The sequence below is a fragment of the Agromyces sp. Y182 genome, from assembly GCF_059445385.1.
On record NZ_JCAIUF010000002.1, the window covers coordinates 109030 to 339715 of the forward strand.

Genomic DNA, 230686 nt, shown 5'->3' on the forward strand with positions numbered 1-230686 from the left:
CCCCGGCCCGTGATCTCGGTGCCGGCCGGGTTCACGCTCAGTGCCGAGGCGATCATCCGCGACATGCCGAAGAGCATCGCCGAACGCGCGTGCAGTGACATCCGAGTCTGGCATTCGGCGACCGTGGGCGGTCACTTCATGGCGCACGAGGAGCCCGAGCTGCTCGCGGGACACCTCGCCGCGTTCTTCGAGGCGCTCGAGCGCTGACGTCGCGCGCCGTCGGCGCTGCGATGCACCGCGCCGCACCGCGCTGCACCGCGCCGCACCGCGCTGCACCGCGCGGCACCGCGCTGCTCAGTCCCGCCCGACGGAGGCCGTGCGCTCGAGTTCCGATCCGATGGCGGCGAAGGCGCGGTCGAGCGCCGCCTCGAACCGGTGCGGCGGCGGCGCTCCGTACCCGACGACCATCGCAGGCCCACGTGACGATGCCGCATGGCCGTGGCGATACGAGCGCAGTCCATCGAGGTGAACGCCGAGCCGGTCGGCTGCGGCGGTGACGCGACGCTCGTCGACACCGGCCGGCAACTCGATCAGGCAGTGCAGCCCGGCTCGCATCCCGCTGACCCGGCATCCCTCGAGCTCTGCCGCGACGCGGCCCTCGAGGCGCTCGCGCCGTGCACGGTACTCGGCTCGGCGTCGCCGCACGGTGCGGTCGTACTCGTGCGCGCGCATGAAGGCGTCGAGTGTCGACTGGTTCAGCACATCGGCGAGACCGCTCGTCGCGAGCAGTTGCTCGTCGAAGGCGGAGGCGAGGCGCTCGGGGACGACCGCCCAACCGAGCCCCACGGCCGGCGCAAGGCTCTTCGACGCGGTGCCGAGGTAGATCACCGACTCAGGAGCGAGGGCCTGCAGAGCGCCGATCGCGCGCCGGTCGTAGCGGAATTCGCCGTCGTAGTCGTCTTCGACGATGAACGCCCCGGCGCGTTCGGCCCATGTGACCACATCGAGTCGCCTCGAGGGCGCCAGTGCCGCACCGGTCGGGAACTGGTGAGCGGGTGTCAGGAGCACGGCGTCGACGGCGAGCGCGTCGAGCTCTGCGACGACTGCGCCGTCGCGGTCGACCGGCACGGCGACGACCTCGAGTCCGGCGGCTCGGATGATGCGTCGGTGCGCCTCGTGCCCGTACTCCTCGACGGCGATGCGTCGGGCGCCGTGCGACACGAGGGCGCCCGCGACCATTGCGAGACCCGCGCCGAAGCCACGCGTGACCGCGATCCGGTCGGCAGGCGCCCAAACTCCGCGGGTGCGGGAGACGTACTCGGCGAGCGTGGAGGCAAGCGCGGGGGAGCCGCGGGGCGGGCCGTAGCCGAAGGTCGAAGCCGGCGCGTCGAGCGCCGACCGGCGGGCGGCCGTCGCCCACTCGCGACGCGGGAACGACGAGGCATCCGGAATTCCGCCGCGCAGATCGAGACCGAGCCGCTCCGGCGTGCGCGGCGGTTCCGATTCGGCCGCTGCGCCGACGCTGCGATCACCGACCCAGGTGCCCGCGCCGACCCGCGTCTCGAGCCACCCTTCCGCCGCAAGACGCCCGTAGACCTCGGCCACGACGTTGCGCGCGATGCCGAGGTCGGCGGCGAGGGATCGGCTCGCGGGCAGCCGGCTGCCTGATTCGAGACGGCCATCACGTACTGCCGCGCGCAGCGCCTCTTCGAGTGACGACGACTTTCGACGCGCATCGAGGTCGAGGTGCAGGTCGAGGCCGTGAATGGCCCAGGTTCTCGGCATGGAATTGGACTGTAGCAGAGGGCCGATCGTTCGTAGCGTGGTGTCATGACCATCACCGATGCACTCATCGACATCCCCGTTCGCCTCGACTTCGATGCGATCGTCCCGCGCTTCTCGCGCGCGGTCGCTTCGCTCGACCACGCCGCCACCGCCGAGCTCGATCGCGTCGGCGTCGATCCCGCGTTGCGTGAGATGGTGCGGTTGCGCGCCTCGCAACTGAACGGATGCGTCTACTGCGTCGACCTGCACTCGAAAGACGCACGCACGGCCGGTGTCACCGAGCAGAAGCTCCACGCGGTCGTGGTCTGGCGCGACTCGGGCCTGTTCACCGCCGCCGAGCGCGCCGCCCTGCACCTGACCGAGTCGATCACGCGCCTCTCGGAGACGCATGTGCCCGAGGGGGACCTCGCAGCCGTCGTCGCCGTCTTCGGTGAGGAGCGCGCAGCCGCGCTCGTCTCGCTCATCATCACGATCAACGTGTGGGACGCGATCGGCGTGACCACGCGGTGCTGGCCCGTGGCGCACGACGCGGCGTTCGCGTGACATCGGTCTGGGATGATGCAGAGATGACGGATGCCGCCGATCCACCGGTCCTGCAATTGCGAGTGGTCATCGAGGCCGACGATTACGAGCGAGCCGTCGCTTTCTACCGCGACGCGCTCGGCATGTCCGAACTCCTGGCGTACGCCGAGGGCGGCGACGACCGCGTCACGATCCTCGAAGCGGGTCGGGCGACGCTCGAGATCGCGAACCCGACGCACAAGCGCGTCATCGACGAACTCGAGGCCGACGGGGTGGAGAGCCAGCGCATCCGGCTCGCCTTCGAGGTCACCGACGGCGCGGGCACCACCCGCCAACTCGCCGACGCCGGGGCGGCGATCGTCGCCGAACCGGTGGTGACGCCATGGCGATCGCTCAACTCGCGCCTTGACGCGCCCGCCGGCCTGCAGATCACGGTGTTCGAAGAGCTCGAAGGCTCCGAGGAGCGAGCGCTGCGCGATGGGTTCAGCACTGAAGACGAACGCGACTGAGCGCTCGGCGACCGTCAGACATCGCCGTCGAGGTAGAACCAACGGCGACCGTCGCGAATGAACCGACTCCGTTCATGCAGCACGCCCGGGTCGCCGCCCGAACGGTATGAGGCACGGAACTCGACCTCGCCGTCCCGATCGAAGGGGCCACCGCGAACGGTGTCCACGATCTCGAGTCGATACCACCGCAGCTCGTGCTCGAGGTGGAGCACTGCCGGACGCGTGCTCGGATGCCACGTCGATCGCAGGTAGCGGCTGTCGCCGACCGCGAATGCCGTGTAGCGGGAGCGCATGAGCTGGGCGGCCGTCGGGGCATCCGTCGCCCCCGCGAGCAGGCGGCCGCAGCACTCGCCGAAGACGGACCCGCTGAGGCACGGGCATCGCGCGCCGGAGGCTGGAACGAAAGGGCGGTCGACAGTCGGCATGCTCCCAGTATCGCGGCGCCGCCGGCCGACCATCATGGTCCACACAGGAAGAACTGAGGAACCCTTCAGAAACTCAGGGCAGAGTGTCTGACTTGTGCCCTCGCTCGGGGGCCGTCCCCCAACAGAAACCCGATCCGAGCACCTCACTCTTATGCGCAACGACACTACTTCAACGCCCGAAACCTCAACGCCCGAAACCGAAACCGCCTCCGCAGAGCACCACCAGCGCCGCAGCATCCGCCGCCGTCGAATCGGCCGCAAGCGACTCATCGTCGCCGGCGCCATCGTCGCCACCGGCGTTGTCGTCGGCAGTGGATTCGCGGTGCAGGCAGGCGTCGTCACGCAGGCGAGCATCGACGCGACGGCCGCGCTCAGTGCATCGACCGGCGTGCACCAGGAGCAACTCGGAGCGTACAGCGCGATCGCCGAGGCCCGCACGCGCAACAGCGCGCAGGACACGATCACCGCAGCCAATGTCACGCTCGCCGCTGTGGACGGCAAGGTCGATTCCAGTGGGCTCGCGGCATCCGTCGCCTCGCTCGGTGACTACGAGCAGTTGCCGCTCGACTCCATCGTCGACCTCACGAAGCAGACTCGTGAAGAGACCGCGAAGGCCGCCGCCGCGGCCGCGGAGTTCGACCGCATCGAGGCCGAGCAGGCCGCCGTCGCGGCCGCGGCACTCGCGCAAGCCAACACCCCTGACGGGGCACGTGCGACTGCCCGTGCTCTGGGCGCGTCGAAGTACGGATGGAACGACTCGCAGTTCCAGTGCCTGAACCAGCTCTGGCAGAAGGAGTCGGGCTGGTCGTACACCGCCTACAACGCCTCGAGCGGCGCCACCGGCATCCCGCAGTCGCTGCCCGGCAGCAAGATGGCCACCGCCGGCGCCGACTGGCAGTCCAACGCCGCGACCCAGATCAGCTGGGGCCTCGACTACATCGCGCGTGGCTACGGCACGCCGTGCAGCGCGTGGTCGCACTCCCAGTCGATGAACTGGTACTGACGCCGACCCATCTCGCGTATGGTTGCCGCACGGGGCCGTCCGGGCCTCCGATCAAAGGGCAAATCCATGTCAGACAAGTCGCCGAAGAAGTCGTCATCCAAGACGGCTGCCAGCAAGACCCTCAAAGAGAAGCGCGCCGACAAGAAGGCGAAGGTCGAGAACCGCAGCGGAAGCGACGCGGTGAGCGACGCCACGCACCGCAAGCGTTGACGGTCGTCGTCGGCGCCCGTGATGAGGTTCGCCGTCGACACCGGTGCGATCGACCGTTCGGGCAGAATTGCGAGCGACGCCTGCGCTTCGACTTCGTCGTCCGTCCGAACGGTTTCGCCGTTCACACCGTGCGAGGGTCGAGCAGAGCGGCGCGATCCGGATGCCGGTCGAACCACTCGCCGACGTACCAGCAGCTCGGCACGATGTGGCGCGTCGAGGTCGCCTCGACGTCGTCGGCCGCGAATTCGACGAGCTCCCCGGCCAGGCCGTTGCCGCGGTACGGCGGGTTCGTGAAGGTCCGGGTGAACGCGACCGAGTCGCCGAGCACCCGATAATCGAGCACGCTCGCGATGTCTCCGTCGACCAGGAGCACGTAACGGCGCGCGTCGGGGTCGTGGCTGAGGTCCTTGTGCACTTGCTCAGGCTACGCCGTGGGTGTTCAGTGTCCGCGGAGGCGATCGAGGTCTCGTCGCTCGCGTTTGGTGGGGCGGCCGGCGCCACGGTCGCGCGTGGCGACGACGGCCACGGTCTCGCGAGGCGGCGGGGGCGGCGTGCGATCGTCGACCGCCGCAGCTGCGAGCGTCGCCGACACGCGCTTGACGAGGGTCTGACGCACGACGAGCATGCGATCGAATCCGTCGATGCGAACGCGCACCTCGTCGCCCGGTCGTACGGGCTGCGCCGCCTTCGCGCGTTCACCGTTGACCCGCACATGTCCCGCGCGGCATGCGGCCGTCGCGGCAGATCGCGTCTTGAACTGGCGCACCGCCCACAGCCAGGCGTCGACGCGCACCGGTGACTCGCCGTTCATGTCACCAGCCTACGGGCGGGCCGTGCGCTCGCGGCGCGTGCGTCATGCTGGAGTCATGAGCGCAGCGAGCGGCGACGAATGGGTCGAAGGTCCCGACGGCGCACGGTATTGGGGCAGGTACGGCGCGGCGGGGCTACTCGTCGTCAGCCCGACGCGAGAGGTGCTGCTCCAGCACCGTGCGGTGTGGAGCCACTTCGGCGACACCTGGGGGATCCCCGGCGGCGCGCGGCACGAACACGAAACCGCTGTCGAGGCGGCCGTCCGCGAGGCCGGCGAAGAGGCGGGCGTGACGCCCGAACTTCTCAAGGTGCGTTTCAGCACCGTGCTCGACCTCGGATACTGGTCGTACACGACGGTCGTCGCCGATGCCACCGAACGATTCGAGCCGGTCGTGAGCGACCCCGAGAGCATCGAGTTGCGTTGGATCACTGCCGATCGGGTCACCGAGCTCGCGCTGCATCCGCGGTTCGCTGAAGCCTGGCCCGGCCTCGCCGCGAGACTCTGAGCCGCCCGATCAGGTGATGCGCTCGCCGACCTGCGAATTCGCAGCCCGCGGGAACCACGGCACGATCGGCGACGTGCGCGATCGGTACTCGTCGTAGTCGGGGTACTTCGAGCGCGAGATCGACTCGGTGAAGATCGTGGATCCGATGAAGAGCGTCGTCAGCAGTACGGCCCCGGCGATGCTCCAGTGCAGCCATGCACCCGTCGCGGTCACGGCGAACCCGTAGAAGACCCACCATTGCGCCTGCTCGAAGAAGAAGTTCGGGTGCCGCGAGACCCGGAACAAGCCAGTCTGCAGGAATCCGGCCTGCGGCGTGCGACCCGCTGCGCGCTCTGCGGCCTTCCACCGGTGGAACACCCACTGCTGGTGGTCGGCCATGGTCTCCCCGGCGAGGAATGCCAGGAACACGATCGCGAGCACTGCGTCGCCGGCCCCGAGCGGTGACGCGCCGGCCTCGAAGACGGTGTACGCAGGAAGGCAGATGAGCAGGATGATCGCGTTCTGGTAGATCGAGATGAACAACAGGTTGAACGTAGCGAACTGCGCGCGCGACATCCGCCCGCGCAGCACTGCCCAGCGGTAGTCCTCGCCGCCGGGGCGATAGCCGCCCTTGCGGGCAAAATTGAGGGTCAGACGGATGCCCCACGCACTCACGAGTGCCGCCATCAGCACGAGCCGCGCGTCGAATCCGCTCGCAGCCGCGAAGACCCAGACGTAGGCGATCGGGGCGATCGACCAGATGCGGTCGACCCACGAGTACTCGCGAGTGATGATCGAAGCGAGCCACGTCGCGAGCGCGATCGCGGCACAGATCAGGAGACACACGAGCAGTGGAGTCATGGCTGCATTCTACGGATCGATAGGATCGTGTCGTGGCTGGGGAGCGCGCGGGGGTGGTCGGTTCGGAGATCTGGACGATCCCGAACATCCTCAGCATGCTCAGACTCGCCCTCGTTCCCGTCTTCCTCGTCTTCCTCGTGCGCGGCGACTACGTCGTCTCGCTCGTCGTGCTGATCGTCGCGAGCTTCACCGACCTGCTCGACGGATACCTCGCGAGGCGCCTCGGGCAGGTGACCAGACTCGGGCAGTTGCTCGACCCTGCCGCCGATCGGCTGTACATCTTCGCCGCTCTCGTGGGGCTCGCTGCCCAGGGCCTCGTGCCGTGGTGGATCGTCGTCGTCATCGTCGCGCGAGACGTCTTCCTCCTCACCCTCGGCGTCGTGCTCGCGAACCACGGATACGGGCCGCTGCCAGTGCATCAGCTCGGCAAGGTCGCGACCTTCGCGCTGTTCTTCGGTCTGCCCGTGATCATGCTCGGGCTCGCATTCCCGGTCGTCGCCGACATCAGCCAGCCGGTCGGCTGGGCGATCACCCTGTGGGGGGCGTTCCTCTACTGGTGGGCCGGGATCATCTACGCGATCGAGACCGCTCGCGTCATCCGCATTCCGCGGGTGGCAGACGAGCCTCGATCGGATACGCTGGGACAGGGAGGTTAGTGTGGCGGATTCCGACATCACTCAGGCCGGTGGTACGAGCGAGACCGGTGGTGAACCGTCGACGACAACGTCGACGCATGCTGCGGTCGACGGTGCGACCGATACGACCATCGGCTTCAGCCGTGAGACGGCGGCGCAATTGAGCGCACTTGACGCCGACATCACTGCCGAAGAGCAGGAGGCGATCTCTGCGCTGCCCTCGGGGTCGGCGTTGCTCATCGTTCGTCGGGGCCCGAACAGCGGCGCCCGATTCCTCCTCGACACCGACGTCACGGTCGTCGGCCGTCACCCAGACGCCGACATCTTCCTCGACGACGTGACCGTCTCGCGGAAGCATGCGGAGTTCGTCCGGCATCGCACCGCGTTCGAGGTGCGCGACCTCAGCTCGCTGAACGGCACCTACTACGACGGCGTGCGCATCGAGACGGCCCTCCTGAGCGATGGTGCAGAGGTGCAGATCGGCAAGTTCCGCCTCACGTTCTACGCCTCGCGACGCGACCTGGCTCCGGTGGCGAGCGAATAGTGGCAGCTCCCGCTGCGTCCACGCGCGCGAGCGGCCAGGCGCCACTGCTGGGCATCGGGCAGGTTCTCGCCCGACTCCAGCCCGAATTCCCCGAGCTGACTCCGTCGAAGCTGCGGTTCCTCGAAGAGCAACGTCTCGTCTCCCCGGCGCGCACCGCGGCGGGCTATCGCAAGTTCTCCACCGTCGATGTCGAGCGCATCACGGTCGTGCTGTCGATGCAACGCGACCACTACCTGCCGCTCAAGGTGATTCGCACGCACCTCGAGGCGATCGATGCGGGTGAGACGCCGGCACTACCGGGGGCGACGAGTGCCGCGGCGTTCCTCGCCGGTGCCCGCAGGTTCCGACGCGACGAACTCATCGCACAGGCCGGCGCGACGAGTGCGCTGCTCGACGACGCCGTCTCGACCTCGCTGCTGCCCGCCGCCGAGTACTACGGCGACGATGCGCTCGGGGTGCTCCGCTCTCTCGTGGCGCTTCGCGCGGTGGGCATCGAGCCGCGCCATCTCCGCGGAGTACGAGCCGCGGCCGAGCGCGAGGCGGCACTCGTCGAGCGCGCGATCGCACCGTCGCGACGAGCGGATGCCGCAGACAAGGCTCGTGCCGTCGAACACGGTCTCGAGCTCGCGGGTCATCTCGAGGCGGTGCACGCGAGCGTCGTGCGCGCCTCGCTCGGCCGCCCCGCGAGATGATGTCGCGACACGCCGTGACGTTCGGCCCGATGTGTTCGACAGAGCCCGCCCGCCTCGGTAGCGTGGAACTCGCGTCGACGGGGTGCCGGCGCGAGAGTGAGGGGCGAATCGGATGAGCAAGCTCGACCGGACTCCACGCTCGCGCTACGACCTCGGGTTGCTCTTCACCGATGGCATGCCGGTGCACGACGACGCCGTCGGGTATCGCGGCGCCGTCGCGGCTCGAGCCGCAGGCATCAGCTATCGACAGCTCGACTACTGGGCGCGCACGCAACTCGTCGAACCGACGGTGCGCGGCGCAGCGGGTTCCGGAACGCAGCGGCTCTACGGATTCCGCGACATCCTCGTGCTGAAGCTCGTGAAGCGGCTGCTCGACACCGGCATCTCGCTCCAGCAGATTCGCACGGCCGTCTCCCAACTCCGAGAATCGGGCATCGACGACCTCGCCCAGACGACGCTCATGAGCGACGGCGCGAGCGTGTACCTCTGCACATCAGACGATGAAGTCATCGACCTCGTCAACCGCGGACAAGGTGTGTTCGGCATCGCGGTCGGCAAGGTGCTGCGAGAGGTCGAGTCGACGCTCGTCGAGATCGACACGCAGTCGGCCGATCCGCTCGACGAGCTCGCTGCACGACGCAGCGAACGCCCGCGCAAGATCTCCTGACGATCGCGCGGCCGGCCGCCGCGACTGAGCGTCCGCGCGACGGAGTGCCCGGGGGAGCGGCCTGTTGTCAGCCGAAAGGTGTCGGGCCGTCGAGCGGCAGGCCGGCGAACTCGCCGATGCGCGCGGTGCGCAGCACGCGTTCGAGCAACTGGTCGAAGTGCGCCGACATCTCTTCGGCACTCTCACCGGGCCACATGTGCAGCGGCTTCGCGGCACCCTGCGCCTGCTGCAGCGAGGTGCGCTCGGGCAGCTGGGGCGAGAGCACGAGCGGGCCGAACATGTCGCGCAGCTCCTTGATGCGGAACTGGTGCTCGAGCGACTGCACGCGCGCGCGGTTCACGATGATGCCGAGCGGCTGCAGTCGAGGTGACAAGCCACGGCGGATCTCTTCGATCGCCCGGAGCGCCCGGTCGGCCGCCGCGACGGAGAAGAGCCCTGGCTCGGTGACGACTGCCACCCGGTCGCTCGCGGCCCATGCGGTGCGCGTCAGCGCGTTCAGCGACGGCGCGCAGTCGATGAGCACGAGTTCGTAGTCGGCTTCGACGTTCGCGAGCGCTTCTTCGAGCTTCCAGATATCGCGGATCGACGGGTGCGGCCCGTCGAAGTTGATGGCCGACGGGCTGCCGATCATCACGTCGATCGTCGATTGCGGGTTCGATCGAGCCCATCCGCTCGGCGCGATGGCCGAACGAACGATCTTCTCTTTCGGGGAAGCGAGCACGTCGGCGACGTTGAGATGGCCCGCAACCTGGATGTCCATGCCGGTCGAAACGTCGGACTGCGGGTCGAGGTCGACGACGAGGGTACGGACGCCGCGAGCGAACGCTGCGGACGCCAGTCCGAGGGTGACGGTCGTCTTGCCGACACCGCCCTTCAGAGAACTGACGCTGAGTACGTGCACGAACAGATACGTTACCTTTACTACTCGGGCGAAACCTAAACGTTCGCTGTGCGGAAACCCGTCTGAAAGGTCTGCATGTTCACGAAGATCCTGGTTGCCAATCGCGGCGAGATCGCCATCCGAGCGTTCCGGGCCGCTGTCGAGCTCGGTGCGAAGACGGTCGCGGTGTACCCATTCGAGGACCGCAACTCACTGCACCGCCTGAAGGCCGACGAGGCGTACCAGATCGGCGAGCCGGGGCATCCGGTGCGCGCATACCTCGATGTCACCGAGATCATCCGTGTGGCGAAGCTGTCGGGCGCCGATGCGATCTACCCGGGTTACGGATTCCTCTCGGAGAACCCCGAGCTCGCGCAGGCCGCCGAGGTGGCGGGTATCACCTTCATCGGTCCGCCGAAGCGGGTCCTCGAGATGGCGGGCAACAAGGTCACCGCGAAAGAGCATGCGATCGCCGCAGGCGTACCGGTGCTGAAGTCGACGCCGCCCTCGCGCGACATCGAGACCCTCATCAGCCAAGCCGACGAGGTCGGCTTCCCGATCTTCGCCAAGGCCGTCGCCGGCGGCGGCGGGCGCGGCATGCGCCGGGTGGGCACGAAAGATGATCTGCGCGCGGCCCTCGAAGAGGCGATGCGCGAGGCCGACAGCGCCTTCGGCGACTCGACGATGTTCCTCGAGCGGGCGGTGCTGCGGCCCCGTCACATCGAGGTGCAGGTGCTCGCGGATGCCTCGGGCGAGACGGTGCACCTCTTCGAACGCGACTGCTCGGTGCAGCGCCGCCACCAGAAGGTCATCGAGATCGCGCCGGCCCCGAACCTCTCCGACGAGGTACGCCGCTCGCTCTATCGCGACGCGATCGCCTTCGCGAAGTCGATCGGTTACGTGAACGCCGGCACGGTGGAGTTCCTCCTCGACACGGCGGGGGAGCGCGCCGGCGAGCATGTCTTCATCGAGATGAATCCGCGCATCCAGGTCGAGCACACGGTCACCGAAGAAGTCACCGATGTCGACCTCGTGGTCTCGCAGATCCGCATCGCGGCGGGCGAGTCGCTGTCCGACCTCGGCTTGACGCAGGACTCGATCCGGCTCCGGGGTGCTGCACTGCAGTGCCGCATCACGACTGAAGACCCGACGGCTGGGTTCCGGCCCGACACCGGCAAGATCACCACGTACCGGTCGCCCGGTGGCGCCGGCATCCGCCTCGATGGCGGAACGATCAACCCGGGTGCCCAGATCAGCCCGCACTTCGACTCGATGCTCGCGAAGCTCACATGCCGCGGACGCGACTACCCGGCCGCGGTGGCACGCGCCAAGCGCGCCCTCGCCGAGTTCCGCATCCGCGGCGTCTCGACGAACATCTCGTTCCTGCAGGCGGTGCTCGAAGACCCGGCGTTCGTTGCCGGTGACCTCAGCACCTCGTTCATCGACGAGCGACCACAGCTCGTGCGCGGCCGCGTTTCGAAGGACCGTGGCACCAAGATCCTGAATTGGCTCGCGGATGTCACGGTGAACCAGCCGAACGGTGCCGCGCCGACCACCGTCAGCCCCGTTGAGAAGTTGCCCGCGATCGATCTCACGACCCCGGCACCGGCGGGATCGCGACAGCGTCTCCTCGAACTCGGTCCGGTCGGCTTCGCACAGGCGCTTCGCGCGCAGACGCCGCTCGCCGTGACCGAGACGACGTTCCGCGATGCGCACCAGTCGCTCCTCGCGACCCGCGTACGCACCCGCGACCTCGTGGCCGTCGCACCGTACGTCGCCCGTATGACGCCCGAGCTGCTCTCGGTCGAAGCGTGGGGCGGTGCGACCTACGACGTCGCCCTCCGTTTCCTCGGCGAAGACCCTTGGGAGCGCCTCGCTGCGCTCAGGCAGACGCTGCCCAACATCAACATCCAGATGCTCCTCCGCGGTCGCAACACGGTCGGGTACACGCCGTATCCGACCGAGGTCACCGATGCGTTCGTGCGCGAGGCCGCGGACACCGGCGTCGACATCTTCCGCATCTTCGACGCGCTCAACGACGTCTCGCAGATGCGTCCGGCGATCGATTCGGTGCTCTCGACCGGGCACGCCGTCGCCGAGGTCGCGTTGTGCTACACGGGCGATCTGCTCGATCCGGCCGAAGATCTCTACACGCTCGACTACTACCTCGGGCTCGCCGAGCAGATCGTCGACGCCGGGGCGCACGTGCTCGCGATCAAGGACATGGCCGGCCTCTTGCGGCCGACCGCCGCTGAGAAGCTCGTGACGGCGCTCCGTGAACGTTTCGACCTGCCGGTGCACCTGCACACTCACGACACCGCCGGCGGTCAGCTGGCGACGTTGCTCGCGGCGAGCCGCGCGGGCGTCGACGCCGTCGACGTCGCGAGCGCACCGATGGCGGGCACCACGAGCCAGCCATCGGCGTCGTCGCTCGTCGCCGCACTCGCGCACACCGAACGCGACACCGGTATCTCGCTCGACGCCGTCTCCGACCTCGAGCCCTATTGGGAGGCCGTGCGCCGCCTCTACCGCCCGTTCGAGTCGGGTCTGCCCGGCCCCACGGGCCGTGTGTACCGCCACGAGATCCCGGGCGGTCAGCTCTCGAACCTCCGACAGCAGGCGATCGCGCTGGGCCTGGCCGACGACTTCGAACTCATCGAAGACATGTACGCGGCTGCCGATCACATCCTCGGCCGAGTGCCGAAGGTGACGCCGTCCTCGAAGGTCGTCGGCGACCTCGCCCTCCACCTGGCAGCTGTCAAGGCCGATCCCGCCGACTTCGCTGCGAACCCCGAGAAGTACGACGTTCCCGACTCCGTGATCGGATTCATGGCCGGCGAGCTCGGCGACCTGCCCGGCGGATGGCCGGAGCCGTTCCGCACCAAGGTGCTCGCGGGCAAAGACATCCGCATCGGCGTCACCGAGCTCACCGCCGAACAGCGCGAGGCGCTCGAGGCCGACAGCGCGACGCGACGAGCAACCCTGAACGCCCTCCTCTTCCCGGCGCCCACGCGCCAGTACGAGCAAATCCGGGAGCTGTTCGGCGACCTCTCGGTCGTCGACACGGCCGACTACCTGTACGGCCTTCGCCAGGGCGCCGAGCACGTCGTCGAGATCGACACGGGGGTGCGCCTCTACGCGGGGCTCGAGGCGATCGGCGAAGCCGACGACAAGGGCATGCGCACCGTCATGACCATCCTGAACGGCCAGCTTCGGCCGGTCTTCGTCCGGGATCGCGCCATCGTCGTCGAGACCCGTACGGCCGAGAAGGCGGATGCCTCGCAGCCCGGGCAGATCGCCGCGCCGTTCTCCGGCGTGGTGACCCTCCAGGTCGAGGCCGGCGCCGAGATCGCGGCCGGCCAGAGCGTCGCCTCGATCGAGGCGATGAAGATGGAGGCTGCGATCACCTCGCCCATCGCGGGCGTCGTCGAGCGGGTCGCGATACCCAAGACGCAGCAGGTCGAAGCGGGTGACCTGCTCGTCGTGGTGCGCCCGCGCTAGGCTGGGCGTTGGTTGACACTGATGAGGAGGGGTATCGGTGGCTGAAGACAAGTTCGAAGAAGAAGCTGCGACGCGTCGCGGTTCGGCAACACGTACGTCGGCACTGGATCGAGGCCGCAGGCTGGCCGCTACCGGGGCGCACTCGGGTGCGGAGCTGGCAGAGAACCCGAACATTCGGGTCGACCTGCCGCCGGCGCCGGTGCACGAGATGCCCGACGACGAGGTCGCAGTGGCGATCGACGATGTCGCGGTCAATCCGGGCAGCCTGGTCGGCGGTGGCAGCAGTACCACCTCCGTCGAGGTGATCACGCCGGCCCTCGCCGGTGCCGGATACCGCGGTGCCGCGCGGCGCGAGCCCTCGCCGTACGGCGCGCTGCTCGCCGCCGACGCATCGAAACTCCGCCGCGAGCGGGTCAGCACCGACACCGGCAGCCACGTCGCGGTCGTCGACGTCCCCGGCGAGCCGCAGCCCAGGGCAGAGGTGCCCGAGACAGCGGACTCGCTGACGGCCGACCGGCTCATCGACTTGAATCGCACGACGCGACCCGCGCCGCAGGGCGGCGTCAACCGGTTCGTCTACGAGGCATCCCTCCACCTCGTCAACCTCGGCGACTCGGCGAAGGTGCAGGCGCACAAGGCCATGAGCCAGCGCATCCAGAAGCGCTTCGAGGGTGGCGCGCGCTTCGTGCCGGTGCTCACCCGGAAGGGCGGGGTCGGTAAGACGACGATCACCGCGCTGCTCGGAATGGCCCTCGCCAACGCACGCGACGACCGCATCATCGCGATCGATGCCAATCCCGACCGCGGCACCCTCGCTGAGCGTGTCGACCGCCAGACCCGTGAGACCGTGCGCGACGTGGTGGCGAAAGCCTCGTCGATCGGCGGATACACCGACTTCTCCAGATTCGTCTCGCGCGATGAGACTCGTCTGGACATCCTCGCCTCCGACACCGATCCGACACTGTCCGAGGCGTTCGACGACAACGACTACAACGTCGTCGCCGGTCTTGCCGCCCGGTACTACTCGATCGTGCTCACCGATTGCGGCACCGGCATCGTGCACTCCGTCATGCGTGCCACGCTCCAGCGTGCCGACTCGGTCGTGATCGTCTCGGGCGGCAGCGTCGACGAGGCCCGTCTCGCGTCCGAGACGCTGACGTGGCTCGAGGCCAACGGATACGGCGAACTCGTGCGCAATGCCATCGTGGCGATCAACCTCGCCACCCAGGGCACGCACCTCGTCAAGGTCGACGAGATCGAGGCACATTTCCAGTCCCGGGTGCGCGAGATCGTGCGCATTCCCTACGATCCGCAGCTCGCGGCCGGTTCCGTCGTGAACTGGCACGAACTACGCCCCGTCACCCAGCACGCGGCTCGTGAGCTCGCGGCGCTGGTGGTGGAAGGCATGCCCGCCGAGCGCGAGCACTGAACGGAGAACCATTGCCCGAACGACCCATTCGCCTGTTCGGCGACCCTGTCTTGAAGACCGTCTCCGCCCCCGTCGAACAGCCCGACGAGCGTGTGCGCGCACTCGTGACCGATCTGCTCGACAGCGTGAGAATTCCCGGCCGCGCAGGTGTGGCGGCCTCGCAGATCGGCGTGAACCTGCGGGCGTTCAGTTACAACGTCGACGGTGAAGTCGGCTACATCCTGAACCCCGAGATCGTCGAGGTCACCGGTGAGAAGGAGCTCATCGACGAGGGATGCCTCTCGGTTCCTGGGCTCTGGCACAAGACGCCGCGGCATCCGTTCGCCCGCGTGCGCGGCATCGACCTCGACGGCAATGAGATCGAGGTTTCGGGCACGGGGCTCATGGCCCAAGCCCTCCAGCACGAGACCGACCATCTCGACGGTCTGCTGTACATCGACCGCCTCGAGAAGGCCGAACGGCGTCTCGCGATGAAGGAGATTCGCGAGTCGGACTGGTTCTGACTCGCGAGCACCCACCGACGACGAAGGCCCCGCGAGCGGGGCCTTCGTCGTCTCGTGACTCAGTGCGTGATCGAACTCAGTGCACGATCGAGTGACCCTCGGTCGCAGGCGCGCCCGAGTACATCGCCTCGATGTGCGGTGCGAAGTCGGCGAGGATGATGTTGCGCTTGATGCTCATCTTCGGCGTCAGGTGTCCGCTCTCTTCGGTGAGCTCGATCGCGAGCAGGGTGAACTTGCGGATCGATTCTGCACGCGAGACCGTCTCGTTGGCCGCGTCGATCGCGCGCTGCACCTCGGCGAGCACCGCCGGGTTGACAGTGGCCTCCTCGATCGACATGCCGGCGTCTTCACTGTTGTTGTTGAGCCAGACGGGCAGCATCTCGGGGTCGAGGGTGATCAGCGCCGAGATGAACGGCTTCTTGTCGCCGACGACGATGATCTGGCCGACGAGCGGGTTCGCGCGAATGGGGTCTTCGAGCGCCGCGGGGGCGACGTTCTTGCCACCCGCCGTGACGATGATCTCTTTCTTGCGACCCGTGATGGTGAGAAAGCCGTCGGCGTCGAACGAGCCGAGGTCACCGGTCATGAACCATTCACCGTCGAACGATGCTGCGGTCGCCTCGGGGTTCTTCCAGTACTCCTTGAAGACATCGATGCCCTTGACCTGAATCTCACCATCGTCGGCGAGACGCACTGCGACACCGGGGAGCGGTGGGCCGACCGTACCGATCTTCGACTTGTTCGCGAGGTTCACCGTTGCGGGCGCCGTGGTCTCGGTGAGGCCGTAGCCCTCGAGGATCGTGATGCCGAGGGCGTGGTAGAAGTGTCCGAGGCGCGGGCCGAGCGGCGCGGAGCCGGACACGGCGTACTTGACGTTGCCGCCCATGGCTTCACGGAGCTTCGAGAAGACGAGCGCGTCGAAGACCTTGAACTTGAGCTTCAGGCCGAAGGGGACCTTGCCGTTCTCCCTCGCGATCGAGTAAGCCACGGCAGTGTCGGCGGCGGCGCGGAAGATCTTGCCCTTGCCGCCGGCTTCGGCCTTCTGCTCGGAGACGTTGTAGACCTTCTCGAAGACTCGCGGCACTGCGAGCAGGAACGTCGGCTTGAAGCTCGCCAGCGAGGGGAGGAGTTGCTTGGTGTCGGGCTGGTGACCGACCCGCACCCCGGCGTGCACGGAGAGCACCGCGATGAAGCGCGCGAACACGTGCGCCGTCGTGATGAAGAGCAGCGTCGAGGCACCGTCGGGGTCTGACACGACCTCGCTGAGGGCGACCGCGGAGTTGCGGGAGAGCTCGACGAAGTTCGAGTGGGTGAGCACGCACCCCTTGGGCTTGCCGGTCGAGCCGGAGGTGTAGATGAGCGTGGCGATGTCGGAGCCCACCGCGAGGTTGCGACGACGCTCGATCTCTTCGTCGGCCACCTCGGTGCCGCCGGCGATGAGCTTGTCGAGGTCACCGAGGTCGATCTGCCAGGTTTCGCGGATCAACGGCAGATCGGGGTGCACCTCGTCGAAGCGCGCGAAATGGTCGGGCGTTTCGACGATGAGGGCGATCGCGCCGGAATCGCTGAGGTTCCATCGCACCTGGGCGGGTGCACTCGTCTCGTACACGGGCACGAGCACGGCGCCGGCGAACCACGTCGCGAAGTCGATCAGGGTCCACTCGTACCGGGTCTTGCACATCAGACCGATCTTGTCGCCCGGCTGGATGCCGGCGGCGACGAGCCCTTTCGCGAGTGCGATGACCTGGTCGTAGAACTCCTTGGTGGTGACGGGAGTCCAGCCGCCGTCAGCGGTCGGGAGCGAGAACAGCACGGAGTCGGGCGTCGCGGCGACGCGGTCGACCAGCAAGTCTGTGGTGTTCGCCTCGGGGTCGGCGGCAACCACGGGTGGGGTGGCGAATTCGATCACGGTAGCTCCTTCGGCACCGGGAGGGTTACACGCGGCTCGGGTACCAGCGTGAACCGCGGCATTGGGGTCTACTACACTCTAGTCGTTGCTCGTGCGGCCCCAGGTCTCGGCTCGATCACGCTCGTCCCCATCTGAAAGGCAGCCTCCTGGTGCATGCGATCGGAATCGACATCGGTGGAACGAAGATCGCCGGAGCGGTCGTCGACGAGCTCGGCAACATCGTTGCGAACGAGCGAGTCGCGACTCCTGCCGGTGACGCGAGACAGATCGAAGACGCGGTCGTGCAGATGATCGATTCCCTGCGCGCCGGGGCAGCGGCCGAGATCGTCGCGATCGGGGTGGCGGCGGCGGGCTTCGTCGATGCTGCGCACTCCACGGTCTACTACGCACCGAACATCGATTGGCGCAACGAGCCCTTTCGCGAAAAGCTCGAGGCCCGGGTCGGTACTGCCGTGGTCGTCGACAACGACGCCAATGCGGCCGGCTGGGCCGAGTTCCGCTTCGGGGCGGGCCGCATGGTCAGCGACATGGTGATGCTCACGATCGGCACCGGGGTGGGCGGCGCGATCGTCGCAGGCGATCGCCTCTTCCGCGGGGGGTTCGGCGCCGGTGCGGAACTCGGTCACCTCCGGGTGGTGCCCGACGGGCTTGCCTGTGGGTGCGGCCAGCGCGGATGCATCGAGCAGTACGGTTCGGGCCGGGCGCTGCTGCGCATGGCGAACGAGATTGCCGATGCCGGCGGCATCGGCCAGAACCTTGCGCGGGTTCGCACCGAGCACGGGGCCCTCGACGGGCGCCTCGTCGGCGCCCTCATCGAGTCCGGCGACCCCGGCGCGATCACTGCGCTGCGACAATTGGGCAACTGGCTCGGACAGGCGGCCGCGAGTCTCTCGGCGGTGCTCGATCCGCAGCGCTTCGTCTTCGGTGGTGGGGTCGCCGTTGCCGGAGAGCTGCTGCTCGAGCCGATCCGCGCGGCCTATCTCGAACACCTGCCCGCCCGCGGGTACCACCCCGAGCCCGACTTCGTGATCGCCGAGCTCGTCAACGACGCCGGGGTCGTCGGCGCGGCCGACCTCGCCCGGGTTTGGGTAGCCGAGCACGCCTGAGCCGGCGACGCTAGGCTGAATCGGCGACGCTAGGCTGGGTCGGTGCCGCAGCGGGAAGGAGCTTCAGGGTGTTCTACTGGATCATGAAGCACCTCGTCATCGGGCCGATCCTGCTCTCGATCTTCCGACCGTGGGTCGTCGGCCTCGAGAACGTGCCCAAAGAGGGGCCCGTCGTGCTCGCTTCCAACCACCTCTCGTTCATCGACTCGATCTTCCTGCCGCTCATCGTCGACCGCCCGGTCGCCTTCCTCGCCAAGAGCGAGTACTTCACGGGCAAGGGCGTGAAGGGCTGGGCGACGAGACTGTTCCTCAAAGCGGCAGGGCAGCTCCCGATCGACCGATCGGGCGGCAAGGCTTCCGAGGCGTCGCTCGAGACCGGGCTCCGCGTGCTCGGCGAAGGCAAGATCCTCGGCATCTATCCCGAGGGCACCCGCAGCCCGGACGGCAAGCTGTATCGAGGTCGCACGGGCGTTGCCCGCATGGTGCTCGAGGCGGGCGTCCCGGTGATCCCCGTCGCAATGATCGGCACCGAGCACGTCATGCCGATCGGCACGCGCCTGCCGAAGGTGCGTCGCATCGGCATCATCCTCGGCGAACCGATCGACTTCAGTCGCTTCGAGGGACTCGAGGGCGACCGATTCGTGCTCCGTTCGGTGACCGACGAGCTCGTCTACGATCTTCGCGGGCTGAGCGGTCAGGAATACGTCGACGTCTACGCCAGTTCCGTCAAGGAGAAGCGCGCCCCGCAATCGCGATAGGCTCGTTCAGCGGTGGCGCGACGTGCGTCGCCGTTCTCTTTCCCGGCGCGATCGTGCGCCCCGAACCCCTCAGGACATCCCGTGGTACAGCTCGTCGAGCCGGTCGTGAAAGCAGATCCCTCCGTGATTGCCGGCCTCGACTATTGGCGCACGCTGCCCATCAAGCAGCAGCCGACGTGGCCCTCACCCGAGGCCGCTCACGCGGCATCCGCTGAGCTCGCGACCCTGCCGCCGCTCGTCTTCGCGGGCGAGGTCGACATCCTGCGCGAGCGGCTGGCCGCTGCCTCACGCGGCGAAGCGTTCCTGCTCCAGGGGGGCGACTGCGCCGAGACCTTCGCGGCCGCCACTGCCGACCAGATCCGCAATCGCGTGAAGACCGTGCTGCAGATGGCGGTCGTGCTCACCTACGGTGCGTCGATGCCGGTCGTGAAGATGGGGCGCATGGCGGGTCAGTTCGCCAAGCCCCGTTCGAGTGACAGCGAGACCCGGGGCGACGTCACACTTCCCGCCTACCGCGGCGACATCGTGAACGGCTACGACTTCACGCCCGAGTCACGCGCCGCCGACCCGGCGCGGCTCGTCAAGGGCTACCACACCGCCGCCTCGACCCTCAATCTCATCCGTGCGTTCACGCAGGGCGGCTTCGCGGACCTGCGCCAGGTGCACTCGTGGAACCAGGGCTTCGCTTCCAACCCCGCCAACGCCCGCTACGAGACCATGGCCCGCGAGATCGATCGCGCGATCAAGTTCATGGAGGCGTGCGGCGCCGACTTCGAAGCGATCAAGCACACGGAGTTCTACACCGGGCATGAGGGCCTGCTCATGGACTACGAGCGGCCCATGACCCGCATCGACTCGCGCACGGGCACGCCCTACGACACGTCGGCCCACTTCATCTGGATCGGTGAGCGTACGCGCGAGCTCGACGGCGCCCACGTCGACTTCCTCTCGCGGGTGCGCAATCCGATCGGTGTGAAGCTCGGCCCGTCGACGACACCCGAGACCATGCTCGAGCTCGTCGAGAAGCTCGACCCTGAGCGCGAGCCCGGCCGTCTCACCTTCATCACGCGCATGGGCGCCGGCAAGATCCGCGACGCGCTGCCCCCGCTCCTCGAGGCGATCAAGGCGAGCGATGCCAGCCCGTTGTGGGTCACCGACCCGATGCACGGCAACGGCATCACCACGCCCAACGGCTACAAGACGCGTCGCTTCGACGACGTCGTCGACGAGGTCAAGGGCTTCTTCGAGGCGCATCGCGACGCCGGAACGCACCCGGGTGGCATCCACGTCGAGTTGACCGGCGACGATGTCACGGAGTGCCTCGGCGGCTCCGAGCACATCGACGAAGAGACACTGGCGACGCGTTACGAGTCGCTCTGCGACCCGCGCCTGAACCACATGCAGTCGCTCGAGCTGGCCTTCCTCGTGGCCGAGGAGCTCGCGGCTCGCTGAGTTGGCGCGCGGGGCGTCCGGTGACGGGTGCCCCGCGCACCCGCTCGTGAGCGGGCGGCCGGCGTCAGGCCGTTCGTCCGATCTGCTTTGCTCAAAGCGTGAGCGTGCCGACGAGCTTCACTTCGCTCCTGCGCACGGCCTGCGCGTCCGCGGCGGGGTCTTGCGAGGTCACGGTGACGAACGCCAGGAACGGCGCGGGGAAGCTGTGCGCGACGGTGAACTCCGCCGCCTCGAGCGCCTCGATCGCATCGGAGAGCTTCATGCCGACGACGTTCGGCACGCTCACGAGGTCTTGGCCCTTCGAGATGACCACATCGATCGAGTCGGCGGGTCGCACGGGATCGGTGTTCGCACTCGCGCTCAACACGGCGTCGGCCTCGATTGCCCCGGAGTTGTCGAACTCGGAGCCGACCTCGTTCATTGTCAGGCCTACGGCGTCGAGCGCGGCCTCGGCCTCTGCCCTGGGCATGCCGACGATATCGGGCACAGCGCCGGCCGAGACCACGAGCGTGAGCTTGCCGAGTTCGGCGTATTCGGAACCGACGGAATTGCCCTCGGCATCGAGCACGTCGATGACGAGGTCGGCCGGCACATCGGTCGAGAACTGCATGGCGCTGCCTTCGGCGACCGTGAAGTCGCTGAGCGCGTCGCGGGCTTCGGCGGAGGGGGAGCCTCGCACCTCGGGAACCGACAGGATGCTCGGCCCCTTCGAGACGTAGAGCGTGACGAGCGAGCCGCGTTGTGCCTGCGATCCGGCTTCGGGGTCTGTGCCCGAGACCTGGCCGATCGGCACCACGGGGTCGTTCCGTTCGGCGGGCTCGACCGTGAACCCGGCCTCTTGGAGCACGGTCGTCGCGCTGTCGGGGGTGAGAGCCGCGGTCTCGGGCACCTGGGTGAGCGCACCCGGCCCCGCGCCGAAGTACCAGCCGGTGCCGACGGCGAGCCCCGTGAGGAGCACGATGAAGGCGAGGATCCAGTAGCCGCGTCGCTTGCGTCGATCGGCACTCTTCGCGAGCGCCGCGGTGTCGTCGCCGTCGGATGCCTCGAGGGTCGCCGTCGAGGCGATCGCCGCACCGCCACCGCTGAGCACGCGGGTCTCCGCCGTCGCGGCACCGGCTGGCAGCGCTGAAGCGGGCAGTACCATCGTCGCCTGAGTGGTGAGCGGACGGTGCGATGAGCGGATCGACGGCTCGACCTCGCGCAGCCGGTCGAGCATCTCGCGAGCGTCGTTCGGTCGCTCCTCGGGGTCTCGGGCGGTCGCCCAGAGCACGAGCTCGTCGAGTTCGACCGGCACCGCGGGGTTCTTCGAGCTCGGCGTGGGTACTTGGTCGTTCGCGTGCTGGTAGGCGATCGCCATCGGCGCTTCGCCGACGTAGGGCTGCTCGCCCGTGAGCATCTCGTACATCATGATGCCGACCGCGTAGATGTCGCTGCGAGCGTCGGCGACGCCACGGGTGACGAGTTCGGGCGAGAGGTAGGCGATCGTGCCGAGCAGTGCCTGCCCGGTGGCGGTGTTCGCGCTGGCGGCCCGTGCCAAGCCGAAATCACCGAGCTTGATGCGCCCGTCGTCGGCGAGTAGCACGTTCTCGGGCTTGAGGTCGCGATGCACGATGCCGGCCTTGTGCGCGGCTGCCAGGCCCGACAGCACGGCGTCCATGATGTCGACGGTCTGCTCGGGCGTGAGCTTCTTGTAATCCTTCAGCAGGTCGCGGAGCGTGATGCCCGGCAGATATTCCATGACGAGGTAGGCCATGTCGGCGTCTTGGCCCTGATCGAAGACGTTCACGACGTTCGGATGGGCCAGTCGTGCGGCCGAGCGGGCCTCTTGCACGAAGCGGGTCTTGAAGGTGTTGTCGTCGGCGAGGTGGCCGTGCATGATCTTGATCGCGACCCGGCGCTCGAGGCGCAGGTCGGTCGCGAGGTAGACAGTGGCCATACCGCCGCGAGCGATCCGCGAGCGCACCTGATAGCGGCCGTCGATGAGACGGCCGATCATGGGATCTGCGGGCGCGGTGGTCACTCTCCGAGTCTACGAAGGGGTATATGCCGCAGTCGGCCCAAACGCCGACGGCGCGCCGATCGCAATCCCATCGTGATAAGCGGCGCCGCCCGGATCACCCGAGTTCGGAGAGCCAGGCCCTCGCCGACGCCTCCCACTTCGCGTAATGGTCGGGGTGGGCGCTCAGCTGCACGGCCTGGGCAGCTTGGGTGACGGTCAACTTCTCCCAGCCCGTGATGCCCAGGAGGCCCCGGGTGCGCCCGGGATTCGGGTTTGCGGCACCGCCGAAGAACGCCGTCGATGCCCGAACCGGGTCGAGCACCTCTTCGACGGTGCCCCAGCCCTGACTCGGACGCTGCTGGAAGAGCCCGAGTGAGTCGGCGTCGCCGTAGTTCGAGTTCTTGAGTCCGGATTCCTGTGCGGCCGCAGCGAGGGCGATGACGATGGCCTGGTCGGAGACGCCGAGGGCGCGGCCGACATCGATGATGATCCGAGCGTTGGCGCGCATCTCGTCGGTGAGAGTGACGCTCACGGATGCGACGGCCACTACGGCGACGGGCCTGGCGATGCGCAATACCTGCCCTGCGCGGATGACGGCGGAAGCATCGAGTCCGTTTGCCGCGACGAGTTCCTGCACGCCGACATCGTGGCGCGCCGCGATGTCCCAGAGCGTGTCGCCGTCCACCACGACGTAGGTGTCGGCGGTGACCGGGTCGGCGGGCGGCTGCGGTGCCGGTTGCGGTGCGGGTGACGGCGACGGCGCAGGCGCGGCCGGCGCATCGGCCGCCCCGGTCGCAGGCGGAAGCACGATCGACTCGCCGGGGAAGATCAGGCTCTGTCGGCTGAGTCCGTTGACGCTGAGCACCTGGTCGAGCGAAAGCCCGTACGCCGCGGCGATGCCGCTCATGGTGTCGCCTGCGGCGACCGTGTGGCGGGAGAGCTCGGCGGCGACCGGCGCAGGCGCAGGAGCGGGAGCAGGAGCCGCGGTGTCGCCGGGCAGGGCGAGTCGCTGGCCCGGGAAGATCAGGCTCGACCATCCGAGACCGTTCAGCGCCAGGATGTCGGCAGTGGCCACGCCGTACCGTTCGGCGATGCCGCTCACGGTGTCGCCGTCGCCGACGGTCACTTCGCCGGGCACGACGGCGGCCGATGGCGCACTCGACGCGGGCGGCGCGGTCGGCGCATTCGTCGCCTTCGCCTTCGGCAACCGCTTCGCCGATTGCGGCACCGCCTCGGCGGGCTGTGCGATGCCGAGCGTGACGGCGATCGTCGAGACGACCGCGAGCGGCAGCGTGATCAACCGGCGGATGCCTCGACGGCGGCGAGGCATTTCGAACTCGGCCCGTCGGGAACGGGCCGCCGGGTCTGGTTCAGGCTCGGTCTCGGCTTCGTACGACATCTTTCCCCCTTCGCCGGCGCGTTGCTCCCGGCCCCCGCGGCAACCGTCGCATAGCCCCACGGACGAGTCAAACACCTCAGCGCGAGTCCGGTGAAGCCGTGCCGCGACGCTCCGCGGCCGCTCGCACTCAAGTTCGGGTTCCGGAAGTCGCCCGGGTCATGGCAGTCTTGATCCGTGACCGATGCTGCCGAGACCGACTGGCTGACTGTTCCCGACCTCGTCGAGATGCTCGGGCAGAGCCCCAGTCGCATCCGCCGACTCATCGACGACCGGCATCTGCTCGCCGCCCGGGTCGACGGTGTGCTGAAGGTACCGTCGGTGTTCCTCCGAGACGAAGCGCCCCTGCCCGAACTGCACGGTACGGCCAACGTGCTCTCCGACGCGGGCTTCACCGATACTGAAGCGCTCGAGTGGATGCTCGCCGAGGAAGACAGCCTCGGGACCTCGCCGATCGCCGCCCTCAGGGCAGGCCGAAAGGCCGAGGTGCGTCGCATTGCGCAGGCGCTGGCCTGATCCGACGTCGCCGCGGCGCTGTGCAGCGCGTGGGGGCCGGTGGTTCAGCTCGCCCGACGGGTGACCGTCTTTGCGAGTGAACCGAGTTCGGCTCGGGCATCGCGGCTGAGCGGTGCGTCGTCGAGCGCCGCCATCGCCTTCGCGACGTTCGTGGTGATGAGCGCTTCGACCTCGTCGACCGCGCCGCATTCGCCGATGGTGCGCTGCAGCATCCGCACCTGTTCGGGCGTGAGGTCGGGGTCGCCGAGGAGTTCGTCGAGCAAGCGGCGCTGGCCGGGCGTGAGTCGTTCGCGGGCGATGGCGATGAGGATGGTGCGCTTGCCTTCGCGCAGGTCGTCGCCACTCGGCTTGCCGGTGACCTCGGGGTCGCCGAAGACGCCCAGCAGGTCGTCGCGCAGCTGATAGGCGATGCCGAGCGGCAGGCCGAACGCTCGAAGGGCGCCGAGCTGGGCACTCGAGGCTCCGGCGATCGCTCCGCCGATCACGAGCGGTGCTTCCACGCTGTACTTGGCCGACTTGTAGACTATGACGCGCTCGGCGCGGAGCCGTTGCTCCGATTCGGGCTGGGCGAGCCAGGCGCGCTCCTCGAGGATGTCGAGGTACTGACCGGCGGTCACCTCTGTGCGCATGCGCATGAACTCGCCGCGCGCGCCCCGGGCGGCTTCGCGATCGGGCAGTGCCGAGAGGCCCTCGTCGAGGAGCTCGTCGCTCCACCCGAGCAGCAGGTCGCCGAGCAGGATCGCCGCGGCGCGGCCGAAGTCGGGGGAGCTGCCGGCCCAGCCGGAATCGGTGTGCAACTGCTCGAAGAGTCGATGCGCCGACGGAGCACCGCGCCGGGTGTCGGAGTTGTCGATGATGTCATCGTGCAGCAGGGCGGCGGCGTGGAAGATCTCGAGCGCGGATGCCGCGGAGACGATGGGGAACCGGTCGCGACCGTCGTCGCCCGCGAACGGGTCGAACCCGCGCGCACCGACGGCCTCCCAGCCCCAGTAGCAGAACAGCGCCCGGAACCGTTTGCCTCCGCTGAGAAAGCGCCGTGAGAACGCATCGAGCGGCTCGAGGTCGGGGCTGATCGAGCGGAGAATGGAGGTGCGTTCGGCGAGGAAATCCTCGATGCGTTCGTGCACCAAATCGACCAGTCGGGAACCGTGAGCCACCTGCCTAGCCTAGCGAGGCAGCGCAGGGCTAGAATGAACTCGGATGCGTCGATCCCGAAGCCTGAGGGGAGTGAGATGCCGCTTTCAGAGCAGGAGCAACGTCTTCTCGAAGAGATGGAGCGCAACCTCTATCGCAATGACGCCGACTTCGTTCAAGCAGTCGGCGGCGTTCGAGGGCGCAGACCGAACTACCGGGCCATCGTGCTGGGCGTGCTGCTCGCCGTCGCCGGCGCCGGCGCACTCATCGCGGGGGTGGCATCGCAGCTGCTCATCATCGGCGTCATCGGGTTCGCCCTGATGTTCGCGGGTGTGCTCGTCGCGATCACGCCGTCGAAGCGAGGCGCGGCCACGGCCGCCCCTTCGGAGCCCGCAGCCGCAACGCAGGGCGGACGCCGTTCGGGCGGCGGCTTCATGGACCGCATGAACGATCGTTGGGATCGCCGCCAGCAGGGCCACGACTGATCCCTCCACTTCCCACCAGCTGAACGGGTCGATCTTCGGATCGGCCCGTTTTTTCGTGCGCCGGGAGTCGAGATCGACCGTTCGGACAGCTCGGCCGGAGCCATCCGTCGCTGATCGCGGCTGATCGCGGCTGATCGCGCCTGCTTCTCGTGCTCCGCCGCGGAACTCCCTCCACTCCACTCCACGCTCGGTCTTCCCACTGTTACCGGGAAACTCACAGCCAGCTGACGAGGAAAACGAGCGAATGTCGTTGATTGGTGGATGAGAGTGGAGTAAAGTGGGGTCACCTGGATTCTGGCCGGAGGAAAGGGGGTGATGTGGTGTTCCTCGGTAGCTATGAACCAAAGCTTGATGAGAAAGGCCGCGTCATTCTTCCGGCGAAGTTCCGGGAGGAGCTCTCGAGCGGCCTCGTGCTCACGCGCGGGCAGGAACGCTGCATCTACGTGTTCAGCGCACGGGAGTTCGAGAGCATGAGTGACAAGATCCGCCAAGCCCCGGTAACGAGCAAGCAGGCGCGCGATTACATGCGCGTCTTCCTCTCGGGGGCTTCCGCGGAGACCCCCGACAAGCAGCATCGCGTCACCATCCCGGCAACGCTTCGCGCGTACGCGGGCCTCGACCGCGACCTCACGGTCATCGGCACGGGCAGCCGGGTGGAGATCTGGGATGCGACGGCATGGGCGACTTACCTCGCCGAGCAAGAGGCGGCCTTCGCGGACACGGCGGAGGAGGTGATCCCCGGACTCTTCTGATCCTCGGGCTCCGACTCCCAGCCGGCCGCGCCTGGTGCACTTCCCCGCATCAGGACGAACGGATGGGGATCGGAACCCGAGGCCCGGAAGGCAAGGCAGATCATGGACATCGAACGCATCCACACCCCGGTCATGCTCGAGCGCACGCTCGAGCTCCTGGCCCCCGCCATCGAGGGTGACGGCGCCGTGCTCGTCGACGCAACGCTCGGCATGGGCGGACACGCGGCCGCGTTGCTCGAACGGTTCCCGAAACTCACCGTCATCGGCCTCGACCGTGACACTGACGCACTCGCCATTGCACGGGAGCGACTCGCGAAGTTCGGCGACCGCGCGCGATTCGTGCACACGGTGTACGACGGCATCGAGCGCGCGGTGCGCTCGGCGGGGTTCCGCGAGGTGCAGGGGGTGCTCTTCGACCTCGGCGTCTCCTCGCTCCAACTCGATCGGGCCGAGCGCGGCTTCGCGTACTCGAAAGACGCGCCGCTCGACATGCGCATGGACTTCACGAGCGGTCGCACCGCAGCCGACGTCATTGCCGAAGAGAGTGAAGAGGAGCTGCGCCGCATCTTCCTCGACTACGGCGAAGAGAAGCTCGCCGCGCGATATGCACGAGCCATCGTCCGGGCGCGAACGGATGCTCCGATCACCCGTTCATCCGAACTCGTCGCCGTCATCCAGGCTGCGACCCCGGTCGCCGTGCAGCGCCAGGGGCACCCCGCCAAACGCGTCTTCCAGGCACTCCGCATCGAGGTCAACGAAGAGCTGTCGGTGCTCGAGCGTGCGATGCCGGCAGCGCTCGAGGCGATCGCCGTCGGCGGTCGCATCGTCGTGTTGGCCTACCAGTCGCTCGAGGACCGCATCGTCAAGCGCGCGCTCAGCGCCGCGTCGAGTTCCACCGCCCCTGCCGGGCTGCCGATGGAACTGCCCGAACACCGCCCGGTCTTCAAACTCCTCGTGCGCGGCGCCGAGCTCGCGAGCGAGGCCGAGCAGGTGGAGAACCCGCGTGCCAAGCCGGTGCGGCTGCGCGCGGCCGAACGACTGCGGAGGCCGTGATGAGTGCAGTGCCCGCCCAATCCCTCCCCGCGCCGCGCCGGGTCGCCCCCGAGCGCGCACCGGGGCGTCTTCGGCCGGCGCCCGAGCGCGCCGTACGCGCCGCCCGCGCGAAGCCGAGACTCGCCTACGCCGTCATCGCGCTCGGGGGCGTCGTCGTCATCATCGTCGCCCAGCTGCTGCTCTCGATCGCCGTCACGCAGGGGGCCTACGACATCGACGCTCTGCAGACGCGCCAGGCCGCACTCGATCGCGAAGAGGCGACGCTCGCGGAAGACCTCGACCGTGTCGAGTCTCCCCAGTTCCTCGCGACGAAGGCCGAGGGTCTCGGCATGGTGCCGAACTCGAACCCCGTGTACCTGCGACTCTCCGATGGCGCTGTGCTCGGCCAGCCCACGGCAGCGTCGGGCGGTGCCGGCGCGTCTGCGCCGCTCGTCCCGAATGCGCTGATCGACGGCGTGCCGTCCGGCGGCGAGCAGCCCGCGGGAGAGACTCCGACCGGGGGAGTTCCCGGTGGCGCGGCGGCCGACGTACCAGCTGGCGCACCCGCTGCGCCGCCCGCCGACGGGGGTCTGCCGACTCCTGCCACGCACTGACCGTACGACCATTGGGAAGGCTCCGATGAACCGCACCAGCCGTCACCCGATGCGGCGGATCCTGTTCTCCGCGGCGGTGCTCGTCGCCGTGGTGGGCGTGTTCGTCGTGCGCCTCGTCGACATCCAGGTCGTGCGGGCGTCCGAACTCAGCGAGCAGGCTCAGGACGCCCGCTCACAACCGGTCACGGTCTATGGAGCGCGAGGCGACATCGTCGACGCCAACGGCAAGGTGCTCGCCGACAGCGTCATGAGGTACGACATCACGCTGTCGCCGAAGCAGGCGTCCAAGGCGCTCGTGGAGCGCGAGGTGCCCGACCCCGATGACCCCGACTCGACCAAGAAGGTCGAGGTGCCGCAGGCGGAGCTGGCGGCGGAACTCGGCGCCGTCGTTGGACTGACCGGCGACCAGGTGCAGGGCATCATCACCGCGGCGCTCGCAGAGGATCCGAGCTCCGACTACGCCTACGTCGTCAAGCTCGTCGACACCGAGACGTACGAAGCGGTGAAGGCGCTCGACATTCCGTGGGTGTACGCCGACGAACACCCGAGCCGTCGCTATCCGAACGGCGCGGTGGCGGGAAACCTCATCGGCTGGGTCGGCACCGACGGCGAGCCTGCGGCCGGACTCGAGCTCTCGGAAGACGAGTGCCTCGCGAGCGAGAACGGCGAGATCAGCTACCTGCACAGCCTGCAGGACTGGGTGAAGATTCCCGGCACCGAGGACGTGCACAAGCAGGCACGCAATGGCGGCACGCTCAAGCTCACGATCGACACCGACCTGCAATGGGAGGTGCAGCGCATCGCCGAGGCGCAGCGCCAGGCGACCGGTGCCGATTGGGCGACGGTCACCGTGATGGAGGCCAAGACCGGAAAGCTCCTCGCCGTCGCCGATGTTCCGACGGTCGACCCGAACGAGCCATCGGCGACTGCTGAGGATGATCGGGGATCTCGATCGTTCACCGCACCGTTCGAACCGGGCTCGACGTTCAAGGCGCTCACCGCGGCATCCGTCGTCAATGCAGGCAAGGCCGACCCGTTCAGCCAGGTCGTGGCGCCGTATCGATACGAGCCCTCGAACGGGGCCGACATCAACGACAGCTCCCGTCATGACGATCAGCAGCTCACCCTCACGGGTGTGCTCATCGAATCGTCGAACACCGGCATGTCGAAGTTCGGCGAACTGATGACCGACCGCGAACGGTACGACGACATGCTGAAGTTCGGCCTCGGCTCCGAGACCGAGGTCGGCTTCCCGGCCGAGGCGAGCGGCGACCTGCACGGCGACCCCGACGAGGACTGGGACAACCAGACCAAGTACGCCACGATGTTCGGACAGGGGCTCACCACGACGGCGGTGCAGATCGCCGGCGTCTACCAGACCATCGCCAACGGCGGCGTGCGCATGCCGGTCAGCCTCGTCGACGGCTGCGTCAGCGATGACGGCGCGGCGACGACGACGCCGTCGCAGGGTGAGCAGGTCATCTCGCCGGAAGCCGCTTCCGAGACGAGTCAGATGCTCGAGCGCGTCTACCAAGACGCGTGGCTCTCCGACGAATGGAACATCCCCGGTTACCGCGTCGCAGCGAAGACCGGAACCGCGCAGGTCCCCGATGGCAACGGCGGCTACCTGCACGGCTACCTCGTCTCCGTGTCGGGCTTCGCTCCGGCCGACGATCCGCAGTTCGTCGTTTCGGTGAGCATCATGAATCCCGTTAAGATGAATTCGTCCGCCGCATCCGCTCCCGTCTTCCAAGAGGTGATGAGCCAGGTGCTGAAGAAGTACCGGACCGTTCCATCCGGCGCCCCGGCGCCCGAGCTGCCAGCTACCTGGTGAGAAAGTTGGGTTCGTGACCGGATCGCCTCTCACGGCCCTCCGGCCGAAGCACCCGAGTGCTCGATCGCTCTCCGGCCTCGCCGAAGCGTTCGGGTTCGCCGTGCTCGGCGACATCAGCGGAATCGAGGTGACGGGCGTCGGCCTGTCATCGAAGGCCGTGCAACCCGGCGACCTCTACGTCGGGGTTCCCGGGCGCAACGTGCACGGCGCCGAGTTCGCGGGTGCAGCGCGCGACGCGGGCGCGGTCGCGCTGCTCACCGATGCCGCCGGCGCCGAGCTCGCGTCCGACGCGGGCCTGCCGATCCTCGTCACGGCTGACGCGCGCGCCGCGCTCGGAGACGTCGCGGCGTGGATCCACCGCACCGCCGAGAACCCCGCGACGCTCTTCGCCGTCACCGGCACGAACGGCAAGACGAGCGTCGTCTACCTGCTCTACGGCATCCTGCGCCAGCTCGGCGTCATGGCCGGGCTCACCTCGACCGCTGAACGCCGCATCGGCGACGAGGCCGTCACGAGCTCGCTCACCACACCCGAGGCGAGCGAACTGCACGCCCTGCTCGCTCGCATGCGCGAGGTCGAGGTGCGAGCCGTCGGCGTCGAGGTCTCCGCACAGGCGCTCTCGCGTCACCGCGTCGACGGACTCGTCTTCGACGTCGTCGGCTTCACGAACCTCACCCACGACCACCTCGACGACTACTCGTCGATGGACGAGTACTTCGAGGCGAAGCGCGACCTGTTCCAGCCCGAGCGCGCGCGTCGCGGCGTGGTCACGATCGATTCGGAGTGGGGTCGTCGCCTCCTCGCAGAGTCGCGCATTCCGGTGACCACACTGACGACCGTCAAGGGAGTCGGCGCCGATTGGCGCGTCACCGTGCTCGAAGAGGGCGCCGACCACACCTCGTTCCTGCTCGAGGGGCCCGGCGGACGCCGACTCGAGACGCAGGTTCCACTGCTCGGTTGGTACATGGCTGCCAACGCAGCACTCGCGATCGTCATGCTCACCGAGGCCGGCTACGACCTCGACCTCATCGCCGCAGCGCTCGAACGCGATGGCGGCGTCGACGCCTACATCCCGGGCCGGGCGGAGCGCATCTCGGGCGACCGGGGCCCCGTCGTCTACATCGACTACGGCCACAGCCCCGACGCGTTCCTGCAGACGCTCGGCGCCATCCGGCGCAGCACCGACGGGCGCATCGTCATGGTCTTCGGCGCCGACGGCGACCGCGATACGACGAAGCGCGCCGAGATGGGCGCGATCGCCGCTCGCGGCGCCGACGTACTCGTCGTGACCGACTTCCACCCGCGGTTCGAAGACCCTGCGGCCATTCGCGCCGCGCTCATCGCCGGCGCCCGCGCTGCGGTGCCCGAGCGTGAGATCCACGAGATCGCCCAGCCGCGCGAGGCATTCCGCGCAGCGCTCGCCCTCGCCGGCGAAGGCGATGCGATCCTCTATGCGGGCCCAGGGCACGAGGACTATCACGAGGTGAAGGGTGTGAAGATCCCGTATTCGGCCAGAGACGACTCCAGACAGGCGCTGCGCGATGCGGGGTGGCCGGCATGATCGCCCTGACCCTGGCCGAGATCGCCTCGGCCACCGGCGGCGTGCTCCGACTCGACGGCACGAATGCCGCTCCCGAAACGATGATCGACGGCGTCGTGACGACCGACTCGCGTGAGATCGGTGTCGGGGGAGTCTTCGTCGCCAAGCGAGGCGAGTTCGATGACGGCCACCGCTTCGCACCCGCCGCGGCCGAGCAGGGTGCCGCTCTGCTCATCGTCGAGCACGCGCTCGAGCTGCCGGTGCCGGTGCCGCAGATCGTCGTCACCGATTCGGTCGATGCCCTCGGGGCATTGGCGACCGAGGTCGTGCGCCTGGTGCGCGAGCTCGGCCGTCTCCGCATCGTGGGCGTGACCGGCTCGAACGGCAAGACGACGACGAAGAACCTGCTGCGCACCGTGCTCGAGCGGGTCGGCCCGACGGTCGCTGCACGCGCCTCGTTCAACAACGAGGTCGGTGCTCCGATCACGATGCTGGAACTCACCTCTGAAACCGAGTTCCTCGTCGCCGAGATGGGGGCATCGGCGGTCGGCGAGATCGCTCGGCTCGTACGCATGGCCCGCCCCGACGTCGGCATCGTGCTCAAAGTCGGGCTCGCTCACGCCGGTGAGTTCGGCGGCATCGAGCAGACCGTGCGCGCCAAGTCCGAGATGGTCACCGACCTCCTCGAGACGGATGTCGCGGTGCTGAACGCCGACGACCCGCGAGTGGTGCCCATGGCTGGCCTGACCGCGGCGCGCGTCGTCTGGTTCGGATTCGGCGAGGCCGCCGACGTGCGCGCCAGTGACATCCGGGCGCACGCACGCGGTACCGACTTCACCGTGACGATTCCGGGTGGCGAGACGGCACGCGTGCGTTTCTCGGTGCTGGGCGAGCACCACGTCATGAACGCACTCGCGGCGATCGCGGCATCCATCGAACTCGGCGTGGCTCTGCCCGCGGTCGTCGACGCGCTCGAACAGGTGACCCTTGCCGAGCGCTGGCGCATGCAGGTCATGGGGGGCCGCGACGGTGTGACGATCATCAACGACGCCTACAACGCCAGCCCCGACTCGATGTCGGCCGCGCTCAAGACGCTCGCGCAGGTGAAAGCGCCCGGCTCGCGCACGATCGCGGTGCTCGGCGAGATGAGCGAACTCGGCGAGTTCTCGGGCGAGGAGCACGATCGCATCGGCCTGCTGGCCGTTCGCCTCGGCATCTCGCAGCTCGTCGTGGTGGGGGCGGGCGCCCGGCGCCTGCACATCACGGCGATCAATGAAGGTTCATGGGACGGCGAATCCGCGTTCGTCGAGTCCGCCGACGAGGCATTCGACCTCGTCACGTCTTCCGTGCGCTCCGGCGACACGGTATTGGTGAAATCGTCGAATGCGGCGGGCCTCCGCCACCTCGGCGACCGACTGGGAGAATGGTTCGCGTGAGCACTGTGCAGGAACTCGGCGGGGCTGGGCAGATGATGGGCCTGCTCGATGACCGATTGAGAGAATGGTTCGCGTGAGAGCACTGCTGACCGCTGGGGCGTTGTCGCTCGCCTTCACGCTGTTTCTGACCCCGCTGTTCATCCGGCTGTTCACACGGCTCGGGTGGGGCCAGTTCATCCGCGACGATGGGCCGAAGAGCCACCACGTCAAGCGCGGCACGCCCACGATGGGCGGCATCATCTTCATCCTGGGCGCGTTGTTCGGATACTTCGTGGCGACGCTCGTCAGCAACGAGAAGCCGACGGCGTCGGGCATGCTCGTGCTCTTCATGATGGTCGGCCTCGGTGCGGTCGGATTCCTCGACGATTTCCTGAAGACGCGCAAGAAGCAGAGTCTCGGGCTCGGTGGCTGGGCGAAGGTGACCGGCCAAGTGGTCGTCGCTGGCGTGTTCGCGCTCCTCGCATTGCAGTTCCCGAACGAGCACGGCATTACGCCGGCGAACACGAAGGTCTCGTTCATCCGAGATCTCCCGCTCGATTTCATGGTCTTCGGCACTGTCGTCGGCATCATCCTCTACGTTCTGTGGGTCTGCGTGATCACGGCCGGCACCTCGAACGCCGTGAACGTCACCGACGGCCTCGACGGCCTCGCCGCCGGCGCTTCGATCCTCGCGATCGGCTCGTTCGTCATCATCGGCTTCTGGCAGTTCAACCAGTCGAGGTTCAGCGAGGGCCTCAACCAGAGCGACGCGTACCGTTCGTACGATGTGCGCGACCCACTCGACATCGCGATCGTGGCGACGGCGATCGTCGGCGGCCTCATCGGCTTCCTCTGGTGGAACACCAACCCCGCGAAGATCATCATGGGCGACACGGGGTCGCTGGCGCTCGGCGGCGCCCTCGCAGCCCTCGCGATCGTCAGCCACACCGAACTGCTCCTCCTGCTCATCGGCGGACTCTTCGTCATCGAGACGGGGTCGGTCATCGTCCAGCGTGCCTACTTCAAGCTCACCCACGGCAAACGCATCTTCCTGATGAGCCCGATCCATCACCACTTCGAGCTGAAGGGCTGGGCCGAGGTCACGATCGTCGTGCGCTTCTGGATCATTGGCGGCCTGCTCGTCGCCGCGGGCGTCGGCGCCTTCTACTTCGAGTGGCTGCAGAGCTGATGACGGATGCTGCAACTCGCGTGCCCCATCGCCTCGATTCGCTGACCAGCTGGTACGCCGACTGGTCGGATCTTCGCGTCGTCGTACTCGGACTCGGTGTCACGGGCTTCGCCGTCGCCGATACGCTCGCCGAGCTCGGTGCGAGGGTGCTCGTGGTCGCGCCCGAAGTCGATGACGACCGTGCCGGCATTCTCGAGGTGATCGGAGCAGAGCTGCTGCGGCATCCGCTCGATGCCGTGCCGACCGCGGTCGTGCGGTTCGCACCCGAACTCGTCGTCGCCTCGCCGGGCTTGCCCCCCGATCATCCCGTGCTCGCGTGGGCTGCGACCGAGGCGGTCGCGGTGTGGGGCGACATCGAGCTCGCCTGGCGCGTGCGCGACAAGGTGAATGCCGCCGAGTGGGTCCTCGTGACCGGAACGAACGGCAAGACCACGACCGTGCAGATGACGGCGACGTTCTTGGCCGCCAACGGCCTGCGCGCGGCACCGTGCGGCAACATCGGGGTTCCGGTACTCGACGCCGTGCGCGACCCAGGCGGCTTCGACGTGCTCGTCGTCGAGCTCTCGAGTTACCAGTTGCATCATCTGCCGAAGACCGGACCAGGCGCGCTGCACCCCTGGGCGAGCGTCGTGCTGAACGTGGCCGACGACCATCTCGACTGGCACGGTTCACCCGAGGCGTATCGTGCGGCGAAGGCGACGGTCTACGAGAACACGAAGGTCGCGTGCGTGTACAACCGCGCCGACGAGGCGACGCGTTTCATGGTCGAAGAGGCCGAGGTCGAAGAGGGTGCTCGCGCCATCGGGTTCGGACTCGACGTGCCCGGCCCGAGCGACTTCGGCGTCGTCGACGGAATTCTCTGCGACCGGGCGTTCCTCGATGATCGTCGTTCGGCAGCGCTCGAGATCATCACGCTCGACGAGCTGGAGCCGCATGGACTCGCCGCCCCGCACGTCGTGGCGAACATCCTCGCCGCGTCGGCGCTCGCGCGTTCGTACGGGGTACCGGTGGGCGTGATCCACGACGCGCTCGGCGAGTTCCGTCTCGACGCGCACCGCATCGAGACGGTCGCGGTCGCCGGTGGCATCCGCTGGGTCGATGACTCGAAGGCGACGAACCCGCACGCGGCCGAAGCCTCGTTGCGCGCGTTCGGCAAGGTGGTCTGGATCGTCGGCGGTCTGCTGAAGGGCGTCGACGCCGATTCGCTCGTCGCTGCGCACGTCGGGCGGTTGCGCGCGGCGATCGTGATCGGCGTCGATCGCGCATCCCTCGTTGCCGCGTTCCGCCGACACGCCCCCGAGCTGCCGCTCTTCGAAGTGGCGACGGATGACACTGAAACGGTGATGCCCGACGCGGTCGCCTTGGCCGTGAGGGTTGCTGAAGACGGCGACACTGTGCTGCTTGCGCCTGCTGCGGCGTCGATGGACCAGTTCGCCGACTACGGCGACCGCGGGCGGCGGTTCCATGACGCAGTCCGATCGATGCTGGGGGGTGAGGCGGATGGCGACGCCGCCCCGCGCGAACCGCTCCCAGGAGCCTGACCGGCCGGGCGTCTCCGCCGCCCGCATCCGGCTCGGCCGCGTGTTCCGCGTCGAGTCGGCCGATTACTTCCTGCTCCTCGGCACCACGCTCTTCCTTGTCGTCTTCGGACTCGTCATGGTGCTTTCGGCATCTGTCGTGCAATCGCATCTCGAAGATGAGAGCTTCTTCGCCCAAGCGTTGCGGCAGGCGCTCTATGCCGTCTTCGGCGTTCCGATCATGCTCATCGCGAGCCGCATGCCCGAGCGGTTCTGGATGCGGATCGCATGGCCGGTGCTCATCGCGTCGTGCTTCCTCCAGCTTCTGGTCGTGGCGACGCCGCTCGGCATCAAGGTCGGCGGCAACACGAACTGGATCCAGCTGGGGCCCCTGCAGTTCCAGCCGTCGGAACTCATCAAAGTCGCCCTCGTCATGTGGCTCGGCCTGATCGTCACGAAGAAGGAGGCGCTGCTCGGAAATCTCGTGCACGGCATCCTGCCGATCATCCTCGTCGGCGGCGGTGCGATCGGGCTCGTGCTGCTCGGCGGCGACCTCGGCACCGTCATGGTCATGGGGGCGATGCTGCTCGGCGCGCTGTTCCTCATCGGCGTGCGATTGCGGCTGCTGATCCCGCCGCTCCTCGCCGCGGGGGCCATCTTCGTGCTCGTCGCGATCTCGAGCGAGAGCCGACTCCGACGCATCACCTCGTTCCTCGACGCGAACTGCGAGAGCGGCGGCACGGGCGACGCGGTCAGCGATTGCTGGCAGATCCAGCACGGCTCATTCGCCCTCGCCAACGGCGGCATCTTCGGCGTCGGCCTCGGCAACTCCGCCGCGAAATGGTCGTGGCTGCCGGCCGCCGACAACGACTTCATCTTCGCCATCATCGGCGAAGAACTCGGGTTGATCGGCGCCATCGTCGTCATCGCGATGTTCGTGCTGCTCGCCGTCGCACTCAGTCGCGTGCTGCGCGGGGCTCGCACCCCGTTCGCCCGCGCCGTCTCTGCGGCGGTGCTCGTGTGGATCATCGGTCAGGCGTGTGTCAATATCGGTGTCGTGCTCGGCGTCTTCCCAGTTCTCGGCGTGCCGCTTCCCCTCGTCTCGGCGGGTGGCACGGCCCTGCTCACCACGCTCTTCGCGATCGGCATCGTGTTGTCGGTCGCCCGCGACCCCGAGGCGGCTTCTCGTGCCGCCGCTCGTGCCGCGTCGCGCAAGAAGACACGCGGGGCGTCTGCGCGGGCACCGCGATGACCGTCTATCTCCTCGCAGGCGGGGGCACAGCCGGACACGTGAACCCCTTGCTCGCGGTAGCCGACAGGTTGCGCGAGCGCGACCCAGCGGCAACCGTGCTCGTGCTCGGCACGGCCGAAGGACTCGAGGCGCGGCTGGTGCCCGCTCGCGGCTACAAACTGCTGACCATCCCGAAGGTGCCGTTCCCGCGGCGCCCGAACCGTGCGGCTCTCGCATTCCCAGCGCGATTCCGCGCGTCGATCGAGTCGGTCCGCGCCATCATCGACGAGCGCGGGGTCGACGTCGTCGTGGGGTTCGGCGGCTACGTCTCGACGCCGGCGTACCTGGCCGCACGCCGGACCGGCATCCCGGTGGCGATCCACGAGGCCAACGCGAAGCCCGGGCTCGCCAATCGGCTCGGCGCCCGATTCGCCGCAACCGTCGGCGTCGCATTCGAGGCCACCCCGTTGCCCGGCGCCCGCCTCGTCGGCATGCCGCTTCGTCGTGAGATCGAGACGCTCGACCCTCCCGCACGTCGCGGCGATGCGGCCGCTCATTTCAGTCTCGACGCGTCCCGGCCGGTGCTGCTGGCCACGGGCGGCTCGCTGGGCGCACGCCGCATCAACCGCACGATGGTCGACTCGGCGGCCACGATCGCGGCTGCCGGGTGGCAGGTGCTGCACGTGACGGGCGCGAACTCCGAGGTCGCAGACCCAGGAGTCGACGGCTATCGCATGGTCGAGTACGCCGACCGCATGGACCTCGCTCTCGCGGTCGCAGATGTCGCCGTCTCGCGCGCCGGCGCGGCCACGGTCAGTGAGCTCGCGGCGCTCGGCATCCCGGCAGTGTTCGTGCCGTACCCCGTCGGCAACGGCGAGCAGCGCTTCAACGCCGCCGGCGTCGTCGAAGCCGGCGGCGGCGTGCTCGTCGACGATGCCGACTTCGTGCCCGAGTGGGTCGCCGCGCAACTGCTGCCGTTGCTGACCGACTCCGACCGCCATCGCGAGATGGCGGCCGCCGCGGCATCCGTGGGTTTCCGCGACGGCACCGACCGCATGGTCGCACTCGTCGACGAGGCGCTCGGCGAGGCAGCCGACGACCGCCTGCGAGGCGCGTAACGTTGACTGAACGGATGTCGCGGCATCCGTTCGCACCGAATCCAGCGCCCGTCGGGCGCCCCGCGACCGACCGACCGCATTCCGACCGTACCGAGGAAGAACAGCCGCACCGTGACGATCAAGCCCGACCTCTCCGCTCCGATCCCCGCTGAACTCGGCACCGTGCACTTCGTCGGCATCGGCGGGTCGGGCATGAGCGGCATCGCGCGGCTCATGCTCGAGGCCGGACACCGGGTCACGGGCTCCGACGCCCGCGACTCCGACAATATCGCGGCATTGCGAGCGCTCGGCGCCGAGATCGCGATCGGCCATGACGCGGCGAACCTCGCCGACGACGTCGACACGGTCGTCGTCACCGGGGCGCTCTGGCTCGACAACCCCGAGTACCAGCTCGCACTCGAGCGCGGCCTGCCGGTGCTGCACCGTTCGCAGGCCCTCGCCGCGCTCATCGCAGGCCAGCGGCTCGTCTCGGTCGCCGGCGCCCACGGCAAGACCACCTCGACCGGCATGATCGTCACTGGCCTGCTCGCGCTCGGTGAAGACCCGAGCTTCGTCAACGGCGGCGTCATCGAAGAACTCGGCGTCTCGTCCGCATCGGGCGACGGTGAGTTGTTCGTGGTCGAGGCCGACGAGTCCGACGGCTCCTTCCTGCTCTACGACACCTCGGTCGCACTTGTGACGAACGTCGACCCCGACCATCTCGACCACTACGGTTCGCTCGAGGCGTTCGAGCAGGCGTTCGTCGATTTCGCCGACCGGGCCCGTGAGTTCGTCGTGATCTCCTCCGACGACGTCGGCGCGGCACGGGTGGCCTCGAGACTCGCGCACGAGCGAGTGATGACCTTCGGCGAGGCGGCGGATGCGACGGTGCGCGTGCACTCCATCGCAACCGACGGCCCCGTGGCATTCGCCGTCTCCTACCTGGGTTCCGAGTATCGCGCCCAGCTCCGCATCCCGGGGCGCCACAATGCGATCAACGCGGCGGGTGCGTTCGCGGTGCTCGTGGGCCTCGGCTTCGACCCCGCGGCATCTCTGGCCGGCATCGCACGGTTCGCCGGCACCGGCCGGCGTTTCGAGCTGCACGGCACCGTCGGCGGTGTGAGCGTCTATGACGACTACGCGCACCACCCGACCGAGGTCGCGGCCGCGCTGTCGGCTGCACGCACCGTGGTGGGGGAGGGACGCATCATCGCGGTGCACCAGCCGCATCTCTACAGTCGCACGCGGCTCTTCGCCAAGGAGTTCGCCGAGGTGCTCGAGCAGTTCGCCGACGAGACCGTCGTGCTCGATGTCTACGGCGCCAGGGAGGACCCCGAGCCCGGCGTGACCGGAGCACTCGTGAGCGAGCGATTCGAAGACCCGTCGCACGTGGCATTCGTGCGCGACTGGCAGGAGGCCGCCGACTACACCGCGGGCATCGCACGTGCGGGCGACTTCGTGATCACCCTCGGTTGCGGCGATGTGTACCGCATCGTGCCGCAGCTGCTCGGCTCGCTCGAGCGGGAGCGCGGATGACGGTGGTGCTGGAGTGAAGCGGCCCCAGGGGTTCGACGGGCCGGTCGCGCGTGCACCGCGCTCACAGCGTCCGGCTTCCCGGGATCCCGGCGAGACGGGCGGCCGGGCGGCGCAGGCCGCCGCATCCGAACCAGTGGTCCGGGCCGGAACCAGGAAGCGCGGCGCGGGCGCCGCGAGTTCGCCGTCTTTCGCTCCCGACCGCATCTCGACGGAGCCGATCGACGTCGTCGCCGCAGCTCCGGTGTCTTCGATCGCGTCGGGATCGGCGCACCCGCGAGTCGCCCCACGAGTGCCCGAGTCGCAGACGGACGCCGCGGGCGATGGCCGTTCGAAAGCAGGCCCGCTGCCACGGGATGCACGGGCCGCCAAGCGTGCGGTCGCGGCCGCCGCGAGGGAACGGCGCCGGTACGAGCGCCACGAGGTTCGGCGCTTCACGAAGCGGTCCCGGCGCCGGCGCATCGTCTGGTCGGTCGTGCTCGGTTCCGTCGCGGCGCTCGTGGTGGTGGTCGCGGTCGCCGCCTATTCGCCCTTGATGGCACTGCGCGAGGTGCGCGTCGAGGGTGCATCCCGCATTCCGGTGGCCGAGGTGCAGGCGGCGTTCTCCGACACCCTCGGCACGCCGTTGCCGCTGATCGCGAGCGGCGATGTGCTCGCGGCGCTCTCCGACTTCCCCCTCATCGAGACGTACTCGACGGAGACCATCCCGCCCGGAACCCTCGTCGTGCGCATCGTGGAGCGTGTTCCGGTGGGTGTCGTCGACAGCGGCGAGGGATTCGAACTCGTCGACGCAGCGGGTGTCGTGATCGAGCGGCCGGCGGAGCGACCCGAGGGGCAGCCGCTCATCGTGGCCGAGGGCGGTGTCGCGGGCGAGGGGTTCCGCGCAGCTGCAGCCGTGATCAGGAGCCTGCCGCCCGAGGTGCGGGGGCAGCTCGTGGGGGCGTCGGCGGCGACGGCCGACGATGTGCGCCTGGAGCTCGCATCGGGAGCGACGGTCGTCTGGGGCAGCTCCGAGGAATCGGCGCAGAAGGCGGCGGTGTTGGCGGACCTCATGGTTGCTGCACCGCCCGATGTGGTCGGTGAGTACGACGTCTCGTCTCCGACGAGCGCCGTCACGCGGTGACCGAGGGGCCTGCGAGGCTGTTTTCGGGCTGATCCGGGACGCGGTTCGCGACACGCGGGCGCGCCTTGCGCAGGAGGATGCGACGGGCACCTACCGTCAACTTCAGGAATTGCATACTCAGCAAAACTTTAACCTTCGACTAGAGGTTCAGAGTTCGCACGGAAGGCCGGTCATGTCGACAAACCAGAACTACCTCGCCGTCATCAAGGTCGTCGGCATCGGCGGCGGCGGTGTCAACGCCGTCAACCGCATGATCGAACTCGGCCTCCGCGGAGTCGAGTTCATCGCGATCAACACCGACGCGCAGGCGCTGCTGATGTCCGACGCCGACGTCAAGCTCGACGTCGGGCGCGACCTCACGCGCGGCCTCGGCGCCGGCGCCGACCCCGAGGTCGGCCGAAGAGCCGCCGAAGACCACGCGGAGGAGATCGAGGAGGCGCTCGCGGGCGCCGACATGGTCTTCGTCACCGCGGGCGAAGGCGGCGGCACGGGCACGGGCGGTGCGCCGGTCGTCGCGCGCATCGCGAAGTCCATCGGCGCGCTCACCATCGGTGTCGTCACGAAGCCGTTCGGCTTCGAGGGCAAGCGACGCCAGACACAGGCCGAGCAGGGCGTCGCACGCCTGAAAGACGAGGTCGACACCCTCATCGTGGTGCCGAACGACCGGTTGCTCGAGATCAGCGACCGCGGCATCTCGATGCTCGAAGCGTTCGCGACCGCCGATCAGGTGCTCCTCGCCGGCGTGCAGGGCATCACCGACCTCATCACGACTCCAGGCCTCATCAACCTCGACTTCGCCGATGTCAAGTCGGTCATGCAGGGTGCGGGCTCGGCGCTCATGGGCATCGGCTCGTCGAGAGGGGCCGACCGCGCCATCAAGGCCGCCGAACTCGCCGTGGCGAGTCCGCTGCTCGAAGCATCGATCGACGGTGCGCACGGTGTGCTGCTCTCGATCCAGGGCGGATCCAACCTCGGCATCTTCGAGATCAACGACGCCGCACGCCTCGTGCAGGAGGCCGTGCACCCCGAGGCCAACATCATCTTCGGTGCCGTCATCGACGACACGCTCGGCGACGAAGTACGCGTCACGGTCATCGCCGCCGGCTTCGACGGCGGCGAACCGGGAGCGAAGCCCGTCGAGGCCCGGCGCACGAACTTCGCGCCGGCCGTGGTCGGTGCGGCGGTCGGCGGCGGTGCCATCTCGGGAGAGGCCGCCGACGTGATCGCCGAGATCGACATCGACGAACTGGTCGAGACGGCCAACTGGGGCGAGGTCGAGTCGAGCACCGCAGACCAGATCGTCTCCGACCCCGCGTTCGACACCGATGACGACGACCTCGACATCCCCGACTTCCTGAAGTGAACGGCATCCGCGGCCGGAGCGCCGCGGCGGGCGCCGACACGCTCGCCGAGCGCCTGGTCGAGGTGACCGGGCGAATCGCGGATGCCGCGGCCGACGCAGGTCGTGACGCAGACGAGTTGACAACGATCGTCGTCACCAAGTTCCAGCCGGCGACGCTCGTCGCCGAGCTCGCGGCGCTCGGGGTCGACGATTTCGGCGAGAACCGCCATCAGGAAGCGCAAGCCAAGGCCGCCGAGCTCGCGAGTCTCGGTTTGCGCTGGCACTTCATCGGCCAGTTGCAGAGCAAGAAGGCCAAACAGGTGCGCGCATACGCTTCGGCGATCCACTCGGTCGACCGCGCTGCGCTCGTCGACGGGCTCCGTTCCGACGAGGCATCCGTCGACTGCTTCGTGCAGGTGAACCTGACGGATGACCCCGGCCGCGGCGGCGTCGCTCCCGACGCGCTCGAGTCGCTCGTCGAGCGGGTGCTCGGCACACCCGGGCTGCGGCTTCGAGGGCTCATGGCGGTCGCTCCGCTCGGCGAGCCTGCGCGGCCCGCGTTCGCGCGCATGCGAGAGTTCTCCAAACTCGTGCAGTCATTAGAACCCACTGCACGCGATCTGTCCATGGGGATGTCGCACGATTTTCGCGACGCGATCATGGAGGGTGCGACACACCTGAGAATCGGAACGGCAATCACCGGGAATCGGCCGGTCGCCGGTTAACCTCGAAGAGACGGAACACAGACGGAGGCAGCGATGTCGAACCCGCTCAAGAAGACCATGGTCTATCTCGGACTCGCCGATGAAGAGCTCGAAGAGGAGACCCAGCAGGCACACGCGCCCGTACCGGTGACGCCGGTCGTGACCGCGGCGCCTGCCCCGCGGACCGGCGCGGCGGTCACACCGCTGCGCAAGAACCATGTCCAACCGAGCACACCGCAGGCGGAGATGAACGAGATCCTGACCGTCCACCCGCGTCAATACCGTGACGCGCAGGTGATCGCCGAGTCCTTCCGCGAGGGAGTACCGGTGATCATCAACCTCTCACAGATGTCGGATGCCGACGCTCGGCGTCTCATCGACTTCGCCAGCGGCCTCTCACAGGGCCTCTACGGCAAGATCGAGCGCGTCACGAGCAAGGTGTTCCTGCTCTCGCCCGCGCACGTCGTTGTCTCGGGAGAGACCGGCGAGAGCGAAGGCGACGTCGACGCGTCGTTCTTCACGCACGCGTAGCGCCCCGTGGGCGCTCTCGTCGTCGTTTGGAACATCCTTTACGCGCTGCTGCTCATCTACTTCTTCGTGATGTGGGGGCGGTTTGTGCTGGATCTGGTGCGCACCTTCAACAGATCGTGGCGCCCGAGAGGCGCCTGGCTCGTGATCGTGGAGCTCGTCTACAGTCTCACCGATCCGCTCGTGCGCTTCTTCCGGCGGCTCGTGCCGCCGATCCGCATCGGCCAGGTCGCCCTCGATCTGGGCTGGAGTCTGGCCATGCTCGTGGTGATCGTGGCGATGACAGTGGTGTCGCTTCTGGCGCAGGCAGCGGCCGTGCCCGGCTGATGATCTCCTCCGAGCATGAGGTCGAGAAGATCGGCACTCACGACTCTGAGGATCTCTTTGCTACCGTTAGCTGAACGTGATCGAACAGTTCGACAGATTTGAGGGTGGAAAGCCATGGCGCTAACTCCGGAAGATGTGGTCAACAAGCGCTTCCAGGCGACGAAGTTCCGGGAAGGGTACGACCAAGATGAGGTCGACGATTTCCTCGACGAGGTCGTGGTCGAGCTTCGTCGACTGTACGGGGAGAACGAAGAGCTGCGTCAGCGGCTGTCAGCGGCAGAGGCCCGTGCTGCGGATGCCTCGAAGGCGCCGGCTGCCGCGGCACCGACCCCGGCGGTGTACACCGAGCCGGCTGCGCCGCCTCCCACCGTCGCGGTGCAGATGCAGCAGCCCGCAGCTCCGCAGTCGGACTTCGACGAGCAGACGAGCACCACGAACCTCCTGCAGCTGGCCCGCCGGCTGCACGAGGAGCACGTGCGCGAGGGCATCGAGAAGCGCGACGCGCTCATCGCCGAGGGCCACGCGACTGCTGCGCGTGTCGTCGCCGAGGCCGAAGCGAAGCAGCGCGCCCAGATCGGCGTGCTCGACCAGGAGCGCGTGGCGCTCGAGAAGCGCGTCGACGAGCTTCGCCTGTTCGAGCGCGACTACCGGGCGAAGCTGAAGAACTACATCGAGGGCCAGCTCCGCGAGCTCGACACGGCGGCCCCGGTGCAGGCGTCGGGCAACCAGGGCTTCTCCGCTCCGGCGGGCCTGCCCGCTGAGCAGCCCGCACCGACCTTCCAGGGCTTTGGAGGCTGAGCGGGCCGTCAAGGTCGGCTCAACCACAGCACTCCTGGTCGTGGCCGGCGCCGCAATCGCGGCGTACGGCCTCGACCAGCTGAGCAAGTTCCTCGTCGTCACGAACCTCACCGAAGGTGAGATCGTGCCCGTACTGGGAACGCTGTTGCAATGGCAGTTCGTGCGCAACCCCGGTGCCGCGTTCTCGTTCGCGAGCGGCATGACCTGGATCTTCACGATCCTGGCCGCAGGCGTCATCACCTTCATCGTGTGGTTCGCACGTCGTATCCGCTCGGTCGCGTGGGCCATCGTGTTCGGGCTCCTGCTCGGCGGTGTGGTCGGGAATCTGACCGACCGGCTCTTCCGGGAGCCGTCCTTCGGCCTCGGGCACGTGATCGACTTCATCTCGACGCCGTGGCTCATCCCGGCCATCTACAACGTCGCCGACATGGCGATCGTGTCGAGCATGGTGCTCTTCATGATCCTCACGATTCGCGGCATCGGCCTCGACGGCTCGCGTCAACCGCGCGAATCAAAAACCGCCGAGACAGCGCCGGCCGCGCCGGAGGCCACCGCGGGCGAGGGCGATGCCCGGCTGCGCGAAGCCGCGCACGGCGCCTGATGGAGAACCGCTCCTTCCCTGTTCCCGACGGTCTCGACGGTTCGCGCGTCGACGCGGGGCTCGCAAAGCTCCTCGGGTTCTCGCGCACACTGGCCGCGGAGATCGCGTCCCGTGGCGGCGTGAGCCTCGACGGGGCATCCGTCGACAAATCCGACCGTCTGCGTGCCGGCGCCTGGCTCGAGGTGAGCTGGGAGGAGCCGCGCGGTCTCACGATCGAACCGATCGCGGTTCCCGATCTCGGCGTCATCCACGACGATGACGACCTCGTCGTCGTCGACAAGCCGGCGGGAGTCGCAGCACACCCCTCGGTCGGGTGGAACGGGCCGACCGTGGTCGGGGCGCTGGCCGCCGCCGGATTCCGCATCTCCACTTCCGGTGCACCCGAACGCCAAGGAGTCGTGCACCGCCTCGACGCGGGCACGAGCGGGCTCATGGTCGTCGCCAAGTCGGAGCGCGCATACACCGACCTGAAGCGACAGTTCCACGACCGCGAGGTCGAGAAGATCTATCACACGATCGTGCAGGGCCATCCTGATCCGCTCGCCGGCACGATCGACGCGCCGGTCGGCCGGCACCCCCGCTCGGAGTGGAAGTTCGCGGTGACCGCCGACGGCAAGCACGCGGTGACCCACTACGAGACGATCGAGGCGTTCCCGTACGCGTCGCTGCTCGAGGTGCATCTCGAGACGGGCCGCACGCACCAGATCCGTGTGCACATGGCTGCCCAGCGTCACCCGTGCGCGGGCGACTCGATGTACGGCGCCGACCCGACGCTGTCTGCCCGGCTCGGCCTCGAGCGGCAATGGCTGCACGCGAAGCAACTCGCGTTCGTGCACGTCGGCAGCGGTGAGTGGACGACCTTCGTGTCGGAGTACCCCGCCGACCTCGCACACGCGCTCGACGTGCTGCGCGGAGACTGACGCGCGGTCGACCTGGGCCAGGCGTCACCCGGTCGCCGTAGACTTCAAGGACCCCCGAAACACACTCGCCATACACGATGAGGAGCCCAGTGGCCGCCGATTCCTTCGCCCACCTGCATGTGCACAGCGAGTACTCGATGCTCGACGGTGCAGCCCGGGTGGGGGAGCTCATCCAGGCGGCGAAGAACGAGGACATGCCCGCCGTTGCGATCACCGACCACGGCAACGTGTTCGGCGCCTACGACTTCTGGAAGCAGGCGACCGACGCCGGCATCAAGCCGATCATCGGCACCGAGGCGTACATCACGCCGGGCACCGCGCGCGGCGACAAGACACGTATCCGGTGGGGCAGCGGGGGCGGCGACGACGTCTCGGGCTCGGGCGCCTACACGCACATGACGTTGCTGTCTGAGACGACCGAGGGCATGCACAACCTCTTCCGTCTCTCGAGCCGGGCGTCGATCGAGGGCTACTACTTCAAGCCCCGCATGGACCGCGAGCTGCTGTCGATGTACTCGAAGGGACTCATCGCCACGACCGGATGCCCCTCGGGCGAAGTGCAGACCCGGCTGCGGCTCGGCCAGTACGACGAAGCGGTGAAGGCGGCATCCGACTTCCGCGACATCTTCGGCAAAGAGAACTACTTCGCCGAGATCATGGACCACGGTCTCGGCATCGAACGCCGCATCATGGAAGACCTGCACCGGCTCGCGAAAGATCTGGGCCTGCCGCTCGTCGCCACGAACGACCTGCATTACACGCACGCCGACGACGCCAAGAGTCACGCGGCCCTGCTCTGCGTGCAATCGGGCTCGACTCTCGACGACCCCAACCGGTTCAAGTTCGACGCCGACGAGTTCTACCTGAAGACCGCGGCCGAGATGCGGCACGTCTTCCGCGACTACCCCGAGGCGTGCGACAACACCCTGCTCATCGCCGAACGTTGCGATGTGCAGTTCAACACCAACGCCAACTACATGCCGCGCTTCCCGGTGCCCGACGGGGAGAGCGAAGACACCTGGTTCGTCAAAGAGGTCGACCGCGGACTGGCCGTGCGCTACCCCAACGGCATCCCGGCCGAGGTGCGCACGCAGGCCGACTACGAGGTCGGCGTCATCCTGCAGATGGGCTTCCCCGGCTACTTCCTCGTCGTGGCCGACTTCATCAATTGGTCGAAGAACAACGGCATCCGGGTTGGCCCGGGCCGAGGTTCGGGTGCCGGCTCGATGGCGGCGTATGCGATGCGCATCACCGACCTCGACCCCCTGCAGCACGGCCTCATCTTCGAGCGGTTCCTGAACCCCGATCGCGTCTCGATGCCCGACTTCGACGTCGACTTCGACGAGCGTCGACGCGGTGAGGTCATCAAGTACGTGACCGAGAAATACGGCGACGAGCGGGTCGCCCAGATCGTGACGTACGGCACGATCAAGGCGAAGCAGGCGCTCAAAGACTCGGGCCGCGTACTCGGCTTCCCGTTCTCGATGGGCGAGAAGCTCACGAAGGCGATGCCGCCCGCGGTCATGGGCAAAGACATCCCGCTCACCGGCATCTTCGATACGAAGCACCCGCGGTACAAAGAGGCCTCTGATATCCGGGCCATCGTCGAGACCGACCCCGAGGCGAAGACCGTCTTCGAGACGGCACTCGGCCTCGAGAACCTGAAGCGCCAGTGGGGTGTGCACGCGGCCGGCGTGATCATGTCGAGCGATCCGCTCGCCGACATCATCCCGATCATGAAGCGCGAACAAGACGGTCAGATCGTCACCCAGTTCGACTACCCCGCGTGCGAAGCCCTCGGCCTCATCAAGATGGACTTCCTGGGGCTGCGCAACCTCACGATCATCGACGACGCCCTCGACAACATCGAGGCCAACCGTGGCCACCGCCCGGTGCTCGAAGACCTCGCGCTCGACGACCAGGGCGCTTACGACCTGCTGGCGAGGGGTGACACGCTCGGGGTGTTCCAGCTCGACGGCGGGCCGATGCGGTCGCTCCTGCGCCAGATGAAGCCCGATAATTTCGAAGACATCTCCGCCGTCATCGCGCTCTACCGGCCGGGGCCCATGGGCGCGAACTCGCACATCAACTACGCGCTGCGCAAGAACGACCTGCAGGAGATCACCCCGATCCACCCCGAGTTCGAGGAGTCGCTCCGGGAGATCCTCGACACGAGCTACGGCCTGATCATCTATCAGGAGCAGGTCATGGCGATCGCGCAGAAGGTCGCCGGGTTCTCGCTCGGTCAGGCCGACATCCTCCGCCGCGCGATGGGTAAGAAGAAGAAGTCCGAGCTCGACAAGCAGTACGAGGGCTTCTCGGGAGGCATGAAGGCCAACGGCTATTCCGATGCCGCAATCCAGAAGCTCTGGGAGATTCTGCTCCCGTTCTCGGACTACGCGTTCAACAAGGCTCACTCTGCCGCCTACGGCGTGCTGAGCTATTGGACGGCGTACCTCAAGGCGCACTACCCGGCCGAGTACATGGCGGCACTGCTCACGAGTGTCGGTGATGCGCGCGACAAGCTCGCCCTCTACCTCAACGAGTGCCGGCGCATGGGCATCAAGGTGCTTCCGCCCGACGTCAACGAGTCGATCGGGTACTTCGCCGCCGTCGGCGAGGACATCCGATTCGGACTCGGCGCGGTCCGTAACGTCGGTTTCAACGTGGTCGAAGCGATCCGCAGTGCACGCGAGACGAAGGGCCGGTTCGAGTCCTTCCACGACTTCCTGAAGAAGTCGCCGCTACCGGTGGCGAACAAGCGCACGGTCGAGTCGCTCGCGAAGGCGGGCGCGTTCGACTCGCTCGGACACACGCGTCGCTCGCTCGTCGAGATCCACGAGGGCGCGGTCGAGTCGGTCGTCAAGGAGAAGCGTGCCGAAGAGGTCGGCGACTTCGGCTTCGACTTCGACAGCCTCTTCGACGACGACGAGCGGGATGCCGCGCCGTCGCTCGTGCCTGCGCGTCCCGAATGGCCGAAGAAGCAGAAGCTGGCCTTCGAGCGCGAGATGCTGGGGCTCTACGTGTCCGACCACCCGCTTGCGGGACTCGAGGCTCCACTCGCGAAGCATGCGTCGACCACCATCACCGATCTGATGACCTCGGATTCGACGCAGGATGCCGACACCGTCACGGTCGCGGGTCTCGTCACGAGCGTTCAGCACCGCATCGCGAAGGCCTCGGGCAACCAGTACGGCATGATCACGGTCGAGGACTTCTCGGGCGAGATCACGGTGATGTTCATGGGCAAGGCCTACCAGGAGTTCGCTCCCGGCCTGCAGGCCGATTCGATCGTGGTCGTGCGCGGGCGCGTCAGCATGCGTGACGACGGCCTGAACCTGCATGCCTACAGTGTGCTGACGCCCGAAATCGGTCAGGACGAAGAATCGGGCATCGTGAAGATCACGCTGCCCGACCAACGGGCGACGCAAGAGACGACCGAGGCGCTCCGAGACGTGCTCGTGCGTCATCGCGGGGAGACCGAGGTTCGGATCACGCTGACGAAGGGCCGCGTCGGTCGTGTCTTCGAGGTCGGGCAGTACCCGGTCAAGGTGACCGCTGACCTGTACGGCGAGCTGAAGAGCCTGCTCGGCCCGAACTGCCTCGTGTGACGTTCGCCGCCTGACGAAAGCGGCGTCGCCTGCCCGACGCGTAGGCTGGAATGATCATGCTGCGCACCATCGATCTCCGTGGAACCCGTCCGACGACCGCAGGGCTTCTCGCTCTCGTGCCGCGGTCCGCGACCGACGTCTCGGCGGCGCTCGACGCCACTCGTTCGATCATCGACGAGGTGCGCGAGCGTGGCGAGGCGGCACTGCTCGACCAGGCCGAACGGTTCGACGGCGTTCGGCCCACGGCGGTGCGAGTGCCGGCCGATGAACTCGCCGCAGCGCTCGACGGGCTCACCCCCGAGATCCGCTCGGCGGCGCTCCAGACGATCGATCGGGTGCGCGCTGCGAGCGAGGCGCAGGTGCCGGCACCGCAGACGACCGAGCTCGCGGCCGGTGCCGTCGTCGAGCAGCGCTGGCAGCCCGTCGCCCGAGTCGGTCTCTACGTGCCGGGCGGCAAGGCCGTGTACCCGTCGAGCGTGATCATGAACGTCGTGCCGGCACAGGTCGCCGGGGTTCGCTCGATCGCGCTCGCATCCCCAGCCCAGTCCGCGTTCGGTGGGCGCATCCACCCGACGATCGTCGGCATCGCGGCGCTCCTCGGCATCACCGAGGTCTACGCCATGGGCGGCGCCGGGGCGATCGGTGCATTCGCGTACGGCGTCGAGGGCATCGGCCTCGAGCCCGTGCAGCGTGTCACCGGGCCCGGCAACGTCTACGTGGCAGCGGCCAAGCGCCTCGTGCAGGGCGTCACCGGCATCGACGCCGAGGCCGGTCCCACCGACATCCTCGTCATCGCCGACGACAGCGCCGACCCTGAGTTCGTTGCGGCCGATCTCCTGAGTCAGGCCGAGCACGACGAGCTCGCAGCAGCCGTACTGGTGACCGACTCGCCCGAGTTCGCGGCGCGCGTGAGCGAGCGCCTCGAGGTTCGGGCGAACGCCACCAGACACAGCGTGCGCGTGCGCCAGGCGATCGATGGTGCGCAGTCGGCACTCGTGCTCGTCGACGATCTCGAGCAGGCCGCAGACTTCGCGAACGCCTTCGGTCCCGAGCACCTCGAGATCCAGGTGCGTGACGCGGATGCCACGCTCGCACGCATCGAGAACGCGGGCGCGATCTTCGTGGGCGCGTTCTCACCCGTCAGCCTGGGTGACTACGCGGCCGGCTCGAATCACGTGCTGCCGACCGGTGGTCAGGCGCGGTATGCGTCGGGGCTCTCCGCGGCGACGTTCCTGCGGCCGCAGCAGGTCGTGCGGTACGACGAGGCGGCACTTCGCGTGGTCGCTCCCGTCATCGCTGCACTCTCGGCCGAAGAAGATTTGCCTGCACACGGGGAAGCGGTCTCGGCGCGCTTCGAACGATGAGACGAGTGCGCTGACGTTCGCGGTCGGGCGGCCCAGCGGGGAGCACGCGCGAACCGCCGCCGCTAGGCTTGGGGCACCATGTACTGTCCGTTCTGCCGCCACCCCGATTCCCGCGTCATCGACTCGCGCACGAGCGATGACGGACTCTCGATTCGACGCCGACGCCAGTGCCCCGAGTGCGGACGCCGGTTCTCGACCACCGAGACCGCGAGCCTCGTCGTCATCAAGCGTTCCGGCGTCGTCGAGCCATTCAGTCGAGAGAAGGTCGTGCTCGGTGTGCGGAAGGCCTGTCAGGGTCGCCCTGTGACGGATTCCGATCTCGCGATGCTCGCGCAGAAGGTCGAGGAGACCATCCGCTCCACCGGCGCGTCGCAGCTCGAAGCGAACGACATCGGCCTCGCCATTCTGCCCCCGCTCAGGGAGCTCGACGAGGTCGCGTACTTGCGATTCGCGAGCGTCTACCAGGCCTTCGATTCGCTCGATGATTTCGAATCGGCGATCGAACAGCTTCGCGAGGAGCACGGCCGGCTTCCGGCTCGTCCAGTCGAGTGACGTCGGTCGGTTGCTCGCACTCCGATAGCCTGAGTGCGGCATGTATCGACTTCTCTTCTCCGTCTTCCTGTCTCGCATGGACCCTGAAGACGCCCATCACCTCGCATTCCGGGTAATCCGTGCGCTGCCCACCCTGGGGTTCGGAAAACTCGTCGAGCGGATGACCGCGCCCGATCCGTCGCTCGTCGTCGAGACGCTCGGCCTCCGATTCCCGTCGCCGTTCGGCGTCGCGGCCGGCTTCGACAAAGACGGCCTCGCCGTGCGTGGTCTCGGCCAGTTGGGATTCGGGCACGTCGAGGTGGGCACCATCACCGCGATCGCCCAGCCCGGTAACCCCCGGCCGAGGCTCTTCCGCCTCGTCGGCGATCGCGCCCTCGTGAACCGCATGGGATTCAACAACGGCGGGGCGGATGCCGCGGCGGGTCGCCTCTCGCGGCTGTCACGCCGCCGCGATCGCCCGGTGCTTGGCGTGAACATCGGCAAGAGCCGGGTCACCGAGGTCGAAGACGCCGTCGCCGACTACGAGCGGAGCGCCCGCGTGCTCGCGCCCTTCGCCGATTACCTCGTGGTCAACGTCAGCTCGCCGAACACCCCCGGACTCCGAGGCTTGCAGGAGATCGACTCGCTCGCCCCACTGCTCGAGTCTGTGCGTGCGGCCTCAGGAGACACCCCGCTGCTCGTCAAGATCGCTCCCGACCTCGCCGACTCGGAGATCGTGCGCATCTGCGAACTCGTGCAACGGCTCGGGCTCGACGGCATCATCGCGACGAACACGACCATCTCCCGCGCAGGCCTGCGCGCGGCGGCATCCGTCATCGATGCCATCGGGGCAGGGGGGCTCTCGGGCGCTCCACTTGCGGCCCGCTCGCTCGAGGTGCTGCGGGTCATTCGCGGGCAGGTGCCTGCTGAACTCTGCGTCGTCTCGGTCGGCGGTGTCGAGACCGCGGCCGACGTGCAAGACCGGCTGGACGCCGGCGCCACTCTGGTGCAGGGCTATTCAGCGTTCATCTACCGCGGGCCGCTCTGGGCGCGCCAGGTGAACCGCGGGCTCGCGAGGTTCGCACGCGACCGCCGCAACGCCCTCGCTGCACGCGTCTAGGCGCCGCAGGTCACTGCACTAGAGCACGCCGATCTCGGCGAGCTTGTCGGCGATCGTCGATCCGTCGCTCGCCGACACCCACGGCACACCCGCAGCGTGCTGCTCGCCTTTGGTACGACCGCCCGCGAGCACCGCCTCGCCCTTCGAGAGGCGCCGGATCGCGATGGCGGCCACCCGGCCAGGATGCTCCGCCGCGAAGCGCTCGTAGAGCTCCTCATCGTGCTGGCCGTCGTCGCCGATCAGCAGCCAGCGCATCTCGGGGAACTCGTCTGCGAGGCGTCGCAGGTTCTCTTCTTTGTGTTCGCGGCCGCTTCGGAACCAGCGGTCGTGCGTCGGACCCCAGTCGGTGAGCAGCAACGGGCCCGCGGGATAGAGATTGCGCGACAGGAATCGTGTCAGCGTCGGGGCGACGTTCCAAGCGCCCGTCGAGAGATAGATGACGGGCGAGCCCGGATGCGACCTGACGAGTCGTTCGAAAAGCACCGCCATGCCGGGCGTTGGGATGCGCGCGTGCTCGTCGAGCACGAAGGTGTTCCAGAATGCAACGAACGGCCGGGGGAGTGCAGTGACCATCACGGTGTCGTCGACATCGGAGATGATGCCGAAGCCGACATCGGGGCCGACGATCCAGATGGGCGCTTCGACGACCTCGGATCCTTCGGTGCGGAGGGTCACACGATGCCAGCCCGGTTCGAGCGACACCGGCACCTTCGTGTCGACGACCCCGCCACGGTCGGCGAGAACCTCGACCCGTTGACCGGCGACCTCGATGACCACGGGCACGTCGCCGACGGGCACGCTCGTGAAGCTGCGCCATCCGCGAATGCCCTGTTCACCCCGGCGGCGTCGACGCTTGGACCGCTCGTTCGGGTCGACCGGGCGACTGAGCAGGACGCGGCAGAACACACGCACCCACTGGGTCGAGCCGTATCCGGTGTAGGGCACCACGGTGGGAACATGTCCCCGGCGTCGCGCCCAGCGTTCGCGGATCTCGTGGGCCCAGTCTTCGAGGCGCGCAGCACGATGCCGGACCTGGCGCTCTCGGGATCCGGCCGGAAGGGGGGAGCTCGCCGGCATCCACTCAGTCTGTCATGCGGGGGTGTCGCGCCGCGAAACGCGGCCGCGGGTGGTCGGAGCGCGCACGCGGCTCCCGGTAGAGTGGACGCGCACCTGAGGAGGTTCCGTGCCGAATGTCGACCTGATCCTGGGGGCCGATCCGAGCCGGAGGCGCTCGATCCGCACCGAACCGACGCAGCGACGCAGTACGCAGCGACTCGACGCGCTACTCGATGCCGCCGCCGAGATCGTCGACGAGTCGGGCTTCGAGCGGCTGACCACGCAGATGGTCGCCGAACGGGCCGGAGCGTCGATCGGCACGGTCTACCGCTATTTCCCCGACCGTGTCGCGGTGCTGCACGCACTGCGCGAGCGTTCGATCAGGCGATTCCGGGAACGGGTCGCCGACGACCTGGCGCGCACCGAACTCGCAAGCTGGTGGCAAGTCGTCGACGTGGCGCTCGACGCCTGCGCTGCGATGTACCGCGACGAACCCGGTTTCAGTGTCGTGCACGCGGCGCAGCGCGAGATCGCCGACGACGATGTCGAGCCCGAGTTCGCCCACCGCATGGCACGGGTGATCGATGCCGAGTTCGGCGGCGATGCCGACCAGACGGAGCTCCGGTTCCGACTCGGTGTGGCGATCGAACTCGGCGACGCGCTCATCAGCCGCGCCTTCGAGCGCGCGGCGGCCGGCGACGAGCGCTACCTCACCGAGGCGAAGCGCCTCGTGCACGATTATCTCGCTGAACACCTCGGAGAAGCCCGCGCCGCCAGCAGCGCCGCCTGACGTGCACCGGGGCGCGTGCGTTGCCTCTCCGCCCGAATGGTGTTTGGCTTGAAACCGCGCCGGGCGAACGCCGGGCCAGGGATGAGGCAGCATGATCGAGTTCCGAGGCGTCACGAAGCAGTTCCCCGACGGCACGGTCGCGGTGGCGGGAGTGGACATCGTCATCCCGCCGCGCAAGACGACGGTGCTCGTCGGGTCCTCGGGGTCGGGCAAGACGACGCTCCTGCGAATGATCAACCGAATGGTCGACCCGACTTCGGGCCAAGTGCTCATCGACGGAACGGATGTCGCGACCCTCGATCCCGTCTCCCTTCGCCGCGGCATCGGCTACGTCATGCAGAACTCCGGTCTGCTGCCGCATCGCAAGGTGATCGACAACGTCGCGACGGTGCCGCTGCTGCGCGGTGAGAAGAAGCGCGAGGCGCACGCGCACGCACTCGAACTGCTCGATACGGTCGGACTCGATCGCTCGCTCGCCGACAAGTACCCGAGTCAGCTCTCGGGTGGGCAGCAGCAACGGGTGGGCGTCGCCCGCGGCCTCGCGGTCGACCCGAACATCCTGCTGATGGACGAGCCGTTCGGTGCGGTCGACCCGATCGTGCGCGCCGAGCTGCAGCAGGAGTTGCTGCGCCTGCAGGGCGAGCTCGGCAAGACCGTCGTCTTCGTGACCCACGACATCGACGAGGCGTTCCTCCTCGGCGACCAGGTCGTGATCATGCAGCACGGCGGCCAGATCTCGCAGGCGGCGTCTCCGGCCGAGATCCTCGCGAACCCGGCCGACGAGTTCGTCGCGGACTTCGTCGGCGCGAACCGCGGCAAACGTGCCCTGCACCTGACCGAGGTCGATGGGCGCCGGCTCGTCGTCGACGCCGACGGTCGCCCGGCTGGAGTGCTCGCCTCGTGAACTGGCTCTGGTCGAATCTCGACCTGGTCGGCGAGCTGACGCTCACGCACCTCGCATTGTCGGTGCCCGCGATCATACTGAGCTTCGTGGTCTCCGTGCCGATCGGCTGGGTCGCCCACCGCTACCGATGGTCGCGGGGGGTGTTGCTCGCGCTCTGCGCGCTGCTCTACGCGATTCCGTCGCTCGCGCTCTTCATCGCCCTGCCGGCGCTCACCGGTCTCGTGCTGCGTTCGCCGGTCAACCTCGTGATCGCCTTGACGCTCTACGGTGTGGCCGTCATCGTGCGCACCTCGGCCGATGCGTTCGACTCGGTCGATCGCGACACCCGCCAGTCGGCCACCGCGGTCGGGTATTCGCCGGCCGGCCGGTTCTGGGGCGTCGAGCTGCCGCTGGCCGGCCCCGTGCTGCTGTCGGGGCTTCGGGTCGTCGTGGTCAGCACCGTGAGCCTTGCGACGGTGGGTGCGGTGATCGGCGTGCGGAGCCTCGGCACGCTCTTCACCGACGGTTTCCAACGCGACATCCAGATCGAGATCTTCACCGGCATCGTCGCGACGATCGTGGTCGCCCTCGTGCTCGATTGGCTCTGCGTGGTCGCCGGCCGGCTGCTCATGCCGTGGTCGCGCACCGAAACAGCGAGGTCCCGCACCTCGTCGGCCGCGCTCGTGAAGCAGGCGGACGCCGCATGAACTTCATCCTCGACGGCATCGGCTGGATCCTCGACCCGGCGAATTGGGTCGGCGTCGGCAGCATTCCACAGCGCCTCTGGGAGCACGTGTGGATCTCGGCCGTCGTGCTCGTCATCGCCTCGGTGATCGCACTGCCCATCGGAGCGTTCATCGGACACACCGGCAAGGGTCGAGAGCTCGCAGTCAGAGTCTCGGGCGGGCTCCGAGCGTTGCCGACCCTCGGCGTGCTGACGCTCTTCGGCCTCTGGATCGGCATCGGTCTCGGCGCTCCGATCATCGCCCTCGTGATTCTCGCCATCCCGCCGCTGCTCGCGGGCGCCTACGCCGGATTCGAGTCCGTCGATCGGCGCACCATCGACGCGGCGCGCGCCATGGGCATGCGCGAATCGCAACTCATCGGCAAGGTCGAGGTGCCGCTCGGCATGCCGATCATCGTGGGCGGCATCCGCTCGGCGACGCTGCAGATCATCGCGACGGCGACGCTCGCCGCCTACATCGCCGATGACGGACTCGGCCGGTTCATCTTCGCCGGGCTCAAAACGCGCGACTACGCCGAAATGCTCGGCGGCTCGATCCTCGTCATCCTCCTCGCCCTCATCGTCGACGGCATCTTCGCGATCACGCAACGACTCGTGGTGCCCGCCGGCGTGCGTGCGACGCGAACCAGAGAGCTCCGCTCGCGGCCGACCCGGCCTCGAGCGGTCGTGGGGCAACCCATCATCGAAGGGAATCGAGAATGAACACAGCAGGAAAAGGCCGGCTCGCTGCCCTGGCAGCAGTCGCGGTCGGGGCGACAGTGGCCCTGGCAGGGTGCGCGTCGGGCGACCCGCTGGACAGCGGATCGGGAGGCGGCGACGCTTCGTCCGAGACGATCGTCGTCGGCTCGCAGGACTACTACTCCAACGAGATCATCGCCGAGATCTACGCGCAGGCGCTCGAGGAGAACGGCTACACGGTCGACCGGCAGCTCCGCATCGGACAGCGCGAGGTGTACATCCCCGAGATCGAGAGCGGGGAGATCGACGTCTTCCCCGAGTACACGGGTAACCTCCTCCAGTTCTACGTGCCCGACACCACCGCCACGACGAGCGACGACGTCTACGCCGAGCTCGAGACGTCGCTGCCCGAGGGCCTCCGGGTGCTCGACCAGTCGCCGGCGACCGATCAGGATTCGTACAACGTCACCAAGGAGTTCTCCGAGGCCAATGGCGTGACGAGCCTGGCCGATCTCGCGAAGGTGACGACTCCGTTGACGCTCGGCGGCAACTCCGAGCTGGAGACGCGTCCCTACGGTCCCGAAGGGCTGAAAGAGGTGTACGGCGTCGAGGTCGGGTTCACGCCGATCGAAGACAGCGGCGGCCCGCTGACCCTCAAGGCACTCATCGACGATCAGGTGCAGCTCGTGAACATCTACAGCGCCGACCCGAACATCAAGGCCAACGACCTCGTGACCCTCGAAGACCCCGAAGGTCTCTTCCTGGCGTCGAACGTCGTGCCCGTCGTCAGCGAGAAGGTGACCGACGAGATCGCGGAGGTGCTCAACACCGTAAGCGCCGCACTCACCCCCGAAGACCTCGTCGCGCTCAACTCGCTGAGCGTCAACGAACAGCAATCGGCCGACGAGATCGCGAAGAACTGGCTGGCCGAGAAGGCCCTCTTCTAGCGATTCGCGTCGAGATTCGAGGGGTCGGATGCTGCGGCATCCGGCCCTTCGCCGTCGATGGGCGCCGCCGAATCGTCGATGGGCCCCATAGCATCCTTCGTCGTGGCCCCCATGTGCTTCGACTCGGAACGCACCAAGAGCTTCTTCACGCCCCAAGCTGCGATCAGGAATACGGCGATGACTCCGACGAACAGGTAGCCGGCCCAGTGCAGTTCGCGGCTGAGCTCGCGGTAGCTCCCCGCCGCCAGCCAGCCGACGGTGACATAGGCGAAGGCCCAGATGACGCTCGCCGGAACCGTCCAGGCCATGAAGCGCCGGTAGCGCATCGAGCTCATGCCCACCGTGAGCGGGATGAGCGAGTGCAAGACGGGCAGGAAGCGGGAGATGAACACCGCTGGTCCGCCGCGGCGCTCGAGATAGCGCTGGGCGCGATCCCAGTTCTCGTCGCCGATCTTGCGCCCCACCCACGAGTGGTGGATGTGCGGCCCGAACCAGCGACCGAGGGCGAAGCCGATGCTCTCGCCGACGAGGGCGCCGACGATGACGGTGATCGTGAGGGCGAAGTACTCGCCGAGCCCGTCGACGGCCGTCGACGCCACGATCACGATCGTGTCGCCGGGTACGACGAGGCCGATCAGCACCGAGGTCTCGAGGAGCATCCCGAGCCCGGCGAGCAGGGTGCGTGCGATCGGGTCGACAGCCTGGACGGTGTCGAGGATCCAGTCGAGGATCTCGTTCATCGTTCGAGCGTAGCGAGGGCCGCCGCGCCGTCGCATCAGTCTGCGGGCTGATTCCGGGTCGCCGGAACCCGTACCGTGGTCGGGGTCGACGGAACGCTCCGCAGTGTGTGCGCGGCCGGTGTTACGAGAACGGGCCGAGAGTGGCGAGCAGCGACACGATCGGAATCGCGATGATCGCCGCTGCCACCACGACCACCAGGCCCCGGAGCGCGACACTCGGCTGCCGGTCGGTCTCGCCGAGGCGGGACAGCCGTGCCTCGAGCATCTCGGCGTCGGGGATCACGCCGCCGGACTCGGCGTAGGTCCCGGGTTCGCCGCCGCTGCCGACCTGCAGCATCGCCCGGCGGAGTGCGTCGTCGCCCGCTGCTCGCCGTGCCTGATCGTCGGCGAGCATCTCTGCGAGCAGCGCGACCGAGCGCTCGGCGCGGTTGGCGATCGGGAACCAGGGGAGTGCGCTGTGCCAGGCGCGGAACGCGAGCAGCACGAGGTGATGCAACTGATCGAGATGCGCGCGCTCGTGGGCGATGACGGCGCGCAGCTCCGACTCGTCGAGCGCGTCGATCAGGCCCTCGGTGAGCACGGTGGCTGTGCGGATGCCGGGCACGCAGTATGCGAGTGGCAGGGGATGGGCGAGCACCCGAGTGCGCGGTTCGCCGGGCATCGGATCGCCGAGGATGTCGATGAGCTGGTGCTGGCGGCGGCGCTCACGTTCGGCGCGCACGGCGGTGAGCGCCAGGTTGAGCGCGAGGTGCAGGGTGAGGCCCGCGGCGAGGGCGAGGGCGGCGATGTGCGCCACCCCGAATGATGGTGGGATCGGCCCGGCGAACAGGTGCGGGAGGAGTTCGCCTGCCGCGGCGAGCAGCGAACCCGCCGGGGAGGCGCCGAAGATCAGCAGGCTGCCGATCATCGAAAGCCCGCCGCCGAGGGCGATGGCCTGCCACAGGGCGAGTGCGATCGCGGGTGATCGGGAGGGCCAGGCTGCCCGGGAGAGCACGACTGGAATGGGCCAGGCGAGCAGGAGCGCGAACCCGCCGAGCAGTGCAGCGACGGCGAGCATGGTCAGGATTTGGAGAGCTCGTCGAGGAGCCGTCGCAGCGTGGCGGCCTCGCCGGCGCTCACGGTGCCGACGAAACGAGCGAGGGCCGCGTCGCGGTCGCTCGAGCGATCGAGCACCTCGTGCATGAGCTCTGCGGTGTGCTCTTCGCGGGTCAGGAGGGCTCGGTAGCGATGCGGCCGGGTGTCGCGTGCGCGGGTCACGAAGCCCTTGCGCTCGAGGCGCGACAGCACCGTGAGCACCGTCGTCGTGGCGACGGCGCGGCCGGGCTCGCCATCGCGGAGCGCGAGCGAGTCGCGAAGATCATTGGCCGTGAGCGCGGTGTCGCGCGACCACAGCACCTCCATCACGGAGCGCTCCAGTTCGCCGAGACTCGCCATGCCTCCAGACTACCGTCCGCGAGCGAAATGTTCTACGCTCTGTAGAAGAGAGTTCTACGCGATGTAGAACAAACGATGGTCGCTTGCGATCGCGTGTGAAAGGGGCATCCTTGAACGAGCTGCTCGACCCGCTGCTCCTCGCCCGATGGCAGTTCGGGCTCACGACCGTCTACCACTTCCTCTTCGTTCCGATCACGATCGGCCTCGCGACGTCGGCGGCCATCTTCCAGACCGCGTGGTACCGGACCGGCAAGCTCGAATTCCTGCGCATCACGCGCTTCTTCGGCACGATCTTCCTCATCAACTTCGCCATGGGCGTCGTGACGGGCATCGTGCAGGAGTTCCAGTTCGGCATGAACTGGTCGGAGTACTCGCGATTCGTCGGCGACGTCTTCGGCGCACCGCTCGCCCTCGAAGGACTGCTCGCGTTCTTCCTCGAAGCGACCTTCATCGGCATCTGGATCTTTGGTTGGAATCGCCTGCCGAGGGCCTTGCATCTCGCGAGCATCTGGATCGTCGCGGTCGGCACGATCCTGTCGGCGTACTTCATCCTCGCCGCGAATGCGTTCATGCAGAACCCGGTCGGCTTCCAGTTGAACGAAGAGCGCGGGCGTGCCGAGCTCGTCGACATCTGGGCGCTCCTGACGAACCCCGTGGCGCTCGCCGCCTTCCCGCACACGATCGCAGCGAGCTTCATGGTCGGCGCCGGCCTCATCATCTCGGCTGCCGCATGGCACCTTGCGCGCAATCAGCATCTTGACACGATGCGGCCTGCGCTGAAGTTCGGCCTCTGGACGATGGTGGTTGCGGGCGTGCTCACGGTCGTGTTCGGCGACCAGTTGAGCCTCGCGATGGTCGCAACGCAGCCGATGAAGATGGCCGCAGCCGAAGCCGCATTCAACACGGTCTGCGGCGCGGATGCCTCGTTCTCGCTCTTCACGCTCGGCACACCCGATGGATCGAGCGAGCTCTTCTCGATTCGAGTGCCGTACCTGCTGTCGCTCCTCTCGACGCACAGCTTCGACGGATGCGTCGAGGGCATCAACGACCTCCAGGCCCAGTATCAACTGCTCTTCGGACCCGGCGACTACGCGCCGATCCTCTGGGTGACGTACTGGTCGTTCCGTTGGATGATGGGCCTCGGGTTGCTGCACATCTTCGTCGCCCTCGTCGGCTTGTGGCTCACCCGCAAGGGTCGTATGCCGAAGCAGGCATGGGTGTGGAAGGCCGCGGTCTGGAGCTTCCCGCTCTCGCTCGCCGCGATGATCTTCGGCTGGGTCTTCACCGAGATGGGCCGGCAGCCCTGGATCGTCTTCAGCCAGCTCTTCACCGAATCCGCGGTGTCTCCGAACGTCTCCGGTCTCGACGTGCTCATCTCGCTCATCGCCTTCACCCTGATCTACGGCGCCCTGGCGGTCGTCGAGTTCAAACTCGTCATCCGCGCGATCAAGAAGGGCCCGCCGGAACTCGCGGAACCCGACCCCGAGACCGGGCGCGTCGAACAACCCACCACGGTGTATTAGGAGGAATGCGCACATGGATCTCTCGGTGCTCTGGTTCTGGATCGTCGCCTTCCTCTTCGTCGGCTACTTCGTACTCGACGGCTTCGACTTCGGCGTCGGCATGTCCCTGCCGTTCCTCGGCAGGGACGAGACTGACCGTCGCGTGCTGATCAACACGATCGGCCCAGTGTGGGACCTCAACGAGACCTGGGTGATCGTCGCAGGCGCCTGTCTCTTCGCGGCGTTCCCCGAGTGGTACGCGACCCTTTTCTCCGGGTTCTATCTCGCCCTCCTCCTGATCCTGCTCGCGCTCATCGCTCGCGGTGTCTCGTTCGAGTACCGCCACCAGCGTCCCGAAGCGGCGTGGAAGCGACGCTTCGACTGGATGATCATCGTCGGCAGCGCGGTGCCTGCGCTCCTCTGGGGTGTCGCGTTCGCGAACATCGTGCAGGGCGTGCCGCTCGATGCCGACCACAACTACATCGGCAGCTTCCTCGACCTGCTGAACCCGTACGCGCTGCTCGGTGGAGTGACGACACTGCTCTTGTTCTTCACGCACGGCGTGGTGTTCGTTGCACTGAAGACCGACGGCGATATCCGCGACCGGGCACGGCGGCTCGCCACGAGGGCCGGTGCGCTCACCGTGCTCGTCGCGGCGTGCTTCCTCGTGTGGACCGGTTTCGCATTCGGCTCCACCTGGTTCTGGATCCTCGCTGTCATCGCCGCGATCGCGCTCATCGGCTCCTGGGTTGCGAACGTTCGCGGAGCCGAGGGGTGGGCGTTCACACTCATGGCCGTCACGATCGCGGCCGCCGTGTTCGCGCTGTTCGCCTCGCTCTTCCCCGACGTCATGCCGGCCTCGAACGATCCGGCGAACAGCCTGACGATCGCCTACGCTTCGTCGACGCCGTACACGCTCACGGTCATGACGTGGACCGCGGTGATCTTCCTTCCGCTCATCCTCGCGTACCAGGGCTGGACCTACTGGATCTTCCGCAAGCGTGTGATGCGCGCGCACATCGAGGCGGCGGCGCACTGACGTGAAACCTCTCGACCCGAGGCTCGTGCGACGTTCGCGGGCGGCGCGCCGGTTCCTGCTCGCGGGCGGCGTGCTGGCGTTGGTCCAGGCGCTTGCGATCATCGCGTTCGCCTGGGCGCTCGCGACCCTCGTCGCCGGGATCATCGGCGGAACGGCCTGGGCGGATGCCACTGCGCCACTGACCGTCCTCGCCGCTGCGGTCGCGGCTCGCACCCTCGCCGCCTGGCTCTGGGAGTGGACCGGATCAGCCGGTGCGATGCGTGTGAAGGGCGAGTTGCGCACGCAACTGCTCGCCGGGATCGAGCGCCGCCCGGGCGGGCTGCCCGGATTCCCGACCTCGCGCATCGCCACGTTGCTCGGCCCCGGACTCGACGCACTCGACGAGTACTTCGGGCGGTACCTGCCGCAGCTCGTGCTCACCGCCGTCGCGACGCCGCTCCTGATCGCGGCGGTCTGGATCACGGACTGGCTGTCGGGGCTGATCCTCGTGATCGTTCTCCCGCTCATCCCGGTCTTCATGGCGCTCATCGGTCTGGCGACCGAGGCCGTGCAGCGTCGCCAGTGGACGAGCCTGCAGTCCCTCTCGCGCGGTTTCCTCGAGGTCGTCGGCGGCCTGTCGACGCTCATGCTCTACGGCCGGGCCGAGCGGCAGACCCGGCGGATCCGTCAGGTGACCGACGACTACCGCGTGCACACCATGAAGGTGTTGCGCGTCACCTTCCTCTCGAGCTTCACCCTCGAACTCGCGGCCAGCCTCTCGGTGGCGCTCGTCGCCGTCTCGATCGGCCTGCGGCTCGTCGCCGGTGACATGACGCTCGCTTCGGGGCTTCTCGTGCTCGTACTCGCCCCCGAGGTCTTCTTGCCACTGCGAAACGTCGGAGCGGCATTCCACGCATCCGCCGCGGGCGTCGAGGCATCACGAGATGCGTTCGACCTCTTCGAGGCTACGGATGCCCCGGAGCACGAGGAGCAGGAGGCGCACGAGTCGTTCGCTCCCGTGACCGGCGGCGCGGGCCTGCACGTGCGGGGACTCGGCGTGCGCCTCGACGATCGCGAGATCGTCGGCGGGCTCGACTTCGATGCGGGGCCGGGGGAGATCCTCGCCCTCGCCGGGGAGAGCGGCGTCGGCAAGTCGAGCGTGCTCCGGGCGCTGCTCGGCTTCGTTGCTGCTTCGGGGAGCGTCACACTGGACGGCGCCCCGTTCGACGCGGGTGAGCGGCCGTCTGATCGCGGCCGGCTCGCCTGGGCCGGACAGACGCCGACGCTGCTCGCCGGAACTGTCGCGGCGAACGTGCGGCTCGGAGACGAAGACGCCGACCAGGCGCTGCTCGGCGAGGCACTCCGACTCGGGGGCGTCGACGTCGCCCCCGAGCTCGAACTCGGGGCGGGCGGTTCCGGGTTGTCCGGAGGCCAGTCGCAACGGGTCGCGACAGCCCGGGCGGTGCACCGCCTCCTCGCCCGCGGCGCGTCGCTGCTGTTGCTCGACGAGCCGAGTTCGGCACTCGACGAGCGGCGGGAGGCCGAACTCGTCCGACATCTGCGGGAGATCGCGGCGCAGGGGCGCACCGTTGTCGTCGCCACGCACCGCCCGGCCCTCCTCGCCGCGGCCGACCGCGTCGTGACCCTCACGGCGGTGGCGCATGTCTGATCGCACACGCTCGGTGATGCGGCGCGCCGTGCCGCGGCCCAAGCGGCTCGCGCTGCCGGTGCTGCTCGGGGTCGCCTCCGCCGCATCGACGATCGCGCTGCTCGCCTGCTCGGCGTGGTTGATCGCGCGCGCGGCTGAACAGCCGCCGGTGCTCTACCTCCAGCTCGGCATCGTCGGGGTCCGGGCGTTCGCGCTCGGCCGCGCCACGTTCCGCTACCTCGAGCGTCTGACCGGCCATGACGCCTCGTTCCGGCAGCTCGCGAGCATCAGGGTGGGCATCTTCGAACGGATGCTCCCGCTTGCACCCGACGGGCTGCGCACCAGCCGTCGCGGTGAGCTGCTCTCGCGGTTCGTCGGCGATGTCGACGAACTGCAGAACGTCACCCTGCGGGCTGTTCAGCCGGTCGTGAGTGCGGTGCTCGTGCTCATCGCCGCGGTCACGGCGCTGGCATTGCTCGCACCGGCGGCCGCCGTAGCCGTCGGCGTGGTTCTCGTCATCGGACTCCTCGTCGCACTCCTGGCCGAGCGCGCTGCAGCGGGCCGGGCCGAGCGTTCGATCGCGCCTCTGCGCGGCGCGCTGCAGGCGGCGGTCGTCGACCACGTCCAGGCGCTCGACGTGCTCGTCGCCTTCGACGCAGCGAGCGATGACCGGTCCCGCATCCGGGCGATCGGCGCAGACCTCGAGCGAGCCACCCGCACCCGAACGGCGTCGGCCGGTGCGGCTGCGGCGGTCGTGACGGCCATCGGCGGCTTCGCAACGCTCGCGAGCCTGCTCGTGGCCTGGCCGATATTCGCAGCCGGCGGAATCGACGGGCCCGAGTTCGCGGTGCTCTGTCTCGTGCCCCTCGCGATCGCCGAAGTTGCCGGCGCCATCCCCATCGGGCTGGCCGCCTGGCGGGTCGCGCGCGTCAGTGCGGCGCGGGTCGCCGACGTCGTACCCGATTCGGTGCCGCCGGAGATTCCCGTCCCCCCGGCAGCTCCGTTCGCGGTTCGGTCGGAGCTCCCCGATGGCCGACGGCAGCCCGATCGGTCCGACGCGGGAGCAGGTTCGCGCGTGGGGCCGCCGGCGATCGAGCTCCGCGAGATCAGGGCGTCGTGGCCCGGAGGGCCCGCCGCCCTCGACGGACTCGATCTCACGCTCGCGCCGGGGGAACGGCTCCTCGTGCAGGGCGAGTCGGGCTCGGGCAAGACGACGCTCGCACACGTCCTCGTGCGCTTCCTCGAGTACCACGGTTCGTACCGGCTCGACGGAGTCGAGGCGCGAGCGCTCGACCCCGTCGACGTGCGGCGCACCGTCGGCCTCGTCGAACAGCGACCGTGGCTCTTCGACGAGGACATCAGGCAGAACCTCCTCTTCGCACGCGAGACGGCGAGCGACGAGGAGCTGATCGACGTGCTCGATCGGGTCGGTCTCGCCGATTGGGTCGCCGAACGCGGCGGCCTCGACGCGCGGGTGGGGGAACGCGGCACGCTCGTCTCCGGAGGACAGGCGCAGCGCATAGCCCTCGCGCGGGCGATGCTCGCCCGATTCCCGGTGCTCGTGCTCGACGAGCCGACCGCGAACGTCGACCCCGACCGGGCCGACGCGCTGCTCACCGAGATGCTCGGCGCGGCCGGAGCGGAACGCAGTGTCGTGCTCATCGCGCACGCCGGCGTCGACCCCGCGCTGGTCGATCGTCGCATCGAGATCAGCGACGGGCGGGCAGTCGACCTAGGCTGAGGGGATGCCCCGCCGCATCCGGAGCCTCGCGCTGGCGAGCTGGCGCGACCCCGCGCAGGTCTTCAGTGCGTTCGCCTCCGAGGCGCACACCGCCGTGTGGCTCGACGGCGGCCCCGGTGCGGAGGCCGGCTCGAGCATCATCGCCTGGGCGCATGGCGACAGCACGCTGCTCGTGGGGGATGCCCCGCCCGCCACGGTCTATGCGGCACTCGGCGCTGCGCTCGGCGGTGAGGTCGTCGATGCCCGTGCCGAGGTCGCCTCGCCGTCTCCACTCGGCTGGATCGGATGGTTCGGTTACGAGTTCGGCACCCGCACAGCGGGCCTGCCGTTCGATCGGGCAGAGACGCCGGATGCTGCATTCCTCTTCGCTGATCGTGCGATCGTGTTCGACCATGCCGCCGGCTCGGTGCGGCTCGAGTGGCTCGAAACAAGCGACCCCGCCGCAGCGTCGGAGTGGGCGCAGCGTGTCGCCGAGGCATTCGCGCTGCTGCCCGCTGAGGCGAACGCGGAAGCCGAACCCCCGCCGTCCCCGGCATCCGCACGGCCCGCATCGCGCTGGCGCCACCTCCCGGCCGACTACGCGCGCCTGATCGCGGCATGCCAAGCCGCGATCACCCGCGGCGACGCGTATCAGTTGTGTCTCACCAATCGCATCGACATCGACGTCCACCCTGATCCACTCGCGGCCTACCTGCGGCTTCGCCGCACGAGCCCGAGCCACCACGGCGGTTACCTGCGATTCGGCGACACCGCGCTGCTCAGCGCCTCGCCCGAGCAGTTCCTGCGCGTCGAATCGAGCGGCTCGGTCTCGACGAAGCCCATGAAGGGCACCCGGCCGCGGAGCGCGGACCCGGTGCTCGACGAGGCGCTGCGTCGAGACCTCGTCGAGAGCGAGAAGGAACGCGCCGAGAACCTCATGATCGTCGACCTCATGCGCAACGACCTCGGACGCGTCGCCGAGCTCGGCACCGTCGAGGTGCCGGTGCTCCTCGACTTGGAGGAGTACGCCCACGTGCACCAGCTCGTCTCGACGGTCACCGCGCAGTTGCGACATCCGCTCACTGCGCTCGATGTGGTCGAGTCGGCGTTCCCGGCCGGCTCGATGACGGGAGCGCCGAAGCACAGCGCGATGACGATCCTGCACGAGCTCGAAGCGGGGCCGCGTGGCGTGTACTCGGGGGTGTTCGGGTATCTCGGGGTCGACGGCGGCGCCGACCTCGCGATGGTGATCCGCTCGATCGTGCTGACGCCGAAGGGTGCGAGCGTCGGCACGGGAGGGGGCATCACGGCGTTGTCGGTCGCGGCCGAGGAGATCGAGGAGACGCGCATCAAGGCGAGGGCGCTGCTCGCTGTACTGGGCGCGGATCTGCCGGTCGCAGAGTGAGTAGGCTTGATCTTCGAGTGCGCCGCGGTGCGGCGCGCCCGGAAGCCCCCGAGCGATACACGATTGAGAGTCACGTGGCACACGACCAGGACCCAGCACACGCCGATGCGGGCGCGTACGACTTCGCCGCCATCCAGGCGAAGTGGCTTCCCGTGTGGGACGAGTCCGAGCCGTTCCGTGCCGGACGCCCGGGTGACACGAGGCCGCGCAAGTACATCCTCGACATGTTCTCCTACCCGTCGGGTGACCTGCACATGGGTCACGCCGAGGCGTTCGGCTACGGCGACGCCGTCGCGCGCTACTGGCGGCACCAGGGCTTCGACGTGCTGCACCCCGTGGGCTGGGACTCATTCGGCCTTCCTGCCGAGAACGCCGCGATCAAGCGCGGCGTCGATCCGAGCGCCTGGACCTACGCGAACATCGAACAGCAGAAGCGTGCCTTCCGCCAATATGCGCCGTCGTTCGACTGGTCACGGGAGCTGCACACGAGCGACCCCGAGTACTACAAGTGGAACCAGTGGCTGTTCCTGAAGCTCTACGAGAAGGGCATCGCCTACCGCAAAGACGGTCAGGTCAACTGGTGCCCCAACGACCAGACGGTGCTCGCCAACGAGCAAGTCATCGACGGGCACTGCGAGCGCTGCGGGTTCGTCGTGACGAAGAAGGCGCTCACGCAGTGGTACTTCCGCGTCACCGACTATGCCGACCGGCTGCTCGATGACCTGAACCAGCTCGAGGGCGCGTGGCCCTCGAAGGTGCTCTCGATGCAGCGAAACTGGATCGGCCGATCCTCGGGTGCCGATGTCGAGTTCGAGATCGAGGGTCGCGATGCACGGGTCAGCGTCTTCACGACTCGGCCCGACACCCTGTACGGCGCGACCTTCATGGTCGTCGCGCCCGACTCGGAGATCGCAGCCGAGCTCGCTGGCGGGGCATCCACCGAAGTGCAGACCCGGTTCCAGGACTACCTCGACTCGGTCCGTGCCGAGAGCGACATCGATCGCCTCTCGACCGACCGGCCGAAGACGGGCGTCTTCCTCGAGCGCTACGCGATCAACCCGGTCAACGGCGAGCGCCTGCCGATCTGGGCCGCCGACTACGTGCTCGCCGACTACGGTCATGGCGCGATCATGGCGGTGCCGGCGCACGACCAGCGCGACCTCGATTTCGCGCGCGCCTTCGGCCTGCCGGTGCGAGTGGTCGTCGATACGAACGCGCCCGTGACCGGCGTGATCCCGGTCATCCCGCTCGACGAGAACGGCGACCCCTACCTGCCTGACGACCTGCCGGCCGACGACCCGGCGTCAACAGGTGTCGCGCTCGCGGGCGAGGGCCGGCTCGTGAACTCGGGTCCGCTCAACGGCTTGTCGAAGTCCAACGCGATTCGCCGGGTCATCGAGCTCCTCACGGAGCGCGGTCTCGGGCGTTCGTCGAAGAACTACCGACTTCGCGACTGGCTGATCTCGCGTCAGCGGTACTGGGGCACGCCCATCCCGATCATCCATTGCCCGACGTGCGGCGAAGTGCCGGTGCCCGAGTCGGAACTGCCGGTGCGCCTGCCGGACTCAGCGGGGCTCGACCTCAAGCCGAAGGGCGCGAGCCCGCTCGGTGCGGCCGAGGACTGGGTCAATGTCGCGTGCCCGAAGTGCGGCGGTGCCGCGCGCCGCGACTCCGACACGATGGACACCTTCGTCGACAGTTCCTGGTACTACCTGCGCTACCTCGACCCGAACAACGACGAGCGCGCCTTCGACCCGGCCGAGGCTGAGAAGTGGCTGCCCGTCGACCAGTACGTCGGCGGCGTCGAGCACGCCATCCTGCACCTGCTCTATTCGCGCTTCATCACGAAGGTGCTCTTCGACCTCGGGTACCTGAGCTTCACCGAACCGTTCACCTCGCTCCTGAACCAGGGCATGGTCATCCTGAACGGCACGAAGATGTCGAAGTCCAAGGGCAACCTCGTCGAGTTCGCGAGCGAGCTGCAGGCGCACGGCGCAGACGCGCTGCGCGTCACGCTCGCGTTCGCCGGCCCGCCCGAAGACGACGTCGACTGGGCGGATGTCTCGCCGGTCGGTTCCGCGAAGTTCCTCGCGCGGGCGTGGCGCATCTCGGGCGAGGTCACCTCGAGCCCCGACATCGAGTGGAAGACGGGAGACCCGGCCTTGCGCCGCATCACGCACCGGCTGCTCGCCGATGCGCCCGGGCTCGTCGAGGCGTTCAAGTTCAACGTCGTCGTCGCGCGACTCATGGAGCTCGTGAACGCCACACGCAAGGCGATCGACTCCGGCGCGGGTGCCGGCGATGCCGCGGTGCGCGAGGCAGCGGAGGTCACGGCGATGATCCTCGACCTGTTCGCTCCGTACGCCGCCGAAGACATGTGGCAGCGGCTCGGCTACGAGCCGACGGTCGCGCTCGTGCCCTGGCGCAAGGCCGATCCCGCACTGCTCGTCGAGGAGTCGGTGACGGCCATCGTGCAGGTCGACGGCAAGGTGCGCGATCGTCTTGAGGTGTCCCCGAAGATCTCGGGCGACGAGCTCGAAGGCCTCGCCCGCGCATCCGCTGCAGTGACCCGTGCCGTGGGTGAGCGCGAGATCGTGAACGTCATCGTGCGTGCACCGCGACTGGTCAACATCGCGACCAGGGGCTGACGGGCGGAGCGACTCAGAGCGCACTCGGCCTCTGTTCGAGAGAACGGCTGCGTCGCGGTCATCTCCGTCCTCGGATTCCCGACGGCGCTCCCAGTGTCGTTACCATTGGCGAATGCTGCCGCCGGGGTTGTCGATGTTGTGGGAGCCGGTCGACCCGAAAGCGGCGTTGCGGGAACGCTTCGGGTTCGATGGGTTCACCGCTGTCATCGACTGGGTCTCCAACGTGCTGGACGAGGTCTGGGAGATCTCGGTTGTGGATTGCGGCCGGATGGTGATCAGCGACCACAACGCCATCGTGTGGGTGGAGAGCAGCCGGGGTTCCCTCGTGATCAAGTGGTCGCGGGATCCGGAGCGGTTCGCGAGTCTGGAAGCGTCGGCCCGGTTGTTGCGAGTGCTCGGCGAGCAGAACGTGCCGGTGGCGGCACCGATTGCGGCGCTGGATGGGCGCGTTCGGGTGCTGTTGGACGGGCCGCTGGGTGCGTTGTCGATCGCGGTGCTGCCGGAATTGGCGGGCGACTGGCTGGATGCGCAGGATGCCGCGGCGGTGCGGGCCGCGGGAGCCAGTCTGGCCGAGCTGCACGACGCACTTCGTGCCTACCCGGTCGATCGATCGTTGACGACGACTGAGGTCGATGGGGTGCAGGCGCGGATCGAGGGCTGGCTGGCGAACCACGACCAGGGGTTGGCGCCGACGGCGTCGCACCGGTTGAACGAACTGGTGGCAGATCTGCCGGAGTTGGACGACGAAACTCAACTTGTGCACAACGACTTTCGCGCGGCGAACATCCTGACACGAGGATCGAGCATCGTCGGAGTGCTCGACTTCGACGAGTTGGTGTGGGACCACCGGGTGAACGACCTGGCCAAGGCCTGCGTCTACTTGAGCACGCGGTTCACCGACTGGCGGCCGACACCGGCAGCCGTTCGTCGCACGCTGCGCGCCGGATACGAGTCGGTGCGGCCGCTCGGGCCCGCCGAGACCCGATGGCTCGACGTACTGGTCCTGTGGCAAGCGATTCAGGCGATCCCGGGCACGGATGACCCGGCTGGATGGGCTGAGGCGCTGTAGCGGGTCACGGTCCAAGGGCTGGCGGGCGGCGTGACTCCTCCTCGACAGGGCGCTCGTCTCGCTCGGCGTCCGTCGCTCGACCGAGAAAGCGCGTGACGTGATCGTGCCTCGAATAGCGTGCGGGCATGCCCGCGAGCGACGTACCCGATCCGTTGGCTGCTCTCGACCCTGCTGCGCGCCGACACGGTCCTCGCGTGCGCGTTGCAGTCGGAGCCGCGGTCGTGCTCTTCGTCGCCGCAGTCGCGGTTGCGGCCCTCATGTCCTTCAGCGCGGCGGGTGGCGGTGAGCAGGGCCGAATCGAGGCGTCGGGCGAGGGCGTCGCGGATGCCGACGACGGTGCGTCTGCGGCAGGCGTCGGCGCGCCACCGGTGCTCGTGCACGTGCTCGGCGCCGTCGCGAAGCCGGGTCTCGTCGAACTCGCGACGGGCGCGCGCGTGGTCGACGCCGTCGCAGCGGCAGGCGGCTTCTCCGGCGACGCAGATCCCGCCGGGGTGAACCTGGCGCGCCTGCTCGTCGACGGTGAGCAGTTGGTGGTGCCGGTGGTCGGCGAAGTGCCTCCACCGGCGGCGACGGGCAGCGGCACCGGCACACCGGGCGCGACCGACGGGCTCGTGCACCTGAACAGCGCCGACGTCGCTGCGCTCGATACGCTCCCGCGCATCGGCCCGGCGCTGGCACAGCGCATCATCGATTGGCGCGAGACGAATGGACCGTTCACGAGCATCGAACAGTTGCTCGACGTGGCCGGCATCGGGGACGCGGTGTTCTCCGGCCTCGCGGACCTCGTGACGCTCTGACATGCGCGATCTCCGGATGCTGCTGCCAGCTGCCAGCGCATGGGTGGCAGCGTGGTGCGCGATCGGTTTGCCGAGTGCCCCGGCAGGTGCGGTGACACTCGCGTGGGTGCTCTGGGCGGCGGCGTGCCTTGCCGGCGGCATCGCCGTGTGCGGCGGCATTCGGGGTCGAAGCCGACGACCGCTCCGCAACGGCCCCGGTGACGACCGTGGTGTCCACGTCGACCGACGTGATCTGAATCAGTACGTCGGGGGAGTCTCGGCGCTCGTACGTGCGTCGGCGACGCTGCTCGTCGCACTCTCGGCGTGCGCGCTCGTGGTGAGTGCCTCGGCGCTCGGACTCGGCGCTCGCGAGGCGTCCCCGCTCGCTGAGGCGGGGCGGCATCACCGCACCGCGGAGGTCGTGCTCGAACTGACCGCCGCCCCACGCCCGATGAGCACCACCTGGTTCGCCGAGGGCGAGTCGGCGCCAATGCGCGTCGAGGGGCGTGTCGTCGTCGTCGACGGTCAGGGCACCCCATCGGTACCGGTCACGGCCGCCATCTCGCTCCCGGCCCGCGAGCTGCAGCTGGGTGCGCGCATCGGGTTCGATGCCCGGGTGGCCGCGCTCCCGAGCGCAGATGGCGCGGCGTACCGATTGAGTCCGAGCGGTGACGTGCGAGTTGTGACCGCACCGCCGCCCTGGGTGGGATGGACCGTCGGTCTGCGGACCGGCTTCGCCGATGTCGCCGGCGCCCTCGGCGGAGATGGAGGCGCGCTCGTGCCGGGCCTCGCGATCGGCGATACGAGCGCCGTCGATGACGGGCTCGACGCGGCGATGAAGGCGAGTTCGCTGAGCCATCTGACTGCCGTGTCTGGAGCGAACTGCGCCATCGTCACGGCCGCGGCGTTCGCCCTCGCGGCGCTGCTCGGCCTTCCCCGACTTCTGCGGATCGTCGCTGCCCTGGCCGCGCTGGCGGGGTTCGTCGTGCTCGTGACTCCCGAGGCGAGTGTCGTGCGTGCTGCGGCGATGGCGGTCGTGGTGCTCGTCGCCATCGCGGCGGGGCGGCCAGGTGGCGGGGTGGCCGCGCTCTCACTTGCGGTCATCGTGTTGCTGACCGTCGACCCGTGGTACGCGCGGGACTACGGCTTCGCGCTGTCGGTGTGCGCGACCGCCGGCCTGCTGTTGCTCGCGGCGCCGTTGACCGGCGCGCTCACGCGGTGGATGCCGATGCCCATCGCCGCGGTGATCGGCGTGCCACTCGCCGCCCAACTGGCGTGTCAGCCGGTGCTCGTGCTCCTCGATCCTGCTCTCGCACTCTATGGCGTGCCGGCGAACCTGCTCGCCGCCCCTGCGGCGCCGGTCGGCACGGTCGTCGGGCTCATCGGCTGCCTCCTGCTGCCGATCCTGCCGTCGGTCGGATTCGCGTTCCTCCAGTGCGCGTGGCTCCCGGCGACCTGGATCGCCTTGCTCGCCCGGGCATCGTCGGCACTGCCTGGCGCGAGACTCGAGTGGCTGCCGGATGCCGCGGGCGCACTGCTGCTCGCCGCGTGCACGGCCATCGCGCTCTGGCTCGCGCTCGGCGCGCGTCGTCGGCAACGGCGCCGACTTCGCGCGGTAGCGGCGGCGGCGCTCCTGATCGGTCTCGCGGTGCCCGTCGGCATGTTCGCGGGCGCACCTCTTCTCGGGGCGGCGACGAGGCCGGCCGATTGGGAGGTCGCGGCCTGCGACATCGGACAGGGAGATGCGGTGTTCCTGCGCTCGGCGGGTGCGACGGCACTCATCGACACCGGGCCCGATCCTGCAGCGCTGGCCCGCTGCGTGTCGCTGCTCGGCGTCACGAGCATCGATCTGCTCGTGTTGACGCACTGGGACGCCGATCACGTCGGGGGAGCTTCGGCGGTGGCGGGCCTCGTCGGCACCGTGATCCACGGCCCGCTCGATGGTGAACGTTCAGAACGGGCGCTCAACCCATTGGTCGAGGCGGGAGCCGAGCCCGTCGAAGTCGTCGCGGGGTTCGGCGGCACGCTCGGCGATGCGCGTTGGCGGGTGCTCTGGCCGAAACCGCGCGCCATGCCCGGCAACGATGCGAGTGTGGTGATCGATCTCACGACACCGAGCTACCGAGGCCTGTTCCTCGGCGACCTCGGTGAGGAGGCACAGGATCGGCTGCTGCGTTCTGCGAGCCTCGGCCGGGTCGACCTGGTGAAGGTCGCCCATCATGGCTCGGCAGACCAGAGCGAGCGCCTCTACGACGAGCTGGACGCGACGATCGGGGTGATCGGTGTGGGCGCGGACAACGGTTACGGGCATCCGACCGAGCGGCTGCTCGATCTCTTGCAGGCCGAGGGCACAGCCGTGGTGCGCACTGACCGCTCCGGCACCTTGTTGCTCACCGCTGAGGGTGACGGCTTCCGGCTCTGGAGCGAGCGGAGCGAAAGCGCTGTCGGTGCGGCCCCGTAGAATCGACGAAGAGAACGGGAGGTGCCGTGGCAGCGCGCACAGGGGCATCGGCCAAGACGAAGACGACGATTCCGCAACTCGCATGGCATGCGATCCGGCCCGCTCCGATCGTGCTCGTCTCCGGCGCAGAAGACGTGCTCGCCGAGCGGTCGATCACGATGCTGCGCGACTTCCTGCGCGGTGAAGATCCCGCGCTCGAGGTGAGCGACCTCGAAGCCGACGGGTATCGCCGTGGTGAGCTCATCACCCTCGCGAGCCCCTCGCTGTTCGGCGAGCCGCGTCTCATCCGCGTGAGCGGGGTCGAACGTGCGAGCGACGACTTCCTGCTCGATGCGCTCGACTACCTCGGGCAGACAGCCGAGTCGACCACGCTCGTCTTGCGCCACCGCAGCGGAGTGCGCGGTAAGAAACTGCTCGATGCGGTGCGCGCCGGCGGCGGGGGCGGCATCGAGATCGTCTGCGCCGAGCTCAAGAAAGACGCAGAGAAGCAAGACTTCGCGGCCGCTGAGTTTCGCGCAGCGGGCCGCAAGATCGCCCCGGGCGCTCTGCGTGCGCTCGTGGGGGCATTCAGCGACGACCTCCGCGAACTCGCTGCAGCGTGCCGGCAGCTTCTGGCAGACGCGCCCGGCGACATCACCGAGGCGGTCGTTGCTCGCTACTACGGCGGGCGAGTCGAGACGAATGCCTTCGCGGTAGCCGATGCGGCCATCGCCGGTCGTCACGGCGAGGCGCTCATCGCCCTCCGGCACGCGCTCGACAGTGGCGCCGACCCGGTGCCCATGGTCGCCGCGTTCGCGATGAAGGTACGCACCATGGCGAAGGTCTCGGGCACTCGCGGCGGGGGCGCGCAGCTCGCGGGCTCGCTGAACCTCGCGCCATGGCAGATCGATCGCGCACGACGCGACCTGGTCGGCTGGAGTGACGAGGGGCTCGGTCGAGCGATCGAGGCGCTCGCGGCCACCGACGCCGCAGTGAAGGGCGCAGAGCGCGACCCGGTCTTCGCGCTCGAACGATTGGTCGGCATCATCTCGTCCCGGGGACGAAACCGCCCGTAGCGGTCGCTACGAACGACGAAGGCCCCGGCACATCCGTGTCGGAGCCTTCGTGGAATACGTGTCGCGTCAGAGCGCGGCGACCTGCTTTGCGATCGCCGACTTCTTGTTCGCGGCCTGGTTCTTGTGGATGACGCCCTTGCTGGCCGCCTTGTCGAGCTTGCGGGTCGCGGCGCGGAGGGCGGTCGTCGCCTTCTCCTTGTCGCCCGAAGCGATGGCGTCGCGCGTTGCGCGAACGGCGCTCTTCACTTCGCTCTTGACGGCCTTGTTGCGCTCTTGCGCCTTGAGGTTCGTGCGGATGCGCTTGATCTGCGACTTGATGTTTGCCACGTGGAGTTCGTCTTTCGTTCTTGTGCGGGTACCGGATATGCCGAGCGAAGGTAGAGGGGCCTCGCCGGCGAATCGTGCGGGGTGGGACCCACACGGAAGCCAACAGGCAACGATACCAGCTCTCAGCGGGAGTCACCAATGCGCTCGCGCGCGAGTCGGGCGGCGGATGTCTCGTGCGATCCGGTGCGCGCCCGGCGTCGCTCGGCGCCGGCGGCACGTCGGTCGAGTTCGGCGACCGCGCCGAGCACGATCGCGGCGAAGTCGTCCGGCCTGATGAGGCTGACGAGGTGGGTGGCTCCAGGAATGATCACGAGCCGCCCGTCGCGGGCGGCGTGGAGCAACCGGCGCTCTTCGAATCGGAAGTGGTCGAAGCGTCCGTTCACGAACCAGACGGGTACGTCGACCTCGGCGAGCGCGGCCTCGGGATCGAGTCGGCCGACCGCCTCGAGCACCGGCGCCATCACGTCGAGCGCGACGCCGCCCGCGAGCACATCGTCGGCGGCGCTCGGCGAGAGGAAGAGTCGCGCCATCGCGTCGTTGATGCGACGCCCCCGGTCGGGCATCGTGCCGATCGCGGCGGCGAGGCGGCGGTAGCCGTCGAGGGCGACACCCCGCGGGCGGGTGCCGCACGCCGCAGCGACGAGCCCGTCGAGACGGCCGGGATGGTGCGCGGCGTATTCGATCGAGATGTAGCCGCCGAGACTCAGGCCCACGAGGAGCCGCGGGATCGCGGGTTTGACGGGTTCGGCGGCGACCGGGTTCAGCGCCTGGTCGATGCTCTGCATCGCCGCCTCGAGCGAGAAGGGTTCGCCGCGCCGGGTCCCGTGTCCGGGCAGGTCGACGGCGACCGCTTCGATGTCGTGCCCGGCGAACAACTCGAGCTGCCGTCGCCACATCGTCGACGAGGTGCGGAGTCCGTGTACGAGCACGACGCGGGCGCGAGGCATCCGTCAGCCCACCCTGATCGCGCCGAGTTCGCGGGCCCGCGCCACCGCAGCGGTGCGCGAACCGACGTCGAGCTTCGTGAAGATGTGCACGAGGTGCGACTTGACGGTCGCCTCGCTCAGGAAGAGGGATCTGCCGATCTCGCGGTTCGTGCGCCCCTCGGCGACGAGCGAGAGCACTTCGGCCTCGCGCACGGTCAGTCGTTCGCCGCTCGCGAGCGACGCGTCGAGACGCGAGGAGACCCCGGGTGCGAGCGCGGCATCGCCGACCGCCGCCGCGTGAACCGCGGCGATGAGTTCGGCGGGCGGTGCATCCTTCAGCAGGTAGCCGCTCGCGCCGGCTTCGATCGCGCCGAGGATGTCGGCATCGGTGTCGTAGTTCGTCAGCACCAGTACACGGGGCGAGCCCGGTTGCGAACGGATACGACGGGTCGCCTCCGCGCCTTGCATGGCGCCGGGGTACTGCAGGTCCATGAGCACGAGGTCGACGTCGGATGTCGCGGCCAGCCGCACCGCGTCTTCAGCCGTCGTCGCTTCGCCGACCACCTCGAGGTCGGGCTCGCTCTCGAGCATGGCGCGGATGCCGGCGCGCACGACGGGGTGATCGTCGCTCAGCAGCAGCCGGATCACGGTGCCACCACCGGGATGCGAACGGAGACCGCGGTGCCATCGCCGGGCGTCGATTCGATGTCGACGCTCCCGCCGAGGGCCTCGGCGCGCTGTCGGATGGCGCGGAGGCCGAAGCCGCCCGCGGTTGTGCCCGTGAGGTCATCGGCGTTCGAAGCGCTGAAGCCGATGCCGTCGTCGACCACGTCGAGCGCGATCTCATCGCCGAGGTAGCTCAGGGTGACGGAGGCGTGCGCGGCATCCGCATGCTGCAGCACGTTGGCGAGCGAACCCTGTGCGATGCGCAGGAGTGCCGCCTCGGCGGACATCGGCAGGAGTATCGGATCGCCGCTGGTGCCGAACTCGACCCGCAACGGTGTTCCCGCCTGCACCGACTGCTCGGTCGTGGCCTCCACGAGTCGCCGGAGCGCGGCGGGCAGTGTCTGCGCATCGAGCGAGGGCGGCGCGAGCTCGCGGATGAATCGCCGGGTCTCACCGAGATTCAGTGCGGCGGTCTCGCGTGCGAGCTGCAGCTTCTCTTGCGTCGCGGTGTCGGTCACATCGCGCTCGGCCGCGTGGAGCAGCATCTGGATGCTCGACAGGCCCTGCGCCACCGTGTCGTGGATCTCCTTGGCGAGGCGCTCGCGCTCGGCGAGTGTGCCGGCCTCCCGGCTCGCCGACGCCAACTCCTCGCGAGTGGTCATGAGATCGAGGATGAGCGCCTGGCGCTCCTGTGTCTCCTGCGCCATCGCGCGGTACCCGAGCCCGATGACGATCGCGACGCCCGCACTGATGAGTGGGCCGAGGATCGAGCCGACATTGAATCCGAGGTGGGTCGCGGTGCCCCAGACCGAGAGACCGAAGGTGAGCACGACGAGCGGCACGGCGATCGGGGCCGCCAGCACGTGCAGTTCGAGGAAGAAGAGCGGGAAGGCGAGGAACGCCGCATCTGGCGTCAGGGCCGACATGCCCACCCAGAGCCCGAGGAGCCCGATCAGCCAGACCACTCGCACCCAGGTCGGCAGGTGGCGGTGGGCCGCCGCGATGCCGGCGCCGTACCAGGCGAGAAATGCGACCGCGAGGATCGTCACGGAGACCTCATCGGGCGAATCGGCGAGCAACGCTCGCACGACGACGAAGAGCGCGAGCCCTACGACGAGCACGTGCAGGCCGAGTCGGAGCGCGGTGAAGACCGGACGGAGCGCCGAAGGCGCCACGCGCGTGTCGGGAATCTCGATCACGGCCATGTGCTCCGAGCGTAGCCCGGGGGCCTCGCGCGCGGCATCCGTCGAAAGTCTGAACGGAAGTCATGGGAGAATCGACAGGATGTCTCCGAGAGCTGCTAACCCGCCGGTGCCTGCCGCCACCGACCCCGCGCTGATCCGCAATTTCTGCATCATCGCGCATATCGACCATGGCAAGTCGACCCTTGCCGACCGCATGCTCGGAATCACCGGTGTCGTGAGCGATCGCGACATGCGTGCCCAGTACCTCGACCGCATGGACATCGAGCGCGAGCGCGGCATCACGATCAAGAGCCAGGCTGTGCGCATGCCGTGGCAGGTGGGCGAGACCTCGTACGCCCTGAACATGATCGACACCCCGGGCCACGTCGACTTCAGCTACGAGGTCTCCCGTTCACTCGCTGCGTGCGAGGGCGCGATCCTGCTCGTCGATGCGGCACAGGGCATTGAGGCGCAGACGCTCGCGAACCTCTACCTGGCGCTCGAGAACGATCTCGAGATCATCCCGGTGCTGAACAAGATCGACCTGCCGGCGGCCGATCCCGAGAAGTACGCGAAAGAGCTCGCCGACCTCATCGGCGGTTCGCCCGACGACGTGCTGAAGGTCTCGGGCAAGACCGGTGTCGGTGTCGAAGAGCTGCTCGACCGCGTCGTCGAGCGCATCCCGGCGCCGGTGGGCCGAGCGGATGCCCCGGCGCGCGCGATGATCTTCGACTCCGTCTACGACAGCTACCGCGGCGTCATCACCTATGTGCGCATGATCGACGGCCACCTGAACCCGCGTGAGCGCATCCAGATGATGTCGACGAAGGCGACCCACGAGATCCTCGAGATCGGCGTGAGTTCGCCCGAGCCGACCCCGTCGAAGGGCCTCGGCATCGGCGAGGTCGGTTATCTCATCACCGGTGTGAAAGACGTGCGCCAGTCGAAGGTCGGCGACACCGTCACGACCGCCGCGAAGCCCGCCACCGAGGCGCTGCCCGGCTACACCGAACCGCTGCCCATGGTCTTCTCCGGTCTCTACCCGATCGATGGCAGCGACTACCCCGAGCTCCGCGAGGCTCTCGACAAGCTGAAGCTCTCCGATGCCGCACTCGTCTACGAACCCGAGACCTCGGTCGCGCTCGGCTTCGGCTTCCGCTGCGGATTCCTCGGGCTCCTGCACCTCGAGATCGTCACCGAGCGCCTCGAGCGCGAGTTCGGGCTCGACCTCATCGCGACGGCGCCGTCGGTGATCTACGAGGTCACGACCGAAGACAAGAAGACCGTTACGGTCACGAACCCGAGCGAGTTCCCGACCGGCACGAAGATCGTCGAGGTTCGCGAGCCGATGGTGCGCGCCGCGATCCTCGCGCCGAAAGACTACGTCGGCACGATCATGGAGCTCTGCCAGTCCCGTCGCGGAGCGCTCATCGGCATGGAGTACCTCGGCGAAGACCGGGTCGAGATCCGCTACAACATGCCGCTCGGCGAGATCGTCTTCGACTTCTTCGACCAGCTGAAGTCGAAGACCGCGGGCTACGCCTCGCTCGACTACGAACCCACCGGCGACCAGGCCGCCGACCTCGTCAAGGTCGACATTCTGCTGCAGGGTGAGCAGGTCGATGCGTTCAGCGCGATCGTGCACCGCGACAAGGCCTACGCCTACGGCGTGCTCATGACCGGTCGCCTGCGCGAACTCATCCCGCGCCAGCAGTTCGAGGTGCCGATCCAGGCGGCCATCGGTGCCCGCATCATCGCGCGCGAGTCGATCCGTGCGATGCGCAAAGACGTGCTGGCCAAGTGCTACGGCGGTGACATCAGCCGCAAGCGCAAGCTCCTCGAGAAGCAGAAGGAGGGCAAGAAGCGCATGAAGATGGTCGGCCGTGTCGAGGTTCCCCAAGAGGCGTTCATCGCCGCGCTCTCCGGCGACGTGGAGAAGAAAGACAAGAAGTAGCGTTCCGTTCGGCCGTCTGCGTGATCGCGGCGAGCCGCCGCCGGAACGGTCACAGGAGACATCCGTAGAATCGACGGATGCCTGCCGCCCGAATGCCGCGCCCGACCTGCGCGCCGGTGCGGCGTCGCACCAGAGGAAAGGTCGACGGATGACCCGCCGAAACACGTTCACCGACCAATCGGTCACCTACGGGGCGATCGGGGCGACCCTCGCACCCGACCTGCTTCGGTATCCGCCCGCCGGGTATCGGCCTGCCGAAGACGCGGTGCGACTGGGATCGGGCGTCGACCGCTTCGAGCGCGCTGCAGAATCGCTCATGACCTGGGGCATCCAGCGCGGTGCAGGTTTCGAGGTGACGGACGTCTCGTCCGGCACCGGTGCGCAGTACCCCGGCATCGTCTACGACGCCGAGGGGTCGCCGCTCGGCGAACAGCCCGCCGCGCGCAGCGAGGAACGCTTCGGTGCCGACGGCACACCCTATGTCGCCGCGGGCATGACCGCCACCCTGCAGCGCCAGCGCCGGTTCGGCGCCGCGAAGACCCCCGTGCTCGTCGTCTACGTCATCGACGAGCCCGACCGCATCGGCTTCGCCTACGGCACGACGGGTGACGGCCCCGAGAGCGGTGAGGAGTCCTTCATCCTCGAGCGCCGAGATGACGACACGGTGTGGCTCACGATCCGATCCATTCTCGCGACCTCGGGGGTCTCCGCACCGATGCAGCGCAAGCGCCGGCGCGAGCTCACGAAGCTCGAGCTCCGGGCGTTGCACCCCGCGGGCGGCGCGTAGGCGTGGCCTCCGCTCTGCCCCTCGGCGACCCGGCACCGGCCGACGGGCTCCTGCCGGCATCGACCGCCGTCGGCGCTGGCCAACGTGCGTTCGGCGTGTACATCCACGTGCCGTTCTGCCGCGTGCGCTGCGGCTACTGCGACTTCAACACGTACACCTCCGATGAGCTTCGCGGTGCGAGGCAGGTAGATTACGCCGACCATGCGATCGCCGAGGTCCGGATGTCGCGGCAGATGCTCGCGGCATCCGCCCTGCCTGAACGCCCCGCCTCGACGGTCTTCTTCGGCGGCGGCACGCCGACGCTGCTGCCCGCGACCGACCTCGTGCGGATGCTCGACGCTGTGCGCCAGGAGTTCGGGCTCGTTCCCGGCGCCGAGGTCACGACCGAGGCGAACCCCGACTCGGTCGGCCCCGACGATCTCGTGCGCCTCGCCGAGGGCGGGTTCACCCGGGTGTCGTTCGGCATGCAGTCGGCGGTGCCGCACGTGCTCGCCGCACTCGACCGCACGCACGACCCTGCACGGGTGCCGCTCGTCGTCGGTTGGGCACGCGACGCGGGCCTCGACGTCAGCCTCGACCTCATCTACGGCACGCCGGGGGAGTCGATCGACGACTGGCGGTTGAGTCTCGACCAGGCGATCGCGCAGGAGCCCGATCACCTGAGCGCCTACGCCCTCATCGTCGAAGACGGCACGAAGCTCGCCCGGCAGATCCGCCGCGGCGAACTCGCGACTCCGTCAGACGACCTCGAGGCGGACATGTACGAGCTCGCAGATGAGCGACTCGCCGCCGCGGGCTACGGGTGGTACGAGGTCAGCAACTGGGCGACGGATGCCTCGCATCGCTCGCGTCACAACCTCGGGTACTGGCGTGGCGACGACTGGTGGGGCGTGGGGCCCGGCGCGCACAGTCACGTGGGCGGGGTGCGTTGGTGGAACGCGAAGCACCCCTCCGCGTATGCCGATCGGGTGACCGCGGGCGTGTCACCTGCGGTGGGCCGGGAAGTGCTCGATGCCCCGACCCGCGAGACCGAACGTGTGATGCTCCTGACGAGGATCAGCGAGGGAGTCCACATCGCGTCACTGCACGCGGGTGGGCGTCACGCCGTGGCGGGGCTCATCGCCGATGGCCTCGTGGACGCGAAAACCGCCCTCTCCGGTGAGTTGGTACTCACCAGAAGAGGGCGGCTGCTCGCTGATGTCGTGGTCAGGCGCCTGCTCGACGAGTCGTCGGAGCTCAGCTCACGAACTTGATCGAGAGCGGGTAGGTGTAGGGCTGGCCTTGGTTCGCCTTGACTGCGGCGATGATGCTGAAGACGATGTTGACGATGTAGACCGCGAGCAGTACGAAGATGCCGATGACGATGAAGGTCAGGATGGTGCCGACGACGTAGGCGATCGCCATGGTGATCTGGAAGTTCAACGCGGTCGCGGTGTGGGCGCGCACGAACGGCCCGCGGTCTTTCAGCACGAGATAGCCGATCAGGGCGGGAATGAAGCTGAAGAAGATGCCACCCACGTGAACGAGCGTCGCCCAGAGCTTCTCGTCGGCCGGACTGAGCTGCGCGCCCTGCTGGTAGGGGTTCGGCGGCGGCGGCGGGGGAGGCGGGGTGGCGTCGGACATGTTGTCTCCTTGATCGGTTCGCCCGAAGGCGATATTCGGTCTCGTCGCACGACAGGCGAGCTTTCAACCATCCCATGCTGGCACAGTGGCGCGCGCCGGGTACGGAATTCGCCCGGCGCGCTCCGGCCCGGACTACTTGATGAGGCGGATCGCGAACGGGTAGCGGTAGTGCTGGCCGTCTTTCGCCTTGAGGAACGCGATGATCGAGAAGACGACGCTCACGATCCATGCCGCCCACACGACGAGGACGCCGATGAAGATGATCGTCAGGATCCAGCCGACGACGTAGGCGATGAGGATCGTGATCTGGAAGTTCAGCGCCTCTTTCGCCTCGGTGTTCGTGAAGGAGCCCCTGTCTTTGAAGACGAGCCAGATGATGAGGGCCGGCAGGAATCCGAGGATGCCGCCGAGGTGCGCGAACGAGCCCCACTGCACATCTTGCTCTTGTGCGAGCGGCGCAGCTGCGACCGGTTGGGCGGGCGGAACGTTCTGATCGGGTGCTGATGAGTTCGGATCGGTCATGGCGGGTGCCTTTCGGGGTTCTCGGGTGAACCGCGTCTCGCGCGATCGGGCATCGCTGCAAGGGGGTGACTCGCGGGGATACCCATAAGCTAGCGCCGCCGCCCGCTGGTGGCAACGGCTTCGTCACGGGATGTCGCGATATGATTGGCACTCACTCAGAACGAGTGCTAAGCGTCTGACGGAAGCGAGGGCCATGGTCTCGGAACGCAGCCTCGCCGTGCTGCGCGTGATCGTTCAGGACTATGTCGCATCACGCGAGCCCGTCGGGTCGAAGACGATCGTCGAGCGGCACGCCTTCGGCGTGTCGGCCGCGACGATCCGCAACGACATGGCCCTCCTCGAAGAAGAAGAGCTGATCGCGGCTCCGCACACCTCGTCGGGTCGCATTCCGACCGACAAGGGCTACCGCGTCTTCGTCGACCAGCTCACCGACGTGCGCCCGCTGACCTCTGCCCAGCGGCAGGCGATCGAGACGTTCCTCGGCGAGTCGAGCGACCTCGACGAGCTGCTGGCTCGAACGGTGCGCCTCATCGCCCAACTCACCAAGCAGCTCGCGGTCGTGCAGTACCCGAGCTTCGGCAGCGACCGCGTGCGTCACGTGGAGCTGGTCTCCCTCGCAGCCGATCGGGTGCTCTGCATCCTCATCACCGATTCAGGCCAGGTCGAACAGCGCCTCGCCGAACTCGAAGAACCGGTCGACGAGCACACGCTCGACGCCCTGCGGGCGAGGTTGAACGAGATCGCCGGTGGTCGCACGATGGCGGATGCCGCCGAGGCGCTCTCCGGGGAGATCGACGGCGCTGACAGCCGGCACGCCGCGGTGCTGCACACGCTCGCGACCACGCTCGCCGAACAGGCACGCGCACAGCGCACCGAGCGGCTCGTCGTGGCCGGGGCCGCGAACCTCGTGCGCACCGAGCAGGACTTCGCCGGCTCGATCCTCGGCGTGATCGAGGCGATCGAGGAGCAGGTCACGTTGCTGAAACTCTTCGGCGAGATGGCGACCGACGAGCATGCGGTCACCGTGCGCATCGGGCGCGAGAACGCGTCGTTCGGCCTCGGCGAGACCTCGGTCGTCTCGAGCGCCTTCTCGATCCCCGGCCGCGACATCTCGCGACTCGGCATCGTCGGGCCCACCCGCATGGACTACTCCACCAGCATGGCGGCCGTTCGCGCCGTCGCACGTTACCTCTCCCGCACGCTCGGCGAGAGCTGAACCCGCCGCCCGTCGCACCCGACCGGCATCCGGCAATCGAAAGGACAAGCCCTCCGTGGCCGACCATTACGAGGTCCTCGGCGTCTCGCGCGACGCCACCCCCGACGAGATCAAGAAGGCGTACCGTCGTCTCGCCCGGGAGCTCCACCCCGACGTCAATCCGGGCGCCGAGGCATCCGAGCGATTCAAAGAGGTCACGCACGCGTACGACGTGCTCTCCGATGCCCGGCAGCGCGAGCAGTACGACCTCGGAGGTCAGGGCGGCTTCGGTGGTGGTCAGAACTTCGGCGGCTTCGGCGACATCTTCGAGACCTTCTTCGGCGCCGGCCAACAGAGCCGGGGTCCGAGATCGCGCCGGGAGCGGGGTCAAGACGCGCTCATCAGGGTCGAGGTGGGCCTCGACGAGGTGATCTTCGGCACGCACCGCGACATCGAGGTCGACACGGCGGTCACGTGCGAGACGTGCCACGGCTCGTGTTGCCAGCCCGGCACCTCACCCGTCACGTGCGACATCTGCCACGGCACCGGCTCGATCCAGCGCTCGGTGCGTTCGCTGCTCGGCAACGTCATGACCTCGAGCCCCTGCGGCACCTGCCGCGGCTACGGCACGATCATCGCGACGCCGTGCGTGACCTGCCAGGGGCAGGGCCGCGTGCGTGCGCGTCGCACGGTGCCGGTCGACGTTCCCGCCGGTGTCGACACCGGGGTTCGTCTGCAGATGCCGGGCTCCGGCGAGGCCGGCCCCGCCGGCGGTCCGAACGGCGACCTGTATCTCGAGATCAAGGTCAAGAACCACGAGGTGTTCAGCCGGAACGGCGATGACCTGCTGTGCACGCTCGAGGTCGCGATGACCGACGCGGTCCTCGGCACGACGGCCAACATCCCCGCACTCGACGGCGACGTCGAACTCGAGCTGAAGGCAGGGCTCCAGAGCGGCGAGATCCTCACCGTGAAAGACCGAGGCGTCACTCGGCTGCGCGGTGCAGGCCGCGGCGACCTGAAGGTCGGCGTGCAGATCGTCACCCCCACGAAGCTCTCCTCGAAGGAGCGCGAGCTCATGCAGCAGTTCGCCGCCTCGAAGAAGGCGCCCGAGCCCGAGCTCAGCCACTTCCAGCAGGGCATCTTCGCCCGACTGCGTGACCGGTTCCTCGGTTAGGCGGATGCCCCGGTGAGTCACCTCTACCTCGACGAATCGCTCGACCTCTCGGCCGTCGTATCCGGCGGCACCGTCGCGCTCTCCGGCGACGAGGCGCGGCACGCCGTGACCGTCTCAAGGGTACGAACGGGCGAGCGCATCGCGATCGGCGACGGCCACGGCACGCTCGTGCACGGCGTCGTGGCCTCGACGGGTGCGCGCGAGCTCGAACTCAGCGTCGACGAGGTCATCGCCGAACAGCCGCCGTCGCCGCGCATCACACTCGTGCAGGCGCTGGCGAAAGGCGACCGAGACGAGCTCGCGGTGCAAGCGGCGACCGAGCTCGGCGTCGACGTGATCGTGCCATGGGCGGCGAGCCGCTCCGTCTCCCGGTGGGAGGGTCCGAAAGCAGAGAAGGGCCGACTGCGATGGGCTTCGATCGTGCGCGAAGCCGTCAAGCAATCGATCCGCGCCTGGTTGCCGGTGGTTTCGCCGGTCACGACGACCGCACAGCTCGCCGAGCGACTCGGCGGGCAACGGATGCTGCTGCTCGAGCCGACGGCGACGGCGACGCTGACCGACATCCAACCTGATGGGCGTGATCTTGCGCTCGTGGTCGGTCCCGAGGGCGGCATCGCCCCGGGAGAGTTGGAGCGCCTCACAGCGGCCGGTGCGGAACCCGTGCGGCTCGGGGCATCCGTGCTTCGTACTTCGACGGCCGGGCCGGCCGCGATCGCCGTGCTGAACGCGGCACTCGGGCGGTGGTGAGGCATCCGTCGCTACGATGGTGGAATGACCTCGTCCCGCGCAGAACCGACTCTCTTCGAGCGAATCGCCGCTCGTGAGATCCCCGCGCGGCTGGTCGCGGAGACCGACCGCATCATCGCCTTCCACGACGTCGCGCCCAAGGCGCCGGTGCACGTCGTGGTGACCCCGAAGTCGGGGGAGTACCGCGATGTCGTCGAGCTCGCAGCCGGCGACCCGGGTCTCCTCGCCGAACTCGTCGAGGTCGCGCACGGCGTCGCCGACGAACTCGCCGACGGCCAGTTCCGTCTCGTCTTCAATACGGGCGCCGCCGCCGGCCAGACCATCTTCCACGTGCACGCGCACGTGCTCGCGAACAACAGCCGTGACGGCGGTCTCGAGGAGGCCACGCTTGCCGATGAGTGACCCCATCGGTGCCGGAGACGCCTCGCAGCCCGCCGAGGCCGACGAGGAACGGCTCAGCATCGACGGCATCGCCATGGTGCGACTGCTCGGACCGCAAGACCGGCTGCTCACGACCATCCAGCGCGAATACCCCGGCGTGGCCGTGCACGTGCGCGGCAACGAGATCGCGATCCGCGGCGACGTCGACGATCGCGTGCGCGTGCGCCGCCTCATCGAAGAACTGCTGGAGCTTGTGAAGAACGGGCAAGACCCCACCCCCACCGAAGTGAGGAGCTCGGCCCGCATGCTCGACGCCGATCCCAACGCCAAGCCGTCCGAACTGCTCGGGCAGGTGATCATCTCGAGCCGAGGCAAGACCATCCGGCCCAAAACCGAGGGGCAGCGGCGCTACGTCGACGCGATCGACGAGCACACCATCGTCTTCGGCATCGGCCCAGCAGGCACCGGCAAGACGTACCTCGCGATGGCCAAGGCCGTGCAGGCGTTGCAGCGCAAAGAGGTCAGTCGCATCATCCTGACGAGACCCGCCGTCGAGGCAGGGGAGCGGCTCGGGTTCCTCCCCGGTACGTTGACGGACAAGATCGACCCGTACCTGCGCCCGCTCTACGACGCGCTCAACGAGATGATGGACCCAGAGCTCGTGCCCAAGCTGCTCGCGTCCGGCACGATCGAGGTCGCACCGCTGGCCTACATGCGTGGACGCACCTTGAACGACTCGTTCGTCGTGCTCGACGAGGCGCAGAACACCACGCCAGAGCAGATGAAGATGTTCCTCACCCGGCTCGGATTCGGATCGCAGATGGTCGTCACCGGCGACATCACCCAGATCGACCTCCCGGGCGGCGCGAGCGGGCTCCGACTCGTGACCCGAATCCTCGACCACGTCGACGACATCGAGTTCGTGCACCTCACGAGCGACGACGTCGTGCGGCACACCCTCGTCGGCCGCATCGTCGACGCGTACACCGAGTACGACCAACGCCAGCAAGCGCAGCGATTCGAACGCGACCAAGCACGAGAGTTCGCGAACCGTGCCGAACGGCGCGGTCACCAGGGTCCGCGCGACCACCAGCCACGGCTCGGTAAACGAGATGGACAGGCCAAGTGAGCGAGAAGGCGAGGTTCACGGCGTGAGCATCGAGATCAACAACGAGTCGGCGATCGAAGTCGATGAGGCCGCCATCCAGCGATTGGCCGTCTACGCGCTCGATGCGATGCACGTGCACCCAGACGCTGAGCTCGCGATCGTGCTCGTCGACGAGGGGGCGATGGAGCAACTGCACGTGCAGTGGATGGACGAGCCCGGCCCCACCGACGTGCTGAGCTTCCCGATGGACGAGCTGCGGCCCGGCACCGAGGAGTCGCCAACGCCACCGGGACTGCTCGGCGATGTCGTGCTGTGCCCGCAGGTGGCCGAAGCGCAGGCACGCGCAGCGGGGCATCCGCTCAACGACGAACTGATGCTGCTGACCACCCACGGAATCCTCCACCTGCTCGGCTTCGACCACGCCGAGCCGGCAGAAGAGAAAGAGATGTTCGGCGTCCAGCGCGACATCCTCGTCGGGTTCTCCATGCAGGAGCGGCGCCGCTGACATGCAGCCGTGGATCTTCCTCGGCGCGGCCTTCGTGCTTGTCGCATTCGGCGGGCTCATGGCCGCAGTCGATTCGGCCATCGCGTCGAGCTCGCGTGCCGACGTGACCGAGCTCGCGCTCGAGTCTCGTGCCCGGCGCTCGCTCCTCGCGATCGCCGACGACACCGGCGCGCACGTCAATGCGGTCAACTTCATGCGCATCATCGCCGAGACGACTGCAGCGGTGCTCGTGACCCTCGCCTTCGCGTCGTTCCTCGACAATGTGTGGCTCGTGCTGCTGTACTCGGCGCTCATCATGACTGCCGTGTCGTTCGTGCTCGTCGGCACCAGTCCGCGCAGCGTGGGCCGAGTCAACGCAGCGATGGTGCTGCGACTGACCGCGCCGCTCGTGCATTTCCTGCGCGTATTGCTCGGGCCGCTGGCCGGCGCCCTCGTCTCGCTCGGGAACCGGGTCACCCCTGGGCGGGCCCGGTTCGGCGGTGTCTCGAGCGAAGAGGAACTGCTCAGCATGGTCGACGAGGCGACCGAGCTCGACGTGCTCGAAGAGGGCGACCGTGAGCTCATCCACTCGATCTTCGAGTTCAACGACACGGTCGTTCGCGAGGTCATGGTGCCGCGTACCGACATGATCACGATCGAGTCGTCGGCGCATCTCTCGCACGCCATGGCAGTCTTCCTGAACGCCGGCTACTCGCGCGTTCCAGTGATCGAGCGTGACGCAGACGACGTCACCGGCATCCTCTATCTGCGCGATCTGGCCCGTCTCAGTTTCGAGCGCCCGCTCGACGCTGAGGGACTCACTGTCGGCGAACTCGTGCGACCGGCGGTGTTCGTTCCCGAATCGATGAAGGCCGACGCGCTTCTGCGTCAGATGCAGCTCGAGTCGAACCACCTCGCGATGGTCGTCGACGAGTACGGCGGCATCGCCGGACTCGTGACGCTGGAAGACCTGATCGAGGAACTCGTCGGCGACATCTCCGACGAGTACGACCGCGAGGCCGCTCAAGTCGAAGAGCTGGGTGATGGGCGGTTCCGCGTGAATGCGCGATTGCCGGTCGACGAGCTCGGCGAGCTCTTCGGCCTCGACCTCGACGACGAAGACGTCGACTCAGTGGGCGGCCTGCTCGCGAAAGAGCTCGGCCGCCTCGCGCTGCCGGGTGAACGCGTCACCGTGTCGGGCCTCGTGCTCGAGGCGGAGCGTACGGAAGGCCGACGCAAGCGCATCTCGACGATCCTCGTCGAACGCGATCAGGCGCTCATCGACGTGCAGAGCGCGTTCGAGTCGAGCGGCCCCGATGGAAGGAACAGCCGTGGCTGAGTACCGTGCCGGATTCGTCTCGTTCGTCGGGAGACCCAACGTCGGCAAGTCGACGCTCACGAACGCGCTCGTGGGTGAGAAGGTCGCCATCACGAGCTCGAAGCCGCAGACGACGCGGCGCGCCATTCGCGGCATCGTGCACCGCGAGAACGGCCAGCTCATCCTCGTCGACACCCCAGGATTGCACCGGCCGCGCACCCTGCTCGGCGAGCGTCTCAACGCCCTCGTGCAATCGACGCTCGGCAACGTCGACGTGATCGCGTTCTGCGTGCCTGCGAACGAGCCGATCGGCCCCGGAGATCGATTCATCAACGAGCAGCTCGAGCACTATCCGCGGGCCAAGAAGGTCGCGATCGTCACGAAGACGGATGCCGCGTCGAAGAAGCAGATCGCCGAGCACTTGCTCGCGGTGTCGGAGCTCCGCGAGTGGGCGGCGATCATTCCCGTGTCGGCGCCGCGCGGTGAGCAGCTCGATGTGCTCGTCGCCGAGCTGCTGGCGCTCCTTCCCGAGTCCGAGCAGCCGCTGTATCCGGCAGAGACCCTGACCGACGAAGACCCGGCCGAGCGCATCGCCGAGTTCATCCGCGAGGCCGCGCTCGAGGGCGTCTCCGACGAGCTGCCGCACTCGATCGCGGTCACCGTCGACGACATGGTCGAGCGAGAAGACAAAGACCTGCTCGAGATCTACGCGAATCTCTACGTCGAGCGCGACAGTCAGAAGGGCATCATCATCGGCAAGGGAGGGTCGCGCCTGCGCGAGGTCGGCACGACCGCTCGGGCACAGATCGAGGGCCTACTCGGCCGCAAGGTGCACCTCGCGTTGCACGTGAAGGTCGCAAAGGAGTGGCAGCGCGACCCGAAGCAGCTCGGCCGCCTCGGCTTCTGACCCGGTCCGGGGAGTCTCGCTCGCGTACCTCTCGAGGATGATTCCGGGCGCCGGCTGAAGCTGTGCCACCGGTGAGCGCGTACGGTGGATCGGTGCCCACCCCGATCAGCCGCGCGAAACTCACGACCGACATCGTGCTCGCAGGCGTGTTCGCGCTCGTGTGCCTCCCGCTCGCGTTGCTCGGCGCCGCGCCCGATGTCGCGGTGCTCATCGTCTTCGCCGGGGCGCTCGCGGTGCGCCGGTATTCGCCCGGGTGGTCGCTCGGGCTCGCCTGGGCCGCGGCGCTCGCGCAGATGCTGATGCTGCGCGACCTGCAGCTCTACGACGTCGCAGTCTTCGGCGTGCTCTACTCGAGCGCGGCACACGGCGGCCGAGTCGTGAAGTGGCTGGGCCTCGCGTCGGCGGGCGTCGGCGCCCTGCTCGCGACCGGGTATCTCGCGCTCATCAAACCGCTCATCGACAACGCCGGCTTCCTCGGTCCGCAGGACACGGTCAGCACGCTGATCCTGACCGTCGTGCTCTTCGTCGCATCGATCGCCGTGTTCGTACTGTCGTGGACGGCGGGCCTGCTCGTGCGCTCGGTGCGCGACACGCGTGAAGTGCGCCGGCGTGAAGACGCGGCGAACCGCGAACGAGAGCTGGTCGAGTACCGCTACGTCGTCGAACAGGAGCGCAACCGCATCGCCCGCGACATGCACGACGTCGTCGCGCATTCGCTCGCGGTCGTGATCGCTCAGGCCGACGGCGCCCGGTTCGCAGCCCCATCGCGCCCTGAGGCCGCCGTCGATGCACTCGGCACGATCGCCGGTGTCGCCCGCGGCGCTCTCGGTGACGTGCGCCTGCTCCTCGCAGAGCTCCGTCACGATGAGGCGGGCGCACCCCAGCCGGTGCTCGACGACCTCGACGGATTGCTCGAGCAGGTGCGCGCGGCGGGCCTCGACGTGCGCTTCGCCGAGATCGGCGAACGGCTGCCGCTCGGCACCGGCCACCAGATCGCGGTCTACCGCATCGCGCAGGAAGGCCTGACCAATGCCCTGCGACACGGCGACGTGAGCGCGCCGGTGCACCTCGAGCTGGCCTGGGACGCCGAAGGCGTGGCGATCACGCTCGTGAACGCCAGAAAGGCGGATGCCGCTTCGCCCGAGTCGCACGCGTTCCGCCACGGGATCCCCGGCATGCGCGAGCGAGCTCAACTCACGGGTGGCACGTTGCGCGCGGAGGCGGGCGACGACGGCCTGTTCCGGCTCATCGCACGTATTCCGGCGCAGGCGGGAAGGCCCGCATGAGCGACATCCGGGTCGCACTGGTCGACGACCAGGCCTTGTTCCGTGCCGGCGTGCGCATGCTCATCGAATCGCAGCCCGACCTCGAGGTGGTCGGCGAAGCGGGCGATGGTGCGGCCGCGGTCGTCCTGGCGGCGCGCGAGCGACCCGATGTCGTGCTCATGGACGTGCGCATGCCGGTGCAGGACGGCATCGCCGCGACCGAGCAGATCCTCGCGGCTGCCGAGCGCGACGGAGTCGTTCCCCCGAGGATCCTCGTGCTCACGACCTTCGATCTCGACGAGAACGCGGCTCGTGCGATCCGCGCAGGGGCGAGCGGGTTCGTGCTGAAGGACGCCGACCCCGAGTTCCTGCTCGCGGCGGTGCGCACGGTGCATCAGGGCAACCAGGTGATCGCTGCCGCAGCGACCCGCGCGCTGTTCGCCCATGTCGGGCGGGGCAGTGGCCGGCGCCCGGCGCCAGCCGCATGGACGGACCTCACCCCGCGTGAACGCGAGATCTTCGGTCTCGCGGCCCGCGGGCTCAGCAACGGCGAGATCGCGGCATCCGAGTTCCTCTCGGAGGCGACGGTGAAGACGCATATCAGTCGTATCCTCGCCAAGCTCAGCCTGCGCGATCGCGTGCAGCTCGTGGTGTTCGCCTACGAGCACGATCTCGACGCTCCGGCTCCCTGAGTTCGTCGAAGGGAGTCGCCGACGACAGGAGCGCTCGACAGGAGCGCCTCGACAGGCTCAGCGAGCCAGGCTCAGCGAGCCGGACCGGCGAGGTCTCGATACGGCGCTGGCGCGCCTACTCGACCGACGAATGGGATCATCCCAGAGGATGACGGCGAACCATCCATTCGCCGGATGCCTCGACACCCGCGCCGTCCGTAACGTCGATGACATGCAGATCCAACCCTCTGACCTCGGCCTGATCGCCCGCGTCGCCGAACTCGGCAAGCGCTACGGAGACGGCCCGGGTGCCGTCACTGCCCTCGACGATGTCTCGCTCGGCCTCCGCCGCGGAGAGTTCACCGCCATCATGGGCCCATCGGGATCGGGCAAGTCGACGCTCATGCACATCATGGCCGGGCTCGACTCGCCGAGTGGTGGGCGGGTGTGGCTCGGCGACACCGATATCACCGAGCTCTCGGATTCGGCTTTGACCGTGCTGCGGCGACGCCGGATCGGCTTCATCTTCCAGTCGTTCAACCTCGTGCCGACACTCGACGTGCGCGGCAACGTCATGCTTCCGTTCGATCTCGACGGGCGCCGGCCCACGCGCGAGGAGCAGGGCTGGATCGACGAACTCTTCGACACGCTGGGCCTGCGTTCCCGCATCGGGCATCGACCGCACGAACTGTCAGGCGGCCAGCAGCAGCGCGTCGCGATCGCCAGGGCTTTGGCCACCCGGCCCGACCTCGTGTTCGCCGACGAGCCCACCGGCAATCTCGACTCGCGCACCGGTCGCGAGGTGCTCGGGCTCCTCGCCGCGGCCAGCGCCCGATACGGCCAGTCGATCGCCATGGTGACGCACGACCCGATCGCGGCGAGCCACGCCGACCGCATCCTCTTCCTCGCCGACGGTCGGATCGTCCGCGATTCGGGGCGCTCGACGGCCGGGGAGATCTCGACCTTCATGCTGTCCATGGAGGCGGCGGCCTGATGCGCAGCCAATTCAGGGATCAATGGCCGACGCTCATCGTTGCAACCCTCGCGGGCAGCTTCGGAGTCGCCCTGCTGCACGTCACCGGGCTGCTCGGTGCTGTGGTCGCCGCCGACGACGTCACCGGCTCGAGCGCGACGGTCGCGCTCATGCTCGGGATCGTCGCGAGCGTCTTCATCGTCGTCGCGATCTACGTTTCCGCCATCGTCACCGCCAACACGGTCTCGACGGTCGTCGCCGGGCGCACGCGCCTCATCGCGTTGCTCCGCCTGATCGGCTCGAGCGCGAGGACCCAGCGTGCGCAGGTCGCCAAAGAGGGGTTCCTCATCGGTGTCGTGGGAGCCGCCGTCGGTGTCGTCATCGGTTCTGGCCTCGCGTTCGCGCTCGAGGAGGTCGCGGTGCGGGTCGACCTGCTCCCTGCAACCGACTACGACTATCTGAACCCCCAGGTCGCCCTGCCTGCGATCGCGGTCGTGTTGACGACGTGGCTCGCGTCGTGGGTCGGATCGCGCCGGGTGCTCGCCGTGAGTCCCGTCGAAGCAATCGGCAATGCGAACGAGCACGACCGCAGCGAGGTCACCGCGCAGCGCGCGCGCAACGTGATCGCCCTCGCGCTCGTCGTGGTGGGGCTCGTGCTGGTCGCGCTCGGGGTCATCGCGGGGTTGGTCAGCCCGTTCGGGGTCTTCATCGGGCTCGTCGGCGGCGTGGTCTCGTTCACGGGCATCGTGCTCGGTGCGCACCTGGTGATGCCGCCGGTGCTGCGGCTCGTCGGCCGGATGCTCGGGAGTTCGCCGGCCGCCCGGCTCGCAGCGGAGAACGCGGTGCGCCACCCCGAGCGCAGCTCGCGCATGACGATCGGCCTCGTGATCGGCGTGACGCTCGTGACGACCTTCAGCGTCACGATGCAGTCCTATCGCGACATCATCGCGGCGGCGCAGCGGGCCCAACCCGAGGTGTATCAGGGCATCGACGAGACGATGAACGTCACGGTGACGGTCTTCACCGTGCTGATCGGCTTCAGCGCCCTCATCGCCGCGATCGGCATGGTCAACACGCTCTCGCTCAGTGTGTTGCAGCGCACTCGCGAGCTGGGCCTGCTGCGGGCGCTCGGCTTCGATCGCCGGCAGCTGCGAGCGATGATCGTCGCCGAGAGCGCGTCGCTCACGATCGCGGCGACCCTGACGGGGCTCGTGCTCGGTTTCGTGTACGGCTGGGCGGGGGCGCAGGCGCTGCTCGGCAACGTGAACGGCAGCCCAGGCATCGTGCTGCCGGGCATTCCGTGGGCGATGTTCGGTGTGCTCATCGTCGCGGCCGGCGTGTTGACGATCGTGGCCTCGATCGCTCCGGCCCGGCGTGCGATGCGCGTCTCGCCGGTCGTCGCCCTCGCGGCCGACTAGGGACTCACGACGCGAGGTGAAGAAGGGGAACGGAACGAGCGGATGCATCGGAATGCATCCGCTCGTTCCGTCATGTTGCGCGCCCGGCCAGGCGCGGTGTTAGCCTTGCCGTGTGCTTCACGGCCTGCTTCTCCTTAGCTGCCGCAGCGAGTCCTAGTTCTCAGGCCTCCCTCGCTGCGGAGTTCGTCGTCGGCTGAAACCCATCCGTAAGCGAGAAGAGCACCTCATGCAGAACACCCAGAAGCCGTCTTCGATGCCCGTGCATCGCTACCGTGCGTTCCACGAGCAGATCCACGTCGATCTGCCCGATCGCACGTGGCCGTCCAAGCGCATCGAACGGGCGCCGCGTTGGTGCGCGGTCGACCTCCGTGACGGCAACCAGGCCCTCATCGACCCGATGAGCCCCGAGCGCAAGCGCATCATGTTCGACCTGCTGGTCAAGATGGGCTATAAGGAGATCGAGGTCGGGTTCCCGTCGGCAAGCCAGACGGACTTCGACTTCGTGCGCAGCCTCATCGAAGAGGGCGCGATCCCCGACGACGTCACGATCCAGGTGCTGACGCAGGCCCGCGATCACCTCATCGAGCGCACGTACGAGTCGATCTCCGGCGCGAAGCAGGCCATCGTGCACCTGTACAACTCGACGAGCATCCTGCAGCGCGAGGTCGTCTTCCGCACCGATAAGCAGGGCATCATCGATATCGCGCTGCACGGCGCGCGCAAGTGCCGTGAGATGGAATCGACCGTCCCCGGCACGACGGTCTACTACGAGTACTCGCCCGAGAGCTACACGGGCACCGAGCTCGAGTTCGCGGTCGACGTGTGCAACCAGGTCATCGAGATCTTCGAGCCGACGCCCGAGCGCAAGGTCATCATCAACCTGCCGGCGACGGTCGAGATGGCCACGCCCAACGTCTACGCCGACTCGATCGAATGGATGTCGCGGCACCTCGCCCACCGCGAGAATGTGATTCTCTCGCTGCACCCCCACAACGACCGCGGCACGGCCGTCGCCGCCGCCGAACTCGGGTATCTCGCCGGCGCCGACCGCATCGAAGGCTGCCTGTTCGGCAATGGCGAGCGCACCGGCAACGTCGACCTCGTCGCTCTCGGCATCAACCTGTTCACGCAGGGCATCGACCCGCAGATCGACTTCTCCGACATCGACGAGGTCAAGCGCACCGTCGAGTACTGCAACCAGCTGCCGGTGCCAGAGCGTCACCCGTGGGCCGGTGACCTCGTCTACACGGCGTTCTCGGGCTCGCACCAAGACGCCATCAAGAAGGGCTTCGAGGCGATGGATGCCGAGGCGGAGCGCCGCGGTGTCGCACTCGGTGAGCTCGAATGGGCGGTGCCGTACCTGCCCGTCGACCCGCGCGACCTCGGACGCAGCTACGAGGCCGTCATCCGTGTGAACTCGCAATCGGGCAAGGGAGGGGTCGCCTACCTCCTGAAGACCGATCACGCACTCGACCTGCCGCGCCGCCTGCAGATCGAGTTCTCGGGCGTCGTGCAGGCCAAGACCGACGCCGAGGGCGGCGAGGTCTCGAGCGATGAGATCTGGCGCGTCTTCAACGACGAGTACCTGCCGGCGCCCCAGGAGCACCCCGACGAGAAGTGGGGTCGCTTCGAACTGCTGTCGCTGCGCACCGAGAGCGCGCTCGACGGGGTCGTCAACGTGCGCGTCGGGCTGCGCGACGGCGAAGAGCGGGTCGAGGCCGACGCGAGCGGCAACGGTCCCATCTCGGCATTCCTCGCCGTACTCGGCGCAGAGGGCGTCAAGGTGGCGCTGCGCGACTACGTCGAGCACACGCTCGCGGCGAGCGGCAATTCACTCGCTGCCGCGTACGTCGAGCTCGAGGTCGACGGCCGGGTGCTGTGGGGTGTCGGCATCGACGCCGACATCTCGACGGCGTCGCTGAAGGCCGTCGTCTCCGCCGTCAACCGCGCACTGCGCAACGCGGTCGCGTCCGAGGCGGAGCGCGAGTTCGTCGGCGTCTGACGAGTCTCGGATGCCGCGCGCACGAGGTGCGCCCGCGGCATCCGGCGGTGCCACACATCGAGTTGCCCGACTCTGTCCAGAGTCGGGCAACTGGACGCGTGCAGGGTTGTCAGGCTCGACGCCAGACCTTCCAGGTGCCGAGTGCCCGCTGTTCGGGCAGGCTCCAACCGAAGCGCACCGAGCCCAGACGGGTGAGCGTGGTCACGACGACGCACACCGTGGCCGCGATGACCACGTTCACGCCGAGCGCGACGAGTACGACGAGCAGCACAGTGCCGGCCGTTGCGGCGATGGCGTAGAGCGATCCGACGTGCATGAGCGCGATCGGCAGGTTGAGGGCGACATCGCGGAGGATCGATCCGCCCACGGCCGAGAGCACTCCGATGAAGACCGCAGGCACTACCGGCACGCCATAGGCGAGGGCCTTCGAGGTGCCGATCGCGCCGAAGAGCCCGATCGTCACTGCGTCGAGGGCGATGATGAGGCCGTTGAGTTTCGTGAAGACGCGCAACAGTGCCATGCCGAGTAGGGCGGCCGCGGTCGCGATCGGCAGGTACCAGTTGCTCGAGATCGCGGCCGGCAGTTGATTCAGCAGCAGATCGCGCATGAGGCCGCCGCCGAGGCCGACGATGACACCGATGAGGGCAACGCCGAGCAGGTCGATGCGTCGTTCGGTCAGTCGGGCGGCGAACATCGCACCCTGGATCGCGCCGATGGCCACGGCTACGAGGTCGAGCCAGAGGGGGATCGTGAAGAGTGCGTGGTTCACGGCACCAGTGAACCACGCGCCGGAAGCGCGAGGAGACAACCGCGCCGCGGCATCCGCTTCGGCCGGTTCTGCTGCGCGGGGTGGGAGAATGAAGGGTGCCCGTGTATCGAGATGAAGCCGTTGTGCTCCGCACCCACAAGCTGGGTGAGGCCGACCGCATCGTCACGCTGTTGACGCGGCAGCACGGCAAGGTTCGCGCGGTCGCGAAGGGGGTGCGGCGCACCGGTTCGAAGTTCGGCTCCCGGCTCGAGCCGTTCATGGTCGCCGACCTGCAGTTGTACGAGGGCCGCAGCCTCGACGTCGTCACGCAGGCGGAGTCGCTCGGCTCCTACGGCGCGCTCATCACTCAGGACTACTCGGCATACACCGCGGCGAACGCCATGGTCGAGGCCGCCGACAAGCTCACCGAGGCCGAGGGCTCGCTGCAGCAGTACCTGCTGCTCGTCGGCGCCCTGCGCTCGCTCTCGAGGAGCGAACACGGGGCGAGCCTCACGCTCGATTCGTACCTGCTGCGCGCGCTCGCGCTTGCGGGCTGGGCGCCGAGCTTCCAGGACTGTGCCCGCTGCGGCAAGGTGGGCGAGCACACCGCGGTCGTCGTGCAGCTCGGCGGCGTGGTCTGCGACGAATGCGCACCGCCCGGCACTCCGCGCATCGCGGGTTCCACTGTGGCGCTGCTCGGCGCCTTACTCGCCGGGGACTGGGCGTTCGCGAAGGCCTCGAGCGACCGCGACCGGGGCCAGGCGAGCGGCATCATCGCCGCCTACACCCAATGGCACCTCGAGCGGGGTCTTCGCTCGTTGCCGCACGTATCCAGGGAGACGACCGCCCAGTGAGTCCGAAGCCCTTCACCCACCGTGACGCGGTTCCCTACCGGCCGATCGACTGGACGGGTCTGTATCCGCCCGAGCTGCCGAAAGGGGCGGTGCCCGAGCACGTCGCCATCGTCATGGACGGCAACGGCCGATGGGCCAACAAGCGCGGCCTCACTCGCATCGAGGGGCACAAGGCGGGCGAGGTGGCACTGCTCGACGTCGTGGCCGGCGCGATCCAGGCCGGCGTGAAGCACCTCTCGGTGTACGCCTTCTCGACCGAGAACTGGAAGCGTTCGCCCGAAGAGGTGCGCTTCCTCATGGGCTACAACCGCGACGTGCTGCATCGGCGGCGCGACCAGCTCAACGAGTGGGGGGTGCGCATCCGATGGGCGGGGCGACGGCCGCGGCTCTGGGCCTCGGTGATCAAGGAACTGCAGTTCGCTGAGACGCTCACCGCGGGAAACGACACCCTCACCCTCACCATGTGCGTCAACTACGGCGGGCGCACCGAGATCGCCGACGCGGTGCGGTCGATCGCCGACGACGTGGCATCCGGCCGCCTTCGTCCCTCGGCCGTGTCGGAGAAGCTCATCGCGAAGCGGCTCTACGTGCCCGAACTGCCCGACGTCGACCTGTTCGTGCGCAGCTCGGGGGAGCAGCGCACGTCGAACTTCATGCTCTGGCAGTCGGCCTACGCCGAGATGGTGTTCCTCGATACGCTCTGGCCAGACTTCTCGCGCGTCGATCTCTGGCAGGCCATCGAGTTGTACGCAGGCCGTAACCGCCGCTTCGGCGGCGCAGTGGATACGCCGACCGTCAGCTGAAGCAGGGCCGCTGGCGCCCCGTTGTCACCGCCCGCGCCGTCGGAAGAGGCCGGCGAACAGGGCGTGCAGCAGCGGCAGCACCGAGAGCGCAACGAGGGTCGTGCTGAGCGCCGGGTTCGGCGTGGCGAGCAATGCGCCGCCGATGAGCAGGGCCGCGAAGAGCAGGGCGGAGACGACCCGGCGAGCGAGCCCTTCGATGCGATCGATGCGCTGCTCGAGCCGTGAGGTGTCGAAGGACAACCTGCCCTCGTCGGCCTTGGTGATGAGCGCATCGATGCGATTCGGCAACTGCCAGACCAGTTTCGCGTTCGTCGCGGCCTGCGCCCCGAGATCTTGTGCGAGGTTGCCGCGCTCCTCGTTCAGGAGCTGTGTGGCGTAGGGCTCGACCGCCTCCCACACATTGAACTCGGGGTCCAGTGCGCTGCACATGCCCGACGTCAGGGCCAGCGCCCGGAACAGAAGGAGCAGTTGCTCGGGCAGCTGGAAGGGCAGCGAGCGCATGACGTCGCCGAACTCGTCGCCGAAGTCGCTGAGCTCGCGCGGATCGACGTCTTTCAGCTGGGCGAATCCCAAGCCGCCGAACCGCGCGAAGAGCTGGGTGAGGGCGCGCTCGAGCTCACCGGTGTCGGCCGACGGCAGGAGTACGCCGATCTGCTGTGCCGCCTGGATCATGCCGCGACCGTCGCGCGCGGCGACGGCGATGACGAGGGTGCGGAGGCCGGCTCGCAGTTCGGCGGGCACCTCGGCCATCATGCCGAAGTCCACGAAGGTGAGCCGCCACTGCGCAGCGGTGCCAGGAGTGGCCGCGCCCGCAGAGGCGGCGCCCGCAGCTGCCACGCCCGGGGTGACGAAGATATTGCCCGGGTGCGGGTCGGCGTGCACGAAACCGTGCGTGAACACCTGCTCGAACATGCTCTCGGCGAAGACCCGGGCCACCTCGCCAGGTGCGATGCCCGCAGCACGCAGCGCAGCGGTGTCATTGATCTTGATCGCCGTCACGTCCTCGAGCGTGAGCACGCGCCGAGTTGTACGCTCCCACACGATCGCGGGAGCGGCGACCCGGGAGTCGTCGGCGAAGGCTTCGGCGAATCGTTCACCGCTCGCGGCCTCGTGCAGGTAGTCGATCTCTTCGAGGCAGGTCGCCGCGAACTCCTCGACGAGCGCTGGTGCGTCGACCCGGTCGGACACGATTCGGACGCGCTGCACCCAGCCGGCGATGCGGCGGAGGGCCGCGAGGTCGACCGCGACGATCTGATCGATGCCCGGCCGCTGCACCTTGACCACCACGTCGACGAGTCCGGTGTCAGCGGTATCGCCATCGGCGAGTCGTGCGCGATGCACCTGGCCGAGTGAGGCGGCGGCGACCGGCGTCTCGTCGACGCGGGCGAACACCCGCTCGAGCGGGGCACCGAGCTCGGCCTCGGCGAGCGCTCGGATCGCCGGGAACGGCTCGGCCGGCACTTCGTCTTGCAACCCCTCGAGCTCGGCGGTGATCTCGGGCGGGAGCACGTCGAGGCGGGAGGAGAGGAACTGCCCGACCTTGATCATGAGCCCGCCGAGGTCGACCGCGAGAACGCGGAACTGCTGTGCGAGCCGGCGCATCCGTCGTTCCCGCGAGCGCTCGGCGATGCCCGCGAGACCGATGCGGGGGAGCACGAGCTCGAACCACCAGAGCGCCGTGAGTTGGCGCGCCGCGAAGCGCAGAATGCGGCGCGTGCGCACGGGTCGGGCGCCTCCCTCCACCTGGTTCAGCCCTCGGCGAGGATCGAGTAGAGCCCGCGCCGGGTCTCGTCGAGCAGCTCGACCGCTCGCCGCGCCTGCTCGGGCGTGCCGCTGCGGGCGATCTGCGCGGCCGCAGCGGCGAGTTCGACGCCCGCCTTCGACAGTGCGCGGTGCTGGTCGGCCCCCTGCGGCCCTGCTGCCTCCCACGGTGCAGGTCGGTCGGCTCCGGCGGATGCCTCGTCGCGGCCGGCCTCGGTGAGCGAGTAGGTCTTGCGCCCCCGCAGTTCTTCCGCGACGATCAGCCCCTCGTCGGCGAGTAACTGCAGCGTCGGGTACACCGAACCCGCGCTCGGCTTCCATCTGCCGCCGCTGCGCTCTTCGATCTCGTGGATGATCTGGTAGCCGTGCATCGGCTCTTCGCTGAGCAGTGCCAGCACGGCCGCGCGCACGTCGCCCCGCGCCATGCGGGACGAGCCGGGTCGCTGCTCGAACGAAGAGCGCAACTGCTGCATCGCCTCCCAGATCGCGGCGGCGGGCCCGTCGCCCGAGAAGCCAGTTGAGCCGAAGTCTCCTGTGGAGCCTGATCCGTTCATGACGACCTCCTGAGGTGCAATCGAACGATACTCAACGATATATCGTTCAGGCCGGATCGGGAAGGGTGCCCGGGCCGGAGCGTCCGAAGACGTGAGCGATCCAGGCGTCTGCCTCGCGCGGATGCCGCAGCCGAACGACTTCGAGAGCGGGATGACGCGCTTCGGCCGCGGCGACGAGTTCGAGCCGGCCGGCATGCGTGTTCCAGGCCCATCGGACGATGTGCTCGGGGTCGGTGAAGATCGTGTGGAGCGGCGCCTCCCTATTGCCGTTCCAGAGCTCCTCGCGCCGCAGTCGACGGCGCACCGTGCGCGTGATCACTCGCTGCATCACGAGCGGGCGCGAGTAGTCGAGCGAGAGCATCACATCGGCCCGGCCGGCGAGCAGCTCGCGCACGGGCTCGTACAGCCACTCGATGACCCAGCTTTGTTGCGCTGTGAAGGCGTCGACATCGTCCACGAAGCTCGGGCGAGGCGTCCAGTCCGGTCCGTGGAAGAGGGCGTCGATCTCCAGGTACGGCAGGGCGGATGCCGCGGCGATCCGCCGCGCGAGGGTCGACTTGCCTGCCCCGCTCGTGCCTGCGACGAGGATGCGGCGCGGTGCGGGATCGGGCATCATCCGAGCCTATCGAGGTGCTGGTCGTAACGAGTTCGCCGGGTTGAAACTCGCGTGGGGAATACGGTGCACGATGCATCCGTTCGCATACCTCGTGAGTGAAGCCATCAAGATCGACATCTGGTCCGACATCGCGTGCCCGTGGTGCTACATCGGCAAGCGTCACCTCGAGAGCGGAATCGCCTCGCTCGGCGACGACGCGCCTGCCGTCGACATCACGTACCACTCCTTCGAGCTCTCGCCCGACACCCCGCTCGATTTCGAGGGCTCCACGGTCGAGTATCTGGCCGATCGCAAGGGCATGCCGATCGAGCGCGCCGAGCAGATGCTCGAACACGTCACGGGCGTCGCCGCGAACGCCGGACTCGACTACCACTTCGAAAAAGTCGCCCACACGAAGACGCTGAAGGCGCACGAACTCCTGCACTTCGCGAAGGCCAACGGCAAGCAGCTCGAGCTGAAGGAGCGCCTGCTGAAGGCCTACTTCGTCGAGGGCGGGCGCGTGAACCGCATCGACGAGCTCGTGAGCTTCGCCGTCGAGGTCGGCCTCGACGCAGACGAGGCGCGCGAAGCGCTCGAGTCGGATCGCTACGCGTCAGACGTGCAGGCCGACATTGCGCAGGCACAGGACTACGGCATCAACGGTGTTCCGTTCTTCGTGATCGACGGCAAGTACGGCATCTCGGGTGCGCAACCTGCCGAGGTCTTCGCCCAAGCGATCACGCAGGTCGCCGGCGAGCGCGACGGAGCGGCCGCATGAGCGGTCCCGAGGCAGTTCAGGCGACGGATGCTGCTGTGCCCGCGCCGTTCGCGATGATCACGGGCGACCCTTCGGCGATGGTCTGCGAGGGTGACGTCTGCTACATCCCTGGCGCGCCGGTCGAGTAGGCGCGCCAGCGCCGTATCGAGACCCTGCGGCTATTCCGGATCGGAGATGTCAGCCACGGTGGCGCCGAGTGCGTCGATGAGCCGATCGGCGTCGACGAAGAGGCTGCGGCCGTGCTCGCCTGCTCCCATCGAGACGCGCCGGCCGGCGATCGAGGCATCGGCGACGACCGGCCATGCCGTGGTCGAGCCCAGCGGGGTGATCGTGCCGCGTTCGTAGCCCGTCGCGGCGAGCGCGAGCGAGGCATCGGGCAACTGGAGCTTGTTCACCCCGACGAGCGCACGCAGCTTGGGCCAGGAGATCTTGCGACCACCGGGCACGAGGGCGAACAGGAATGCGCCGTCGCTGCGCTTGACGACGAGCGACTTGACGATGTCGGCGGGCGTGATGCCCAGGAGCTCGGCCGCCTCCTCGATGTTGCGCGCTGCCGGGCGCTCGATGATCTCGACGTCGAGGCCTCGTGCAGCGGCATCCGCTCGCACTCGATCTACGCCCGTGAGCTCTGACATCTCGTCCTCCCCAGCCTCGTCTTCCCGTGAATCCTAGGCGCGCATGGCCGAAGCGGGCGAGCCTGCCCCGAACTCTGGGAGAATCTTGGTGATGTCCTCCACCACCATGCTTCCAGCGGGCCCGCTGACGATCGGCGGGCTCGCCCTCGACGTGCCCGTCGTGCTCGCCCCAATGGCCGGCATCACGAACACGGCGTTCCGTCGCCTCTGCCGCGAGTTCGGCGCCGGTCTCTACGTCAGCGAGATGATCACCTCGCGTGCGCTCGTCGAGCGCACTCCCGAGTCGATGCGCCTCATCACGCACCACGAGTCAGAGACGCCGCGCTCGATCCAGCTCTACGGCGTCGACCCGAAGACTGTCGCCGAGGCGGTCACCATGCTCGTCGCCGAAGACCGTGCAGACCACATCGACCTGAACTTCGGATGCCCCGTGCCGAAGGTCACCCGCAAGGGCGGGGGAGCCGCGCTGCCGTGGAAGAGCGGGCTCTTCCGGGACATCGTCGAGGGCGCGGTGCAAGCCGCCGGCGAAATTCCGCTCACGATCAAGATGCGCAAGGGCATCGATGCCGACCACCTCACCTACCTCGAGGCGGGGCGCATCGCCGAAGGCGCGGGTGTCGCCGCAGTCGCACTGCATGCGCGCACCGCCTCGGAGTTCTACTCCGGCGAGGCAGACTGGTCGGCCATCGCGAAGCTCAAAGAGACAGTGACGAGCGTTCCGGTGCTCGGCAACGGCGACATCTGGTCGGCCGATGACGCACTGCGCATGGTCGCCGAGACCGGGTGCGACGGAGTCGTGGTCGGGCGCGGATGCCTCGGTCGTCCGTGGCTCTTCGGCGACCTCGCCGCAGCGTTCCGCGGAGAATCGCAGAGCTTCCAGCCGTCGCTCGGCGAGGTCGCGCAGACGTTCCGGCGCCACGCCGAGCTCCTCACCGAGTTCTTCGACAGCGAAGAACGCGGGTGCCGTGACATCCGCAAGCACGTCGCCTGGTACTTCAAGGGATATCCCGTCGGGGGAGACCTTCGGGCCCGGCTCGCGACGGTCGAGTCCCTCGCCCAGCTCGACGAGCTGCTCGGCACGCTCGACTGGTCGATGCCCTACCCGGGCGAGGGCGCCGAGGGTCCGCGCGGCCGCGCCGGCACTCCCAAGAAGCCGGCGCTGCCCGACGGCTGGCTCGACTCCCAAGAGCTCGTCGGCCACGATCGGGTCACCCTCGTCGACGCCGAACTCGACACGAGCGGCGGCTGAGCGTGCGCGAACGACTCTTCGGCGGATACGAACCCGCCGATACCGAACGCTGGCTCCCCGAACAGCACTCCTCGCGGCGCAGCGACTTCGCTCGCGATCGTGCGAGGCTCCTGCACTCCAGTGCGCTCCGCCGGCTGGCGGCCAAGACCCAGGTGCTGAGCCCCACTGCTGGGCTCGACTTCGCGCGCAATCGGCTCACGCACTCGCTCGAAGTGGCCCAAGTCGGTCGAGAGCTCGCCGAGAGTCTCGGGCTCGACCCCGACGTCGTCGACACCGCTTGCCTCGCGCACGACCTCGGCCACCCGCCCTTCGGCCACAACGGCGAGAAGGCGCTCAACACGTGGGCGATCGACATCGGCGGATTCGAGGGCAACGCGCAGACGCTGCGACTGCTCACGAGGCTCGAGCCGAAGGTGTTCGGCCCCGACGGTCGCAGCTACGGCCTCAACCTCACGAGGGCGAGCCTCGACGCGAGCTGCAAGTACCCGTGGCCCGAAGAGACGAGCGTCGCCGACCCGTCGGGCCGGGCGAAGTTCGGCTTCTACCAGGGTGACGTCGAGGTGTTCCGTTGGCTCCGGGCCGGCGCACCCGAGCGGAGGCTCTGCATCGAGGCGCAGGTCATGGACCTCTCCGACGACATCGCCTACTCCGTGCACGACTTCGAAGACGCCGTGGTCAACGGCTACATCGACGTCGCCGCTCTCGGCGCACGCGTCGATCACGATGGCCTCGTCAGCTCGATGTACGAGTGGATCGGCGGGTCCATCGCCCACGACGAACTCATCGCGGCGTTCGATCGACTCGATTCGCTCGACGGTTGGCTCGACACCTGGGATGGCAGTCGCCGCGACCAAGGCCGTCTGAAGAACCTCACGAGCCAGCTCATCGGTCGCTTCGCGCACGCTGCGACCGCAGCGACTCGGGCGGCGTTCCCGGTCGCGAGCCTCATCCGATTCGACGCCGACGTCGTCGTGCCGCGCGAGATCCAGGCTGAGATCGCGGTACTGAAGGGCATCGTCGCGGCATTCGTGATGTCGCGCAACACCCGGCAGCCGATCTATCACCAGCAGCGGGAGGTGCTCACCTCCCTCGCCGACACGCTCCTCGAAACGGGCGAGCAGCACCTCGACTCGGGGTTCGCCGAAGACTGGCGAGCGGCCGCAGATGATGTTGCGCGCAAACGCGTCGTCGTCGACCAGGTCGCGAGTCTCACCGACCAATCGGCTCTCGCTTGGTACGAGCGCCTCGTGCAGCGCTGAGAACCGATGCCGTCGGCCGGCCGTCGGGACTTCCGGGCGAACTAGGATGAGAACCATGGCGGGCCGAATTCGACAGAGCGATGTCGATGAGGTGAAGGCCCGAACCAACATCGCCGACATCGTGGGCGAGCACGTCAATCTGAAGTCCGCCGGCGTCGGGTCGATGAAGGGGCTCTGTCCCTTCCACGACGAACGCAGTCCGAGCTTCCATGTGCGGCCGGGGCTCGGCTATTACCACTGCTTCGGCTGCGGCGAGTCGGGTGACGCGTACACGTTCCTGCAGCGAATGGACCACGTCTCCTTCACCGAAGCCGTCGAGCGGCTCGCAGGGCGCATCGGGCTCGAACTGCACTACGAAGACGGCGGGCAGGCCTCCGATCACGGCAACCGAGCTCGTCTGCTCGCCGCGAATCAAGCCGCTGCCGAGTTCTTCACCGAACGACTCGGCACGCCCGAGGCCGAGGTCGGTCGCCGGTTCCTCGGCGAGCGCGGGTTCGACGCCGAGGCGGCGAAGCGGTTCGGCGTCGGCTTCGCGCCGAAGAGCTGGGATGCGCTCACCGACCACCTGAAAGGCCGCGGGTACACGAGTGATGAGCTCGCGGCATCCGGCCTCGTCTCGCAGGGCGATCGTGGCATATACGACCGTTTCCGCGGCCGACTCGTCTGGCCGATTCGCGACGTCACCGGGCAGACCGTCGGCTTCGGCGCCCGGCGGCTGCTCGACGACGACAAGGGCCCCAAGTACTTGAACACCCCCGAGACCGCGGTCTACCACAAGTCGCAGGTGCTCTACGGCCTCGATCTCGCCAAGCGCGACATCTCCAAGTCGCGCCGGGTCGTCGTCGTCGAGGGGTACACCGATGTCATGGCCTGCCACCTCGCCGGCGTCACGACCGCGATCGCCACCTGCGGCACCTCGTTCGGCGTCGACCACATCAAGGTGCTGCGCCGAGTGCTCGGCGACGACTCGGGCCTCGGCGAGGTCGTGTTCACCTTCGACGGCGATGCCGCAGGCCAGCAGGCCGCGATGCGCGCCTTCGGCGAAGAGCAGCGCTTCGCAGCCCAGACCTTCGTCGCGGTCGCTCCCGACGGGCTCGACCCGTGCGACCTGCGTCTCGCTCGAGGCGACGCTGCGGTGCGCACCCTCATCGACTCGCGCACGCCGATGTTCGAGTTCGTCATCAAGCACACCCTCGCTCGCTACGACCTCGAAACAGTCGAGGGGCGGGTCGCCGCGCTTCGAGCGGCGGCGCCGATCATCGCCGAGATGCGCGACCCAGCGGCTCGCCCCGGGTACACGCACCAGCTCGCGCGCATGCTCGGCGTCGAACTCGCCGAGGTGACGCGCGCCGTGCGATCGGCATCGAGTCGCGCGAAGCCGGCGGGGGAGCGGGGCGGGTCGCCGGCGCCCGTCACGGCCGGCGGTGGCGCGGCAGTCGCGACGGATGTCCCCGAGCGCCCGTTCTCGATCACCCAACTCCCGGCCGACCCTGCCACCCGCCTCGAGCGCGATGCACTCCAGGCGATGCTGCAGTACCCCGACGCGGTCGGAGCTGAGCTGCTGCGTCACGCCGTCGACAGCCGCTTCGGCAATCCGTCGCTCGCCGTCATCCGTGATGGAATCGCCTCGGTGCTGGCCACCCCTGATACGGCGGTGCGTGTCGATCGTGTCATCGCCGAGGTGCCCGCGCCCTTCGCGGGCCTCGTGCAACAACTCGCGGTCGCCCCCGTGCCGCAGCGCAGTGAGGGCGAGCTCACTGCGTACGTGCAGGCGGTCGTGAGTGCGCTCGTCGATCGCGAGCTGCTGCGACAGAAGTCCGAGCTGCTCGGGCGCCTGCAGCGCACCGATCGTGCCGATCTCGCAGCGTACGGCACGCTGCAGCGCGCTCTCGTCGAGATCGAGACCGAGCGTCGAGCCCTTCGCGCGGAGTAGCGTGGGTCAGTCGTCGCCCACCACGATGCGATCGAGCTGCTCCCTGAGCTTCACCCCATCGGCGCCGGCGGGCCAGAGCTTGACGAGGTGTCCTTCAGCGTCGATGAGTGCGGTCATGGGCGGTTCGGTCACCGCGTAGGAGCGCCAGATCTGAAGTTCAGGATCGACGAGCACCGGCTGATCGACGTGATGCTCGTCGAGGTAGCTCGCGAGGGCCTCCCCATCGGTATCACCCGAGACTTGCGCGATGGCGATCATGTCGCCGTACTCCGAGTCGATCTCCGAGAGAACGGACTGTTGTTCAGCGCAGCTCGAACACCAGCTGGCCATGAACTGCACGATCAGGGGTCGGCCGGCCGCGAGCGTCTCGACGTCGACGGGTGTGTCATCGATGAGCGCACCCTCGAGGGCCGGGGCCGCGGGGCCGACCATGCCGGTTGCGTATGAGGCGCCCTCGGGCAGCGGCCCCGGCAATTGAGCGGCGCCCCCTCGAGGGCCGCTCGTGCAGGCGGCCAAGGCGAGGACGAGTGCGGCGACGGTGCCGATCATCGCGATCGGTCGCATGCCGGTCATTCTGGTCCTTCCGATCGTTCTGGTTCTTCGATGGCGGGGTCGAGCTCGGCGAGTGCGGGGACGAACACCATCGTCGCAGCAGCATCCGCTCGATGTTCGGCGACGACGTGGCCGTCGATGCTCACCCGATAACTCACGCCGTCTTCGAGTTCTGCGGCGCCGAGCTGGAAGCGGCAGAAGGTCGGGATGCGCGGTGCGTTCCCGTAGTCGATCTCGTCGACCTTCACGGCTTCGCCATCGTCGAGTACAGCCCCGAACGCTTCGTCACCGTTCTCGTCGAGCAAGGTCAGCTCGGCACCCTTGTGGAACTCGAGGTACGGCCTCGCGCCTGAACACGAAGCGCCGAGCTCTCGCAGGTGACCATCGCGGACGACGAGTTCGAGCACACCGCCATCGGCGGCGGAATCGTCGGCGCCGCGTGAACTCGCGCACGCGGTGAGCGCGAGGGCCGGCAACAGGAGTGCGAGGCACAGTGCCGAACGTCGGACGGACGTGAACAAACGTTGCCTCCTCGTGCCCGTCAGTGCGGCGGGCGTGGTGGGTGGTGCAGGTGCGGGGGTGCCGACGCCGAACGGGGCGGCGCAGAACGGGAGTGGTTCCCGTTCTGCGCGCCCCGATCGGCGCGGTCGACTCAGCGGCCGTTGCCCGGTGCGTCGAGCTCGCAGGTGATCGTCTCGGTCGCCGAGGTGTCGTTCTCCGACGTCGCGGTGATCGTGACGGTGGCATCCCGGGCGGCGTCGGCACCGCGCGATGCATAGACCGGTACGGAGATCGTCTCCCCGGCCGTTGCGGTGACGATGCTGCTCGGCGTGTGCACCGACCAGCCGCGGCCCTCGATCGAGGTCGCGAGGCGATAGATGTCGCTGTTCGCCTTCGCATCCTCGACCGCGCCGCCCGTGTTCGTCAGCGGAACGGCGCACTGCGCGATCGCGATGCCGTTCGCCTGCGCCTGCCCGTGCATGGAGGCGAGGTGACCGTTGACGACGGCCTTGCCGAGGTCGACGCCACGGGCTTGCGGCCCGGCGTTCACCGTCGAACGCACGGCGACGTCGTAGGCGAGGATGCCGTCGTCGTCGCGCTGCACGTTCACGACGTAGAAGTGCAGTCCGTTCGCAGTGTCGACGTGCTCGTACTCCGAGCCGGAGTCATTGCCGGCGTGGAAGAGCCCGTCGTTCAGCTGGCGCTGATCGCCTCGTGTGATCATGATCGGCGTGCCGTCGGGACGAACGTAGTCGACCGTCGCGATGTCCTGCGGGTTCGCGTCGATCGCCCAGATGAAGGGGTTGCGATCCCGGTTCTTCGTCTTCGCGATCATCACGCCGTGGTCGGGCTGGAACGAATCGGTGCCCATCTGGTCGATCACTTCCACGGTGTAGTTGTCGAAGGAACCGCCGTCGCAGTCGAACTGGGCCTGCCGGGTGCACGTGCCGGTCGAATCATCCGCCGCAGCCGCGCTCGGCTTGTCGAACACCAGGTTGATGCCGGTGAGTTCACCGGGACGCATGATGGCGCGCGAGACGACGTTCGTGACGATCGAACCGAGCGAATCGAGTTCGCTCTCCTGGAGGTTCAGGTAGTTCGACTCATCGATGATGCCGAGGTTGATGCGATTGCGCAGCGCGACGCCCGAGGGCTGGGATCCGCCGGCGACCGACGGGACACTCCATCGTTCGTGCGTGCCGCCCGGGCCGTTGAACGTTCCTCTCGCCAAGATGTCGAACGGTCCGCTGGTGTCGCGAAGCGGCCCGCCGTCGGCGGCTTCGGTACCGTACGGATTCCCGTAGTTGTCGGAGATGCCGAGGATGTGCGAGAACTCGTGGGCATAGGTTCCCATGCCCGACGACTCGGCCTGCGTCGAGTTGCCCGCCCGCCCGTTCGAGGCGAAGTTGGCGTTCGGCCAATGGTTGACCGCAGCCGCCCATGAGGTCCACGGCACGTAACGGGTCTTCGCCCAGTTCGCCATCGGCGCGCCGTTCTGGTCGAGGGCGATGCCGTTCTCGTCACGAGGAGGTCCGAAATCGTCGGTGACGTCTTCGGGGTTCTCGAACAGCATCTGACCGAACTCCTCCCACGTCGCCGACTCGTCGTGCCCGGCGGTGACGTAGAAGACCTGGTCGAACTGGGTCAGCGGATCCGTGCTGCCGATGTCGGCGCCCCAGAGGGCGAGCGCGTCGGTGCGGATGTTCTTGTCGCAGCTCTCGCCCTGTGGGCAGAACGCGGCGTTCGGCTTGTTGAACGAGTCGTTCAGGCCGTACTCCTCGATGTTGCCCGGCAATTGGTATGGGCCGAATGCCTCCATCTGCACGCTGAGACGGCCGCCGGACTGCTCCATCCAGTACTCGTTGATGGTGCGGCCGTGGTTGAGCTCACTCGGCTTGTTGAGCAGGTCGAGGTAGAAGCCGGGCACGTCTTCTCGGTCGAGTCCGTTGGCGAGGCCGGAGGGATCGCCGAACGCGTGCGTGCCTTCCGGCTGCGTCACGAGGAACGGCTGGTTCTCGAAGTCGACGAGCACGATGGCGCCGTTGAACTGCCGGTCGGAGCCCTCGGCGTCGTTGGCCCAGTCGGTGCCGGGGACGCCGACGTAGTCGTCCCAGGTCATGTCGTCCATGTTCTCCCAGCTCTGGGAGTCCACCGGATCGAGGACGTCGGGGTCGAAACTGCCGGGCGGGGCGGCCATCGCGGCGCCGTTCGAAACCGTCGCGAGCACGATGGCGCCCGCGGCCGCGACGAGCGCGACGGTCGTTCGCCTCATGCCGGTTCTGCGCCCGGCCTCGAGTCGTTCCATTGGGTTGTGTCGTGTCACTGCCAACCTCCCGATCGTGTTCACGGGCGATGCAGCCCGCTCCCAATCCTGTGAAGCGGTGTTGAATCCGCTGACAAGATGATGTGCAGGAAGCCTCCCATCGCGAGTCTGCTGAGCGACAGACGTCAGTACATTCCGAAGAGTGGGGACTTCCGATCGGTATTGTTCGGAATTGTTGAACATTACGGTCCGATAACTTTGGGTTCTCCCTCAAGGTCGCCGTGCTACCTCTTGAAGGGTCTCCCGTACGCGCGGTGGGGCGCCCCCATCTCACGTCATGAGTGCGGGGAATGAGCAACCCGGTTCGTCCCGCTCGGGACCCGAACGTCCCGGTCTCACACAGCCCGGCAGCCGCCTCACGGCGGTCGTGCCGAAACCCATAGGAAGAGGTAGACGGATATGACATCCGCATCCAAGAACGGCCGGCGCAGCCTCGTCGCCGTGGCCGGTCTCTCGGTCGCAGCCCTGGCACTTGCCGGCTGCTCCGCCGGCGCCGGTGGCGAAAGCGCCTCGGGCGACTCGATCACCGTCGGCACGACCGATAAGGTGACGACGCTCGACCCGGCCGGCTCGTACGACAACGGCTCGCTCGCAGTGCAGACGCAGGTCTTCCCGTACCTGCTGAACACCGACTACCAGAACACCGACGTCGTGCCCGACCTCGCCGAGACCGCCGAGTTCACCGCACCGACCGAGTACACGGTCACGCTGCCCGAGGGCCTGAAGTGGGCCAACGGCAACGACCTGACGGCCGACGACGTGAAGTTCTCGTTCGACCGTCAGATCGCGATCGCCGACCCCAACGGCGCCTCGAGCCTGCTGTACAACCTCGACAGCACCGAGGTCGTCGACGACACCACCGTCGTCTTCCACCTGAAGGCCGAGAACGACCAGGTCTTCCCGCTGATCCTCACGAGCTTCCCGGGTGCGATCGTCGACGACGAGGTCTTCGCCGCCGACGAGCTGACCTCTGATGACGACATCGTCGCGGCGAACGCGTTCGCAGGCCCGTACACGATCGCGAGCTACGACTTCAACACCCTCATCTCGTTCAAGAAGAACCCCGAGTACAAGGGGCTCCTCGCCGAGGCGAAGACCGACACCGTCAACCTGAAGTACTACGCCGAGTCGTCGAACCTGAAGCTCGACGTTCAGGAGGGCAACATCGACGTCGCATACCGGAGCCTCTCCGCGACCGACATCGACGACCTCAAGGGCAACGACGCGGTGAACGTCGTCGAGGGCCCCGGTGGCGAGATCCGTTACATCGTCTTCAACTTCGACACGCAGCCCTACGGCGCGAAGACCGCTGAGGCCGACCCGGCCAAGGCACTCGCCGTTCGTCAGGCCGTCGCCGACCTCATCGACCGCGACGAGCTCGCGGAGCAGGTCTACAAGGGCACCTACACGCCGCTGTACTCGTACGTCCCCGCCGGCATCGCGGGTTCGACCGAGCCGCTGAAGGAGCTCTACGGTGACGGTGCCGGTGCACCCGACGCCGACAAGGCAACCGCCGCGCTCGAGGCCGCCGGGGTAACTACGCCGGTCGAGCTGAACCTGCAGTACTCGAACGACCACTACGGCCCGTCGTCGGCCGACGAGTACGCGCTCATCAAGGACCAGCTCGAGGCGAGCGGCCTGTTCACGGTGAACCTGCAGACCACCGAGTGGGTGCAGTACTCCGAGGACCGCACGTCCGACGTGTACCCGGCGTACCAGCTCGGCTGGTTCCCCGACTACTCCGACGCCGACAACTACGTCACGCCGTTCTTCCTGATCGAGAACTTCCTCGGGAACCACTACGTGAACCAGGAAGTCAACGACCTGATCATCAAGCAGGCATCGGAGCCCGACCCCGCCGCGCGCACCGCGCAGATCGAGGAGATCCAGCAGAAGGTGGCGGGCGACCTGTCGACCGTGCCGTACCTGCAGGGTGCCCAGGTCGCGGTCACCGGTACCGACGTTGAAGGTGCAGACGACACGCTCGACGCGTCGTTCAAGTTCCGCTACGCAGCGCTGTCGAAGGGCTGAGCCGACTGAACGGCTAGAGTCTCCTCAACGCAAGGAACGGGTGGCCCGCTCTCCGGAGCGGGCCACCCGCATTCCAGCTCACACCCGATTGGCGAACATTGACCTCAACGACGACGGCGCCCGCCAGCAGTGCGTCTCCTGAAAAACGGCGACCGCCGAAATCCTCCGGTGGCGGCCTCGGCCGATACATCATCGTGCGGGCGCTCCTCATCATCCCGACGGTGTTCATCCTCGTCACCCTCGTCTTCGTGCTCATGCGCTCGACCGGGGACCCGATCACCGCCGCGCTCGGCGGCCGGCTCACCGCCGACCAACTTGCCGAGCGCATCCACGCGGCAGGCTACGACCGACCGATCATCGTGCAGTACCTCGAGTACATCGGCCAGTTCTTCACCGGCAACTTCGGCACCACGATCACCGATCATCGTCCGGTCACCGAGATCCTCGTCACCTACGGCAGCGCGACCCTCGAGCTCGCGTTCTATGCACTGCTCGTCGCCTTCGTCGTCGGCATTCCGTTGGGCCTCGTCGCCGCGTACTTCCGCGACAAGGGTCAGGATGCCGCGCTGCGCGTGTTCGCCATCCTGTGCTACGCCACCCCGGTGTTCTTCGCCGGACTTCTGCTGAAGCTCGTCTTCTCCGTCTGGCTCGGCTGGCTGCCGGTGGCCGGGCGCGCTTCCGTCAGCGCGCAGCTCCAAATGGAGTTGCTGCCGAACAACACGGGCCTGTACACGATCGATGCGATCATGACGGGCAACCCGGCGGTACTCGGCGATGTGCTCGCCCACGCGGTGCTTCCGGCGATCGCGCTCGGCCTGTTGACTGCCGGCGTGTTCCTGCGGCTCGTGCGCACGAACGTGATCGGCACGCTCTCGACCGATTACGTCGATGCGGCGCGATCGCGCGGAGTCAGCGAGTACCGGCTCGTGCAGAAGCACGCGTACCGCCCCGCGCTCATCCCGATCATCACGGTCATCGGACTGCAGATCGCCCTCCTGCTCGGCGGCGCAGTGCTCACAGAGACGACGTTCGAGTGGAACGGGCTCGGGTTCCAACTGGTCGAATACATCCAGGCGCGCGACTTCGTCGCGGTACAGGGCATCGTCGCCCTGCTCGCCGTGATCGTCGCGCTCACCAACTTCATCGTCGACATCATCGCGGCGCTCATCGACCCGAGGGTGAGGTACTGACATGTCGACCGACACCGTCATCCGGGCGCCGAAACGGCGCCTCCGCGACCGGCTGCCCGTCGTGCACCAATTGCGCCAGAGCGTCGGCCTCCAGCGCGGCATGCTCGTCGCCGGCCTCGTGCTGACCGTCCTCTTCGTGCTGGTGGCGATCTTCGCGCCCCTGATCGCCCCGTACGGCTTCGCACAGCTGCGCGACGCCGAGGGGCCGTTCGGAAGCCAGCAGCCCCCGTCGGCCGAGCATCTCTTCGGCACGACGGTCGGCGGCTACGATGTTCTGTCTCGAGTGCTGTGGGGTGCGCAGACCGCGATCCTCGTGATCATCATCGCCGTCATCCTCTCGATCTTCGCGGGTGTGCTGCTGGGGCTCGTCTCCGGTTACTTCGGCGGCTGGCTCGACCGCCTTCTCGTCGTGGTCTGCGACGCCATCTACGCCTTCCCCTCGCTGCTCCTCGCGATCGTCATGGCGATCGTGATCTCGGGAGGCCAGTCGAACCTGTGGGGCGGCGTGTTCGCGGCCGCGATCTCGATCACGGTCGTGTTCATCCCGCAGTACTTCCGCGTGATCCGCGCCGAGACGGTACGCATCAAGGCCGAGGCTTACGTGGAGTCGGCGAAGGTGCTCGGCGCCTCCAACAGCCGGGTCATGTTCCGCCACGTGCTGCGGAACGCGACGCGCACACTCCCGCTCATCTTCACCCTGAACTCGTCAGAGGCCATCCTCACCCTCGCGGGCCTCGGCTTCATCGGCTTCGGTATCGAGCCGACCGCGGCCGCTGAGTGGGGCTACGACCTCAACAAGGCCCTGTCCGACGTCTCGAGCGGCATCTGGTGGACCGCGCTGTACCCCGGTCTGGCCATCGTGCTGGTCGTGCTCGGTATCACGCTCGTCGGCGAGAGCCTGAACGACCTCGCCGACCCGCGACTGCGCGGGCGACGTCGGGTGGCGCAGTCGTCGGGTGAGGTCGCAGAGACATCCGTCGTACCCGGCGGCACACTCACAGCCGGCCCGGGCGGCCTGTCGGGGCTCGAAGACGGCGAATCATTCGACGAGCACGGAATCGAGGTCCGGTCATGAGCACGGTCGTCAGCATCGAAGGGCTCGGCGTCTCGTTCGCCACCGACGCAGGCGCGGTCAAGGCCGTCGACGACGTGTCGCTCACGGTCGCCCGAGGTGAGGTCCTCGCGATCGTCGGTGAGTCGGGCAGCGGCAAGACGGTCACGGCGAAGGCCATTCTCGGGCTCCTGCCCGAGACTGCCACGGCCAGAGGCGCGGTCATCCTCTCCAACAAGGCGGGCACCGCCGAGCACGATGTCGTCTCGCTCTCGAGGAAGCAGTTGCGCAGCGTCAGGGGCACGGATGTCGCGATGGTGTTCCAGGAGCCGTCGAGCGCCCTGAACCCCGTCTACACCGTCGGGTGGCAGATCATCGAGGGGCTCCGCGCTCACACCAAGATCTCCAAGAAGGACGCACGCGCGAAGGCGGTCGAGATCCTCGGCCGCGTCGGCATCCCCGATCCTGAGCACCGTGTCGACCACTACCCGCACCAGTTCTCGGGCGGGCAGAAGCAGCGCGTCGTCATCGCGATGGCGCTCGTGCTCGACCCGGGTCTGATCGTCGCCGATGAGCCGACCACCGCGCTCGATGTCACGGTGCAGGCCGAGATCCTCGACCTGCTGCGTCGCTGCCGCGATGAGTTCGGCATGGGCATCGTGCTCATCACCCACAATATGGGTGTCGTTGCGGACCTCGCCGACCGGGTCGCGGTGATGTACCAGGGCAAGGTCGTCGAAGAGGCAGATGTCGAGACGCTCTTCGCCTCGCCGCAGGATGAGTACACGAAGGCGCTGCTCGCAGCGGTGCCGTACGTGGGCACCGGCACGGCGAGTGCGATCGACCGCGCCGAACAACGACCGTCGGATTGGGCCGACCAGGCGCCGGTCGTCGAGGCATCCGGTCTCGAGATCGTCTACCCGGGCCGGTTCGGCCGTTCGGGCTTCCGAGCCGTCGATGGAGTGGACTTCGTCATCCGCCCGGGTGAAGTGCTCGGCCTCGTGGGGGAGTCGGGATCGGGCAAGACGACGATCGGGCGTGCTATCGCCGGTCTGACGAAGATCACCGGCGGTTCCCTCCGCGTGCTCGGGCACGAGATGAACGACGTGCGCGAGCGCGAGTTCCGACCGTTGCGCAGCCGCATCGGCTTCGTCTTCCAAGACCCGGCGTCGAGCTTCAATCCGCTGCTCACGATCGCCGAGTGCGTCGCCGAACCGCTCGTGATCCACGGCCGGGCGTCGAATCCCGGCGCTGCGCGCGCCCGGGTCGACGAGCTGCTCGAGGCCGTGCAGTTGCCGCGTGCGTACGGTGACCGCTATCCGCATGAGCTCTCGGGCGGACAGCGGCAGCGTGCCAGCCTCGCCCGGGCGCTCGCGCTCGAACCCGAACTGCTCATCGCCGACGAACCGACCTCGGCGCTCGACGTCTCGGTGCAGGCTCGCGTGCTCGAACTGTTCGCCGAACTGCAACGCGAGTTCGGCTTCGCGTCGCTGTTCATCAGCCATGACCTTGCGGTCGTCGACTTGCTCGCCGACCGTATCGCGGTGCTCTACCGGGGCTCGCTGGTCGAGGAGGGCACCGGAGCCGAGGTGCTCGGCGCGCCGAGCGACCCGTACACTCAACGGCTGCTCGCCTCGCTGCCGGTGCCCGATCCGGTCGCTCAGGCCAGTCGACGGGAAGAACTCCGTCGACTCCGGGAGACCGTCTGATGCGTGGCGCCGCCCACGGGTTCCCGATCGTGCTGAGCGATCTCTCGGTCGAGTACCCGGCGCACGGTGCGAGCCCCGCGTACGTGGCCCTGCACGGGCTCACCCTCACGATCGCTCCCGGCGAAGTGCTCGGTCTGCTGGGCAGTGCCGGCAGCGGCAAGAGCACTCTCGCGAAGGTGCTCTCGGGCGCGGCGTTCGAGACTCGAGCCGGTGAGGGCCGAGCCGTCATCACCGGCGGCGACGCGACCGTGCTCGGCCAGTCGCTGCGGGGAATCCCGAAGCGGAAGGTGCCCGAGTACCGGTTCCACGTCGGGTATCTCCCTCAGGATGCCGCATCGAAGCTGCCGGCCGACCGGAGCGTTTCCGAGATCATCGCGGAGCCGATCCTCGAGCGCGATCGTCGCTACAACGCGCGCGCCCTTGCCACGAGGGTCGCGACGATGCTCGACGGTGTGCGGCTCTCGCTCGGCATGCTCGACAAGTACCCGTACGAGCTGTCGGGCGGGCAGCGGCAGCGCGTGGCCCTGGCACGCGCGCTCGTGCTCGGTCCGGCGGTGCTGGTCGCCGACGAACCGACCGCGGGCATCGACCTCACGGTGCGCGATGCGGTCGCGCAGCTGATCGGCGAGCTGCGGGATCAGCACACGTTCTCGGCGATGATCATCAGCCACGACCTGCCGGTGCTGCGAAGCACAGCCGACCGCATCGCCGTGCTCGACAAGGGCAAACTCGCCGCGATCGGCACGATCGACGAGGTGCTCGACGATCCGCGGCATCCGTACGTCATGGCCCTGGCCGGGGCGCTCGACGCCGGTCATGCCGTGACCGACGACCTCGATCTGGGTCCCTCGGCATGACGGATGCCGGACCGGGGAAGTTCACGACGCTCGAACCGGCCTCGAATTGGGAGTCGGGGCATCTTTTGCTAGAGTATTGACGCTGAACAAGCGATCCTCCATAGCTCAATTGGCAGAGCAATCGGCTGTTAACCGGTAGGTTCTTGGTTCGAGTCCAAGTGGGGGAGCAGTGAGGGCCGTCCGGGCATCCGGGCGGCCCTTCGGCGATGCGGGAGGTCTCGTGGACGAGCACGCAGATGCTGCGATGCCGCCTTCCGAGCGTGCCGAGACGATGCGGGCGGTGCGCTCTGGCGCGGTTCGAGACAGCCTCGCCGTCGGTCTCGCCACCGCGGTCTACGGCATCTCGTTCGGGGCGCTCTCGGTCGCAGCCGGGCTCGATGTCTGGCAGACCTGCTTCCTCAGCCTCGTGATGTTCACCGGCGGCTCCCAGTTCGCGCTCGTCGGCGTACTCGCGGGCGGTGGCGTCGCCGCAGGCGGCTCGGCGATCGCCACCGCCGCGATGCTCGGCATCCGCAACGTGGTCTACGGCATGCGCATGAAGCCGATCGTCGACGGTGCCGACGGCGGTGGCGTCTGGCGGCGCATCGCCGCAGCATGGATCACCATCGACGAATCCACGGCGGTCGCCCTTGCACAATCGAGTGAGCGCGGTGCGCGCATCGGGTTCTGGGTCACGGGCGTCACGATCTTCGTCGGCTGGAACCTCACCACACTCGCCGGTGCGCTCATCGGCGACGCGCTCGGCGACACGAGGGCGTGGGGGTTGGATGCAGCGGCCGCAGCGGCCTTCCTCGGGCTGCTCTGGCCACGCCTGAAGCGCTTCCAGGCAGGAGCGGTCGCCGTGGCTGCGGCCGTCGTGGCAACGCTCACGACGCCAGTGCTGATGCCTGGCGTGCCGGTGCTCGTCGCCGCGGTGGTCGCGGTCATCGCTGGCTGGTTCGACCTCTTCAACCGGCGGCGTGCATCGTGACGACCTGGCACATCATCCTCATCGCGACGGCGGCGACGCTGGCTCTCAAACTCGTCGGCCACTTCGTGCCGGCCGGATTCCTCGAACGCGAGCGGCCCGCGCGCATCGCGGACCTGCTGACCGTCGCGCTGCTGGCTGCGCTCATCGCGGTGCAGACACTCGGGGTCGGCCAAGAGATCGTCATCGACGCACGCGTCCCCGCGGTGATCGTCGCTGCCGCGCTGTATGCGCTCAAAGTGCCGTTCGTCGTGGTCGTGGCCGTCGCAGCAGCGGTGGCGGCCGGCATCCGTGCATTCGTGTGAATCGGGCGCACGAGGCATCCGTCACGCTGAACCGGGTCAGGCCTCGAGGTCGTCGACTCCCGGCATCCACTGCTGACCGGGCTTGCCCCAACCCAGCTTGCGGCTGATCTTCGCGACGATGCGCTGGTCGCGTTCACCGAGGCGGTCGGTGTAGAGCGTGCCGTCGAGGTGGTCGTATTCGTGCTGGAAGATGCGCGCGAGCCACCCCTCAGCCTCGATCTCGAACCGCTGGCCGTCGAGATCGGTTGCGCGGAGGATCGCACGCTCGGCCCTGCGCAGGCCGAAGCGCTCGCCCGGCACGGAGAGGCATCCCTCCGATTCTTCGTCGACGTCGGGCTCGCCGGCCGGCGGCGGTGTGATCCAGAGCTCGGGGTTGATCGCGACACCGCGCCAAAGGGTGGCCGACTCGTCGACCCAGCTGTAGGTGAAGAGCCGCAGGCCGACGCCGACCTGCGGTGCGGCGAGGCCGACGCCGGGCGCGGCATCCATCGTCTCGAACATGTCGCGCACGAGTGTGCGGAGATCGTCGTCGATCGTCTCGACGGGAAGAGCGGGTGAGTGCAGCACCGGGTCGCCGGTGATTCGTATGGGGAGCACGGCCATTCGGCAAGGATATCCGGCTGCGAACGGGTAGGGTCGATGCGTGGATCCGGACCTGAGTGAGCTTTCTGAACAGATCGCCCTCGACCCCACCCAGTTCATCGGAATCCCGCTCGCTCTCGTCGGCGCGGTGTTCCTCTCCCTCGGTGCGCAGTTCCAGCACCGTGGTGTCGTCAAGGTCGAGTCGCACACCGTCGACACCCTCGGCAAGGGGCTGAACGGCCGGCAGCTCGCCCTCCTGCTTGCGAGGCCGTCGTGGGTCATCGGCACGGTCATGCTCGGGCTCGCGATCGTCTTCCAGCTGTCGAGCCTCTACTTCGCGCCGATCATCGTGGTGCAGCCGCTCGGCGCGATCGCGCTCGTCATCACCTCGATCCTCAACTCGCGCATCAACAACGTGAAGCTGAACGGCAAGTCGATCTCGGCGATCGTGATGTGCGTGGGCGGCGTGTTCCTGTTCGTCGGCGTCGCCGCGTTCACCGCCGTCGACAAGCCGGTCACCGATCAGCAGCTCGTGACGATCCTGATCATCCTCGCCGTGGTGCTCGCCCTCGCCGCCGTGGCGTTCGGCATGTTCCGGGAGCGCATCCGGGCGATCTTCTACGTGATCATGGCGGGCGTACTGTACGGATTCGTCGCGACGCTCGCCAAGGTCGTGCTCGGCCGGCTCCAGCAGGGCGAGTTCGAATGGCTCAGCTGGCTGTGCGTGCTCGGCCTGCTCGGCGCGACGGCGCTCGGCGCCTACTTCGTGCAGAACGCCTACGCCTCGGGACCGCCCGATCTCGTCATCGCCGGACTGACGGTCGTCGACCCCATGGTGGCGGTCGCAATCGGCATTCTCGTGCTCGGCGAAGCTTCGCAGGCGCCGCTCTGGGCGATCGGCGTGTTCATCCTCGCCGGGGTGATCGCCGTGTGGGGTGTGTTCCAGCTCGCACGAAACCACCCGCAGACGCGCTTGTGAGCTGAACCGAACTCACACTCCGACATGCGAGCGCACGGCAGCGTGCGTTGCGCTGCGTAGACTATCGTCGGATTCAGTCCGCGCGCCGATCCGCCTGTCGCGGCGCCCGGACGAGGCCGATCGCTTCGATTCGATGAAATGGTGAGGAACAACCCCACGTGTCTGACACCCCCGGTGCGCGTACCCCCGCCGGCACCGCCGGCGCGGAGACCGATCGACCGCTCACGGTCCTGATCGGCGCCGACACCTTCGCCCCCGATGTCAACGGTGCCGCCCGCTTCGCGGAGCGCCTCGCTGCGGGCCTCGCCGAGCGCGGCCATGACGTGCACGTCATGGCTCCGGCAGCGAGCCGAAAGCACGGCACGTGGAAGGAGGTGCACGAAGGTCAGGAGATCACCGCGCATCGCCTTCGGAGCTGGCGCTGGTACCCGCACGACTGGCTTCGCTTCGCACTGCCGTGGCGCATCAAACAGAACAGCTCCCGCATCATCGACCAGGTGCGGCCCGATGTCGTGCACTTCCAGTCGCACATCATCACCGGCCGCGGCCTCTCAGTCGAAGCCAAGAAGCGCGGCATCCGGATCATCGGGACCAACCACTTCATGCCCGAGAACATGCTCGAGTTCACGCTGTTGCCGCCCGCCTGGCAGGAATGGGCCGTCGGGCTGGCATGGAAGGCTGCCGGCCGTACGTTCGGCCGCGCCGAAGCGGTGACGACGCCGACCCGCAAGGCGGCGCAGTTCCTCGAGAAGCACACCGGTCTCTCGGAGGTGCACGCCATCTCGTGCGGCGTCGACGCGCACAAGTATTCGCCGAGCTGGGAGCCTCGCACCGAGAACCGCATCCTGTTCGTCGGCCGAGTCACCGGCGAGAAGCAGATCGATGTGCTGCTGCGTGCGCTCACCCTGCTCCCCGATTCGCTCGACGCGAAAGTCGAGATCGTCGGCGGCGGCGACCAGAAGAAGAACCTCGAGCACCTGGCCGTGGAACTCGGCATCGCCGACCGGGTGACCTTCACGGGGTACGTCACCGATGACGAGCTGCGCGAGGCCTACCAGCGCGCCTCTGTGTTGGCGATGCCATCGATCGCCGAGCTGCAGAGCATCGTCACGATGGAGGCGATGGCCTCGGCACTGCCGATCGTCGCCGCCAACGCGATGGCGCTTCCGCACCTCGTGCACGACGGAGAGAACGGATACCTCTTCGAGCCGGGCAGTGCCGAAGATCTCGCCGCAAAGCTCCGCACCGTGCTCGAAGCATCCCCGGCCGACTACCGTGCACTGAAAGACGGGTCGATCCGACTCATCGCCGCACACGACATCCAGCGCACGATCTCGACATTCGAGAGCCTGTATCGTGGGAGGCCGGTGACCGACCCGGTCACCGATACCGCGCCGGCGACGCATCGAGATTGATCCGGCGCGCGGGGCGGTAGCTCAGCTGGTCAGAGCAGTGGACTCATAATCCATCGGTCACGGGTTCAAGTCCCGTCCGCCCTACCTCGATATCTGTCTGATCAGGTCTTCTCGTCCTGATGGACGGGCAGAGACTTGACTGGCTCTCCACTTATTCACCACAAATGCGCGCGGATTGTCGCAGGCCTGCGTTCGTTATCGAGTGATCAGGCAGACAGCGGGGACTCGATCCAGAACCTGCCAGTAGCCGCCACGCCGGTGCTTGCGGCGTCGCGGAGCATTTTGTAGGTTCCCGCGAATCATGTCCAATTCCCACCGCAGTTGTCACCGATTTATCCAAACGGACAACTCTTCGGGATTCGATCGCGTTGCGGTTGTCGTACCGCTGCCTGGCATCTTCATCGGGCGGGGTAGACGGGCATCACCGTGTTCGAGCGCATGGCGAGCATTTGTGGAGTTTGGCGCTTTGTCGCGGCGTTCTGTGTCGTCAGTCTCCGATGACGAGGATGCTCGCTGCTGCTTCGATGACGTCGTCTGTGATGGTTTCGAGTTGGTTGATTCTCAGCACTCGGGTGATCTGGGGGAAGAGTCGTTCGAGGAGTCGGAAGTTTCCGCGAGCGGAGCACTAGGGGACAGCCCCCTACATGCGGCCTTGCTATCGATTGCCGTGAGCATTAGACATGAATCGACCGACTACCCCGCTACACACCATGCGCCACGCGGCGCGAACAGAGAGGACATCGATCATGGTTGCTGCTCAGGAGGGGGTTGCGAACGTCGTGCTGGTGCACGGTGCTTTCGCCGACGGTTCCGGATGGCGCGGTGTCTACGACAACCTGACAGGTCGCGGCTACAAAGTCACGATCGTGCAGATTCCGCTCACATCGCTGGAAGACGACGTCGCGGCCACCACTAGAGTGCTCGATATGCAGGGTGGGCCTGCAATTCTGGTGGGCCATTCTTGGGGTGGCTCAGTCATCACCGAGGCAGGCGTTCACCCAAACGTTGCCGGACTCGTCTACGTGTCCGCGCTCGCGCCCGACGCCGGCGAAACCACGGCCCAACTGTACGAGGGGTTCGCGCCGGCGTCCAACTTTGTGATCGACGTGGGCGATGACGGATTTGGGTTCTTGAATGCCGATAAGTTCAGGGTCGGTTTCGCGGCGGATCTGAGCGATGCGGATGCTGCTTTCCTTCGCGATTCGCAAGTGCCGATCAACATGTCGGTTTTCGCGACACCTGTGAAAAACGCGGCCTGGCGTGACAAGCCCAGCTGGGCAGTCATCGGGACAGAGGACAACGCGTTCGATCAAGCAATGTTGCAGCACATGGCAACCCGGATCGGCGCCGCGATCACCAACGTGCAGGCGAGCCACGCGCTGTTTATTTCGCAGGCCAACGCGATCTCCGACGTCATCGCTGCCGCTGCGGAACAAACGGCCACCAGCTAGATCCGGCCGCCGGGGTCGTGCCCGATCCGCAGGAGCACCGGTCACTGAACGCTCCGTTGCGTGACCGACGCATAGGTGAGGGAACGTTCGTGGGAATGATCGCGACGGCCCGGTCATGGCACTCGGGGACGGACGACGACGGCGCTCAAGGTGCGTGCCCGGGTGACGCGGCGCACCCTGGCGCTGGGTCGCCGCCAATATCATCTGAGTACTCGCAGCGATCAACGGGGACCGCTGCACCCGTAAGGAGTGATCATGCCTGCCCAGAGGGAGACGTTCAATTTCGGTGTGCCGTGGGAATCGGCGTACGGGTACGATCAAGCGCTGAAGGTGGGCGATACGTTGTACATCTCTGGCCAGGTCCCACATGACCAGGACGGCAACTTCATAGGCTCCGGCGCCTTCCAACTCCAAGTCGAGGCGGTACTCGCCAACCTTGACCTCGTGCTCAACCACTTCGGGGCAACTCGAAGCCAGGTCGTGGAGACCACGGTGCTGGTTAGAAATCTGCGCGAGAATTTCAACACGTTCGCACGGATGCACGCTGACTACTTTGGCGATCATCGCCCTACAAGCACAATTATGGGTGTGCCCGACCTTGCTCTCCCTGACCAGCTGGTGGAGATGGGTGCGCTTGCGCGCCTCGACGTGGAGCCCTAGTTCCACAGCCAGCCCCCGGCTGACGCGGTCAGCGGTCAGCGGTCGGCGGACTAAGACAAGCCGCAGACTCACCAGGCGCGCGCCTAGCGAAGTGGACGCCTGCGCTTATTCGAGCCCTACCATTGCAAGCCGAAGGGCGTCCAACTCAGCGTCGGGCTTCTCCCGCACGAGGCGCAGCACCTGTTCGGCATCCTCACCCACGGGCCCCCTTGCACGGGCAGGCTGTTCCTCGGCAAGCTCAATCACTAGCTCTGCGGACCTCTGAGCACTCAGGCCGGCCCCCTGCATCGCGTTCAGGGCGTCCGAGAATCGACCGAATGCCGCCCCGTACAGCTTCCGCTGCTCGTCCGACATCCCCTCCGCAACGCGCGCCAATGCGTTAGCGGTTTTTGCGGGGCCACCGGTGAGCATGTTGCCGGCCTGAGCGACCACAACGTCGATGCCGAATGGCTTGAGTTCTGCGCGGTACACATCTGCCAACGCTTCGAGAGTGGCTTTTGTGGCACTGGACGGGCCGTTGAAGGGTAGCGGGAAGCGCCCCGTCATCGCCCCAAGGATCACAATCCGGCCCTGCGCCGCCCGCAGAGCAGGAAGGAGCGCATTGGTTGCAGAGATGGTACCGAACACGTTCACCTCGAACTCGCGTCGCACTTCCGCCAGCGGCAGAGCCTCCAGGGGGCCCGGAGTCAGAATGCCTGCGTTGTTGATCAGGACGTCCAGACCTTCCGCGCCCACGGCATGTGTTACCTCAGCCCCCCATGCGCGGACGCGCGCCTCGTCGGTGACGTCCACCACGGCGGCTTCGATCGTGCCCGCCCCCGCCTCCTGCAGGTTGCCCGCATCTTCCGATGAGAGCACAGTCCCGAAAACCCGGTACCCCTTGCCGGCCAGCTGGAGCGCCAGCTCCCGTCCCAAGCCGCTCCCCGCTCCGGTGATGGCTACCGTGCGGGTTCTCTCGACAGCGCGTTCCGTCATGGGTCTACTCCTCTTCTATTCATGGTCAGGCTGGTGGGTCACGCGGGGCCGCGATCGCCGCTCGCCGAGGCCTGTGAGAAGGATGTTCACAGTCGTGCGGAGGCGTGTTCTGACCCATTAAAGCCTAGTTACTTTGTTTTGCAAAGCGCCTCGTGAAAGATTACCACCGTAGAATGGGCAGATGGGTGCGCGCGATGAGGTGGCTGCTTGCGATGCCGCAGTGACTCTCGCTTTCAGCGTCCTGGGTAAGCGATGGAACGGCATGATCGTCGCAACGCTCGGTCCGAGGCCCGCTTCTTTCGCGATGCTGCGTCGCGCCGTCGGCGGAATCAGTGACACAGTGCTCTCCGAGCGGCTCAGCGAACTTGCCCGAGCCGGTCTCGTCGCGCGAACGGTTTCAAGCGGGCCACCCGTGGCGGTTTCGTACGCATTGACTGCCGGCGGGCAGAGCCTCTTGCCAATCCTCGACCAGCTCGGCGCGTGGGCCTCGGAGAACCTTCAGAAGCGGACTGTGGCCGCCACCGAGCGGTCCTGAGTCCTAAGGCCCCGGTCGAAAGGGGTGCGCCGCGCCTGCCTCCGCTCGTCAGGGAGATCCTCGCGGCGGCGTGGTGGGGAGGTCGAGGTGGCGACGCAGTGCAACCGAAATCTCCTCGAGGTGACCGAATTGCTCGGGGCTGAGCGCGTCGACGAACAGCTCGCGCACGGCACGCAGGTGTGGGACCGACCCTCGCCGGAACATGTCTCGGCCGTGGTCCGTCGCGATCACGTTCACGCCGATCGGGTCGTCAACGCAGGGTGCTCTGCGGATGAGCTGGCGTTTCTCCATCCGACCCAGATGGTGCGAGAGCCGGCTCCGCTCCCATCCGACGATTTCTGCCAGCTCCGACGATCTCAGGGTGTGCGCCGGTGCCTCGGTAAGAGCAAGCAGCACGCCATAGTCGCCCGCCGACAGTGACGACTCGGTTTGCATCCGACTTCCCAGGCGCGTTCGAAGTACTTCTGATGTCTCGATGTAGTCCCGCCAAATACGCAGTTGCTCGTGCGTGGGCATCGTGCGGTGGCCTTCGACCATCTCTCCTCCTCGGAATAGACATGTCAACATCAATGTTGCATTATTGACGTGTCAATCGTTGCACGGATCACCCAGAGGTTCGTCGCGGCGGGCGATCCCACCCCTCCCCAAATCAGCCCAACCATAGGAGCAATAAGAATGACCAAGATCGCCATCATCCTCGGGAGCACCCGCCCCGGCCGCAACGGCAAGCAGGTCGCCGACTGGGTGCTCGATCAGGCCGCGAAGCGCGACGACGCGGAGTTCGAACTCGTCGACCTCGCCGACTACCCGCTTCCGCACCTTGACGAGCCGATGCCGCCCGCGACCGGCCAGTACAAGAACGATCACACCAGGAAGTGGTCCGAGAAGATCGCCGAGTTCGACGGCTACATCTTCGTCACTCCCGAATACAACCATTCCACATCCGGGGTGCTCAAGAACGCGATCGACTACCTGCACGCCGAGTGGAACAACAAGGCCGCTGCCCTGGTGGGTTACGGCGGGGTGGGTGGCGCACGCGCGATCGAGCATCTGCGGCTAGTGCTGGCCGAGCTTCAGGTGGCGACCGTCCGCCAGACCCTCACTCTCTCGCTCATGACTGAGTTCGAGAACTTCGCCACCTTCACCCCCGGGGACTTCCAGGTCGGCTTCATCAACACTCTGTTCGATCAGCTCATCGCGTGGTCGAGAGCTCTCGAGGATGTAAGGAAGCCGGAGCCCGCTGAGCGCGCGGCGTGAGCCGAACCGAAGACCTACCAGTTGAGGTGGACCCCATCTGCCGATTCACACCGCACAAACCTTCCTGCCCAAGACGCAATTGAAGAGAAGGAAGCGCCTTCGCGTGAACAACCGGCATGATCTCGCCCCTCAGTGGGAGAACTACCGTCAGTACTGGAAGGGGTGGGGCGGGGAATACTCCACCGATGGCCCGCTCAACATCTACCGGAGCGGGCTGCAATATTCGCGGCTGAACGGGATCTCTCACAACCAAGCTCATCCGCGGGAGGTAATCGAAACCGCCCGGGAGCGTCTTGCCGGCGTGCCGTGGATATGGGAGGTGACCGAGGAGTCTGACCCGGAAACACGCGATGTGCTGACCGCGTGGGGTGCGCAGCACTACACCTACACCGTGGTGATGGAGCTCGACCTCACCCGGTCGTCGTCTTACCTCCCGTCCGCGCAACTGCCTGGGGTCTCCGAGTGGACCCCCGGCGGCGATCACACCGAGTGGGTTCGAGGCTGGGCCTCAGCCATGTGGCTGCCGGAGTCGGAGATTGAGCGCGCCGCTCGCATCGATGAGGCACGCGGCGACGACGGCGGCCGCATCGTGAGGTACGCCTTTACGGCGGATGGGGAGATCCGGGCGACCACGGAACTGCTGCTGGCAGGCGGGGTCGCGGGGATCTACCTGGTCGCGACGCAGGAGGCGTATCGCCGTCGGGGTATGGCTACTGCCCTTGTCTCTGCCGCGCTGGTCCGCGCTCGGGAAGAAGGAATGCCGCTCGCTACCCTTCAGGCCAGCGGCGACGGTGAACCGGTATACCGCCGGATGGGCTTCGAGCCGGTGTCCGCCGTCCACGCTTACTCACCACCACCCGCATGAACACCAAGGCGGATAACTGATCCGGGGCGCACCCGATCCTCCGGGTGACAGCGTCGCTGACGCGTCCTCACGCACGGGGGGCCTGGCTCACGCCCTGGTGTCAGCCAGGCTCACCTCGCGCCGAAGTCGCGTGGCGCGCCGTGAAGCGAATGAACCGCGGTGACCGACACAACGTGGTGGAAGGTGAGGCTCCACCACGGCGCCAGATCGGCCGAGTCCGTCGCGACCATCGCCCATCAATCATCGAAACAACAGATGCGAGAGAAAACATGAAAGTCGAACAGACCACTTCACGGCTGCACTTCGTGACCACAGAGCACACGAACTGGGTGATCTATGACGGCGCAGACGGGGTCCTGCTTATTGATTCGGGATATCTGGGCCAGCGTGGACTGCTGAAGGAATCATTGCAGCGGCTGGGAAAGGACCCCGCGGATGTTGCGGCGGTGCTGCTCACACACGCACATGCGGATCACATCGGGGGCGCGAGCTGGTTGGCCACTGAGTACGGGGTTCCCGTCTATGGCCGCGACGAGGAAGTACCCCATCTGCACCGCGAACGGATCGAGCAAGTGGGGCCCGCTGACGTTCTACGCAATATCTTCCGTCCCGGAGTCCTCGCGTGGGCGGCAGGGATCCTGCCGTTGGTCGAGGGTAAGCCAAAGTTGGGCGTCCCGAGTGCGAAGAAGCTGCCCCGCCGCTCAGACGGCACGGTCGACCTACCCGGGGCGCCCGCGGCGATAGCTGCGCCGGGCCACACCTCGGGCAACACAATGTTCCACTTCGCGGACGAGGGGACCGTCATCGTCGGCGACGCTCTCGTAACCGCGCACCGAACCTCCCACAGCGCCGGGCCCCAGATGCTCCTTCCGATGTTCCATGAAGATGAACAGACGGCGCGAGAGTCCCTGAACACCCTCGCGCAGATTGATGCTCTTCTGCTCTTGCCCGGGCACGGGCCGAGTTGGAAGGGGAGGCCGGCCGACGCCGTGGCGCGTGCCCTGACGCGGTGATCCTGAGCTCCCGTCCGTGGGGACGGCGTTGCAGTTCTGCTCCTAGGGAGCAACCGTGCTCGCTCCTTATCAATCGGCCGGGTCCCCTCCGGCTTAGCCGTAAGGCCGGGCCGAGCCGAGGAAGAAGCTGCCAGCACGCGTTCGGCCCCGGATGCACGAACCGCCGATACGCGGCCCGCGGCTTCTTCCGAGGCTCCGCCCGCGCCACCCCGGTCTCCCGGAATATCCGCGCCAACGACGCGATCAACGGCACCGGGGCCATCCCGAGAGCACGCATCTTGTCGTGCGGACTGCTGTCGGTATGACTGACTCGCTTGGTTAGGCCGCGAGTGCGACGTTTGCGATCATTTCATACTCGATCGGGGTCGGTTACCCGAGGCCACGTTGCCGGCGTCGGCGGTGGTAGGTCCGTTCGATCCAGATCACGATCTCGAGCCGCAGTTCTCCTCTCGTGTCGGAAGGTGGCGCCGCGATCCGCGGCGCCGGGTTCAACCGGCGCCATCCGTGTCCTCACTGACTTCACACGGGCGGCGCTGAGTGGACCTCACCCCGAACTCACGCGGGCTTGCCGTCGTGGGAGATGCCGTCGTACTCGTGGTGCGGGATGCCGAGCGCGGACGGGTTCATCGCCCAGTCGGGGCCGTATGCTTCGAAGCCGGCGATCACCGGGGGTGGGAAGTCGGGATCGATGAAGGTGCCGACTGCTGCGCCGACCATGTCGGGTGCGACGGCGAGTTCCCAGTACACGGTCGAACCGCACTGGGGGCAGAAGTGGTAGGTGGCGCCTCCGCTGTCACAGGACAGATAGTCGACCGGCTTCCCGCCTTCGGTGGGAAATGTCCATGTCGTGGACTCGCCCTCGATCGTCACGTGCTCTCTGGGTAGACGTGCTTGGACGCTGAAGACGCTGCCGGTGCGCCGCTGGCACTCGTAGCACTGGCAGAGGGAAATGCGCGCCGGATCGGGTCCGGCGTAGGTGAGGGTGAGCTGTCCGCAGTTGCAGGCAGACGTACGAGTGGGCATTTCATGACTCCTTCGCTGAGCTCTTTGGGGAAGTGTCACCGGCGTCCGTTCACAGCGGCTCCACGTCGGGCAGGCTCCACGTGCCATCGAACAACGGTGCGGTCGGGCTGTAGCAGCGGAACATCGGGTAGAACCCATTGCCTGGCACCGTCTCGATCCAGTTGCTCGTGGAATCTCCGCCTTGTTCGGGACCGAAGTAGATGTCGATGGAGCCATCGCTGTTCTTCGCGAGCTCGTCGTATCCGGAGCGGGCCGCATCATTCGCCGGATTCTGCACCATGGAGCGCGTCTCGGTGTCGTAGAGGGTCAGCGACCAGAATGCCGCAGCCGGAGGATTCGCTGGGATATGCAGACGGTAGCCCCGGCCGCCGTCGAAGTGGTTGCCGTCCCGGTCTCTGAATGCCTGAACATAGGTGGCACCGGGGCCGGGCACCATCTTTCCGATGCCCGGCGAGAGGTAGATGGCTCCGTAGGTGTACTGGGTGGTCTCGTCGAGCTGGCTGTAGTACTCGGCCTCGTGGTCGGGGCGGACGAGGATCACCCAGTCCCACTGCGTGTGCGGGAAAGCCGTTGCACCGGTCATTCGGCTGGTGTTCTCGTACATCACGTTGCGCGCCATCGCATCGCCGAGCACTGCGGCCTCCTCGAGGATGGCTGTCTGGCGCGCGTCGGGCTGGAAGGGCACGCCCTTCTCGATGCCGAGCGGCTTGAGCATCGCCATGAAGTAGCGATCGTGCTCCTGCACCGGGTTGTTGTCGATCACCCTGGACAGTCGTGCCCAGAACTCCAGACCGCCCGGGGGAGTCGTGTCTATCTCCTCTCCCGAGATCGAAACGAAGCGATTCGGCGTCGGGTCGTCGCGATCAGTCCACGGGTACACCTTGACGTTCCGGATGCGTTGCACGGCGTCGGGCTTGTCTCCGTCGACGATGATTCCGCGGACGAGCATGTTGTGGTCGTTCATATTTGCTCGCACCGTGTAATACCCGTCGACGGTATAGTCGCCTTCGTCGTCAGGGGGGAGCAGGAGGAATCTGCCTCCGCTGCCGGCATCCGGTCCGGGCAGTCCGACGTCGATGACGGATCGTTGCCAGAAGTCGTCGACCAGACCCACGATGGCGCCCGGCGGGATCTCGATAACGACGGGGCCGTTGGCGAGGTCGAAGTTCACGAACGCATAGATGGTGGTGTCGTTCGCTGTGAGCCAGAGCGACTTCGGGTCGACGAAGTTGTCTGCGATGCCCAGGTCGAGGTAGTCGATGCCGAGGTCGTGCTTCGCGGTGACCCGGATCGACTCGAAGGAGACGGCTGGGTAGGCCCAGAGGTATGCCTGCACCGCGCGTTGGAAGTCCATCTCGTCGAAGAGCCGTTGTGAGGTCTCCGCAGTCGGGTATCCCAACGGGTACTGCAGGGTGCCGATTCGGGACTCGAGGGTCTCTGCGCTCCGTGCGGCGGCACGCTTCGGACTGTCCATGATGATTCTCCTTCTGTTGTCGTTGACTCGGATGGGCATGTGCTTCTTCCGCCGATGAAGACTGCGCTGCTAGGCGATGACGTGGATCGCGTACGCGACGGTGAAGCCCAGGGTGGTGGCTATCCCGGCGAGCTTGCCGCCGTGGTGGAACGCCTCCGGCATCATCGTGTCGGCGAGCATCGTGATGATCGCGCCCGCCGCGAACGACAGTACGAACGCGACGGTGTCGGGAGACGCCTCCTGGAATACGGCGAAGCCGACGAGGGAGGCGAGACCCGAGACGACCGCGATCCCGATCCACATCCAGAGCACGCGGGTCTTCTTCCACCCTCCGGTGAGCAATCCTGTGGAGGAGGCGATGGATTCGGGCAGGTTCGAGATGAATACCGCGGCGAGGTAGGCGACTCCCACTTCGCCGCCCTGGAAGATCGTGAGCCCGATGACCATCGACTCGGGGATGCCGTCGAGCACGCTGCCGAGGACGATCGCGAGGGGCGAGCCATCCTCCTGTTTGCCGTCGAGATCCTTGCGGTGACTGCCGCCCATGTGATCGATGAGCCAATCCCCGCCGAAGAAGACCAGGCAGCCTGCGGCAAGACCGAACGCCACCCACCCTGTGCCGGTCGAGGCTTCAGCGGCCTCCTCGATGAGGTCGAAGGCGACAGCGCTGATGAGCACACCGGCACCGAAAGCCATGATCAGCCCGATCCACTTCAGGGAGATGTGGAACCAGAAGGCGACGAGCGCTCCGATGACGAGGGATGAGGCGGCGATGGCTCCCCATACGAATGACTCGAGCATGACATCCTCCATCCCGACCGCGCGGTCGAACTGATCTCAGACCCTGAAGAACTGCCCGGCTCGGCCGACGTAGAGAAGCACGAGGGCGGTGACGGAAACCGCGATGCTGAGGATCGCGGTCGAGAGGAAGCCGGGGGCGGCCACCGCGAGGAGGACGGCGGCCCCGACGGAGACGAGGAGGAGGATCGTGATGACGACCCGTGCACCATTGCTGCCGCGGAGGAGGCCCGTCGCGATGAAGATGGTCACCGCACCGAGGATGGCCGTGGCGTTGGCGAAGCTGGTCAGCGCCACGCTGCCACCGAACCTGCTCACGAGCTCACTGTTGCCGAGTTGGAACAGGAGGAGGATCCCGGTGACGACGTTGATGGCTCCCGCGATCCACACGGTAACGCTGACCAACGTCACAGCGCCCGGTCGTGCGGAATTGGCTTCGGACATCGGCGGCCTTCCCTCTCGCGGTGGATGTCGGCGAGAGCACAGTAACGCGGCCGGGATACGAGCGCGTCATGTGATCCGCGTGAACTGATGGGTGTCGACGGGTTCGTCGGTATCGAAGCCTCCGAACGCCGGATACGCCTTCACGTTCGTGAGTCGCTCGGCGTCAGGGTGCGAGCGAACGATTCACCTCATCTATGTGATGCGGTGGCGGCGGCGATGTCATCCAATGGTGGTGAGGATCCGGAGTTGTTCCGCCCCGCCGCCCGCCGGACTCGGGGGCCGGAACCACCCGCCCACGGATGATGGGGAGGATGACGTGGCTTCGAACTACACGGAACGGTTGCGTCGATTGGCTATCAACCAAGCCGGCGCTGCAGACGACAGCGCCGTGACCGCTGCGGATACCACGAGTATCGATCCGAAGACTCTCTCGCTGTGCAGGATCGCCGCCCTCGTCGCGATTGGCGCAGCCGCGCCCTCGTTCGGCGAGCAGGCCGATGCAGCAGTGAGTGCGGGGGCGTCGGCTGACGAGATCGTCGACGTGCTCATCGCGGTCAGCTCCGTGGTCGGTGTGCCCCGCGTCGTCGCCGCAGCACCCGAAATCGCCCTGGCCCTCGGCTATGACGTCGAAGACCTGGCGGAATGAGTGGCTGAACAGTGGGTGTAAAACGCAGCGCTTTGGGGCCCGTCACAGATGGGAATGGTCACTGGCCGTTTCATCGAGCCACGAGAGATTGCGACCACGATCGCTTACCTCGTCTCGCCACTCGCGGCTAGCGTCCATGGCGCCAACTGGGTCGTCGATGCCGGGGTCTCGAAGACCATCTAGGCAGGAAGGTTGCCCAGGGCGAATCTCTATGGCCGTCCTCCCACGGGTACGTACGGCTTTAGCAGCGCAAGTATCTTTGCTAGGAGACCCACGAAGAAGACTTGAGCCGAGTCGTGCCGCGGTCCCTTACGTACCTATCCGTGACTGAGAGGGAGGGTGTCCATGGCGATGTCGAGAAGCTCTCCAAGCGGGCGCGTGTGATCGTCGCTCTCCCACGAGCTGATCGCGGCATCGACGCAGCCGAGCGCAGAAGCAATGAGCGCGGCCGGACGCGGGTCGGAGGCGTCGGAGGGGTCCGTTCCGAGGCGGCGCGCCAGTTCTGGTTTCAGGATCTCGTGCCAACTGGCGTTCTTTTCGCCGTGCTTCGCTGCCAGCGCAGGGGTGGTCGTGATCAGTCGCGCCAAGCGCCGCGCTGAGTCCGGATTTGCTGCGTAGCGCTGGATCAGCACATCCAACGATCGCCGGAGTGCAAGCCACGGTGCTTCATCATCTGGGCGGGATCTCAGCGCGTGTAGAAGTTCAACTGGAGAGTCTGCGACTTCGGAAAGCAGCGCGTCGTCCTTCGACGAGAAGTAGCGGAAGAAGGTGCTGCGAGAGATGCCCGCTACGGCGCAGATGTCATCGACAGTCGTCGCTTCATAGCCCTTCGCTTCGAACAGGTCGAAAGCCATGGCGGAAACCTGAGCCGTCATTGCCTGCCGGGCCATGACACGCGCTCCACCTCGTCGAGGAGCAATTTGATCGACCATGCCCACAATGCTACATCCATTCTCAAATGGGATGGTGTGTCATAATTGGGTCACTGTTTTGCTTAGGAAGGAAGTCTCATCGTGTCCGTTCACAAGGTCATCGTTATTACTGGGTCCAGCGACGGAATTGGTGCTGCCGCTGCGCGCCAACTCCACAAGAATGGACACCATGTAGTTGTTGTTGGTCGTTCCGCAAAGAAGACGCGCGCCGTCGCCTCTGAGCTTGGCGCCGATCACTTCATCGTTGATTTCGCCCGCCTGGACGACGTACGCAAGCTCGCCGCCGATCTCGAAACCGCCTACCCGCGGATTGATGTCCTGGCCAACAACGCCGGCGGTGTGTTCGGGGACCCGACGAAGACTATCGACGGGTTTGAAAAGACTTTTCAAATCAACCACCTCGCCCCGTTCCTGCTCACCAGCTTGCTGATGGACAAACTCATCGCCTCACAAGCAACCGTCATTCAGACGAGTACGCTTCACGGAGGTCTGGGTAAGGCGATCGATATCGACGACCTCAATATGGATCGCAACTTCGAAGCTGTCCGCGCCTATGGACAGGCGAAGCTCGAGAACACCCTTTTCACCAAAGAGTTGCACCGTCGATTCCACAGCCGGGGTTTATCGGCAGCTGCGTTCTACCCAGGAAATATTGCAACCAACTTTGCGTCAGAGACGACTAGTCGGCTGATGAAGACCATCGTGACCAACCCTGTGACCCGGAAGCTGCTGCTCACCACACCGGAGAACGGCGCCGACCAGCTCGCCTGGCTCGCCGAGGGCACCCCGGGTGAAACATGGGTATCGGGGGAGTATTACGCGAAACGCACAGCAGGAAAAAAGCTGAACCCGCTCGCCCTTGACGCTGACCTCGCACGCGACCTTTGGGACCGCTCCGAGCAGCTCCTGAAGTGACCCGCGTGCTTTATCTGCGACTGGCGGCGTCTCGAAATAGTAGAGCTTTCCGAGACAAGGAACCTCCTCCGAAGCGTCGCGTTGTGGAGCTGACCGATATTTGGCCGCGTTCTGTGATCGCTATTTGGCGTGAATTGTGGCGAGAACGCGGGCTGCCGCTTGGAGGAGCGAGTTACCGGGACGTTTTTAGCCCGGCGATCAGTATCTCCGCTACCGCGCGCGATTCTGATGCCCACATGGGGCGGTCTGCTGCGGAACCGATGCCGTGAAGCACAACCATCACGGCGCCCGGCTCAATGTCGGCGCGGACTGTCCCTTCGACGGCCGCGCGAGTCATGAGGTCGGAAACCGTGTGTTCGAGTTCGGTTCCGCCCTCGATTTGGGTCGCAGGGTCGACGACAGCTGCAAGAGTTCGCGCGAGGCCTGCGTGCTCGACGACATACTCTACGAAACCGCGCAAGAATGCTTCGAGGTTCTCGCCAGGCGAGCGCGTCGAGTCGTGTGCTTGGTCGCGGAGCGCGGCCATCTCACCCCCATAGACCGCGGCCGGTAGCGATTCCCTTGTGGGAAAGTGCCGATACAGAGTGCCGATGCCCACGCCGGCACGTGCCGCGAAATCGTCGAAGCGTATGTGTTCGTCGCGATCAAACGCCGATCGTGCGGCCGCCACGATTGCTTCCCTATTTCGGCGGGCATCTGCCCTTGGCACTCTTGGCACGTCCACGATCTTCCTACTTTGACAAACGGAGATTGTCTCCATATTCTGATAAACGGAGATGGACTCCACCTTATTCGAAGGAATAGCATGCGTATTTTGATGTTCGGGCGCGGAACGATAGCGACGATCTACGGGCGAGTACTTCAATCCGCCGGGCACGAGGTCGAGTTCTACGTCCGTCCAGGTCGCTCCATCGACTACAGCGGCGACGTCAGGATGGACCTCATCGACGCGCGTCGCAAGGCGCGTGGCCAGCGAGTGCAGGAATCGTTCCAGACGGCAGTGCGAGAATCGATCTCCCCGGAGGATGGATTCGATCTCATCGTGCTGAGCGTAGGCCATCACCGTCTCGCTGAAGCCGTGGAGTTCCTGGCTCCTCGAATCGGTAGGGCGACTGTGTTGGTATTCGGCAACATTTGGGAAGAGCCACTAGCCGCCATCGCGCCTCTTCCTGCCGATCAAGTCATCTTTGGATTGCCGATGGCCGGCGGCGGGTACGGAGTAGACGGCATACTCCACGGCGCGTTGTTCAGATCCGTCACCATCGGTATGACCTCCATGCCGCTGAGCACGCGCGAACTCGATGTCCGCGCCGCATTCCAACAAGCAGGGCTCGACATCAACGAGGAAAAGGACATGAGGGGGCGGCTGTGGCTTCACTTCATCTCCGACGCGGGCATGTTCGCCCAAGCGATCCAGACAGGCTCAATGGCCGCAATGATCGGAAATGGTCTGGCGTTCAGAAAAGCATTTTTGAGGACTCGAGAACTACTCCCCGTCCTTGAGGCAAGAGGTATTGACCTCCGCCAGCACCGCGCAGCTCTCATGCCATACCGCTTTCCTCGCCTCATCGGCACAACTGCGGCATGGGCAACGACTAAGTTCCCGATCGCACGCGTGAGCCTCGCGGCGCACACTGATCCGCACGCGACCGAACCGCGCGCCGTCCTCAACGACACGTTACGCACAGCCCGCAACCTCAAAATGCCCACGCCCCGATTTCAATAAAGACTGGATCGTGGTCGCTGTCTGGACGTTTGAGGGCCCGCTATAGACATGTATGAGCACCTAGGCACGAAGAGAATTGGATGGGTCTGCCCCGTCTCGAAAACCTAATCCTTGGTAGGACAGCTGCTCGCGTTCAGCGGCTCGGGTGGCTTCGTCCATCACCGCGCGCATTGTGGGAAGACGTAGCCGACGGCAGGCTTGATCGACGGCCGCGGCTGCTGCTTCTTCGGTCATCCCGCGTTGGCGGCGCAAGGTGCTGGTGATCTTGGTTGGCGTGCTCATCTTCCCGTGGTTCCTTCTTTCTCATCGGTGATTTCTGCCGGGACTGGTCTTCGGTTGAGGAGTTCGTCGTAGTGCGCGACGGACGGCAGTGGGCGCCGGTCAGGGGGCAGCCCCGCGATCACCGCTGCTGGGTCCGCGAGACGTCGTTGCGTGAGGCTGACAACTCGCTGCTCATGCTTCGGGGTTTGTTCAACGGGATGACGGTTCAACACAGACCCACCCGCGTGTAGGCGGGCTTCGACTGCGACGACGTCCGCGGTCACGGCGCCGACGGTCAGGGCAGCTCTGATCCCTGCGGTCACGTCTACGGTACGCATCGTGCGGTGCAGCAGTAATACGTCGATGAGTGCGCGGGTGCCGGCAGAGTCGCCGTCGACTTTGCGGGCTTCCTGCCAGAACGCATCATGCGCGTTCGTGAAGATGCCTTGCTCGCGGGCCTTGGCCAATGCCGATGATCCTGGGAGCGCGCCGGGCTTGTGCCGCAGCACCTCGAGGTAGTGGTCGAGGAGGATCGATTCGCCGCCGCGGGCTACGACCCGCTGATGCCGGGCGACCTCGGTGTGCCCGTCGAACACGACGAGTTCAGACGCGCGGAGTGACACGCGCACTTGCCGGCCGATCAGCCGGGCCGGGACTGAATACTTCGCCATCCGGACTGTGACCAAGCTCGACCGGTCAACGCGGGGATGCAACTGCAGGCCTGGATCGAATCGCTCGAACGGCAGCGCCGCCAACAACGGTTGCTCTTCCGTGAAGTCTTCACCAACAGTCCGGATACGTGTGTTGATGCGCCGGCCGTTGTCGCGGTCGTCCCAGCCGCGGATCTGTTCGTTCAGCTGTGCGAGCGAGTCGACCTCGGGCATCGGTGACAGCCAGGTTCGGCGGAACCGGCCGACCTCGCCCTCGACGCCGCCCTTCTCGTGCGCACCCTCGATGCCGGGCTGGCAGTAGAACGCGTCGAACCCGTAGTGGGATCGGAACAGCACCCACCGGTCGTTCTCGACACGGCTTCGCCCTTTCCCGTAGAGGACCGATTGCACGGCGGCGGTCAGGTTGTCGTACTTGATATGCCGGGTCGGGATGCCGCCGATCTCTTCGAATGCGTCGATGTGGCCCTCGAGGAACGCCTCTTGCGACTGCGTCGAGTAGACCCGGTGCACGGCCTTGCCCGAGTGCGAGAGTCGGAACACGAACATGTGGCACTTCGTCTTCACCCCGGCCAGGATCACCCACACCTCACCGAAGTCGACCTCCGCCTCTTGCCCCGGCGAATGTTCCTGAGGGACGAATACCTCAACCCGGCGTCCGCCCTCGACATCGATCTCGGCGCGACGAACACGAACGTAGTCCCGCACGGTCGGATACGACAGCTCAGTCGCCCCGTGCTCATCAGCCAGACGGGCGAGGATCCGCGTCGCGGTGTGTCGCTGCTCGCGCGGTGCATCCAGATCCTGCGTCAGCATCGCGTCGATGAACAGCTTGAACGGGCCCAACTTCGGCGACACCCGAACCGGAGTCTTCCGCGGCGGCGGCTCGGCCTGCGCCAGCGCCAGCCGCACCGTGTCTCGGCCGACCTGGTACTTCCGCGCCAATGCACGGATGCCCAGCGACTCGGCCCGAGCATCTCGTCGGATGCGTGCGAATAGGTCCACGCGACTTCCCATCTGACCACCTCAGTTCCACGCCCCCGAAATGAGAGCACGACAACCGTCGAGGGTGGTCCTGAATCAAACCGTCACAACACACCGGTAATCAGAGAGATGGTCCTGAATCAGGCCGTCATCCCGGTCCTGAATCAAGCTGTCATAGTCAGTGCGGCATCCCGGACATCTTGCACGTCGATCACGGCTCCGACTTCATTAGCCACCACCTCGAGCGAACCGCTGTCGCCTTGCACGTCAGAATCATCCACTCGACTGTCGGCCGACCCCAGGGCCGCGGGAAGATCGAACGGTTCTTCGGCACCGTCAACACCGAACTCCTAGCCACGCTCCCGGGTCACCTCGGACCCGGCAGCCGGACACCAACGCCCGCCCTCGACCTCGCCAGCCTCGATCGTGCGATCGGCGAGTTCGTCGGCACCTACAACGACCGGACCCACAGCGAGCTGGGGATCTCACCCCGTGACGCGTGGGTAGCGGACGGGTGGCTTCCGCGAATGCCCGACAGCCTTCAAGAGCTCGACGGGCTTCTCCTTACTGTTCCGAAGAACCGGGTCGTTCAACGCGACGGCATCCACTTCCAAGGCCAGCGCTACCTCGCCCCAACCCTCGCCCCGTTCGTCGGTCACACCATCACCATCCGGTACGACCCGCGCGATATTTCCGAGATCCGCGTCTACGACCGAGACACCTTCATCTGCACCGCCATCGACGAAGCCCACCCCAACCTTCGCCTCAGCCTCCGCGACATAGACACCGCCCGCCGGACCCGCCGCAAGCAGCTACGTCGCGCGATCAACGATCGCATCCCGACCGTTGCCACCCGCGAGAAACCTCGCACCCCCGAACCCACAAAGCGGCGGCCGAAGCTGCGTACTTATGAAGAGGACGAGTGATGAACCAGGCATTCATCGTCACCAAAGAACACCGACGCTTCACCGAGTTCGCTAACGCCGTCCGCAAAGAAAAGACCATCGGGATCTGCCACGGTGCCGCCGGCGTCGGGAAAACCAACTCCGCCCGCCGCTACGCGAACTGGGATGCCCTCGAGCCGTACATCAACGAGTGGGGACCCCGCGGTGATCACGACGCGAAGCACTACGCCCTGGCGAGCCGATCCCGCACCGTCTTCTACACACCCGAAGTCCTCTGCCGACCGAAAGACCTCATGCACGGCATCGACCACTGGCAGGTGAAAGTCGGGATCTGCGCCGACGAGCACCTCCGCTCCCTCATACCCGAGCCGGAAATAGTCAGGCAGAACGACGTCACCCGCCTCGTCGAACTCCTCATCATCGACGAAGCCGAACGGCTCACCCCCACCGCCCTGGAACTGCTCCGGGACCAGCACGACCGCACCCATCTCGCGATGATCCTGATCGGCATGCCCGGCATCGACGAACGCTTCCGCCACTACCCCCAGCTCTACAGCCGCCTCGGATTCTCACACCACTACCGCGCCCTCGGCCGCGAAGAGCTCCTCTTCGTCCTCGACCGTCACTGGAAACGCCTGGGCAGAATCCTCGACCCGGAGGACTTCACCGACGCGCAAGCCATTGCCGCCATCGAACGCATCACCCGCGGCAACTTCCGCCTGCTCGAACGACTCTTCCCTCAGATCAATCGCGTTCTCAAGATCAACCAACTCGACACCATCACTGACGACGTCATCGAAGCCGCCGCAAGCATCCTCGTCATCGGCAATTAACGACACAAAGCGATCACAGAATGCCGCCAAAGAACGGCGAACTCCACAGTCGCGTTGAAGTGGCGGGTTCCGCGGCGCGATCTGTCTTGGAAATACGTCTCACCGTAAAGTGTCTTTGCGCCACCCGTTCTAGCAGTTTCTGCGGCACGAATGATCTCGTGAGACATCTCGGTTATACGCGGGTCAGTACTAGAAGCCAGGACGCGAAGTTGCAGGTCGACGCCCTGGTCAAATCCGGCGTCCAGGAGCGTGACATCTTCGCCGACGTCACCTCCGGCAGCCGGACCGCGATCTCACGCCCCGGAATGAAGAAGCTCCTCGAGTACGCCCAGCCCGGTGACACCGTCGTAGTGTGGCGGGTCGATCGCCTTGGGCGATCCTTGATCGATGTGCTGAACACGGTGAAGCTGCTCCGGGAGCGGGATGTGCAGGTGCAGAGCATCTCTGATGGCATCGACCCGTCGACGACCTCGGGTCGGCTGATGCTGAACATGCTCGCCACCTTGGCTGAGTACGAGCGCGAGCCGATTACCGAGCGGGTGAACGCCGGGATCACGGCCGCCCGGGAGGGTGGCACCAAGTTCGGCCGGCCTCTGTCGGATCCCGTCGTCGTTGCCGACAAGCTCAAGCTCGTCACGGAAGCGAGGGCGAAGGGCCGCACCGCCGAGGACGCCGCGAAACTCGTCGGCTGGAGCCGCGCCACTCTTTACCGGCATCAGCAGGCCCTCGCGGCGCGGGAGAGCACCACCGTGTAGGTGACTCGTGGACGCGGCGGGGCGGTGGCGTGTTCTTCGGCTTCATGTCGAAGACCAGATCCCGCTCGCAGTCCTCGCTCGGGAGACCGGGATCTCGGCCCGGACCTTGCAACGCTGGCATCAGCTCTACCGAATAGGCGGCGTCGCAGCCCTCGACTCTCATGCGCGCGCAGACAAAGGTGTGGGAACACAAATGAATGTGAACCGTGATCGGGCGCCTCTGGAGCCGCTCGGGCGACTACACCGCAGGCCATCCATCGATGTGCGCTACCCGCGGCCGGAACTGAAGCGGTCCGGAGTTGCCCGCCACCGGGATGCGCTGTCGCACTTTGGGCTACGCGCCGAGTAGGCCGATCGCCAGGGCTCTGTTCACGGCGTTGTTTCGCGATGACACGCCCAGCTTGCGGTAGATGGAACCCACTTCCGTGCTCACGGTATTGCGGGAGATGAACAGGCGCGCTCCGATCTCGGGGATCGTGAGATGCGTCTGCAGGTACGGGAGCAGCCGCAGCTCGGCAGGAGTCAAAGGCGCCGTTCCGGCTGACTCCGCAGCGCCCGAATCGATGATGGCCCGAAAATCGGACACATCCTCGACGAGGGCCCCGAGCGCCGGGCGACGAACCAGAAGATCGTCGGCCTCGCGCATCAGGTGACGAGCCGCCGCGTGATCGCCCATGGCGAAGGACGTCTTCGCCAGACACAGGCGCACGCGGACGGCCAGGGTAGGGAGGGCTGAGGTGCAGAACTGGCGAGCGCGCATCGCTCGAGTGAGCTCCGTCGTTGCTGTTGTCGGGTCGCCGCGGTGAAGGGCGAGCCGGGCCGCCGCAGCGAACGCCACTACCGATATGGAGTAGTCGTCGAGGCGGTGGTTCGCGATCGATGCGAGGGCCGCGCCGACGAGTTGGACGGCTTCCACCCACCGGCCACGATCCATGGCGATCATCGCGCGTTCGGAATCAGCGAGCACTTGGACGTCATTGTTGCCGGTGGCTCTGCTCAGCTCAGATGCCTCGGAGAACATCAGCTCCGCGGCGTCCACGTCTCCGTTGAGGAAGTGCATCTCAGCTGCGATGTAAACCGCTTGGTCACGCCAAATGCTCGAAGGCGGCTCCTGCGCTAGGGCGAAAGTGGCGTGGGCGGTGGCCTGATCCGGCCCGTTTGCGCACATCATTGCCAGGAGCATCGCCCGGGCAGACGCGAATGATGCTGTGCCGTCGACTGGCGGCAGGTCGAACGAAGCCTCCTCGACGAGGTTCGCCCACTTCTCCGATTCTCGGGCGTGCCCCGACATCACCGCGATCCACCCGGCCAGGACCGCCAGCGGAGGGTAGTCGGCAACCGCGTTCTCGCCGAGCACGTCGACCCAACGTCGAACGGTCGCCATCTGGCCTGCCTGATAGATCGTCAGGGCGTTCTCGGCGACGAGGCGCACGCAGCGGTCACGTTCGGGAGTGGCAAGGAGATGTTCGATCGCCATGGCCGGCGATCCGTGGGATTCGTACCAGTCCGCTGCGCGAGTATGGAGGGGTGTGATCAGCTCTGGTTCCGCCTGCCGTAGTTCGGCTTCCAGGAACTCGCGGAAGAGTGGATGGTAGCGGTACCACCCGCGGCGACGATCGAGGGGGATCAGGAACACATTGGAGACTTCGAGTTCCCGCAACTGCCCTTGAGAACCGGTTGCATCGAGCACGGAGTCGCAGAGGTCTGCGCAGAACTGGTCGAGGACCGCGGTGCGCCGGAGGAAGCACTGCAATCGACTCGGCAGTCCGGCCAATGATTCCCGGTACAGGTAGTCGGCGACGTATCTGTCGTCGCCGGTGAGGAGGATCGTCTGGTCGGCGGTGTCGTGCGCGATAACGGCCGCAAGGTAGAGGCCGACCGGCCAGCCTTCCGTAGATCGGGTGACGGCCTCAGCATCATCGATCGTCAGGGCGACATCGGCTTCGGCGAAGATGTGTTGCGCTGCGGCGGCATCCAACGCCAAGTCGTTGACGCCGAACTCGATCGTTTCGCCGGAGGCGCGGAGCCGCGGGACGTGCGGTTGCTCGATGCGGCTGGCCACCACTATCTGGGACCCCTGGGGGATCCCGGTGATGACGACGCTCAGCACGTCATGACACGCCGGCGAACTGAGTTCGTGGAGGTCGTCGAGCATGAGCACGAACGGAGTCGTACTCGCGCGGAGGGCCGCGGCCAGCCGCGGTGCCGCGCGGCCGAGGGCCGACGTGGCATGACCGCGCATGTCGGTGATAAGAGACGGGTCGGCCCCTGTGCCACGCACGAATGCAGATGCCAGCAACGAGAGCAGGATCGCGGGGTCGTCGTCATAGTGGTCGAGCGTCGACCAGACGACGGCCCGTTGCTCGAGTGCGGCCCATTCCGCGAGGAGAGTCGACTTCCCATAGCCGGAGGGTGCGCTGATCGCGACGACCCGGCGGCCGCTGTTGCGCCCCGACGCGATGAGATCGACACGGCTAACGAGGCCGTCTCGAGGGAGCGGAATCGCCAGTTTGGTTTCCAGCAACAGCTGATCGAGTTCGACTGCCCCCGCAGCTGCGATCCGAGCGGTGTCGGTCACGTTCGAATCGTAGAACTGCCGCCGCTCCAGTGCAACCAGTGCCGCAGGACGTGACGATCCTCGGCCGCGAGCACGGAACCGTCAGCGACGGCGCAGAGCCGCGATCGCCGCCCGATTGGTATCGAAGACCTTCTCTGCGGTCAGGATGCCGAGGCGAACGAGCCGGGCACGAGCGTCCGGACGCACCCGGCTGAAACTCAGCTCGACCCTGTTCGCGTGAAGCCACTCCTTGAGCGACTCGAAGCTCTCGGCCCCGGTGACATCGACATCGTCGACGGCGACGAGATCCACGACGAGATGATCGACGGCGCCAGCGCCCCCTGGAACCGCCACCACTGCTCTCTTGACCGCGTCATCGAAGACGGCGCCATTGGCGAAGAACAACGGAGCCGCCATGCGCACGACGATCGTTCCCGGGGCGCTGAAAGTTCCCACCGGCGCTGCCGATACGAGCGACTCGAGTGGGTCGTCATCCGCCGCCAGGATGTCGATGCTTGGCCTCGACGCGCGCCTGACGATATTGATGAGTGCGAGCACGAACGAGACGATGATGCCGGGAATCGCACCTACGAACACGGTGACGAGGAAGCAGGCGGCGCCGATCGTGAACTCGAATCGGTCGAGTCTCCAGAGCTGCGCAAACTCCCTGATGCCGAGCAATGGTACGACCGCGACGGCGACGATGGCCCCGATCGCGGGTGACGGGATCTCCTCGAGCAATGCTGTACCGAAGATGAGCAGCAAGAAAGTACCCACCGCGGTTATGAGGGAGGGGAGTTGGGTCTTCGACCCCAGCTGGTCCATCGCGGCCGTACGCGACGTCGATGAGCCGATGGCGAATCCGCCGGTCGCTCCGGCTGCGATGTTACCCAGCCCGAAAGCGAGCAAGTCATGGTTCGGCTTCGTCGCGTAGCCGTTCTTCTCCCCGTAGGCCCGGGAGACCAGCAGTCCCTCTGCGGTCGTGACCATGGTGAGGGCGATCGCCGAGGGGATGAGGAGCAGCCAGGTCGCCCAGTCGATGACCGGCCATGTGAGTGTCGGCGGCCCAGCCTCCACCGTGCCGAGCACGTCGACGCCTGCATTGTCCAGATCGGCCGTCACGACGAGGATCGTGGCGAAGATGAGGACGATGAGCGCCCACGGGACCGCGCGGGCGAGTCGCCGTCCGATCAGCAGCACGGCGAGGGCAGCCACGGAGATCGCAATCGACCAGGCATTCATCGTCCCCAGCCCGCCGACCAGATCACCGACCTTCTCGACGAACTCCCCACCCGAATCGATCTTCACGCCGAGCATCTTCGCGACCTGGCTCACCAGGATGTCGAGCGCCAGGCCGCCGACGAACCCGACGAGGATCGGCTTCGAGAGGAAGTTGGCGAGGAAACCGAGTTTGAAGAATGCCATCAGTGCGAACATCACGCCGCAGAGGATGGCTTGGGCCAACGCCAGCGTCACGTAATCGGCGCTCCCGGCAACCGCGAGTCCCCCGATCGATGACGCGACGAGGGCAGCAGCCGCAGCATCGGGAGACGCGACTACCTGACGCGAGGAGACGACCAGGGCATAGACGACGGCCGGGACGACGAGCGCGTACAGGCCTGCCGTCGGAGGGAGACCGGCGATCTGCGCGTATCCGATGTTGAGCGGGACGGCGATCGCGAGCAGCGTGACGCCGGCCACCGCCTCGCGCATGAAGTTCCGGCCGGTCAACCCGGCGAGGGGTCTGTCCATGGTTTGTTCCTTTCGGCCGCACAGGAGCGCCCCGCCGCCGCGCGTCACTGCCGTGCGAGCTTCCGGCCGGTGAGGCCGGCTCGATCTCGCTGGGCCGTCAGGTCTTGTCGAAGAACGACTGCAGCGGGTTGTACAGCCGGAGGATGACGAAGTAGCCCTTATCCGGCACTGTCTGCGATCCGTTCGTGTGAGTTCAGTTGTCATTCGGAAGCAGCGTCGCTGCAGGCCCTATTGCAGCCTGGAACCACGGCGCATCGCATCATGGAGATCGCGTGAAACCATCCGCGAAGCGGTGGCGCAACGAACCAGTAGAAGTCACGCCGGTGGGCGAACCCGAGGTGGCCGCCCACTACGGCCGCGTGAGCGCCGCGGACAGGTTCATGTGATCTGCGTGATGACCTATCACTCCCCGACTGATTTTCTTGGCGGGTACGCAGGAACTGACCTGGAGGAGACCGCGATGTCCGCGACCGAAACACCCAGAACATCCGTACCCGATGTGGTGGCCACGCCGTCGCGCGTGAAGACGGGGATCGGGACGTTGGAGTTCACCGACGGCTACCCGACGAAACAGACGGCGGCGACGTTGCGCGACCACCTCGACTACCTGCATGGCGTCGAATCGTTCATGAACTCGGTCCAAGGTGTGTCGCTCGTTGCTCTTCGTCAGGGTTTCCACGACGCAGGGATCGAGGACGGCGACATCCTGCTCTACTCGAAGCTGATGGACTCGAGATCGTTGTTCCTCACGGGCAACGCGGACACCGTCTACTTCTGGGGGTTCCTCGATCTCTCGCGCGGGCCGGTCGTGATCGAGACCCCCTCGGACACGCTCGGCGTCGTCGACGACATGTGGTTCCGATGGATCACCGACTTCGGGCTTCCCGGCCCCGATCGTGGCGAAGGCGGGACGTACCTCCTCGTGCCGCCCGGATACGACGGACCACTGCCGGAAGGCGGCGCCTACGTGCGCCATTCCCGCACCAACCGGGTGATATTCCTCGGGCGAGCCTTCATCAACGAGTACCCGGGCAACGACCCTGCTCCCGCCGCCGCCCGCATCCGCGAGCAGCTGAAGGTCTACCCGTACGCGCCGGGCGGTGTCGGAAGCAGCATTGGAGCGTACCTAACCGGGAAGGGCCCGCTGGGCCAGCTCACGGCGTCGAAGAGCCCTCGTTTCATGGAAGGCAGCGGGCTCGCCATGAACACGCTCCCGCCCACCGACTTCGGCCACTTCGAGATGCTGGACGCGCTCGTTCAACTCGAGCCGGCCGAGGCGCTCGATCCCGACGTGGCCGGCGATTTCGCCGCCATCGGGATCATCAAGGACGGAAAGTTCGCGCCCGATGACCGGCTGCGCGCGATTCTGGACGACGCCGCATCAGTCGGAAACGCCGCCTCGCGTACGTTGGGGATGGGTGCCCACCCGTCGGACGACTTCCGCTACTACGACGACTCCGCGTGGTGGAACATGCTGTTCGACGGCGGCTTCGAGTTCATCACCCCGCCGCCCCGCATCACCGCCGAAGGGATCGAGCCTTACCCGAACGGAAATGCCCGTAAGCTCCACGCTCGCACGTCGTTCTTCTACACCGCAACGGGCGTCACCCCGGCGATGTGCATGCGGTTGACCAATGCCGGTTCGCAGTACCTCGTGGCCAATGTCGACCAGAACGGCGCCGCCTTCGACGGCTCTAAGACCTATCGGGTGCGATTGCCGAAGGACATCCCCGCCGCCCGGTTCTGGTCGCTGAACGCCTACGACAACCAGACCCGCTCGCTGCTGCAAACGGATCAGATCTACCCGCGAGCCGGCAGCCAGGAATACCCCTCGCCGGCGGCGCAGGCCGAGTCCGATGGCTCCACGGTGGTCTACTTCGCCCCGACCCAGCCCGATGGCATCCCGCGCTCGAACTGGATCCAGACCGATCCCGAGCGCGGGTGGTTCGTACTGCTGCGCCTCTACAGCCCGCTGCAGCCGTTCTTCGACCAGACGTGGAGGCCTGGGGAGTTCGAGCTGGTGCGCTAGTTGACGTGCAATCGGACATCGGAGGAACCGGTGCGCTGGAACAAGAAGACGGTCGAGCCCAAGGCCGTGGCTGACGTGGCCGCGGTGAACGCAGGCTCGGGAAACCATCGCAACGCCTTCATTCTGATCGGGCTCGGGGGAGCGGTCCTCGTCGGGTTCGGAATTGCCGGACTCGGGTCGATCATCGCCCCGGTGTTCCTCGCGGTGGTGCTGACGATCTGCATGCATCCCCTCCGGATCTGGCTGGAACGACACCGCATCCCGCGCGGAATCGCCACCGGGGCCGTCGTGTTGGCGGTGATCCTGTTGCTGCTCGGGTTCGGATACGCCGTCCTCGTCGCCTTCGGCCAGTTCAGCGCGCTGCTCCCGGAATTCGCGGACCAGATCACTGCATTCGGCCAGGATGTCGTCGCCTGGTTGAACTCACTCGGCATCTCGTCGAGGGAACTCAGTGCTCTCGCCGCCGATTTCGACCCGTCCAAGCTGGTCGCATTCGTCGAAGGCCTGATCGGTGGATTGGCCGGCATCGGCTCGGCCCTCGTCATCCTCCTCACCGTCGCGCTGCTGATGGGCATGGATGCCGGCTACATGCCCGCCGTACTTGCCCAGACCGGCACGACCCACCCGCTGCTGGTCACCGGCCTGTCGAACTACGCCGCCAACGTACGCCGCTACATGGTCTGGACCACTCTGCTCGGCCTTCTGCAGGGCGTCATCGACTTCATCGCCCTGGTCCTGCTCGGCGTTCCCGGAGCATTCATCTGGGGATTGCTGGCATTCCTCTGCAGCTTCATCCCGAACGTCGGTTACTTCCTCGCGCTCGTCCCGCCGATCGTCTTCGGCGCGCTCGTCGGCGGCTGGCCCACGGTGATCGCGGTGATCGTCGTCTACGGCGTCATCAACGCGATCGTGCAATCGGTCATCCAGCCGCGGGTGATCGGCAACGCCGTCTCACTCAGTCAGACCATCACCTTCTTCTCCGTGCTCTTCTGGGCCGTCATCCTCGGGCCGATCGGTGCCATCCTGGCCATTCCGCTGACGCTCCTCGTTCGCCTGATGCTCGTTGACACGTACCCGCCAGCCAGCTGGGTCCGACCATTGCTCGGCGACCTCACTGGCACCAGAGACCTCATCGCCGAGGAGGATGCGGAGATCAAAGGCGCCAGGAAGGCTCGCACGATAACCACGACGTCACCCGGAACGGTTACTCCATCGTGACCGATCCTGATCCGCGGGCACTACCGCCGGTGCGGCGGCGTCGCCTCATCGCGTTGGGACTGCTCCGTGCCCTCGGCTCGACAGTCGTGCTCGTCGCGCTCTACTTCCTGCTGCCATTCGACCTCAACACCGCTGCGCCCGTGATCACGCTCGTCCTCGCGCTGCTGGTACTGGTCGGCGTGTCGGCAAGCGACGGATCGGCTGCGGCGGCCGCCGCCCACTGTTGTACGAGGAAGTGCCGCTGGGTGGGCATCGGCTTCTCGGTCAGAGCGTGCCGTCGTTGTCGAATGCGGCGACACGCTCTTCCACAGGAACCGTATCCGGCCCATCACCGCTCACCCGCTCGACGAAGTCCAGAATCATCGAGCGAGTGGCGGTGTCGCGCCAGGAGGGCAGGTCGGCCATGGCCTACTGCTTCAGCATCGCAACGTGCATCTTGTGCTCGTCGCCGATGAGGTGGGAGTGATCGTCGTCGCCCAAGTCGATCTGTACCCAGTCGAGAGTCCCGGTGAACTCGTTGCCCTTCGCTGTGTAGTCGGTCGAGACCGGTGAAGCGAGGTCGACTCCGACATCCGTCGTCTCATCGAAGGTGAACTGGAACGGGATGGTCTTCTCCACCCGGCCCACCCCGATCTGGTCGCCGTCGGCGAACAGCGTGACGGTACCACCCTTGGCGACTCCACCGCCGTCATAGGCGAAATGCGCCTTCAGCTCGGTGGTGCCCCCGGGCACGGAGGTGCCAGACCGCACTATGTCCAGCTGGATGCCGAGCAGGTTGTAGGCGAACGCCAACCTGCCGTCGACCCCGTAGAACGACCAGCCACCGTAGGCGCCGCCCTGAGCGATCACCACACCATTGGCGCCGTCGTCGGGCACTTCGACCTTCGCCGTTACCGTGAACGACTTGTTCTTGATGTTGATCGACGAGTTCTCGCTGAGTCGGCGCATGCCGCGGTAGAGCTTCTGGCTCTGTGCGGTGATGAGCGCGGGTCGCCCTGCGAGGTCAGGGTTGAAGCGCTCCGCCGTGCGGATGTCCATGGGCAGCACGTTGAAGCGCGCAGCCTGGATGAGGAACAGCTGCTGGAGGTGAGCGAGCCTCTCGGGTTCCTGCGCCGCCAGGTCGTTGGACTGCGTCCAGTCCTCCTCGACGTTGTAGAGCTCCCATACGTCTTCGTCGAGTCCATGGCTAGAGCCCAGCCAGGGATCCTTGTGCTTGGCTACAGCCGTCCAGCCCTTGTGGAAGATGGCGCGGTTGCCGACCATCTCGAAGTACTGGGTGGTGTGACGCTCGTCGGCGTCGGGATCCGCGAAAGTGTAGTTCATCGACGTGCCCTCGTAGGGACGCTGCGTCACGCCGTTCACCGTCGACGGCTGGGGAATACCTGCCGCTTCGAGCACGGTCGGCGCCACGTCGATGACGTGGCTGAACTGGTTCCGGATGCCGCCCTGCTCCACGCCGCCGTTCGGCCAGCTCATGATCGTGCCGTTGCGCGTCCCACCCCAGTGCGACGCGACCTGCTTGGTCCACTGGTACGGGGTGTCCATGGCGTGCGCCCAGCCCACCGCATAGTGGTTGTACGAGTGCGGAGTGCCGATGTCGTCGATGTGCGCGGCGACGTACTCCTCGCTCTCGATGTCGTTCATGTGGTTGATCGTGAAGCCCTCGTTGGTGGTGCCGTGCATCGAGCCCTCGGCTGATGCGCCGTTGTCGCCGATGATCACGTAGACGAGGGTGTCGTCGAGAATGCCGAGCTCCTCGTAGGCGTCGAGCAGCTTGCCGACGTAGTGGTCGGCGTAGGCGAGGAAGCCGGCGTAGACCTCCATCTGGCGGGCCAGGGCCGGCTTGATGACATCGCTCATCTCGTCCCACGACGGGATGCCAGGGCTGCGCTCGGTTAACACGGCATCGGCGGGGATGACGCCGAGCTCGAGCTGACGGGCGAAGGTCTCCTTACGCACGTCGTCCCAGCCCTGGTCGAACTGGCCCTTGTACTTGTCGGCCCACTCCGTCGGCACGTGGTGGGGAGCATGCGTGGCACCGGGTGCGAAGTAGGTGAAGAAGGGCTTGTCGGGGGCGAGCGACTTCTGCTGGCGGGTCCAGTCGATCGCCTTCTCCGTCATGTCTGCCATGAAGTGGTAGCCCTCTTCGGGCGCTCCCCACGGCTCGATCGGCGAGGTGTTCTCGTAGATGGCGGGATACCACTGGTTGGTCTCGCCACCGAGGAAGCCGTAGAAGTACTCGAAGCCGTTGCCGGGAGACGGCCAGTGGTCGAACGGGCCGGTCGCGCTCGCCTCCCACACGGGAACCTCGTGGCACTTCCCGAACTGGCTGGTGTTGTAGCCGTTGAGCTTGAGTGTTTCGGCGAGAGGGGCGCAGTTGTTGGGGCGCACGCTGCTGTATCCGGGGGCACTGGTCGCGATCTCGGTGATGCCGCCCATGCCCACGGTGTGATGGTTGCGACCGGAGAGCAGGGCTGCACGGGTGGGAGAGCACAACGCCGTGGTGTGGAAGCGGGTGTACTTGAGCCCGGATGCCGCCACGCGCTCGAAGTTCGGCGTCTGCACCGGCCCGCCGAAGGCGCTCGAGGCGCCGAAGCCCGTGTCGTCGATGAGCACGACGAGCACGTTCGGCGCTCCGGCGGGCGGGCGGATCGGCTGAATCGGCGGGTAGTGCGTATCGGGATCCGTCGCGTCATAGGTGACAGTCCCGGTGTACTCCAGGTCAGGGATCGGAAGGGCTGAGCGCTGCGTACCGTCGGTCATGCGTGATGCTCCGTCGTCTCTCTCACGCCGCCACCCCCTGTGACCGCGATGTGATTCAGAGCGTAGTCCGAGAAGGCTGGATTCGGTCGTCCCAGCCTCTTGATGCATCCCGCAGTGGGATCCCCAACCGGACGCCGAATCTCGGAGGCTCGGTTTAAGGTGACGAGTCGAGGCCGATCGCCCAGCCTCCGCGCGATGACGCTGCATCCAAGGGCTTCCTGGCGGAGCTCGGTAATCTGGGTGGGGGGGGGGGGGATCCTGGTGGGGCTCGGGAATCCGGGCCATCCCCCCCCCCCCCCCCCCCGAGTGAGACGCCGCTACTCTGACAGGGCAGCTCCGCTTTCCGTCTGTGACGGACGGATACCTCATCCGTCAGCGGTGTTGTACGTGCTCTGGAGTTCACCCAGCCGAACTGGATCGCAACATCACAACATCAGAGGAGACGGACATGACACCGACCGAAGAACCTCAAGACAGCCCGGGTATCTCGTTGCGAGACCAGGACCTGCGATTCATCGGCACTGAGGAGACCTTTTCCACTGATGAGTTGATAGCGCTGAACGACACGCTAGCCTTCGAGGCTGATGATCTTGTCGAGATGGGACCGCGCCGCATCGATGCGATGGATGAGGCAGGGCTCAACGTTCAGATTCTCTCCGCGCATGCGCCCGGTGTGCAGAATGTCCCAGGTCAGGAAGGCATCGATTTTGCCTATCGGCTCAACAAGGTGCTCGTCGATGGGCCGATGGCCACTTATCCGGGGCGGTTCCAGGCGTTTGCCACCTTGCCGTTGCAGAGCCCGGAGGCCTCAGCGGATGAGCTGGAACGCGCTGTCCGGGAAGATGGCTTCCTGGGTGCCTTGACCAATGGGATCATCGGGAAGAGGTTCCTCGATCATCCAGATTTTGAGCCCGTGCTGGCTCGTGCCGAAGCCCTTAGTGTGCCGATATACATCCATCCCGGCCTGCCACCTGACGATGTTTTCCAGATTTATTACAGCAATATGTTGCCGGAGTATCAGACGAAGTTCCAGGACCGGGTTCTCAGTCTCTCCGCATATGGATGGCACCAAGAAGTAACTATTCAATGCCTTCGCATGATCACATCTGGCGTTTTCGACAGATTTCCAAAACTACAGATCATCATCGGCCATATGGGCGAGGGCCTTCCGTTCTTCTACAAGCGCGTCGTGGAAAAGATGAGTGGCGTGACCGAAAGCTCACTGGATAAGCCGTTCGAGCAATATTTCCACGACAACTTCTGGTTCACAACGAGCGCATTCTTTCAAGATGAACTCCTCGATCTCTTGTTGAAGTACATCAGTGTGGATCGGGTGATGTTTGCGACCGACTACCCGTTTGCGAACATGAAGGAAGGAACCGACTGGTTTCGGGCCGTTGACCTGCCACGTGAGAGCAAGGAAAAAATTGCGTTCCGAAATGCAGAAGGGCTATTCGGGATAAAGGTCTGACGCCCCCACGCCCGGGGTTCGAACTCGATCAGATGAGGGTTCATCTGCTCCACCTGGAGTGCGATCGCCGGGTTCGCAAGAGGTCGTGGCACGAGTACGACGGAATATTGAAACCCGCGTAGTAGATCCGAAGTTCCCGTGTCTTCTCTATGACTGCTGACATCGTTCATGGTTAACCGGGCACGCCATCCCAGTTGTCACTCGCCAGTCCAACAGGCCCGCTCATGATTCACCTGATCCGCAACACCCGTCAGGTTCGCGTCGCGGGAGCACTGGGACGAGCGCGCGGTCCCTTCCCGAACACGCCGCAGCGGTGAAGTCCCTCTACCTCGTGACCCGGTCGCTTGACCCCACCGGCCGGGGACGGGCACGATGGATGACCAGGTGGAAGCCCGCGACGAACGCCTTCGCGCTCACGTTCGAAGGCCGCCTCGACGAACCGAATGCGCCTGGACCAGATCCACCGTTATTTGACACACCCCCCGTGACCCCCACCGGATGTCCGAAGAGCCCGTTCAGTTGACTTGACAGTGACAAATCGAGGGGATGTGAGACAGGGGTGCAAGCGGTTATTGATGTTGTCGTCATCGGAGGTCTGGTGTCGCACCCGTGCAGAAGTGGGGGTTCTCAGGCCTCACGCAGGGAGCCCGGGCGCAGAGACGTGTTCGGCAACCACCCCACGAACGATGACGGCGCGTACATCCGCAAGAACACCCGGTGGTGGGGACCGCCGGCCGACCTTCTCGCCGAGACCTACCCCGATCTGACCGTCGCCAGCACCTACGGGTACTCCCACGACGGGGACGGTCTCAACGCCGAAGGCGCCAAGTGAGACCATCGCGCATGGTCAACGGCGCGGACGCGAACCCTCGGGTGATCTCCACGCCGGACTTCGTCGGTCGCGACCGGGAGCTGGCTGAGCTCCGCGACGCAGTCACCCAGCCGCCCGCGATCGTGCTGGTGGAGGGCGAGGCGGGCATCGGGAAGAGCCGGCTACTGCAGGAGTGGCTCGCAAGGCGAACACGCTCTCCGCCCTGGTGTCGGTGTGCCCGCCCCTGCGGGAGTCGCTTACGCTGGGCCCGATCGTCGACGCGTTCCGGGGGGTCGAGCGGCTCGTGGCGGGGCTGCGGCTCACCGAGCTCGCGGGTGCGCTGCGGCCATTGTTCCCGGAATGGTCGGTCGACCTGCCGCCCGCCCTCGAACCGCTCGACGACGCGAAGACGGCACGGCATCGTCTGTTCCGCGCGCTCGACGAGCTGCTCAGGGCGCTCGGCGTGGAGGTCCTCGTCTTGGAGGACGCCCACTGGGCGGACGACGTGACGCTGGAGTTCCTCCTGTTCCTCATCTCCCGCCAGCGCTCGGACGGACCGAGCCTGGTGATCTCCTACCGCCCGGAGGAGGTGGACGCAGGGTCGCTGCTGCTGCGGCTGACCTCCCGGCTGCCGGTCGGGGTCACCGGTTCGAGGATCGCCCTCGCGTCCGTGCAACCCGACGACACGGCGTCGCTGGTGTCGTCGATGCTGGGCGGGGAACCGGTCTCCGACGAGTTCCGCACCTTCCTGCACGAGCGGACCGGTGGCGTACCCCTGGCGATCGAGGAATCCGTCCGGCTCCTCTACGACCGCGCGGACATCATCTTCCGCGACGGGCAATGGGTCCGGCTGGCGCTCAGCGAGCTCCAGGTGCCACCCACCGTCCGTGATTCCACCCGGGAGCGGGTGGACCGCCTGTCGCCCGCGGCGCAGCAGACGCTGCGGGCGTCGGCTGTCCTGGCCGAGTGGTCGTCGGAGGCCGCGATCGCAGCGACCGCCGGCCTCACGCCCGAGGAGGCCCGCGCCGGCATCGCAGAGGCGGCCGGCGCCAGGATCCTGGCCGGCGACGACCGCGGCCGGTGGCGGTTCCGGCACGTCCTGGTCGGCACGGCGGTCTACGATGCCGTCGCACGCACCGATCGGGGGCTCCTGCACCGCAAGGCCGGCGAGGCGCTGGAGAGCGTCGATCCGCGGCCCGTCGCGCGCCTGGCCCACCATTTCCGCGAGGCCGGCGAGACCGAGCCGTGGGCGCGATACGCCGAACAGGCGGCGGCGCAGGCCATGGCGTCGGGCGACAACACCGCGGCCGTCGTCCTGCTCGTCGACCTCCTGACCGAGGCGTCGCTCCCGCCAGACGAGCTGGCCCGCAACGCGAGGACCGCGGGGCTCGCCGCCCTCGGGCGGCGCGAGCCGGTCGACGGGGTCTACCACCGCGTCGTACGCGGCCTGCGCACGGTGCTCGACGTCCCCGGGCTGTCCGCCCGGGAGCAGGCCGAGATCCGCAACCCGCTGGGCCGGCTCCTGATCACCGGCGGCGAGGCGGGGGCCGCGCGCGAGGAGCTCGAGCGAGCGGTGGCGGACCTCGGCCACGACCCCGCCGAGGCGGCCAAGGCCATGACGTACCTGGGCTGGGCCTACGGGTCGCCGTGGCCGGCCTCGACGCATCGACGCTGGCTGCGTCGTGCCGCCGACCTCGCGGCCGGGATCGAGTCGCCCGCGATCCGACTGAATCTGGCGGGCAACCGCGCGGCCGCGTTCCTCATGCTCGGCGACGACGAGGCCTGGGACGTCGTCGCCGAGCTCCCGTTCGACGGCGCTACCGCGCCGGAGCGGCTCGACGTCGCCCGCATCCACACCAACGTCGGGACGGGCGCGGTGATGTGGGGCCGGTACGCCGACGCGGAGCGACACCTCGCCGTCGCGCTGAGGCTCGCCGACGCCGAGGGGTCCTCGAGGCTGCGCAACAACATCCAGCTCGAACTGGCCAACCTGGACTGGTTCACCGGCCGGTGGGAGGGACTCGCAGACCGCAGCGCCGCGTTCGTCGAGGCGAACCCGGACCGGCCGGCGATCCACCTGGCGGGCGTCCGGCTGACCGCCCGGCTGGCCTCCGCGGCCGGACGGCGCCGGGAGGCGGAGGAGCAGTTCGGGTTCGTCCTCGACGAGGCGACGCGGCTCGGCGCCGCCGACGACATGATGGAGCCCGCCGCCGAGCTGGCGCGACTATGGCTGGCGGACGGCGATATCGCCCGGGCCCTGCAGATCACCGACCCGCCGCTTCGGACCGTCCGGGCAAAGGGCATCTGGCTGTGGGCGACCGACCTCGCACCCGTGCGGGTCGAGGCGCTGATCGCGGCGGAGGACGTCGAGGCCGCGACAGCGCTCACCGAGGAGCTCTCGCGCGAGCTGCACGGCCACACCGCCCCGGCCCCTCGGGCCGCGCTGGCCCTGTGCAGGGCGCACGTGGCCGCCGCGCGCGGCGACTCGGCCACGGCCGCTGCCTCGTACGCGCAGGCGGCGCAGGCGTGGGACGCGCTGCCGCGGCCGTACGACGCCCTGCGTGCGCGCGAAGGCCAGGCCGTCGCGCTCCTGGCCGCAGGCCGAGTCCCCGAGGGGCGGCAGTTGCTGTCCACTCAGTACGAGGGGCTGTACCGGCTCGGCGCTCGCCGGGACGCCGACCGGGTCATCCAGCGGCTCCGCGAGCACGGCGGGGAGGTACCCCGGCTATGGCGCGGCGGCCGGAACGGGTACGGCGACCGGCTCTCGCCCCGCGAGCTGGAGGTGGTCCGGCTGGTGGTCGCCGGCAGGACGAACCGGGAGATCAGCCAGATCCTCGCCAAGTCGCCGGCCACCGTGGACCAGCAGCTGAGGTCGGCTATGCGCAAGGCCAAGGTGACCTCCCGAACCGCCCTCGCCGTCAAGGTGACCGAGGCCGGCATGCTCGTGGACGACGACCCAGGCGCGACGCTCTCGTAAAGATTGACGTATTCGCCGGATAGCGACGTGCGGGCTGCCTGCCGGAGCATGACCTGCATGTACCACGACCCGGAGTCGTACGCCCGCCAGGAGATCGTCGCACGTGACGACACGAGCACCGATCCCGCGCCGCCCCAGTCGGGTGGACCGTGCACCACCGACGGCTCCGTCGATCCCGACGGCGCCGCCGATCCCGACTGCGCCGCCGACCGTCCGCACCAACTGAGCCACGACCCTTACCAACCCCTGTAGACCGGAGGCCCACCCATGAGACTCACCGCCATCGTCACGACGCTGGCCGTCACGGCCGGCCTGATCATGGGTACGGCGCTCCCGGCGGCGGCTGAGCCGGATGCCGGCCCGCCCGAAGCCAAGATCTCGAGTGACCTGAAGGAGCGCTTCCACGAGGACCCGGTCGCCGACTTCTGGATCACGTTCAACACCAAAGCCGACCTGACGCCCGCGAAGGAGCTCACCGACTGGGACGAGCGCGGCCAGTTCGTCTACGACGCCCTCAAGAAGTCTGTTCGGGCGTCCGAGGCGGCCGTCGCCGCCGAGCTCGACGCGGCGGGCGTGAAGTACACGTCCTACCCACTCGTCAATGCCGTGCTCGTCAAGGGCGGCACGCAGAACCTCGCGCTCGACATCGCTTCGGTCGGACAGGTCGCCGAGATCCACGCGTCGCCGCAGGTCGCGCTCGTCGAACCCGTCGATGAGGAGACGCCGGCCAACGAGGGCGTCCGCTCTCAGGACGACGAGGCCGCGGGCGACGCGGGCGTCGACGCGTGGGGCGTGGACGCCATCCGCGCCCCCGAAGCCTGGGCGATGGGCGCCACCGGCGCCGGCATCACCGTGTCCAACCTCGACTCGGGCGTCCAGTTCGACCACCCGGCGCTGATGTCGAAGTACCGCGGCGCCAAGTCGGACGGCACCTTCACCCACGACTACAACTGGATGGCCGCCCGGGGCACCTGCTCGGACGCGCCGTGCGACGACAACGGCCACGGCACGCACACCATGGGCACGATGGTCGGCGACGACGGCATCAATCACGTCGGCGTCGCCCCGGGCGCGAACTGGATCGCGACCAACGGCTGCTGCGACAGCTCCGGGGTCGAGTCCCTGCTCGAGTCCGGCTGGTGGCTGCTGGCCCCGACCGACCTCCAGGGCAAGAACCCGGACCCCTCCAGGCGCCCGCACGTTATCAACAACTCGTGGGGCCAAGAGGCCGAGCACAACTTCGAAAACTTCTTCCAGGCCATCGACGAGGCGTGGACGGCTGCCGGCATCTTCAGCGTCTGGTCGTCGGGCAACACCTCACCGGGTGCGAGCTGCGACACCGTCTCCTCGCCGGGGTCGGCCCCGAGCGCCTACTCCGTCGGCGCCTACAACGTGGACGGCAACCTGGCGGCCTTCTCGCGCAAGGGCGAGGGCGAGAACAGCCAGATCAAGCCCGAGATCTCGGCGCCCGGGGTGGGTGTCCGCTCGTCCTACCCCGGCAACCAGTACGTCGAGATGTCCGGCACGTCGATGGCCGCACCGCACGTCGCAGGCGCAGTCGCGGACCTGTGGAGCTATGACCCGACGCTCATCGGGCAGGTCGAGGAGACCCGTCGCCTGCTCGGCGAGTCGGCCGTCGACGTCGACAACACGTCGTGCGGCGGCACCGCCGACTTCAACAACATGTACGGCGAGGGTCGGCTCGACCTGCCCCGCCTGCTCGAACTCGCACCCCGTCAGGGCGGCACGCTGACGGGCGTGGTCACCGCGAACGGCGAGCCGGTCGTCGGCGCCGACGTGACGATCAGCGGCCCGTTCAGCCGCTCCGTCGGGACGGACGAGAACGGCCGATTCTCGGCGAACCTGCCCGTCGGTGACTACCGGCTCAGCACGCAGGTCTTCGGCTACCTGACCGCGACGGCCGAGTTCTCGATCGCCCTCGGCGAGGAGTCCTCCGCCGACCTCCCGCTCACGGTGGCCGCACGGCACGACATCCGCGGCACGGTGGTCGACGGGGACGGCGACCCCGTCCCGAACGCGGACGTGTCGGTCAAGGGCACGCCGCTGGAACCCGTCCGCACGGACGCCGACGGCGCGTTCACGATGGCTGGCGTGCCCGAGGGCCGGTACGGAATTGCCGTCACGCCCAACGCCTGCTTCTCGCCCACGTCCGTCCCGCTGACGGTCGACGCCGAGAACGAGCGGCTGGAGATCCCGGTAGGGCTCGTCGTCGACGAGGGCGGCTACAGCTGCGCCGTCTCCGAGGGGGAGCACCTGCGCGGTACCGACCCCGTCACCTTCACGAGCGGCGTCTGGGCGACGGTGGAGCTGCCGTTCCCGATCGCGCTCTACAACGGGAGCCACGACACGCTCAGCATCGGCCTGCGCGGCGTCATCGCTCCAGGCGATTCCACGGGACCGGGCACCGGCGGCGCCGGCGCCTTCCCGTTCTCCGCCGAGACCCCGGTCCAGTTCGCCCCGGGTGGCGGCGTGTTCACGGCAGCGACGAAGCTCGACGGCGAGGACGCGTTCGTCGTCGAGTACCGCGACGCCAAGATCTGGTCCTACCCGATCCGGTCGGAGTACACGGAGCCGGTCAACTTCTCGGCCACGTTCACCCGCTCGGGCAAGATCCTCTTCGGGTACGGCGAGGGCATCGGCACCGACGACGCCGTGACGGGCGGCGCCCGCGCCATCACGGGCATCCAGGGCTGGGCGGGCGTGGACGGCATCCAGTTCTCGAACAACGCGCCGGTGCTCCATGACGGGATGCTCGTCACGTACGACCTGCCCGACTGGGGCTACCTCGATGCCACCGTCGTCGACAAGAACGACGGACTGCCGGTGTCCGGGGCCACGGTCTCGTTCGCCGACAAGGACGGCCTCGTCGAGCGCGTCACGACCAACGGGACGGGCCTCGTGCACCGCCAGCTTCCCGTCGCCGACTATACGATGACGGTCGAGGCGCCGAACTACGTCACCGGGTCGTACGACTTCACCTTGGATGAGCTCTTCGCGAAAGCGACCATCGACGCGCCCCTGACCACGGGCGTCGCCGACCTGAAGACCGACGGTCTGGACGCCGTGATGGGCACAGACCAGAACGGCGTCGGCTCGCTGAAGCTGACCAACACCGGGTCCTCCCCGCTCACGTACGACCTGGGGGAGGCCGAACGCCATCCCGAACTCGACGCTCCCGCCGCCACGACGCGCACCGGGACGGAGGCGGACAGCACGATCGACCTCACCGCCTGGCAGGCCGGTGCGATCGACATGGTGCCGTCGAACGTCGACGGTGAGCTGGTGGCGTCCGCTGCCGCGGAGGAGACCGCCTCCGCCGAGGTCGGCGCGACGGCCGGCGGCGAGGTCATCACCCGCATCGCGATCCCGGGCACCATCGCGGAGAAGGAGCCCACGGGTGTCGGGTACGACGGAGACGTGTGGATCCACGATTACAACAAGCGGACCAACACCGCCTACACGGTGACGGGCAAGCCCACCGGCAAGGTCTTCGACGCGTCGTGGAACCCCGACTACCGGGCGTTCGACATGGCGCTCGACACCAAGACCGGCGACATGTGCCAGATGGAGGACAGCCCCGACAGCTACATCCACTGCTTTGACCGGGAGACGGGCAAGGAGACCCGGCAGATCAAGGGTGACTGGTCGACGCTGCCCCTGACCGGGCTCGCCTACAACCCCGCCGAGGACGTGTTCTATATCGGCGGCCGGAGCAATGGCATGATCGGGACAGTCGCGGGCACCTCCCACGACGACGCGGGCGCGCTGCTGTCGTTCTGCACCCCGCCGCTGCCGGAGATCATGGGCCTGGCCTTCAACCAGGCGTCGAACACCATCTGGTACACCGACCTGACCTCGAACCGGCCCACCCGCCTGCTGCAGGTCGACCCTGATGACTGCTCGCTCGTCAACGCGTGGTGGTTCCCGGGCCAGAAGGTGGGCGCGGGCGGCGGCCTCGAGACCGACTCGACCGGCGCGCTGTGGGCGGTGGACCAGTTGACCGACGACGTCATGCTCGTCGACGTCGAGGACGAGCTGATCACCGACCTGCCCTGGCTGTCGCTCTCCTCGAACGGTGGCACCCTCGCCCCAGGAGAGTCGACGACGGTCAAGGTCTCGATCTCCTCGAAGGACGTCGACCCCGCCACCTTGGGGGCGAACATCGTCGTGCGGTCTGACTCCGGGCGGCAGTCGAAGACCTACGTCCCGGTGACGCTCACGACCACGATGTACCAGGTGGGCGTCGACGCCGGCGGGCCCTCGTTCACCGATGCCACCGGCTTCACCTGGTCCGCCGACCAGGCGGCCGGCGAAGGCACGTGGGGCTTCCAGGGCAAGGACAAGGCGACCTCCACGCGCACCCCGATCGAGGGCACCGAGGACGACACTCTGATCCAGTCCCAGCGCACCACGCCGGACAAGGACCTCGTTTACACGTTCCCCGATGCACCGAAGGGCACCTACGCCGTCGACCTCGGGTTCGCGGAGACCAAGCAGGTGCGCCCGGGCAAGCGGGTGTTCGACGTCCTCGTCGACGACGAGCTGACGCAGTACGCCTACGACGCAGCCTCCGCCGTGGGTCCGGATGCCGCCGATTGGCACACCGCCGTCGTGCAGCATGAGGGCGGCCCGCTGACCGTCGAGCTGCGGGGCTCGAAGGGCCTGCGGGCCCCGAGCGTCGCGGCGCTGCGCGTCACGCTCGACCCGCGCGGGACCGAGGCCGAGCCTGAGCCCCAGCCCGAGCAGCCGGAACCGGGCCCCGTGCCCGTGGCTCCGGCCGGTCGCTCGTACTCGATGCAGGTGACCGACGGGCTCTACCGGCAGGGCACCACGGACTCCGGATGGCACGGTGACGACGTCTGCGGCCCCCTGTGGTTCGACTCCAGCTTCCTGTTCCCGTTCTACGACACGGCCTGGGACGGCGTGTGCGTGACGACGAACGGGTCGCTGGTCTTCGACCGGGCGAGCACGCTGGGCGGCAACTCGGCACTGCCGTCGGGGAGCCCGATCGACGCCATCTACCCGCTGTGGGACGACCTCGTCGTCGACGACCAGGCGGGCATCTACTTCGGCGAAACCGAGGTCGATGGGACGGCCGCGGAGGTCATCGAGTGGCGCAACGCCACCTTCTACAGCGACCGGACGGCCCGGGTGAGCTTCTCGGTCACCCTGATCGCGGACGGCCGCATCCAGATCGGGTACGGCGACGGCGTCGGCGGCGACAGCCCCCTCACCCGCGGGTCGTCGGCGACGGTCGGCCTGGAGAGCCTGACGCGCAACCCCGCGAGCCAGTACTCGTTCAACGAGACCGCGCTGACGTCCGGGCTGGGACTGGAGTACACGCTCCCGGCGTCGGGCACGATCGAGGGGACGGTCACCGACGCGAACGACGGCAAGCCGATCGCGGGTGCGATCGTCACGCTGCTCGGGCCCGCCGGCGACCGGGTCATCACGGCCGACGAGCTGGGCCGGTGGAAGGCTCAGGCCCTGGTCGGCGAGAACACCGTGGAGGTCTCTGCGCCGAATTACGTTACGGCGGGCCGGCCGGTGACCATCGCCGCGAAGGACCAGGCCGAGGTGGTCGACACCGCACTGACGACCGGCGTCGCGACCGTCACGGGAGGCGACCTCGACTGGTTCCTGGGCCTGGGCCTGGGCCAGACGGCAACGACTGACGTGACCGTCACGAATGCAGGTTCCGCCCCGCTCCAGGTCCGGCTGAGCGAACAGCAGCGCGCTGACGACAGCGGGCACGAGGCCGCCGATCTGCCGTGGCTGACGCTCAAGGGCGAGGCCGTGGACGGCATGGTCGAGCTCGAAGTCGGCGAGTCCACCGCGGTCACGGCGAAAGTCGACAACGCCGGCGTCGAGCCGGGCGTGCTCGTCGGGGACGTGCTCGTCGCGTCCAATGCCGGCAAGGGCGCGTCCCAGTTCGAGCCGGTACAGCTGGCGACCTCGGCCTACTGGCAGGGCGTCGACGTCGGCGGGGCCGGGTTCGTCGGCACGGACGGCTTCGTCTGGTCGCCCGACCGGGCGCTGGACTCGGAGCTGTGGGGGTACGTCGGTGGTGCCGAGCGCGCCACGAAGGCCGACATCGGCGGCACCGAGGACGACGACCTGTTCCGCACCCAGCGGACCGGCAAGACGTTCAGCTATGTGTTCAAGGACGCGCCCGCCGGAACCTACCGGATCGGCCTCGACTTCGCCGAGATCGACAAGGTCAAGGCCGGCAAGCGGGCGTTCGACGTCCTGGTGAACGGGGCGCCCGTCCTCCACGACCACGACGTCCAGGCAACCGTGGGTGCGCTGACGGCGGACGTGCAGGAGGTTACCGTCGAGCACGCCGGCGGCGACCTGACGATCGAGTTCCGCGGCGAGATCAGCGAGCGCGAGCCGATCGTCAATGCCGTGAAGGTTCAGGAGGACCCGCGCCTCTGACCTCGTGGTGACGGGCCGTCGGCCAGTGTCGGAGCCTCCCCGGTCATCGATCGCCCAGGGGAGGCTCCGGTGCGACCGGCCGCGGCTCGCCGCCGGCCCTGGCGGCCGCGTTCTTCAACGCGCTCACCGGCCGGTGGTCACGTCAGCTGAAGCTGGGGCCCACTGTGGCAATCGAAGCGCGGAGCACGTCGTGCGGCAGAGTTCGCCTCTGGCCGAAGTGTCCAGCGCTTACGTTGGTGGGTGTGAGTAGTGCTGTTGACGTTGAATCACAGGTTGGTGCTGACGGCTTTGTCGTGATCGAGCCGAACATCCTGTACTTCGGAACCCCGGTGGTGTTGGTCACGACCGAGAACTCCGACGGGACGTTCAACCTCGCGCCGATCTCCTCGGCATGGGCGCTGGGCCACACCCTGGTGCTCGGGATCGGCTCAGCCGGTCAGACCGTCACGAATCTTCTCGAACGACCTGAGCTGGTCGTGAGTGTGCCGTCCGCGGGGTCGTGGGCGAACATTGAACGGCTGGCGTCGTTGACGGGGCGGTTCCCGGTCCCGGCGAGCAAACCCGCTGGAATGAGGTTCGAACCGGACAAATTCGGTGCCGCCGGGTTGACACCCGCCCCGTCCGTGACGGTCCGGCCGCCGCGGGTGGCGGAGTGCCCGTTCCAGCTCGAAGGTGAAGCCGTGAACGTGATCCCTGGGGCAGCGGGCGGGTTCATGATCATCGAGGCGGCTGTGAGCCGGGTCCACGCCGCTGAGCAGATCGTGGTGCCGGGCACCAACCATGTGGATCCCGGGGTATGGGAACCGCTGATCTACAACTTCCGTCACTACTTCGGACTCAGCACCCAACTCGGGCACTCCTACCGCTCCGATACCCCCGCCACGTCCACGGCCACGTGATCGCAGCGCCGGACTCGTCGCTGGGGTCTCAGCTGCTGGTGTGCTGACCGGAGTGGTTGAGCCGGTAGGCGTCAGTGGCGGTCTCTATGATTCGCACTGTCAGGTCTTCGAGTCCGAAGAAGGAAGCGGGCTCCAGGCGATTCCATCGGGCTTGCGACCGGTCTCTAGCCGACGCAGCAGTCGACCCGCACGGATGTCGACCTCCACGACGCAATTGTCGGCGTCACAGGCGGAATACGCGCGGACGCCGTCGGGATGGAGAACGATCGCCTGAGGGTGATTCGGCGTTGCGACTCGATGCACGACCTCGCCGGATCGGCGATCGACCACCGCGATCTCCGAAGCCTCCCTGAGAGCGACGACGATGTGCGAACCGTTGGCCGTCACCGCCGTGCCGAATCCGATCGACGGCAACTCGATCCAGGCGACGTGCTCGACGAGCTCCGTATCGATGACGGAAATGCGAGGCGAACCCTGGTCGGCCGTGTAGGCGAAACGTCCCTGGGGTTCGAGGCAGATGCGATTCACCTTCTCAGTGACCCCCACGATGCCGACGAGCGTGCGCGAAGGGACATCGATCACGCTGACGCTCCCCGGGCCGACATTCGCCGTCACGATGCGACTTCCGTCGGCGCTGACCGCGAACGTGTGGGATTCCGCCTGACCGGTTGGCAACCGCGCGACGACGCGAAGGGTTCGCCGGTCGATCACGGTGACTGATTCGTCGAGTTCAGTGGAGACGATCACGTGATCGCTCGTGAGCAGACTGGACTGGTGCGGACGGCTCGGGAAGGCCAGGCGGATTTCGCCGACACGTTGAAAGGTCAGGAGATCGACGATATCGACCCGCCGGCCGTCGCTTCCGGGGGACCCGACAGGCGCATCGCTGTACACCGGCATATACGCAAGTCGTCCGTCGCCTGTCGCGACGACCTCGTGCGGTGCGAAGCCTGAGGCGATCGCGGCCCCCACGGTTTTCGACGTCTCGAGGTCGATCACCTCGAGCATGCTGTCGTCTTTGCATACGACGAGCAATCGTCCGTCGTTCATGGCGCCTCCGCTTTCCAGTGAAGGGCATGACCGACGTTCGTGTCCATCGGAAGACCCGGCCGGCTTACTGGGTGGAACGAGCTTTGCCGTGCGGCTTCGGGGACGCCTAGATTCACAGCAGCCCCGGGCCGATCGCGCTTGGCGCACCCGAGGTCAGCACGAACGATCAAAGGAGATCACATGAAATCGCTCATACGCTCCGGAGCCGCCCTCGTCGCCGCGGCGGCGCTCGGCGCCGGCCTGGCGCTCGGCGGAGCGGCCCTCGGCAACGACCGGGGCAACGGACATGGGAACGGACACGGAGGCGGTGGACAGTCGGTGTCCGCCGACGAGATCTACCTCGACGAGATCAAGGACTACGGCGTGTGTCGCGGCACCGATCCCGAGTGCTACAACGAGTGGGGCAACGGATGGGTCGAGGGTGAGCAGAAGCGCATCTTCGTCTGGAGCCGTACCGCGGGCCCGCGCCACGCCCACCTCGGCACACCGCTGGCACCCGGGCTCAACCCGCCGCTGAACGCCGACAACGTCGCCCAGATCGCCCTGAAGGCGTGGGCCGAGGAACGTGGGATCGCCGTCGACTACACGGAGGACCTGGCGAGCTTCAGCCGGCTGAACAACTACCAGGCCGTCGTGTTCCTGGGTTCCAACCGTGACACCCTCGACGACGCCGCGCAGACCACGCTCATGCAGTACGTCCGCGGCGGCGGTGGTTTCGTCGGCATCCACAATGCCTTCGGTGCCGAGTACCACTGGCCGTACTACGAGGGCCTCCTGGGCGGAGCGAACTTCTACAACCACGGACCGAACCGCGAGGGAACGGTCGAGCGGATCAACAGGAAGGACGTGTCGACCTCGTTCATGCCGAAGACCTGGGTCTTCAAGGACGAGTGGTACAACTTGGTGCCCTACCCGAGCTACGTCAACGTGCTGCTCGAGGTCGACCAGGCGACCAGCGAGGCCACTCCCGCGGGCCACGGCGAATCGCACCCGGTCAGCTGGTGCCACTACTACGACGGCGGACGGTCATGGCTGACGACACTCGGTCACGACGTCGCGGCCTGGACCGACGCTCCGCTGGCGGGCGACGAGTTCTTCAAGCAGCACGTCATGGAGGGTCTGGAGAGCGCCATGGGTGTCAAGCCGTTCTGCGCGGTCTAACGCCGAACCAAGAACCGAGAGTCCCAGGTAGGGGTCTGAACCCATCCGTGTGGAGGGTTCAGGCCCCCTCTCTGCGCCTTGAGACGGTGCTACGAAGGACCGTGTTCCATTGAGTGGAATCATGACAGCGTCGACGCGAGGCACGCTTGCCGCCCTCTCGAACTCGACGGATACTGCACTCATGCGATCCGCACTCAGAGACGAGCCGGTGTGCGTGCTCGACCGGATCCTCGCCATCCTCGATACCGTCCGCGAGTCGCACGGCACAACCACGATCACCCAGCTCGCTCTGGCCACCGGCATCCCGAAGTCCACCGTCTCGCGACTCGTTGGCGACCTCATCCGGCAGCGATACCTGATGCGCAGCGAGTATGGAGTCGTGATCGGTCTGAAGCTCTTCGAGCTCGGCGCACGCGCGAGCACCCCCCGGCGCCTCAGCATCGCTGCACTGCCGGTGCTGGCCGAGCTGTTCAACGCGACCGGTGAGCACCTGAACGTCGCCGTTCAGGAGGGGAGCGACATGCTCTCGGTGATCTCGGTGCGGGGGCGGTTGCGGCCGGTGCCGTCCCGGGCGGGAGTTCGAGTGCCTTCAGTGACGACCGCCCTCGGCAAGGCGGTCCTGGCCTTCACGAACGACGAGTCGGTGCTCTCCAGCGTGATGACCGGGCTCGACCCTCACCAGCGTCACATGCTCGAGCGGGAGCTCGCCATGGTTCGCAGAGAATCAGTCGCCATCGACCGATGCGAGACCTTCCCCGGAGTCGTCGGGGTCGCGAGCCCGGTCCTGTCACCGGAACGCGTGCCGGTGGCGGCGATCTCCGTAGCGGGGCCGGTGACGGACATGGACGCGAGCCGGATGATGCCGCTGGTGCGGCACGCGGCTCTCGCGCTCACACACCGGCTGGCACTGCAGATAGCCTGATCGATGCCCGACGCCGTGAACGACGCACTCGGCGTCCTCGACCGGATGACCTCCATCCTCGAGGCCTTCGACCAGGACGACAGGGGGTTGGGCATCTCCGAACTCGCTCTGCGCGCAGGCCTTCCCAAGTCCACCGTCTCCCGGCTGGTCGCGACGCTCGTGCGCCAGAGCTATCTCGAGCGCGACGGGAAGCGGATCCATCTGGGCCTACGGTTGTTCGAGCTCGGGCAGCTCGCCGAGCAGCCGCGGCAACTCAGGGTCGCCGCTCTGCCGGTGATGGCAGGCCTCCGTCACAAGACGGGCGAGAACGTGCACCTTGCCATCCTCGACCGGAATGAGATGGTCTGCATCGCCGTCATGCGCGGCCGTTCGGCGGCGCCGCCGGCAGTACGCGTCGGCGGACGGCTCCCGATCCATGCCACAGCGCTGGGAAAGGCAGTGCTCGCGCACTCACCCCCTTCCGACGTCGACGAGGTCGTCTCTTCAGGACTCGATGCCTGGACGTCCCAGACGATCAGCGATCCGGCAGTGCTGAGGCGTCAGCTCGACGACATCCGACGGGGTGAGCTCGCTGCAGAGGTGGGGGAGTTCGCCGCCGGCTTGTCTTGCGCGGCGAGCGCGGTGTTCGCGCCCTCGGGCAGGCTCGTGGGGGCGATCTCGGTGTCGGGACGCGCGGACGGATTCGACGCTGACCGGTTCGCGCCGGCCATCCGCGCGGCTGCGCTGACTCTCACGGGCCGCCTCGGCGCGGGCAGGCCAGGAGCCGTCTAACGCCCGTCAGTGCACGCGTCGGTCGTCGCGACGACCCGTCATCGTCGCGACGATCATGTCGCCGATGAGCCGTCGGTGCGATTCCTGGAGCGCGGGGTCGAGCATGTCTCTCTCGAAGATGGCGGCGAACGTGTGCCGGTTGGCGACATGGAAGCATGCGTAGGCGCTGATGATCATGTGCACGTCCAGCGCATCGACGTCGGCGCGAAAGATGCCGTCGTGCACCCCTCGCTCGATGACCTCCTCGAGCAGCGTGATCGCCGTGACGTTCTCCCGCAGGATCGTCGGGGATTGACGCAGATGCTCGGCGCGATGGATGTTCTCGATGCTGACGAGCTGGATGAATGCCTCGTGCGTCGTGTGGTGATCGTATGTCGCCTCTGCGAGCGTTCGCAGTGCCTCGTCGGGGGACAGTTCGTCGATGTGGATGCCGCGCTCGACCTGGCGGATCTGCGCGTAGACGCGTTCCAGAACTGCGAGGTAGAGCCCCTCCTTCGAGCCGAAGTAGTAATAGATCATGCGCTTCGTGGTGCGCGTACGCGCGGCGATCTCGTCGACTCGCGCACCCGCATAGCCGTTCGCTGCGAATTCCGCGGTGGCGACCTCGAGGATGTCCCCCTGGGTGCGGATCGCACGGTCGGTCATCCCGCTGTCGCGCAGATCGCTCAGCCGATCGGTCATGACGAGCTCCCTCCAGTGCCGGACTCAGCGCAGATGAGCTCTCGGAAGTGCTGCTCCATCCGGTCACGATCGGGCAACATGCCCGTGATGATTCGGAGACTAGCGCATGCCTGGCCCACGGCCATCCGCCCGCCGTCGAGCACAGGATGCCCTCGATCGATAGCCTGCCGGACGAGTTCGGTCTCGAGCGGTCGGTAGACGACATCCGACACCCACGCTCCTCCCCGCAGCTGGTCGAGGTCGAGGGCGATCCCCGGGTGATGGAGCATCCCCATCGGTGTTGCGTGGACGACGCCGCTTGCTTGGGCGATGGCATGGGGAAGGTCGTGCAGTTTGCACGTCACGATGGTCTGCGTCGGGAAATGAACCCGCATGCGGGCGGCGAGGTCCTCGGCGCGGGTGTCGTCCATGTCCGACAGATCTAGCCGCGCCGTGCCCTTCGAGAGGAGCGCGTATGCGGTCGCAGCGCCGGCGCCGCCGCAGCCGATCTGCACGACGCGCTCGAACGATGCTCCTGGCAGGCCTGTCGTGAGACCGTCGCGGTATCCCATCCAGTCCGTGTTGTACCCGACGAGACGGCCATCGTCGAACACCACGAGATTCACTGCACCCAGCTGCGCGGCATCCGTGTCCAGCTCATCGACGAGATCGAGGACGAGTTGCTTGCAGGGGTGGGTGATGTTCATCGCGGCGAAACCAGCAGATTCGGCTTCGGCGAGTATCGCGCCGACGTCCTCGGCCGGTCGGCCGAGCTCGATGAGATCCAAGATGCGGTACTCGTAGTCGAGTCCCATCTCGGTGGCCTCTCCTTCATGCATCGCCGGCGTCAGGGATGCGGTGATGCCTTCGCCGATCAGGCCGACGAGGTAGTGCTCCCGGCGCGGGCGAAGACCCGATCCGATGTCCCGCTCTTGATCCGTCACGAGGCATCCGGGAATTCGAAGTCGACCGTCGCGAGTGACGCCTTCACGGGTGCGGAGATCCTGAGCACCTCGGCGTGGGCAGGGTGCCGCGTGTAGGCATCCAGCCCGTCAAGATCATCGAAGTCGGCAACGAGCGCAAGTTCATGCGAGGCCGGGCCTCCCAGCACATCTGGACCGACGCTCATGCTTCGCAGTTGCGGGATCTGCTCCGGCAGCGCCCGCAAGAGTGACATCCAGTGCTCTCGCTGTTCGGTCGTGAATTCGGGGACGAATCGAAAGACGGCGACGTGTCGGATCACGCGAGAGCCTCCTGACTTGCGGCGCGGCGATGCTCGTACTGGGCCGCCAGTCGGACAGGCGCGTTGAGCGCGCCGTATCCCGCGTATCCACCACGTCGCTCGACGACCTCGAGGAACACGGTCCCGATGGGAGGTGTATAGAAGTGCAGGAACGACCCGGACTCGTCCCGGTCGTACATGACGTTCAGCTCCCTGAGCTCATCCAGGAGGGCGGGATCGATCTGGTATCGAGCCTCGACGTCGTCGTAGTAGTTCGCGGGGATGTCGAGGGGTCTGAAACCATGCTCGCGCGCCGCTCGAGCGAGCGCGAGGATATCGGACGTTGCGAAGGCGATGTGCTGCGGCAGTATCGCATCTTCGCCAGCACCGGAGGGCACCAGATTGAGAGCGATTCGTAGGGTTCCGTTGGCGCTGCGAAGGACCTGGCTGCGCACGAGGCCCACCGGCGCGGCCACGTCGATCGATGCCTCCGCACGCAGGTCGAGTACAGAGTGGAAGAAGAGAACCCCTGCATCGAAGTGCTGCCACGGCTGAGCAAGGTTGACGTGATCGACACGTTCGATCATGTGCGGGTCATCGTGATCGGGGGTGCCGAACTCGCTCACCCATCGCGGCTCCGTTTCTCCCGCGGCACCGAAGAACACCTCCGAACCGTCGGGCGCTCGAACACCCACGAGGGGTTCCTCGCCTGCTCCCTCCTCGCGAGGGACCTCGGGCGCGAAGAGTTCCTTCGCCCGTCGCAATGCGGTGGCGGGATCACTCACCGAGAGGCCGAGGCCGGCCACCGTCGGCTGCGGATGCTCCGAGTCCGGCGCGCCGAGCACGACCCGAGCTGCCCCCTGTGACCACAGCTCGACGTTCTTGGTCCGGTGCGCGCCATGGGAGCGAAAGCCCAGTTGCATGAGAAGGCGTCTGAGCTCATGCAGCTCGCTGGTTCGCAACTCTACGTAGTTCATGTCGGCGGCGGACTCGATGTCGGGAAGCGTGGCGGTCGACATTCGAGCGGCGCGGCCGCCCGCGGCGGTGCCCAAGGATACGGCTGTCTCATGCTCGAGCCAGCGCAGGGAGCGTCGAGCGTCGATCGCCGTAGCGCGGGGATCGGCTTGGCGGAACGTGTCGTTGAATATCTCGAGCGAGACATGACCGTCGTAGCCCGTGCGAACGAGGTGTGCCATGAAGGTGCCGAGGTCGAAGCCGCCCTCGCCTGGGAAGACGCGGTGGTGTCGGCTCCACGAGAGCACGTCCATCGAGAGGAGTGGGGCGTCTGCCATCTGGACGAAGAAGATCTTGTCGGCGGGTATGGTCTCGATCGCCTGAGGATCATGCCCCTTCGAGAGGATATGGAAGCTGTCGAGACAGAGGCCGACGCGGGGATGGTCGGTCAGGCGCACGATGCGAGCGGCGGTTTCATAGCTGTCGACGAATCGGCCCCAAGCGAGCGCCTCATAGGCGACGCGAACGCCGAAGCGCCCGGCGACATCTCCGAGTTGCCGGAGTTGGGCCGCGGCAAGCTGCTCATCGCCGCTGCGCGCAGTCGCGACGTTGCTGCACAGCAGCATGGTTTCGATGCCAAGGCGATTCATGAGGGCGAACTTCGCCGCTGCGCGACGAACGTTCTGCTCGAGGAGTTCGGGGCCGACACCCTCGAAGTCGCGAAAGGGCTGGTACAGGTCGAGAGACAGCCCGAGCTGCTCGGCTCGCGCTCTGATGGCCTCAGGCGACTGCGGCGAGGCGATCAGATCAGGCTCGAAGATCTCGACTCCATCGAAGCCCGCCTCGTGTGCGGCGACGAGCTTCTGATCGAGTGTGCCGCTCAGGCATACTGTGGCGATCGATGTGCGCATGGCGCCTCTCTGCGGCCACCGGCGATGGTGCCTACATGATTCTCGGAACAGCATTGCATGGGTCTGTACTAACTAGTACATTCGAGATCGAAGGGCGATCGACGACGATTCAAGCCGCTGAAAGGGGATACTCGATGACGAGTCTCGCCGAATGGAACACGATCCCCGCTCGGTCGGGCGGACCGGTCTCCGTGCTCGGTCGCATCATCGCGATCCTCGAGGCGGTGAAGGAGTCCGGCGGCTCGATCTCGATCACCGATCTCGCGATGCGGACCGGCTTGCCGAAGTCCACCGTCTCGCGCCTCGTCGCGGAGCTGACCGGGCAGCGCTACCTGGAGCGCGCGGACGACGGCGTGACGCTCGGGCTGCGTCTTTTCGAGCTCGGCGCACGCGCGAGCCTCCCTCGCCGGCTCCTCGCCGCTGCGGCGCCCGTGATACGGCACCTGCGGGATGTCACGGGAGAACGAGTGGGGCTCTGGGTGCCGCAGGGGACCGACATGGTGTCGATCGCCGCCGTCGCGGGTCGCCTTCCGATGCTCCCGACGCGGGCCGGCATGCACTCGCCCGCACTGACGACGGCGAGCGGCAAAGCCTACCTCGCCTTCTGTGCCGATCAGGGCGTACTGGACCGGGTGAGCGCACCGCTCATCGCCGCCGCCGCCGACCACTTCCGAGACGAACTCACTCATGTGCGTGCCTCGGTCGTCGCGATGGACTTGGAGGTCTCGTACCCCGGCATCCTCGCCGTCGCCAGCCCCGTCCTCTCGGGTGACCGCGTCGTGCTCGGTGCCATCTCCATCGCGGGCCCCAGCGGAGCGATGGACCCGGATCGCGTCGCACCCCTGGTTCGTGCCGCAGGCACGAACGTCAGCCGCCGACTCACGGCCGCGTAAGGCATGCGCACCGCCGACTGGACCGATTCGGTCAGCGTTCTCGACCGCGTGACGGCCGTATTCGACGCTTTCGGCGAGCAAGATGTCGGCCTCGGTGTCTCGGAGCTGGCCCGGCGTGCCAACCTTCCGAAGTCGACGGTCTCGAGGATCGCCGCCGATCTCGTCACGCAGCGTTTCCTCGACCGCGACGGCGACAAGCTCTATCTGGGCGTCCGCCTCTTCGAGCTGGCGCAGAGCGTGGAGGAGCCGCGAAGGCTCCGTCACTTCGCGCTCCCCGTGATGGCCGAGCTGCGCGACGCGACCGGTCAGACGGTGAACCTCGCGATTCTCGACGGAGCCGACGTCGTCTTCATCGCAATCTTGCGCGGCGGGCCGACCTCCAAGCCACTCGCCAGGATCGGCGGCCGCCTCCCAGCACACGCGACGGCGCTCGGAAAGGCCATCTTGGCGTTCTCCCCGCGGGGTGTCAGCGAGCGCATCATCCAGGGTCGACTGGAAGTGCGAACACCGCACACGATCGCCGAGCCGTCAGCGCTCCTGCGGGAGTTGAGCGACATCCGCAGGCTCGGGGTGGCCACCGCGATGGATGAGTGCGCGAACGACCGCGCTTGCGCGGCGAGCCCGATCCTCGATCATGGCGGCGCGCCCATCGCCGCGATCTCCATCGCTGGCTCAGCCTCCGACGTGGTGCCCGACCGCATCGCTCCAGACGTGCGCGCTGCCGCCCTGAGCCTGAGTCGTCGGATGTGCGCAGGAGGCCATCACTGACCGTGGAGACGGGAACGGGGTGGATGCGCATTCGCACCCACCCCGTTTGCTGATCTCTGAGGTCAGTCTGCCGTCTCGCGGATCGCCTGGTAGGCCTCGAGGTTCTCGCCGGTGAAGTAGCCCTCGAAGAACTCCTCCGCCTGGCTGATGAAGGCATCCATGTCGATGTCCTCCTGCTCGATCACGGTGAAGGCGTCGTTCGCGCGGTACTCGTCGAGGATCTCCTCGGTCTGCTCGTCGACGCAATCGCGATTCTCAGGCCGAATCTCGTGGATCGTCGCCTCGAGCAGCGCCGTCTGCTCCTCGCTGAGCTTCTCGTAGGTCTTGTCGCTGACGATGATCCAGTGGATGCCGACGTTGTGGTCGTTGAGGATCGCGGTGTTGAGGACCTCGTCATAGCTCGACGAGCGGGTCGCGACGATGGGGTTCTCCTGGCCCACCGCGATCCCCTGCTGCAGAGCGGTGTAGACCTCCTCCACCGCAACCGAGACGGGGCTGGTCACTCCGAGCGCTTCGGCATTCGCGAGGAAGATGGGGGAGTTCGGGAACCGGATGGGCACGCCTGCCAGATCGTCGGGGCTGTGCACCTCGACATCCTTGGTCGTGAACGTGCGGTTGCCGAAGAACCAGCCGTCGACGACGTTGACACCGGTGGCCTCGTGGAAGCCAGAGAACAGGTCTTCCGAGCTCTCGTCGATCCATTGGAACGCGTGGTCCACGTCATTGAATGCGTAAGCGGCATCGACGACGCCGATCGGTTCGTAGGTGGCGCTCAGCGCGGACGCGCCCTGCAGGTCGATGTCGATATCGCCTGCCTGGACCTGCGGGAATCGGTCGGCATCAGGGCCGAGCTGACTCGCCGGATACAGCTCGACGGTCAAGCCGATGTCGGCGTCCTCGAGGCGCTCCTTGAGCAGCTCGACACCGCAGAAATAGTTCGGCGTCTGCTCATTCTGGCTCGTTGCGACAGTAAGCGTGACGGGCTTGTTCTCCGAAGCGCCCGCATCGCCGGTCTCTTCGGGAGCACCGCCTCCTCCGGCACAGCCGGTGATGGCGAGGGTGGTTGCTGCGAGCATCGACGCGGCGATTAGGCCTCGGCGCATCGAACGGGCTGTGCCCATGGGACTCTCCTCTTCTTCTGCGCACGTCTTCGTGCGAGTACTGGCATGACATTCTGTGGCCGGAGCACGACATCCGGTCGACACCTCTCGCACGGGGCGGGATCGTCGTCGACCACGCTGTCAAGTTACGGCCCGGTGGCAGTGCTGACTCTTACCGACATCGATCGGTTCGCAAAGCGATGTCCCGTCGAGTGGAACATGCGGTCCCGGGCCACCGCCCGTGGCATTCGCCGCTGAATGGAACGTTCCCTGTGCGTCGATCCATCGTGGCATACGCTCTCTCCGGACCGTCGCGAAGGCGACGATGCAGGGAGGCTCCGTGACGGCATCCGAACCCTTGCCACTTCGCATCGGCGTCGTCGGAGTCGGCTTCATGGGGCGCCAGCACATCGACTTCATCCGAGCGGCGTCAGGCGCGGCCCTGGCGGCGATCGCCGACCCGGTCTTACCCGGCGACATCGGCTTCGAGTGTCCGACGTTTCAGGACACCGCGGGAATGCTGGCATCCGAGCAGCTCGATGCGGTCATCATCGCCAACCCGAACCCGCTGCATGTGGAGTCGGCTGTCGAATGCCTCGAGGCCGGCGTCGCGGTACTCCTCGAGAAGCCGGTCGCCATGCGCTGCGCCGAGTCCCGTCGGCTCGTCGACACCGTCGCGCGTCTGGACGGACGCCTCTTGGTCGGCCACCATCGGCGTCACCATCCCGCCGTCGCGCGCGCCCGCACCGCCATCCACGCCGGTGAGCTCGGACAGATCGTCGCCGTCAGCGGACTCTGGTCGGCACGCAAAGGGGACGCGTATTTCACCGACACGCCCTGGCACCGCCTGCCCGGTGCCGGCGTGACGCTCATCAACGTCGTGCACGACGTCGATCTGCTGCGGCACCTCTGCGGCGAGGTAGCCGAGATTCAGGCGATGCACAGCTCGCATGCCCGAGGCCTCGAGGTCGAGGACACGGTGTCGCTGAATCTCAGATTCGAGAGCGGAGCGGTTGGAAGCTTCCTCGCCTCCGATGCCGGAGTCTCGCCGTGGGGCTGGGACCAGGCCACCGAAGAGACGCTCGCGTTCCCATTCCTTCCCGACGGGGTGGCCTACCGGATCGTCGGCACGCGCGGGGCATTGTCGGTGCCCAACCTCGCGAAGTACGCCTACGATGCGTCAGTGCCGCCAGACTGGTTCTCGCCCCTGTCGCGCACCTACCTCCCCGTTGCATCGCGGGGCTCGTTCCAGGCGCAGCTCGATCACTTCATTGAGGTCGCGCGTGGACGTGCGGAACCCCTCGTTTCAGCCGAGGACGCCTCGCGCACGCTCGCGCTCGTCGAGGCGGCAGCGCTTGCCGCCCGCACCGGCGCAACGGTCGACGTCGCACGATTCAGGGCAGAGATCGAAGCAGCAGAGCAGTCATGACCCGGGGACATGACGAGGAAGGCCGGCGATGACGAAGCTGGATGTTCGGGTATTCGACGCGATCGTCGTCGGGGGAGGACTCGCGGGCCTGGCGGCGACGCAGCGCCTCGCCGCGCACGGACGGAGTGTCGCCCTCGTCGAGAAGCGCGATCGGCTGGGAGGCAGCTCCGCGATGAGCGGAGGATGGTTCGCACTGTCCGGCACGACGCTCCAGCGCCGAGCAGGCGTCGAGGACTCCGACGACCTCTTCCTCGCGGACATGCTCGAGACCGGCGGAGGCTTCGCCGACGAGGTGCTGATGCGGGCGCTCGTCGACCGGCAAGCGAATGCGGTCGCCGCGATCGATCATGCTGGGGCGTGGACCGACGAACTCAAGGTCAGTGCAGGGATGACGGTGGCACGGGCACATCTGATTCGCATCGGCGATCTGCTCGCGCATCTCGAGTACGAGGCGGTCGCCGCGGGTGCCGCAATCCTCCCCGGACACGCGGCCGGCGGACTTGTCACGGATGGATCCAGAGTGGCGGGCATCACGTCCGAGAACGGAGTCCTCATCGCGGGCTCGGGGGTCGTCCTCGCCAGCGGGGGATTCTCGCGCTCGCGCGAACTGCTCGAGCTCTTCGTGCCCGATCAGGCTGCGGCCATGCCGTACGGCGGTGTCGGGAACACGGGCGACGGGCTTCGAATGGCCTGGATGCTGGGTGCTGGACTGGCCGACATCGGGCACGTCGCCGGCACCTACGGACAGCACGCGGAGACGACGGACGATGAGCACGAGCTGCTGACCGCCAATTACCTCGGGGCGATCCTCGTGAACTCTCGCGGGGAGCGCTTCGCGGACGAGTCGGAGTCGTACAAGGTCCTCGGGTCTGCGGTGCTGCGCCAGCCCGGGCGGACGGCCTTCCAGATCTTCGACTCCGTCGTGCGGGCCCGTTCGAAGCCCGGCGTTCCGCTCTCGGACATGGAGCGCCTCGAGGAGCTCGGGCACCTCGTGAGCGCACCCACGATCGCGGCGCTCGGGCGCGAACTCGGAATCCCGCCGGAAAGGCTCGAACGCACGGTCGCGCGCTACAACGAGAACGTGTCGGGTCGCCATGAGGACCCATTCGGCCGGACGGGTCTCGTGAACGGGGTGGGCGCGCTGATGCCAGTGGTAACCGGACCGTTCTACGCGTACGCCGCGGTGACCGCGATGACCTCGACGTATGGCGGACTCAGCGTCGCGGCGGACAGCTCGGTGAAGCGGGTCGACGGAAGCCGCATCGAGGGGCTCTACGCCGCCGGGGAGGTCGTCGGCGGCTTCCATGGTGCGTCCTACATGACGGGCACAGCGCTCACGAAGGCGCTGGTGTTCGGGTTCGAGGCCGCCGACGCGATCGCTCAAGGCTGACCCGTCGCATCACAGCTCTTCGTGGGCGTCGGAACCGCGGATGCTCTCGCGCGCCAACCGGTCGGCGGCGCGAATCCCCAGTTCGTACCCATACACGCCCGCGCCTGCGATCACCACGCGCGCGACCGAGGAGATCAGGGAGTGGTGGTAGACGGCATCGCGAGCATGGATGTTCGTGATGTGCACCTCGATGACCGGAGCGGTGAGCATCCTGAGCGCATCGAGGAGCGGAACGGACTGGAAACTGAAGCCCGCCGGGTTGATCACCACGATCGCTTGCCGGCGAAAGGCCTCATGCACCCACTCGACGACTTCGTGCTCCGCGTTGGATTGCGCGAAGAAGAGGTCGAACCCCAGCTCGCGCGCAACTCGCTCGCAGTCGCGGCGCACGTCGTCCAACGTCGTGGTGCCATACAGCTCGGGCTGGCGCAGACCGAGCATGTTCAGATTCGAGCCGTTCAGCACGAAGAGGTTTCTGGCCACAGGAATTCCTTTCAGGCGCAACCGACGTGTTCGTCCGACGGCCCCGCGACGGTGGGGGAGGACACGAGCGTCGCGGGGCCATCGGAGACTGGGGCCCGGCTACATGAGGCCGAGCAGCGTCGGCAGGCTCGTGACGATCACTGGGAACAGTGTCAGGAGCAGCAGAACGACTCCGAGCGGGATCAGGAAGGGCAGGATCCCGCGGAACAGCTCGCCCATGGGTCTGCGAGTGATCGAGCCGACGACGAACAGCACTGCACCGACCGGTGGTGTCAGCGATCCGATCATCAGGTTGAGGATCATGATGACGCCCAGCTGCACCGGATCAATACCGAACTGCGCGATGATCGGCATGAGGATCGGCACGAGCACCAGGATCACCGGCGGGGCCTCGAGGGGGATGCCGAGCAGGATCAGGAGCAGGTTGAGCATCAGCAGGAACACGATCGGGTTGTCGGTGAAGCCCGTGAGCCATTCGCCCAACGCCCGGGAGACCTGCTCGCGCGCGAGGACCTGACCCATGAGGTTCGACGCGCCGAGGATCAGAAGGATCCCAGCGGACACGACGACTGTCTCCTTGGCCGCCTTCCAGAACACCCGCCAGTTCAGGGTGCGGTAGATCGCTCCCAGGATGAGCATGTAGACCGCCGCGATGCCCGCGCTCTCGGTGGGCGTGAACAGTCCGCTGAAGATGCCGCCGAGGATGATCACGGGTAGCATCGCCGGGCCGATCACTCGCACGGCCGCCTTGGCGAGCATCGACCCGACGAAGGGCTGGCTGACCGCGACGTCGGGGTGGCGCCGCACCCAGAAGAAGACGTAGGCGCCCAGACCGAGCGCCATGAGCATCGCCGGGATGATCGAGCCTGCGAACAGGGCACCGGTCGAGATCGACGCGGTCGCGGCGAAGAGCACGGCAGGTATGCTCGGCGGCATGACGGTGCTCATGAGCGAGCCCGATGCCGTGAGGCCTGCCGAGAATCCGTACGGGTAACCGGACTTGAGCATCTGGGGGATCTGGACCTTGCTCGTCGACGCGGCGTCCGCGAGCGCGGAGCCGCTGATCCAAGAGAAGCCGATCGCGGTGCCGAGGTTCACGTAGGCGAGATTGCCCGGCAGCCGCGGCAGGAGCGACCGCGCCAGGTCGTACAGCCGCGTGGCGATGCCGAGATGGTTTGCGATGGTGCCGACGAAGATGAACAGCGGGACTGCGAGCAGTGGGAAGCTGTTGATCCCGTTCACCACGGACGAGATCGCGTAACCCGCGGAGAGGCCGTGGCTGTAGAAGTACAGCATGCTCGACGCGATCATCGCGAACGCGACGGGCACCCGGAGGAAGAGGAAGAGGACGAACAGCAGGATGTAGAGCCAGAGGTCCAAGGATCAGCCTTCCATCTCGCCGATGTCGAGCTTGCGCTCCGGACGGTTCGCGAACGGTATCTTGAAGGTGGAGTGGATCGCGGCCGACACGAAGCCGACGAGCGCGAAGAGGTACAGCACGCCGACCGGCATATGCATCGCGGCGCTGAGTCTGACCCATTCAGTCTCGATCTTGACGAATGCCTCGTATGCGAGGGCGAGACTCGTGGCGACCATGATGACTGCCGAGATGACCCGCAGCGCAACGAAGAGCCGCCTTCCGGCAAGCAGCTCGTCGAAGATCTCGAGCACGATATGGCCGTTGCGACCCACGAGGTAGCCGGTCGTGATGAAGGTCATGGCGATCATCGACATGAGGGCGATCTCTCCGGCGCCGACCCAGCTGATCGACGGGAAGTAGCGGCCGAGCACCTGATACATGACGCCGAAGACGATGAGAGCGAAGAGTGAAACGCCGATCGCGATCTCGATCCGGGAGAGCACTCGGATGAACGTGGGGTCGGCTGGAACGCCCGTGTTGAGTTCGGGCCCCGCGTAGAAGGTGTCGGTGTGGGGATAGATGGATTCCCCGAGGTCAGCCTCCGAGGCCTTGCGCACTGCCTTCTCGGGCTCATCGGACCGGCCCTCCTCGGGGTCGGACCCACGTTCCTTGTCGGTCACGGCGTCACCGCCACGGTGTCAGGGTGCATTGTCAACCTCTCTGTTGATGCGGGCCGAGCGTGCTCGCGCACATCGCTGCCCCTGCGACTCTGGTCTGCGATCCTGCGCGTGCAAAGTCGAGTCTCGCCGAATGGGACACGCGCTGCACGCATCGATCCGCCCCCGTCGAAGTCGACGGAGACGGATCGGTGGTGCGTCGGAATCGACTACTTGACGACGGTCACGGTCGCACTCGACATGAGCTGCTCCTGAACGGCCTCGGAGTTGAGGACGTTGACCCGCAGGGTCAAGGTCACCTCTCCCGTCGGCACGTTGTTGTCGAGGTCGGCGGCGTCGAACTTGACGATGATCCGGTTCTTGTTGGCCGTCACCTTCGAGGCCGGGATCGGAGTCGGCGAGAGCGGAGTGACCAGCACTGCGCCGCTCTCGTACTCGTATCCCGGCGGCAGCTCGAAGTGTGCCGAGATCTTACGGTTCACGCCGGTGAACAGGCCCGTCCCCGAGCCGAGGTCGAGCCGGGCAGGTGTGAACCTCAGCGCGCCCGGCTGATCCTGCGGCTCCAGGTACACTTCGATCTTGCCGGTCGGCCGTGGATCAGTGCAGTCATTGAAGTAGTACTCGCCGGCACGGTCGAATGTGTGCTGATAGGTCTCTCCTGGCTGCAGCTCGACGTTGAACTCACCCTCGAAGAACTGCGTCGCGCAGTGCGGCTTCAGGTTCGGGAAGTTCGGGAACGTCTCGGCCCCCGGATTGCTGAACGTCACCGTCGTGCCGACCGGCACTCGCAGATGCGTGGGCTGCATCCCGTTCTGCGACACGCTGTCGCGTGCCGCTTCGGTGTCGGCGGTGCGGTTGGAGCGTGCGAGGAGTACCGTGTTGCCGACCGTCTCGCCAGCGACAGCAGCGCCGCCCACCGGACGACGGATCGACAGCGGAGCCGTGTCCGGCCCCTCCTGGCTTCCCGACTCGGTCGTGTAGGTGCCACCGAGCTTGAACGCCCACAGCGAGTCGCCCTGCGTGACCGACCCGCCGTACGGGTTGGTCGACCCGGCGGCGAACACCGCGACGTACTGCTCGCCGTCGACCTTGTAGGTGATCGGCGCGGAGGCGATGCCGGAGCCCGTCTGGAAGTTCCAGAGCACGTCGCCGTCCGTGGCATCCATCGCGAGCAGCTCGCCGTCGATCTGCCCGACGAAGAGCAGGTCGGATGCCGTCGTCAGCGGTCCTTGACCGTGCGACATGTCGGTGCCGAGGTGGTTCTGCCACGCGACTTCACCGGTCGACGCGTCGTACGCGAGGATGCCGCCGGTCTGGTACTGCCCGATGGCCCGCAAGCCGTTGGCGGACGCGCCGTTGTAGTGTGCCACCGGATTGGCGCCGTACGGGAAGTAGACGAGGTTCGTGCTGTGGCTGTACGAGTGGTTCGACCAGTCGCCGCCGCCGTTCTGGCTGGTGGTCGACAGGATCGGCGCATCCCATTGCGGGTCGTACATGCAGCCCTCACGGTGCCCCGACGGGTGCCCGTCGGGATAGCTGAGGAACGGCTCGTCGACCGCGACGTAGCTGTCGGGGTTGAAGACCAGGTTGCCCTCGGCGTCGGCCTGGTAGCCGTTGTAGTTCGGCACGCCACGCCAGGGATCGCCGGGGATGTTCTCCGGGTCGAGCTTCTCCCACACGAGGCATTCCGGCAGGAGCCGTGTCTCGGGGAAAAGCTGCGTCTGGGAGTGGTTCTGGCGCGAGTCGGTGATCATGGGCTTGTCGATCACGGGGAGCACCGGTTCGCCGTTCGTGCGGTCGAGCACGAACTGGTGCCCCGACTTGCTGCCGTAGAAGACGACCTTCCGCTCCTCGCCTCCGATCTCGATATCGGCCAGGGTCGGTGGGTGCACGTTGTCCATGTCCCAGACGTCGTGCCGGATGGACTGGTGGTGCCACTTGTACTCGCCGGTCGTGGCGTCGACGGCCACCATCGTGCTCGAGAAGAGGTTGTCTCCGGGGCGGAGGGACCCGTTCTGCGAGGATGTACAGCTGCGGGCGTTGCCGAAGGTCATGTAGTACATGCCGAGCTCAGCGTCCACAGCGCCGTGCATCCATGACGTCGCACCGCCTTCCTCAGCGCAGTCGGTGCCATCGGGAAGCACCGGACCCCACGTCGCCGACGCATCGAACGTCACGCCGTCGACTCCGGTGAACTGCTGGCCCCGCTTCGGTCCGCCGAAGAAGTGCCACAGGTAGGATCCGTCGCTCGCATCGAGCGCGACGACGGCGCCGCGGTCGCCGTCCGCCGCGTGGGCGTAGACGATTCCGTTGTAGTACACGGTCGCGACTTTTCCGACCCGTCCCAGATCTTCACCCCCCGGGCCGATGGGCTGCTCCGCCCAGATCTCCTGGCCGGTGGCCTCGTCGAGGGCGACGACATGGTTGTCGCCTGCGAGGGTGAAGATCTTGCCGTCACCGGCCGAGACGCCACGGCGAGTGCCCGACAGGCCGTAGACGTCGTTCTCCCACTTCCAGATGGGATCACCCGTCGCGCCGTCGACGGCGATCACGCCGCCGCTCGGCGTATCGAGGAAGATCACGCCGTCGACGACGATGGGGGTCGTCTGCTGACCCACATCATCGGAGGCGGGTGCGACCGCGGACACGTGCGTGCGCCAGGCCGGTGCGAGGTCGTCGACGTTGCGTTTCCGGATCTGCGTCAACCCGGAGTAGTGCTGATTGCCGAGGTTTCCGCCGACGGTCGGCATGTCGGCGCCCGTCGGTTCCAAGCCCGTCAGCTCTGTGGGCGGGACCGGTTCGGCCGGTCCCACCAGTCCATGGGCGGGTGAAGCGACCATCGCGAGCACAACCAGTGCCCCGATTCCCGCGACGCCCAACCTCGTGGTCAGTCGTGTGCGCATCCCTTGACTCCTTGATCGTCGTTGATCTGACGGCGGATGAGCTCGCGCCCGCCCGACGTCGTTCTGGGGTGCCGCCAGCCCGCCCGACATTTGCGATCGGTGAAACCGGTCAGCGCTGGGGACGCTATCGCCGCCCCCGTTCGGGGGCAAGCACACGACCCATCGAGTGGTACAACTCCCGTCGTGACGCGGGCACAGCCATCGGATCGCCGAGGCCATTTCTGCCCAATGGGACACGCTTTGTCGACGACGACGGCGTGTGCCTAACATGCGGCAGTCCCCACCAACGCTCAAGACGGAGTTGTCATGGCCGCTGCCGCACCCAAATCCCTGTCGCCTGAACAGGAGCAGGAGCTCGACGACGTGTTCGCCCGCGCGCGGGCGGCGCTCGCAATCATCGAGACCTATGACCAGGACCGCGTCGACCGTTTGATCCAGGCCGTCGCGTGGTCGGTCGCGAATCGCTCAGCATTCCATCGGCTGGTCGGGATGGGAATCGAGGAGTCCGGCCTCGGCGACTTCGAGAGTCGTATGAACAAACGGATGAAGATTCGCGGCGTCCTTCGTGACGCGCTCCGGAGCCCTTCAGTGGGAATCATCGAGGAGGACGCCGAGAAAGGCCTCGTCAAGTACGGAAAACCGGTCGGAGTCATCGGATGCGTCGTTCCGACGACCAACCCAGACCTGACGCCCGCCGGCAACGCGATCTACGCCATCAAGGCGCGCGACGTGGTCGTGTTCTCACCGCACCCGCGCTCGAAGCACACGACCCTCGAGACCGTCCGGCTCATGCGCGAGGCGCTCGAAGCGGAGGGTGCTCCGGCCGACATCCTGCAGTGCATCACGCTTCCGAGTCTGACAGCCTCGCAGGAGATCATGCGCCGCTCGGACCTCGTGATCGCCACGGGCGGCCAAGGACTGGTCCGGGCGGCCTACAGCTCGGGAACGCCCGCCTACGGGGTCGGAGCAGGCAACGCGACCGAGTTCGTCGACGAGACCGCGGATCTCCAGGAGACAGCACGCAACTGCATGCTGTCGAAGACGTCGGACTTCGGCTCGGGCTGCTCGGCGGATGGGAACGTTCTGGTGCCGGCGGCGAGATATCGGGAGATGCTCGAAGCGCTCCAGGGTGAAGGCGGCTACCTCGCCACCTCGGACGAGCGCGCGGCGCTGCAGTCGGTGATGTGGGACGAGGAAGGGCACCGTCTGCCCGACACCGTCGCCGTATCGCCGCAGTCGCTCGCGATGGCGGCCGGATTCGAGATCCCGTCGCACAGCAGGTTCATCCTGGTTGAGGGCGACGGCATCGCCGACGACAGGCAGTTCTGCAAGGAGAAGCTCACGACTCTGATGGCGGTCCACGCCTACGAGGGCAGCTTCGAGGATGGCGTGGAACTCGCGAAGCGGCTCTACGACATCGGCGGCAAGGGACACTCGTGCGGCATCGCCTCCACCGACGACGCGCACATCGACTATTTCGCTCGACACATGCCGGTCTCGCGCATCATGGTGCGCCAACCGAACTCGAAGGCGAACGCGGGATCGTTCACGAACGGGATGCCGATGACCTCGTCGATGGGATGCGGCACCTGGGGAGGCAACATCACCTCCGAGAACGTCTCCCTCCATCACTACCTGAATACGACCTGGGTCGCGCGCACCATCGAGGAGGACCGGCCATCCGACGAGGAGCTGTTCGGAGACTTCTACGACACCGCGCTCGAATCGGCGGACGCGACATTGGCCGCGGCCCCGTGAGCACACCCATTGAGCACGATGAGCAAAGCGAGCCGATGACCGGAGCATCGCCGGAAGAGCTCGTCGACGAAGCACGGCGATGGTGGCAGACGGAGATCATCGACGTCCGCCCAGGCGAGATCGCGCTCCGCGGATATCCCATTGAGCAGCTCATCGGCAACGTCGGCTTCGTCGACACCATCTGGCTCATGCTGCTCGGCGAGCTGCCAACGCGTGAACAGGCGACCCTCTTCGAAGCAGCACTCGTGGCGTCCGTCGATCACGGGCCCCATGCTCCTTCGATCGCCATCGCCCGGATGGCGACGACCTGCGGCGTGCCCGTCAACGGTGCGATGGCCTCGGGGATCAACGTGCTCGGCGACATCCATGGCGGTCCGGGCCAGCAGTGCATGGAGTTGTACCTCGAGATCGACGCCGAGCTCGGGCGGGTCGGTGATCTCGAAGAGGCGGCCCGCGTCGTCCTCCAACGACACCGCGATGCGGGCATCAGGTATTTCCCCGGGTTCGGCCACCGATTCCATCCGCTCGATCCGCGCACGCCGCGTCTGTTGTCGCTCGTCGACGCCGCAGCTGCGGAGGGCGTCGTGGACGGTCGCTTCGCGGAGATCGGACGCGCCGTCGAGGACGCGATCAGCGCGGGAAAGCCCAAACGGATTCCCATGAACGTCGACGGAGTGACGGCCGTCATCTACTGCGAGCTCGGTCTGGCACCCGAACTCGGTCGCGGTGTCTTCATCCTCGCCCGCTCCGTCGGCATCCTCGCTCACGCCATCGAGCAGATGACGCAGGGAGGCCGCATCAAGGGGCCAATGCCGAAATCCATCGGATACACCTATACGGGTCCGACACGCCGACCCGTTCCGAACACACGCGACCAATGAAGGAGATTGCAATGAAGGACCTGGTGTCCAACCAGATCGTCCGTTATCTGGAGGCGCGCGAGGTCGAGCACGTCTTCGGACTGTGCGGGCATACGAACATCGCGCTGCTCGCAGCCCTCGAGAAGAGCGACCGGATCTCCTTCGTGAACGTGCGTCACGAGCAGATCGCCGCCCACGCTGCGGACGGCTACGCACGGGCGACCAAGCGGACAGGAGTCGTACTCACACACCTTGGCCCGGGGCTGACGAATGCCACAACGGGAGTGGCAAACGCCGCGCTCGACTCGATCCCGATGGTCGTCATCGCGGGCGACGTGCCGACGCATTACTTCGGGAAGCACCCGCATCAGGAGATCAATCTCCACTCCGATGCGGCCCAGTACGAGATCTATCGGCCGTTCGTCAAGCGGGCGTGGCGCGTCGATCGGCCGCACCTCATCGCCGAGGTGCTGGACAAGGCGTTCACCCTTGCGGAGAGCGGCCGCCCCGGGCCCGTGCTCGTCGACGTGCCCATGGACGTGTTCTCAGCGGAGGTCGATGTCGCACTATTCGACAAGGTGGTCGGCAACACCCGCTCGCTCGCGAGACCCAGCCTCGATGAGGCGGTCGCCGAGCGGATCGTGCAGAGCCTGCTGGATGCCGACAGGCCCGTGCTCTACGTCGGTGGGGGCATCGTCGCGGCAGACGCGGCATCAGAGCTCGCCGAGTTCGCCGGACTGCTGTCGCTGCCTGTTGCACACAGCCTCATGGGCAAAGGCGCAATGCCCGACGACAACGCCCTGGTCCTGGGCATGACGGGATTCTGGGGAACAGCGTTCACCAATGAGACGACGCGAACGGCCGACTGGATCCTCGCACTGGGCACCAGATTCGCGGAAGCCGACTCGAGCTCGTGGTACGCCGAGTACACCTTCGACATCCCGGCCACGAAGCTCATGCAGATCGACATCGATCCTGCTGAGCTGGGGCGCAACTACCCGCTCGAGATCGGCGCACTGGCAGACCTCAAGTCCGCGCTGGCCGTGCTCATCCGGGTCGCGCGGCGGCTCGCTCCGGCAGGTGTGCAGCGCACCGAGCTGCTCGCGCAGATCGCCGCGAACCGCGCGGCGATGAAGCTCCAGAACGCGGATGCCCAAGTCTCCGACGCATGGCCCATGCGGCCCGAGCGTATCCTCTCCGAGACTCGCGAGGTGCTGCCGCGTGACGCGATCATCACCACGGATGTGGGCTGGAACAAGAACGGGGTCGGTCAGCAGTTCGACATCCTCACCCCAGGTACGTTCCTCACACCGGGCGGCTTCGCGACCATGGGTTTCGGCGCGCCGGCCGCTGTCGGCGCGAAGATCGCCCGCCCGGATCGCGTCGTCGTCTCCCTCGTGGGAGACGGCGGCTTCGGACAGAACCCCGCGGTGCTCGCCACTGCGCGCGAGCAGAGTGTCGCCGTCGTCTGGGTCGTGATGAACAACAACGCCTTCGGCACCATCGCAGGACTCGAGAAGGCCGCCTTCGACACCACTTACGGGACCGTCTTCGGCAACGCGGAGGATCCCATGTACACGGACTTCGCGGCGATCGCGGAAGCGTACGGGGTCACCGGCATCAGGGTCGATTCGGCTGCGGAGTTCAAGCCCGCCCTCCAGCGGGCGATCGCGCTCGGCAGTCCGGTCGTGATCGACGTGTCGATGGTAAACGTGCCGACGCCGACGACCGGTCACTGGAACATCCTGGACATCTACTCGCCGGGCGAAACGATCGAGCACGTCGCGACACGATGACCTCCGTGGTCGCAAGAAGGACTCACTGATCCGTTAGGCGGTCGGCTCATGAACGTCGTACCTGGTGCGCAGAACGTCTCCATCTCGACCGTGTGCTTGTCCGGCACGCTCGAGGACAAACTGCGCGCCGCCGCCGCGGCCGGCTTCGCCGGCGTGGAAATGCTCGAGTACGACCTCGTCATGTCGCCGTGGTCGCCTCGCCGACTGGCCGAGGAGGCTACGGGCCTCGGTCTGTCGGTCGAGGTGTATCAGCCGTTTCACGTCGAGACGGTGCCGCCCGACCTGTTCGGCGCCAGCTTGCGTCACGCGGAGCGGACGTTCGACCTGCTGTCCGAGCTCGGTGCGCGCGTCCTGGTGTGCTGCTCCGCCAGAACCGCGAGGGGACTCGACGACGACGATCTCACGGCGGAGCAGTTGCACACCATTGCAGAGCGCGCCGAGCAACGCGGGCTGCGGCTCGCGTACGAAGCCGTGCCTTGGGGGCGCGTTCGTACGCACGAGGAGGCCTGGCGCATCGTCCAACGAGTCGACCACCCCGCGCTCGGTCTGTGTCTCGACAGCTTCCATGTTCTCTCGGTGGACAACGATCCCGCCGTCCTCGCGCAGATGGACATCGACAAGGTGTTCCACGTCCAGCTTGCAGATGCACCCCGATTGAACATGGATGTCCGCGAGTGGAGCCTTCATTACCGGATGTTCCCGGGACAGGGTTCACTCGACGTCGCGGGTTTCCTCGGTCAGATCCTGACCATGGGATACTCAGGCCCGATCGCTCTCGAAGTGTTCAACGACGTCTACCAGCAGGAAGATCCCAGACACGCGGCCACCGACGCGATGCGCTCAATGCTTGCGCTCGCAGAGGCGGTAGCCGCACGCGGCTCGGGCGAACTTCTCCAGCAGTTCTCTCACGGCGACGTGACGCCGGCTCCTCGGCTCGACGGTTTCGCGTTCGCGGAGCTCGCTGTGGACGAGGTGTCGGCTCCGTTGGCTTCACGTGTCCTCGACGCCCTCGGGTTCTCCCATGTCGGGCAGCATCGCTCCAAGCCGGTGCAGTTGTGGGAGCAGGGTGGCGCTCGGCTCCTGCTCAACCTCGCCCCGGAGCGATCGATCGACCCTGCCACTGCATCGATCTGTGCGCTCGCGGTCGACAGCACGGATGCGACTGCCTCGATGCAACGGGCGCAGAAGCTGTTGGCGCCGAAGCTCGCCCGACGTCGCGGACCTGACGAGACGGACCTGAGCTCCGTGGCCACGCCCGATGGCACTGCGCTGTTCTTCTGCGACTCCGCAGGCCGGCGGCATTGGCTCGACGACTTCAGGCCGACCGGCGCGCCGGCGGGCCCGTCGCCACTCCTCGGGAAGATCGATCATGTCTCGATCACCGAGTCGATCGACGACTTCGATCAGTCCACCTTGTTCTTCCGCGCCGTCCTCGGCCTCGTGCCGGGGGAGTCCACGGAAGTCACCGCTCCCTTCGGGCTCATCCGCAACTGGTCGGCAAGCGATCCCAGCGGAGGCGTGCGCATCGCGTTGAGCACCACGCCGTTGCGGCGTGGCGATTGGGCGCCCGGTGTGTCGAGCCCGCAACTCGTCGCATTCGCCACGGATGACGCGATCACTTGCGCAAAGATCATGCGTGAGCGCGGGGCACCGATCCTCGAAATTCCGGGCAATTATTACGACAACCTCGACGCCCGCTTCTCCATGCCGGCCGAGTTCGTCGACCATCTTCGCGAGAACTCGATCCTGTATGACCGCGACGAGCATGGGGGAGAGTTCCTGCACTTCTTCACCGAGATGCTGGGCTCGCGCGTCTTCTTCGAGGTGGTGCAGCGCATCAACGGCTATGACGGCTTCGGTGACCCCCACAGTGTGCCGTTGCGCATGGCCGCGCACCGCCGCCAGCGGCTGCGGATGCTGGCGAGCGCGCCGACCGAAACCCCATCTGAACACCGGCACGACTATTCGCTCGCCCACCTGACGGCGCTGAGCCTGTCACCGCCCGAGTTGGTCGATGCCGCCGCCGCCGCCGGCTACCGCTATGTGGGCCTGCGTATGACCAAGGTCACGGCGCAGGAGCCCCACTATCCTCTGGCATACGACCCGGCATTGATGCGGGCCACCAAGACGCACCTCGCGGCGACCGGCATCGAGGTCCTCGACATCGAGCTCGCGCGGATGACCTCCGGAGACAATCCGCGAGACTATCTGCGCTTCCTGGAGGCCGGCGCCGAGCTCGGAGCACGCCACGTCATCACACAACTGCCGGATTCGGATTTCTCGCGCAAGACTGATCGATTCGCCGAGTTGTGTCAGCTGGCCCTGCCTCTCGGGTTGACCATCGACCTGGAATTTCCGTCATGGACTGAAACGCCGAACCTGACCGAGGCCACCCGGGTCCTGCGAACGGCAGACCAACCCAACGCCGGGTTGCTCATCGACCTCCTGCACTTCGCTCGGTCGGGATCCAGCGTGGCCGAATTGCGTGAGCTTCCGCGCGACTGGTTCCACTACGCCCACGTGTGCGACGCCCCCGGAGAGATCCCCGCCACCACGGCAGGATTGATCCACACCGCTCGTTTCGAGCGGCTCGTTCCTGGCGAGGGCGAGATCGACATGCTCGGCATCCTCGCAGCCCTGCCGGCGGGCATTCCGTTCGCACTGGAGATCCCGCGCGCGATGCTCGTGGCGCAGGTCGGTGCGAAGGAGCATGCCCGCCTCGCGATCGGCGCCGCCCGCCGACATCTCGACGCGGCTCACCTGGTCAGCTGAAGGTGTGGAATGCAGGGTCCCATCGAGTGGGAACGTTCGTCGCGTCGACCCTTCGGTACCGCAACCAGGTCGGGCGGCCTGTGCGGGGGAGTACGCGCAGCCGGGGCACGATCGGAATCAATGTCGAGACCTTCACAGAGTGGTCGATATTTGACATGACCGTGGTAATGCGCCGTCGGCAGTCTCGTGCGGGGCTCGCATGACGGGCCTGTACTCCCTCAGTCGATGTGGAGTCCAGCCTGGTGGGCGATGTCCGCTGCCGCTGTGCGTGAGGTGACGTCGAGTTTTCTGTAGAGGCGCTGCGCCGTCGCCTTCAGCGTGTTGGGGCTGATGAAGAGCTCGCCGGAGATTTCGGTCATGGAGCGATTGGTTGGAAGCATGGTGAGCACTTCGCGTTCGCGTTTCGTCAGACTCGCGAGGAGAACCGAGGTGTCCGCACGAGGTTCGCGTTGCCGTGCGGGTACGGGCGTGCCGGGCATCCCTTCTGCGAGTACCTCGAGGTGACCCGGACTGATGAGTTCATAGCTCGTGTAGAGGTGCTCCCGTTCGATGATGGCGTGCGCGAGTTCGAAGTCTCTCGCAGCCGAAATCGGCCGGTCGAGACCGAGGGCCGCTGCGGCCGTGATGAGGAGAGCGTTTGCCCGAGTTCGGGGCGGTGCTCCTGCACCGATTGCGTGGTGGGCATGCTCCAGCGCCGCGTGGAAGTCGCCGCGTCGGTATTCACGCTCGGCATCGAGGGCGTGGGCGGCGAACGTCGTGGCGGTCGGTGGAGTGACCGGGTGGCCCAGCCGCATCCAGATGGCCCGAAGGAGGCGTTCAGTGATCCCACCTCTCGACACTGCTGCCGGATGACGATCGAGTTCCTTGACCACATCCGTCTCGAGCAACGCACGCTCGGCGGCGGTTCCGACATGCCAGGAGCGAACCCACAGTGCGGCAGCCCAATACTCGCCGATCCGGTGAGCCTCCATCAGGCCAAGCTCCGCTCGGGACTCTTCGGGATGACGGCGGTTGATGTGAATCAGCGCGGCGGTGAGATGGATGGCAGCGTCGTAGCGGGGGTTCGGCCGGCTGAGCCCACGGGCGCGCTCGAGCCAGTACTCACCAGCGGCGAGACGCCCCCGGAACGTGTTGCGCCATGCCAAGTGCCCGGCCGCACGCCGCGCGATATCCAGCTGTTCGGTGGCCAGAGCCAGCCGGTGTGCTTCCTCGTACTCATACTCGACGGCCAGCTGGTCGTCGCCGGAGAGTTCGAGGGTGCGACCCCACTGCACGAACAGGTGCGGCAGGTTCGCGCGTAGCGGCGCCACTTCGTGATCTGGCGCGGCGTCGAGGCGCCGCCGTGCTTCCAAGGCCGCCTCGACGCCTCGGGCGTATGCCCCACGCGTTCGTTCGGCGGCGGCGGTCGCGGTCAGCTCGATCAGCTGTGTGGCGAGCGAGCTCCCGGCGTCCTCGGATCGGTCGGAGAAGTAGTGGTCGCGCTCGAAACGGTGGGGCTCGCCACCGCTGACGACATGCTTCAGGTAGTTGGCCGCGATGACCATGCCGGCATTGTCCACGAAGACTGCGCCCGGGAGGGCGCGTACCGCCGCAAGCAAGTGAACAGCTTCGGTGCTCGCATATCGGTCCCAGTGTTTCTGGACGAGAGCGGTAGCCGCCTCCGCCCCCTCGCGCTGGGCGATCGCCACGACGGCATCCGGAAGGTTCTCAGCTTGAATCCAGTCGCCTCCGGGAGGTGGTTGTGGTGCTCCAGGGTCGGATGTCACAACCGGCGACCCGTGATCCTGGCCGACGGTTCGGGCAGGCCACACCACGTCTCACCCAGATCGAAATCGAACATACGTGAACCCCTTGCACGCGTCGTCGAAACGTCAATACCAGTGAAGTGACGGATCTGCGATCCGAAAAATGTCAGACCGACCGGGCGACCGCGAACAACCCTGAGATGGACCACGAAGGAACCATTCAGTAATACAAAAAACCTACCCGTGCTGTTCCGCCCAACGAGTACTAATTCCGGGGTGCATTCCGAGGGGAACCCTCAAACTTCCCGTCGCCTATTGAAGACTGGCCGTGATTCACAGCTCTTCACCGCGTCATCTACGCGGTGGCCGTGGGTCGGGGGAGAGCTCGAACCGCGCCATCCAGGCGTCGGCCGCGAGTTGGGGGAAAGGATCGTCATGCAGGGTAAAGCCACCTATCGGAAATCGGGAGAACGCAGGCGCATCTTCGGCACAAGCAAACGCCGTAGTGGGTTACTCGCCGTCATCCTCAGCGTTGGTCTGCTCGCCAGCGGGCTGAGTGGGTTGGCTGCGCTGACCACCACTTCGCCTGCGGAAGCTGCGCCGGAGCCATGGACATGTTCTTCCTTCGGCTATCTCTTCCAGACGCCGGACGCGACAACACACCAGATCGTCCAGGTCGACCTGGTGAGCGGCGAGGCAACGGCGATTGGTACCACGCCGGACTCCGTCAATGCCGTCGGCTACAACACCCTCGACAACTACATGTACGGCTGGGACAACGACACGGCCACGATCGTTCGCATCTCTTCCGATGGAACCTTAGAGGACCTCGGCAGCCCGGCCGGAGCACCGGCCGGTGTCGGCTACCAGGTCGGCGACTTCGACGACGCCGGTCACCTGTACCTCCAGTACGGAGGTTTTGGGACGCTGGAATGGATCGAGGTTGATCTCGCACCGGGCTCTGCGACGTATGGGCAGCTCATTTCCTCGGGTACTGCGACCAAACCCGCCGATCTCGGAAACATGCCCTCTGACTGGACTTTCGTCAACGGCTCGTTCTATGGCCTCGCTGACACGGCCTCGGGCACCGGCGCCGCGCAGCTGATCGCCTTCAACACGGCCACGCATGAAACGACGAACCTTGGGCCGGTGACCGGCACCGATGGGAATAGCACCTACGGGGCTGCGTACGCCGATGCTGCCGGCAACCTCTACTTCGGTCAAAACGACACCGGCGTGATCTACCGGGTGGACCCCTCCACCCGCGCCTCGATCCTATTGTCGAATGGCCCCATCTCGGGAGGAAACGACGGTGCCCGCTGCGCCACCGCCGCAATCCCGACGATCACCGTCGTGAAGCAGGTCAACGGGCGCGCGACGGCTGCAGACCAGTTCACGGTCGGCCTGAATGACACCGCTGGCACCACGTTGACCTCCACCACCACCACCGGGGCCAACACCTCGGCTTCCACAACCAACTGGCCGGTGTCGCAGGATGCCACTTATACAATCACCGACGCGATGGCCGTCGGCTCACCTGGCAGTCTGGCGTCGTATGCCGCCACCGTCGTATGTGTGGACGGCAGCGGGGCGACGGTCACGACCGGGGGGGCCGTCGGTGCGTGGACCTTGAATGTCGCCGCCGCGGACGACTACACCTGCACGGTCACGAACACGGCCAACACGTCCAGTTACACCGTCTCGAAGACATCTTCGGCGACAACCGTCACCCCGGGCGCAACTCTCACATATACGGTGACGGTGACGAACACTGGAACCGTCCCCTACACCGCCGACAACCCAGCCTCACTGACAGACGATCTGTCTGCGGTACTGGATGACGCCACCTACAACGGGGACGCCTCGAATGGCGCCACCGTGGATGGCACCACGCTGTCCTGGTCCGGGCCGCTGGCAGTCGGTGAAACGCAGGCAATCACCTACTCGGCGACGGTCAATGACCCGGACACTGGCGATCATGCGTTGGCCAACACGGTCGTTCCGACTGGCGAAGGCGGTACATGCGATCCTGCCCTCGAATGCACCACGACGACTCCGGTCCAGTCGTTGACTCTCACGAAGACGGCGGACACGAATGAGGTCGTGCCTGGTGACACCATCACCTACACAGTCACGCTGGAGAACACGGGCCAGGCCGACTATACAGCGGCCGCTGCGGCATCCTTCACCGATGACCTGACCGAAGTGCTGGACGACGCGAGCTACAACAACGACGCAACCGGCGGCGCAACATACGCGGACCCTGTGCTGTCGTGGTCGGGGCCGCTTGCGGTCGGGGCGACGCAAACGATCACCTACTCGGTGACGGTCGATGATCCCGTCACGGGGGACTCGAGGTTGACCAACGCGATCGTGTCGACGACACCGGGCACGAACTGTCCGGCCGACTCCGATGATCCGGCCTGTATCGTGCTGATCCCTTCGGGCTCGTACACGGTGGCCAAGTCCTCATCGACGACGATGGTAACCCCCGGTGACACGGTGACGTACACGGTGACGGTCACGAACACCGGCCAGGTCGACTACACCGCAGCCGATCCGGCGTCCTTCGACGACGATCTGACGGCGGTGCTGGATGACGCCGCGTACAACGACGACGCATCGAACGGTGCCACCGTCGATGGCGTCACGTTGTCCTGGTCGGGCGGCCTCGCGGTCGGTGAGACCGTGACGATCACCTACTCGTTGACGGTGAACAATCCAGACAACGGGGATCACGATCTCACCAACACGGTCGCACCGACCGGCCCGGGCGGCTCCTGCGACCCCGACGATTGCAAGACCACAACACTGGTCCAGTCGTTCACAGCCACGAAGACGGCTGACGCGACCGACGTCGTGCCTGGTGACACGATCACCTACACGATCACGATCGAGAACACCGGTCAGGTCGACTACACGGCCGACGCCCCGGCGACCTTCAGCGATGACCTGACCGGCGTGCTCGACGATGCGAGCTACAACGACGACGCCAGCGGTGGCGCAAGCTTCGCCGATCCGGTGTTGTCGTGGTCGGGCCCGCTGGCGGTGGGTGCATCGGCGACGATCACCTACTCAGTGACGGTCGACGACCCCGAAACTGGAGACGCGGTATTGCCGAACGCGGTTGTCACCGGCGATGGTGGCAACTGCCCCGTCGGCTCTGACGACCCGGCGTGTTTCGTGGAGATCCCGTCGGGGTCCTACACGGTGGCGAAGTCGGCCTCCGTGCCGACCGTCGACCAGGACGGCACCCTGACCTACACCGTCACCGTGACCAACACCGGGTCGATCGGCTACACGGCTGACAAGCCCGCCTCGTTCTCCGACGACCTCTCGGCCGTGCTGGACGACGCAACCTACAACGGCGATGCCAGCAACGGCGCCACGGTCACCGGCGCCACGCTCTCGTGGTCCGGAGCCTTGGCGGTCGGTCAGGAGATCGCCATCACCTATTCGGTCACGGTGAACAATCCGGACACGGGGGATAAGGTTCTGAACAACTTCGTGCGACCGACCTCCCCAGGTGGCTCGTGCGTGACCGATGTTGAATGCACCAACACGACACCGGTCCGTGCGCTCGAGGCGTTCAAGACGAGTGACAGCACCAGCACCGCCCCGGGTAAGACCGTGACCTACACGATCACGCTCACCAACACCGGTACGGCGGATTACACCGCGGCTGACCCGGCCTCGTTCTCCGACAACCTCTCGGCGGTGCTCGACGATGCGAGCTACAACGACGACGCGACGGGCGGTGCCGGGTACACCGCACCAGTGCTGTCGTGGTCGGGTCCGCTCAGTATCGGCGGGGTCCAGACCGTCACCTACTCGGTGACGGTGAACAGTCCGGATCTGGGGGACCATGTGCTGCGGAACGCGGTCGTCACTCCGGGCAGCAACTGTGTTGCCGACTCGGATGACGAGGCGTGCTCGACGACGACCGAAGTCGACGACCCGCCATCGCCGGGCGGGCTGGCCTCGACCGGCATCGGCCCCTGGCTGACGCCGTCGGTGATCGCGGCGCTGCTCGCAGTCATGGCAGGTCTCGGTATCGTCCTCATCCGACGTCGCCCGGCGGCGAAGTAACCGAGTAGCGGTGGGCGGGTCAGCGCATCTCCCGCTGACCCGCCCGCACCCCGGAGGAACACCATGACCGCTTGCCACCCTCGAAGGGCGATCATTACCGTCGTCGCGGCGATAGCACTCACGCTCGCCTTCGCACCTACCGCGGCGACAGCCGCTTCGGCACCGCAGTTGTCCGTGACGCTGAACAGCAGCGAGACGACCGTCACCGCCGGCGACGAGGTCATCTACACGGGCGAGGTCAAGAACCTCGCCGACGCCGACACAGACGTCAAGGTCGTCGTGGCCGCCCCCACCTACGTCACGCTCGAGGCGAGCAACGACGCGACGGTCGAGAAGAGCGAAGCAACGTGGACCACAAGTCTCGGTGCCGGGAAGACCTCGAAATTCGCCATTCACGCGACCATCGGCAGGATTCCGGATACCGATCGGCGCGTGACCACACTCGCCAGCGTCTACATCGGCGACAACGCCTCGCCCATAGTCCGTACAGCGAACGCGAGCTTCATCACCGGCGTGGATGACACCCCCGGCGGGCAGGCAACCAAGGCCGCGGCGACAACGCCAGACGATGGGGCTCCCGGTGGACTGGTGCCCTGGCTCATCGCCGGTGGAGCGCTGTTCGTTCTGATCATCGCCGCGGCCGTCTCTTTGCCGACCCGCCGACGTCAGCGGCAGCGAACTCTCGACAGGGCGACGGACTCCGAGCGACAGATCGAGCGAATGAGTCACGGTGAACCCTGATGCGAGCGACCGTCTTCTGGTCGCGCTCACTCGCCAGTGGCCGAAGGACCGAGCCGGAGTGCTCCTCGGCCACGCCGGTTCACGTGCTGGGCCGGCGCGTCTCCAGGAAGGCCGGGCAGGAAGCTGCTCGAGGACATTCACCGACGAGAAACGGAAGTCTCGATGACCAACACCGTGTATGCAACACCGCGTTCAGATGGCCAAGAGGAATCCTCGACGCACGATGAGCAGCCCCTGTTCGCGCGTCGATTCGGTCGCAACAGTTTGGACGCGTTATTTCCCGTTGAGGACCGGGCAGTGGCGCTTGCGGGCCTGGTGGCGGCCGGTTCGGCGGCTTTTGAACCTGTTGGTGCACGCTTCGGCAACCCGGATCCGACCGCCTTCGGCCGGCTGCTGGAGGATTTCGAATCCGGCATGCCGGAGCACCCGGCCGAAGACGCGGGCGCCCTGGTCGAGCGCATCGCGACGACGTTCCTCACCGGCGCTGTGGACTGGCGCCACCCGTCGCTGCAGGTGAATGTCGGCGCGCCCCCGACACTCGTCGCCTCCGCTCTCTACGCGCTTGGGCTGGACGCCAATGTCAACCTTGTGAACGACGGGGTTGCCGGGCGCGTGATCGAGGCTGAGGCACTCGTCTCTCGTGTGCTCAGCACGCTCGCAGGGGTATCAGAGAGTGCAGCTCGCGGGCTGTTCGTGTTCGGCGGTACCGGGACGATCGCGTACGGAATCCGATGCGGCCTCGCGAAGGCGACACCTGACATCGACAGTCAAGGAGTGAGCAAGGACACCTTCGTCGCCATCACCGAAGAGGCACATTTCTCCCACGCACGTAGCGCTCGCTGGCTGGGGCTGGGCGACAACCAGATCGTGACTCTGCCGTCCGATGAACAGCGCGCCACGCGATTCGACGAGGCCTGCAAGATGATCGAGACCAAGATCGCTGGAGGGGGTCGCCTCGCAGCGCTTGTGCTCAACTGCGGGACGACGTATGACCACAGCGTTGACGGCGTCGCACGGTTCCGTCGTTTCATCGACGAGCTCGTGGAGCGGTACAACCTCGACTACCGCCCGCACATCCACGTGGATAGTGTCATCGGCTGGGAGTGGCTGTTCTTTCGCGACTCTACGTTTGCCGCAGGCCACGAGATCGACCAGAACACTCAGCGCATACTGCTCGAGCAGGCTGCGCTCGTCACCTCGGCGATCCAGAACGCGGACTCCTGGGGGGTGGACTTTCACAAAGGGGCAGGCTGCTGCCCGGTCGACTGCAGCGTTGTGCAGTTCAACGACGCCCGCGATTTGGGCTACCTCAACGGAGCTGAAAGGCCCGACGAGATGCACCAGGTGGCGCCCGAGCTGAGCACCCAATCGCCAGCGGACTACACCTTGGAGACATCACGAGCCGGGGCGAAGGCGCTCGCTGCGCTCGGGTCACTCCATGCCCTCGGTGCCGAAGGCTACCGGACCGTGCTCGCCGGACTCGTCGACGCTGCACAGGCCTTCCGCCGTCAGATCGACAGGTACTCGGATCTGCAGGTCGAGAACCCGTACTCACGCGGGTACCAGTCGATGGTGCGCATATATCCGCCGGACCTGGTGGGCTCGCCGCTCCGAGCTACCGAGCGAACGAGCGACAGTGCCGAGCAGCAGGAGTTCACCGCCGCGGTGAATGACTACATCCGTCGATTCGTCGATTGGGACGAGCGCGAACGGACGTCTCAAGGCGGCGCCGGACCGTACTACTCCTACAGCAGCAGATTCGCTTCGACTCCGTCGGGGGCTCGACTGGCGGGCCTGAAGTTCTATCCGACGTCGCCACGGCTCTCCAACGCCGACGCTCGCGATTCAGCCAAGTTCCTGTTCGCTCTCAAAGCACGATTCGACAGCGAGAACTGACGAGGTCGCGTCAGTTCACGTGCCCGTGCCGGCTGGCCCACTCATGGCGAGGTCGGAAATGAAGCCGTCCGAGGACATCCATCGACGAAAACGGAGTCAGTAGCGTGAGAATCGCCATCATTGGACTTGGTGCAGCCGGCGCATGCATGTTGGACAGCCTCCATCGGATGCTCGGGCACCGGACTGATATCGGCCTGACCCTCTACGACCCTGTCGACGAACCGTGGGTCGGACGCGCGTTTCAGGACGATGGCGACTGGGTGCTCGCCAACGTAACGGTGCCCAATATGTCGGTCCGGCATGGCGACGACGCGCACGCCAAGCGCTGGCTCGTTCGAGGGAATCATCTCGACCCGCAACATTCTGGGCACACCTTCCTGCCGCGGTCGCTCTACGGGCGCTATCTCTCAGAGCATGCGAACGGGCTCGTCGACGAGATGCGAGGTCGAGGCTGGAACGTCGAGTTCGTCAAGGAACGAGCGACCTCGCTCACGCCGAATGGCGACTCCGGATACACGATCGGCAGCACCGGGCGTCGCGACGAACACGACCATGTCATTCTTTGCGCCGGTGGTAGCGTCCTCGCCGACCAATACGGTCTCGCCTCACATGAAGGCTACGTCGCGGCTCCATATCCGACCGACAAAAACCTCAGCGACATCCCATCGGATGCTGCGATCGGGATCCTCGGAAGCGGCCTCACCGCGGTCGACACCATAGCGGCGCTCACCGCGCGCGGCCATGCCGGCCCGGTGAGCCTGTATTCACGATCGGGCGTCCTCCCGTTCGTCCGTCGCCCGGGACCCGACTGGGTGGCCAAACACCTCACATCCGATCGAATCGCGGACCTCGCGCGCGCAACCGGCGAACTCCGTCTTGCCGATCTGGAGCGACTCTTCAACCAAGAGGTCCAGGCCTGGGGAGGCACACCGCGAGGCATCTTCCCACCGCCGCCGATCGCCGACCCGCGGTCTTGGCTGCGCTGGCAGCTTCAGCAACAGCCCCACGACCGCCGTGACCTGGAGACGTTCATCTTTCAGAAGTCGGTGGCCACTGCCGGCCTCTGGGGTGACATCTGGTACGCCCTGCGCCACCAGGACAGAGACCGGTTGACGACGGCCCCCACGCTCCGCGACATCATGAGCCGCGTGAGTCCGATGCCGCCAGTCAACGCGGAGAAGGTCCTGGCAATGCTCGACACCGGCCAGATGAAGGTGAGGACAGGCATCGAGTCAGTGCTCCCTGCACGACAAGGATTCGATGTACAGCTGCCCTCGACCAAGGAGCACGTCGACTACGTCGTGAACGCAATCACTCCCAGCAGCTATGGCGTCCATCCGAGCGTGCAAGAGCTCGTGGACAGCGCAATCAAACATGGTCTGGCCAGACAGCACGACTTTGGAGGCATCGAGGTGACCGGCGCCACCAGTGCGGTCCGCGGCCCCAGAGAACAGGGTGGTCTGTACGCCTTGGGTGACCTGACCAGAGGTGCATTCTTCTTCATCTTCGGACTGTCTCTCCTGGTGGAACGTAGCGCCGACATCGCCGCCGCGATCCATCGGACGTCGATATGAGACAACCCGGTTCTGGTGCGGTGTCACGGATACCCACCCCGGTGTACATCGCCGTCGCCGAGCGGCACGCCTCCATGGTGCGATACATCGCCTACCGAGTCACCTGACCGGCCATCCCGTGTACGCCTCCGCCAGGTAGGTGCGGCCGGCTTCCGACTCGACGACGGAGCGCAGTTCGCCGAGCTGGCGCCGCCGGTCGAAGTCGCCTGCATCCGGCGCGATATGGAGCATGTTCGTCATCCACCAGGAGAAGTGCTGCGCCTTCCAGATGCGCTTCAGGGCGAGCTCGGCGTAGCCGTCGATGAGGCGGGAGTCGTGTTCGAGGATCAGGGTGCGCAGAGCCTCGGCGAGCACGATGACGTCGGCCACGGCGAGGTTCATGCCCTTCGCGCCGGTCGGCGGAACCGTGTGCGCAGCATCGCCGACGAGTGCAGCGCGGCCGCGGCGGAGCTCGTGGGCGACGAAGCTGCGGAAGCGGAGCACGTCGCGTTGGAAGATCGGTCCCTCGGTGAGCGTCGAACCCGGCACGCGTTCCTGGAGCGTCTCCCAGATCTCCGTCTCGCTCATCGCGTTCGGGTCGGCGTCGGGATCGCACTGGAAGTACATCCGCTGCACTTCGGAGCTGCGCTGACTGATGAGTGCGAAACCGGCATCCGAATTGCTGTAGATGAGTTCGTGAGAGCTCGGTGGCGCCTCGCAGAGGATGCCGAACCAGGCGAACGGGTACTCGCGGAAGTATCCGCCTGTCGCAGAGCCTGTGACGGCTGCGCGGACGACACTGCGCGAGCCGTCGGCCCCGACGACGAAGTCGGCATCGAGTTCGAGGACGCCGCCGTTCGCGTCGGTCGCGATGACGCGCGGTCGGTCGCCCTCGACACCGTCGACGTGCGTCGCTGCGACGCCGAAGCGGAGATCCTGTCCGGCTCTCAGCCGGAGCGAGAGAAGATCCGTGAGCACCTCGTGCTGCGGATACAGCCAGACGCTGCGCCCGACGAGGCCGGGGAAGTCGATCCGGTGCCCTTCGCCCTGGAAGCGCAACTCGATTCCGTCGTGCCGCTGGCCGGTGGTGTGAACGCGCGAGTTCGGATCGATGGCGGCGAGGAGGTCGACCGTGCCCTGTTCGAGGATGCCGGCGCGGATCGTCGTCTCGATCTCCTCGCGGGAACGCTGGTCGATGACGATCGAAGAGACGCCCGCAACCGCGAGCAGCTGGGAGAGCACGAGACCGGCGGGGCCCGCGCCGACGATGGCGACCTGCGTACGGCCGGTGGTGGTCATGGCGTCTCCCTCGACGATCGAACGGCACGGGGTCGCCGTGCGGCTGGTTCACATTGTGTGCCGTCGCTCTCTCGATCCAGGGCGGTATCCCGTTCATCGGGAATCTGTGCTCAGTGGAATCGGTACTCAGTGGCGGAAGCCCAGCACCCGCTCGATGTCGCGAGCTGCGCGGTGCAGCTCTACCAGCGCGTACTGCGACTCCGCCTCTCGCGGAAGGACGACGGAGAGTGCGGCGATGACCGCGGACGTCTCATCCCGGATCGGTACGGCGATGCCGGTGGAGACCTCTTCGATGTAGCCGGGCGCGACTGCATGACCGAGTACGCGCACTTCTGCGAGCTTGTGCCGCACTGCTGCCGGGTCGGACAGGGTCGCGCGGGTGAGGCGCGTCAGTGGGGCTGCGAGGATGCGGTCCTGAACGTCGTGGTCGGCGAAGGCCAGCAGCACCAGTCCGGAGCTGGAGGCGTGCAGCGGCAGCCGACCGGCGACCCGGGTGATGTTCGAGCCGGAACTCGGGCTGCTCAGTCGCTCGAGGAACAGCGCCTCGTCTTGCTCGAGGATCGCGAGTTGAGTGTGCTCGCGCACCCTGGCCTGCACGCGCTCCATGAACGGCATCGCCGCCTGACGCAGGCGCAGGGCGCCGGAAGAGCGCGTGGCGAGCTCCCACAGTCGCATGCCGATGCGCACTCGCCGACTCCCGTCGCGCTCGAGGAGTCCGGCTTCGACGAGCTCTGCAACGATGCGGTGCGCGCTGGACGAGGGGAGCCCCGATCGTCGTCCGACCTCGGCGGTCGTCTGCACGGTTCGGGTGGGAGTGAACGTCTCCAGGATCCGCACGAGGCGATCGGTCGAGGAGTCGCCGGAAGGTGAGTTGGCCACGGTGACAGCATGACAGAGATGGAGATCAATTCCCATTGATCGGGAGCAGGGCTCGGAAACGGCCGTATCCGGCGGAGGATGTGAGCAGCCCGTTGAGGTGTTGAAGGAGGCCCATGTCAGACCGCGCAACCGCAGCTCCGGAGTCGCCGCTCGAGTCATCCGATCAGGCCTCGCAGCGGGGGATCACCCAGGAGATCCAGGACCTGCACGCGGCATACGAGCAACGCGAGGCCGCGGGCGAGAGGTTGCCGGCGACGATGTACGATTTCCCGCCGTATCGCTCCAGCGTCCTGCGGCATCCGACCAAGAACCCGAAGCTCGTCGACCCGGAGACGATCGAACTGCTCTCGCCGGCATTCGGTCAGCGTGATGTCGCCGCGATCGAGTCCGACCTCACGATCCAGCACGACGGTGAGCCGCTCGGCGAGCGGCTCACCGTGCGCGGACGACTGCTCGACTCATGGGGTCGCCCGGTGGCGAATCAATTGGTCGAAATCTGGCAGGCCAACTCCGCGGGTCGCTACATCCATCAGCGTGACCAGCATCCGGCCCCCCTCGATCCGAACTTCACGGGTGCCGGGCGCGGCGTCACGAACGACGATGGCGAGTATGTGTTCACGACGATCAAGCCGGGGCCGTATCCGTGGAAGAACCACGTGAACGCCTGGCGTCCGGCGCATATCCACTTCTCGATCTTCGGTTCCTCGTTCACGCAGCGGCTCGTGACCCAGATGTACTTCCCGGGCGATCCATTGTTCGCTCTCGACCCGATCTACAACACGATCTGGCGGCAGAAGGATCGAGATGCGCTTATCAGCGTCTACGACCACGACCTCACTTCTCCCGAGTGGTCGACGGGGTATCGCTTCGACATCGTCGTCGACGGACCCGATGCCACCTGGTTCGAACCCGAGGGGGAGTGACGTGCCCGTACCCGCACGAACGCACCGACCGACACCCGGGCAGACCGTCGGGCCCTTCTTCGCCTACGGCGTCGAGTTCCCGCTGATGAATCAGCTCGTGCATCCGCATTCGCCGGGAGCGATCGTGCTCGGAGGCACCGTGTACGACGGCAACGGCTCGCCCGTGCCGGACGCCTTCGTGGAGATCTTCTCGCCAGGCGCCGACGGCTCGGTGCCGCGAGCGCGAGGTTCGTTCCGACGGGACGGTCACACGTTCACGGGCTTCGGGCGCGCCTTCACGAACGATGAGGGGCACTACGAATTCTGGACGCGGAACCCCGGCGCCACGACCGACGGCGCTGCGGCCTTCGTCGCTGCGATCGTCTACGCTCGCGGCCTCCCGAACAAGCTGCACACCCGCATCTACCTCCCCGACGACGAGCCCGCCCTCGACGCCGATGCACTTCTCGCCACCCTCCCGGCCGATGAACGGGCTACGCTCATCGCAACGCGCACCCCCGACGGATATCTCCACCACGACATCCGGCTGCAGGGGGAGAAGGAGACCGTCTTCCTTGCCTTCTGAACCGGGTACGCCGTTCGACATCGGCCTGCTCTCACCTGTCACCATCGAATTCGAAGAGGACACGACGGATGCCGCGATCCTCGCGCATCTGGTCGCGGTCGAAGTGGCTCTCACGAAGGCGTGGGGCGCGGTCGGGGTGGCACCGGCGCAGGCCGTTGCCGAGGTCGTGGCCGCCCTCGGCGAGACCGGATCGGGCCGACCGGCCGACGACGTGCTCCGGCTCTCCGCCGCTTCGGTCGTGCCTGCCGCACGTGCCGGGGGAAACCCGGTGATCCCCTTGGTCGCACTGCTGCGCACACGAGTCGGCGGGGATGCAGCGGCATGGGTGCATCGCGGTGCGACGAGCCAGGACATCCTCGACTCTGCACTCATGGTCACCGCCCGCCGTGCAGGCGAGCGGATCCAGCAGGACCTCGTGAGGGCGGAGCGCCGGCTCATCGACCTCTCCAGAGCTCAGCGAAACGTCGCCGCCGCCGCCCGCACCCTCACGCAACACGGCGTTCCGACCACGGTCGGACTGCGGATGGCCACGTGGCTGCGCGCGGTCTCGCGAGCCCGCGCCCGGCTCAGCGATGCGGTGGCCGGGCTGCCGGCGCAGCTGGGCGGCGCAGGGGGCACGCTGTCATCCTTCGTCGAGATCGGCGGAGCGGATGCCGCGGCCGCCCTTCCCGCGGCCTTCGCAGCAGAATTGCAGCTGGCCGTCCCCGCAGCGCCCTGGCACACGATCCGATGGCCCGTGACCGAGCTGGCCGATGCGCTCGTGCAGACGAACGATGCACTCGGCGTCATCGCCGCGGACGTCGCCACGCTCAGCCGCACCGAGATCGGCGAGTTGGCAGAGGGTGCCGGCGGGGGATCCAGCGCCATGCCCCAGAAGCAGAACCCGGCGGCATCCATCCTGATCCGCTCCGCCGCGATCCGCGCGCCGCACTTGGGTGCCACACTGCACACCGCCGCGGCACTCGCCGTCGACGAGCGGCCGGATGGTGCGTGGCACGCCGAATGGCCGTCCCTGCGCGAGCTGCTGCGCCTGACCCGCGGCGCGAGCGGCACCGCGGCAGACCTGCTCGCCGGACTCAGGGTGAACGGTGAGGCCGTCGCCCGAAACCTGGCTCTCACTCACGGGCTCATCGTCGCGGAACGACTGTCGATCCGGCTCACGCCGATCATCGGCCAGGATGCCGTGGCGGACATCATCGCGCGTGCGAGCGCCGGTGAATCGCTGGCGGCGCTCGTGCAGGGGAAGTCGGGCGGCGTCGACATCGGCGAGCTGCTCGATCCCACGCAGTACACCGGGCTCGCCGGCCCGCTCGTCGACGAGGCGATCGCCACTGCGGAGAAGGAATTGCCGTGACCACCCCCGATGTCGCGCTGACCGATCCGGTCGGGCCCGAAGGCGCGCCGCTGCTCGTTCTCGGGCCATCACTCGGCACTTCCGGGATCCTCTGGGAGCACTGCATCCCGACCCTCGCCCGGCGGTATCGGGTGACCACCTGGGACCTCCCGGGGCATGGCGCCTCCGCCCCGTCGGCGGAGCCGTTCACCGTCGGCGAGCTCGCCGACGCCGTCGCCCGTGTCGTGTCGAGCCGAGAGCCCTTCCGCTACGCCGGCGTGTCGCTCGGCGGTGCGGTCGGACTGGAGCTTCTGCTCCGGCATCCGGACCGCGTTCCCAGCGCCGCGATCATCGCCTCCGGCGCGCAGCTCGGCACCCCGGATGACTGGGCGGCGCGCGCGGCCAAGGTGCGCGCCGAGAGCACCTCCAGCGTGCTCATCTCCTCCGCCCAACGCTGGTTCGCACCGGACTCCATCGCCCGCGAACCGGAGCTGTGCGGGCGGCTCCTGCACGTACTGCAGGATGCCGACGACGAGAGCTACGCGCGCTGCTGCGAAGCTCTCGCCGCCTACGACGTGCGCGGCAGGCTCGGTGACATCACCGCACCGGTGCTCGCGGCATGGGGCGAGTACGACGTCGTAGCGCCCGAGGAGAAGGCGCAGGAGATCGCATCCGGTGTGCAGGCCGGACGGATCGCCAGAATTGCGGATGCCGCGCACCTGCCGCCCGCGGAACAGGCCGCGACGATCGCGGGGCTGTTGCTCGAGTTCTTCGACTCCGAGGAGGAAGCATCATGACCAGACCGGTTGGTGCAGGGCTCACCGACGAAGAGCGCTACCGACAGGGCATGACCGTCCGCCGTGCGGTGCTCTCCGATGCGCACGTCGACCGCGCAGACGCGAACACCACCGAACTCACCGCGGACTGGCAGGACTTCATCACCCGCGTCGCCTGGGGCGACGTCTGGTCCAGGCCCGGACTCGACCGGCGCTCCCGGTCGATCGCGGTGCTGTCGTCGCTGATCGCGCACGGTCATCATGAGGAGCTCGCGATGCACCTGCGCGGAGCGCTGCGCAATGGACTCACGATCGACGAGATCCGCGAGGTGATCCTGCAGTCTGCCGTCTACTCGGGCGTTCCGGCCGCGAACACCGCCTTCCGCATCGCAGCCGAAGTATTCGCTCGATCCGATTCCGGGGAGGGCAGGTGATCGACAAGAGGGTTCCCGACGCCGCCACCGCGGTCGCCGACATCACGGACGGCGCGACGGTGATGATCGGCGGCTTCGGGCGGGCCGGTCAGCCCGTCGAGCTCATCGACGCCCTCATCGCCCACGGTGCATCCGACCTCACGATCGTCAACAACAATGCCGGAAACGGCGACACGGGCCTTGCAGCCCTGCTCGCGGCGAAGCGGGTGCGCAAGATCATCTGCTCGTTCCCGCGACAGCACGATTCGTGGGTGTTCGACGGGCTGTACCGGGCCGGACAGATCGAACTGGACCTCGTGCCTCAGGGCAACCTGGCCGAACGCATCCGCGCTGCCGGGGCCGGAATCGGTGCGTTCTTCTCGCCGACCGGCGTCGGCACACAGCTCGCCGAGGGCAAAGAGCGCCGGGAGATCGACGGGCGCGCGTACGTGCTGGAGTATCCGATCAGAGCGGACTTCGCGCTCATCTCCGCGTTGACGGGCGACCGATGGGGAAACCTCGTCTATCGCGAGACGGCGCGCAACTTCGGCCCGATCATGGCGACGGCGGCCGCCACGACCATCGCCCAGGTGGACGACGTCGTCGAGTTGGGGGCGCTCGATCCCGAGGCCGTGGTGACCCCAGGGATCTTCGTGAACCGCCTCGTCGCCGTCGGCCCCCGCTCGTGGGTGCACGATGGAGTGTTCGTCGGCGGCGTCGATATCGAAGGGCGACGGCTCGCCGTGAGGGAGGCGACCCAGTGAGCGCCCGCATCACCCGTGACGAGCTCGCCGAGCGAATCGCCGCGGATATCCCCGAGGGTTCCTACGTGAACCTCGGCATCGGTGCACCGACGCTCGTTGCGAATTATCTCCCCGACGACCTCGAGATCATCCTGCACACCGAGAACGGACTGCTCGGCATGGGCTCTGCCCCCGAAGCGGGTCGCATCGACCCCGATCTGATCAACGCGGGAAAACAGCCGGTGACGGCATCGCCGGGCGCCGCGTACTTCCACCATGCGGACTCCTTCGCGATGATGCGCGGCGGGCACCTCGATGTCTGTGTGCTCGGGGCGTTCCAGGTGTCGCAGTCCGGCGATCTTGCGAACTGGTCTACTGGTGCGCCCGGTGCGATCCCCGCGGTCGGCGGTGCGATGGACCTCGCGATCGGTGCGAAGTCGGTGTACGTCATGACGGATCTGCTCGCGAAGGACGGCTCCTCCAAGCTCGTCGCGGCGTGCACGTATCCGCTCACCGGCGTCGGCTGCGTCACACGGGTCTACACCGACCATGCGATCTTCGACGTCACGCCGAGCGGGTTCGCCGTGAGGGAGGCGTTCGGCGACAACACCGCCGACTCGCTGGCGGAGCTGATCGGGCTCGCTCTCGGCGCATCCGATACGCAAATGGAGCAGGCGTGACCGCGTGACCGACGTCGCGTGGTGATCTTCGGTATGTCGACGATATGCGCCGGATCGTCGCATCGAGCGCATGCGCGCGTCGGCGTCATCAGCGCTCAGCGTCACGGTGCAGCTCCTGCCTCGGTCGATCGATCCCGAAGGCAATGCAGCCCGACGAACCCGGATCTGAACTCGAGGCTGAAGGCCGGCTCGAGCCGCGAGGGTGTGCGCCGCGCGGCACACACCCTCGGTCGTCGATCGGTGCAACGAGAGAACGCCGAGGTTACTCGGTAGCGGTAGCGGTGGCGCTGTCGGCTTTCGTGAGCTGTCCGCCGGCGAGGCCGGCGAGGATCGACCCGACATCGAGTCCGGTCAGTGACTTCACGACCTCGGTGCCTTCGCTGAGCACCTGACCGACGGTCTTGGTGATCGCGCTCGCGCCGTCTGTCGAGACGACAGTGAGGTTCTTGATGTTCGAGATCGGCTCAGCGGCGGCACGCACGATCTCGGGCAGGCGGGAGATGATCTCCTGCGCGAGCGCCGCCTCACCGTACTTCTTGAGGGCGATCGCCTTGGCGTCGGTCGCCGCGGCATCGGCGAGGCCCTGTGCCTGCACCGCTGCGGCGCGCGCTTCGCCGTCGGCACGGATACCCGCGGCGAGGGCGACCTGTCGGTCGCGCTCGGCCTCGCCCGAGAAGCGCACGGCGGTGGCGGAGGCTTCGGCGTCTTGCACGGCCGCGACCTTGTTGGCTTCGGCGATCTTGGTGCGCTTGTACGCGTCGGCTTCGGTGGCCGCGTTCGCCGCGTCGCGCTGGGCTGTGGCGCGTTGCACCTCCGCGTACGCCTCGGCCTCAGCCGGCTTGCGGATCTCGATGTCGAGGCGCTCCTGCGTCACGAGTGCCTGCTCGGAGAGCGCGTCGCGCTCCTGCACGGCGACGAGCTTGTCTTGCTCGGCCGTGGCGAGCTGGCCGGATGCGTTGGCTTCGGCGTTGGCCCGGTCGGTCTCCGCTTTGATCGTGGCTTGCTTCAGACTCAGCGCCTTCTGACGCTCGGCGACCTGCTCGGCCGCCTCGATGCGCGCGAACTCGCTCACCCGCGCCGCCTCGGCTTCGCTGACCTCGGCGACCTGTCGAGCACGCGCGGCTTCGGCTCGACCGAGGTTCGCGAGGTATTCGCTGCCGGGGGTGGAGATGTCGGAGATGTTCAGCAGGTCGACCTGGAGGCCCTGTTCGACGAGGTCGGTCTTCGTCTCGGACACGACTCGGTCGGAGAGGCTCTTGCGGTCGGAGATGATCTGTTCGATCGTCATGTCGCCGACGATCGAGCGGAGCGATCCTTCGAGCGACTCCTTGATGATCTCGGTCAGCAGCTCCTGCTGCGAGAGGAAGCGCTGCGCAGCACGCCGCACCCCGTCTTCGGTGCCGCTCACCTTGAAGTTGATCGAGGCCTTGATCGCGATCTTGATGCGGTTCTTGTCGACGCCCTCGACGGTGATGCCGATCTGACGCTGTTCGAGCGAGATTGCGAAGCCCTGCTGCAGGATCGGCCAGACGAAGGTGCGGCCTCCGATGACGACGCGTTGCCCCGACGACTGCTCGGGGGCTGCACGGCCGGCGCCGCGGCCGACGATCACGAGGGCTTCGTTCGGCGGCACACGCCTGATGCGGCGGGCGATGAAGGTGAGCAGTGCGAGCAGGGCGATGACGATCGCAACGACGGAGATGACCTGAATCAGCAGGGGGGAGAGCATCGGGTTCCTATCGGGAGAAGGGGTGGGGGGGCAGGGGCAGGGGAAGTGGAGGGTTGGTGCAAATTGCCACCCGAGAGCAGCCGTGAGGTCAGTCCGCGACGACCTTCACGCGGCTGCCGACGTGTTCGGTGACGCGGATGCGTGTACCTTCGCCGATCGGCTGCTCGGAATACGCGAGCCGACGTTCGACCTCGCCCGGGCCGTCGAGACTCACCTCGCCGCCGGCGGCGGAGATGTCCGACCTCGCGACGCCCGAGAGCCCCGCGGCCGATGCCGGCGCGCCATCGGAGCTGCGGGTGAGATTGCGAATGGCGAGCACGCAGAGCCCGTAGGCGACGGCGGCGAGCACGATCGAGAGCACGTACACCCAGACCAGTTCGAGCCCCATGCTCGAGACGAGGGCGCCGGATGCACCGAAGACCACCATGCCCACTGCCAATGCAGTGCCTGAGAGTGCGCCGTCACCGATGTCGAGGTGGTCGAAGATGTCGCCGAGCACCAGTGAGATGAGCAGCAGCACGAGGCCGATGCCTCCGACGATGATGAACGGAAGGAGCATCGAGTGCCTCTCTGCGCGCGAAAACCCGGGCCGGAAGGGGCGCTCGGGTCCACTCACCCTATCGGGAGGATTGCTCGCATGCACCAACTCTTCTCGGTGGATCGCCAGGAGTATGCCGTGCCGGGCATCGTGGGCTCAGCCGGCCACCTCATGCCGGATCGACAGGGCGTCGATCGCAGCGTCGCCGCGGATGCGCCGCATGATCGCGATGACCTCGTCGACCGCGGCGATCGTGAGGCTCCGGCAGACGACGCTGTGCGCACCGAGCGGGCCCAAACCGCCCGCCCGAATTCTGATGACCTCCCAGTCGACCTCACGGAGCGCCTCGTCTTTCTCGAGGTCGGAGGCCTCTTTCAGGCCGAGATGCGCTCGCCGCGATCGACCGGGATCGTCGTACTCGACGGCGATGCGCAGTTGCGGCACCAGGATGTCGGGCCAGACCTCCTGCTTGCCGTAGAACATGCGGGCGATGCGCACTGCGTTGACGCGATGGTGCAGACGGATGCGCTGGCCGAGGAGCAGTCGCAATCGCTGCTCGACGCGTGAGGTGCCGACCTTGAGCCCCGGCTTCATGAAGGCGAGACCGGCCTCGCGGAGTGCTGCCGGTGCTGCAGCGTTGGCCCGGCACTTCGCACAGCTCGGACCGGTGAGCACCTCGCTCACCGTCGCCGGGTAGCGGTCGTGCCCGCGACGGCACCGCCATTCGTAGCTCGCGCCGATGCGCGTCTCGCGGGCGAGCGCGGCTCGTTGCGACGGTACGACGCGGGTGAGCAGTTCGGCGCGCGAACGCTGCGTCTCGTGCACGAGCATGCAAAGCGGGCAGACGCGAGCGAGCGACACTGATTCCGGTGCGCCGGCATCGGCACCGTGGCCGCACCCGAAGCTCACCGCGACCATGTGCACTGCCGCATCTCGTTCATGCAGACGATCCTGTCGTCGACCACCGACATCCGTCGCCGATGTCGGTTGCAACCGGGAGAATGGGACGATGCGGATCGTTGTCGGTGCGATGGGGCCAGGCCTGGTCGGTTTCGTCGATCCGTCGGTTTCGAACGAACCCTTCGACGCGGTGACGCTCGAAGAACTTCCGAGTGCGGTGCGCGCGCTCGAGTCACGACACCCGCGGTGGGTCTGGGCCGACACCCGCCGGTGGTACCCGCGCCTGCTCGCCCAGGGCGTGCGAGTCGAGCGCTGTCACGACCTCGTCCTCGCCGGGGCGATCCTCGACCACTCGACCACGACGGCCGCGGTTCGCGGCACCGGCGAGCTCGCGAGACCGGCCTGGTTGCCCGCCGGCCCCGCTGAGGCCGGGCAGTCGGTCGGCTTCGCACCTGCGGCATCCGCTGCTCGTGCAGCTCTCTTCGACCTCGGCGATTTCGAGGGCGAGGCGGATGCCTCCGGGCTGACCGAACTCACCGGCCCGCGTGACGTGCTCGGCGTGCCGGTCGCAGAGATCCTCGCCGAGCACTCCAGGCAGCTCGCCCTCGTGACGGCGTCCGAACGGCCCGGCGCACTTCGGCTGTTGCTCGCGGCGGAATCGGCCGGCGCACTCATCGGCGCCGAGCTGCACGCCGCGGGCCTGCCGTGGCACCGCGGCGTGCACGAGCGCGTGCTCGAGGGTGTGCTGGGTCCGAAACCCGCTCCAGGACGCAAGCCTGTTCGCATGGAGGAGCTCGCCGTCCGGGTGCGCGCGGCGCTCGGCGCGCCATCAGTGAATCTCGACTCGCAAGCGGCGCTGCTGAAGGCACTCCGCGGGGCCGGCATCCAGGTCGAGTCGACCAGCAGATGGGAGCTCCGCGAACACGAGCATCCGGCGATCGAGCCGCTCGTCGCCTACAAGAAGCTCGCCCGACTGCTCAGCGCGAATGCCTGGGCGTGGCTCGACGAGTGGGTGATCGATGGCCGGTTCCGTCCCGACTACGTGCCGGGCGGAACGGCGACCGGCCGTTGGGCGACCGCCGGCGGGGGAGCGCTGCAGCTGCCGAAGAACGTGCGCAGCGCCGTCGTGGCCGACCCCGGCTGGGTGCTGGTCGTCGCCGACGCCGCCCAACTCGAGCCGCGCGTGCTCGCCGGTCTCGCGCATGACGAGTCGATGGCCGAGGCGGGGCGAGGCCGCGACTTCTACAGCGGCATCGTCGGAGCCGGCGTCGTCGAGTCACGCGACGAGGCGAAGGTCGCGATCCTCGGCGCCATGTACGGCGCGACCACGGGCGAGAGCGGCCGGCTCGTGCCGCGGCTCGCGCGTGCGTACCCTCGCGCCATGGCGCTGGTCGATCGTGCTGCCGCCGACGGTGAGCGCGGGGCCAGCGTCACCACCCTGCTCGGCCGTTCCTCGCCGCTGCCTGGCGAAGACTGGCGATCGACGCAATCGCTGGCCAGCCAGCCCGAGGCGACAGCGGCCGACGAACGCCGGGCCCGCGCGCGCGCACGAGACTGGGGTCGCTTCACGCGCAACTTCGTAGTGCAGGGCAGCGCGGCCGAGTGGGCGCTCTGTTGGATGGCCGCCCTGCGCTCGAAACTCGCCGCGATCGCCCTCGCGGCACCCGACCCCGGCGAGAGCGCGCACCGTTCCGGCATCGCGTTCGCGAACGTGCCACATCTCGTGTACTACCTTCACGACGAGATCATCGTGCACACTCCGCGCGAACTCGCCGACGACGTTGCCGCGGCCGTCACGGAAGCCGCGGACGCGGCGGGCCGCCTGATGTTCGGCGAGTTCCCCGTGGAGTTCCCGCTCGACCTCGCGATCGTCGACAGCTACGAGTTGGCCGACGCCTGATCGGCGGCGGTCGCCGACGGCCCTGCTTTCGTCGTCGGCCTGCGGCCGCGCCGAGGTCGTTCCATGCGTGGCGCGAACGAGAGATCATGCGTTCCGAGCGCCGATTCGACCTCGTCGAACCACGCGAGTGCCGCTCCGGCGCGGGCGCGCTCGGCTGCGGCGGCGAGCGCGCCGAGCCGCGCGGGCGCCGCAACATCGGCATCGCGTGCGCTCCCACGGTCGTCGAGCGTCGAGCGAGCGGATGCCGCGGCGCGGCGTTCCTCCCATCGTCGACGCTCCGCGGCGACGATGCGACCGGCATCGACGCCCGGCAACGACGCGGCGATGAGCACCCGATCGATCGACTCATCCCACGGGTCGCTGCCCGAGGCATCCGTGCCGTTGAACCATGCCGTGGTGGCGGCGGTGCCGTCTGCAGTCGATCGGTACAGCGGGAGGCCGTCGTCGGTCGCGCCGGCGGATTCGACGAGCCCCTGCTTGCCGAGGCGCTCGAGGGTCGCGTAGCTCTGGCCGACGTTCACGCTCCGACGGCCGCCGGTGCGTTCAGCGAGATCGCCATGGAGCTGGAATCCGTACCCCGGACCAGCAGTGAGCAGGGCGAGCAGTGCATCGCGTACGGCCATGGACTCTCCGATCAGATGTGAACGTCTCACTGAGTATATGGTTCCGAGTCTTGTCAATGAGGCTGATGCGGGGCATAATCGGCGGTGACGGCTCGCTCGTCGACAATCGAATACCGGTCATCCGTCCGTCAGAGGTCGTTGGGGAAGACGCACCTCAAGAACGGAGATCGAGATGACGAAGAATGCCACGCGGGCTGTGCGCGCCGCGCGAGGTGTGCTGTTCGTGCACTCCTCGCCGAGGGCGCTGTGCCCGCATGTCGAGTGGGCGGCCGGCAGTGCCTTGGGCACGCCGGTGAACTTCGACTGGAGCGAGCAACCGGTGTTCCGAGGCGCGATGCGCGCGGAATTCTACTGGGAGGGCGAGGCCGGCAGCGGTGCGAAGCTCGCGTCCGCGCTGCGCGGCTGGGAGCAGCTTCGCTTCGAGGTGAGTGAAGACCCCACTCCCGGCTCCGACGGCGCCAGGTGGATGCACACGCCCGAACTCGGCGTCTTCTACGCGCAGACCGACACGGCAGGCAACACCGTCGTGCCCGAAGACCGAATCCGCTACGCGATGGAGGTCGGCGGCACCGACCCGATCGAGTTGCACCGCGAGCTGCGACTCGCGCTCGGGCAAGCGTGGGACGACGAGCTCGAGCCGTTTCGTCACGCGAGCGACTTCGCTCCGGTCGTCTGGTTGCACCAGGTGGGCTGAGCGAGCCTCGGTCCGCCGGCGGCGTGACGCGAGGTCGGAGGAACGATCCCGGCAGCGCGCGAGCGAAACCCTCGGACCGTGCACGAGAGAAGACCCCGGCGCGATGGCGCGACCGGGGTCTTCTCATGCGTGCATCGTCACGCGGGCTTTTCGCCTACGGGGTGCGGATCGCGATGACCGCGTTGTGCCCGCCGAACCCGAAAGAGTTGCTGATCGCAAGCTGCGGGCCGTCGGCGAGCGGTTGCGGCTCACCGGAGACGAGCAACGGGATGTCGGGGTCCTGCGTACTGATGTTGATCGTCGGCGGAGCGACGCGGTGCTGGAGCGCGAGGATCGTGAATACCGCTTCCAACGCACCGGTACCGCCGAGCAGGTGACCGGTCGAGGCCTTCGTCGCGGAGACGGGGATCTCGCGCACGCGGTCGCCGAACACGCCCGCGAGTGCCGTGTACTCGGCGATGTCGCCGACCGGCGTGCTCGTGGCGTGCGCGTTGATGTGGGTGACCTCATCGGGAGTGGCACCGGCCTGTGCGAGCGCATCGAGCACGGCGCGGCGCGCGCCTCGGCCCTCGGGGTCGTTCGCCGTGATGTGGAACGAGTCCGCGCTCACGCCACCGCCCGCGAGCTCGGCGTAGATGCGGGCGCCGCGCGCGAGCGCGTGCTCCTCGGTCTCGAGCACGAGGCTCGCAGCACCTTCACCCATGACGAAGCCGTCACGGTCGACGCTGTACGGGCGCGATGCGTGAGCCGGATCGTCGTTGCGACGCGAGAGTGCCTGCATCGACGAGAACGATGCGAGCGTGATCGGGTGGATCGCCGACTCGGAACCGCCGGCGATGACGACGTCGGCGAGACCCAGCTGCAGGTGCTCGTAGGCGTTCGCGAGCGACTCGGTGCTCGAGGCGCAAGCCGAGGCGACCGTTCGAGCGAACGCGCGCGCCTCGAAGTGCATCGAAATGGCTGCCGCCGCGGCGTTCGGCATGAGCATCGGCACGGTCATGGGCAACACTCGACGCGGGCCGCGCTCACGCAGCGTGTCCCAGGCGTCGAGTAGTGTCCAGATGCCGCCGATGCCGGTGGCGTAGTCGACGCCGAGTCGCTCGGGGGCGACCTCGGGTGCGCCGGCATCGGCCCACGCCTCCTTGGCCGAGATCAGCGCGAACTGGCTCGAGGGATCGAGCCGCTTCGCGACCGGGCGCTCGAGCACCTCTTCTGGGCGCACCTTCGCCTCGGCGGCGAAAGTGACGGGCAGTTCGAGTTCGGCGACCCACTCGTGTTCGAGCGTGCGCGTGCCGGATTCGCCGGCGAGCAGGGCATTCCAGCTTTCGGGGGCGGTGCCGCCGAGCGGCGAGGTCGCACCGATACCGGTGATGACGATCTTCTTGGTCATTCGAGAAACACTCCGATGGAGAGAACGGTCATGCTGAACGAGCGGGCCGGGCAGAGGCGCCGGCCCGCTCCACGCAGCTGCTAGGCCTGGGCCTTGACGATGAAGTCGACGGCGTTGCCGACGGTCTTCAGGTTCTTGACCTCTTCGTCGGGGATCTTCACGTCGAACTTCTCTTCGGCGTTGACGACGATGGTCATCATCGAGATCGAGTCGATGTCGAGGTCGTCGGTGAACGACTTGTCCAGCTCAACCGTGTCGGTTGCGATGCCGGTCTCGTCGTTGATGAGCTCGGCCAGGCCGGCAAGCACTTCTTCGGTGGACGATGCCATTGTTCTTCTCCTTGGGGGTGTCTCGTTTGACCGAGAGACAGTCTAGATGGACAAGGGGGAGGCGGTTCAGGGAAGAACCACCACTTGGGCGCCGAACACGAGTCCGGCGCCGAAGCCGATCTGGAGGGCGAGGCCTCCGGAGAGTTCAGGGTGCTCTTCGAGCAGGCGGTGCGTCGCGAGCGGGATCGACGCGGCGGAGGTGTTGCCCGTCGTCTCGATATCGCGGGCGATCGCGACCGTCTCGGGCAGCTTCAGCTGCTTGGCGAATTCGTCGATGATGCGCATGTTCGCCTGGTGCGGGATGAACGCCGCGAGATCGGCTGACGTCACGCCCGCGGCATCCAGAGCCTGCTTCGCGACCTTCGCCATGTCCCAGACGGCCCAGCGGAAGACCGTCTGGCCCTCCTGACGGAGCGTCGGCCACTCGGCGTTGCCGTCACGGAACTCGGTGAGTGTGCTGTTCATGCCGACGGCACCCGCCTTCGACCCGTCGGAGCCCCAGATGGTGGGTGCGATGCCGGGCGTGTCGCTCGGGCCGATGACGACCGCGCCGGCGCCGTCTCCGAGCAGGAACGAGATGCTGCGGTCGGTCGGGTCGACGACGTCGGAGAGCTTCTCGGCGCCGATCACGAGTGCGTAGTGCGCCGCTCCGGTACGGATGAGCGCGTCGGCCTGCGCCACGGCATATGCGTAGCCGGCGCACGCGGCGTTCGTGTCATAGGCCGCCGCAGGGTTCGCACCGACCCGGTCGGCGACCACGGCCGCCATCGATGGCGTCTGCTGCACGTTCGAGATCGTGGCGATGATCACGAGGTCGATGAGCTCGGGTGAGACCCCAGAGCGTTCGATCGCCTCGACGGCAGCATCCGTTGCGAGGTCGATGGCTGGAACGTCAGCCCCGGCGCGCGCACGGGTGACGATGCCCGTGCGTTGCTGGATCCACTCGTCAGACGAGTTGATCGGGCCGACGAGGTCGTCGTTCGGTACCGCGTTGGCGCCGCGCGCGGCACCGATCGAGTAGATGCGGGTGTACGCGGGCCCGTGGGACTGCTGCAGGGTCGGTCTCGTCATGCTCGGCTTTCTCGTGTCATTCGTCGGCTCAGGCGTGCTGCTCGATGAGCGCGATTGCCGCCGGCAGGTCGTCGGGAGTCTTCACGGCCACGGTCGGCACACCCTTGAGCGCGCGCTTGGCGAGGCCGACGAGGGCTCCTGCGGGGGCCACTTCGATGATGCCGGTGACGCCGGCGGCAGCGAAGGACTCCATGCAGCAATCCCAGCGTACGGGCGAGGAGACCTGGCCGACGAGAAGATCGAGGAAGGCTGCGCCGGATGCGACGGGGCTGCCGTCGCGATTCGTCCAGAGCGGGAGCACGGGGTCGGCCGGGGCGAGGCCGGAGGCGACGTCGGCGAGGCGCTCGACGGCCGGACGCATGTATCGCGTGTGGAAGGCTCCCGCCACCTGGAGCGGGATCACCCGCGCACCGGGCGGCGGCTCGGTCTTCAGCGCCTCGAGGGCGTCGAGGGCGCCGGCGACCACGATCTGTCCGCCGCCGTTGAAGTTCGCGGGCTCGAGGCCCAGTTCGTCGAGCCGGGGGAGGAGGTCCGTCTCGACCGCACCGATGACCGCGCTCATGCCGGTCGGCACGAGGGCCGCGGCATCCGCCATTGCACGGCCGCGCTCGGCGACGAACCGGATCGCATCAGTGTCGCTCAACACGCCCGACCCGGCCGCGGCCGTGATCTCACCCACCGAGTGACCGGCGATACCGCCGATGCGGGCCCCGCGACCATCTGCCAGGAGCGTTTCAAGCGTGAGGATGCCGGCCGCGACGATGAGCGGCTGCGCGATCGCAGTGTCGCGGATCGTGTCGGCGTCGGCTTCGGTGCCGTAGTGGGCGAGGTCGAGCCCCGCGGCATCCGACAGCGCCGACAGTCGCTCGGCGTAAGCCGGTTCTCCGAGCCAAGGGGAGAGGAAACCAGGGGTCTGGGAGCCCTGTCCAGGGCAGACGACGACGATCACCACACCAGTCTGCCAAGGTGACGACCCGCTCGGGTGTGCACACGCGACAAGCTCTTCGCGAAAGCCTTGTACAGACGGTACAGAAGTCGTGTCAGCTCTGCGTGCGGCGACGAGGCGGATGCTCATGATCGCTCATCGAACCGATGATGAGCGCCGACTGCAGGATGAGTGCCTCGCGCGCGCCCGTGGCATCCCAACCGATGACGTCGGAGACTCGCTTCAGGCGGTACCGCACGGTGTTGGGGTGCACGAAGAGCTCGCGCGCGGTCGCCTCGAGCGAACGGCCGTTGTCGAGGTAGCTCCACAGGGTCGTCAGCAGCTCGGTGGAGTGCGCCTGCAGCGGCCGGTAGATGCGGTGCACGAGCGTCGCCCGCGCGAGCGGGTCGCCGGCCAGTGCGCGCTCGGGAAGGAGGTCGTCGGCGTGAACCGGGCGCGGGGCGTGCCGCCAGGAGCGCGCAACCGCGAATCCCGCAAGCGCCGCCTTCGCACTCTTCGATGCGTCGACGAGGTTCGGCACCGCATGACCGAGCACGAGGTGCCCGGGCCCGAAGTGCGGTTCGAGTTGGTCGGCGATCTCCATGAACGTGAGGGCAGGGGCGGTGCCGATCGCCTCGTCGGCCTCGCGGGCGAGCGGGTCAGCCCGCCCGATGACGAGCACGAGCCGGTTGCCCTGCACCCCGATGAGCACATCGGCGTGCATGTGACGTGAGGCTCGACGCACATGGTCGACATCGAGTTGCTTCGGCGCGGTGCCGACGAGCACCGACACCTCGCCGTGACCGTGCCAGCCCAGCGCGGCGATGCGGCTCGGCAGCTCGTCATCGGCCTCGCCCGAGAGGATCGAGTCGACGACGAGTGCCTCGAGCCTCGCGTCCCAGAGCCCGCGGGCTTCCGCCGCGCGCGCATACACGTCGGCCGCCGCGAACGCGATCTCGCGCGAATAGAGGAGAATCGCCTCGCGGAGCAGCTCGCCGCCGTCTTTGACGCGGTCTTCGACGACCTCCACCGTCACGCGGATGAGCTGCAGCGTCTGCTGCAGGCTCACCGAGCGCAGGAGCTCACGTGGGGCGGCCCCGAAGACATCGGCTGCGATCCACGGGGTCGACCGCGGGTCTTCGAACCAGGCGATGAACGAGGAGATGCCGGCTTGGGCGACGAGGCCCACCGCGGAGCGGCGACTCGGCGGCATGTCGCCGTACCACGGCAAGGTGTCTTCGAGTCGTTTGAGCGTCGCAGTGGCGAGCTCGCCCGCGATGGTCCGCAACCATGCGAGCGTCTCCGCCTTCGTCTTGGGCTTCGTCGCCACCTCGTCGACCGCTAGCTCTCTCCGCCGGCCGATCCGGTGGTGCCGGCATTGACCTCGTGCAGCCGGTACTTCGCGATCGCCTGGGCCGGGAGTGAGCGGTCGACCTCGCCGCGGTCGGCGAGCAGCTCGAGCGTGCGCACGACGACCGACGGGCCGTCGATCTTGAAGAAGCGTCGCGCTGCGGGCCGTGTGTCGGAGAAGCCGAAGTCGTCAGCACCGAGCGTCGCGAACGGGCCGGGCACGTAGGCACGGATCTGGTCGGGCACTGCGTGCATGAAGTCGGAGACCGCGACGAACGGGCCGCGCGCCCCGGCGAGCTTCTGCGTGAGGTACGAGACGCGACGCTCGGCATCGGGGTTCAGGAAGTTGTGCTCGTCGGCCGCGAGGCCGTCGCGGCGCAGCTCGGCCCAGCTGGTGACCGACCACACGTCGGCCGACACACCCCAGTCTTCGGCGAGCAGCCTCTGCGCTTCGAGGATCCATGGCACCGAGACGCCGGAGGCGAGCAGTTGGGCCTTGGGCCCGGCGGCGTCGGACTCACCGAGACGGTGGATACCGCGCACGATGCCGTCGACGTCGACACCCTCGGGTTCGACCGGCTGCACGAGCGGCTCGTTGTAGACGGTGATGTAGTACATGACGTTCGGGTCGGCGTGGTTGCCGCCGTACATGCGCTCGAGGCCCGAGCGCACGATGTGTCCGATCTCGTACCCGTAGGCGGGGTCGTACGAGACGACGGCCGGGTTGGTCGACGCGAGCAGCGGCGAGTGCCCGTCGGCGTGCTGCAGTCCTTCGCCGGTGAGCGTCGTGCGGCCTGCGGTGGCGCCGATGATGAACCCGCGGGCCATCTGGTCGCCGGCCGCCCACATGGCGTCGCCCGTGCGCTGGAAACCGAACATGGAGTAGAAGACGTAGACCGGGATCAGCGGCTCGCCCTGGGTCGAGTACGAGGTGCCGACGTTCGTGAAGGCCGCCATCGCGCCGGCCTCGTTGATGCCGACGTGCAGGATCTGACCCTGCGGGCTCTCTTTGTAGGCGAGCAGGAGTTCGCGGTCGACCGAGGTGTAGTGCTGGCCGTTCGGGTTGTAGATCTTCGCGGTCGGGAAGAACGCGTCGATGCCGAAGGTGCGAGCCTCGTCGGGGATGATCGGCACGATGCGGTGACCGAAGTCCTTCGAGCGGATGAGGTCTTTCAGCAGTCGGACGAACGCCATGGTCGTGGCGATCTCTTGAGTACCGGAGCCCTTCTTCGCGATCGCGTAGGCCGAGTCGTCGGGCAGCGAGATCGCGGTGTGGTTCGACCGGCGCTCGGGCAGATACCCGCCGAGTTCGCGACGACGCTCGTGCAGGTACTGGATCGCCTCGTCGCCCTCGCCCGGGTGGTAGTACGGCGGGAGGTACGGGTTCTCCTCGAGCTGCGCGTCCGTGATCGGAATGCGCATCTGGTCGCGGAAGGTCTTCAGGTTGTCGAGGGTCATCTTCTTCATCTGGTGGGTCGCGTTGCGACCCTCGAAGGCAGGACCCAGGCCGTAGCCCTTGATCGTCTTCGCCAGGATGACCGTCGGCTGGCCCTTGTGCTCGCTCGCGGCCTTGAATGCGGCGTAGACCTTGCGGTAGTCGTGACCGCCGCGCTTGAGACCCCACACCTCGTCATCCGAAAGGTGGGAGACGAGCTCGAGGGCGCGCGGGTCGCGACCGAAGAAGTTCTCGCGCACGTATGCACCCGACTCGGCCTTGTACGTCTGGTAGTCGCCGTCGGGGGTGACGTTCATGAGGTTGCGCAGTGCGCCGTCGTGGTCGCGGGCGAGCAGGTCGTCCCACTCGCGGCCCCAGACGACCTTGATGACGTTCCAGCCCGCACCGCGGAAGAAGCTCTCGAGCTCCTGAATGATCTTGCCGTTGCCGCGTACCGGGCCGTCGAGTCGCTGCAGGTTGCAGTTGACGATGAAGTTCAGGTTGTCGAGGCCTTCGTTGGCGGCGACCTGCAATTGGCCGCGGCTCTCGACCTCGTCCATCTCGCCATCGCCGAGGAACGCCCAGACCTGCTGGTCGCCGGCATCTTTGATGCCGCGGTTGGTGAGGTACTTGTTCGTCTGCGCCTGGTAGATCGCGTTGATCGGTCCAAGACCCATCGACACGGTCGGGAACTGCCAGAACTCGGGCATGAGGCGCGGGTGCGGGTACGACGAGAGACCATTGGGCGCGTGCGACTTCTCTTGGCGGAAGCCGTCGAGCTGGTCGCCCGTGAGGCGCCCCTCGAGGAAGGCACGAGCGTACGGCCCGGGGGAGGCGTGGCCCTGGATGAAGATCTGGTCGCCACCCGACGGGTGGTCTTGACCGCGGAAGAAGTGGTTGAAGCCGACCTCGTACAGCGAGGCGCTCGAGGCGTACGTCGAGATGTGCCCGCCGACGGCGATGCCCGGGCGCTGCGCGCGGTGCACGAGCACGGCGGCGTTCCAGCGGATCCACGCGCGGTAGCGGCGCTCGATCTCTTCATCGCCGGGGAACTCGGGCTCGTTCTCGGGGGCGATCGTGTTGAGGTAGTCGGTGGTCGGCACCATCGGCACGCCGAGGTGCAGCTCTTTCGAGCGCTTCAGGAGGCTCAGCATGATCTCTCGCGCACGCTGGTGTCCCTTCTCAGCGACAAGCGCATCGAGGGACTCGGCCCATTCGGAAGTCTCTTCCGGATCGGCGTCCATCGCCTCGACCGAGTAAGGATCCTGGTCGTTGACAGTCACACTCGACCTCTCTCTTCAGCAGATCATGCCTGCGGGTGTGGGACGTGCGCACGCCGAATGGGCCGGTTCGCGGCCGGGTGGCACCACGCCATCCTAGTGATTCTATGCCTGCAACGTGGGGGCTAGGCTGAGGCCTCGATTCGACCGAACGTCCTGGGAGGGAACCCGTCTCGTGATCCTCGCCACCGGCGCCGCAGCGCCTGATTTCACCCTTCCGAACCAGTTCGGCCAGCCCGTGAGCCTCGCCGGGTTTCGCGGCCGAGCGGTCGCCGTGGTGTTCTTCCCGCTCGCGTTCTCGGGCCTCTGTCGCAGCGAGCTCTGCGAGTTGCGCGACAACATCGCCATGTTCGAAGAATCGGATGTCGCACTCCTCGCCGTCTCGGTGGATTCGAAGCACACGCTGCGGGCGTGGGCAGAACGCGAGGAGTACGGCTTCGCGTTGCTCTCCGACTTCTGGCCGCACGGAGCTGTTGCGGCATCCTTCGGTGCCTTCGACGACGCCACGGGCCTGGCCGACCGGGCGACGTTCGTGCTCGATGCCGACGGCGTCATCGCGGCGAGCTTCGCGACGCCCCGGGGCGAGGCGCGCTCCCTCGAGCAGTATCGGCACGCACTCGCTTCGCTCTGAGCCCAGCTCGGTGCATCCGCTCGATTCTCGCGTTCGCACTCACGCGAGGATGTTGACCGATCGGGCGATGACGAGGGCGAGGATCAGGAAGCCGCCGAACGCCTGCAGCGCCATCAGGAGCTTGAACCGCGGCGACAACGGCATCGCGTCCGTCGCACTGAACGCCATCGAGTTCGACAGTGCCGAGTAGAAGTAGTCGACGAACCGCGGCATCCAGTCGTGCACGACGGACGATCGGGCTGCGACCTCGCTGACGGCGTCGTCGTCTTCGTCTTGGGGGAACCGGAAGTCGGCGGGCGGGAGGTCGGCGCGAGCCTCCATGGTGCGCATGACCGGGCCGCCGCGGTCGAGCTCCCAGTAGAGCAGCGTGAACCCGATGACGTTCGCGACCCAGACCTGTACCGCAGCAAGGAGCAGACCGTGCGCGTCGTCGACCCCGCCCGCAGCAAGCGTGACGAGCAGGAGCACGATGGTGAGCTGGTTCGCGATCACGAGCCCGCCGGCGAGGGCGATCGAGACCCACTTCGTGAACGCAGAGCGCCGGGTGAGCCGGTGCGGATTCGTGACCACGAGCGGCACCAGGAGCGCCACGCCGAAGACGACGACGATGAAGCGCTGCGCACCGAGGAATTCGTTCGGCAGCGCCGCGTACAGAGCCAAGGCGATGACGAGCGCGACGACGGAAGGCCAGCGGTGCTCGGTCGGCGTGCTCCGGCTCGGATGCTGCAGCATCGGCTCCATGGCCGTGAGTCTAGGCAGCCCGCGATAACATGGCTGTGCGCCGCGCGCAGTACGCGGGCCTTTAGCTCAGTTGGTAGAGCGCCACGTTTACACCGTGGATGTCGTCGGTTCGAGCCCGGCAGGGCCCACCCAAGCGTCGTTGTTCACACCAACGACGTTCCCGGGCCGAGTCCCCGATTCCGTGTCTTGCCCGATCATCCCTCTTCGTCGCACTCGGCTCGTTGAGAATTGGGAGGACGCAGCCAGCTGAGCTCGCCTGGCGGGATCGGCGCACCCGCGGCACCCTTGGTCTCCGCTCGGCGTCCGAACGCCACTACACCGGGATGTCGTTGAGCGCCTTCTCGATGGCGGCCAGGCGCGAATCGATGCGGTCGAGGCGCTCGGCGATCGCCGTGTTCGCGGCTGCGCTCGCTGCGAGAGCCTCGGTGAGTTCCGAGCTGCCCTGCGCGATCCGTTCCTTCGACTTCCAGGAAGTACGGACGAGTATGTAGACGAAACCGAACACCAGCACGATGAACGGGATCAGGAGGTAGATGGTCGGAAGATCCTCGTTCATGGTCGGCTGTTCTCGCTTTCCTGTTGTGCGGCGACGGCTTCTGCGAGCGTCTCCGCGGTGAGTGTGAGTGTGAACGGCAGCAGTTCGAAGAGCTTGAGCGCTTTGCCGTCGTCGGACATCTCGAGATGCCCGGTCACGAATCCGGTCTCTTCGAGCTTGGTGAGGTGCATATAGAGGAGTGCGCGTGACATTCCCATCCGCCTGGCGAGCTCACTGACGTGGAGCGTCTCCGTCGAGAGGATCGCAATGATGCGCATGCGCTGCGGACTCGCGATCGCTGCGAGCGTGGCACTCAGCTTCTCGGTGTTCACGCGTGAATCCTGCACATGCCATTAAAATATTGCATGTGCAGGATTTATGCAAGTTGTCGATCGCGTATTGAGTGCATTCCTGCCACGACCGAGGTCGAGGCATCCGGATGCCTCGGCGTGAGCGAGACCCACCGGAGCACCTCGGCCGCGATCGACTCAGAGGCGAACACGATCCGTGGGTCAGCGCGGTGCGTCAGCGTGGTGCGTCGGCCACGAGTCGCACGCAGCAATACCCGTCGCGAGGCGCGGGGTCCACCCGGCGCATCTCCCCGGCGCCCTCGGCTGCGCCGCGCAGGAGGGCCGCGTTCGCGCTGCAGATCGTCGAGGTGTGATTCCGGGCCACTCGGCGGAAGGGACAGTTCGTCAGCAGCATCCCGCCATCGCCGTCGTCGACAGGCCCGTAGCCGAGGCGCTGCAGCACTTCGGTCATCGAGTCGGAAGCGGCTCCGAGCGCCCGGCCGAGCTTGGCAGAGACGCGATCGAGAGTCGGGCGGATGGGCTCGCCGGTGCGGTCCGACTCTTCGACAGCCCTGGTCAGGAGTTCGGCCGCGAGGTCGTAGTGACGCTCGGGCACCGAGACCACGAGTTCGCCGGGGACGGGTCGATAGAGCTTGGCCGGCCGACCTGCCCCAGGGCCCGACCTGCCGTTGCGTCGCTGGAACTCCGCGACGAGCAGGCCCGCCTCGACGAGTCGGTCGAGATGGAATGCGGCGGTTCCGCGCGTCATGCCGAGGGCGGTCGCCGCATCGTCGCGACCGACGGGCTCTGGATGCCGCGCCACGAACTCGAGCAGGGCCCGTCGCTGCGGGTCTGCGATCGCGGCGACGGCGACCAAGTCGTCGAGACGCGTGGAGTCATCCATGAGGCACATCGTAACTCTAAAACAGTGTTTCTCGACAGAAGAAGAGAACTCTAAAACGGCGACGATTGACGTAAGAAAACCGCACTCCTACAGTCGGAACGAGAGGTGCGATCGAGTCGCACGAGAGACGGGTGATCGTGACCAAGACGCCGAAGTTCGTGATCGTCGGTGCCGGCCTCGCCGGAGCCACGGCGGCCAAGACCTTGCGAGACGAGGGATTCACCGGCCACATCGACCTGATCGGTGCGGAGGCGCACCACCCGTACATCAGACCGCCGCTGTCGAAGGACTACCTCGCCGGCGACGCCGCCCGCGACTCGGTGTTCGTCGAGCCATCCGCGTGGTACCCGGAGCACGACATCGAGCTGCACCTCGGCACCTCGGTCATCCGACTCGATGCATCCGCACAGAGGGTGGAGCTCGATTCCGGCGACGTGATCGACTACGACGCACTGCTGCTCGCAACGGGGTCGCACGCCCGCCGCCTCGATGCTCCGGGCGCCGACCTCGAGGGTGTGCGCACCTTGCGCACGCTCGACGACTCGGAGGCGCTGCATGTCGAGCTCGCCGGCGGCGGCAGAAGACTCGTGCTGATCGGCTCGGGCTGGATCGCCATGGAGGTCGCGGCGACGGCGCGAACCCTCGGCAATGAGGTGACCGTGCTCGAACGCGACCCGATTCCGCTCGCGAATGCACTCGGCGACGAGCTCGGCAGCATGTTCGCCGAACTGCACTTCTCGCACGGCGTCGGCCTCAGGCCGTCCGTCATCGTCGACTCGATCATCGGGGAGGCCGGCCGGGTCACCGGAGTGCGCCTCGAAGGCGGTGAGGTGATCGATGCCGACCTCGTGCTGGTCGGTATCGGCGCGATCCCGAACCTCGATCTCGCCCGGGGTGCCGGGGCCACGATCGGCTCCGGTGTGCTCACCGACGCGGCGCTCCGCACCGACGTGCCGAACGTCTACGCAGCAGGCGACATCGCCGAGGCCTACCACCCGCTCGTCGACCTGCGCCTCCGAAGCGCGCACTGGGCGAACGCATTGCACGGCGGCGTTGCCGCCGCAAGATCCATGCTCGGGCAGCCGGTCTCCTACGACGACATCCCGTACTTCTACACCGATCAGTACGACCTCGGCATGGAGTACTCGGGGTTCGGGCCGCTCACGCGCGGCGCCGACATCGTCTACCGGGGCGACCGGGCTCGCCGCGAGTTCATCGCGTTCTGGCTCGCGGAGGGTCGTGTCGTCGCGGGCATGAATGTCAACGTGTGGGACGTCAACGAGGCCGTGCAGGGCATCATCAGGCGCGGCGATCGGATCGATCCGCAGCGTCTTGCCGACGAGCGAGCGCCGTTGGAGGAGCTGTGAACGCGAGAGGCGACCGCGACACCAGCACCGAGGCAAGCGCCGTGCCGCCGCACCTCTCGACGACCGCGGCACTGGCCGCCGATGGCATCAGCATCTGGCTCGACGATCTCCCGTGAGCGGATCCTCAGCGGCGGCCTGCAGCGCCTCATCGCCGAGCGGAACGTCGTGTCGACCGCGAAGGTAGGCTGAATGGGTGACCGCCAGCCTCGCCGACCTCCTGACGACGATCGATCGTCTCTGGCCGATCACAGGCGCCGAGTCATGGGATGCCCCAGGCCTCGTGACCGGCGATCCCGCTGCAGCGGTGCGCCGTGTCGTCCTGACCGTCGACGCGGTCGCCGAGACCATCGACGAGGCCCTCGCCGAGCGAGCAGACCTCATCATCGCCCACCACCCGCTGCTCCTGCGCGGGGTGACGTCGGTCGCTGAAGACCGCTACAAGGGTTCGCTGCTCGCGAGACTGATCCGGGCCGACTGCGCGCTCGTCACCGCGCACACGAACGCCGATGTCGTCGACGAGGGCACCTCGGCGGTGCTCGCCGAACGCTTGGGCCTCGTCGGGGCGACCCCCATCGTGCCGTCGGCCGATCCGGGCACTGGACTCGGCCGTGTCGGGCGGCTGCCCGAACCCACGACCGTCGGCCGACTGGCCAGACGACTCGCCGAGATCCTCCCGCCGACGGCGACCGGTGTGCGCGTCGCCGGCGGATTCGATGATCGGGTCGAGACCGTCGCCGTGTGCGGTGGCGCCGGCGATTCGTTGCTCGGCGATCCCGCGGTGCGAACGGCCGACGCCTACATCACCGCCGACTTGCGCCACCATCCGGCCTCAGAAGCGCGGGAGCAGGCCAAGCTCACGGGCGGGCCGGCCCTGATCGACGTCTCCCACTGGGCGAGCGAGTGGCTCTGGCTCGACACTGCTGCCGAGCAGCTCCGCGCCGCGCATCCCGAGCTCACCGTCATCGTCTCCGAAACTCGCACCGACCCCTGGGACTTCCAGATCGTGCAGTAAATCAGCACCACCGACCACCGTCCTCACCGACGACCCGATCCCACGAGGAGCACTACGTGAAGGCCAGCCCCGCCGAACAAGAACAGTTGCTGCGGCTCCAATCCCTCGACACCAGGTTGACGCAACTCGCTCACCGGCTCGGCACGTTGCCGCAGGCGGGCCCGCTCGCCGAGCTCGCCGCTCGTGACCAGGCGGTGCGGGGCAAGCGGGCCGAAGCGATCGGCGCCCTCGAAGACGCGCAGGTGGAGCTGAAGCGCCTCGAGTCCGACGTCACCGTTGTCGAGGCGCGCATCGTGCGCGACGGCGATCGCCTGCAGCACACCTCATCGGTGAAGGATGTCTCGGCGCTCGAATCCGAACTCGCATCGCTGCGGCGGCGCTTGAGCGACCTCGAAGAGCAGGAACTCGTCGTGATGGAGCGGGTCGAAGAGGCCGAGGTGGCCGTCTCCAGCATCGATCTGCAGCGCGCGGCGATCGACGCCGACGTAGCGAAGCTCGAAGCCGAACGTGACGAGGCCGCCGGAGGGCTCGGCGTCGAACGCGAGCAGACCGAGCGTGATCGCGGGGTCGTCGCCGGCGGCATCGCCGAGCCGCTGCTCGCCTTCTACGAACAGCGTCGAGTGCGCGGCGGGGGAGTCGGAGCCGCCTTGCTCCAGGCGCGCACCTGCGGTGGCTGCGGCATCACGCTGACCGGCTCCGATCTCGAGTCGGTGCGCCGTGCGGCCCCCGATGATGTCGTGCAGTGCCCCGAGTGCGACCGCATCCTGGTGCGCACCGAAGAGTCGGGTCTCTGACCGCGCACAGTCCGAGACGGCGTGCGACGGGGGCGGATGCCTCGGCGATCCGCCAGCGTCCGCGGCCGGTAGACTCATGGTGCGAGTGGGTCGGCAAGACGGTCGCGTCGCACGGTTTCGATCGTGCGCCGAGGAACGTCCGGGCTCCACAGGGCAGGATGGTGGGTAACACCCACCCGGGGCAACCCGCGAGACAGTGCCACAGAAAGCAGACCGCCCGGTGCGCAAGCACCGGGTAAGGGTGAAACGGTGGGGTAAGAGCCCACCAGCGGCCGCGGTGACGTGGTCGGCTCGGTAAACCTCGTCCGGAGCAAGGTCAGACAGGGAACGATGGGGCTGCCCGTCCCGTTCCCGGGTAGACCGCTGGAGGGCTGCGGCAACGTAGTCCCGAGAGAGATGGCCGTCCAGCCGGTGTCGCGCAAGCGCCCGGTGAACAGAACCCGGCGTATCAGCCGGCCCACTCACACCCCGGCATCGTCGAACGGTGAATGCGAGCGCCGAGACTCAGTGCGCGGCGAGCGACGCGGCCCCGAGGATGCCCGCGTTGTTGCGGTGCATCGCGGGAACAATCGGCGTCTGCAGTTCGAGCAACGGCAGGAACTGCGGGTGGTGCTTCGAGACACCGCCCCCGACGACGAAGAGGTCGGGCGAGAACAGGAACTCGACGGCTGCGTAGAACCGTTGCAGTCGGGCCGCCCAGTCCTGCCAGCCGAGCGATTCCCGTTCCATGGCGGAGTACGCGGCGCGCTTCTCGGCCTGCACGCCGTCGACCTCCATGTGGCCGAGTTCGGTGTTCGGCACGAGCACGCCGTCGTAGAGGAACGCCGAACCGATGCCGGTACCGAGGGTCGTCAGGATCACGAGTCCCTCGGCGTCGACCGCGGCGCCGTACCGGGATTCGGCGTACCCCGCGGCATCCGCGTCGTTGATGAAGTGGATCTCGCGACCGAAGGTGTCTTCGAACAGCTGCTCGGCCGGCAGGCCGATCCACTCGCGTGAGATGTTGGCCGCCGACAGCGTGCGCCCGTGCTTGACGACCGCCGGGAAGCACACGCCGAGGGGGAGCGCATCGCCGAACTCGTTCGAGAGTGCGTCGAGCAGCTCGCCGGTCGCGGTCAGGATGTCGGCAGGGCGACCGCCCTCGGGAGTGGCCACCTTGCGGCGCTCGGAGACGAGCTCTCCGCTGGCGAGGTCGACGACCGCGCCCTTGATACCCGTGCCGCCGATGTCGATGCCGATCGCGTGCTCAGTCGCCATATTTGTCACACTATCGCGGGTCGTTCGGGTGGTGTTCAGGGAAGTGTCAGGATCTCGGTGCCGTGTTCCGTGACGACGAGGGTGTGCTCGAACTGAGCGGTGAGGGAACGGTCGCGCGTGACGACGGTCCAATCGTCGGCCCAGACATCCCATTCGATGCCGCCGAGGGTGAGCATCGGCTCGATCGTGAAGACCATGCCCACCTCGATGACGGTGTCGTATTCGGGCGCGTCGTAGTGGGGGATGATGAGCCCCGAGTGGAATGCCCTGCCGACGCCGTGGCCCGTGTAGTCGCGCACCACCCCGTAGCCGAACCGTTTCGCGTACGCCTCGATCGCGCGACCGACGACGTTGATCTGCCGACCGGGTGCGACGGCACGGATGCCTCGGCGGAGCGCTTCCCTCGTGCGCTCGACGAGTTGCGCGGCCTCCTCGCTCGCCTCGCCCACCAGGAAGGTGTGATTGAGGTCGCCGTGCATGCCGTCGAGGTAGGCGGTGACGTCGATGTTGACGAGGTCGCCGTCGGCCAGCACGGTGTCGTCGGGGATGCCGTGGCAGATGACCTCGTTGACCGACGTGCAAGAAGACTTCGGGAAGCCTCGGTAGCCGAGCGTCGACGGATAGGCGCCGTGGGCGACCACGTGCTCGTGCACGATGCGGTCGAGCTCGTCGGTCGTCACGCCGGGCCGGATCGCGGCCGACGCCGCCTCGATCGCGCCTGCGGCGACCCGCCCCGCCGC

Annotated in this window: 209 protein-coding genes, 3 tRNA genes, 1 other RNA gene and 6 pseudogenes (2 of these 219 running past the window's edge); 145 read left to right on the top strand and 74 right to left on the bottom strand. The window is 67.3% G+C overall.

Translation table 11 applies throughout. The features are described 5' to 3' along the window. Window positions 1-207, top strand: the end of a protein-coding gene (locus tag AC1C2R_RS15065; protein WP_495380502.1) for an epoxide hydrolase family protein. The gene continues 930 nt to the left of window position 1, outside the view; the window shows 207 of its 1137 coding nt (coding positions 931-1137); its start codon lies beyond the left edge, outside the window; the stop codon is at window positions 205-207. Window positions 208-294: 87 nt separating this feature from the next. Here the strand turns inward: AC1C2R_RS15065 and pdxR are convergent, their stop codons facing one another. Further along, window positions 295-1725: a MocR-like pyridoxine biosynthesis transcription factor PdxR gene (pdxR, locus tag AC1C2R_RS15070; RefSeq protein ID WP_495380503.1), complete on the bottom strand. Its 1431-nt coding sequence runs from the start codon at window positions 1723-1725 to the stop codon at window positions 295-297. Window positions 1726-1770: 45 nt separating this feature from the next. Between pdxR and AC1C2R_RS15075 the strand changes: the two genes are divergently transcribed. Then, on the top strand, window positions 1771-2268 hold the full coding sequence (locus tag AC1C2R_RS15075; protein WP_495380504.1) for a carboxymuconolactone decarboxylase family protein: 498 nt from the start codon (window positions 1771-1773) through the stop codon (window positions 2266-2268). 23 nt (window positions 2269-2291) lie between these two features. Then, window positions 2292-2756, top strand: a complete 465-nt coding sequence (locus AC1C2R_RS15080) for a VOC family protein (RefSeq protein ID WP_495380505.1) — start codon at window positions 2292-2294, stop codon at window positions 2754-2756. A 14-nt stretch (window positions 2757-2770) separates the two neighbouring features. On the opposite strand, the gene AC1C2R_RS15085 is transcribed toward AC1C2R_RS15080, so the two are convergent. Further along, window positions 2771-3181: a YchJ family protein gene (locus AC1C2R_RS15085; protein ID WP_495380506.1), complete on the bottom strand. Its 411-nt coding sequence runs from the start codon at window positions 3179-3181 to the stop codon at window positions 2771-2773. Between the two features lie 151 nt (window positions 3182-3332). On the opposite strand from AC1C2R_RS15085, the gene AC1C2R_RS15090 reads away from it, so the two are divergent. After that, window positions 3333-4184, top strand: coding sequence for an aggregation-promoting factor C-terminal-like domain-containing protein (locus tag AC1C2R_RS15090; RefSeq protein ID WP_495380507.1), 852 nt, complete (start codon window positions 3333-3335; stop codon window positions 4182-4184). Window positions 4185-4250: 66 nt separating this feature from the next. After that, on the top strand, window positions 4251-4394 hold the full coding sequence (locus tag AC1C2R_RS15095; protein ID WP_495354277.1) for a hypothetical protein: 144 nt from the start codon (window positions 4251-4253) through the stop codon (window positions 4392-4394). 121 nt (window positions 4395-4515) lie between these two features. Here AC1C2R_RS15095 and AC1C2R_RS15100 read toward each other — a convergent pair whose 3' ends face one another. Further along, window positions 4516-4809 (bottom strand): GNAT family N-acetyltransferase, encoded by a 294-nt coding sequence (locus tag AC1C2R_RS15100; protein ID WP_495380508.1) that lies wholly within the window; start codon window positions 4807-4809, stop codon window positions 4516-4518. 24 nt (window positions 4810-4833) lie between these two features. Beyond that, window positions 4834-5205: an RNA-binding S4 domain-containing protein gene (locus AC1C2R_RS15105; RefSeq protein WP_495354275.1), complete on the bottom strand. Its 372-nt coding sequence runs from the start codon at window positions 5203-5205 to the stop codon at window positions 4834-4836. Between the two features lie 55 nt (window positions 5206-5260). On the opposite strand from AC1C2R_RS15105, the gene AC1C2R_RS15110 reads away from it, so the two are divergent. Then, window positions 5261-5710, top strand: coding sequence for an NUDIX domain-containing protein (locus tag AC1C2R_RS15110; RefSeq protein WP_495380509.1), 450 nt, complete (start codon window positions 5261-5263; stop codon window positions 5708-5710). Window positions 5711-5719: 9 nt separating this feature from the next. Here the strand turns inward: AC1C2R_RS15110 and AC1C2R_RS15115 are convergent, their stop codons facing one another. After that, window positions 5720-6550, bottom strand: coding sequence for a DUF1295 domain-containing protein (locus AC1C2R_RS15115; protein ID WP_495354273.1), 831 nt, complete (start codon window positions 6548-6550; stop codon window positions 5720-5722). A gap of 32 nt (window positions 6551-6582) precedes the next feature. Here AC1C2R_RS15115 and AC1C2R_RS15120 point away from each other — a divergent pair, with 32 nt between their 5' ends. The 4 genes from AC1C2R_RS15120 (at window position 6583) to AC1C2R_RS15135 (ending at window position 9088) form a co-directional block, all read left to right on the top strand. Further along, the gene (locus AC1C2R_RS15120) at window positions 6583-7206 is read left to right on the top strand and encodes a CDP-alcohol phosphatidyltransferase family protein (RefSeq protein ID WP_495380510.1); all 624 of its coding nucleotides are present in this window, start codon (window positions 6583-6585) and stop codon (window positions 7204-7206) included. A 109-nt stretch (window positions 7207-7315) separates the two neighbouring features. Continuing rightward, window positions 7316-7729, top strand: a complete 414-nt coding sequence (locus tag AC1C2R_RS15125) for an FHA domain-containing protein (RefSeq protein ID WP_495354430.1) — start codon at window positions 7316-7318, stop codon at window positions 7727-7729. Beyond that, window positions 7729-8421: a transcriptional regulator FtsR gene (gene ftsR, locus AC1C2R_RS15130; protein WP_495380511.1), complete on the top strand. Its 693-nt coding sequence runs from the start codon at window positions 7729-7731 to the stop codon at window positions 8419-8421. The genes AC1C2R_RS15125 and ftsR overlap by 1 nt, the downstream gene beginning before the upstream one ends. A gap of 112 nt (window positions 8422-8533) precedes the next feature. Next, the gene (locus tag AC1C2R_RS15135; RefSeq protein ID WP_495354270.1) at window positions 8534-9088 is read left to right on the top strand and encodes a MerR family transcriptional regulator; all 555 of its coding nucleotides are present in this window, start codon (window positions 8534-8536) and stop codon (window positions 9086-9088) included. 67 nt (window positions 9089-9155) lie between these two features. Here AC1C2R_RS15135 and AC1C2R_RS15140 read toward each other — a convergent pair whose 3' ends face one another. Further along, window positions 9156-9989: a ParA family protein gene (locus AC1C2R_RS15140; RefSeq protein WP_495354269.1), complete on the bottom strand. Its 834-nt coding sequence runs from the start codon at window positions 9987-9989 to the stop codon at window positions 9156-9158. A gap of 75 nt (window positions 9990-10064) precedes the next feature. On the opposite strand from AC1C2R_RS15140, the gene AC1C2R_RS15145 reads away from it, so the two are divergent. Genes AC1C2R_RS15145 through def (AC1C2R_RS15155) form a run of 3 tightly spaced genes read left to right on the top strand, consistent with a single transcriptional unit; the run spans window position 10065 to window position 15401 of the window. Continuing rightward, window positions 10065-13469 carry a pyruvate carboxylase gene (locus tag AC1C2R_RS15145; RefSeq protein ID WP_495354268.1) on the top strand — a complete coding sequence of 1135 codons (3405 nt, stop codon included), beginning with the start codon at window positions 10065-10067 and terminating at the stop codon, window positions 13467-13469. 37 nt (window positions 13470-13506) lie between these two features. Beyond that, window positions 13507-14898 carry a MinD/ParA family ATP-binding protein gene (locus AC1C2R_RS15150; protein WP_495380512.1) on the top strand — a complete coding sequence of 464 codons (1392 nt, stop codon included), beginning with the start codon at window positions 13507-13509 and terminating at the stop codon, window positions 14896-14898. A gap of 11 nt (window positions 14899-14909) precedes the next feature. After that, a complete protein-coding gene (gene def / locus AC1C2R_RS15155; RefSeq protein ID WP_495380513.1) occupies window positions 14910-15401 on the top strand; it encodes a peptide deformylase in 492 nt (163 codons plus the stop codon). 76 nt (window positions 15402-15477) lie between these two features. Here the strand turns inward: def (AC1C2R_RS15155) and AC1C2R_RS15160 are convergent, their stop codons facing one another. Then, window positions 15478-17310 carry an AMP-dependent synthetase/ligase gene (locus AC1C2R_RS15160; RefSeq protein WP_495380514.1) on the bottom strand — a complete coding sequence of 611 codons (1833 nt, stop codon included), beginning with the start codon at window positions 17308-17310 and terminating at the stop codon, window positions 15478-15480. A gap of 149 nt (window positions 17311-17459) precedes the next feature. Here AC1C2R_RS15160 and AC1C2R_RS15165 point away from each other — a divergent pair, with 149 nt between their 5' ends. The 3 genes from AC1C2R_RS15165 to AC1C2R_RS15175 all read left to right on the top strand — a co-directional run bounded on the left by AC1C2R_RS15165 (window position 17460) and on the right by AC1C2R_RS15175 (window position 20626). Then, window positions 17460-18416, top strand: a complete 957-nt coding sequence (locus AC1C2R_RS15165) for an ROK family glucokinase (protein WP_495354264.1) — start codon at window positions 17460-17462, stop codon at window positions 18414-18416. A 68-nt stretch (window positions 18417-18484) separates the two neighbouring features. Then, on the top strand, window positions 18485-19174 hold the full coding sequence (locus AC1C2R_RS15170) for a lysophospholipid acyltransferase family protein (RefSeq protein ID WP_495380515.1): 690 nt from the start codon (window positions 18485-18487) through the stop codon (window positions 19172-19174). An 81-nt stretch (window positions 19175-19255) separates the two neighbouring features. Next, window positions 19256-20626: a class II 3-deoxy-7-phosphoheptulonate synthase gene (locus AC1C2R_RS15175; protein WP_495380516.1), complete on the top strand. Its 1371-nt coding sequence runs from the start codon at window positions 19256-19258 to the stop codon at window positions 20624-20626. A 91-nt stretch (window positions 20627-20717) separates the two neighbouring features. On the opposite strand, the gene pknB is transcribed toward AC1C2R_RS15175, so the two are convergent. Then, window positions 20718-22646: a Stk1 family PASTA domain-containing Ser/Thr kinase gene (pknB, locus tag AC1C2R_RS15180; RefSeq protein WP_495380517.1), complete on the bottom strand. Its 1929-nt coding sequence runs from the start codon at window positions 22644-22646 to the stop codon at window positions 20718-20720. Window positions 22647-22740: 94 nt separating this feature from the next. Then, entirely contained in the window at window positions 22741-23955 is a 1215-nt protein-coding gene (locus tag AC1C2R_RS15185; protein ID WP_495381103.1) for a LysM peptidoglycan-binding domain-containing protein, read from the bottom strand. A gap of 243 nt (window positions 23956-24198) precedes the next feature. Between AC1C2R_RS15185 and AC1C2R_RS15190 the strand changes: the two genes are divergently transcribed. After that, a complete protein-coding gene (locus AC1C2R_RS15190) occupies window positions 24199-24537 on the top strand; it encodes an Rv2175c family DNA-binding protein (protein WP_495354260.1) in 339 nt (112 codons plus the stop codon). A gap of 44 nt (window positions 24538-24581) precedes the next feature. Here AC1C2R_RS15190 and AC1C2R_RS15195 read toward each other — a convergent pair whose 3' ends face one another. Continuing rightward, window positions 24582-25694: a polyprenyl synthetase family protein gene (locus tag AC1C2R_RS15195; protein WP_495354259.1), complete on the bottom strand. Its 1113-nt coding sequence runs from the start codon at window positions 25692-25694 to the stop codon at window positions 24582-24584. Between the two features lie 75 nt (window positions 25695-25769). Between AC1C2R_RS15195 and AC1C2R_RS15200 the strand changes: the two genes are divergently transcribed. The 24 genes from AC1C2R_RS15200 (at window position 25770) to AC1C2R_RS15315 (ending at window position 52879) form a co-directional block, all read left to right on the top strand. Then, window positions 25770-26156: an SCO2097 family morphological protein gene (locus tag AC1C2R_RS15200; RefSeq protein ID WP_495354258.1), complete on the top strand. Its 387-nt coding sequence runs from the start codon at window positions 25770-25772 to the stop codon at window positions 26154-26156. Between the two features lie 320 nt (window positions 26157-26476). Then, window positions 26477-26908: a division/cell wall cluster transcriptional repressor MraZ gene (mraZ, locus tag AC1C2R_RS15205; protein WP_495354428.1), complete on the top strand. Its 432-nt coding sequence runs from the start codon at window positions 26477-26479 to the stop codon at window positions 26906-26908. A 102-nt stretch (window positions 26909-27010) separates the two neighbouring features. Further along, window positions 27011-27961: a 16S rRNA (cytosine(1402)-N(4))-methyltransferase RsmH gene (gene rsmH / locus AC1C2R_RS15210; protein WP_495354257.1), complete on the top strand. Its 951-nt coding sequence runs from the start codon at window positions 27011-27013 to the stop codon at window positions 27959-27961. Further along, the gene (gene ftsL / locus AC1C2R_RS15215; RefSeq protein WP_495380518.1) at window positions 27961-28554 is read left to right on the top strand and encodes a cell division protein FtsL; all 594 of its coding nucleotides are present in this window, start codon (window positions 27961-27963) and stop codon (window positions 28552-28554) included. Before rsmH ends, ftsL begins: the two co-directional genes overlap by 1 nt. A 25-nt stretch (window positions 28555-28579) precedes the next feature. After that, entirely contained in the window at window positions 28580-30388 is a 1809-nt protein-coding gene (locus tag AC1C2R_RS15220) for a peptidoglycan D,D-transpeptidase FtsI family protein (RefSeq protein WP_495380519.1), read from the top strand. Between the two features lie 13 nt (window positions 30389-30401). Then, window positions 30402-31949 carry a Mur ligase family protein gene (locus AC1C2R_RS15225; RefSeq protein ID WP_495354254.1) on the top strand — a complete coding sequence of 516 codons (1548 nt, stop codon included), beginning with the start codon at window positions 30402-30404 and terminating at the stop codon, window positions 31947-31949. After that, window positions 31946-33364 (top strand): UDP-N-acetylmuramoyl-tripeptide--D-alanyl-D-alanine ligase, encoded by a 1419-nt coding sequence (locus AC1C2R_RS15230; protein ID WP_495354253.1) that lies wholly within the window; start codon window positions 31946-31948, stop codon window positions 33362-33364. Before AC1C2R_RS15225 ends, AC1C2R_RS15230 begins: the two co-directional genes overlap by 4 nt. 73 nt (window positions 33365-33437) lie before the next feature. After that, on the top strand, window positions 33438-34532 hold the full coding sequence (mraY, locus tag AC1C2R_RS15235) for a phospho-N-acetylmuramoyl-pentapeptide-transferase (protein WP_495354252.1): 1095 nt from the start codon (window positions 33438-33440) through the stop codon (window positions 34530-34532). After that, on the top strand, window positions 34532-36073 hold the full coding sequence (murD, locus tag AC1C2R_RS15240) for a UDP-N-acetylmuramoyl-L-alanine--D-glutamate ligase (RefSeq protein ID WP_495380520.1): 1542 nt from the start codon (window positions 34532-34534) through the stop codon (window positions 36071-36073). The genes mraY and murD overlap by 1 nt, the downstream gene beginning before the upstream one ends. Then, on the top strand, window positions 36033-37301 hold the full coding sequence (gene ftsW, locus AC1C2R_RS15245; protein WP_495380521.1) for a putative lipid II flippase FtsW: 1269 nt from the start codon (window positions 36033-36035) through the stop codon (window positions 37299-37301). Before murD ends, ftsW begins: the two co-directional genes overlap by 41 nt. Beyond that, window positions 37298-38398: an undecaprenyldiphospho-muramoylpentapeptide beta-N-acetylglucosaminyltransferase gene (gene murG, locus AC1C2R_RS15250; RefSeq protein WP_495380522.1), complete on the top strand. Its 1101-nt coding sequence runs from the start codon at window positions 37298-37300 to the stop codon at window positions 38396-38398. The genes ftsW and murG overlap by 4 nt, the downstream gene beginning before the upstream one ends. Before the next feature lie 111 nt (window positions 38399-38509). Continuing rightward, entirely contained in the window at window positions 38510-39913 is a 1404-nt protein-coding gene (gene murC / locus AC1C2R_RS15255) for a UDP-N-acetylmuramate--L-alanine ligase (RefSeq protein WP_495380523.1), read from the top strand. A 13-nt stretch (window positions 39914-39926) separates the two neighbouring features. Then, on the top strand, window positions 39927-41033 hold the full coding sequence (locus AC1C2R_RS15260; RefSeq protein ID WP_495380524.1) for a cell division protein FtsQ/DivIB: 1107 nt from the start codon (window positions 39927-39929) through the stop codon (window positions 41031-41033). A gap of 172 nt (window positions 41034-41205) precedes the next feature. Then, window positions 41206-42396, top strand: coding sequence for a cell division protein FtsZ (ftsZ, locus tag AC1C2R_RS15265; RefSeq protein ID WP_495354246.1), 1191 nt, complete (start codon window positions 41206-41208; stop codon window positions 42394-42396). Further along, the gene (locus tag AC1C2R_RS15270) at window positions 42393-43100 is read left to right on the top strand and encodes a YggS family pyridoxal phosphate-dependent enzyme (protein WP_495380525.1); all 708 of its coding nucleotides are present in this window, start codon (window positions 42393-42395) and stop codon (window positions 43098-43100) included. Before ftsZ ends, AC1C2R_RS15270 begins: the two co-directional genes overlap by 4 nt. A gap of 33 nt (window positions 43101-43133) precedes the next feature. Beyond that, window positions 43134-43610, top strand: a complete 477-nt coding sequence (locus tag AC1C2R_RS15275) for a cell division protein SepF (RefSeq protein ID WP_495354244.1) — start codon at window positions 43134-43136, stop codon at window positions 43608-43610. A gap of 6 nt (window positions 43611-43616) precedes the next feature. Continuing rightward, complete coding sequence (locus AC1C2R_RS15280) at window positions 43617-43934, top strand: YggT family protein (RefSeq protein WP_495354243.1); 318 nt, start codon at window positions 43617-43619, stop codon at window positions 43932-43934. Between the two features lie 114 nt (window positions 43935-44048). After that, a complete protein-coding gene (locus tag AC1C2R_RS15285; protein WP_495354242.1) occupies window positions 44049-44732 on the top strand; it encodes a DivIVA domain-containing protein in 684 nt (227 codons plus the stop codon). Next, the gene (gene lspA, locus AC1C2R_RS15290; RefSeq protein WP_495380526.1) at window positions 44722-45333 is read left to right on the top strand and encodes a signal peptidase II; all 612 of its coding nucleotides are present in this window, start codon (window positions 44722-44724) and stop codon (window positions 45331-45333) included. Before AC1C2R_RS15285 ends, lspA begins: the two co-directional genes overlap by 11 nt. After that, window positions 45333-46253: an RluA family pseudouridine synthase gene (locus tag AC1C2R_RS15295; RefSeq protein ID WP_495380527.1), complete on the top strand. Its 921-nt coding sequence runs from the start codon at window positions 45333-45335 to the stop codon at window positions 46251-46253. Before lspA ends, AC1C2R_RS15295 begins: the two co-directional genes overlap by 1 nt. A 77-nt stretch (window positions 46254-46330) precedes the next feature. Beyond that, window positions 46331-49864 carry a DNA polymerase III subunit alpha gene (gene dnaE / locus AC1C2R_RS15300; protein WP_495380528.1) on the top strand — a complete coding sequence of 1178 codons (3534 nt, stop codon included), beginning with the start codon at window positions 46331-46333 and terminating at the stop codon, window positions 49862-49864. A 56-nt stretch (window positions 49865-49920) separates the two neighbouring features. Then, window positions 49921-51228, top strand: a complete 1308-nt coding sequence (gene hisD / locus AC1C2R_RS15305; RefSeq protein ID WP_495354238.1) for a histidinol dehydrogenase — start codon at window positions 49921-49923, stop codon at window positions 51226-51228. Between the two features lie 78 nt (window positions 51229-51306). After that, window positions 51307-51780 carry a transcriptional regulator NrdR gene (nrdR, locus tag AC1C2R_RS15310; RefSeq protein ID WP_495354237.1) on the top strand — a complete coding sequence of 158 codons (474 nt, stop codon included), beginning with the start codon at window positions 51307-51309 and terminating at the stop codon, window positions 51778-51780. 40 nt (window positions 51781-51820) lie between these two features. Next, complete coding sequence (locus AC1C2R_RS15315) at window positions 51821-52879, top strand: quinone-dependent dihydroorotate dehydrogenase (protein WP_495354236.1); 1059 nt, start codon at window positions 51821-51823, stop codon at window positions 52877-52879. An 18-nt stretch (window positions 52880-52897) separates the two neighbouring features. Here the strand turns inward: AC1C2R_RS15315 and AC1C2R_RS15320 are convergent, their stop codons facing one another. After that, window positions 52898-53956, bottom strand: coding sequence for an App1 family protein phosphatidate phosphatase (locus AC1C2R_RS15320; protein WP_495354235.1), 1059 nt, complete (start codon window positions 53954-53956; stop codon window positions 52898-52900). A gap of 106 nt (window positions 53957-54062) precedes the next feature. Between AC1C2R_RS15320 and AC1C2R_RS15325 the strand changes: the two genes are divergently transcribed. The 5 genes from AC1C2R_RS15325 to AC1C2R_RS15345 all read left to right on the top strand — a co-directional run bounded on the left by AC1C2R_RS15325 (window position 54063) and on the right by AC1C2R_RS15345 (window position 57978). Beyond that, window positions 54063-54725 carry a TetR/AcrR family transcriptional regulator gene (locus tag AC1C2R_RS15325; protein ID WP_495380529.1) on the top strand — a complete coding sequence of 221 codons (663 nt, stop codon included), beginning with the start codon at window positions 54063-54065 and terminating at the stop codon, window positions 54723-54725. 91 nt (window positions 54726-54816) lie between these two features. Next, entirely contained in the window at window positions 54817-55629 is an 813-nt protein-coding gene (locus tag AC1C2R_RS15330) for an ABC transporter ATP-binding protein (RefSeq protein WP_495354233.1), read from the top strand. Then, window positions 55626-56315 (top strand): ABC transporter permease, encoded by a 690-nt coding sequence (locus AC1C2R_RS15335; RefSeq protein WP_495354232.1) that lies wholly within the window; start codon window positions 55626-55628, stop codon window positions 56313-56315. Before AC1C2R_RS15330 ends, AC1C2R_RS15335 begins: the two co-directional genes overlap by 4 nt. After that, window positions 56312-57055, top strand: coding sequence for an ABC transporter permease (locus AC1C2R_RS15340; RefSeq protein WP_495354231.1), 744 nt, complete (start codon window positions 56312-56314; stop codon window positions 57053-57055). Before AC1C2R_RS15335 ends, AC1C2R_RS15340 begins: the two co-directional genes overlap by 4 nt. Further along, window positions 57052-57978 carry an ABC transporter substrate-binding protein gene (locus tag AC1C2R_RS15345; protein ID WP_495354230.1) on the top strand — a complete coding sequence of 309 codons (927 nt, stop codon included), beginning with the start codon at window positions 57052-57054 and terminating at the stop codon, window positions 57976-57978. Before AC1C2R_RS15340 ends, AC1C2R_RS15345 begins: the two co-directional genes overlap by 4 nt. Here AC1C2R_RS15345 and AC1C2R_RS15350 read toward each other — a convergent pair. The 3 genes from AC1C2R_RS15350 to AC1C2R_RS15360 form a co-directional block, all read right to left on the bottom strand. Beyond that, complete coding sequence (locus AC1C2R_RS15350) at window positions 57975-58718, bottom strand: DedA family protein (RefSeq protein WP_495380530.1); 744 nt, start codon at window positions 58716-58718, stop codon at window positions 57975-57977. The two genes, AC1C2R_RS15345 and AC1C2R_RS15350, sit on opposite strands and share 4 nt — an antisense overlap. A 121-nt stretch (window positions 58719-58839) precedes the next feature. Further along, window positions 58840-59775: a M56 family metallopeptidase gene (locus AC1C2R_RS15355; RefSeq protein ID WP_495380531.1), complete on the bottom strand. Its 936-nt coding sequence runs from the start codon at window positions 59773-59775 to the stop codon at window positions 58840-58842. 2 nt (window positions 59776-59777) lie between these two features. Continuing rightward, entirely contained in the window at window positions 59778-60152 is a 375-nt protein-coding gene (locus AC1C2R_RS15360; RefSeq protein ID WP_495380532.1) for a BlaI/MecI/CopY family transcriptional regulator, read from the bottom strand. Window positions 60153-60262: 110 nt separating this feature from the next. Here AC1C2R_RS15360 and AC1C2R_RS15365 point away from each other — a divergent pair, with 110 nt between their 5' ends. From AC1C2R_RS15365 to holA, 10 genes are all read left to right on the top strand, one after another. Next, window positions 60263-61675, top strand: a complete 1413-nt coding sequence (locus tag AC1C2R_RS15365; RefSeq protein WP_495380533.1) for a cytochrome ubiquinol oxidase subunit I — start codon at window positions 60263-60265, stop codon at window positions 61673-61675. 13 nt (window positions 61676-61688) lie between these two features. Next, window positions 61689-62693, top strand: coding sequence for a cytochrome d ubiquinol oxidase subunit II (gene cydB / locus AC1C2R_RS15370; protein WP_495380534.1), 1005 nt, complete (start codon window positions 61689-61691; stop codon window positions 62691-62693). A 1-nt stretch (window position 62694) separates the two neighbouring features. Beyond that, window positions 62695-64341, top strand: coding sequence for a thiol reductant ABC exporter subunit CydD (gene cydD, locus AC1C2R_RS15375; protein ID WP_495380535.1), 1647 nt, complete (start codon window positions 62695-62697; stop codon window positions 64339-64341). Continuing rightward, the gene (gene cydC / locus AC1C2R_RS15380; RefSeq protein WP_495380536.1) at window positions 64334-66061 is read left to right on the top strand and encodes a thiol reductant ABC exporter subunit CydC; all 1728 of its coding nucleotides are present in this window, start codon (window positions 64334-64336) and stop codon (window positions 66059-66061) included. The genes cydD and cydC overlap by 8 nt, the downstream gene beginning before the upstream one ends. A 4-nt stretch (window positions 66062-66065) precedes the next feature. Beyond that, window positions 66066-67445 (top strand): aminodeoxychorismate synthase component I, encoded by a 1380-nt coding sequence (gene pabB / locus AC1C2R_RS15385; RefSeq protein WP_495380537.1) that lies wholly within the window; start codon window positions 66066-66068, stop codon window positions 67443-67445. Between the two features lie 74 nt (window positions 67446-67519). Beyond that, window positions 67520-70093, top strand: a complete 2574-nt coding sequence (leuS, locus tag AC1C2R_RS15390) for a leucine--tRNA ligase (protein WP_495380538.1) — start codon at window positions 67520-67522, stop codon at window positions 70091-70093. Window positions 70094-70205: 112 nt separating this feature from the next. Beyond that, window positions 70206-71162 (top strand): phosphotransferase enzyme family protein, encoded by a 957-nt coding sequence (locus AC1C2R_RS15395; RefSeq protein ID WP_495359810.1) that lies wholly within the window; start codon window positions 70206-70208, stop codon window positions 71160-71162. A 125-nt stretch (window positions 71163-71287) separates the two neighbouring features. Then, window positions 71288-71959, top strand: coding sequence for a ComEA family DNA-binding protein (locus AC1C2R_RS15400; RefSeq protein ID WP_495380539.1), 672 nt, complete (start codon window positions 71288-71290; stop codon window positions 71957-71959). 1 nt (window position 71960) lies between these two features. Continuing rightward, window positions 71961-74399 (top strand): ComEC/Rec2 family competence protein, encoded by a 2439-nt coding sequence (locus AC1C2R_RS15405; protein WP_495380540.1) that lies wholly within the window; start codon window positions 71961-71963, stop codon window positions 74397-74399. 26 nt (window positions 74400-74425) lie between these two features. Then, on the top strand, window positions 74426-75454 hold the full coding sequence (gene holA / locus AC1C2R_RS15410; protein WP_495380541.1) for a DNA polymerase III subunit delta: 1029 nt from the start codon (window positions 74426-74428) through the stop codon (window positions 75452-75454). 66 nt (window positions 75455-75520) lie between these two features. Here the strand turns inward: holA and rpsT are convergent, their stop codons facing one another. The 4 genes from rpsT to AC1C2R_RS15430 form a co-directional block, all read right to left on the bottom strand. Further along, a complete protein-coding gene (rpsT, locus tag AC1C2R_RS15415; RefSeq protein WP_495354217.1) occupies window positions 75521-75781 on the bottom strand; it encodes a 30S ribosomal protein S20 in 261 nt (86 codons plus the stop codon). A 122-nt stretch (window positions 75782-75903) separates the two neighbouring features. Further along, a complete protein-coding gene (locus tag AC1C2R_RS15420) occupies window positions 75904-76728 on the bottom strand; it encodes an alpha/beta fold hydrolase (protein WP_495380542.1) in 825 nt (274 codons plus the stop codon). 3 nt (window positions 76729-76731) lie between these two features. Then, entirely contained in the window at window positions 76732-77355 is a 624-nt protein-coding gene (locus AC1C2R_RS15425) for a response regulator (protein ID WP_495380543.1), read from the bottom strand. After that, window positions 77352-78578 (bottom strand): sensor histidine kinase, encoded by a 1227-nt coding sequence (locus tag AC1C2R_RS15430; protein WP_495380544.1) that lies wholly within the window; start codon window positions 78576-78578, stop codon window positions 77352-77354. The genes AC1C2R_RS15425 and AC1C2R_RS15430 overlap by 4 nt, the downstream gene beginning before the upstream one ends. Before the next feature lie 79 nt (window positions 78579-78657). Here AC1C2R_RS15430 and lepA point away from each other — a divergent pair, with 79 nt between their 5' ends. From lepA to hemW, 3 genes are all read left to right on the top strand, one after another. Continuing rightward, window positions 78658-80511: a translation elongation factor 4 gene (gene lepA, locus AC1C2R_RS15435; protein WP_495354213.1), complete on the top strand. Its 1854-nt coding sequence runs from the start codon at window positions 78658-78660 to the stop codon at window positions 80509-80511. 148 nt (window positions 80512-80659) lie between these two features. Beyond that, complete coding sequence (locus AC1C2R_RS15440) at window positions 80660-81298, top strand: DUF1990 domain-containing protein (protein WP_495354212.1); 639 nt, start codon at window positions 80660-80662, stop codon at window positions 81296-81298. Window positions 81299-81300: 2 nt separating this feature from the next. After that, the gene (hemW, locus tag AC1C2R_RS15445; RefSeq protein WP_495380545.1) at window positions 81301-82551 is read left to right on the top strand and encodes a radical SAM family heme chaperone HemW; all 1251 of its coding nucleotides are present in this window, start codon (window positions 81301-81303) and stop codon (window positions 82549-82551) included. On the opposite strand, the gene AC1C2R_RS15450 is transcribed toward hemW, so the two are convergent. Further along, entirely contained in the window at window positions 82535-82921 is a 387-nt protein-coding gene (locus AC1C2R_RS15450; RefSeq protein ID WP_495354210.1) for a DUF4870 domain-containing protein, read from the bottom strand. The two genes, hemW and AC1C2R_RS15450, sit on opposite strands and share 17 nt — an antisense overlap. A gap of 132 nt (window positions 82922-83053) precedes the next feature. Next, complete coding sequence (locus AC1C2R_RS15455) at window positions 83054-83443, bottom strand: DUF4870 domain-containing protein (protein ID WP_495354209.1); 390 nt, start codon at window positions 83441-83443, stop codon at window positions 83054-83056. Between the two features lie 193 nt (window positions 83444-83636). On the opposite strand from AC1C2R_RS15455, the gene hrcA reads away from it, so the two are divergent. The 13 genes from hrcA (at window position 83637) to leuA (ending at window position 97089) form a co-directional block, all read left to right on the top strand. After that, complete coding sequence (gene hrcA, locus AC1C2R_RS15460; RefSeq protein ID WP_495380546.1) at window positions 83637-84659, top strand: heat-inducible transcriptional repressor HrcA; 1023 nt, start codon at window positions 83637-83639, stop codon at window positions 84657-84659. Window positions 84660-84714: 55 nt separating this feature from the next. Further along, window positions 84715-85815, top strand: coding sequence for a molecular chaperone DnaJ (gene dnaJ, locus AC1C2R_RS15465; RefSeq protein WP_495380547.1), 1101 nt, complete (start codon window positions 84715-84717; stop codon window positions 85813-85815). A 12-nt stretch (window positions 85816-85827) separates the two neighbouring features. After that, on the top strand, window positions 85828-86562 hold the full coding sequence (locus tag AC1C2R_RS15470; protein ID WP_495380548.1) for a 16S rRNA (uracil(1498)-N(3))-methyltransferase: 735 nt from the start codon (window positions 85828-85830) through the stop codon (window positions 86560-86562). Between the two features lie 24 nt (window positions 86563-86586). Next, window positions 86587-86964 (top strand): HIT domain-containing protein, encoded by a 378-nt coding sequence (locus AC1C2R_RS15475; protein WP_495354205.1) that lies wholly within the window; start codon window positions 86587-86589, stop codon window positions 86962-86964. After that, window positions 86957-88072, top strand: a complete 1116-nt coding sequence (locus AC1C2R_RS15480; protein ID WP_495354204.1) for a PhoH family protein — start codon at window positions 86957-86959, stop codon at window positions 88070-88072. Before AC1C2R_RS15475 ends, AC1C2R_RS15480 begins: the two co-directional genes overlap by 8 nt. A gap of 22 nt (window positions 88073-88094) precedes the next feature. Further along, window positions 88095-88556 carry an rRNA maturation RNase YbeY gene (ybeY, locus tag AC1C2R_RS15485; RefSeq protein ID WP_495354203.1) on the top strand — a complete coding sequence of 154 codons (462 nt, stop codon included), beginning with the start codon at window positions 88095-88097 and terminating at the stop codon, window positions 88554-88556. Between the two features lies 1 nt (window position 88557). After that, a complete protein-coding gene (locus AC1C2R_RS15490) occupies window positions 88558-89874 on the top strand; it encodes a hemolysin family protein (RefSeq protein ID WP_495380549.1) in 1317 nt (438 codons plus the stop codon). Beyond that, complete coding sequence (era, locus tag AC1C2R_RS15495) at window positions 89867-90760, top strand: GTPase Era (protein WP_495380550.1); 894 nt, start codon at window positions 89867-89869, stop codon at window positions 90758-90760. Before AC1C2R_RS15490 ends, era begins: the two co-directional genes overlap by 8 nt. Before the next feature lie 92 nt (window positions 90761-90852). Beyond that, window positions 90853-92046 carry a sensor histidine kinase gene (locus tag AC1C2R_RS15500; protein ID WP_495354199.1) on the top strand — a complete coding sequence of 398 codons (1194 nt, stop codon included), beginning with the start codon at window positions 90853-90855 and terminating at the stop codon, window positions 92044-92046. Continuing rightward, the gene (locus AC1C2R_RS15505) at window positions 92043-92717 is read left to right on the top strand and encodes a response regulator (RefSeq protein ID WP_495380551.1); all 675 of its coding nucleotides are present in this window, start codon (window positions 92043-92045) and stop codon (window positions 92715-92717) included. The genes AC1C2R_RS15500 and AC1C2R_RS15505 overlap by 4 nt, the downstream gene beginning before the upstream one ends. Window positions 92718-92928: 211 nt before the next feature. Next, a complete protein-coding gene (locus tag AC1C2R_RS15510) occupies window positions 92929-93690 on the top strand; it encodes an ABC transporter ATP-binding protein (RefSeq protein WP_495354197.1) in 762 nt (253 codons plus the stop codon). Next, the gene (locus AC1C2R_RS15515; RefSeq protein WP_495380552.1) at window positions 93690-95087 is read left to right on the top strand and encodes an ABC transporter permease; all 1398 of its coding nucleotides are present in this window, start codon (window positions 93690-93692) and stop codon (window positions 95085-95087) included. Before AC1C2R_RS15510 ends, AC1C2R_RS15515 begins: the two co-directional genes overlap by 1 nt. A gap of 226 nt (window positions 95088-95313) precedes the next feature. After that, window positions 95314-97089: a 2-isopropylmalate synthase gene (gene leuA, locus AC1C2R_RS15520; protein ID WP_495354195.1), complete on the top strand. Its 1776-nt coding sequence runs from the start codon at window positions 95314-95316 to the stop codon at window positions 97087-97089. Between the two features lie 109 nt (window positions 97090-97198). Here the strand turns inward: leuA and AC1C2R_RS15525 are convergent, their stop codons facing one another. Continuing rightward, window positions 97199-97858: a trimeric intracellular cation channel family protein gene (locus AC1C2R_RS15525; RefSeq protein WP_495354194.1), complete on the bottom strand. Its 660-nt coding sequence runs from the start codon at window positions 97856-97858 to the stop codon at window positions 97199-97201. 95 nt (window positions 97859-97953) lie between these two features. On the opposite strand from AC1C2R_RS15525, the gene recO reads away from it, so the two are divergent. Beyond that, complete coding sequence (gene recO, locus AC1C2R_RS15530; RefSeq protein WP_495354193.1) at window positions 97954-98691, top strand: DNA repair protein RecO; 738 nt, start codon at window positions 97954-97956, stop codon at window positions 98689-98691. Further along, window positions 98688-99494, top strand: coding sequence for an isoprenyl transferase (locus tag AC1C2R_RS15535; protein ID WP_495354192.1), 807 nt, complete (start codon window positions 98688-98690; stop codon window positions 99492-99494). The genes recO and AC1C2R_RS15535 overlap by 4 nt, the downstream gene beginning before the upstream one ends. Before the next feature lie 24 nt (window positions 99495-99518). Here AC1C2R_RS15535 and AC1C2R_RS15540 read toward each other — a convergent pair whose 3' ends face one another. The 3 genes from AC1C2R_RS15540 to AC1C2R_RS15550 are packed head-to-tail and all read right to left on the bottom strand — an operon-like array spanning window position 99519 to window position 102422. Then, window positions 99519-101216, bottom strand: a complete 1698-nt coding sequence (locus AC1C2R_RS15540; protein ID WP_495380553.1) for an ABC1 kinase family protein — start codon at window positions 101214-101216, stop codon at window positions 99519-99521. Window positions 101217-101242: 26 nt separating this feature from the next. Next, window positions 101243-101809 (bottom strand): PadR family transcriptional regulator, encoded by a 567-nt coding sequence (locus AC1C2R_RS15545; protein WP_495354190.1) that lies wholly within the window; start codon window positions 101807-101809, stop codon window positions 101243-101245. 46 nt (window positions 101810-101855) lie between these two features. After that, the gene (locus AC1C2R_RS15550; RefSeq protein WP_495380554.1) at window positions 101856-102422 is read right to left on the bottom strand and encodes a P-loop NTPase family protein; all 567 of its coding nucleotides are present in this window, start codon (window positions 102420-102422) and stop codon (window positions 101856-101858) included. Window positions 102423-102516: 94 nt separating this feature from the next. Here AC1C2R_RS15550 and AC1C2R_RS15555 point away from each other — a divergent pair, with 94 nt between their 5' ends. Both AC1C2R_RS15555 and AC1C2R_RS15560 read left to right on the top strand, forming a co-directional pair. Continuing rightward, the gene (locus tag AC1C2R_RS15555) at window positions 102517-103182 is read left to right on the top strand and encodes a DsbA family oxidoreductase (RefSeq protein ID WP_495381104.1); all 666 of its coding nucleotides are present in this window, start codon (window positions 102517-102519) and stop codon (window positions 103180-103182) included. Continuing rightward, window positions 103179-103310, top strand: coding sequence for a hypothetical protein (locus AC1C2R_RS15560; RefSeq protein WP_495354188.1), 132 nt, complete (start codon window positions 103179-103181; stop codon window positions 103308-103310). The genes AC1C2R_RS15555 and AC1C2R_RS15560 overlap by 4 nt, the downstream gene beginning before the upstream one ends. Before the next feature lie 30 nt (window positions 103311-103340). Here the strand turns inward: AC1C2R_RS15560 and AC1C2R_RS15565 are convergent, their stop codons facing one another. Further along, entirely contained in the window at window positions 103341-103817 is a 477-nt protein-coding gene (locus AC1C2R_RS15565) for an aminoacyl-tRNA deacylase (RefSeq protein ID WP_495354187.1), read from the bottom strand. A 91-nt stretch (window positions 103818-103908) separates the two neighbouring features. Here AC1C2R_RS15565 and dusB point away from each other — a divergent pair, with 91 nt between their 5' ends. Genes dusB through dnaG form a run of 3 tightly spaced genes read left to right on the top strand, consistent with a single transcriptional unit; the run spans window position 103909 to window position 108258 of the window. Continuing rightward, window positions 103909-105066: a tRNA dihydrouridine synthase DusB gene (gene dusB / locus AC1C2R_RS15570; protein ID WP_495354186.1), complete on the top strand. Its 1158-nt coding sequence runs from the start codon at window positions 103909-103911 to the stop codon at window positions 105064-105066. Window positions 105067-105068: 2 nt separating this feature from the next. Further along, window positions 105069-106325, top strand: a complete 1257-nt coding sequence (locus AC1C2R_RS15575; protein WP_495380555.1) for a deoxyguanosinetriphosphate triphosphohydrolase — start codon at window positions 105069-105071, stop codon at window positions 106323-106325. Window positions 106326-106380: 55 nt separating this feature from the next. Then, complete coding sequence (gene dnaG, locus AC1C2R_RS15580) at window positions 106381-108258, top strand: DNA primase (RefSeq protein WP_495380556.1); 1878 nt, start codon at window positions 106381-106383, stop codon at window positions 108256-108258. A gap of 6 nt (window positions 108259-108264) precedes the next feature. On the opposite strand, the gene AC1C2R_RS15585 is transcribed toward dnaG, so the two are convergent. The 3 genes from AC1C2R_RS15585 to AC1C2R_RS15595 form a co-directional block, all read right to left on the bottom strand. Then, window positions 108265-108822, bottom strand: coding sequence for a TlpA family protein disulfide reductase (locus AC1C2R_RS15585; protein ID WP_495380557.1), 558 nt, complete (start codon window positions 108820-108822; stop codon window positions 108265-108267). Between the two features lie 5 nt (window positions 108823-108827). Further along, a complete protein-coding gene (locus tag AC1C2R_RS15590) occupies window positions 108828-109331 on the bottom strand; it encodes a hypothetical protein (protein WP_495354182.1) in 504 nt (167 codons plus the stop codon). 131 nt (window positions 109332-109462) lie between these two features. Next, a complete protein-coding gene (locus AC1C2R_RS15595; RefSeq protein WP_495380558.1) occupies window positions 109463-111583 on the bottom strand; it encodes a metallopeptidase domain-containing protein in 2121 nt (706 codons plus the stop codon). A gap of 450 nt (window positions 111584-112033) precedes the next feature. Between AC1C2R_RS15595 and AC1C2R_RS15600 the strand changes: the two genes are divergently transcribed. The 8 genes from AC1C2R_RS15600 (at window position 112034) to AC1C2R_RS15635 (ending at window position 119744) form a co-directional block, all read left to right on the top strand. Beyond that, window positions 112034-113665, top strand: coding sequence for an ABC transporter substrate-binding protein (locus AC1C2R_RS15600; protein ID WP_495354180.1), 1632 nt, complete (start codon window positions 112034-112036; stop codon window positions 113663-113665). 98 nt (window positions 113666-113763) lie between these two features. Continuing rightward, on the top strand, window positions 113764-114855 hold the full coding sequence (locus AC1C2R_RS15605) for an ABC transporter permease (protein WP_495354179.1): 1092 nt from the start codon (window positions 113764-113766) through the stop codon (window positions 114853-114855). A gap of 1 nt (window position 114856) precedes the next feature. Continuing rightward, window positions 114857-115930: an ABC transporter permease gene (locus AC1C2R_RS15610; protein WP_495354178.1), complete on the top strand. Its 1074-nt coding sequence runs from the start codon at window positions 114857-114859 to the stop codon at window positions 115928-115930. Beyond that, a complete protein-coding gene (locus AC1C2R_RS15615; RefSeq protein ID WP_495380559.1) occupies window positions 115927-117615 on the top strand; it encodes an ABC transporter ATP-binding protein in 1689 nt (562 codons plus the stop codon). The genes AC1C2R_RS15610 and AC1C2R_RS15615 overlap by 4 nt, the downstream gene beginning before the upstream one ends. Next, window positions 117615-118472 (top strand): ATP-binding cassette domain-containing protein, encoded by an 858-nt coding sequence (locus AC1C2R_RS15620; RefSeq protein WP_495354176.1) that lies wholly within the window; start codon window positions 117615-117617, stop codon window positions 118470-118472. Before AC1C2R_RS15615 ends, AC1C2R_RS15620 begins: the two co-directional genes overlap by 1 nt. Before the next feature lie 94 nt (window positions 118473-118566). Continuing rightward, window positions 118567-118639: transfer RNA gene (locus tag AC1C2R_RS15625), tRNA-Asn, on the top strand. A 77-nt stretch (window positions 118640-118716) separates the two neighbouring features. Beyond that, a complete protein-coding gene (locus AC1C2R_RS15630) occupies window positions 118717-119442 on the top strand; it encodes an AzlC family ABC transporter permease (RefSeq protein WP_495381105.1) in 726 nt (241 codons plus the stop codon). Continuing rightward, on the top strand, window positions 119439-119744 hold the full coding sequence (locus tag AC1C2R_RS15635; protein ID WP_495354175.1) for an AzlD domain-containing protein: 306 nt from the start codon (window positions 119439-119441) through the stop codon (window positions 119742-119744). The genes AC1C2R_RS15630 and AC1C2R_RS15635 overlap by 4 nt, the downstream gene beginning before the upstream one ends. A 36-nt stretch (window positions 119745-119780) precedes the next feature. Here AC1C2R_RS15635 and def (AC1C2R_RS15640) read toward each other — a convergent pair whose 3' ends face one another. After that, window positions 119781-120347: a peptide deformylase gene (gene def, locus AC1C2R_RS15640; RefSeq protein WP_495380560.1), complete on the bottom strand. Its 567-nt coding sequence runs from the start codon at window positions 120345-120347 to the stop codon at window positions 119781-119783. A 40-nt stretch (window positions 120348-120387) separates the two neighbouring features. Between def (AC1C2R_RS15640) and AC1C2R_RS15645 the strand changes: the two genes are divergently transcribed. From AC1C2R_RS15645 to AC1C2R_RS15655, 3 genes are all read left to right on the top strand, one after another. After that, complete coding sequence (locus AC1C2R_RS15645; protein ID WP_495354173.1) at window positions 120388-121305, top strand: DMT family transporter; 918 nt, start codon at window positions 120388-120390, stop codon at window positions 121303-121305. Between the two features lie 158 nt (window positions 121306-121463). Beyond that, a complete protein-coding gene (locus AC1C2R_RS15650; protein ID WP_495354172.1) occupies window positions 121464-122720 on the top strand; it encodes a glycosyltransferase in 1257 nt (418 codons plus the stop codon). 10 nt (window positions 122721-122730) lie between these two features. Then, window positions 122731-122804, top strand: a tRNA-Ile gene (locus AC1C2R_RS15655). Between the two features lie 403 nt (window positions 122805-123207). On the opposite strand, the pseudogene AC1C2R_RS15660 reads toward AC1C2R_RS15655, so the two are convergent. Beyond that, window positions 123208-123336 (bottom strand): annotated as a pseudogene (locus AC1C2R_RS15660) (AAA family ATPase); the annotation flags it as partial. Between the two features lie 130 nt (window positions 123337-123466). Here AC1C2R_RS15660 and AC1C2R_RS15665 point away from each other — a divergent pair. Both AC1C2R_RS15665 and AC1C2R_RS15670 read left to right on the top strand, forming a co-directional pair. Next, entirely contained in the window at window positions 123467-124171 is a 705-nt protein-coding gene (locus tag AC1C2R_RS15665) for an alpha/beta fold hydrolase (protein ID WP_495380561.1), read from the top strand. Window positions 124172-124426: 255 nt separating this feature from the next. Further along, window positions 124427-124831 carry a RidA family protein gene (locus tag AC1C2R_RS15670; protein ID WP_495354170.1) on the top strand — a complete coding sequence of 135 codons (405 nt, stop codon included), beginning with the start codon at window positions 124427-124429 and terminating at the stop codon, window positions 124829-124831. Window positions 124832-124936: 105 nt separating this feature from the next. Here the strand turns inward: AC1C2R_RS15670 and AC1C2R_RS15675 are convergent, their stop codons facing one another. Further along, complete coding sequence (locus AC1C2R_RS15675; protein WP_495380562.1) at window positions 124937-125806, bottom strand: SDR family NAD(P)-dependent oxidoreductase; 870 nt, start codon at window positions 125804-125806, stop codon at window positions 124937-124939. A gap of 181 nt (window positions 125807-125987) precedes the next feature. Between AC1C2R_RS15675 and AC1C2R_RS15680 the strand changes: the two genes are divergently transcribed. Next, window positions 125988-126341, top strand: coding sequence for a winged helix-turn-helix transcriptional regulator (locus AC1C2R_RS15680; RefSeq protein ID WP_495354168.1), 354 nt, complete (start codon window positions 125988-125990; stop codon window positions 126339-126341). Between the two features lie 48 nt (window positions 126342-126389). Here the strand turns inward: AC1C2R_RS15680 and AC1C2R_RS15685 are convergent, their stop codons facing one another. Next, window positions 126390-126878 (bottom strand): MarR family winged helix-turn-helix transcriptional regulator, encoded by a 489-nt coding sequence (locus AC1C2R_RS15685; RefSeq protein WP_495380563.1) that lies wholly within the window; start codon window positions 126876-126878, stop codon window positions 126390-126392. Window positions 126879-127016: 138 nt separating this feature from the next. Here AC1C2R_RS15685 and AC1C2R_RS15690 point away from each other — a divergent pair, with 138 nt between their 5' ends. The 3 genes from AC1C2R_RS15690 to AC1C2R_RS15700 all read left to right on the top strand — a co-directional run bounded on the left by AC1C2R_RS15690 (window position 127017) and on the right by AC1C2R_RS15700 (window position 129476). Continuing rightward, on the top strand, window positions 127017-127598 hold the full coding sequence (locus AC1C2R_RS15690) for an NADPH-dependent FMN reductase (RefSeq protein ID WP_495354166.1): 582 nt from the start codon (window positions 127017-127019) through the stop codon (window positions 127596-127598). Window positions 127599-127701: 103 nt separating this feature from the next. Then, a complete protein-coding gene (locus AC1C2R_RS15695) occupies window positions 127702-128463 on the top strand; it encodes a GNAT family N-acetyltransferase (RefSeq protein ID WP_495354165.1) in 762 nt (253 codons plus the stop codon). Window positions 128464-128732: 269 nt separating this feature from the next. Continuing rightward, window positions 128733-129476, top strand: coding sequence for an MBL fold metallo-hydrolase (locus AC1C2R_RS15700; RefSeq protein ID WP_495380564.1), 744 nt, complete (start codon window positions 128733-128735; stop codon window positions 129474-129476). 124 nt (window positions 129477-129600) lie between these two features. Here the strand turns inward: AC1C2R_RS15700 and AC1C2R_RS15705 are convergent. The 5 genes and pseudogenes from AC1C2R_RS15705 to AC1C2R_RS15725 all read right to left on the bottom strand — a co-directional run. Next, window positions 129601-129771 (bottom strand): annotated as a pseudogene (locus AC1C2R_RS15705) (IS481 family transposase); the annotation flags it as partial. A 260-nt stretch (window positions 129772-130031) separates the two neighbouring features. Then, the gene (locus AC1C2R_RS15710) at window positions 130032-130499 is read right to left on the bottom strand and encodes a GFA family protein (RefSeq protein ID WP_495380565.1); all 468 of its coding nucleotides are present in this window, start codon (window positions 130497-130499) and stop codon (window positions 130032-130034) included. Window positions 130500-130548: 49 nt separating this feature from the next. After that, on the bottom strand, window positions 130549-131973 hold the full coding sequence (locus tag AC1C2R_RS15715) for a DUF1254 domain-containing protein (RefSeq protein WP_495380566.1): 1425 nt from the start codon (window positions 131971-131973) through the stop codon (window positions 130549-130551). Window positions 131974-132042: 69 nt separating this feature from the next. Next, complete coding sequence (locus AC1C2R_RS15720) at window positions 132043-132774, bottom strand: ZIP family metal transporter (RefSeq protein ID WP_495354161.1); 732 nt, start codon at window positions 132772-132774, stop codon at window positions 132043-132045. A 36-nt stretch (window positions 132775-132810) separates the two neighbouring features. Beyond that, complete coding sequence (locus AC1C2R_RS15725) at window positions 132811-133215, bottom strand: hypothetical protein (protein ID WP_495354160.1); 405 nt, start codon at window positions 133213-133215, stop codon at window positions 132811-132813. Window positions 133216-133603: 388 nt separating this feature from the next. Between AC1C2R_RS15725 and AC1C2R_RS15730 the strand changes: the two genes are divergently transcribed. Together AC1C2R_RS15730 and AC1C2R_RS15735 are read left to right on the top strand one after the other, a co-directional pair. Next, window positions 133604-133861 carry a carboxymuconolactone decarboxylase family protein gene (locus AC1C2R_RS15730; RefSeq protein WP_495354159.1) on the top strand — a complete coding sequence of 86 codons (258 nt, stop codon included), beginning with the start codon at window positions 133604-133606 and terminating at the stop codon, window positions 133859-133861. Between the two features lie 54 nt (window positions 133862-133915). Beyond that, window positions 133916-134044, top strand: coding sequence for an SDR family oxidoreductase (locus AC1C2R_RS15735; protein ID WP_495380567.1), 129 nt, complete (start codon window positions 133916-133918; stop codon window positions 134042-134044). Between the two features lie 134 nt (window positions 134045-134178). Here AC1C2R_RS15735 and AC1C2R_RS15740 read toward each other — a convergent pair whose 3' ends face one another. Beyond that, a complete protein-coding gene (locus AC1C2R_RS15740) occupies window positions 134179-134793 on the bottom strand; it encodes a TetR family transcriptional regulator (protein ID WP_495354157.1) in 615 nt (204 codons plus the stop codon). An 81-nt stretch (window positions 134794-134874) separates the two neighbouring features. Between AC1C2R_RS15740 and AC1C2R_RS15745 the strand changes: the two genes are divergently transcribed. Continuing rightward, on the top strand, window positions 134875-135708 hold the full coding sequence (locus tag AC1C2R_RS15745; RefSeq protein WP_495354156.1) for an SDR family NAD(P)-dependent oxidoreductase: 834 nt from the start codon (window positions 134875-134877) through the stop codon (window positions 135706-135708). Window positions 135709-135880: 172 nt separating this feature from the next. Here AC1C2R_RS15745 and AC1C2R_RS15750 read toward each other — a convergent pair whose 3' ends face one another. Continuing rightward, the gene (locus AC1C2R_RS15750; RefSeq protein ID WP_495380568.1) at window positions 135881-136378 is read right to left on the bottom strand and encodes a TetR/AcrR family transcriptional regulator; all 498 of its coding nucleotides are present in this window, start codon (window positions 136376-136378) and stop codon (window positions 135881-135883) included. Window positions 136379-136513: 135 nt separating this feature from the next. On the opposite strand from AC1C2R_RS15750, the gene AC1C2R_RS15755 reads away from it, so the two are divergent. Next, the gene (locus AC1C2R_RS15755; RefSeq protein ID WP_495354155.1) at window positions 136514-137434 is read left to right on the top strand and encodes a ketopantoate reductase family protein; all 921 of its coding nucleotides are present in this window, start codon (window positions 136514-136516) and stop codon (window positions 137432-137434) included. 108 nt (window positions 137435-137542) lie between these two features. Here the strand turns inward: AC1C2R_RS15755 and AC1C2R_RS15760 are convergent. Further along, window positions 137543-137716: pseudogene (locus tag AC1C2R_RS15760) on the bottom strand (IS21-like element helper ATPase IstB); the annotation flags it as partial. Continuing rightward, window positions 137713-139380, bottom strand: coding sequence for an IS21 family transposase (gene istA / locus AC1C2R_RS15765; protein ID WP_495380569.1), 1668 nt, complete (start codon window positions 139378-139380; stop codon window positions 137713-137715). The gene istA and the pseudogene AC1C2R_RS15760, both read right to left, overlap by 4 nt. A 155-nt stretch (window positions 139381-139535) precedes the next feature. On the opposite strand from istA, the pseudogene AC1C2R_RS15770 reads away from it, so the two are divergent. The 5 genes and pseudogenes from AC1C2R_RS15770 to AC1C2R_RS15790 all read left to right on the top strand — a co-directional run. Next, window positions 139536-139703: pseudogene (locus tag AC1C2R_RS15770) on the top strand (TnsB C-terminal domain-containing protein); the annotation flags it as partial. 171 nt (window positions 139704-139874) lie between these two features. Further along, the gene (locus AC1C2R_RS15775) at window positions 139875-140273 is read left to right on the top strand and encodes a Mu transposase C-terminal domain-containing protein (RefSeq protein WP_495380570.1); all 399 of its coding nucleotides are present in this window, start codon (window positions 139875-139877) and stop codon (window positions 140271-140273) included. Continuing rightward, entirely contained in the window at window positions 140273-141085 is an 813-nt protein-coding gene (locus AC1C2R_RS15780) for an AAA family ATPase (RefSeq protein ID WP_495380571.1), read from the top strand. The genes AC1C2R_RS15775 and AC1C2R_RS15780 overlap by 1 nt, the downstream gene beginning before the upstream one ends. A gap of 158 nt (window positions 141086-141243) precedes the next feature. Beyond that, complete coding sequence (locus AC1C2R_RS15785; protein ID WP_495380572.1) at window positions 141244-141840, top strand: recombinase family protein; 597 nt, start codon at window positions 141244-141246, stop codon at window positions 141838-141840. A gap of 7 nt (window positions 141841-141847) precedes the next feature. Beyond that, on the top strand, window positions 141848-142189 hold the full coding sequence (locus AC1C2R_RS15790) for a helix-turn-helix domain-containing protein (RefSeq protein ID WP_495380573.1): 342 nt from the start codon (window positions 141848-141850) through the stop codon (window positions 142187-142189). Here the strand turns inward: AC1C2R_RS15790 and AC1C2R_RS15795 are convergent. Beyond that, a complete protein-coding gene (locus tag AC1C2R_RS15795) occupies window positions 142175-144418 on the bottom strand; it encodes a winged helix-turn-helix domain-containing protein (protein WP_495380574.1) in 2244 nt (747 codons plus the stop codon). The two genes, AC1C2R_RS15790 and AC1C2R_RS15795, sit on opposite strands and share 15 nt — an antisense overlap. A gap of 81 nt (window positions 144419-144499) precedes the next feature. Continuing rightward, a complete protein-coding gene (locus AC1C2R_RS15800) occupies window positions 144500-146149 on the bottom strand; it encodes a SulP family inorganic anion transporter (protein WP_495380575.1) in 1650 nt (549 codons plus the stop codon). A 187-nt stretch (window positions 146150-146336) separates the two neighbouring features. Between AC1C2R_RS15800 and AC1C2R_RS15805 the strand changes: the two genes are divergently transcribed. Beyond that, the gene (locus AC1C2R_RS15805) at window positions 146337-148178 is read left to right on the top strand and encodes a DUF1254 domain-containing protein (RefSeq protein ID WP_495380576.1); all 1842 of its coding nucleotides are present in this window, start codon (window positions 146337-146339) and stop codon (window positions 148176-148178) included. Window positions 148179-148208: 30 nt separating this feature from the next. After that, entirely contained in the window at window positions 148209-149396 is a 1188-nt protein-coding gene (locus AC1C2R_RS15810) for an AI-2E family transporter (protein ID WP_495354149.1), read from the top strand. 264 nt (window positions 149397-149660) lie between these two features. Here the strand turns inward: AC1C2R_RS15810 and AC1C2R_RS15815 are convergent, their stop codons facing one another. Both AC1C2R_RS15815 and AC1C2R_RS15820 read right to left on the bottom strand, forming a co-directional pair. Continuing rightward, on the bottom strand, window positions 149661-149801 hold the full coding sequence (locus AC1C2R_RS15815; RefSeq protein WP_495380577.1) for a hypothetical protein: 141 nt from the start codon (window positions 149799-149801) through the stop codon (window positions 149661-149663). A 3-nt stretch (window positions 149802-149804) separates the two neighbouring features. Further along, entirely contained in the window at window positions 149805-152159 is a 2355-nt protein-coding gene (locus tag AC1C2R_RS15820) for a sulfatase-like hydrolase/transferase (RefSeq protein WP_495380578.1), read from the bottom strand. A gap of 448 nt (window positions 152160-152607) precedes the next feature. On the opposite strand from AC1C2R_RS15820, the gene AC1C2R_RS15825 reads away from it, so the two are divergent. The 8 genes and pseudogenes from AC1C2R_RS15825 to AC1C2R_RS15860 all read left to right on the top strand — a co-directional run bounded on the left by AC1C2R_RS15825 (window position 152608) and on the right by AC1C2R_RS15860 (window position 164776). Further along, the gene (locus AC1C2R_RS15825; RefSeq protein WP_495380579.1) at window positions 152608-153630 is read left to right on the top strand and encodes an amidohydrolase family protein; all 1023 of its coding nucleotides are present in this window, start codon (window positions 152608-152610) and stop codon (window positions 153628-153630) included. Between the two features lie 292 nt (window positions 153631-153922). Continuing rightward, window positions 153923-154060: pseudogene (locus AC1C2R_RS15830) on the top strand (IS256 family transposase); the annotation flags it as partial. A gap of 231 nt (window positions 154061-154291) precedes the next feature. Further along, window positions 154292-154462, top strand: coding sequence for a hypothetical protein (locus AC1C2R_RS15835; RefSeq protein ID WP_495380580.1), 171 nt, complete (start codon window positions 154292-154294; stop codon window positions 154460-154462). 11 nt (window positions 154463-154473) lie between these two features. Further along, window positions 154474-154599: pseudogene (locus AC1C2R_RS15840) on the top strand (hypothetical protein); the annotation flags it as partial. 35 nt (window positions 154600-154634) lie between these two features. Next, complete coding sequence (locus AC1C2R_RS15845) at window positions 154635-157418, top strand: helix-turn-helix transcriptional regulator (RefSeq protein ID WP_495380581.1); 2784 nt, start codon at window positions 154635-154637, stop codon at window positions 157416-157418. A gap of 57 nt (window positions 157419-157475) precedes the next feature. Continuing rightward, the gene (locus tag AC1C2R_RS15850; RefSeq protein WP_495380582.1) at window positions 157476-157670 is read left to right on the top strand and encodes a hypothetical protein; all 195 of its coding nucleotides are present in this window, start codon (window positions 157476-157478) and stop codon (window positions 157668-157670) included. Between the two features lie 15 nt (window positions 157671-157685). Further along, window positions 157686-163877, top strand: a complete 6192-nt coding sequence (locus AC1C2R_RS15855) for a S8 family serine peptidase (RefSeq protein ID WP_495380583.1) — start codon at window positions 157686-157688, stop codon at window positions 163875-163877. 236 nt (window positions 163878-164113) lie between these two features. Beyond that, window positions 164114-164776, top strand: a complete 663-nt coding sequence (locus AC1C2R_RS15860) for a flavin reductase family protein (RefSeq protein WP_495380584.1) — start codon at window positions 164114-164116, stop codon at window positions 164774-164776. A 99-nt stretch (window positions 164777-164875) separates the two neighbouring features. Here the strand turns inward: AC1C2R_RS15860 and AC1C2R_RS15865 are convergent, their stop codons facing one another. After that, on the bottom strand, window positions 164876-165826 hold the full coding sequence (locus AC1C2R_RS15865; RefSeq protein ID WP_495380585.1) for a YncE family protein: 951 nt from the start codon (window positions 165824-165826) through the stop codon (window positions 164876-164878). Between the two features lie 180 nt (window positions 165827-166006). On the opposite strand from AC1C2R_RS15865, the gene AC1C2R_RS15870 reads away from it, so the two are divergent. From AC1C2R_RS15870 to AC1C2R_RS15880, 3 genes are all read left to right on the top strand, one after another. Beyond that, window positions 166007-166987, top strand: coding sequence for a ThuA domain-containing protein (locus AC1C2R_RS15870; RefSeq protein ID WP_495380586.1), 981 nt, complete (start codon window positions 166007-166009; stop codon window positions 166985-166987). A 181-nt stretch (window positions 166988-167168) separates the two neighbouring features. After that, window positions 167169-167909 carry an IclR family transcriptional regulator gene (locus tag AC1C2R_RS15875; RefSeq protein WP_495380587.1) on the top strand — a complete coding sequence of 247 codons (741 nt, stop codon included), beginning with the start codon at window positions 167169-167171 and terminating at the stop codon, window positions 167907-167909. Between the two features lie 3 nt (window positions 167910-167912). Further along, a complete protein-coding gene (locus tag AC1C2R_RS15880) occupies window positions 167913-168680 on the top strand; it encodes an IclR family transcriptional regulator (protein WP_495380588.1) in 768 nt (255 codons plus the stop codon). 6 nt (window positions 168681-168686) lie between these two features. On the opposite strand, the gene AC1C2R_RS15885 is transcribed toward AC1C2R_RS15880, so the two are convergent. The 4 genes from AC1C2R_RS15885 to AC1C2R_RS15900 are packed head-to-tail and all read right to left on the bottom strand — an operon-like array spanning window position 168687 to window position 172427. Further along, a complete protein-coding gene (locus tag AC1C2R_RS15885; protein ID WP_495354137.1) occupies window positions 168687-169361 on the bottom strand; it encodes a TetR family transcriptional regulator in 675 nt (224 codons plus the stop codon). Beyond that, the gene (locus tag AC1C2R_RS15890) at window positions 169358-170284 is read right to left on the bottom strand and encodes a shikimate dehydrogenase (protein ID WP_495380589.1); all 927 of its coding nucleotides are present in this window, start codon (window positions 170282-170284) and stop codon (window positions 169358-169360) included. The genes AC1C2R_RS15885 and AC1C2R_RS15890 overlap by 4 nt, the downstream gene beginning before the upstream one ends. Beyond that, window positions 170281-170583 carry a Dabb family protein gene (locus AC1C2R_RS15895; RefSeq protein WP_495380590.1) on the bottom strand — a complete coding sequence of 101 codons (303 nt, stop codon included), beginning with the start codon at window positions 170581-170583 and terminating at the stop codon, window positions 170281-170283. Before AC1C2R_RS15895 ends, AC1C2R_RS15890 begins: the two co-directional genes overlap by 4 nt. After that, complete coding sequence (locus AC1C2R_RS15900; RefSeq protein ID WP_495380591.1) at window positions 170580-172427, bottom strand: bifunctional sugar phosphate isomerase/epimerase/4-hydroxyphenylpyruvate dioxygenase family protein; 1848 nt, start codon at window positions 172425-172427, stop codon at window positions 170580-170582. The genes AC1C2R_RS15895 and AC1C2R_RS15900 overlap by 4 nt, the downstream gene beginning before the upstream one ends. A 134-nt stretch (window positions 172428-172561) precedes the next feature. Between AC1C2R_RS15900 and AC1C2R_RS15905 the strand changes: the two genes are divergently transcribed. Then, window positions 172562-173320, top strand: a complete 759-nt coding sequence (locus AC1C2R_RS15905) for an IclR family transcriptional regulator (RefSeq protein WP_495380592.1) — start codon at window positions 172562-172564, stop codon at window positions 173318-173320. A 3-nt stretch (window positions 173321-173323) separates the two neighbouring features. Next, window positions 173324-174088, top strand: a complete 765-nt coding sequence (locus AC1C2R_RS15910) for an IclR family transcriptional regulator (protein WP_495380593.1) — start codon at window positions 173324-173326, stop codon at window positions 174086-174088. A gap of 62 nt (window positions 174089-174150) precedes the next feature. Here the strand turns inward: AC1C2R_RS15910 and dctP are convergent, their stop codons facing one another. After that, complete coding sequence (gene dctP / locus AC1C2R_RS15915; RefSeq protein WP_495354131.1) at window positions 174151-175209, bottom strand: TRAP transporter substrate-binding protein DctP; 1059 nt, start codon at window positions 175207-175209, stop codon at window positions 174151-174153. A gap of 304 nt (window positions 175210-175513) precedes the next feature. Here dctP and AC1C2R_RS15920 point away from each other — a divergent pair, with 304 nt between their 5' ends. Next, complete coding sequence (locus AC1C2R_RS15920; protein WP_495380594.1) at window positions 175514-176617, top strand: Gfo/Idh/MocA family protein; 1104 nt, start codon at window positions 175514-175516, stop codon at window positions 176615-176617. 28 nt (window positions 176618-176645) lie between these two features. Continuing rightward, window positions 176646-178007, top strand: a complete 1362-nt coding sequence (locus AC1C2R_RS15925; RefSeq protein WP_495380595.1) for an FAD-dependent oxidoreductase — start codon at window positions 176646-176648, stop codon at window positions 178005-178007. Window positions 178008-178016: 9 nt separating this feature from the next. On the opposite strand, the gene AC1C2R_RS15930 is transcribed toward AC1C2R_RS15925, so the two are convergent. The 4 genes from AC1C2R_RS15930 to AC1C2R_RS15945 all read right to left on the bottom strand — a co-directional run bounded on the left by AC1C2R_RS15930 (window position 178017) and on the right by AC1C2R_RS15945 (window position 183430). Then, entirely contained in the window at window positions 178017-178472 is a 456-nt protein-coding gene (locus tag AC1C2R_RS15930) for a type II 3-dehydroquinate dehydratase (RefSeq protein ID WP_495380596.1), read from the bottom strand. Window positions 178473-178589: 117 nt separating this feature from the next. Beyond that, window positions 178590-179870: a TRAP transporter large permease gene (locus tag AC1C2R_RS15935; protein ID WP_495354127.1), complete on the bottom strand. Its 1281-nt coding sequence runs from the start codon at window positions 179868-179870 to the stop codon at window positions 178590-178592. Between the two features lie 3 nt (window positions 179871-179873). Then, a complete protein-coding gene (locus AC1C2R_RS15940) occupies window positions 179874-180530 on the bottom strand; it encodes a TRAP transporter small permease (protein WP_495354126.1) in 657 nt (218 codons plus the stop codon). Between the two features lie 206 nt (window positions 180531-180736). Next, window positions 180737-183430, bottom strand: coding sequence for an outer membrane protein assembly factor BamB family protein (locus AC1C2R_RS15945; protein ID WP_495380597.1), 2694 nt, complete (start codon window positions 183428-183430; stop codon window positions 180737-180739). 306 nt (window positions 183431-183736) lie between these two features. Here AC1C2R_RS15945 and AC1C2R_RS15950 point away from each other — a divergent pair, with 306 nt between their 5' ends. From AC1C2R_RS15950 to AC1C2R_RS15965, 4 genes are read left to right on the top strand one after another with little or no spacing between them, the layout of a single operon-like run. Beyond that, the gene (locus tag AC1C2R_RS15950; RefSeq protein ID WP_495354124.1) at window positions 183737-185188 is read left to right on the top strand and encodes an aldehyde dehydrogenase family protein; all 1452 of its coding nucleotides are present in this window, start codon (window positions 183737-183739) and stop codon (window positions 185186-185188) included. A 35-nt stretch (window positions 185189-185223) separates the two neighbouring features. Continuing rightward, window positions 185224-186069, top strand: a complete 846-nt coding sequence (locus tag AC1C2R_RS15955; protein ID WP_495380598.1) for a citryl-CoA lyase — start codon at window positions 185224-185226, stop codon at window positions 186067-186069. Between the two features lie 11 nt (window positions 186070-186080). Then, window positions 186081-187844: a thiamine pyrophosphate-binding protein gene (locus AC1C2R_RS15960; RefSeq protein ID WP_495354122.1), complete on the top strand. Its 1764-nt coding sequence runs from the start codon at window positions 186081-186083 to the stop codon at window positions 187842-187844. 48 nt (window positions 187845-187892) lie between these two features. Continuing rightward, window positions 187893-190616: a TIM barrel protein gene (locus AC1C2R_RS15965; protein WP_495380599.1), complete on the top strand. Its 2724-nt coding sequence runs from the start codon at window positions 187893-187895 to the stop codon at window positions 190614-190616. Between the two features lie 218 nt (window positions 190617-190834). On the opposite strand, the gene AC1C2R_RS15970 is transcribed toward AC1C2R_RS15965, so the two are convergent. Beyond that, window positions 190835-192160, bottom strand: coding sequence for a helix-turn-helix transcriptional regulator (locus AC1C2R_RS15970; protein ID WP_495380600.1), 1326 nt, complete (start codon window positions 192158-192160; stop codon window positions 190835-190837). A 636-nt stretch (window positions 192161-192796) separates the two neighbouring features. Between AC1C2R_RS15970 and AC1C2R_RS15975 the strand changes: the two genes are divergently transcribed. The 4 genes from AC1C2R_RS15975 to AC1C2R_RS15990 all read left to right on the top strand — a co-directional run bounded on the left by AC1C2R_RS15975 (window position 192797) and on the right by AC1C2R_RS15990 (window position 200661). After that, a complete protein-coding gene (locus AC1C2R_RS15975; protein ID WP_495380601.1) occupies window positions 192797-196450 on the top strand; it encodes a DUF7927 domain-containing protein in 3654 nt (1217 codons plus the stop codon). A gap of 174 nt (window positions 196451-196624) precedes the next feature. Continuing rightward, window positions 196625-197191 (top strand): hypothetical protein, encoded by a 567-nt coding sequence (locus AC1C2R_RS15980; RefSeq protein WP_495380602.1) that lies wholly within the window; start codon window positions 196625-196627, stop codon window positions 197189-197191. A 162-nt stretch (window positions 197192-197353) separates the two neighbouring features. Beyond that, on the top strand, window positions 197354-199087 hold the full coding sequence (locus AC1C2R_RS15985; RefSeq protein WP_495354117.1) for a pyridoxal-dependent decarboxylase: 1734 nt from the start codon (window positions 197354-197356) through the stop codon (window positions 199085-199087). 104 nt (window positions 199088-199191) lie between these two features. After that, on the top strand, window positions 199192-200661 hold the full coding sequence (locus AC1C2R_RS15990) for an FAD/NAD(P)-binding protein (RefSeq protein WP_495380603.1): 1470 nt from the start codon (window positions 199192-199194) through the stop codon (window positions 200659-200661). A 99-nt stretch (window positions 200662-200760) separates the two neighbouring features. On the opposite strand, the gene AC1C2R_RS15995 is transcribed toward AC1C2R_RS15990, so the two are convergent. Continuing rightward, a complete protein-coding gene (locus AC1C2R_RS15995) occupies window positions 200761-201939 on the bottom strand; it encodes a 4-hydroxybenzoate 3-monooxygenase (RefSeq protein ID WP_495380604.1) in 1179 nt (392 codons plus the stop codon). A gap of 126 nt (window positions 201940-202065) precedes the next feature. Further along, on the bottom strand, window positions 202066-202818 hold the full coding sequence (locus AC1C2R_RS16000) for an IclR family transcriptional regulator (protein ID WP_495380605.1): 753 nt from the start codon (window positions 202816-202818) through the stop codon (window positions 202066-202068). 113 nt (window positions 202819-202931) lie between these two features. Here AC1C2R_RS16000 and pcaH point away from each other — a divergent pair, with 113 nt between their 5' ends. The 7 genes from pcaH to AC1C2R_RS16035 are packed head-to-tail and all read left to right on the top strand — an operon-like array spanning window position 202932 to window position 208251. Then, complete coding sequence (gene pcaH, locus AC1C2R_RS16005; protein WP_495380606.1) at window positions 202932-203741, top strand: protocatechuate 3,4-dioxygenase subunit beta; 810 nt, start codon at window positions 202932-202934, stop codon at window positions 203739-203741. 1 nt (window position 203742) lies between these two features. Continuing rightward, window positions 203743-204306, top strand: coding sequence for a protocatechuate 3,4-dioxygenase subunit alpha (pcaG, locus tag AC1C2R_RS16010; RefSeq protein ID WP_495380607.1), 564 nt, complete (start codon window positions 203743-203745; stop codon window positions 204304-204306). Further along, on the top strand, window positions 204296-205660 hold the full coding sequence (locus AC1C2R_RS16015; protein ID WP_495380608.1) for a lyase family protein: 1365 nt from the start codon (window positions 204296-204298) through the stop codon (window positions 205658-205660). The genes pcaG and AC1C2R_RS16015 overlap by 11 nt, the downstream gene beginning before the upstream one ends. After that, window positions 205657-206436, top strand: coding sequence for an alpha/beta fold hydrolase (locus tag AC1C2R_RS16020; RefSeq protein WP_495380609.1), 780 nt, complete (start codon window positions 205657-205659; stop codon window positions 206434-206436). The genes AC1C2R_RS16015 and AC1C2R_RS16020 overlap by 4 nt, the downstream gene beginning before the upstream one ends. Next, window positions 206433-206849 carry a 4-carboxymuconolactone decarboxylase gene (gene pcaC, locus AC1C2R_RS16025; RefSeq protein WP_495354109.1) on the top strand — a complete coding sequence of 139 codons (417 nt, stop codon included), beginning with the start codon at window positions 206433-206435 and terminating at the stop codon, window positions 206847-206849. Before AC1C2R_RS16020 ends, pcaC begins: the two co-directional genes overlap by 4 nt. Then, window positions 206846-207592, top strand: coding sequence for a 3-oxoacid CoA-transferase subunit A (locus tag AC1C2R_RS16030; protein WP_495380610.1), 747 nt, complete (start codon window positions 206846-206848; stop codon window positions 207590-207592). The genes pcaC and AC1C2R_RS16030 overlap by 4 nt, the downstream gene beginning before the upstream one ends. Next, window positions 207589-208251: a 3-oxoacid CoA-transferase subunit B gene (locus tag AC1C2R_RS16035; protein ID WP_495380611.1), complete on the top strand. Its 663-nt coding sequence runs from the start codon at window positions 207589-207591 to the stop codon at window positions 208249-208251. The genes AC1C2R_RS16030 and AC1C2R_RS16035 overlap by 4 nt, the downstream gene beginning before the upstream one ends. A gap of 262 nt (window positions 208252-208513) precedes the next feature. Here the strand turns inward: AC1C2R_RS16035 and AC1C2R_RS16040 are convergent, their stop codons facing one another. From AC1C2R_RS16040 to AC1C2R_RS16050, 3 genes are all read right to left on the bottom strand, one after another. After that, window positions 208514-209980 carry a flotillin family protein gene (locus AC1C2R_RS16040; RefSeq protein WP_495380612.1) on the bottom strand — a complete coding sequence of 489 codons (1467 nt, stop codon included), beginning with the start codon at window positions 209978-209980 and terminating at the stop codon, window positions 208514-208516. Window positions 209981-210068: 88 nt separating this feature from the next. Further along, window positions 210069-210539 (bottom strand): NfeD family protein, encoded by a 471-nt coding sequence (locus AC1C2R_RS16045; protein WP_495354105.1) that lies wholly within the window; start codon window positions 210537-210539, stop codon window positions 210069-210071. A 135-nt stretch (window positions 210540-210674) separates the two neighbouring features. Continuing rightward, on the bottom strand, window positions 210675-211442 hold the full coding sequence (locus AC1C2R_RS16050) for a hypothetical protein (RefSeq protein ID WP_495380613.1): 768 nt from the start codon (window positions 211440-211442) through the stop codon (window positions 210675-210677). Between the two features lie 85 nt (window positions 211443-211527). Between AC1C2R_RS16050 and AC1C2R_RS16055 the strand changes: the two genes are divergently transcribed. Then, window positions 211528-213318, top strand: coding sequence for a bifunctional 3'-5' exonuclease/DNA polymerase (locus tag AC1C2R_RS16055; protein ID WP_495380614.1), 1791 nt, complete (start codon window positions 211528-211530; stop codon window positions 213316-213318). Here AC1C2R_RS16055 and AC1C2R_RS16060 read toward each other — a convergent pair. Continuing rightward, window positions 213297-213941: a PadR family transcriptional regulator gene (locus AC1C2R_RS16060; protein ID WP_495380615.1), complete on the bottom strand. Its 645-nt coding sequence runs from the start codon at window positions 213939-213941 to the stop codon at window positions 213297-213299. The genes AC1C2R_RS16055 and AC1C2R_RS16060 overlap by 22 nt on opposite strands. A gap of 172 nt (window positions 213942-214113) precedes the next feature. On the opposite strand from AC1C2R_RS16060, the gene AC1C2R_RS16065 reads away from it, so the two are divergent. Next, entirely contained in the window at window positions 214114-214635 is a 522-nt protein-coding gene (locus tag AC1C2R_RS16065; RefSeq protein ID WP_495354101.1) for a DUF3145 domain-containing protein, read from the top strand. A 154-nt stretch (window positions 214636-214789) separates the two neighbouring features. On the opposite strand, the gene AC1C2R_RS16070 is transcribed toward AC1C2R_RS16065, so the two are convergent. The 6 genes from AC1C2R_RS16070 to aceE all read right to left on the bottom strand — a co-directional run bounded on the left by AC1C2R_RS16070 (window position 214790) and on the right by aceE (window position 222418). Then, a complete protein-coding gene (locus AC1C2R_RS16070) occupies window positions 214790-216025 on the bottom strand; it encodes a beta-ketoacyl-[acyl-carrier-protein] synthase family protein (RefSeq protein WP_495354100.1) in 1236 nt (411 codons plus the stop codon). Window positions 216026-216105: 80 nt separating this feature from the next. Next, complete coding sequence (locus AC1C2R_RS16075) at window positions 216106-216354, bottom strand: acyl carrier protein (RefSeq protein ID WP_495354099.1); 249 nt, start codon at window positions 216352-216354, stop codon at window positions 216106-216108. A gap of 66 nt (window positions 216355-216420) precedes the next feature. Beyond that, window positions 216421-217425, bottom strand: coding sequence for a beta-ketoacyl-ACP synthase III (locus tag AC1C2R_RS16080; RefSeq protein WP_495354098.1), 1005 nt, complete (start codon window positions 217423-217425; stop codon window positions 216421-216423). 28 nt (window positions 217426-217453) lie between these two features. Beyond that, window positions 217454-218374: an ACP S-malonyltransferase gene (locus AC1C2R_RS16085; RefSeq protein WP_495380616.1), complete on the bottom strand. Its 921-nt coding sequence runs from the start codon at window positions 218372-218374 to the stop codon at window positions 217454-217456. A gap of 91 nt (window positions 218375-218465) precedes the next feature. Then, the gene (locus AC1C2R_RS16090; RefSeq protein WP_495380617.1) at window positions 218466-219680 is read right to left on the bottom strand and encodes a PucR family transcriptional regulator; all 1215 of its coding nucleotides are present in this window, start codon (window positions 219678-219680) and stop codon (window positions 218466-218468) included. Between the two features lie 11 nt (window positions 219681-219691). Then, on the bottom strand, window positions 219692-222418 hold the full coding sequence (aceE, locus tag AC1C2R_RS16095) for a pyruvate dehydrogenase (acetyl-transferring), homodimeric type (protein WP_495354095.1): 2727 nt from the start codon (window positions 222416-222418) through the stop codon (window positions 219692-219694). A 172-nt stretch (window positions 222419-222590) separates the two neighbouring features. On the opposite strand from aceE, the gene AC1C2R_RS16100 reads away from it, so the two are divergent. Continuing rightward, window positions 222591-223046 (top strand): peroxiredoxin, encoded by a 456-nt coding sequence (locus tag AC1C2R_RS16100; RefSeq protein WP_495380618.1) that lies wholly within the window; start codon window positions 222591-222593, stop codon window positions 223044-223046. A 39-nt stretch (window positions 223047-223085) separates the two neighbouring features. On the opposite strand, the gene AC1C2R_RS16105 is transcribed toward AC1C2R_RS16100, so the two are convergent. Beyond that, window positions 223086-223787 carry a hypothetical protein gene (locus AC1C2R_RS16105; protein ID WP_495354093.1) on the bottom strand — a complete coding sequence of 234 codons (702 nt, stop codon included), beginning with the start codon at window positions 223785-223787 and terminating at the stop codon, window positions 223086-223088. Window positions 223788-223842: 55 nt separating this feature from the next. On the opposite strand from AC1C2R_RS16105, the gene AC1C2R_RS16110 reads away from it, so the two are divergent. Then, window positions 223843-223915: transfer RNA gene (locus AC1C2R_RS16110), tRNA-Val, on the top strand. A gap of 185 nt (window positions 223916-224100) precedes the next feature. Here AC1C2R_RS16110 and AC1C2R_RS16115 read toward each other — a convergent pair. The 3 genes from AC1C2R_RS16115 to AC1C2R_RS16125 all read right to left on the bottom strand — a co-directional run bounded on the left by AC1C2R_RS16115 (window position 224101) and on the right by AC1C2R_RS16125 (window position 225516). Then, window positions 224101-224343, bottom strand: coding sequence for a hypothetical protein (locus tag AC1C2R_RS16115; RefSeq protein ID WP_495354092.1), 243 nt, complete (start codon window positions 224341-224343; stop codon window positions 224101-224103). Next, complete coding sequence (locus AC1C2R_RS16120; protein WP_495380619.1) at window positions 224340-224654, bottom strand: ArsR/SmtB family transcription factor; 315 nt, start codon at window positions 224652-224654, stop codon at window positions 224340-224342. Before AC1C2R_RS16120 ends, AC1C2R_RS16115 begins: the two co-directional genes overlap by 4 nt. A gap of 193 nt (window positions 224655-224847) precedes the next feature. Further along, window positions 224848-225516, bottom strand: coding sequence for a helix-turn-helix transcriptional regulator (locus AC1C2R_RS16125; protein WP_495354090.1), 669 nt, complete (start codon window positions 225514-225516; stop codon window positions 224848-224850). A 137-nt stretch (window positions 225517-225653) separates the two neighbouring features. On the opposite strand from AC1C2R_RS16125, the gene AC1C2R_RS16130 reads away from it, so the two are divergent. The 4 genes from AC1C2R_RS16130 (at window position 225654) to rnpB (ending at window position 229153) form a co-directional block, all read left to right on the top strand. Continuing rightward, on the top strand, window positions 225654-226883 hold the full coding sequence (locus AC1C2R_RS16130) for an NAD(P)/FAD-dependent oxidoreductase (RefSeq protein ID WP_495380620.1): 1230 nt from the start codon (window positions 225654-225656) through the stop codon (window positions 226881-226883). A 193-nt stretch (window positions 226884-227076) separates the two neighbouring features. Then, window positions 227077-227895 carry a Nif3-like dinuclear metal center hexameric protein gene (locus AC1C2R_RS16135; protein ID WP_495380621.1) on the top strand — a complete coding sequence of 273 codons (819 nt, stop codon included), beginning with the start codon at window positions 227077-227079 and terminating at the stop codon, window positions 227893-227895. 56 nt (window positions 227896-227951) lie between these two features. Next, window positions 227952-228689 (top strand): zinc ribbon domain-containing protein, encoded by a 738-nt coding sequence (locus AC1C2R_RS16140; RefSeq protein ID WP_495380622.1) that lies wholly within the window; start codon window positions 227952-227954, stop codon window positions 228687-228689. Between the two features lie 86 nt (window positions 228690-228775). After that, window positions 228776-229153, top strand: an RNA gene (gene rnpB / locus AC1C2R_RS16145) — RNase P RNA component class A. Window positions 229154-229193: 40 nt separating this feature from the next. Here the strand turns inward: rnpB and ppgK are convergent. After that, window positions 229194-229946: a polyphosphate--glucose phosphotransferase gene (ppgK, locus tag AC1C2R_RS16150; protein ID WP_495354086.1), complete on the bottom strand. Its 753-nt coding sequence runs from the start codon at window positions 229944-229946 to the stop codon at window positions 229194-229196. 35 nt (window positions 229947-229981) lie between these two features. Beyond that, window positions 229982-230686, bottom strand: partial view of a type I methionyl aminopeptidase gene (map, locus tag AC1C2R_RS16155; protein ID WP_495380623.1) — the 3' portion only. The gene runs 159 nt beyond the window's last position; 705 of the gene's 864 nt are visible here — the last part of the coding sequence; its start codon lies beyond the right edge, outside the window — the gene reads right to left on this strand; its stop codon occupies window positions 229982-229984.

Excerpts from the sequence above, each read along its gene's own strand:
- AC1C2R_RS15825 (WP_495380579.1), top strand. The coding sequence starts at position 152,608 with ATGACACCGACCGAAGAACCTCAAGACAGCCCGGGTATCTCGTTGCGA.
- AC1C2R_RS15870 (WP_495380586.1), top strand. The coding sequence starts at position 166,007 with ATGAAATCGCTCATACGCTCCGGAGCCGCCCTCGTCGCCGCGGCGGCG.
- AC1C2R_RS15075 (WP_495380504.1), top strand. The coding sequence starts at position 1,771 with ATGACCATCACCGATGCACTCATCGACATCCCCGTTCGCCTCGACTTC.
- AC1C2R_RS15560 (WP_495354188.1), top strand. The coding sequence starts at position 103,179 with ATGAGCGGTCCCGAGGCAGTTCAGGCGACGGATGCTGCTGTGCCCGCG.
- AC1C2R_RS15455 (WP_495354209.1), bottom strand. The coding sequence starts at position 83,443 with ATGACCGATCCGAACTCATCAGCACCCGATCAGAACGTTCCGCCCGCC.
- AC1C2R_RS15880 (WP_495380588.1), top strand. The coding sequence starts at position 167,913 with ATGCCCGACGCCGTGAACGACGCACTCGGCGTCCTCGACCGGATGACC.
- AC1C2R_RS15505 (WP_495380551.1), top strand. The coding sequence starts at position 92,043 with ATGAGCGACATCCGGGTCGCACTGGTCGACGACCAGGCCTTGTTCCGT.
- AC1C2R_RS16070 (WP_495354100.1), bottom strand. The coding sequence starts at position 216,025 with ATGACCAAGAAGATCGTCATCACCGGTATCGGTGCGACCTCGCCGCTC.
- AC1C2R_RS15955 (WP_495380598.1), top strand. The coding sequence starts at position 185,224 with ATGACCGGAGCATCGCCGGAAGAGCTCGTCGACGAAGCACGGCGATGG.
- AC1C2R_RS15945 (WP_495380597.1), bottom strand. The coding sequence starts at position 183,430 with ATGCGCACACGACTGACCACGAGGTTGGGCGTCGCGGGAATCGGGGCA.
- AC1C2R_RS15850 (WP_495380582.1), top strand. The coding sequence starts at position 157,476 with ATGTACCACGACCCGGAGTCGTACGCCCGCCAGGAGATCGTCGCACGT.
- AC1C2R_RS15620 (WP_495354176.1), top strand. The coding sequence starts at position 117,615 with ATGCGTGGCGCCGCCCACGGGTTCCCGATCGTGCTGAGCGATCTCTCG.
- AC1C2R_RS15285 (WP_495354242.1), top strand. The coding sequence starts at position 44,049 with ATGGCGCTAACTCCGGAAGATGTGGTCAACAAGCGCTTCCAGGCGACG.
- AC1C2R_RS15985 (WP_495354117.1), top strand. The coding sequence starts at position 197,354 with ATGACCAACACCGTGTATGCAACACCGCGTTCAGATGGCCAAGAGGAA.
- AC1C2R_RS16075 (WP_495354099.1), bottom strand. The coding sequence starts at position 216,354 with ATGGCATCGTCCACCGAAGAAGTGCTTGCCGGCCTGGCCGAGCTCATC.
- AC1C2R_RS15550 (WP_495380554.1), bottom strand. The coding sequence starts at position 102,422 with ATGCCCGATCCCGCACCGCGCCGCATCCTCGTCGCAGGCACGAGCGGG.
- AC1C2R_RS15420 (WP_495380542.1), bottom strand. The coding sequence starts at position 76,728 with ATGCCTCGCGCCCGCGTCGTGCTCGTACACGGACTCCGCACCTCGTCG.
- AC1C2R_RS15430 (WP_495380544.1), bottom strand. The coding sequence starts at position 78,578 with ATGGCCGTGATCGAGATTCCCGACACGCGCGTGGCGCCTTCGGCGCTC.
- AC1C2R_RS15630 (WP_495381105.1), top strand. The coding sequence starts at position 118,717 with ATGCCGCCTTCCGAGCGTGCCGAGACGATGCGGGCGGTGCGCTCTGGC.
- AC1C2R_RS15585 (WP_495380557.1), bottom strand. The coding sequence starts at position 108,822 with ATGCGACCGATCGCGATGATCGGCACCGTCGCCGCACTCGTCCTCGCC.
- AC1C2R_RS15900 (WP_495380591.1), bottom strand. The coding sequence starts at position 172,427 with ATGCGCACATCGATCGCCACAGTATGCCTGAGCGGCACACTCGATCAG.
- AC1C2R_RS15395 (WP_495359810.1), top strand. The coding sequence starts at position 70,206 with ATGCTGCCGCCGGGGTTGTCGATGTTGTGGGAGCCGGTCGACCCGAAA.
- AC1C2R_RS15780 (WP_495380571.1), top strand. The coding sequence starts at position 140,273 with ATGAACCAGGCATTCATCGTCACCAAAGAACACCGACGCTTCACCGAG.
- dnaE (WP_495380528.1), top strand. The coding sequence starts at position 46,331 with ATGAGGAGCCCAGTGGCCGCCGATTCCTTCGCCCACCTGCATGTGCAC.
- hisD (WP_495354238.1), top strand. The coding sequence starts at position 49,921 with ATGCTGCGCACCATCGATCTCCGTGGAACCCGTCCGACGACCGCAGGG.
- AC1C2R_RS15680 (WP_495354168.1), top strand. The coding sequence starts at position 125,988 with ATGGGTGCGCGCGATGAGGTGGCTGCTTGCGATGCCGCAGTGACTCTC.
- AC1C2R_RS15350 (WP_495380530.1), bottom strand. The coding sequence starts at position 58,718 with ATGAACGAGATCCTCGACTGGATCCTCGACACCGTCCAGGCTGTCGAC.
- AC1C2R_RS15515 (WP_495380552.1), top strand. The coding sequence starts at position 93,690 with ATGCGCAGCCAATTCAGGGATCAATGGCCGACGCTCATCGTTGCAACC.
- rsmH (WP_495354257.1), top strand. The coding sequence starts at position 27,011 with ATGGACATCGAACGCATCCACACCCCGGTCATGCTCGAGCGCACGCTC.
- AC1C2R_RS15725 (WP_495354160.1), bottom strand. The coding sequence starts at position 133,215 with ATGTCCGAAGCCAATTCCGCACGACCGGGCGCTGTGACGTTGGTCAGC.
- AC1C2R_RS16115 (WP_495354092.1), bottom strand. The coding sequence starts at position 224,343 with ATGAACGAGGATCTTCCGACCATCTACCTCCTGATCCCGTTCATCGTG.
- AC1C2R_RS15675 (WP_495380562.1), bottom strand. The coding sequence starts at position 125,806 with ATGACGGAACGCGCTGTCGAGAGAACCCGCACGGTAGCCATCACCGGA.
- AC1C2R_RS15450 (WP_495354210.1), bottom strand. The coding sequence starts at position 82,921 with ATGTCCGACGCCACCCCGCCTCCCCCGCCGCCGCCGCCGAACCCCTAC.
- AC1C2R_RS15340 (WP_495354231.1), top strand. The coding sequence starts at position 56,312 with ATGAACTTCATCCTCGACGGCATCGGCTGGATCCTCGACCCGGCGAAT.
- AC1C2R_RS16055 (WP_495380614.1), top strand. The coding sequence starts at position 211,528 with ATGCGGATCGTTGTCGGTGCGATGGGGCCAGGCCTGGTCGGTTTCGTC.
- dusB (WP_495354186.1), top strand. The coding sequence starts at position 103,909 with ATGTCCTCCACCACCATGCTTCCAGCGGGCCCGCTGACGATCGGCGGG.
- AC1C2R_RS15275 (WP_495354244.1), top strand. The coding sequence starts at position 43,134 with ATGTCGAACCCGCTCAAGAAGACCATGGTCTATCTCGGACTCGCCGAT.
- murG (WP_495380522.1), top strand. The coding sequence starts at position 37,298 with ATGACCGTCTATCTCCTCGCAGGCGGGGGCACAGCCGGACACGTGAAC.
- AC1C2R_RS15330 (WP_495354233.1), top strand. The coding sequence starts at position 54,817 with ATGATCGAGTTCCGAGGCGTCACGAAGCAGTTCCCCGACGGCACGGTC.
- AC1C2R_RS15950 (WP_495354124.1), top strand. The coding sequence starts at position 183,737 with ATGGCCGCTGCCGCACCCAAATCCCTGTCGCCTGAACAGGAGCAGGAG.
- AC1C2R_RS15670 (WP_495354170.1), top strand. The coding sequence starts at position 124,427 with ATGCCTGCCCAGAGGGAGACGTTCAATTTCGGTGTGCCGTGGGAATCG.
- AC1C2R_RS15510 (WP_495354197.1), top strand. The coding sequence starts at position 92,929 with ATGCAGATCCAACCCTCTGACCTCGGCCTGATCGCCCGCGTCGCCGAA.
- AC1C2R_RS15320 (WP_495354235.1), bottom strand. The coding sequence starts at position 53,956 with ATGCCGGCGAGCTCCCCCCTTCCGGCCGGATCCCGAGAGCGCCAGGTC.
- lepA (WP_495354213.1), top strand. The coding sequence starts at position 78,658 with ATGTCTCCGAGAGCTGCTAACCCGCCGGTGCCTGCCGCCACCGACCCC.
- leuA (WP_495354195.1), top strand. The coding sequence starts at position 95,314 with ATGCAGAACACCCAGAAGCCGTCTTCGATGCCCGTGCATCGCTACCGT.
- AC1C2R_RS15905 (WP_495380592.1), top strand. The coding sequence starts at position 172,562 with ATGACGAGTCTCGCCGAATGGAACACGATCCCCGCTCGGTCGGGCGGA.
- ftsZ (WP_495354246.1), top strand. The coding sequence starts at position 41,206 with ATGTCGACAAACCAGAACTACCTCGCCGTCATCAAGGTCGTCGGCATC.
- AC1C2R_RS15315 (WP_495354236.1), top strand. The coding sequence starts at position 51,821 with ATGTATCGACTTCTCTTCTCCGTCTTCCTGTCTCGCATGGACCCTGAA.
- AC1C2R_RS15885 (WP_495354137.1), bottom strand. The coding sequence starts at position 169,361 with ATGACCGATCGGCTGAGCGATCTGCGCGACAGCGGGATGACCGACCGT.
- AC1C2R_RS16060 (WP_495380615.1), bottom strand. The coding sequence starts at position 213,941 with ATGGCCGTACGCGATGCACTGCTCGCCCTGCTCACTGCTGGTCCGGGG.
- AC1C2R_RS15480 (WP_495354204.1), top strand. The coding sequence starts at position 86,957 with ATGAGTGACCCCATCGGTGCCGGAGACGCCTCGCAGCCCGCCGAGGCC.
- AC1C2R_RS15355 (WP_495380531.1), bottom strand. The coding sequence starts at position 59,775 with ATGCTCGCCGTCGCTGCACTGCTCGGCGGGTTCGCGCTCCTGCTCGCC.
- AC1C2R_RS15740 (WP_495354157.1), bottom strand. The coding sequence starts at position 134,793 with ATGGTCGATCAAATTGCTCCTCGACGAGGTGGAGCGCGTGTCATGGCC.
- AC1C2R_RS15965 (WP_495380599.1), top strand. The coding sequence starts at position 187,893 with ATGAACGTCGTACCTGGTGCGCAGAACGTCTCCATCTCGACCGTGTGC.
- AC1C2R_RS16045 (WP_495354105.1), bottom strand. The coding sequence starts at position 210,539 with ATGCTCCTTCCGTTCATCATCGTCGGAGGCATCGGCCTCGTGCTGCTG.
- AC1C2R_RS15600 (WP_495354180.1), top strand. The coding sequence starts at position 112,034 with ATGACATCCGCATCCAAGAACGGCCGGCGCAGCCTCGTCGCCGTGGCC.
- AC1C2R_RS15775 (WP_495380570.1), top strand. The coding sequence starts at position 139,875 with ATGCCCGACAGCCTTCAAGAGCTCGACGGGCTTCTCCTTACTGTTCCG.
- AC1C2R_RS15400 (WP_495380539.1), top strand. The coding sequence starts at position 71,288 with ATGCCCGCGAGCGACGTACCCGATCCGTTGGCTGCTCTCGACCCTGCT.
- AC1C2R_RS15800 (WP_495380575.1), bottom strand. The coding sequence starts at position 146,149 with ATGGACAGACCCCTCGCCGGGTTGACCGGCCGGAACTTCATGCGCGAG.
- ftsL (WP_495380518.1), top strand. The coding sequence starts at position 27,961 with ATGAGTGCAGTGCCCGCCCAATCCCTCCCCGCGCCGCGCCGGGTCGCC.
- pcaC (WP_495354109.1), top strand. The coding sequence starts at position 206,433 with ATGACCAGACCGGTTGGTGCAGGGCTCACCGACGAAGAGCGCTACCGA.
- AC1C2R_RS15360 (WP_495380532.1), bottom strand. The coding sequence starts at position 60,152 with ATGGCGAGTCTCGGCGAACTGGAGCGCTCCGTGATGGAGGTGCTGTGG.
- AC1C2R_RS15405 (WP_495380540.1), top strand. The coding sequence starts at position 71,961 with ATGCGCGATCTCCGGATGCTGCTGCCAGCTGCCAGCGCATGGGTGGCA.
- def (WP_495380560.1), bottom strand. The coding sequence starts at position 120,347 with ATGGCCGTGCTCCCCATACGAATCACCGGCGACCCGGTGCTGCACTCA.
- AC1C2R_RS15185 (WP_495381103.1), bottom strand. The coding sequence starts at position 23,955 with ATGCCTCGCCGCCGTCGAGGCATCCGCCGGTTGATCACGCTGCCGCTC.
- AC1C2R_RS15960 (WP_495354122.1), top strand. The coding sequence starts at position 186,081 with ATGAAGGACCTGGTGTCCAACCAGATCGTCCGTTATCTGGAGGCGCGC.
- AC1C2R_RS15925 (WP_495380595.1), top strand. The coding sequence starts at position 176,646 with ATGACGAAGCTGGATGTTCGGGTATTCGACGCGATCGTCGTCGGGGGA.
- AC1C2R_RS15545 (WP_495354190.1), bottom strand. The coding sequence starts at position 101,809 with ATGAACGGATCAGGCTCCACAGGAGACTTCGGCTCAACTGGCTTCTCG.
- AC1C2R_RS15610 (WP_495354178.1), top strand. The coding sequence starts at position 114,857 with ATGTCGACCGACACCGTCATCCGGGCGCCGAAACGGCGCCTCCGCGAC.
- murD (WP_495380520.1), top strand. The coding sequence starts at position 34,532 with ATGACGGATGCTGCAACTCGCGTGCCCCATCGCCTCGATTCGCTGACC.
- AC1C2R_RS15595 (WP_495380558.1), bottom strand. The coding sequence starts at position 111,583 with ATGAGGCGAACGACCGTCGCGCTCGTCGCGGCCGCGGGCGCCATCGTG.
- AC1C2R_RS15970 (WP_495380600.1), bottom strand. The coding sequence starts at position 192,160 with ATGGTCATCGCGGCCAACTACCTGAAGCATGTCGTCAGCGGTGGCGAG.
- AC1C2R_RS15490 (WP_495380549.1), top strand. The coding sequence starts at position 88,558 with ATGCAGCCGTGGATCTTCCTCGGCGCGGCCTTCGTGCTTGTCGCATTC.
- pdxR (WP_495380503.1), bottom strand. The coding sequence starts at position 1,725 with ATGCCGAGAACCTGGGCCATTCACGGCCTCGACCTGCACCTCGACCTC.
- AC1C2R_RS15110 (WP_495380509.1), top strand. The coding sequence starts at position 5,261 with ATGAGCGCAGCGAGCGGCGACGAATGGGTCGAAGGTCCCGACGGCGCA.
- AC1C2R_RS15440 (WP_495354212.1), top strand. The coding sequence starts at position 80,660 with ATGACCCGCCGAAACACGTTCACCGACCAATCGGTCACCTACGGGGCG.
- AC1C2R_RS15755 (WP_495354155.1), top strand. The coding sequence starts at position 136,514 with ATGCGTATTTTGATGTTCGGGCGCGGAACGATAGCGACGATCTACGGG.
- AC1C2R_RS15720 (WP_495354161.1), bottom strand. The coding sequence starts at position 132,774 with ATGCTCGAGTCATTCGTATGGGGAGCCATCGCCGCCTCATCCCTCGTC.
- AC1C2R_RS15910 (WP_495380593.1), top strand. The coding sequence starts at position 173,324 with ATGCGCACCGCCGACTGGACCGATTCGGTCAGCGTTCTCGACCGCGTG.
- AC1C2R_RS15920 (WP_495380594.1), top strand. The coding sequence starts at position 175,514 with ATGCAGGGAGGCTCCGTGACGGCATCCGAACCCTTGCCACTTCGCATC.
- AC1C2R_RS15135 (WP_495354270.1), top strand. The coding sequence starts at position 8,534 with ATGAGCAAGCTCGACCGGACTCCACGCTCGCGCTACGACCTCGGGTTG.
- AC1C2R_RS15700 (WP_495380564.1), top strand. The coding sequence starts at position 128,733 with ATGAAAGTCGAACAGACCACTTCACGGCTGCACTTCGTGACCACAGAG.
- AC1C2R_RS15295 (WP_495380527.1), top strand. The coding sequence starts at position 45,333 with ATGGAGAACCGCTCCTTCCCTGTTCCCGACGGTCTCGACGGTTCGCGC.
- cydC (WP_495380536.1), top strand. The coding sequence starts at position 64,334 with ATGTCTGATCGCACACGCTCGGTGATGCGGCGCGCCGTGCCGCGGCCC.
- AC1C2R_RS15820 (WP_495380578.1), bottom strand. The coding sequence starts at position 152,159 with ATGACCGACGGTACGCAGCGCTCAGCCCTTCCGATCCCTGACCTGGAG.
- pcaH (WP_495380606.1), top strand. The coding sequence starts at position 202,932 with ATGTCAGACCGCGCAACCGCAGCTCCGGAGTCGCCGCTCGAGTCATCC.
- AC1C2R_RS15875 (WP_495380587.1), top strand. The coding sequence starts at position 167,169 with ATGCGATCCGCACTCAGAGACGAGCCGGTGTGCGTGCTCGACCGGATC.
- AC1C2R_RS15685 (WP_495380563.1), bottom strand. The coding sequence starts at position 126,878 with ATGGTCGAAGGCCACCGCACGATGCCCACGCACGAGCAACTGCGTATT.
- AC1C2R_RS15735 (WP_495380567.1), top strand. The coding sequence starts at position 133,916 with ATGGTCACTGGCCGTTTCATCGAGCCACGAGAGATTGCGACCACGATC.
- AC1C2R_RS15345 (WP_495354230.1), top strand. The coding sequence starts at position 57,052 with ATGAACACAGCAGGAAAAGGCCGGCTCGCTGCCCTGGCAGCAGTCGCG.
- AC1C2R_RS15105 (WP_495354275.1), bottom strand. The coding sequence starts at position 5,205 with ATGAACGGCGAGTCACCGGTGCGCGTCGACGCCTGGCTGTGGGCGGTG.
- AC1C2R_RS15975 (WP_495380601.1), top strand. The coding sequence starts at position 192,797 with ATGCAGGGTAAAGCCACCTATCGGAAATCGGGAGAACGCAGGCGCATC.
- pabB (WP_495380537.1), top strand. The coding sequence starts at position 66,066 with ATGCCCCGCCGCATCCGGAGCCTCGCGCTGGCGAGCTGGCGCGACCCC.
- AC1C2R_RS15665 (WP_495380561.1), top strand. The coding sequence starts at position 123,467 with ATGGTTGCTGCTCAGGAGGGGGTTGCGAACGTCGTGCTGGTGCACGGT.
- ppgK (WP_495354086.1), bottom strand. The coding sequence starts at position 229,946 with ATGGCGACTGAGCACGCGATCGGCATCGACATCGGCGGCACGGGTATC.
- AC1C2R_RS15815 (WP_495380577.1), bottom strand. The coding sequence starts at position 149,801 with ATGGCCGACCTGCCCTCCTGGCGCGACACCGCCACTCGCTCGATGATT.
- dctP (WP_495354131.1), bottom strand. The coding sequence starts at position 175,209 with ATGGGCACAGCCCGTTCGATGCGCCGAGGCCTAATCGCCGCGTCGATG.
- AC1C2R_RS15080 (WP_495380505.1), top strand. The coding sequence starts at position 2,292 with ATGACGGATGCCGCCGATCCACCGGTCCTGCAATTGCGAGTGGTCATC.
- AC1C2R_RS15200 (WP_495354258.1), top strand. The coding sequence starts at position 25,770 with ATGCCGCTTTCAGAGCAGGAGCAACGTCTTCTCGAAGAGATGGAGCGC.
- AC1C2R_RS15230 (WP_495354253.1), top strand. The coding sequence starts at position 31,946 with ATGATCGCCCTGACCCTGGCCGAGATCGCCTCGGCCACCGGCGGCGTG.
- AC1C2R_RS16125 (WP_495354090.1), bottom strand. The coding sequence starts at position 225,516 with ATGGATGACTCCACGCGTCTCGACGACTTGGTCGCCGTCGCCGCGATC.
- AC1C2R_RS16080 (WP_495354098.1), bottom strand. The coding sequence starts at position 217,425 with ATGACGAGACCGACCCTGCAGCAGTCCCACGGGCCCGCGTACACCCGC.
- AC1C2R_RS16065 (WP_495354101.1), top strand. The coding sequence starts at position 214,114 with ATGACGAAGAATGCCACGCGGGCTGTGCGCGCCGCGCGAGGTGTGCTG.
- AC1C2R_RS15690 (WP_495354166.1), top strand. The coding sequence starts at position 127,017 with ATGACCAAGATCGCCATCATCCTCGGGAGCACCCGCCCCGGCCGCAAC.
- hrcA (WP_495380546.1), top strand. The coding sequence starts at position 83,637 with ATGGTCTCGGAACGCAGCCTCGCCGTGCTGCGCGTGATCGTTCAGGAC.
- AC1C2R_RS15855 (WP_495380583.1), top strand. The coding sequence starts at position 157,686 with ATGAGACTCACCGCCATCGTCACGACGCTGGCCGTCACGGCCGGCCTG.
- AC1C2R_RS15220 (WP_495380519.1), top strand. The coding sequence starts at position 28,580 with ATGAACCGCACCAGCCGTCACCCGATGCGGCGGATCCTGTTCTCCGCG.
- AC1C2R_RS15145 (WP_495354268.1), top strand. The coding sequence starts at position 10,065 with ATGTTCACGAAGATCCTGGTTGCCAATCGCGGCGAGATCGCCATCCGA.
- AC1C2R_RS15115 (WP_495354273.1), bottom strand. The coding sequence starts at position 6,550 with ATGACTCCACTGCTCGTGTGTCTCCTGATCTGTGCCGCGATCGCGCTC.
- AC1C2R_RS15715 (WP_495380566.1), bottom strand. The coding sequence starts at position 131,973 with ATGGACAGTCCGAAGCGTGCCGCCGCACGGAGCGCAGAGACCCTCGAG.
- AC1C2R_RS15095 (WP_495354277.1), top strand. The coding sequence starts at position 4,251 with ATGTCAGACAAGTCGCCGAAGAAGTCGTCATCCAAGACGGCTGCCAGC.
- AC1C2R_RS15865 (WP_495380585.1), bottom strand. The coding sequence starts at position 165,826 with ATGAACGACGGACGATTGCTCGTCGTATGCAAAGACGACAGCATGCTC.
- AC1C2R_RS15090 (WP_495380507.1), top strand. The coding sequence starts at position 3,333 with ATGCGCAACGACACTACTTCAACGCCCGAAACCTCAACGCCCGAAACC.
- cydB (WP_495380534.1), top strand. The coding sequence starts at position 61,689 with ATGGATCTCTCGGTGCTCTGGTTCTGGATCGTCGCCTTCCTCTTCGTC.
- AC1C2R_RS15085 (WP_495380506.1), bottom strand. The coding sequence starts at position 3,181 with ATGCCGACTGTCGACCGCCCTTTCGTTCCAGCCTCCGGCGCGCGATGC.
- dnaG (WP_495380556.1), top strand. The coding sequence starts at position 106,381 with ATGGCGGGCCGAATTCGACAGAGCGATGTCGATGAGGTGAAGGCCCGA.
- AC1C2R_RS15565 (WP_495354187.1), bottom strand. The coding sequence starts at position 103,817 with ATGTCAGAGCTCACGGGCGTAGATCGAGTGCGAGCGGATGCCGCTGCA.
- AC1C2R_RS16040 (WP_495380612.1), bottom strand. The coding sequence starts at position 209,980 with ATGCTCTCCCCCCTGCTGATTCAGGTCATCTCCGTCGTTGCGATCGTC.
- AC1C2R_RS16105 (WP_495354093.1), bottom strand. The coding sequence starts at position 223,787 with ATGGAGCCGATGCTGCAGCATCCGAGCCGGAGCACGCCGACCGAGCAC.
- ftsW (WP_495380521.1), top strand. The coding sequence starts at position 36,033 with ATGGCGACGCCGCCCCGCGCGAACCGCTCCCAGGAGCCTGACCGGCCG.
- AC1C2R_RS15615 (WP_495380559.1), top strand. The coding sequence starts at position 115,927 with ATGAGCACGGTCGTCAGCATCGAAGGGCTCGGCGTCTCGTTCGCCACC.
- AC1C2R_RS15710 (WP_495380565.1), bottom strand. The coding sequence starts at position 130,499 with ATGCCCACTCGTACGTCTGCCTGCAACTGCGGACAGCTCACCCTCACC.
- AC1C2R_RS15475 (WP_495354205.1), top strand. The coding sequence starts at position 86,587 with ATGACCTCGTCCCGCGCAGAACCGACTCTCTTCGAGCGAATCGCCGCT.
- nrdR (WP_495354237.1), top strand. The coding sequence starts at position 51,307 with ATGTACTGTCCGTTCTGCCGCCACCCCGATTCCCGCGTCATCGACTCG.
- istA (WP_495380569.1), bottom strand. The coding sequence starts at position 139,380 with ATGGGAAGTCGCGTGGACCTATTCGCACGCATCCGACGAGATGCTCGG.
- AC1C2R_RS15995 (WP_495380604.1), bottom strand. The coding sequence starts at position 201,939 with ATGACCACCACCGGCCGTACGCAGGTCGCCATCGTCGGCGCGGGCCCC.